At 46.0% G+C, this 230,686-nt stretch carries 220 protein-coding genes (2 of these 220 cut by a window edge); 172 read left to right on the top strand and 48 right to left on the bottom strand.

Annotated features, from left to right (window positions below; all coding sequences use genetic code 11):
• From M654_RS02550 to M654_RS02560, 3 genes are all read left to right on the top strand, one after another.
• On the top strand, positions 1-820 hold the 3' portion of the coding sequence (locus M654_RS02550) for an acyl-CoA dehydrogenase (RefSeq protein WP_026589116.1). The gene continues 320 nt to the left of window position 1, outside the view; only the last 820 of its 1,140 coding nucleotides appear in the window; its start codon lies off the left edge, out of view; its stop codon occupies positions 818-820.
• Positions 821-1,102: 282 nt separating this feature from the next.
• Positions 1,103-1,612, top strand: coding sequence for a DNA-directed RNA polymerase subunit delta (gene rpoE, locus M654_RS02555; RefSeq protein WP_026589115.1), 510 nt, complete (start codon positions 1,103-1,105; stop codon positions 1,610-1,612).
• Positions 1,613-1,870: 258 nt separating this feature from the next.
• Positions 1,871-3,478 (top strand): CTP synthase, encoded by a 1,608-nt coding sequence (locus M654_RS02560; protein WP_026589114.1) that lies wholly within the window; start codon positions 1,871-1,873, stop codon positions 3,476-3,478.
• 127 nt (positions 3,479-3,605) lie between these two features.
• On the opposite strand, the gene M654_RS02565 is transcribed toward M654_RS02560, so the two are convergent.
• The gene (locus M654_RS02565; protein WP_026589113.1) at positions 3,606-4,136 is read right to left on the bottom strand and encodes a DUF2529 domain-containing protein; all 531 of its coding nucleotides are present in this window, start codon (positions 4,134-4,136) and stop codon (positions 3,606-3,608) included.
• A 177-nt stretch (positions 4,137-4,313) separates the two neighbouring features.
• Here M654_RS02565 and M654_RS02570 point away from each other — a divergent pair, with 177 nt between their 5' ends.
• From M654_RS02570 to M654_RS02615, 10 genes are all read left to right on the top strand, one after another.
• Positions 4,314-4,688: a response regulator gene (locus M654_RS02570; protein WP_026589112.1), complete on the top strand. Its 375-nt coding sequence runs from the start codon at positions 4,314-4,316 to the stop codon at positions 4,686-4,688.
• 208 nt (positions 4,689-4,896) lie between these two features.
• A complete protein-coding gene (locus M654_RS02575; RefSeq protein ID WP_026589111.1) occupies positions 4,897-5,754 on the top strand; it encodes a class II fructose-bisphosphate aldolase in 858 nt (285 codons plus the stop codon).
• Between the two features lie 230 nt (positions 5,755-5,984).
• Positions 5,985-6,620, top strand: a complete 636-nt coding sequence (fsa, locus tag M654_RS02580) for a fructose-6-phosphate aldolase (RefSeq protein WP_026589109.1) — start codon at positions 5,985-5,987, stop codon at positions 6,618-6,620.
• A gap of 244 nt (positions 6,621-6,864) precedes the next feature.
• A complete protein-coding gene (locus M654_RS02585; RefSeq protein WP_026589108.1) occupies positions 6,865-8,154 on the top strand; it encodes a UDP-N-acetylglucosamine 1-carboxyvinyltransferase in 1,290 nt (429 codons plus the stop codon).
• A 66-nt stretch (positions 8,155-8,220) separates the two neighbouring features.
• Positions 8,221-9,186, top strand: coding sequence for a class II fructose-bisphosphatase (gene glpX / locus M654_RS02590; protein WP_026589107.1), 966 nt, complete (start codon positions 8,221-8,223; stop codon positions 9,184-9,186).
• A gap of 444 nt (positions 9,187-9,630) precedes the next feature.
• Positions 9,631-10,914, top strand: a complete 1,284-nt coding sequence (rho, locus tag M654_RS02595) for a transcription termination factor Rho (protein WP_026589106.1) — start codon at positions 9,631-9,633, stop codon at positions 10,912-10,914.
• Between the two features lie 125 nt (positions 10,915-11,039).
• Positions 11,040-11,240 carry a 50S ribosomal protein L31 gene (gene rpmE, locus M654_RS02600; RefSeq protein WP_026589105.1) on the top strand — a complete coding sequence of 67 codons (201 nt, stop codon included), beginning with the start codon at positions 11,040-11,042 and terminating at the stop codon, positions 11,238-11,240.
• 80 nt (positions 11,241-11,320) lie between these two features.
• Entirely contained in the window at positions 11,321-11,905 is a 585-nt protein-coding gene (locus M654_RS02605; protein WP_026589104.1) for a thymidine kinase, read from the top strand.
• A gap of 311 nt (positions 11,906-12,216) precedes the next feature.
• Positions 12,217-13,920, top strand: a complete 1,704-nt coding sequence (gene malS / locus M654_RS02610; RefSeq protein ID WP_026589103.1) for an oxaloacetate-decarboxylating malate dehydrogenase — start codon at positions 12,217-12,219, stop codon at positions 13,918-13,920.
• A 159-nt stretch (positions 13,921-14,079) separates the two neighbouring features.
• Positions 14,080-15,036, top strand: a complete 957-nt coding sequence (locus M654_RS02615; protein WP_026589102.1) for an AEC family transporter — start codon at positions 14,080-14,082, stop codon at positions 15,034-15,036.
• 49 nt (positions 15,037-15,085) lie between these two features.
• Here the strand turns inward: M654_RS02615 and racA are convergent, their stop codons facing one another.
• Together racA and gloA2 are read right to left on the bottom strand one after the other, a co-directional pair.
• A complete protein-coding gene (gene racA / locus M654_RS02620) occupies positions 15,086-15,637 on the bottom strand; it encodes a chromosome-anchoring protein RacA (RefSeq protein WP_026589101.1) in 552 nt (183 codons plus the stop codon).
• 124 nt (positions 15,638-15,761) lie between these two features.
• A complete protein-coding gene (gene gloA2 / locus M654_RS02625; RefSeq protein ID WP_026589100.1) occupies positions 15,762-16,145 on the bottom strand; it encodes an SMU1112c/YaeR family gloxylase I-like metalloprotein in 384 nt (127 codons plus the stop codon).
• Positions 16,146-16,267: 122 nt separating this feature from the next.
• On the opposite strand from gloA2, the gene prfA reads away from it, so the two are divergent.
• The 26 genes from prfA (at position 16,268) to M654_RS02755 (ending at position 38,997) form a co-directional block, all read left to right on the top strand.
• Positions 16,268-17,338 carry a peptide chain release factor 1 gene (prfA, locus tag M654_RS02630; protein WP_026589099.1) on the top strand — a complete coding sequence of 357 codons (1,071 nt, stop codon included), beginning with the start codon at positions 16,268-16,270 and terminating at the stop codon, positions 17,336-17,338.
• 1 nt (position 17,339) lies between these two features.
• Entirely contained in the window at positions 17,340-18,209 is an 870-nt protein-coding gene (gene prmC / locus M654_RS02635; protein WP_026589098.1) for a peptide chain release factor N(5)-glutamine methyltransferase, read from the top strand.
• A gap of 150 nt (positions 18,210-18,359) precedes the next feature.
• The gene (spoIIR, locus tag M654_RS02640) at positions 18,360-19,007 is read left to right on the top strand and encodes a stage II sporulation protein R (protein WP_026589097.1); all 648 of its coding nucleotides are present in this window, start codon (positions 18,360-18,362) and stop codon (positions 19,005-19,007) included.
• Between the two features lie 311 nt (positions 19,008-19,318).
• Positions 19,319-19,765: a GNAT family N-acetyltransferase gene (locus M654_RS02645; RefSeq protein ID WP_026589096.1), complete on the top strand. Its 447-nt coding sequence runs from the start codon at positions 19,319-19,321 to the stop codon at positions 19,763-19,765.
• 154 nt (positions 19,766-19,919) lie between these two features.
• The gene (locus tag M654_RS02650; RefSeq protein ID WP_026589095.1) at positions 19,920-20,963 is read left to right on the top strand and encodes an L-threonylcarbamoyladenylate synthase; all 1,044 of its coding nucleotides are present in this window, start codon (positions 19,920-19,922) and stop codon (positions 20,961-20,963) included.
• A 79-nt stretch (positions 20,964-21,042) separates the two neighbouring features.
• A complete protein-coding gene (locus tag M654_RS02655; protein WP_026589094.1) occupies positions 21,043-21,603 on the top strand; it encodes a manganese efflux pump MntP in 561 nt (186 codons plus the stop codon).
• A 149-nt stretch (positions 21,604-21,752) separates the two neighbouring features.
• Entirely contained in the window at positions 21,753-22,205 is a 453-nt protein-coding gene (locus tag M654_RS02660; RefSeq protein ID WP_026589093.1) for a low molecular weight protein arginine phosphatase, read from the top strand.
• Between the two features lie 122 nt (positions 22,206-22,327).
• Positions 22,328-22,777 carry a ribose 5-phosphate isomerase B gene (rpiB, locus tag M654_RS02665; protein ID WP_026589092.1) on the top strand — a complete coding sequence of 150 codons (450 nt, stop codon included), beginning with the start codon at positions 22,328-22,330 and terminating at the stop codon, positions 22,775-22,777.
• A 15-nt stretch (positions 22,778-22,792) separates the two neighbouring features.
• The gene (locus M654_RS02670) at positions 22,793-23,335 is read left to right on the top strand and encodes a TIGR01440 family protein (protein WP_026589091.1); all 543 of its coding nucleotides are present in this window, start codon (positions 22,793-22,795) and stop codon (positions 23,333-23,335) included.
• Positions 23,336-23,550: 215 nt separating this feature from the next.
• On the top strand, positions 23,551-24,798 hold the full coding sequence (gene glyA / locus M654_RS02675; protein WP_026589090.1) for a serine hydroxymethyltransferase: 1,248 nt from the start codon (positions 23,551-23,553) through the stop codon (positions 24,796-24,798).
• Between the two features lie 141 nt (positions 24,799-24,939).
• On the top strand, positions 24,940-25,569 hold the full coding sequence (upp, locus tag M654_RS02680; RefSeq protein WP_026589089.1) for a uracil phosphoribosyltransferase: 630 nt from the start codon (positions 24,940-24,942) through the stop codon (positions 25,567-25,569).
• Between the two features lie 400 nt (positions 25,570-25,969).
• Positions 25,970-26,353 (top strand): ATP synthase subunit I, encoded by a 384-nt coding sequence (locus M654_RS02685; RefSeq protein ID WP_026589088.1) that lies wholly within the window; start codon positions 25,970-25,972, stop codon positions 26,351-26,353.
• A gap of 7 nt (positions 26,354-26,360) precedes the next feature.
• Entirely contained in the window at positions 26,361-27,095 is a 735-nt protein-coding gene (gene atpB / locus M654_RS02690; RefSeq protein ID WP_026589087.1) for a F0F1 ATP synthase subunit A, read from the top strand.
• Between the two features lie 46 nt (positions 27,096-27,141).
• Entirely contained in the window at positions 27,142-27,354 is a 213-nt protein-coding gene (gene atpE / locus M654_RS02695; RefSeq protein WP_003186014.1) for a F0F1 ATP synthase subunit C, read from the top strand.
• Between the two features lie 169 nt (positions 27,355-27,523).
• Complete coding sequence (gene atpF, locus M654_RS02700; RefSeq protein WP_026589086.1) at positions 27,524-28,042, top strand: F0F1 ATP synthase subunit B; 519 nt, start codon at positions 27,524-27,526, stop codon at positions 28,040-28,042.
• Positions 28,039-28,593, top strand: coding sequence for a F0F1 ATP synthase subunit delta (locus tag M654_RS02705; RefSeq protein ID WP_026589085.1), 555 nt, complete (start codon positions 28,039-28,041; stop codon positions 28,591-28,593). The genes atpF and M654_RS02705 overlap by 4 nt, the downstream gene beginning before the upstream one ends.
• A gap of 7 nt (positions 28,594-28,600) precedes the next feature.
• Positions 28,601-30,109 (top strand): F0F1 ATP synthase subunit alpha, encoded by a 1,509-nt coding sequence (atpA, locus tag M654_RS02710; protein ID WP_026589084.1) that lies wholly within the window; start codon positions 28,601-28,603, stop codon positions 30,107-30,109.
• 88 nt (positions 30,110-30,197) lie between these two features.
• Positions 30,198-31,052: an ATP synthase F1 subunit gamma gene (atpG, locus tag M654_RS02715; RefSeq protein ID WP_026589083.1), complete on the top strand. Its 855-nt coding sequence runs from the start codon at positions 30,198-30,200 to the stop codon at positions 31,050-31,052.
• A gap of 25 nt (positions 31,053-31,077) precedes the next feature.
• Positions 31,078-32,499, top strand: a complete 1,422-nt coding sequence (atpD, locus tag M654_RS02720) for a F0F1 ATP synthase subunit beta (RefSeq protein ID WP_026589082.1) — start codon at positions 31,078-31,080, stop codon at positions 32,497-32,499.
• A gap of 23 nt (positions 32,500-32,522) precedes the next feature.
• Positions 32,523-32,918, top strand: coding sequence for a F0F1 ATP synthase subunit epsilon (locus M654_RS02725; RefSeq protein ID WP_026589081.1), 396 nt, complete (start codon positions 32,523-32,525; stop codon positions 32,916-32,918).
• Between the two features lie 387 nt (positions 32,919-33,305).
• Positions 33,306-33,539 (top strand): DUF1146 family protein, encoded by a 234-nt coding sequence (locus tag M654_RS02730; RefSeq protein WP_026589080.1) that lies wholly within the window; start codon positions 33,306-33,308, stop codon positions 33,537-33,539.
• Positions 33,540-33,680: 141 nt separating this feature from the next.
• Entirely contained in the window at positions 33,681-34,421 is a 741-nt protein-coding gene (locus M654_RS02735; protein WP_026589079.1) for a YwmB family TATA-box binding protein, read from the top strand.
• A 32-nt stretch (positions 34,422-34,453) separates the two neighbouring features.
• On the top strand, positions 34,454-35,764 hold the full coding sequence (murA, locus tag M654_RS02740; RefSeq protein ID WP_026589078.1) for a UDP-N-acetylglucosamine 1-carboxyvinyltransferase: 1,311 nt from the start codon (positions 34,454-34,456) through the stop codon (positions 35,762-35,764).
• Positions 35,765-35,961: 197 nt separating this feature from the next.
• Positions 35,962-36,978 (top strand): stage II sporulation protein D, encoded by a 1,017-nt coding sequence (gene spoIID / locus M654_RS02745; RefSeq protein ID WP_026589077.1) that lies wholly within the window; start codon positions 35,962-35,964, stop codon positions 36,976-36,978.
• A gap of 304 nt (positions 36,979-37,282) precedes the next feature.
• Positions 37,283-37,963: a VWA domain-containing protein gene (locus tag M654_RS02750; protein ID WP_026589076.1), complete on the top strand. Its 681-nt coding sequence runs from the start codon at positions 37,283-37,285 to the stop codon at positions 37,961-37,963.
• 341 nt (positions 37,964-38,304) lie between these two features.
• Positions 38,305-38,997 (top strand): VWA domain-containing protein, encoded by a 693-nt coding sequence (locus M654_RS02755; RefSeq protein ID WP_026589075.1) that lies wholly within the window; start codon positions 38,305-38,307, stop codon positions 38,995-38,997.
• A gap of 49 nt (positions 38,998-39,046) precedes the next feature.
• Here M654_RS02755 and M654_RS02760 read toward each other — a convergent pair whose 3' ends face one another.
• Positions 39,047-41,398 (bottom strand): FdhF/YdeP family oxidoreductase, encoded by a 2,352-nt coding sequence (locus M654_RS02760; RefSeq protein WP_026589074.1) that lies wholly within the window; start codon positions 41,396-41,398, stop codon positions 39,047-39,049.
• Between the two features lie 34 nt (positions 41,399-41,432).
• Positions 41,433-42,695 (bottom strand): L-lactate MFS transporter, encoded by a 1,263-nt coding sequence (locus M654_RS02765; protein WP_026589073.1) that lies wholly within the window; start codon positions 42,693-42,695, stop codon positions 41,433-41,435.
• 243 nt (positions 42,696-42,938) lie between these two features.
• Between M654_RS02765 and fdhD the strand changes: the two genes are divergently transcribed.
• The 3 genes from fdhD to M654_RS02780 all read left to right on the top strand — a co-directional run bounded on the left by fdhD (position 42,939) and on the right by M654_RS02780 (position 45,632).
• Positions 42,939-43,730 carry a formate dehydrogenase accessory sulfurtransferase FdhD gene (fdhD, locus tag M654_RS02770; RefSeq protein WP_026589071.1) on the top strand — a complete coding sequence of 264 codons (792 nt, stop codon included), beginning with the start codon at positions 42,939-42,941 and terminating at the stop codon, positions 43,728-43,730.
• Between the two features lie 15 nt (positions 43,731-43,745).
• Positions 43,746-44,771, top strand: a complete 1,026-nt coding sequence (gene moaA / locus M654_RS02775; RefSeq protein WP_026589070.1) for a GTP 3',8-cyclase MoaA — start codon at positions 43,746-43,748, stop codon at positions 44,769-44,771.
• Positions 44,772-45,152: 381 nt separating this feature from the next.
• Positions 45,153-45,632, top strand: a complete 480-nt coding sequence (locus M654_RS02780) for a hypothetical protein (protein ID WP_026589069.1) — start codon at positions 45,153-45,155, stop codon at positions 45,630-45,632.
• A 49-nt stretch (positions 45,633-45,681) separates the two neighbouring features.
• Here M654_RS02780 and M654_RS02785 read toward each other — a convergent pair whose 3' ends face one another.
• Positions 45,682-46,065, bottom strand: coding sequence for a GRAM domain-containing protein (locus tag M654_RS02785; protein WP_026589068.1), 384 nt, complete (start codon positions 46,063-46,065; stop codon positions 45,682-45,684).
• 153 nt (positions 46,066-46,218) lie between these two features.
• Here M654_RS02785 and M654_RS02790 point away from each other — a divergent pair, with 153 nt between their 5' ends.
• Together M654_RS02790 and M654_RS02795 are read left to right on the top strand one after the other, a co-directional pair.
• Positions 46,219-46,620 (top strand): Rrf2 family transcriptional regulator, encoded by a 402-nt coding sequence (locus M654_RS02790; protein ID WP_026589067.1) that lies wholly within the window; start codon positions 46,219-46,221, stop codon positions 46,618-46,620.
• A gap of 69 nt (positions 46,621-46,689) precedes the next feature.
• On the top strand, positions 46,690-47,331 hold the full coding sequence (locus M654_RS02795) for an NAD(P)-dependent oxidoreductase (protein ID WP_026589066.1): 642 nt from the start codon (positions 46,690-46,692) through the stop codon (positions 47,329-47,331).
• A gap of 30 nt (positions 47,332-47,361) precedes the next feature.
• Here the strand turns inward: M654_RS02795 and M654_RS02800 are convergent, their stop codons facing one another.
• Complete coding sequence (locus M654_RS02800; RefSeq protein ID WP_026589065.1) at positions 47,362-47,742, bottom strand: DUF5362 family protein; 381 nt, start codon at positions 47,740-47,742, stop codon at positions 47,362-47,364.
• Positions 47,743-48,062: 320 nt separating this feature from the next.
• On the opposite strand from M654_RS02800, the gene btr reads away from it, so the two are divergent.
• The 12 genes from btr (at position 48,063) to M654_RS02860 (ending at position 67,269) form a co-directional block, all read left to right on the top strand.
• Positions 48,063-49,658 carry a bacillibactin transport transcriptional regulator Btr gene (btr, locus tag M654_RS02805; protein WP_026589064.1) on the top strand — a complete coding sequence of 532 codons (1,596 nt, stop codon included), beginning with the start codon at positions 48,063-48,065 and terminating at the stop codon, positions 49,656-49,658.
• Positions 49,659-49,749: 91 nt separating this feature from the next.
• The gene (locus M654_RS02810; protein WP_026589063.1) at positions 49,750-50,703 is read left to right on the top strand and encodes an ABC transporter substrate-binding protein; all 954 of its coding nucleotides are present in this window, start codon (positions 49,750-49,752) and stop codon (positions 50,701-50,703) included.
• A 21-nt stretch (positions 50,704-50,724) separates the two neighbouring features.
• Positions 50,725-51,732, top strand: a complete 1,008-nt coding sequence (locus M654_RS02815) for a FecCD family ABC transporter permease (RefSeq protein ID WP_026589062.1) — start codon at positions 50,725-50,727, stop codon at positions 51,730-51,732.
• Entirely contained in the window at positions 51,725-52,744 is a 1,020-nt protein-coding gene (locus tag M654_RS02820; protein WP_026589061.1) for a FecCD family ABC transporter permease, read from the top strand. Before M654_RS02815 ends, M654_RS02820 begins: the two co-directional genes overlap by 8 nt.
• A gap of 36 nt (positions 52,745-52,780) precedes the next feature.
• A complete protein-coding gene (locus M654_RS02825; protein ID WP_026589060.1) occupies positions 52,781-53,629 on the top strand; it encodes an alpha/beta hydrolase in 849 nt (282 codons plus the stop codon).
• A gap of 186 nt (positions 53,630-53,815) precedes the next feature.
• A complete protein-coding gene (locus tag M654_RS02830; protein ID WP_035428669.1) occupies positions 53,816-54,595 on the top strand; it encodes a 2,3-dihydro-2,3-dihydroxybenzoate dehydrogenase in 780 nt (259 codons plus the stop codon).
• 25 nt (positions 54,596-54,620) lie between these two features.
• Positions 54,621-55,820 (top strand): isochorismate synthase DhbC, encoded by a 1,200-nt coding sequence (gene dhbC, locus M654_RS02835; RefSeq protein ID WP_026589058.1) that lies wholly within the window; start codon positions 54,621-54,623, stop codon positions 55,818-55,820.
• A gap of 16 nt (positions 55,821-55,836) precedes the next feature.
• Positions 55,837-57,456, top strand: coding sequence for a (2,3-dihydroxybenzoyl)adenylate synthase (locus M654_RS02840; RefSeq protein WP_026589057.1), 1,620 nt, complete (start codon positions 55,837-55,839; stop codon positions 57,454-57,456).
• A 24-nt stretch (positions 57,457-57,480) separates the two neighbouring features.
• Positions 57,481-58,407 (top strand): isochorismatase family protein, encoded by a 927-nt coding sequence (locus M654_RS02845; RefSeq protein WP_026589056.1) that lies wholly within the window; start codon positions 57,481-57,483, stop codon positions 58,405-58,407.
• 14 nt (positions 58,408-58,421) lie between these two features.
• Positions 58,422-65,582 (top strand): amino acid adenylation domain-containing protein, encoded by a 7,161-nt coding sequence (locus M654_RS02850; RefSeq protein ID WP_026589055.1) that lies wholly within the window; start codon positions 58,422-58,424, stop codon positions 65,580-65,582.
• A gap of 29 nt (positions 65,583-65,611) precedes the next feature.
• Complete coding sequence (locus M654_RS02855; protein WP_026589054.1) at positions 65,612-65,836, top strand: MbtH family protein; 225 nt, start codon at positions 65,612-65,614, stop codon at positions 65,834-65,836.
• A 2-nt stretch (positions 65,837-65,838) separates the two neighbouring features.
• Positions 65,839-67,269 carry a DHA2 family efflux MFS transporter permease subunit gene (locus M654_RS02860; RefSeq protein WP_201278489.1) on the top strand — a complete coding sequence of 477 codons (1,431 nt, stop codon included), beginning with the start codon at positions 65,839-65,841 and terminating at the stop codon, positions 67,267-67,269.
• A 54-nt stretch (positions 67,270-67,323) separates the two neighbouring features.
• On the opposite strand, the gene cls is transcribed toward M654_RS02860, so the two are convergent.
• Positions 67,324-68,772, bottom strand: coding sequence for a cardiolipin synthase (cls, locus tag M654_RS02865; RefSeq protein WP_026589052.1), 1,449 nt, complete (start codon positions 68,770-68,772; stop codon positions 67,324-67,326).
• Positions 68,773-69,017: 245 nt separating this feature from the next.
• On the opposite strand from cls, the gene M654_RS02870 reads away from it, so the two are divergent.
• Positions 69,018-69,461, top strand: a complete 444-nt coding sequence (locus M654_RS02870; protein ID WP_026589051.1) for a YwnF family protein — start codon at positions 69,018-69,020, stop codon at positions 69,459-69,461.
• 41 nt (positions 69,462-69,502) lie between these two features.
• Here the strand turns inward: M654_RS02870 and M654_RS02875 are convergent, their stop codons facing one another.
• On the bottom strand, positions 69,503-70,000 hold the full coding sequence (locus M654_RS02875; RefSeq protein ID WP_026589050.1) for a GNAT family N-acetyltransferase: 498 nt from the start codon (positions 69,998-70,000) through the stop codon (positions 69,503-69,505).
• Positions 70,001-70,202: 202 nt separating this feature from the next.
• Here M654_RS02875 and M654_RS02880 point away from each other — a divergent pair, with 202 nt between their 5' ends.
• The 3 genes from M654_RS02880 to M654_RS02890 all read left to right on the top strand — a co-directional run bounded on the left by M654_RS02880 (position 70,203) and on the right by M654_RS02890 (position 72,407).
• The gene (locus tag M654_RS02880; RefSeq protein WP_026589049.1) at positions 70,203-71,081 is read left to right on the top strand and encodes a stage II sporulation protein SpoIIQ; all 879 of its coding nucleotides are present in this window, start codon (positions 70,203-70,205) and stop codon (positions 71,079-71,081) included.
• Between the two features lie 135 nt (positions 71,082-71,216).
• Positions 71,217-71,822, top strand: coding sequence for an RNA polymerase sigma factor (locus tag M654_RS02885; RefSeq protein WP_026589048.1), 606 nt, complete (start codon positions 71,217-71,219; stop codon positions 71,820-71,822).
• Between the two features lie 12 nt (positions 71,823-71,834).
• Positions 71,835-72,407: an ATP-dependent Clp protease proteolytic subunit gene (locus tag M654_RS02890; protein WP_026589047.1), complete on the top strand. Its 573-nt coding sequence runs from the start codon at positions 71,835-71,837 to the stop codon at positions 72,405-72,407.
• Positions 72,408-72,451: 44 nt separating this feature from the next.
• Here M654_RS02890 and M654_RS02895 read toward each other — a convergent pair whose 3' ends face one another.
• From M654_RS02895 to M654_RS02905, 3 genes are all read right to left on the bottom strand, one after another.
• Entirely contained in the window at positions 72,452-72,802 is a 351-nt protein-coding gene (locus M654_RS02895) for a P-II family nitrogen regulator (protein ID WP_003185936.1), read from the bottom strand.
• Positions 72,803-72,821: 19 nt separating this feature from the next.
• On the bottom strand, positions 72,822-74,033 hold the full coding sequence (locus M654_RS02900; RefSeq protein ID WP_026589046.1) for an ammonium transporter: 1,212 nt from the start codon (positions 74,031-74,033) through the stop codon (positions 72,822-72,824).
• A 149-nt stretch (positions 74,034-74,182) separates the two neighbouring features.
• A complete protein-coding gene (locus M654_RS02905) occupies positions 74,183-75,481 on the bottom strand; it encodes a hemolysin family protein (protein ID WP_026589045.1) in 1,299 nt (432 codons plus the stop codon).
• 165 nt (positions 75,482-75,646) lie between these two features.
• Here M654_RS02905 and M654_RS02910 point away from each other — a divergent pair, with 165 nt between their 5' ends.
• Both M654_RS02910 and M654_RS02915 read left to right on the top strand, forming a co-directional pair.
• Positions 75,647-76,588 carry a magnesium transporter CorA family protein gene (locus M654_RS02910; RefSeq protein WP_026589044.1) on the top strand — a complete coding sequence of 314 codons (942 nt, stop codon included), beginning with the start codon at positions 75,647-75,649 and terminating at the stop codon, positions 76,586-76,588.
• A 65-nt stretch (positions 76,589-76,653) separates the two neighbouring features.
• A complete protein-coding gene (locus tag M654_RS02915) occupies positions 76,654-77,064 on the top strand; it encodes a CBS domain-containing protein (RefSeq protein ID WP_026589043.1) in 411 nt (136 codons plus the stop codon).
• 371 nt (positions 77,065-77,435) lie between these two features.
• On the opposite strand, the gene M654_RS02920 is transcribed toward M654_RS02915, so the two are convergent.
• Entirely contained in the window at positions 77,436-78,161 is a 726-nt protein-coding gene (locus M654_RS02920; RefSeq protein ID WP_035428533.1) for a YqjF family protein, read from the bottom strand.
• Positions 78,162-78,296: 135 nt separating this feature from the next.
• Here M654_RS02920 and M654_RS02925 point away from each other — a divergent pair, with 135 nt between their 5' ends.
• Positions 78,297-79,118, top strand: coding sequence for a manganese catalase (locus M654_RS02925; protein WP_026589041.1), 822 nt, complete (start codon positions 78,297-78,299; stop codon positions 79,116-79,118).
• A 132-nt stretch (positions 79,119-79,250) separates the two neighbouring features.
• On the top strand, positions 79,251-80,177 hold the full coding sequence (locus M654_RS02930; RefSeq protein ID WP_026589040.1) for a manganese-dependent inorganic pyrophosphatase: 927 nt from the start codon (positions 79,251-79,253) through the stop codon (positions 80,175-80,177).
• Between the two features lie 60 nt (positions 80,178-80,237).
• On the opposite strand, the gene M654_RS02935 is transcribed toward M654_RS02930, so the two are convergent.
• A complete protein-coding gene (locus M654_RS02935) occupies positions 80,238-80,810 on the bottom strand; it encodes an undecaprenyl-diphosphatase (protein ID WP_026589039.1) in 573 nt (190 codons plus the stop codon).
• A 250-nt stretch (positions 80,811-81,060) separates the two neighbouring features.
• Here M654_RS02935 and M654_RS02940 point away from each other — a divergent pair, with 250 nt between their 5' ends.
• Positions 81,061-81,597: a GNAT family N-acetyltransferase gene (locus tag M654_RS02940; RefSeq protein WP_026589038.1), complete on the top strand. Its 537-nt coding sequence runs from the start codon at positions 81,061-81,063 to the stop codon at positions 81,595-81,597.
• Positions 81,598-81,647: 50 nt separating this feature from the next.
• Here the strand turns inward: M654_RS02940 and M654_RS02945 are convergent, their stop codons facing one another.
• Positions 81,648-82,841, bottom strand: a complete 1,194-nt coding sequence (locus tag M654_RS02945) for an MFS transporter (RefSeq protein WP_026589037.1) — start codon at positions 82,839-82,841, stop codon at positions 81,648-81,650.
• 3 nt (positions 82,842-82,844) lie between these two features.
• Positions 82,845-83,273, bottom strand: a complete 429-nt coding sequence (locus M654_RS02950) for a MarR family winged helix-turn-helix transcriptional regulator (RefSeq protein ID WP_026589036.1) — start codon at positions 83,271-83,273, stop codon at positions 82,845-82,847.
• Between the two features lie 337 nt (positions 83,274-83,610).
• On the opposite strand from M654_RS02950, the gene spoIIID reads away from it, so the two are divergent.
• From spoIIID to mscL, 6 genes are all read left to right on the top strand, one after another.
• Positions 83,611-83,886: a sporulation transcriptional regulator SpoIIID gene (gene spoIIID / locus M654_RS02960; protein WP_006639358.1), complete on the top strand. Its 276-nt coding sequence runs from the start codon at positions 83,611-83,613 to the stop codon at positions 83,884-83,886.
• Positions 83,887-84,071: 185 nt separating this feature from the next.
• Positions 84,072-85,073: a cell shape-determining protein Mbl gene (gene mbl / locus M654_RS02965; protein ID WP_006639357.1), complete on the top strand. Its 1,002-nt coding sequence runs from the start codon at positions 84,072-84,074 to the stop codon at positions 85,071-85,073.
• Between the two features lie 205 nt (positions 85,074-85,278).
• The gene (locus M654_RS02970) at positions 85,279-86,118 is read left to right on the top strand and encodes a flagellar hook-basal body protein (RefSeq protein WP_026589035.1); all 840 of its coding nucleotides are present in this window, start codon (positions 85,279-85,281) and stop codon (positions 86,116-86,118) included.
• A 48-nt stretch (positions 86,119-86,166) separates the two neighbouring features.
• Entirely contained in the window at positions 86,167-86,994 is an 828-nt protein-coding gene (locus M654_RS02975; protein ID WP_026589034.1) for a flagellar hook-basal body protein, read from the top strand.
• Positions 86,995-87,206: 212 nt separating this feature from the next.
• Complete coding sequence (gene fabZ, locus M654_RS02980; protein WP_026589033.1) at positions 87,207-87,641, top strand: 3-hydroxyacyl-ACP dehydratase FabZ; 435 nt, start codon at positions 87,207-87,209, stop codon at positions 87,639-87,641.
• Between the two features lie 69 nt (positions 87,642-87,710).
• Positions 87,711-88,094 carry a large conductance mechanosensitive channel protein MscL gene (gene mscL, locus M654_RS02985; RefSeq protein ID WP_026589032.1) on the top strand — a complete coding sequence of 128 codons (384 nt, stop codon included), beginning with the start codon at positions 87,711-87,713 and terminating at the stop codon, positions 88,092-88,094.
• 43 nt (positions 88,095-88,137) lie between these two features.
• Here the strand turns inward: mscL and M654_RS02990 are convergent, their stop codons facing one another.
• Entirely contained in the window at positions 88,138-88,551 is a 414-nt protein-coding gene (locus tag M654_RS02990; protein ID WP_026589031.1) for a YwpF-like family protein, read from the bottom strand.
• 163 nt (positions 88,552-88,714) lie between these two features.
• Between M654_RS02990 and M654_RS02995 the strand changes: the two genes are divergently transcribed.
• The 12 genes from M654_RS02995 (at position 88,715) to M654_RS03050 (ending at position 97,508) form a co-directional block, all read left to right on the top strand.
• The gene (locus M654_RS02995) at positions 88,715-89,086 is read left to right on the top strand and encodes a hypothetical protein (protein WP_026589030.1); all 372 of its coding nucleotides are present in this window, start codon (positions 88,715-88,717) and stop codon (positions 89,084-89,086) included.
• A gap of 104 nt (positions 89,087-89,190) precedes the next feature.
• A complete protein-coding gene (locus M654_RS03000; protein WP_026589029.1) occupies positions 89,191-89,532 on the top strand; it encodes a single-stranded DNA-binding protein in 342 nt (113 codons plus the stop codon).
• A gap of 224 nt (positions 89,533-89,756) precedes the next feature.
• Positions 89,757-90,713 (top strand): sugar-binding transcriptional regulator, encoded by a 957-nt coding sequence (locus M654_RS03005; protein WP_026589028.1) that lies wholly within the window; start codon positions 89,757-89,759, stop codon positions 90,711-90,713.
• Positions 90,710-91,153, top strand: a complete 444-nt coding sequence (locus tag M654_RS03010; RefSeq protein ID WP_026589027.1) for a transcriptional regulator GutM — start codon at positions 90,710-90,712, stop codon at positions 91,151-91,153. The genes M654_RS03005 and M654_RS03010 overlap by 4 nt, the downstream gene beginning before the upstream one ends.
• Positions 91,150-91,698, top strand: coding sequence for a PTS glucitol/sorbitol transporter subunit IIC (srlA, locus tag M654_RS03015; protein ID WP_026589026.1), 549 nt, complete (start codon positions 91,150-91,152; stop codon positions 91,696-91,698). The genes M654_RS03010 and srlA overlap by 4 nt, the downstream gene beginning before the upstream one ends.
• A 14-nt stretch (positions 91,699-91,712) precedes the next feature.
• Complete coding sequence (gene srlE, locus M654_RS03020) at positions 91,713-92,720, top strand: PTS glucitol/sorbitol transporter subunit IIB (RefSeq protein ID WP_026589025.1); 1,008 nt, start codon at positions 91,713-91,715, stop codon at positions 92,718-92,720.
• Positions 92,721-92,742: 22 nt separating this feature from the next.
• Complete coding sequence (locus tag M654_RS03025; RefSeq protein ID WP_026589024.1) at positions 92,743-93,111, top strand: PTS glucitol/sorbitol transporter subunit IIA; 369 nt, start codon at positions 92,743-92,745, stop codon at positions 93,109-93,111.
• Between the two features lie 14 nt (positions 93,112-93,125).
• The gene (gene srlD, locus M654_RS03030) at positions 93,126-93,911 is read left to right on the top strand and encodes a sorbitol-6-phosphate dehydrogenase (protein ID WP_026589023.1); all 786 of its coding nucleotides are present in this window, start codon (positions 93,126-93,128) and stop codon (positions 93,909-93,911) included.
• Between the two features lie 19 nt (positions 93,912-93,930).
• Complete coding sequence (locus M654_RS03035; RefSeq protein WP_026589022.1) at positions 93,931-94,596, top strand: transaldolase family protein; 666 nt, start codon at positions 93,931-93,933, stop codon at positions 94,594-94,596.
• Positions 94,597-94,738: 142 nt separating this feature from the next.
• Positions 94,739-95,530 carry a transcriptional regulator GlcR gene (locus M654_RS03040; protein WP_026589021.1) on the top strand — a complete coding sequence of 264 codons (792 nt, stop codon included), beginning with the start codon at positions 94,739-94,741 and terminating at the stop codon, positions 95,528-95,530.
• Positions 95,527-96,402: a Cof-type HAD-IIB family hydrolase gene (locus tag M654_RS03045; RefSeq protein WP_026589020.1), complete on the top strand. Its 876-nt coding sequence runs from the start codon at positions 95,527-95,529 to the stop codon at positions 96,400-96,402. The genes M654_RS03040 and M654_RS03045 overlap by 4 nt, the downstream gene beginning before the upstream one ends.
• 302 nt (positions 96,403-96,704) lie before the next feature.
• Positions 96,705-97,508: a YwqG family protein gene (locus M654_RS03050; protein WP_026589019.1), complete on the top strand. Its 804-nt coding sequence runs from the start codon at positions 96,705-96,707 to the stop codon at positions 97,506-97,508.
• A gap of 49 nt (positions 97,509-97,557) precedes the next feature.
• Here the strand turns inward: M654_RS03050 and M654_RS03055 are convergent, their stop codons facing one another.
• A complete protein-coding gene (locus M654_RS03055) occupies positions 97,558-100,323 on the bottom strand; it encodes a DEAD/DEAH box helicase (protein ID WP_026589018.1) in 2,766 nt (921 codons plus the stop codon).
• Positions 100,310-101,902: an SWIM zinc finger family protein gene (locus M654_RS03060; RefSeq protein WP_026589017.1), complete on the bottom strand. Its 1,593-nt coding sequence runs from the start codon at positions 101,900-101,902 to the stop codon at positions 100,310-100,312. Before M654_RS03060 ends, M654_RS03055 begins: the two co-directional genes overlap by 14 nt.
• Before the next feature lie 216 nt (positions 101,903-102,118).
• Here M654_RS03060 and M654_RS03065 point away from each other — a divergent pair, with 216 nt between their 5' ends.
• From M654_RS03065 to M654_RS03080, 4 genes are all read left to right on the top strand, one after another.
• Positions 102,119-102,262 (top strand): YwzD family small protein, encoded by a 144-nt coding sequence (locus M654_RS03065; RefSeq protein WP_142246073.1) that lies wholly within the window; start codon positions 102,119-102,121, stop codon positions 102,260-102,262.
• 223 nt (positions 102,263-102,485) lie between these two features.
• Entirely contained in the window at positions 102,486-103,208 is a 723-nt protein-coding gene (locus tag M654_RS03070; protein WP_026589016.1) for a YveK family protein, read from the top strand.
• 22 nt (positions 103,209-103,230) lie between these two features.
• The gene (locus M654_RS03075; RefSeq protein ID WP_026589015.1) at positions 103,231-103,980 is read left to right on the top strand and encodes a tyrosine-protein phosphatase; all 750 of its coding nucleotides are present in this window, start codon (positions 103,231-103,233) and stop codon (positions 103,978-103,980) included.
• Between the two features lie 57 nt (positions 103,981-104,037).
• Positions 104,038-105,354, top strand: a complete 1,317-nt coding sequence (locus M654_RS03080; protein ID WP_026589014.1) for a UDP-glucose dehydrogenase family protein — start codon at positions 104,038-104,040, stop codon at positions 105,352-105,354.
• An 11-nt stretch (positions 105,355-105,365) separates the two neighbouring features.
• On the opposite strand, the gene M654_RS03085 is transcribed toward M654_RS03080, so the two are convergent.
• From M654_RS03085 to M654_RS03095, 3 genes are read right to left on the bottom strand one after another with little or no spacing between them, the layout of a single operon-like run.
• Positions 105,366-105,902 (bottom strand): chromate efflux transporter ChrA, encoded by a 537-nt coding sequence (locus M654_RS03085; RefSeq protein WP_026589013.1) that lies wholly within the window; start codon positions 105,900-105,902, stop codon positions 105,366-105,368.
• Entirely contained in the window at positions 105,899-106,489 is a 591-nt protein-coding gene (locus M654_RS03090; protein ID WP_236251195.1) for a chromate efflux transporter ChrB, read from the bottom strand. Before M654_RS03090 ends, M654_RS03085 begins: the two co-directional genes overlap by 4 nt.
• A 13-nt stretch (positions 106,490-106,502) precedes the next feature.
• Entirely contained in the window at positions 106,503-106,979 is a 477-nt protein-coding gene (locus M654_RS03095; protein ID WP_026589011.1) for a chromate efflux transcriptional regulator ChrS, read from the bottom strand.
• Positions 106,980-107,212: 233 nt separating this feature from the next.
• Between M654_RS03095 and ggt the strand changes: the two genes are divergently transcribed.
• The gene (ggt, locus tag M654_RS03100; protein ID WP_026589010.1) at positions 107,213-108,790 is read left to right on the top strand and encodes a gamma-glutamyltransferase; all 1,578 of its coding nucleotides are present in this window, start codon (positions 107,213-107,215) and stop codon (positions 108,788-108,790) included.
• Positions 108,791-108,852: 62 nt separating this feature from the next.
• Here the strand turns inward: ggt and alsR are convergent, their stop codons facing one another.
• Positions 108,853-109,737 (bottom strand): acetoin biosynthesis transcriptional regulator AlsR, encoded by an 885-nt coding sequence (gene alsR, locus M654_RS03105; protein WP_026589009.1) that lies wholly within the window; start codon positions 109,735-109,737, stop codon positions 108,853-108,855.
• 133 nt (positions 109,738-109,870) lie between these two features.
• Between alsR and alsS the strand changes: the two genes are divergently transcribed.
• Positions 109,871-111,616, top strand: coding sequence for an acetolactate synthase AlsS (alsS, locus tag M654_RS03110; RefSeq protein WP_372708859.1), 1,746 nt, complete (start codon positions 109,871-109,873; stop codon positions 111,614-111,616).
• 51 nt (positions 111,617-111,667) lie between these two features.
• Positions 111,668-112,432: an acetolactate decarboxylase gene (budA, locus tag M654_RS03115; protein ID WP_026589007.1), complete on the top strand. Its 765-nt coding sequence runs from the start codon at positions 111,668-111,670 to the stop codon at positions 112,430-112,432.
• 38 nt (positions 112,433-112,470) lie between these two features.
• On the opposite strand, the gene M654_RS03120 is transcribed toward budA, so the two are convergent.
• Positions 112,471-113,238 carry a class I SAM-dependent methyltransferase gene (locus M654_RS03120; protein ID WP_051290439.1) on the bottom strand — a complete coding sequence of 256 codons (768 nt, stop codon included), beginning with the start codon at positions 113,236-113,238 and terminating at the stop codon, positions 112,471-112,473.
• A gap of 113 nt (positions 113,239-113,351) precedes the next feature.
• Between M654_RS03120 and M654_RS03125 the strand changes: the two genes are divergently transcribed.
• Entirely contained in the window at positions 113,352-114,284 is a 933-nt protein-coding gene (locus tag M654_RS03125; RefSeq protein ID WP_026589005.1) for a LysR family transcriptional regulator, read from the top strand.
• A gap of 20 nt (positions 114,285-114,304) precedes the next feature.
• Here the strand turns inward: M654_RS03125 and rbsB are convergent, their stop codons facing one another.
• Genes rbsB through M654_RS03155 form a run of 6 tightly spaced genes read right to left on the bottom strand, consistent with a single transcriptional unit; the run spans position 114,305 to position 119,980 of the window.
• The gene (gene rbsB / locus M654_RS03130; protein ID WP_026589004.1) at positions 114,305-115,219 is read right to left on the bottom strand and encodes a ribose ABC transporter substrate-binding protein RbsB; all 915 of its coding nucleotides are present in this window, start codon (positions 115,217-115,219) and stop codon (positions 114,305-114,307) included.
• A 15-nt stretch (positions 115,220-115,234) separates the two neighbouring features.
• Positions 115,235-116,203, bottom strand: a complete 969-nt coding sequence (gene rbsC / locus M654_RS03135; RefSeq protein ID WP_026589003.1) for a ribose ABC transporter permease RbsC — start codon at positions 116,201-116,203, stop codon at positions 115,235-115,237.
• A 1-nt stretch (position 116,204) separates the two neighbouring features.
• The gene (locus M654_RS03140) at positions 116,205-117,686 is read right to left on the bottom strand and encodes a sugar ABC transporter ATP-binding protein (protein WP_026589002.1); all 1,482 of its coding nucleotides are present in this window, start codon (positions 117,684-117,686) and stop codon (positions 116,205-116,207) included.
• A gap of 38 nt (positions 117,687-117,724) precedes the next feature.
• Positions 117,725-118,120 carry a D-ribose pyranase gene (gene rbsD, locus M654_RS03145; RefSeq protein ID WP_026589001.1) on the bottom strand — a complete coding sequence of 132 codons (396 nt, stop codon included), beginning with the start codon at positions 118,118-118,120 and terminating at the stop codon, positions 117,725-117,727.
• Positions 118,117-118,998 (bottom strand): ribokinase, encoded by an 882-nt coding sequence (gene rbsK, locus M654_RS03150; RefSeq protein WP_026589000.1) that lies wholly within the window; start codon positions 118,996-118,998, stop codon positions 118,117-118,119. Before rbsK ends, rbsD begins: the two co-directional genes overlap by 4 nt.
• The gene (locus M654_RS03155) at positions 118,991-119,980 is read right to left on the bottom strand and encodes a LacI family DNA-binding transcriptional regulator (protein WP_026588999.1); all 990 of its coding nucleotides are present in this window, start codon (positions 119,978-119,980) and stop codon (positions 118,991-118,993) included. Before M654_RS03155 ends, rbsK begins: the two co-directional genes overlap by 8 nt.
• Before the next feature lie 825 nt (positions 119,981-120,805).
• On the opposite strand from M654_RS03155, the gene pgsB reads away from it, so the two are divergent.
• The 5 genes from pgsB to M654_RS03175 all read left to right on the top strand — a co-directional run bounded on the left by pgsB (position 120,806) and on the right by M654_RS03175 (position 125,478).
• Complete coding sequence (gene pgsB / locus M654_RS03160) at positions 120,806-121,987, top strand: poly-gamma-glutamate synthase PgsB (protein WP_026588998.1); 1,182 nt, start codon at positions 120,806-120,808, stop codon at positions 121,985-121,987.
• Between the two features lie 15 nt (positions 121,988-122,002).
• On the top strand, positions 122,003-122,452 hold the full coding sequence (gene pgsC / locus M654_RS03165; RefSeq protein WP_026588997.1) for a poly-gamma-glutamate biosynthesis protein PgsC: 450 nt from the start codon (positions 122,003-122,005) through the stop codon (positions 122,450-122,452).
• Between the two features lie 19 nt (positions 122,453-122,471).
• Positions 122,472-123,641, top strand: a complete 1,170-nt coding sequence (locus M654_RS03170) for a CapA family protein (RefSeq protein ID WP_026588996.1) — start codon at positions 122,472-122,474, stop codon at positions 123,639-123,641.
• Entirely contained in the window at positions 123,638-123,805 is a 168-nt protein-coding gene (locus M654_RS23460) for a hypothetical protein (protein ID WP_179115681.1), read from the top strand. The genes M654_RS03170 and M654_RS23460 overlap by 4 nt, the downstream gene beginning before the upstream one ends.
• Before the next feature lie 455 nt (positions 123,806-124,260).
• Positions 124,261-125,478 carry a C40 family peptidase gene (locus tag M654_RS03175; RefSeq protein WP_035428666.1) on the top strand — a complete coding sequence of 406 codons (1,218 nt, stop codon included), beginning with the start codon at positions 124,261-124,263 and terminating at the stop codon, positions 125,476-125,478.
• 32 nt (positions 125,479-125,510) lie between these two features.
• Here M654_RS03175 and M654_RS03180 read toward each other — a convergent pair whose 3' ends face one another.
• Both M654_RS03180 and M654_RS03185 read right to left on the bottom strand, forming a co-directional pair.
• A complete protein-coding gene (locus tag M654_RS03180) occupies positions 125,511-126,371 on the bottom strand; it encodes a Cof-type HAD-IIB family hydrolase (RefSeq protein WP_026588994.1) in 861 nt (286 codons plus the stop codon).
• Between the two features lie 169 nt (positions 126,372-126,540).
• A complete protein-coding gene (locus M654_RS03185) occupies positions 126,541-127,497 on the bottom strand; it encodes an LCP family protein (protein WP_026588993.1) in 957 nt (318 codons plus the stop codon).
• A 309-nt stretch (positions 127,498-127,806) separates the two neighbouring features.
• Between M654_RS03185 and M654_RS03190 the strand changes: the two genes are divergently transcribed.
• Entirely contained in the window at positions 127,807-129,177 is a 1,371-nt protein-coding gene (locus tag M654_RS03190) for a sugar porter family MFS transporter (protein ID WP_026588992.1), read from the top strand.
• Between the two features lie 37 nt (positions 129,178-129,214).
• On the opposite strand, the gene M654_RS23465 is transcribed toward M654_RS03190, so the two are convergent.
• Positions 129,215-129,355 carry a hypothetical protein gene (locus M654_RS23465; protein WP_179115683.1) on the bottom strand — a complete coding sequence of 47 codons (141 nt, stop codon included), beginning with the start codon at positions 129,353-129,355 and terminating at the stop codon, positions 129,215-129,217.
• A 153-nt stretch (positions 129,356-129,508) separates the two neighbouring features.
• Between M654_RS23465 and M654_RS03195 the strand changes: the two genes are divergently transcribed.
• On the top strand, positions 129,509-130,642 hold the full coding sequence (locus tag M654_RS03195; protein ID WP_026588991.1) for a zinc-dependent alcohol dehydrogenase: 1,134 nt from the start codon (positions 129,509-129,511) through the stop codon (positions 130,640-130,642).
• 57 nt (positions 130,643-130,699) lie between these two features.
• Here M654_RS03195 and kduD read toward each other — a convergent pair whose 3' ends face one another.
• Both kduD and kduI read right to left on the bottom strand, forming a co-directional pair.
• Positions 130,700-131,464, bottom strand: a complete 765-nt coding sequence (gene kduD / locus M654_RS03200) for a 2-dehydro-3-deoxy-D-gluconate 5-dehydrogenase KduD (RefSeq protein WP_026588990.1) — start codon at positions 131,462-131,464, stop codon at positions 130,700-130,702.
• A 14-nt stretch (positions 131,465-131,478) separates the two neighbouring features.
• A complete protein-coding gene (gene kduI, locus M654_RS03205; RefSeq protein ID WP_026588989.1) occupies positions 131,479-132,306 on the bottom strand; it encodes a 5-dehydro-4-deoxy-D-glucuronate isomerase in 828 nt (275 codons plus the stop codon).
• 248 nt (positions 132,307-132,554) lie between these two features.
• Between kduI and M654_RS03210 the strand changes: the two genes are divergently transcribed.
• From M654_RS03210 to M654_RS03275, 14 genes are all read left to right on the top strand, one after another.
• Positions 132,555-133,574, top strand: a complete 1,020-nt coding sequence (locus M654_RS03210) for a LacI family DNA-binding transcriptional regulator (RefSeq protein ID WP_026588988.1) — start codon at positions 132,555-132,557, stop codon at positions 133,572-133,574.
• Positions 133,575-133,663: 89 nt separating this feature from the next.
• Complete coding sequence (locus M654_RS03215; RefSeq protein ID WP_026588987.1) at positions 133,664-134,626, top strand: sugar kinase; 963 nt, start codon at positions 133,664-133,666, stop codon at positions 134,624-134,626.
• A 5-nt stretch (positions 134,627-134,631) separates the two neighbouring features.
• Complete coding sequence (locus M654_RS03220; RefSeq protein ID WP_035428526.1) at positions 134,632-135,246, top strand: bifunctional 4-hydroxy-2-oxoglutarate aldolase/2-dehydro-3-deoxy-phosphogluconate aldolase; 615 nt, start codon at positions 134,632-134,634, stop codon at positions 135,244-135,246.
• A gap of 60 nt (positions 135,247-135,306) precedes the next feature.
• Positions 135,307-136,290: a 2-keto-3-deoxygluconate transporter gene (gene kdgT / locus M654_RS03225; protein ID WP_026588985.1), complete on the top strand. Its 984-nt coding sequence runs from the start codon at positions 135,307-135,309 to the stop codon at positions 136,288-136,290.
• A 170-nt stretch (positions 136,291-136,460) separates the two neighbouring features.
• Positions 136,461-138,329 carry an anaerobic ribonucleoside triphosphate reductase gene (locus M654_RS03230; RefSeq protein ID WP_026588984.1) on the top strand — a complete coding sequence of 623 codons (1,869 nt, stop codon included), beginning with the start codon at positions 136,461-136,463 and terminating at the stop codon, positions 138,327-138,329.
• Entirely contained in the window at positions 138,326-138,772 is a 447-nt protein-coding gene (gene nrdG, locus M654_RS03235; protein WP_026588983.1) for an anaerobic ribonucleoside-triphosphate reductase activating protein, read from the top strand. The genes M654_RS03230 and nrdG overlap by 4 nt, the downstream gene beginning before the upstream one ends.
• Positions 138,773-138,940: 168 nt before the next feature.
• Positions 138,941-139,891 carry a mannose-6-phosphate isomerase, class I gene (gene manA, locus M654_RS03240; protein ID WP_026588982.1) on the top strand — a complete coding sequence of 317 codons (951 nt, stop codon included), beginning with the start codon at positions 138,941-138,943 and terminating at the stop codon, positions 139,889-139,891.
• A gap of 171 nt (positions 139,892-140,062) precedes the next feature.
• A complete protein-coding gene (locus M654_RS03245; protein ID WP_051290458.1) occupies positions 140,063-142,657 on the top strand; it encodes an N-acetylglucosaminidase in 2,595 nt (864 codons plus the stop codon).
• Positions 142,658-142,922: 265 nt separating this feature from the next.
• Positions 142,923-144,128 (top strand): glycosyltransferase family 4 protein, encoded by a 1,206-nt coding sequence (locus M654_RS03250; RefSeq protein ID WP_236251196.1) that lies wholly within the window; start codon positions 142,923-142,925, stop codon positions 144,126-144,128.
• A 2-nt stretch (positions 144,129-144,130) separates the two neighbouring features.
• Complete coding sequence (locus M654_RS03255) at positions 144,131-145,438, top strand: glycosyltransferase (RefSeq protein WP_026588979.1); 1,308 nt, start codon at positions 144,131-144,133, stop codon at positions 145,436-145,438.
• Positions 145,439-145,492: 54 nt separating this feature from the next.
• On the top strand, positions 145,493-146,770 hold the full coding sequence (locus M654_RS03260; RefSeq protein WP_026588978.1) for a nucleotide sugar dehydrogenase: 1,278 nt from the start codon (positions 145,493-145,495) through the stop codon (positions 146,768-146,770).
• 66 nt (positions 146,771-146,836) lie between these two features.
• Positions 146,837-147,946 (top strand): non-hydrolyzing UDP-N-acetylglucosamine 2-epimerase, encoded by a 1,110-nt coding sequence (wecB, locus tag M654_RS03265; RefSeq protein WP_026588977.1) that lies wholly within the window; start codon positions 146,837-146,839, stop codon positions 147,944-147,946.
• Positions 147,947-148,039: 93 nt separating this feature from the next.
• Entirely contained in the window at positions 148,040-148,810 is a 771-nt protein-coding gene (locus tag M654_RS03270) for a hypothetical protein (RefSeq protein WP_035428523.1), read from the top strand.
• Positions 148,810-151,503: a glycosyltransferase gene (locus M654_RS03275; protein WP_026588975.1), complete on the top strand. Its 2,694-nt coding sequence runs from the start codon at positions 148,810-148,812 to the stop codon at positions 151,501-151,503. The genes M654_RS03270 and M654_RS03275 overlap by 1 nt, the downstream gene beginning before the upstream one ends.
• 48 nt (positions 151,504-151,551) lie before the next feature.
• Here M654_RS03275 and M654_RS03280 read toward each other — a convergent pair whose 3' ends face one another.
• Positions 151,552-152,373: a hypothetical protein gene (locus tag M654_RS03280; RefSeq protein WP_051290438.1), complete on the bottom strand. Its 822-nt coding sequence runs from the start codon at positions 152,371-152,373 to the stop codon at positions 151,552-151,554.
• Positions 152,374-152,651: 278 nt separating this feature from the next.
• On the opposite strand from M654_RS03280, the gene M654_RS03285 reads away from it, so the two are divergent.
• Entirely contained in the window at positions 152,652-155,285 is a 2,634-nt protein-coding gene (locus M654_RS03285; RefSeq protein WP_026588973.1) for an SPOR domain-containing protein, read from the top strand.
• A 91-nt stretch (positions 155,286-155,376) separates the two neighbouring features.
• Here M654_RS03285 and tagH read toward each other — a convergent pair whose 3' ends face one another.
• From tagH to tagD, 5 genes are all read right to left on the bottom strand, one after another.
• On the bottom strand, positions 155,377-156,972 hold the full coding sequence (tagH, locus tag M654_RS03290) for a teichoic acids export ABC transporter ATP-binding subunit TagH (protein ID WP_026588972.1): 1,596 nt from the start codon (positions 156,970-156,972) through the stop codon (positions 155,377-155,379).
• 20 nt (positions 156,973-156,992) lie between these two features.
• Positions 156,993-157,808, bottom strand: a complete 816-nt coding sequence (locus tag M654_RS03295) for an ABC transporter permease (RefSeq protein WP_026588971.1) — start codon at positions 157,806-157,808, stop codon at positions 156,993-156,995.
• Between the two features lie 208 nt (positions 157,809-158,016).
• Positions 158,017-160,140: a CDP-glycerol glycerophosphotransferase family protein gene (locus M654_RS03300; RefSeq protein WP_026588970.1), complete on the bottom strand. Its 2,124-nt coding sequence runs from the start codon at positions 160,138-160,140 to the stop codon at positions 158,017-158,019.
• Between the two features lie 131 nt (positions 160,141-160,271).
• Entirely contained in the window at positions 160,272-162,233 is a 1,962-nt protein-coding gene (locus M654_RS03305; RefSeq protein WP_051290457.1) for an alpha-glucosyltransferase N-terminal domain-containing protein, read from the bottom strand.
• A 210-nt stretch (positions 162,234-162,443) separates the two neighbouring features.
• Positions 162,444-162,833, bottom strand: a complete 390-nt coding sequence (gene tagD, locus M654_RS03310) for a glycerol-3-phosphate cytidylyltransferase (protein ID WP_026588968.1) — start codon at positions 162,831-162,833, stop codon at positions 162,444-162,446.
• A 410-nt stretch (positions 162,834-163,243) separates the two neighbouring features.
• On the opposite strand from tagD, the gene M654_RS03315 reads away from it, so the two are divergent.
• Together M654_RS03315 and M654_RS03320 are read left to right on the top strand one after the other, a co-directional pair.
• Positions 163,244-164,023 carry a WecB/TagA/CpsF family glycosyltransferase gene (locus M654_RS03315; protein ID WP_026588967.1) on the top strand — a complete coding sequence of 260 codons (780 nt, stop codon included), beginning with the start codon at positions 163,244-163,246 and terminating at the stop codon, positions 164,021-164,023.
• A 37-nt stretch (positions 164,024-164,060) separates the two neighbouring features.
• Positions 164,061-165,245, top strand: a complete 1,185-nt coding sequence (locus M654_RS03320) for a CDP-glycerol--glycerophosphate glycerophosphotransferase (protein WP_026588966.1) — start codon at positions 164,061-164,063, stop codon at positions 165,243-165,245.
• A gap of 52 nt (positions 165,246-165,297) precedes the next feature.
• Here M654_RS03320 and galU read toward each other — a convergent pair whose 3' ends face one another.
• Entirely contained in the window at positions 165,298-166,176 is an 879-nt protein-coding gene (galU, locus tag M654_RS03325; RefSeq protein WP_026588965.1) for a UTP--glucose-1-phosphate uridylyltransferase GalU, read from the bottom strand.
• A gap of 286 nt (positions 166,177-166,462) precedes the next feature.
• Positions 166,463-167,389 carry a polyisoprenyl-teichoic acid--peptidoglycan teichoic acid transferase TagU gene (gene tagU, locus M654_RS03330; RefSeq protein WP_026588964.1) on the bottom strand — a complete coding sequence of 309 codons (927 nt, stop codon included), beginning with the start codon at positions 167,387-167,389 and terminating at the stop codon, positions 166,463-166,465.
• A gap of 177 nt (positions 167,390-167,566) precedes the next feature.
• Between tagU and M654_RS03335 the strand changes: the two genes are divergently transcribed.
• From M654_RS03335 to M654_RS03390, 12 genes are all read left to right on the top strand, one after another.
• On the top strand, positions 167,567-167,866 hold the full coding sequence (locus M654_RS03335) for a hypothetical protein (RefSeq protein WP_026588963.1): 300 nt from the start codon (positions 167,567-167,569) through the stop codon (positions 167,864-167,866).
• A 305-nt stretch (positions 167,867-168,171) separates the two neighbouring features.
• Positions 168,172-169,659, top strand: a complete 1,488-nt coding sequence (locus tag M654_RS03340) for an N-acetylmuramoyl-L-alanine amidase (RefSeq protein ID WP_035428521.1) — start codon at positions 168,172-168,174, stop codon at positions 169,657-169,659.
• Between the two features lie 166 nt (positions 169,660-169,825).
• Complete coding sequence (locus M654_RS03345) at positions 169,826-170,581, top strand: sugar transferase (RefSeq protein WP_256860323.1); 756 nt, start codon at positions 169,826-169,828, stop codon at positions 170,579-170,581.
• A gap of 23 nt (positions 170,582-170,604) precedes the next feature.
• Entirely contained in the window at positions 170,605-172,056 is a 1,452-nt protein-coding gene (gene tuaB, locus M654_RS03350; RefSeq protein ID WP_026588960.1) for a teichuronic acid biosynthesis protein TuaB, read from the top strand.
• A gap of 2 nt (positions 172,057-172,058) precedes the next feature.
• A complete protein-coding gene (gene tuaC, locus M654_RS03355) occupies positions 172,059-173,267 on the top strand; it encodes a teichuronic acid biosynthesis protein TuaC (RefSeq protein WP_026588959.1) in 1,209 nt (402 codons plus the stop codon).
• A 145-nt stretch (positions 173,268-173,412) separates the two neighbouring features.
• Positions 173,413-174,744 (top strand): UDP-glucose 6-dehydrogenase TuaD, encoded by a 1,332-nt coding sequence (gene tuaD, locus M654_RS03360; RefSeq protein WP_142246088.1) that lies wholly within the window; start codon positions 173,413-173,415, stop codon positions 174,742-174,744.
• 18 nt (positions 174,745-174,762) lie between these two features.
• Positions 174,763-175,692, top strand: coding sequence for an NAD-dependent epimerase/dehydratase family protein (locus M654_RS03365; protein WP_026588957.1), 930 nt, complete (start codon positions 174,763-174,765; stop codon positions 175,690-175,692).
• A gap of 67 nt (positions 175,693-175,759) precedes the next feature.
• Positions 175,760-177,217, top strand: coding sequence for a teichuronic acid biosynthesis protein TuaE (tuaE, locus tag M654_RS03370; RefSeq protein ID WP_026588956.1), 1,458 nt, complete (start codon positions 175,760-175,762; stop codon positions 177,215-177,217).
• 37 nt (positions 177,218-177,254) lie between these two features.
• On the top strand, positions 177,255-177,932 hold the full coding sequence (gene tuaF / locus M654_RS03375) for a teichuronic acid biosynthesis protein TuaF (RefSeq protein WP_026588955.1): 678 nt from the start codon (positions 177,255-177,257) through the stop codon (positions 177,930-177,932).
• A gap of 29 nt (positions 177,933-177,961) precedes the next feature.
• Positions 177,962-178,720 carry a teichuronic acid biosynthesis protein TuaG gene (gene tuaG / locus M654_RS03380; protein WP_026588954.1) on the top strand — a complete coding sequence of 253 codons (759 nt, stop codon included), beginning with the start codon at positions 177,962-177,964 and terminating at the stop codon, positions 178,718-178,720.
• 28 nt (positions 178,721-178,748) lie between these two features.
• Positions 178,749-179,930, top strand: coding sequence for a teichuronic acid biosynthesis protein TuaH (gene tuaH / locus M654_RS03385; protein ID WP_026588953.1), 1,182 nt, complete (start codon positions 178,749-178,751; stop codon positions 179,928-179,930).
• 131 nt (positions 179,931-180,061) lie between these two features.
• The gene (locus M654_RS03390; protein WP_026588952.1) at positions 180,062-181,126 is read left to right on the top strand and encodes a glycosyltransferase family 4 protein; all 1,065 of its coding nucleotides are present in this window, start codon (positions 180,062-180,064) and stop codon (positions 181,124-181,126) included.
• 45 nt (positions 181,127-181,171) lie between these two features.
• Here M654_RS03390 and M654_RS03395 read toward each other — a convergent pair whose 3' ends face one another.
• From M654_RS03395 to M654_RS03405, 3 genes are all read right to left on the bottom strand, one after another.
• The gene (locus tag M654_RS03395; RefSeq protein ID WP_081692877.1) at positions 181,172-182,515 is read right to left on the bottom strand and encodes a Kelch repeat-containing protein; all 1,344 of its coding nucleotides are present in this window, start codon (positions 182,513-182,515) and stop codon (positions 181,172-181,174) included.
• A 61-nt stretch (positions 182,516-182,576) separates the two neighbouring features.
• Positions 182,577-183,653 carry an LCP family protein gene (locus tag M654_RS03400; protein ID WP_026588950.1) on the bottom strand — a complete coding sequence of 359 codons (1,077 nt, stop codon included), beginning with the start codon at positions 183,651-183,653 and terminating at the stop codon, positions 182,577-182,579.
• A gap of 13 nt (positions 183,654-183,666) precedes the next feature.
• Positions 183,667-184,305: a YigZ family protein gene (locus tag M654_RS03405; protein ID WP_026588949.1), complete on the bottom strand. Its 639-nt coding sequence runs from the start codon at positions 184,303-184,305 to the stop codon at positions 183,667-183,669.
• Positions 184,306-184,526: 221 nt separating this feature from the next.
• Here M654_RS03405 and M654_RS03410 point away from each other — a divergent pair, with 221 nt between their 5' ends.
• From M654_RS03410 to uvrA, 40 genes are all read left to right on the top strand, one after another.
• Positions 184,527-185,684: a two-component sensor histidine kinase DegS gene (locus M654_RS03410; RefSeq protein WP_026588948.1), complete on the top strand. Its 1,158-nt coding sequence runs from the start codon at positions 184,527-184,529 to the stop codon at positions 185,682-185,684.
• Positions 185,685-185,765: 81 nt separating this feature from the next.
• On the top strand, positions 185,766-186,455 hold the full coding sequence (degU, locus tag M654_RS03415; RefSeq protein WP_026588947.1) for a two-component system response regulator DegU: 690 nt from the start codon (positions 185,766-185,768) through the stop codon (positions 186,453-186,455).
• Between the two features lie 119 nt (positions 186,456-186,574).
• A complete protein-coding gene (locus M654_RS03420) occupies positions 186,575-187,417 on the top strand; it encodes a DegV family protein (RefSeq protein WP_026588946.1) in 843 nt (280 codons plus the stop codon).
• 407 nt (positions 187,418-187,824) lie between these two features.
• Positions 187,825-188,940: an ATP-dependent helicase ComFA gene (locus M654_RS03425; protein WP_442858858.1), complete on the top strand. Its 1,116-nt coding sequence runs from the start codon at positions 187,825-187,827 to the stop codon at positions 188,938-188,940.
• Positions 188,941-188,996: 56 nt separating this feature from the next.
• A complete protein-coding gene (locus M654_RS03430) occupies positions 188,997-189,281 on the top strand; it encodes a late competence protein ComFB (protein ID WP_026588943.1) in 285 nt (94 codons plus the stop codon).
• Positions 189,238-189,972, top strand: a complete 735-nt coding sequence (locus tag M654_RS03435) for a ComFC family protein (protein WP_035428518.1) — start codon at positions 189,238-189,240, stop codon at positions 189,970-189,972. Before M654_RS03430 ends, M654_RS03435 begins: the two co-directional genes overlap by 44 nt.
• A gap of 58 nt (positions 189,973-190,030) precedes the next feature.
• Entirely contained in the window at positions 190,031-190,450 is a 420-nt protein-coding gene (locus M654_RS03440) for a TIGR03826 family flagellar region protein (protein WP_026588941.1), read from the top strand.
• Between the two features lie 80 nt (positions 190,451-190,530).
• Positions 190,531-190,797: a flagellar biosynthesis anti-sigma factor FlgM gene (gene flgM, locus M654_RS03445; protein WP_026588940.1), complete on the top strand. Its 267-nt coding sequence runs from the start codon at positions 190,531-190,533 to the stop codon at positions 190,795-190,797.
• Positions 190,798-190,816: 19 nt separating this feature from the next.
• Complete coding sequence (locus M654_RS03450) at positions 190,817-191,296, top strand: flagellar protein FlgN (protein WP_026588939.1); 480 nt, start codon at positions 190,817-190,819, stop codon at positions 191,294-191,296.
• 15 nt (positions 191,297-191,311) lie between these two features.
• On the top strand, positions 191,312-192,835 hold the full coding sequence (flgK, locus tag M654_RS03455) for a flagellar hook-associated protein FlgK (protein WP_026588938.1): 1,524 nt from the start codon (positions 191,312-191,314) through the stop codon (positions 192,833-192,835).
• Between the two features lie 10 nt (positions 192,836-192,845).
• Positions 192,846-193,757 carry a flagellar hook-associated protein FlgL gene (gene flgL / locus M654_RS03460; RefSeq protein WP_026588937.1) on the top strand — a complete coding sequence of 304 codons (912 nt, stop codon included), beginning with the start codon at positions 192,846-192,848 and terminating at the stop codon, positions 193,755-193,757.
• A gap of 49 nt (positions 193,758-193,806) precedes the next feature.
• A complete protein-coding gene (locus tag M654_RS03465) occupies positions 193,807-194,373 on the top strand; it encodes a DUF6470 family protein (protein ID WP_026588936.1) in 567 nt (188 codons plus the stop codon).
• A 20-nt stretch (positions 194,374-194,393) separates the two neighbouring features.
• Positions 194,394-194,825: a flagellar assembly protein FliW gene (gene fliW, locus M654_RS03470; protein ID WP_026588935.1), complete on the top strand. Its 432-nt coding sequence runs from the start codon at positions 194,394-194,396 to the stop codon at positions 194,823-194,825.
• Positions 194,819-195,043, top strand: a complete 225-nt coding sequence (gene csrA / locus M654_RS03475; RefSeq protein ID WP_026588934.1) for a carbon storage regulator CsrA — start codon at positions 194,819-194,821, stop codon at positions 195,041-195,043. Before fliW ends, csrA begins: the two co-directional genes overlap by 7 nt.
• A gap of 145 nt (positions 195,044-195,188) precedes the next feature.
• Positions 195,189-196,325 (top strand): flagellin N-terminal helical domain-containing protein, encoded by a 1,137-nt coding sequence (locus tag M654_RS03480; RefSeq protein WP_026588933.1) that lies wholly within the window; start codon positions 195,189-195,191, stop codon positions 196,323-196,325.
• Positions 196,326-196,515: 190 nt separating this feature from the next.
• Positions 196,516-196,995, top strand: coding sequence for a hypothetical protein (locus tag M654_RS03485; RefSeq protein WP_142246075.1), 480 nt, complete (start codon positions 196,516-196,518; stop codon positions 196,993-196,995).
• A 250-nt stretch (positions 196,996-197,245) separates the two neighbouring features.
• Complete coding sequence (gene flaG, locus M654_RS03490; RefSeq protein WP_026588931.1) at positions 197,246-197,584, top strand: flagellar protein FlaG; 339 nt, start codon at positions 197,246-197,248, stop codon at positions 197,582-197,584.
• An 18-nt stretch (positions 197,585-197,602) separates the two neighbouring features.
• Complete coding sequence (locus M654_RS03495) at positions 197,603-199,108, top strand: flagellar hook-associated protein 2 (RefSeq protein WP_026588930.1); 1,506 nt, start codon at positions 197,603-197,605, stop codon at positions 199,106-199,108.
• Positions 199,109-199,125: 17 nt separating this feature from the next.
• Entirely contained in the window at positions 199,126-199,527 is a 402-nt protein-coding gene (gene fliS, locus M654_RS03500; protein WP_026588929.1) for a flagellar export chaperone FliS, read from the top strand.
• Positions 199,527-199,868 (top strand): flagellar protein FliT, encoded by a 342-nt coding sequence (locus tag M654_RS03505; protein ID WP_026588928.1) that lies wholly within the window; start codon positions 199,527-199,529, stop codon positions 199,866-199,868. The genes fliS and M654_RS03505 overlap by 1 nt, the downstream gene beginning before the upstream one ends.
• A 9-nt stretch (positions 199,869-199,877) precedes the next feature.
• The gene (locus M654_RS03510; RefSeq protein WP_026588927.1) at positions 199,878-200,255 is read left to right on the top strand and encodes a DUF8042 domain-containing protein; all 378 of its coding nucleotides are present in this window, start codon (positions 199,878-199,880) and stop codon (positions 200,253-200,255) included.
• Positions 200,256-200,526: 271 nt separating this feature from the next.
• A complete protein-coding gene (hpf, locus tag M654_RS03515; RefSeq protein WP_026588926.1) occupies positions 200,527-201,090 on the top strand; it encodes a ribosome hibernation-promoting factor, HPF/YfiA family in 564 nt (187 codons plus the stop codon).
• Between the two features lie 153 nt (positions 201,091-201,243).
• A complete protein-coding gene (gene secA / locus M654_RS03520) occupies positions 201,244-203,769 on the top strand; it encodes a preprotein translocase subunit SecA (protein WP_026588925.1) in 2,526 nt (841 codons plus the stop codon).
• A gap of 60 nt (positions 203,770-203,829) precedes the next feature.
• A protein-coding gene (prfB, locus tag M654_RS03525) for a peptide chain release factor 2 (RefSeq protein WP_142246076.1) occupies positions 203,830-204,931 on the top strand; the annotation gives its coding sequence in 2 pieces (ribosomal slippage) (positions 203,830-203,901 and positions 203,903-204,931; 1,101 coding nt in all).
• A gap of 207 nt (positions 204,932-205,138) precedes the next feature.
• Positions 205,139-205,993 carry a YitT family protein gene (locus M654_RS03530; protein WP_026588923.1) on the top strand — a complete coding sequence of 285 codons (855 nt, stop codon included), beginning with the start codon at positions 205,139-205,141 and terminating at the stop codon, positions 205,991-205,993.
• A gap of 45 nt (positions 205,994-206,038) precedes the next feature.
• Positions 206,039-206,362: a cytochrome c551 gene (gene cccB / locus M654_RS03535; protein ID WP_026588922.1), complete on the top strand. Its 324-nt coding sequence runs from the start codon at positions 206,039-206,041 to the stop codon at positions 206,360-206,362.
• Positions 206,363-206,703: 341 nt separating this feature from the next.
• A complete protein-coding gene (ftsE, locus tag M654_RS03540; RefSeq protein WP_026588921.1) occupies positions 206,704-207,390 on the top strand; it encodes a cell division ATP-binding protein FtsE in 687 nt (228 codons plus the stop codon).
• A complete protein-coding gene (gene ftsX, locus M654_RS03545; RefSeq protein WP_026588920.1) occupies positions 207,383-208,273 on the top strand; it encodes a permease-like cell division protein FtsX in 891 nt (296 codons plus the stop codon). Before ftsE ends, ftsX begins: the two co-directional genes overlap by 8 nt.
• A 95-nt stretch (positions 208,274-208,368) precedes the next feature.
• Entirely contained in the window at positions 208,369-209,619 is a 1,251-nt protein-coding gene (locus M654_RS03550; RefSeq protein ID WP_026588919.1) for a murein hydrolase activator EnvC family protein, read from the top strand.
• Positions 209,620-209,811: 192 nt separating this feature from the next.
• Positions 209,812-210,762, top strand: a complete 951-nt coding sequence (locus M654_RS03555) for a LytTR family transcriptional regulator DNA-binding domain-containing protein (RefSeq protein ID WP_026588918.1) — start codon at positions 209,812-209,814, stop codon at positions 210,760-210,762.
• 141 nt (positions 210,763-210,903) lie between these two features.
• On the top strand, positions 210,904-211,752 hold the full coding sequence (locus M654_RS03560; protein WP_026588917.1) for an ABC transporter ATP-binding protein: 849 nt from the start codon (positions 210,904-210,906) through the stop codon (positions 211,750-211,752).
• Complete coding sequence (locus M654_RS03565; protein ID WP_026588916.1) at positions 211,752-212,447, top strand: ABC transporter permease; 696 nt, start codon at positions 211,752-211,754, stop codon at positions 212,445-212,447. The genes M654_RS03560 and M654_RS03565 overlap by 1 nt, the downstream gene beginning before the upstream one ends.
• Positions 212,448-212,769: 322 nt before the next feature.
• Positions 212,770-213,828 carry a tartrate dehydrogenase gene (locus M654_RS03570; RefSeq protein ID WP_026588915.1) on the top strand — a complete coding sequence of 353 codons (1,059 nt, stop codon included), beginning with the start codon at positions 212,770-212,772 and terminating at the stop codon, positions 213,826-213,828.
• A 123-nt stretch (positions 213,829-213,951) separates the two neighbouring features.
• On the top strand, positions 213,952-215,343 hold the full coding sequence (gene ctpB / locus M654_RS03575; RefSeq protein ID WP_026588914.1) for a carboxy-terminal processing protease CtpB: 1,392 nt from the start codon (positions 213,952-213,954) through the stop codon (positions 215,341-215,343).
• Between the two features lie 352 nt (positions 215,344-215,695).
• Complete coding sequence (swrA, locus tag M654_RS03580; protein WP_035428513.1) at positions 215,696-216,049, top strand: swarming motility protein SwrAA; 354 nt, start codon at positions 215,696-215,698, stop codon at positions 216,047-216,049.
• 299 nt (positions 216,050-216,348) lie between these two features.
• The gene (locus tag M654_RS03585) at positions 216,349-217,557 is read left to right on the top strand and encodes a PDZ domain-containing protein (RefSeq protein WP_026588912.1); all 1,209 of its coding nucleotides are present in this window, start codon (positions 216,349-216,351) and stop codon (positions 217,555-217,557) included.
• A gap of 134 nt (positions 217,558-217,691) precedes the next feature.
• Positions 217,692-217,952: a DUF5316 family protein gene (locus M654_RS03590; RefSeq protein ID WP_026588911.1), complete on the top strand. Its 261-nt coding sequence runs from the start codon at positions 217,692-217,694 to the stop codon at positions 217,950-217,952.
• 124 nt (positions 217,953-218,076) lie between these two features.
• Positions 218,077-218,310: a CsbA family protein gene (locus tag M654_RS03595; RefSeq protein ID WP_026588910.1), complete on the top strand. Its 234-nt coding sequence runs from the start codon at positions 218,077-218,079 to the stop codon at positions 218,308-218,310.
• A 179-nt stretch (positions 218,311-218,489) separates the two neighbouring features.
• Positions 218,490-220,475 carry an excinuclease ABC subunit UvrB gene (gene uvrB / locus M654_RS03600; RefSeq protein WP_026588909.1) on the top strand — a complete coding sequence of 662 codons (1,986 nt, stop codon included), beginning with the start codon at positions 218,490-218,492 and terminating at the stop codon, positions 220,473-220,475.
• Between the two features lie 7 nt (positions 220,476-220,482).
• Positions 220,483-223,356, top strand: coding sequence for an excinuclease ABC subunit UvrA (gene uvrA, locus M654_RS03605; RefSeq protein ID WP_026588908.1), 2,874 nt, complete (start codon positions 220,483-220,485; stop codon positions 223,354-223,356).
• 138 nt (positions 223,357-223,494) lie between these two features.
• On the opposite strand, the gene M654_RS03610 is transcribed toward uvrA, so the two are convergent.
• Positions 223,495-223,728, bottom strand: coding sequence for a hypothetical protein (locus M654_RS03610; protein ID WP_026588907.1), 234 nt, complete (start codon positions 223,726-223,728; stop codon positions 223,495-223,497).
• 231 nt (positions 223,729-223,959) lie between these two features.
• Between M654_RS03610 and M654_RS03615 the strand changes: the two genes are divergently transcribed.
• From M654_RS03615 to M654_RS03635, 5 genes are all read left to right on the top strand, one after another.
• A complete protein-coding gene (locus M654_RS03615) occupies positions 223,960-224,286 on the top strand; it encodes a hypothetical protein (protein WP_026588906.1) in 327 nt (108 codons plus the stop codon).
• Between the two features lie 25 nt (positions 224,287-224,311).
• The gene (locus M654_RS03620; RefSeq protein ID WP_026588905.1) at positions 224,312-225,406 is read left to right on the top strand and encodes a DUF4097 family beta strand repeat-containing protein; all 1,095 of its coding nucleotides are present in this window, start codon (positions 224,312-224,314) and stop codon (positions 225,404-225,406) included.
• Between the two features lie 4 nt (positions 225,407-225,410).
• On the top strand, positions 225,411-225,611 hold the full coding sequence (locus M654_RS03625) for a PspC domain-containing protein (protein WP_026588904.1): 201 nt from the start codon (positions 225,411-225,413) through the stop codon (positions 225,609-225,611).
• A complete protein-coding gene (locus M654_RS03630) occupies positions 225,611-225,967 on the top strand; it encodes a phage holin family protein (protein ID WP_372708934.1) in 357 nt (118 codons plus the stop codon). The genes M654_RS03625 and M654_RS03630 overlap by 1 nt, the downstream gene beginning before the upstream one ends.
• A 94-nt stretch (positions 225,968-226,061) precedes the next feature.
• The gene (locus M654_RS03635; protein ID WP_026588902.1) at positions 226,062-230,093 is read left to right on the top strand and encodes a metallophosphoesterase; all 4,032 of its coding nucleotides are present in this window, start codon (positions 226,062-226,064) and stop codon (positions 230,091-230,093) included.
• Positions 230,094-230,111: 18 nt separating this feature from the next.
• On the opposite strand, the gene M654_RS03640 is transcribed toward M654_RS03635, so the two are convergent.
• Positions 230,112-230,686 carry the end of an MFS transporter gene (locus M654_RS03640; protein WP_026588901.1) on the bottom strand. The gene runs 1,009 nt beyond the window's last position, so only the last 575 of its 1,584 coding nucleotides appear in the window; its start codon lies beyond the right edge, outside the window; its stop codon occupies positions 230,112-230,114.

A 230,686-nucleotide genomic window follows, 5' to 3' on the forward strand; every position in this document is an offset into this window, starting at 1 on the left:
GCAGGCGTACTTAAAACCGATGGCGCGCGGCGAAAAGATCGGGGCATATGGATTGACGGAGCCCGGTTCAGGATCCGATGCCGGCGCGATGAAAACGACCGCCTTCAAAAACGGTGATGAATACGTTTTAAACGGGACGAAGATTTTTATCACCAACGGGGGAATCGCCGACTGCTACATTGTGTTTGCTGCGCTGGATCCGGATGCTAAGCACAAAGGGACCACCGCTTTTATCGTTGAAAAGGATTTTCCGGGTTTTTCTGTCGGGAAAAAAGAAAAGAAGCTTGGGATTCGTTCCTCTCCGACAACGGAAATTATCTTTGAGGACTGCCGCGTTCCTTTAAAAAACCGCCTCGGTGAAGAGGGAGAAGGCTTTAAAATTGCGATGATGACGCTTGACGGAGGCAGAAATGGAATCGCGGCCCAGGCCGTCGGCATTGCACAAGGTGCGTTAGAGGCGGCTAAAGCGTATGCGAAGGAACGAAAGCAGTTTGGCCGGCCGATTGCCGAACAGCAGGGCATCGCCTTTAAGCTCGCTGATATGGCGACGGCGATCGAGGCTTCGAGGCTCCTAACCTATCAGGCGGCCTGGCTGGAATCGGAAGGACTTCCTTACGGGAAAGCATCCGCGATGTCAAAGCTTTTTGCCGGGGATACGGCGATGAAAGCGGCGACGGAGGCCGTGCAGATTTTCGGCGGGTACGGATACACAAAGGATTATCCGGTTGAACGCTATATGCGGGATGCGAAAATCACGCAAATTTATGAAGGGACGCAGGAAATTCAGAGAATCGTGATTTCGAGGATGCTGATGAAATGAATCCTCTCTAAACCGTGCCGGCGGACATGCTGCCGGCATGGTTTTTTCAACGAGCTTTCGCGCTCTCGCGGCCGCCCTGTTTCCAGGCTTCGTCTCTCCGGTCTTCCTTTTCCCGCCCGTACGGTAAAAATTAATGAATTAACGGGAATAAAGGTGGCATAAAGTGTTTTCTTTTGTTTATAATGAGAGGTATGGTTTGTCGTAAAGACAGAAATTACATGCTTATTTTCTATGACAAAGATAGTAGATACATACATGAAGCTAGAAAGGGAGTGTCCTGCGATGAGTTTGAAACAATACTCAGAAGAGCAGCTAAAGGAAATGGCTTTAGTTGAAATCGCATACGAAATTTTCTCTGAACAAAAGAAACCAATGACTTTCCAGGAGCTTACAGACCAAGTGGTTTCATTGCTTGGATTGGGGAAAGAAGAACTGGAAAACCGCATTGCCCAGTTTTACACGGATTTAAATATTGACGGCCGCTTTTTGGCGCTGTCAGACCAAACGTGGGGTCTGCGCAGCTGGTATCCGTATGATCAGCTCGATGAAGAAACACAGCCGACCGTAAAAGCGAAGAAGAAAAAAGCGAAAAAAGCTGTTGAAGAGGACCTCGCTCTTGATGAATTCGAAGAAATTGACGAGGATGATATCATCCTTGACGATGTTGAAGAAGATCTTGACCTTGACGACGAGGAATACGACGATATCGATGAGGCGGATGATGACGAGCTTGATGATCTTGAAGACGAGATCTTGGATGACGATTATGATGACGAGGATGACGAAGATTAATGATATGTCTTAAACGGCATATACATTTTTAAATCGATCTTGACTTTCACAGGCGAACTATGTAGTATGTATTTTGGGCTCTTCAAAAAGAAGAGATTCAAGTGATACGAACTAACAGCTCCCTTTCAAGAAATTGAAAGGGAGCTTTCTTGTTTTTCCGCCTCCTAATCATTTAAATCATTTAGAAAAGATCTAAATGATTTTCCATAAACGGAGCATTTTAAGGAATAAGCGTTAATTGAAGAGAGGGGTACAGAAATGACAAAATATATCTTTGTAACCGGAGGAGTTGTATCCTCGCTTGGAAAAGGAATCACAGCATCTTCACTCGGGCGCCTTCTGAAAAACAGAGGCTTGAACGTCACCATTCAAAAGTTTGATCCGTATATCAACGTGGATCCCGGCACGATGAGTCCGTATCAGCACGGAGAAGTATTTGTAACCGATGACGGTGCGGAAACCGACCTTGACCTGGGACACTATGAGCGCTTCATCGACATCAATTTAAATAAATACAGCAATGTGACAACGGGAAAAATCTATTCCACAGTGCTGAAAAAGGAACGCAGAGGAGACTACCTGGGCGGCACCGTTCAGGTCATTCCCCATATCACAAATGAAATCAAGGACCGCGTGTTCCGCGCAGGGAAAGAAACGAACGCTGACGTCGTGATTACAGAAATCGGCGGCACCGTCGGGGATATCGAGTCACTCCCGTTTCTCGAAGCGATCCGCCAAATCAAGAGCGATGTCGGCCGCGATAATGTGATGTACATTCACTGTACGCTTGTTCCATATCTGAAAGCGGCGGGAGAAATGAAAACAAAACCGACACAGCACAGTGTAAAAGAACTGCGCAGCCTCGGCATTCAGCCAAACGTGATCGTCGTCAGAACGGAAATGCCGATTTCTCAAGATATGAAAGATAAAATTGCGCTGTTTTGCGACATCGATCCTAAAGCGGTGATTGAAGCTGGGGATGCCGAAACATTGTATTCCATTCCGCTTGATCTGCAAAATCAAGGGCTTGACGACCTTGTCTGCAGCCATTTGAAGCTGGAATGCAAAGAAGCTGATATGGAAGAATGGAAAGAGCTTGTCAATAGAGTGCAAAACCTTTCTAAATCGGCGACAATCGCTTTAGTCGGCAAATACGTCGAGCTGCCGGACGCCTACATTTCAGTCGTTGAATCGCTTCGCCACGCTGGATATGCGTTCGACTCCGACATTCAGATTAAATGGATCAACGCCGAAGAAGTAACGGAAGAAAACGTGGCCGGACTGGTCCATGATGTAGACGGAATTCTTGTTCCGGGCGGATTCGGGGACCGCGGTGTCGAAGGGAAAATCGCCGCCGTCAAATACGCGCGCGAGCAAAAGATTCCGTTCTTGGGAATTTGCCTCGGCATGCAAGTGGCATCGATCGAATATGCAAGAAACGTTCTCGGCCTTGAAGGTGCGCATTCGGCTGAAATTGATCCTTCTACACCACATCCGATCATCGATCTGCTTCCTGAACAAAAGGATATTGAAGATCTCGGCGGAACACTTCGCCTCGGCCTTTATCCGTGTAAGCTCCAGGAAGGTTCAAAAGCTTATGAGGCTTATCGGAATGAAGTGGTTTACGAACGCCACCGCCATCGCTACGAATTTAACAATGAGTACAGACAGCAGATGGAAGAAGCCGGATTTGTCTTCTCAGGGACAAGCCCTGACGGCCGCCTCGTAGAGATTGTCGAGCTGAAAGACCATCCGTGGTTTGTCGCGTCACAGTTCCATCCGGAATTCACTTCAAGACCGACAAGACCGCAAGCATTGTTCAGAGACTTCGTTCAAGCTTCATTAAAAGCGTCAGAAAAGCTGTAAACATCATAAAAAGCCTGTCAGCGGTTCAACTGCTGGCAGGCTTTTTTTCCTTGCGGCGAGGCCGGACCGGTATGAAATTCATAAGGCGGGCCTCATCCGCAACTTATTTCCTTCAGGCAAGCTTTTTTTATTGGTATTCCTGAAGAATTTCCTTTAATGTAAAGGACAGGGCATGATAAATATAGAGGCTGACCATAAGCGACGGAAAGCCGAATCTCGTCCCGTCATCATCGGGAAGAAGCGGCATTTTAAGCTTTGAATCAATGTGTACATCGGCCGATGCTGCAATCGGGGCGCCTTCCTTGCCGACAGGGGACACGACAACGAGATCGATTCCTTTTTCTTTCAGATTTTCCGCCATTTTCAGCTCTTCATCGTCTGAGGAATGCGCGCAGAACATCAGCACTTTGTCCGCCGGTTGAAAATCCGGCCAGTCTTCCTCATACCGCGGCAGCGGTTTGGCGGAAGGAAACGGCTCAGAACTATAGAGCGCTTCTTTCAGAATGCCCTCCAATTCATTTTTTCCATATACATAAACCGAGTGATCGCTGATAACCGCCTGGGCCAACAGACGGGCGCCGTCTTCGATCGGCTCGGATTCACCGTCCTGAATCCGGTTGAAGATTCCCGACAATTGTGTGGTAAAGATTTTAAGCAAGCTGACTCCTCCTTTTTTATTGACTATCATTATATAACAAAAGAGAATCTTGGGAAAAATCCTCTAAATATGTCGCAAACTTAAATATTTTAATTAAAGGAAAAGAGAAAATCAAAACAGAATAGATAAACTACTGCTTAATTTTGGCGAAAATTATAATTATAGAGGTGTAGAAAAATGAATGAGAAGATTTTAATCGTAGATGATCAGTACGGTATCCGGGTTTTGCTGAATGAAGTTTTCAATAAAGAAGGGTACAAAACCTTCCAGGCCGCCAACGGCATTCAAGCGCTCGACATTGTCAAAAAGGAACGGCCCGACCTTGTTTTGCTTGATATGAAAATCCCTGGAATGGATGGAATCGAAATTTTAAAAAGGATGAAAGTCATAGATGAGGAGATCCGCGTCATTATCATGACCGCCTACGGCGAACTGGACATGATCCAGGAGTCGAAGGAGCTTGGCGCCCTGACTCACTTTGCCAAGCCTTTTGATATCGATGAAATCCGCGAGGCGGTCAAAACATACCTCCCGATCAAGTCAAACGGTTAGCGGATCCAAAAAGTTTTTGATGTTGTCACAAGCGATGATGTTGCCGATTTGTCGATAAATTGTTATTCTATATAAGTAGAGAAAAGCTATCTAAAGTTTAATAAACAAAACATTTTACATATGGCAGGTTTTTCTGGTCATGCTAGGTAGGTGTGGAGAGCTTTTTTCGCAAAAGAGCAAATCAGGCTACATAAGGAGGACTTTCGACATGCCTTTAGTATCAATGACGGAAATGTTGAATAACGCAAAAGAAAACGGATATGCTGTCGGACAATTTAACTTAAACAACCTTGAGTTTACTCAAGCGATTTTACAGGCTGCTGAAGAAGAAAAATCTCCAGTGATCCTCGGTGTTTCTGAAGGTGCGGGACGCTACATGGGCGGCTTCAAAACAGTCGTTGCCATGGTAAAAGCACTGATGGAAGAATACAATGTGACAGTTCCTGTCGCCATTCACTTAGATCACGGTTCAAGCTTCGAATCTTGCGCGAAAGCGATTCATGCAGGCTTCACATCTGTGATGATCGACGCTTCCCACCATCCATTTGAAGAAAACGTCGCAACAACTTCCAAAGTTGTTGAGCTCGCTCACTTCCATGGAGTATCAGTAGAAGCAGAGCTTGGAACAGTCGGCGGACAGGAAGACGATGTTATCGCTGAAGGCGTCATCTACGCTGACCCTAAAGAGTGTCAGGAGCTTGTTGAGCGCACAGGCATCGATTGCCTTGCACCAGCACTAGGTTCTGTTCACGGCCCTTACAAAGGGGAACCAAATCTTGGATTCAAAGAGATGGAGGAAATCGGAAAAACAACCGGTCTTCCGCTTGTTCTTCACGGCGGTACTGGTATCCCGACTGCTGACATCCAAAAAGCGATCTCTCTTGGAACAGCTAAAATCAATGTTAACACTGAAAACCAGATTTCATCTGCGAAAGCTGTTCGTGAAACATTGGCAGCCAAGCCTGATGAATACGATCCTCGTAAATACCTCGGACCTGCTCGCGAAGCGATCAAAGCAACAGTTATCGGCAAAATGCGCGAATTCGGTTCTTCAAACCAAGCTTAATGACGGTTGGAAAAACACGCCTGTTTCCCTTTCGGGGGAAATAGGATGTTTTTTCCGGCGTTTTTGGGAAGCGCTGTTCACACATGCTGTATTGGCATGAGGCTCTTTTGCTTCCCGTTCAGTCAAAAAAGCCGCCTGATAGAAGACAGGCGGTTTTATCCATATCATCTCGGAAAGCGCAAACAAGTTCCATAGTTCAGACATTTTTCATGACAGGAGGTTTTATCAATATGTTGTTTTTTATTGATACTGCAAATATAGACGAGATTAAAGAGGCTCATTCTCTGGGGGTTCTTGCGGGAGTAACGACAAATCCCAGCTTAGTTGCAAAAGAAAACATTTCGTTTCATGATCGTCTGCGCGAGATTACAGAGGTGGTTTCAGGGTCTGTCAGCGCCGAGGTTATTTCTCTAAAGGCGGAAGAGATGATTGAAGAAGGAAAAGAGCTTGCGAAAATCGCGCCAAACATCACCGTGAAAATTCCGATGACCTCTGACGGTCTGAAAGCTGTTAAAGCGCTGACTGATCTCGGTATCAAGACGAATGTCACGCTCATCTTCAACGCAAACCAGGCGCTTTTGGCAGCGAGAGCCGGAGCGACATATGTTTCCCCGTTCTTGGGACGCCTGGATGATATCGGCCATAACGGCCTGGAATTGATCAGCGAAGTGAGGCAGATTTTTGATGTTCATGGTTTGGATACGCAAATCATCGCCGCATCAATCCGCCATCCGCAGCATGTCACAGAAGCTGCTCTGAGAGGGGCTCATATCGGTACAATGCCGCTGAAAGTCATTCACCAGCTGACGAAGCACCCGCTGACTGATAAAGGCATTGAACAGTTTTTAGCAGACTGGAACAAATAAGGCGAAAAGGCTAATTGTGAGTGGCAAGTGGAGGCGCCCCCTCTGTTTGTCACCATTTTGTCTTGTGAAGAGAAATGAATGTTTTGGAAATGCCGCAGACAGCTTCGCTATTTTCTTCCTGATAAATTTTGAAATGTGTTGTATTCTTTCTCTTTTAATTGGATAGATTTTGATATGAACCGTTTATTTTGAGTTCTCTTTTTTTACGCTCCATTAGCTATCTTCTTTAAGGAAGGAGACGATCATGGAAAAGTTAAATATAGCTGGCGGCGATCCTCTCAACGGGACAGTACATATAAGCGGAGCTAAAAACAGTGCTGTCGCTTTGATACCTGCAACGATTTTGGCTGAATCGACGGTTACTCTTGAAGGTCTTCCCGATATTTCGGACATTTTGACGCTGCGCGACCTGCTGAGGGAGATCGGCGGAAATGTTCATTTTGAAAATGGAGAAATGGTCGTTGATCCTGCGCCGATGATCAGCATGCCTTTGCCGAATGGAAAAGTGAAGCAGCTCCGGGCTTCTTACTATTTAATGGGAGCCATGCTCGGCCGCTTTAAAAAAGCGGTTATTGGACTTCCAGGCGGCTGCCACCTCGGTCCGAGACCGATTGACCAGCATATCAAAGGTTTTGAAGCGCTGGGAGCCGAAGTGACAAATGAACAGGGTGCGATTTATCTGCGTGCAGAGGAATTAAAAGGGGCACGCATTTATCTTGATGTCGTCAGTGTTGGAGCAACGATCAACATTATGCTTGCCGCCGTACTCGCAAAAGGCAGAACCGTAATTGAAAACGCTGCGAAGGAACCGGAAATCATCGATGTCGCCACACTTTTAACGAGCATGGGTGCGAAAATCAAAGGCGCGGGCACTGACGTCATCCGCATCGAAGGCGTTGAGTCCCTGCACGGCTGCAGACACTCGATTATTCCAGACCGGATTGAAGCCGGAACCTTCATGATCGCAGCGGCCTCCATGGGTCAGGAAGTCCTGATCGACAACGTGATACCGACACACTTAGAATCGCTGATAGCCAAGCTGCGCGAGATGGGAATTCGGATCGAAGAAAGCAGCGACCAAATTTTGATGATCGGCGGACAGAAGGAGCTGAAGCCGGTCGACCTCAAGACGCTTGTATATCCGGGTTTTCCAACTGATCTGCAGCAGCCGATGACCTCGCTTCTCACAAAGGCAAACGGGACGAGCGTTGTCACGGACACGATCTATTCCGCCCGCTTTAAACATATCGATGAGCTGCGGCGCATGGGTGCATCGATGAAAGTCGAAGGGAGATCGGCAATCATCACCGGACCTGTTCAACTTCAAGGCGCCAAAGTGAAAGCGAGCGATTTGAGAGCGGGAGCCTGCCTCGTTGTTGCCGGGCTCATGGCGGAAGGAGTTACGGAAATTACCGGTCTTGAACATCTTGACAGAGGATACAGCAAGCTTGAAGACAAGCTCACAAACCTCGGCGCCACCGTCTGGCGTGAAAAATTGACAGACCAGGAAATGGAACAGCTGCAAAATTCCTAGTGAACAAGCTTTTCAATATCAATCATAAAACCGATTTGCAAATGGGGAGAGGAGATTAGGATAGGAATGGAAAGAAGTTTATCAATGGAACTCGTACGTGTGACAGAGGCGGCTGCGCTTAAGTCGGCACGCTGGATGGGAAGAGGAAAAAAAGACGAAGCGGATGACGCGGCGACAAGCGCTATGCGGGATGTGTTCGACACCATACCGATGAAGGGAACAGTTGTGATCGGGGAAGGTGAGATGGATGAAGCTCCGATGCTCTATATCGGAGAAAAGCTTGGAAACGGTTATGGTCCGCGGGTAGATGTGGCAGTCGATCCTCTTGAAGGTACAAACATCGTCGCAAGCGGCGGCTGGAATGCACTTGCCGTTATCGCTGTGGCGGATCACGGAAACCTGCTGAATGCGCCTGACATGTATATGGATAAAATCGCCGTCGGTCCGGAAGCTGTCGGATGCATCGATATTGAGGCGCCTGTGATCGACAACTTGAAAGCCGTGGCCAAAGCAAAAAATAAAGATGTCGAAGATGTCGTCGCAACCGTTTTGAACCGTTCCAGACATGAGCGCATCATCCACGAACTCCGGGAAGCGGGCGCAAGGATCAAGCTGATCAATGATGGTGATGTAGCCGGAGCAATCAATACAGCCTTCGACCACACAGGAGTCGATATTTTATTCGGATCAGGCGGAGCCCCGGAGGGTGTTTTGTCCGCTGTGGCGCTGAAAGCGCTTGGAGGGGAAATTCATGGCAAGCTGCTTCCGCAGAGCGAAGAAGAGTTGAAGCGCTGTGAAAAAATGGGTCTTGATACCGGGAAAGTGCTGCGGATGGAAGACCTTGTCAAAGGGGACGACGCGATTTTCGCCGCCACCGGTGTGACGGACGGAGAACTGCTTCGCGGCGTTCAATTTAAAGGTTCTGTCGGGACAACACACAGTATTGTCATGAGGGCGAAGTCCGGTACGGTCCGATTTGTTGACGGAAGACACAGCCTTAAGAAAAAACCAAACTTAGTGATTCGGCCTTAAAGGAAAGAAAAAGCGGGGATGACCCGCTTTTCCCCTGTATGTAACAGCCTTATGAATTGAACAGATGGCATGACTCTGGTACAATTGCAGACGGCTTGCTTCTCCATGACATGCTCCAGGCGCGCTTTTCAAAACAAAGTCATCTCTATCAATTTTATGTCAAATCACAAATGAAGTTGAATATGAATGTCAAATGAGGTAAAAATAAAGAGTGCTGCGAAATTTTTCAGCTCAATCCCGGTTTCTTAAAGGAGAGCCTGAATTCCTGCCGCATCCATCAGATATGCGATTATCTTCTCTTGTTAAGTCCTCGCTTCTTTCTCGACTTGCTTATAATCCTTTTCAATACGTCGATATATATTGGGTGGAAGCGTAGCCGATAAAAGCTGAATCGGCGGTACCAATCCGTTTACATTATTTGATTAGAAAAGAGTGGTGTTCTTAGTGAAAGATGTATCCATTTCATCTTTGGAAAATATGAAATTAAAAGAGCTGTATGAGCTTGCACGTCACTATAAAGTCTCGTATTACAGCAAACTGACAAAAAAGGAACTGATCTTTGCCATTCTGAAAGCGAATGCCGAACAAGAGGATCTTCTCTTTATGGAAGGTGTTTTGGAAATCATCCAGTCCGAAGGATTCGGCTTTCTTAGACCGATTAACTATTCCCCAAGTTCAGAGGATATCTATATTTCTGCTTCCCAAATCCGCCGTTTTGATTTGAGAAACGGTGATAAAGTTTCCGGAAAGGTCCGGCCTCCAAAGGAAAACGAACGGTATTACGGTCTGCTTCATGTGGAAGCAGTGAACGGAGATGACCCGGAATCGGCAAAAGAACGTGTGCACTTTCCGGCTTTAACGCCTCTTTATCCAGACCGCCAAATGGTGCTTGAAACGAAGCCAAATTACTTGTCGACACGGATCATGGACATGATGGCGCCGGTTGGCTTTGGACAGCGCGGTTTGATTGTCGCCCCTCCAAAAGCAGGTAAAACGATGCTTCTCAAAGAGATCGCCAACAGCATTACAGCCAATCACCCGGAAGCGGAGCTGATCGTCCTTCTGATCGATGAGCGTCCTGAAGAAGTGACGGACATCGAACGATCTGTAGCTGGAGACGTCGTCAGCTCGACTTTTGATGAAGTGCCTGAGAACCATATAAAAGTGGCCGAGCTTGTGCTGGAGCGGGCGATGAGGCTCGTCGAGCATAAAAAAGACGTCATCATTTTAATGGACAGCATCACAAGGCTGGCCCGCGCCTATAACCTGGTCATTCCGCCAAGCGGCAGAACATTGTCCGGAGGGATCGATCCCGGCGCATTCCACCGTCCGAAACGGTTCTTTGGAGCGGCCCGAAACATTGAAGAGGGCGGAAGTTTGACGATATTGGCAACCGCTCTTGTCGATACGGGGTCCCGCATGGACGATGTAATCTATGAAGAGTTTAAAGGAACCGGCAACATGGAGCTGCATCTTGACCGTTCTCTTGCGGAAAGAAGAATTTTTCCTGCCATTGATATTCGCCGTTCGGGTACGAGAAAAGAAGAGCTCCTTGTTCCGAAAGAACATCTTGACCGCCTCTGGTCCATCCGCAAAACAATGTCCGACACACCGGATTTTGTTGAGAAATTTATGAGAAAGATGAAGAAGACGAAAACAAATCAGGAATTCTTCGATATGTTGATCCAGGAATGGAAGCAGTCCAACGTGTCGGCTGCGAGACGGTAATTTAACTTTGGTTTGCAAAACGTCCGGATCACTGTTATAATTCTATCATGTGCGTTCCGGAGGTTTTGTCCCGGAATAATAACTCTGTTTCCGAAACGGATTCAGGGCGGAAGGAGATGACAGACATGAAAACAGGAATTCATCCTGAGTTCAAAAAAGCAACAGTCAAATGCGCTTGTGGAAACGAATTTGAAACAGGCTCAGTCAAAGAAGAGGTACGCGTTGAGATTTGCTCTGAATGCCATCCGTTCTACACTGGACGCCAAAAATTCGCTTCTGCTGATGGTCGTGTTGATCGCTTTAACAAAAAATACGGTCTTAAGTAATAATAGATATGATAAACAGGCAGGAATCGTTCTTGCCTGTTTTTTACATGCAATCAATTGCTGGAGAGGGGTTATAGATGATGTACGTCATGAAGCAAAGCGGCTGGCTTGAACTCATATGCGGGAGCATGTTTTCGGGAAAATCGGAAGAGCTGATCCGCCGGGTGAAAAGGGCGACATTCGCCAAACAGGAAGTCAAAGTGTTTAAGCCGGCCATAGATAATCGTTACAGCAATGATTCTGTCGTATCCCATAATGGGACATCCATTGTGTGCCATGCGATCACATCTCCGGCTGAAATTTATCAGTACATAAGCGTTAACACGGATGTGATCGGCGTTGATGAAGTGCAGTTTTTTGACGAAACGATCGTCCGCACGCTAACCGCTCTGGCTGATCAGGGATATCGGGTCATTGCCGCAGGGCTTGACCAGGATTTTCGCGGGGAACCGTTCGGCGTCGTTCCGGATCTGATGGCTTTAGCGGAAACGGTGACCAAGCTGCAAGCGGTATGTTCTGTCTGCGGTTCCCCGGCCAGCCGGACGCAGAGGCTGATCAACGGAAAACCGGCCTCATATGATGATCCGGTCATTTTGGTAGGCGCATCAGAAACGTATGAAGCACGCTGCCGTCATCACCATGAGGTGCCTGGAAAACCTGAATAAAATGAAGCAAAAACACTTGGTAAAAACAAGTGTTTTTTTTATTGGATTCTTTTTGTGGAAATAATTGTAATTAAAAAACTTAATTAAGGATACGAAAAAATTATCTAATTTTCATTGCTTGAATTTTGGCAAGAGCAGGCATAAAATGACTTACTGTAGTCAGAAAAAATGTAAATAGGTTTTGGGTATTGTTCAGATTTTTGTCAAAAACGCGCGTACATATTTGACAAAGTTAAAAGAAAGAAAACAATGTTTCATCATTAATCGTAATTATTTCACCTTATTAACATTTTAGAAAGAAGGTAATTAGTGTGAATAACATGAAAAAAACGAAGGAAGGATATCTGGAAACTTCTTTAAGAGGAAAAGATGTTTTATCGATTCCTGCTTTAAATAAAGGGGTGGCATTTTCTCTTGAAGAGAGAAAGAATCTCGGACTTGAAGGGCTTCTGCCGCCGACCGTTTTAAGCCTCGATCAGCAGGCAGAACGTGCATATGAACAATTTTCCGCCCAGCCTGACCGTCTTCGTCAAAACGTATATTTAAACGATCTGCAAAACAGAAACGAAGTGCTTTTTTATAAATTGCTGCAAAATCATCTTCGTGAAATGCTTCCTGTTGTTTACACGCCGACTGTCGGTGAAGCGATTCAGGAATACAGCCACGAGTACCGCAGACCGCATGGGATCTACTTATCTATTGATGATATCGCGGGAATCGAAACAGCGTTTCAAAATCTCCAGGCATCAGCAGACGACATTGATCTGATCGTTGCTACCGATTCCGAAAGCATTCTGGGAATCGGTGACTGGGGTGTCGGGGGCATCAACATCGCGATTGGAAAGCTGGCAGTTTATACGGCCGCAGCAGGCATTGACCCAAGCCGCGTGATTCCGGTTGTCCTGGATGTCGGAACAAACAATGAAAAGCTTCTGAATGATCCGCTTTACATCGGAAACCGTCATCCTCGTGTTCAAGGCGAGCGCTATGATGCATTCATCGACGCTTATGTTGAGACGGCATTGAAATATTTCCCTAAAGCGCTTCTTCACTGGGAGGATTTTGGGAATAAAAACGCCCGTAACATTATGGGTAAATATAACCATAAAATTGCAACGTTTAATGATGATATCCAAGGAACAGGAGCGATCACGCTTGCGGCGATTTTAGCAGCTGTTAAAAAGACAGGAACATCGTTAAAAGATCACCGCGTCGTTATCTTCGGCCCTGGTTCAGCGGGAATTGGCATCGCCGATCAAATCCGCGACACGATGGTTCTTGAAGGGCTGTCTGAAGAAGAAGCAAACAAAGCGTTCTGGACAGTCGATTACAGAGGTTTGCTGATGGAAGGCATGGAAAATATTCTCGATTTCCAAACACCTTATCTGCGCGGTACAGAAGAAGTGAAAGACTGGAACCGCAATGAAAAAGGGGAGATTTCTTTCGAAGAAGTCGTCCGCCAAGTGAAACCTTCTATTTTAATCGGAACATCAGGTGTCTCCGGCGCCTTTACAGAAGAAATCGTCAAAGAGATGGCGGCTCACACGGAACGCCCGGTTATTTTACCGATGTCCAACCCGACTACATTAGCTGAAGCCGTCCCTGAAGACTTGTTTAAATGGACGGATGGAAAAGCCTTAGTCGCGACGGGAAGTCCGTTCGAACCTGTTGTCTACAATGGAGTAGAGCATGAAATCGGACAATCCAACAACGCTTTCGTCTTCCCGGGATTGGGACTTGGCACAATCGTTTCACAAGCAAAAGTGATCACAAACGGAATGTTTGCTGCCTCTGCAAACGCGGTTGCCGATATGGTTGACCATGATCAGCCGGGTGCAGGGCTCCTTCCGAAAATCGATGATCTTCAAGCCGTGTCTGTACAAGTCGCAATTGATGTAGTCAAAGCAGCGATTAAAGACGGTGTCGCCCGCGTTCAGCCGGATGATGTCGAAAAAGCGGTGCGTGAAGCGATGTGGCGTCCGGAATACCAAACCGTTGTCGCAAAACGCGACTAATCTTGAAGACTGGGAAAATAATAAAAAAACGTCTGTGGCCGCACTCAGAGGCGGCCGTCACTAACCGGAATTTTGGGATCGGCGGCTTGATTTGAACGATCCGTCAAAGCCGCCGTTATTATGTCCTGAAAATAGGACGACATAGAGGAGGAAACAGCTTTGAGCTTTTTAAATATTTTAATCCTCCTTGCGCCAATATTTTTTGTTATTGCGCTGGGATGGTTTGCAGGTCATTTTGGTAGTTATGATGCTAAATCAGCAAAAGGGGTAAGCACACTCGTTACAAAATACGCGCTTCCGGCTCACTTTGTGTCCAGCATCTTGTCAACACCCAAGGATAAGTTTTATAGTCAAATTCCGCTAATGGTATCGTTGATTCTCGGAATTGTAGGGTTTTACGTTATTATTTTACTTCTTTTAAGATTTTTATTTAAATACGATCTAACAAATGCATCCATGTTTTCATTAAACTCTGCACAGCCGACTTTTGCGTTTATGGGGATTCCGGTGCTCGGAAGCTTGTTCGGTGCCCAGGAAATTGCGATTCCGATTGCGATTACAGGAATCGTCGTCAATGCGATGCTCGATCCTTTGGCCATCATTGTAGGTACTGTCGGCCGCTCATCTAAAAAGGAATCCGAAAACAGCGACAGCCTGTGGAAAGTAACGGGAAAATCCATTTTACACGGCTTGTCTGAGCCGCTTGCTTTTGCGCCGCTCGCAAGTATTATCCTTGTGCTATTCGGTTTGCAAATCCCTGAACTTCCGCAGAAAATGCTTGATATGATTGGTAACACGACATCTGGAATCGCTCTTTTCGCGGTCGGGGTGACCGTCGGAATCCGCCAAATCAAATTCAGCATGCCGGCTTTAAGCATCGCCCTTCTCAAGGTTGCGGCACAGCCAGCATTAATGTTTGTGATCGCCATGGCGGTCGGCCTGTCTTCTGCCGACTTGACAATAGCGGTTCTGCTTGTTGCCTTCCCAGGCTCTGCAGTGGCGGCCATGATCGCTACGAACTTTGAAAGCCAGGAAGCGGAAACGGCGTCTGCGTTTGTCATCAGTGCGGTGCTGTCCATCGTGACACTGCCGATATTAATTGCCATCACCGCATAGAAAAAAAGCTTGCAAGTGCTCATTCGTGCACCTTGCAAGCTTTTTTCATTTAAAAAGAAAAGATCGATTTAAATTTTCTTTTCGGTTTTTCTTCCCTTCTGACCGTTGACTCTGTGTCGCTTTTTCTGCTTTCCAACTCGCTGATTTTTTGCTCAAGGTGTTTAATTTGCTGCCGTTCTTCTTCCAGTTCGCGTCTTTGCTGAAGGAGCTGGTAGGAGACGACTTCGTCCGCTTTTTGTTCGAGCTTCCTTTCCAGATCGGCAATTTTTTTCTGAAGCAGCTCGCGTTCCAGCTGTTCATGGTGCAGCAGCTGCTGCACTCTTTTCTCAATCCATGCGTTCAAATGGTCCGGCGCTTTCGGTTGAACCGTTTCGTTTTTCTTGATCACATAGGCTTTTTTCTGCCGTTCAACCGTGACCTCTTTTATAGGTGTTCCGTTTTGCAGCTGTTCCTTGACTTCTTTTAAAATGGCGAAGTCGTCATCTGTGAAAAAGTAGTGGCCGAGTTCGTTCCGGGAAGCGGGCAATTGCAGCTGCTTCACCCAGCGCTGCACCGTTTTAGTGGAGACGCCGAGCTTGTTTGCTGCATCAGTTGTATTCATTTTAGCTACCTCCTTTTAACGATTATCAGATCATGTAAAAGGGATATTCGACCCGGATCAAAAGCTTCCTTCCTGTTAGACAAAAGAAGAAGGGATTCGCCAAAGAAAGCGATATTTCTCCAGGCTATCCTTCATACAGCTCCAAAGGCAGGCCGTCGGGATCAAAGAAAAAGGTAAAGCGTTTTCCGCTGCCGGGATCGATGCGAACCGGCTCCAGCCGGATGCCTTTTTCCTGAAGCTTGCCGACGGTTTGCTCCAGGTTGTTAACTTTAAAAGCCAAATGGCGGAGGCCGGCTGCTTCCGGCCTTGTGACGCGCTTCGGCGGGTTTGGGAACGAAAACAGCTCAATGACGTAGCGGCCGTGAAGCGAGAGATCGAGTTTATACGAATCCCGGTCTTCCCTGTAGGTTTCGGAGATGATCTCAAGGCCGAGCTTGTCGACATAGAATGTTTTGGATGCTTTATAATCTGAACAGATGATCGCAATGTGGTGGATCGCTTCAAGCATGGCGGCAGACTCCTTTTTTCTTAAAAGTATACCAAAAAGCGCCATCTCTCAAGTTGTTTTGACTGGGAACAGTCCCTATACTATAATTAGAATGTTACGCACAGCAAACAGAGGTGAAGACCGTGTTAGACCGTTTAAAATCGATAGAAGATCGGTACGAAAAATTAAATGAGCTTTTAAGTGATCCTGAGGTGGTAAACGATCCGAAAAAGCTCAGAGAATATTCCAAAGAGCAATCTGATATACAGGAAACAGTTGAAGTATATAGACGTTACCGGAGCGCTTCGGAGCAGTTGAATGATGCAAAGGCGATGCTGGATGAAAAGCTTGATGCCGATATGCGCGAAATGGTCAAAGAGGAGATTTCTGAACTGCAGGAAGAAATCGAGTCGCTGACAGAGCAGCTGAAGATCTTGCTGATACCAAAAGATCCGAACGACGATAAAAACGTCATTATGGAAATCCGCGGGGCTGCCGGCGGTGAAGAGGCGGCTTTGTTCGCCGGAAACCTTTACCGGATGTACAGCCGCTATGCTGAGCTGCAGGGCTGGAAAACAGAAGTGATGGAAGCCAGTACAACGGGTACGGGCGGCTATAAAGAGATCATTTTTATGATCACTGGAAACGGTGCATATTCAAGGATGAAATACGAGAACGGTGCGCACCGCGTGCAGCGCGTGCCTGAGACGGAATCAGGCGGGCGCATCCATACGTCGACGGCGACGGTCGCCTGTCTTCCTGAAGCCGAAGAAGTCGAAATCGACATCCATGAGAAAGATATTCGCGTCGATACGTTCGCCTCAAGCGGTCCGGGGGGGCAAAGCGTCAACACGACGATGTCCGCCGTACGTCTGACTCACCTTCCGACAGGTGTTGTCGTGTCATGCCAGGATGAGAAATCGCAGATTAAAAACAAAGAAAAAGCCATGAAGGTTTTGCGGGCGAGGATTTATGATAAGTTTCAGCAGGAAGCACAGGCTGAATATGATCAAAACCGGAAATCAGCCGTCGGTACAGGTGACCGCTCTGAACGAATCCGGACGTATAACTTTCCGCAAAACCGCGTGACAGATCACCGGATCGGCTTAACGATCCAAAAGCTCGACCAAATACTTGAGGGCAAGCTTGACGAGGTCATTGACGCGCTGATTGTCGAAGATCAGGCAAGCAAGCTTCAGCAGGCGGAGAGCTAAAATGAAAACGATTTTCGAAGCCCTTCACTGGGCTTCTTCTTATTTAGCCGAAGCGGGAAGAGACCGAAACGCCGCTGAAATCTTGCTGATGAACCAGCTTAAAATCGAACGGAGCAAGCTGTTGGCAAGCTTCCATGATCCGATGTCCGACACCGATTTTCAAGCATTTAAAAACTCTGTTGAGCGGCATCATTCCGGTGTTCCTGTTCAATATATCACAGGAAAGGAATGGTTTTACGGACGGGAATTTTCGGTTAATGAACATGTGCTGATTCCGCGCCCTGAAACCGAAGAAGTCGTGGAAACCGTCCTGGTCATGGCGAATGACGTCTTTCCCGGAAAGAACAGCCTTGAAGCGGTCGATGTCGGGACGGGGAGCGGAGCGATCGCCGTCACTCTTGCGCTTGAGAGTGAGCGGTTTTCCGTTACGGCCACAGATATTTCTGAACAAGCGTTGAAAACAGCGGCGAATAATGCAGACAGGCTTGGAGCGAAAGTGGATTTCATCAGCGGTGATTTGCTGAAACCGCTGATTGCGCAAAACAAAAAAGCCGATGTTATTGTTTCGAATCCTCCTTATATATCAGAAGAAGAAATGCGGACGCTGTCTGAAGTTGTCCGGCTAAACGAGCCTGTCGGCGCCTTGACGGACGGAGCTGACGGCTTGCGGTTTTATCATCGTTTTATGAAGGAGCTGCCAGAGGTGATGGCGGATAAAGCGCTGATTGTGTTCGAAATCGGCTGGTCTCAAGGGAACGCCGTCCGGGATATGTTCCATCAGTTTTTTCCGCAAGCGGAGGTTCAGGTCAAGAAGGATCTGAATGGAAAAGACCGCATCGTCTCCGCAGTTGTCGAATACGGCGGCCGGTAAGAACAGCCTGGGTTTCAGGCTGTTCTTTTTGTTTATCCGTTTAGATTAAAAGCTTAATAGATTTTTTTGCATGAATCCGTTTAAACCGTTTCGTCTTTGACCATAATGTGGCTAGAAAAGGATGAAGAACGGAGAGGAACGGTGGGAAAAATGAAGAAATCATCTATGGCTTGTTTATATATATTTCTGTTAATGATAGGCGCGATTGCCAACCTGACGACAGAGGAGACGGCTAAATCGTCCAACGGTGAGCCGGCGGTTATTCCGGATGAAGCGATTCGCTTGCGGATCTTGGCGAACAGCGACAGCGAGAGCGACCAAAACCTCAAACGGCAAATCAGAGACGAGGTCAATCAAGAAATCACAAACTGGGTGGAAGATCTGACTTCAATTCAGCAAGCGAGACAAGTGATTCGATCAAAACTCCCTGAAATTAAAGACATCGCAAACGATGTCATGAAACGGGAGAATGCCGAACAGTCCGTAGCCGTCCGTTTTGACAAAGTCTCCTTCCCGACAAAGCTTTACGGAAACATGGTGTATCCAGCTGGAGAATATGAGGCTGTGTTGATTACATTGGGAGATGGAGAGGGAGCCAATTGGTGGTGTGTTCTGTTTCCGCCGCTTTGCTTTTTGGACTTTTCGAACGGGGAAGCCGTTCAATCGCCTGAAGAAGACGAGCAGACAAAGGAAAAACCAGCTGAAACCGATGAAGTCGCTTCTTCAGACGAACAAAAAGAAGAAGACAAAGAAGTGAAATTCTTTCTCGTAGAATGGTTTACAGGACTGTTCTCATGAGCGGCCAAGCGGGTATTTGCAATGCTGCTCGTCATCCGATGTTTTAATAGGTTTGGCGGGTGGTTATTCATGTGTGTGCAATATGATATAATTTTCCAAAACGGCGGGTAGCACCATTTGTAAGACGCGACAGAAGCGTATGAACGAATGCTAGAAAAATATGAACAACAGCGGATATCTTGATGTGGATATTCCGATGGTTCTGCTAATCGAAATGGAAATAGGGGTAGCCGGGTTTCTTCCAAATCAAAAGGTATATTTTACTGTCGCCCTCATAGATTGAAGAGAGAAGCTAAAAACGGGGTGAAAAGATGTTCTACCAATTGAGGTTAGCGGAAGCAAAAGACATACATGCCATTGAAGCGTTTTTAAGAGAAGCTGGGACAAGCCATAAAGGAATTGACGAAAAGAAAAGTCAGTTTATTATGATGGAGAATCCTCCAAATAAAATCGTCGCCTGCCTTGGGATGGAGGAAATGGAAAATGAAAAAGGGCTTTTGCGTTCGCTCGTCGTATCTGACAAGCTCAATCAAGGCCATATCGTCTCTCTGTTTCAGGGCATGCAGGTGTTGTGTGAAAAACGGGGGATTCATACATTATATTTAGTCGCTAACAATCGAAAATCGATGGATTTTCTTGAAGTCATGGGATTCAAGCAAGCAGAAGTCGTCCCGGAAGAACTTTGTCAATCGGAACACATCTCAGATTCACTCAAAGTAAATGGAGCCGTTTTAATGGTGAAAACGCCGATTTCTTAATTGATTTATACACAGAGATATCCACGTTTTCAAAAGCGTTATCCACAAAATGTGGACAACGCTTGTTTTCTTTTCTCTCATCTTTTATACTTTCAACAGGATTTACATGTATTTTTAACGTTTTTAGTGTTTTGTTAAGGGAGTTTTGATGTTGATGAATACAATGTTATGGACTGTGGATGCAAAAGGGGATTTGTCCACAAACTATCCACAAATTACACAAGCTGCCCGGCTGCTCCAGCAGAATGAAACGGTCGCTTTTCCGACGGAGACCGTTTACGGGCTTGGCGCAAACGCGAAAAGCACCGAGGCTGTCGCTAAAATATATGAAGCAAAAGGGCGTCCGAGCGACAATCCCCTTATTGTCCACATTGCGGATATCCAGCAGCTTGAAGAATTTGCAGAGGTGGATTCTTCTCAGGCTTCAGCCCTTATGGAGCGTTTTTGGCCTGGTCCGCTGACGCTCGTTTTGCCATGCAAACAAGGCGTGTTATCCACAAGGGTGACAGCAGGGCTTGACACGGTGGCGGTCAGAATGCCCGATCATCCGGTGGCGCTTGCGTTGATTAAAGAAGCGGGCGTTCCTGTCGCTGCTCCGAGTGCGAATGTATCCGGCAAACCGAGTCCGACGAAAGCCGCGCATGTCATCCACGATTTGAACGGACGGATTGCGGGGATTGTCGACGGCGGGCCCACCGGTGTAGGGGTGGAATCAACCGTCGTGTCCTGTACAGGAGACATTCCGGTTATTTTAAGACCGGGCGGTGTAACAAAAGAACAGCTCGAAGCCGCGGCCGGCACCGTACTCATTGATCAGGGGATCACAGATGAAGAAAAGGCACCATTGTCTCCCGGGATGAAGTACACTCATTATGCTCCGGAAGCACCGCTTGCGATCGTAAACGGCACTTCGGAAGAGATCCAGCGGCTGATCGGGCAATATCAGAAAGACGGAATGAAGGTCGGGGTTCTCACCACAGAAGAACGGGCAGGCGCTTACCGGGCGGATGCCGTCCGCATCTGCGGCAGAAGAGACCGCTTGGAAACCGTTGCTGCCGGTCTGTATGATGCTCTCCGAAGCTTCGATGAAAAAAAACTCGATTACATTTTCGCGGAGTCTTTTCCTGAGGAAGGCGTGGGACGAGCGGTGATGAATCGACTGCTAAAAGCGGCGGGACATCGCGTGATCGAGGTGTAAGAAGCCCTTTCTAAACTGTTCTATCCCGCTTTGGACGTGCATAAGCTAGAAAAGCTGGCTTTGTCCAAGGGGGAATCTCATGAATGTAGACGTGTTGATCGGCGAAATCCTGACGCTGAGTATCATGGCCTTTGCACTTGGCATGGATGCTTTTTCAGTGGGACTTGGAATGGGGATGGCCAAGCTGAGAAGAAGTCAAATTTTCCAAATAGGCGTGATCATTGGGCTGTTTCATGTCATTATGCCGCTTGGCGGAATGATTGCAGGGCAGTTTCTGTCCGATGCGCTAGGTGTGCTTGCGGGATATATCGGCGGAGCGCTTTTATTGGTGCTCGGCATTCAGATGATTGCTGCCTCCTTTCATAAAGACGGGGGGCAGATGATGTCTCCGCAAGGTTTCGGCTTATTCATTTTTGCCGTCGGCGTCAGTCTTGACAGCTTTTCGGTCGGCCTCAGCCTCGGACTCTACGGGTCAAAACCGTTTTTAACCATTTGCTTGTTTGGGTTGTTCAGCATGGTTTTAACATGGGCGGGGCTTATGCTCGGAAAAAAAGTTCAATCATGGCTCGGTGCTTACAGCGAAGCGCTTGGCGGCGCGATTTTACTTAGTTTTGGGCTGAAACTGATCCTGCCCATTTAAGTCGGAGATGTGCAAGGTGTCTTTCGTGATGCCATAGAATAATGAAAACACGGAAAAAAAGAGGGGGTATCCCCTCTTTTTGATTTCTGAAGCGGATTTTATTATTTTTCGGGCAAATCCTTTATAATAAAAGAAAGGAGTGAACGACATTGAATATTTTATTTGTCTGTACAGGGAACACATGCCGCAGTCCGATGGCTGAAGCGCTCTTTAAATCTGCGGCTTCCCAAAAAAACCTGGACGTCTCCGTCAAATCTGCCGGACTGTTTGCTCCTGAAAACGGAAAAGCTTCTTTATATGCAGTCGAAGCCCTGTTTGAAAAGAATATCGCCCTGAACCATTCATCGGCTAGGCTGTCGCGGGAAAAGGTCGAATGGGCTGATCTTGTGCTGACGATGACAGAGCAGCATAAGCTTTTGGCAAGGCAGGAATATTCCGGGAGCAAAGATAAAATCTTCACGCTGAAGGAGTATATAAAAGGGGAAACCGGCGATATCGCCGATCCGTTTGGCGGCTCGCTCAGCGACTATCAAAAAACAAGGGATGAACTAGAGGGGTTATTGAAAAAACTGGCGGAAAAGCTGTCCGCAGGAGAACAGTAGAAAGCTGCTGAAGCGGTTGCAATCGAAGCGGCAGCGGGTACAATAGACTTAACCTGAAAAAGTAGTCAGAGATGCTATCAAAAAGACTCTTGGCGACACACAATACAAGGAGGAGTCATTCCATGAAAGTAATCATTGCTTCAGATCACGGCGGAGTCAACATCAGACAGGAAATTATCTCTTTAATGGACGAATTGAACATTGAATATGAAGATTTAGGGTGTGAATGCGGTTCAGGATCTGTGGATTATCCGGACTATGCTTTTCCGGTCGCGCAAAAAGTCGCAAACGGGGAAGCGGACAGAGGCATTCTAATTTGCGGAACCGGAATCGGCATGAGCATTTCAGCCAATAAAGTGAAAGGGATTCGCTGCGCTCTTGTGCACGATGTGTTCAGTGCGAAAATGACGAGAGAGCACAATGACGCAAATGTTTTGGCGATGGGTGAAAGGGTGATCGGACCGGGATTGGCCCGCGAGATTGCGAAGGTTTGGCTGACGACGGAGTTTTCGGCGGGGCGCCATGCCGTTCGCATCGGGAAAATCGCCGACTATGAAAACACACATGAATAAAGGAAGTCATGTATCATGAAAAATCTTGAACAGACGTGGCGTTCTATGTTGGAAGAGTTTCATCAAGAAGCGGGTTTGCATGACGGCCAAATAGTCGTCATCGGATGCAGCACAAGCGAGGTGGCCGGCAGACATATCGGCACTTCCGGAAGCGAGGACATCGCTAGGGTGATTTACAATGGCCTTGAAGAGCTAAAGAAAAAAACGGGCGCGGTGCTCGCTTTTCAGTGCTGTGAACATTTGAACAGGGCATTGGTCGTTGAAGAAGAGACCGCCGCCGCCCATCGCCTGCCGATTGTTTTTGCCGTACCTGTTCCGAAAGCGGGAGGCTCGATGGCTTCATATGCTTATAAACATATGAAGGCTCCGGTGCTCGTTGAACAAATAGAGGCTGACGCGGGGATCGATATAGGAGACACGTTCATCGGCATGCATTTAAAGCCTGTGGCCGTTCCCGTCCGCGTCTCGGAGAAGCAGCTCGGCGAGGCGCATGTGACGCTTGCGCGAACAAGGCCAAAATTGATTGGCGGAGTGCGGGCCGTGTATGAAGCAGATTAAAGGAGAAAGCCGGCAATCCGGCTTTTTCTTTTTTGAAATAATATTTTCAAAAAGTGATATATCGAATAATACGAATCGATTAATCTTTTAATATTCGGATTTGGTAAAAATAAAAAACGATTTTTAAAAATAATCCCTTACATTTGCATGAAAAACCGTGTACAATGAGATGGTATAATTAACGAAATGGAAACAGATAGGAGAGGATCTCGCTGATGAAACATTTACCTGCGCAAGATGAACAAGTTTTTCGCGCCATTCAAGATGAGCGGAAACGTCAACAGTCGAAGATTGAGCTGATTGCTTCCGAAAACTTTGTAAGCGAAGCTGTGATGGAAGCGCAAGGCTCCGTCTTAACAAATAAATATGCAGAAGGTTATCCCGGAAAACGCTACTATGGCGGCTGCGAATATGTAGATGTCGCCGAGGACATCGCAAGAGACCGTGCAAAGCAAATTTTCGGCGCAGAGCATGTGAATGTTCAGCCTCATTCCGGTGCGCAAGCGAACATGGCCGTGTATTTCACCATTTTGGAGCACGGAGACACCGTGCTGGGAATGAACCTTGCCCACGGCGGACATTTGACGCACGGAAGCCCTGTTAACTTCAGCGGTGTTCAATACAACTTTGTGGAATACGGCGTTGATAGAGAAACGCAATATATCGACTATGAAGATGTCCGCGAAAAAGCGCTTAAACATAAGCCGAAGCTCATCGTAGCCGGAGCGAGCGCATACCCGCGCACAATCGATTTTAAAAAGTTCCGTGAAATCGCTGACGAAGTCGGCGCGTATGTGATGGTCGACATGGCGCATATCGCCGGTCTTGTGGCTGCAGGTCTTCACCCGAATCCTGTTCCTTATTCTGACTTTGTGACAACGACTACCCATAAAACTCTGCGCGGACCGCGCGGCGGTATGATTCTTTGCCGTGAAGAGTTTGCGAAGAAAATCGATAAATCGATCTTCCCGGGTATTCAAGGAGGCCCGCTGATGCACGTCATCGCGGCAAAAGCTGTTTCCTTCGGTGAAGCTTTAAAAGACGAGTTCAAGACATATGCACAAAACGTGATCGACAACGCGAAACGCCTGGCTGAAACGCTGGCTAAAGAAGGCATTCAGCTTGTCTCAGGCGGAACAGACAACCACCTTGTACTTGTTGATTTGCGCTCTCTCGGCATCACTGGAAAAATCGCCGAAAATGTACTTGACGAAGTCGGAATCACCGTCAACAAAAACGCGATTCCGTATGATCCGGAAAAACCGTTCGTAACAAGCGGAATCCGCGTTGGTACAGCGGCGGTCACAAGCCGGGGCTTTGATCTGGAAGCGATCGAAGAAGTAGGAGCGATCATCGCGCTTGCTCTGAAAAACCATGAAGATCAGGCGAAGCTTGAAGAAGCGAAACAGCGCGTAGAAGCTTTGACAGACCGATTCCCTCTATATACTGAATTGGATTACTAAGATAAACCAGGCCGCTCCTCTGAAGGGAGCGGTTTTTTGTCATTAATTTGTAGCGGGATTTTTGTTGAAACCTGTTGAGATTTTATGTAGAATCAATAGAAGTGTGAAAAAAAGACCGTCTAAAAGGAGCTGAAACCGGATATGGGAAAAGTGTATGTGTTTGACCACCCTCTTATACAGCATAAGCTTACATATATCAGGGACGTAAAGACCGGAACGAAGGAGTTCAGGGAGCTTGTCGACGAGGTTGCAACGCTGATGGCTTTTGAAATCACGCGCGATCTTCCGCTTATGGAAGTCGATGTGGAAACGCCTGTTCAAATGGCGAAATCAAGCGTGATCGCCGGTAAAAAACTGGGGGTCGTTCCGATTCTCAGAGCAGGGCTTGGCATGGTGGACGGCATTTTGAAGCTGATCCCTGCGGCAAAAGTCGGCCATGTCGGACTTTACCGTGATCCTGAAACACTGAAGCCTGTTGAGTACTATGTCAAGCTGCCGTCCGATGTGGAAGAACGCGAATTTATCGTTGTCGATCCGATGCTGGCAACAGGGGGTTCGGCGGTTGAGGCGCTGAACAGCTTGAAGAAGCGCGGTGCGAGGAATATCCGTTTCATGTGCCTGATTGCCGCTCCGGAAGGCGTTGACGAAGTTCAGAAGCACCATCCGGACGTTGACATTTACATCGCAGCATTAGATGAAAAACTAAATGAAAAGGGATATATCGTTCCCGGTTTGGGTGATGCCGGTGACCGGATGTTCGGCACGAAATAATCAAAAGAAAATCCTTGAAAAGGGTTTTCTTTTTTTGTGATTTATTCCATAATTAAACATGTGCGTGTCTTAAATAAGGCATAATTGTGAACATTTTGTGAGAAGCTTCCTGATTATGAATAGTTTTTTAACTTTAAACAGATTGACACCTAAAGGGGGCTATTGTATGCTAAAATAGGCTATTATGATAAGGTTTTCATAGCGGTTATCATAATGACCAGTCCTCTGTTAAAATCCTTTGAAAACCCCATGTTGGCAGGCGAAAGACGGAAAACATCCCGCGTGTTTCGGGATGTGTGAAGTCTTGAGCAGAACACATTGTTCTGTGAACTGGTCAAGCCGCCTAGTTTACCGTAATTGTAAGATAGATTTCAAATTTTTTACATCAGGAGAGTATTTGATGACCGATGCGAGTCTTTCATTCCGTAGGCAACAAAAATATATGCTGTATATTTTGGCAGTCTGCGTGTTAGGCTACGGATTTTTGCCATATCAGGCGGTTTTTTTAGGCTTGATTACCGGCACTGTTTTCAGCTATCTCAATCTCTGGCTGCTGACGAGAAGAATGCAGGCCTTTGACAAAGCGGTGGCGAAAGGCAAGATGATCCGCTCTCTCGGGACTGCCTCCAGATTGTGCAATGCCATCATCGCGGCGGCCATTGCTTATAAATTTCCTGAATATATTCATTTGGCAGGCGTCATTGTGGGGTTGATGACAATTTACCCTGTCATTATGATAGATTCCTTTATCCAGCTAAAACGTTCATCAATGGAAGAGAGGTGAAGACCCTTTGAATCACGAATCTAGAATTGTAGAATTTTTAGGCCTCAATTTTGATTTAACAAGTATTCTAATGATTACTGTGACATGTGTCATCGTCTTTCTGATAGCGGTGCTGACCACAAGAACACTCGCGATCCGTCCGACGAAAGCCCAGAATTTTATGGAATGGATTGTCGATTTTGTTCGCAATATTATCGGCAGCACAATGGACCTTAAGGTTGGCAGAGATTTTCTCGCTCTTGGCGTGACGCTCTTGATGTACATATTTGTCGCAAATATGCTCGGCCTGCCGTTCTCCATTACAGTAGGCCATGAATTATGGTGGAAATCCCCGACAGCCGATCCGGCGGTTACATTAACTCTCGCCGTCATGGTTGTGGCCCTCACTCACTATTACGGAGTGAAAAGAAAAGGGTTGGGGGAGTATACCAAAGATTTCTTCAGACCGATTCCATATCTGGTGCCGCTTAAAATAATAGAAGAGTTTGCGAACACATTGACATTGGGATTGCGTCTTTACGGTAATATTTTCGCCGGCGAAATTTTGCTTGGTCTGCTTGCCGGACTGGCCACAAACTTCTATTCTCAAAACATTTTCCTGGGGCTTGTGGGAACCGTAGGTGCGATTGTGCCGATGATGGTATGGCAGGCGTTCAGCCTGTTCGTAGGTACAATCCAGGCATTCATTTTCACAATGCTGACAATGGTTTACATGTCCCACAAAGTGAGTCATGATCATTAAAAAAAGACATATCCAAATGGATAACAATTAAAGGAGGAACTTTTTCATGAGTTTAATAGCAGCTGCAATCGCAATTGGATTAGGTGCACTTGGTGCAGGTATTGGTAACGGATTGATCGTATCCCGTACGGTGGAAGGAATCGCTCGTCAGCCTGAGGCTGGAAAAGAATTGAGAACCCTTATGTTCATCGGGGTTGCGTTGGTTGAGGCCCTTCCGATTATCGCTGTTGTAATTGCGTTCTTAGCGTTCTTCAGCTAAAAGCGAATATAAAACTGGTAAATGGCGAAGATCACTGCAAGAGGCCTTCGCCATTGCTTTATGATTGCTTGAACTGTCATAATGGCCGGAAGTGCCCCCGTCTGCTTTAGAGGGAAGTGTGCTGCCGGTCCCGGATAGATAATCTGCAAGAAGGGAGTTGGCGTATTCGATGTCTTTTATTCCACAGGTTTTGGGAGCAGGAGTCGGTTTTAACGCGGGAACGATGCTGTTCCAGCTTGTTGCCATGTTGATTTTATTAGCGCTCTTGAAGAAATACGCTTTAGGACCGCTGTTAAATATAATGAAAGAACGTGAAGACTACATCACAGGGGAAATCTCCTCTGCCGAGAAAAAGAATGAAGAAGCGAAAAAGCTCATTGAAGAGCAGCAGGCGCTTTTGAAAGAAGCACGCGAAGAATCCCATTCGCTGATTGAAAATGCGAAAAAGTTGGGTGAACAGCAAAAAGAAGAAATCATCAAGGCTGCGCGTCAGGAAGCGGAACGTATGAAAGAATCTGCAAGAAGCGAGATCGTCAAGGAAAGAGATCAGGCCGTCAGCGCGCTGCGCGAGCAGGTCGCTTCACTTTCTGTCATGATCGCTTCAAAAGTGATCGAAAAAGAACTGGACGAACAAGCCCAGGAAAAATTGATCCAGGATTACCTTAAAGAAGTAGGAGAAAGCCGATGAGTGAATCAGCTGTCTCAAAACGATACGCAGCCGCTCTGTTTGACATTGCGCTTGAATCCAAGCTGGTCGATGAAATAGAAGAAGAGCTGACTGTCATCAGGAAAATCTTTATCGATCATAAAGAACTGAATGCGGTGCTGAGTCATCCGAAAGTGCCGACGGAAAAGAAAAAGCAGGTTTTAAAAGGTGCATTCGGGTCTGTCTCGACTGCAGTGCTGCATACACTTTATCTTCTGGTCGACCGGGCGCGGACGAAGATCATCCCCGAACTCGCGGATGAGTATGTTAAAATGGCAAACCGTTCACGCCAGACGGAAGATGCCATCGTGTATTCTGTAAAACCGCTCAGTGAAGAGGAGATTGCCTCTTTTTCTGAAGTGTTTGCAAAGAAAGCCGGAGCCGCTTCATTGCGCGTCAGAAATGAAGTGAACCCGGATTTGATAGGCGGAGTGAAAATCCGCATTGGAAACCGCATATTTGACGGCAGTGTAAGCGGAAAGCTTGCCCGGATCGAGCGTCAATTAGCGGGTGAAAATCGAAAGAAGGGGTGAAACCTAAGTGAGCATCAAAGCTGAAGAAATTAGCACTCTTATTAAACAGCAAATTGAAAATTATCAGTCTGAAATAGAAGTTCACGACGTAGGTACGGTGATTCAGGTTGGTGACGGTATCGCACGCGTACACGGCCTTGATAACTGTATGGCAGGTGAGCTTGTTGAATTTTCAAACGGTGTTCTGGGCCTTGCCCAAAACCTGGAAGAATCAAACGTGGGTATCGTTATTTTAGGGCCTTTCAAAGACATCCGCGAAGGCGATGAAGTAAAAAGAACGGGCCGGATCATGGAAGTTCCCGTCGGAGAAGAGCTGCTTGGACGCGTTGTCAATCCGCTCGGCCAGCCTGTCGACGGACTCGGCCCTGTATTAACAAGCAAAACCCGTCCGATCGAAAGTCCGGCACCTGGGGTTATGGATCGTAAATCCGTTCACGAGCCGCTGCAAACGGGAATTAAACCGATCGATGCCTTGATTCCGATCGGCCGCGGCCAGCGTGAGCTGATCATCGGCGACCGTCAAACGGGGAAAACGTCGATTGCGATCGACACGATCCTGAATCAAAAAGATCAGGACATGATTTGTATTTATGTTGCGATCGGTCAGAAAGAATCAACGGTCCGCGGTGTTGTTGAAACGCTTCGCAAACACGGCGCCCTTGACTATACGATCGTTGTGACGGCTTCCGCTTCACAGCCTGCTCCTTTATTGTATCTTGCGCCATATGCAGGGGTTTCGATGGGAGAAGAATTCATGTACAACGGAAAACATGTTTTGGTTGTATATGATGACCTTTCAAAACAGGCTACGGCATATCGTGAACTGTCCTTGCTTCTTCGCCGCCCTCCAGGCCGTGAAGCATTCCCTGGAGATGTATTCTATCTTCACTCCCGTCTGCTTGAACGCGCCGCAAAACTGAGCGACGCCAAAGGCGGAGGCTCTTTAACGGCATTGCCGTTCGTAGAAACGCAAGCGGGCGACATTTCGGCGTACATTCCGACAAACGTCATCTCGATCACGGACGGTCAAATCTTCCTGCAGTCTGATCTGTTCTTCTCAGGCGTGCGTCCGGCGGTCAACCCAGGATTGTCTGTATCCCGTGTCGGAGGATCTGCGCAGATCAAAGCGATGAAGAAAGTATCAGGTACGCTTCGTCTTGATCTGGCTTCATACCGCGAGCTGGAAGCATTCGCACAGTTCGGATCGGATTTGGATAAAGCGACACAGGCGAAGCTGAACCGCGGAGCCCGTACAGTTGAAGTTCTGAAGCAGGATCTGCATAAACCGCTTCGCGTTGAAAAGCAGGTTGCGATTCTTTATGCCCTCACGAGAGGATTCCTTGATGATATTCCTGTTGAGGACATCAGACGCTTTGAAGAAGAGTTCTTTATGTACCTTGACCAAAACCATAAAGACCTTCTCGATTCAATCGCACAGTCAGGCAACCTTCCTGCAGACGAGGACATGAAGGCTGCAATCGAAGGCTTTAAACGCACGTTTGCACCAAGCAATTAAACAATAAAAGGTGAGAAAAAGAGTGTCTTTTTCTCTCTTTTTCACGTATTTCGAAGCGAATTTGAAAACAAAAAGGTGGTGAAACCTTTTGGCCTCATTACGGGATATTAAATCCAGGATTACTTCAAATAAAAAGACGAGTCAAATCACCAAAGCCCAGCAAATGGTTTCCGCTTCAAAGCTGAACCGGGCTGAGAACAATGCAAAATCGTTCGTTCCTTACATGGAGAAAATGCAGGAAGTCGTTGCGGACATTGCGCTTGGCTACTCCGGGACGCATCCGATGATGACCAGCCGTCCTGTGAAGCGGACCGGCTATCTGGTCATTACATCTGACAGGGGCTTGGCAGGAGCTTTTAATGCAAACGTTCTTCGCAAAGTGTACCAAAGGATTCAGGAGCACCATCAGTCAAAAGATGAGTATGCCGTCATCGCCATCGGCAGGATGGGACGCGATTTCTTTAAAAAACGCGGAATCCCCGTCATCTCTGAAACGACAGGGGTCAAGGATGAAGTTACATTTCCGGAAATCAGGGATTTGGCGAACAGCACGGTACAAATGTTTATCGACGAAACCTTTGATGAACTTTATATGTTCTACAATCACTATGTCAGCGCCATCTCTCAGGAGGTAACAGAGAAGAAGCTGCTGCCTTTAACAGATATTGCGCCAAACAAGAAAAGGACGTCGTTTGAATTTGAACCGGACGAAGAAGAGATTTTGGAAGTGCTCCTTCCTCAATACGCTGAAAGCTTGATTTTTGGTGCGATTCTTGACAGTAAAGCGAGTGAGCATGCCGCAAGAATGACGGCGATGAAAAATGCGACCGACAATGCGAAGGAGCTTATCGCTGATCTTGAACTGTCATACAACCGTGCCCGTCAGGCCGCGATCACACAGGAAATCACGGAAATTGTCGGCGGTGCTGCTGCCTTAGAATAGAAAAAGTTTGTCAGGAGGGATAAAGATGAAAAAAGGACGCGTTAGCCAAGTATTGGGACCGGTCGTAGACGTTCGTTTTGAAGACGGTCACTTACCTGAGATTTATAATGCGATTAAAGTTTCACATAAAGCGCAGAACGAAAATGAAGTAGATATCGAGCTCACCCTTGAAGTTGCGCTTCATTTGGGTGATGATTCCGTTCGGACGATTGCAATGGCTTCTACAGATGGTGTGACCCGCGGGATGGAAGCCATCGATCTGGGAGAGCCGATCTCTGTTCCAGTCGGAAACGCAACACTCGGACGCGTGTTTAACGTACTCGGAGAAAAGATTGATTTGGATGAGCCGATGGCGCCTGATACTCCGAAGGATCCGATTCATAGAGAGGCTCCTAAATTTGACCAGCTGTCAACAGAAGTCGAGATTTTGGAAACGGGTATCAAAGTTGTCGACTTGCTTGCACCATATATTAAAGGCGGAAAGATCGGTCTTTTTGGAGGTGCGGGAGTTGGTAAAACCGTATTGATTCAGGAGCTTATTAACAACATCGCTCAAGAGCACGGCGGTATCTCAGTGTTCGCGGGTGTTGGAGAGCGTACGCGTGAAGGTAATGACCTTTACTATGAAATGAAAGATTCCGGTGTTATCGGGAAAACAGCGATGGTATTCGGACAGATGAACGAGCCGCCTGGCGCGCGGATGCGTGTCGCGCTGACAGGTCTTACAATGGCTGAGCATTTCCGTGATAAAGAAGGCCAGGACGTATTGTTCTTTATCGATAATATCTTCCGGTTCACTCAAGCCGGTTCTGAAGTATCCGCCCTGCTTGGCCGCATGCCGTCAGCGGTTGGTTATCAGCCGACACTGGCGACAGAAATGGGTCAGCTTCAGGAACGGATTACATCAACAAATGTCGGATCTGTTACATCGATTCAGGCGATTTACGTTCCTGCGGATGACTATACTGACCCGGCTCCGGCTACAACGTTCGCTCACTTGGATGCGACGACAAACCTCGAGCGTAAGCTGTCAGAAATGGGGATTTATCCAGCGGTTGACCCGTTGGCTTCGACTTCCCGTGCGCTTGCTCCTGAAATCGTCGGAGAAGAACATTATGAAGTGGCTCGAAGCGTACAGCAAATTTTGCAGCGCTATAAAGAGCTTCAGGATATCATCGCGATTCTCGGAATGGATGAGCTTTCAGACGAGGATAAACTTGTCGTAAGCCGTGCGCGCCGCGTACAATTCTTCCTTTCGCAAAACTTCCACGTAGCTGAACAGTTTACGGGCCAAAAAGGTTCTTACGTTCCTGTCAAGGAAACGGTAAAAGGCTTTAAAGAAATCCTTGAAGGTAAGTATGATCACCTTCCAGAGGACGCTTTCCGTCTTGTCGGCCGAATTGAAGAAGTTGTCGAAAAAGCGAAAGAAATGGGTGTAGAAGTCTAATCTGGTCCTAGGAGGGTAAAAGCATGAAGACCTTAAAAGTCAATATCGTTACTCCCGACGGCCCAGTGTACGATGCGGATATCGAAATGGTAAGCGTTCGAGCAGAGAGCGGTGAGCTTGGTATTTTGCCCGGCCATATTCCGACGGTTGCTCCGCTAAAAATTGCTGCAGTCCGTCTTAAAAAAGACGGTCAAACTGAGCTGGTTGCCGTCAGCGGAGGGATAGTGGAAGTTCGCCCTGACCATGTCACCATTCTGGCCCAGACGGCAGAAACATCTGAACACATTGATAAAGAACGTGCCTTGGCTGCAAAACGGCGTGCCGAGGAACGCTTGCAAAAACAATCTCCAGATGTTGACATTCTTCGGGCAGAGCTAGCTTTAAAACGCGCGATTAATCGGTTGGAAGTAGCAAAATAAAATCCGGACCCTTCCCATATTGAAGTGTGGGACGGGTCCTTTTTTTGCTCAGGAAGCCAGAATAAATGTTGAAAAAAGTTCACAAATTGTTCATCTTTTTGGTTCGAATCTCTCTATAATCAAAATAGTAAGCTATTTTCTCTTCCAGCAAATGAGGAAGTGAGATGCATCCACTGAATCTATTCACTCCTAAAACAAACACCTCAGGCAATAGGGGATCACTACATCTGTGGAAAAAAGTACTATGCACCACCGTATTAACATCAAACATGAAAATTGGTAAAATGATTTGAAATGATCAGCATGATTCCTTATCCTTAAGCAGAAGAGACTAGGATGTGCCGGACGATTTCACCCGGCCCTCAACACAAGGAGGCGTCACCGATAATGGAAGGGATTGGACAACAGGCTGCTGTCAGTATTTTCGTTCATCTTGTTTTTATTGCGCTGACATGGTGGGCTCTTCTTTCGGTCAACATCGATCCGCTCATCAGGAAAGGGAAAATCATTCAGGCAAGGCTGTTCATGATCCTGATTACGATAGCCATCGGCTCCACTGTCAGCAACTTTTTCTTGGATTATCTTTATTATTCCAGACAGCTGCAAAATTTATTTTCCTAATCCGAACTTTTTAGGAATGGACAAAATGCGGGCTAAACCTTGAGCCTGGTCGTCCGCAATTCGTGCGGGTTGACCTTGTTTTTCCACGTATGCTTTTCCTGCGATCCGTCAACAATGGAGAGTAGGAGAGGATGATGGAAAATGAAGAAAAAACAAACGGTTTATGCCCTCATTTTTATTATGGTTTTATTTCTGATGGTTCATGTATTTCAATCGCTTCAAGCGGCGGGGAATTCGACGCTTGAGCAGCTGGCGGAAGGTTTAAACCGCCATGACGTTGTGCTTGAAGAATGGACGCTTCACACCAAAAAACAGCTGTCTTTGACTGAAGATGATTTTTTTGCAAAAGTGAAACATTTCAAACAACAATATCGACAGTATGAATGGACTGTAACAAAAGAAAGCAACACATTAAAAGCGACAGGTATTCATACCGACAGGAAAAACCGAATCAGATCGAAAATATATTTGACGGCTACCCACACAAAACAAAGACTAGTTTCGTATTTATTATATGAGCAAAAAGGCGCGGGATCACGGGAAAACTGGAATCATACATATAAGCAGTTTGAACGGAATGCATTCGACATAATGCGAGAAAAGACCGCAATTTTTACTTGTCTAAAGGGCTATTTAAATGGTATGATGAATGTTGTTTTGCAAAAAAAAGCAAAAGAACTTGTCAATGAATTTAACGCAAAGTCAGTTGAAGATTTAATTGAACCAAATTTCGTATCTGTTTCTGCCTATACTAACGAGTGGAAAGAATCCATCCAGACAGAAAAACATCAAATGAACTTGCAAGTCTCGCTTAGAAATGCGGGAATGGGCGAAAAACTTACCGTCACGGTTGGCACACCAATCGTCACGACTGAATATTAATATAGAGAAATTGGGACGCGGAGGGGAATACCTTGGAAAAAATCATCGTCCGCGGCGGTCGAAAGTTAAACGGCACAGTCAAAGTTGAAGGAGCAAAAAATGCCGTTTTACCTGTTATCGCTGCATCTTTATTAGCCAGTGAAGAAAAAAGCGTAATATGTGATGTGCCTACGCTCTCCGATGTATATACGATTAACGAAGTGTTACGTCATCTAGGCGCAGATGTACATTTTGAGAATAATACAGTAACGGTTGATGCATCTCGCACATTGTCAACTGAGGCTCCGTTTGAATATGTCCGAAAAATGCGCGCATCTGTATTGGTGATGGGCCCGCTGCTTGCTCGTACCGGCCATTCAAGAGTAGCTCTGCCGGGAGGATGTGCGATCGGCTCGAGACCGATTGATCAGCATCTCAAAGGCTTTGAGGCAATGGGGGCAAAAATCAAGGTCGGCAACGGCTTTATTGAAGCGATTGTGGAAGGACGTCTTCAAGGAGCGAAGATTTATCTTGATTTCCCTAGTGTCGGAGCGACTGAAAACTTGATTATGGCAGCGGCTCTGGCGGAAGGTACGACAACGCTGGAAAACGTTGCGAAAGAGCCGGAAATCGTTGATTTGGCTAATTATATCAACGCAATGGGCGGTAAAATTCGGGGTGCCGGTACAGGCACCATTAAAATTGAAGGTGTTAAAACGCTTCACGGCGCCAAACATACCATTATTCCTGACCGGATTGAGGCGGGAACTTTTATGGTTGCGGCGGCGATTACCCAAGGGAACGTATTGGTGCAAGGGGCTGTTCCCGAGCATTTAACATCTTTAATTGCCAAAATGGAAGAAATGGGCGTTCAAATTTTGGAAGAAGCAGACGGTCTGCGGATTATCGGCCCTGCTAAATTAAAAGCGATCGATTTAAAAACGATGCCTCATCCAGGTTTCCCGACTGATATGCAGTCACAGATGATGGCACTTTTAATGCGCGCAAATGGAACCAGCATGATCACAGAAACCGTATTCGAAAACCGTTTCATGCATGCGGAGGAGTTTCGCCGTATGAATGGAGACATTAAAATTGAAGGGCGTTCTGTCATCATTAACGGTCCTGTGCAGCTTCAAGGCGCTGAAGTGGCCGCAACCGACCTGCGGGCTGGTGCAGCTCTGATTTTGGCTGGCCTTGTCGCAGACGGTCATACAAGGGTGACAGAATTAAAGCACTTGGATCGCGGATATGTCAACTTCCATCAAAAACTTGCAAGCCTTGGCGCTGATATCGAACGCGTAAACGATGAAGAAGCAGCCCGCCTTGAAAGCAAAGAAGTTGTATCAGATTTAAACGCATAAACGTAACGAAATCAGTATGTCATACGACATGCTGATTTTTTATTTATCAAGCATTCTATACCAAGTTGTCTTTCATATCTATCATTGTGCACAAAAACAGCTTGAAATATACATGTGTTCTGTTAAAAAGTACAGTCATAATAGCTTGTCTGCGCCCATAAAATGAAAGGGACAAAACAGAAATGGGGGCAGCTAATTTGAAACAGCTATTGATTGTACTAGCAGGCATATGCATGCTGATTTTACTCGTACCAACCCTGCTTGTTCTTCCTTTTAAAGGAGAGTCCGGGACGCAAATCTCAGAGAGGCAGACTGAACAAAAAGAGGAAAAGAAGACAGCAATATTAAAAGAGTCTCCCGTTTCGATTCCGGTCTATAGAACGGCTGACCGGAAAGTAGAAGACATTCCGTTAGAAGAGTATGTCATGGGGGTTGTCGCCTCAGAAATGCCGGCTGATTTTAACATCGAAGCTTTAAAAGCACAGGCGCTTGCAGCCCGCACTTACATCGTCAGACAGATGGTATCGGATCAGGCTGTGCAGCCGCCTAAAGGCTCGCTTGTCGATGATAGCCAGATGTTCCAGGTGTATAAAAGCAAATCAGAGCTTCGGCAAATTTGGAAAGAGGATTATGACTGGAAGATAAAGAAGGTGACCGAAGCCGTTGCCAGCACACAAGGCAAAATTTTAACCTACAATCATAAGCCGATTGACGCATCGTTTTTTTCCACAAGCAATGGCTATACTGAAAATGCCGAAGCCTATTGGACAAGTGATATTCCGTATCTGAAAAGCGTAAAAAGTGCCTGGGACCGCAAATCCCCTAAGTTTTTAAACCATAAGACCTTTACGGTGGCGGAGTTCGAACAAAAGCTCGGTGTCCAGCTCTCGGATTCCAACAGCATCGGGGAAATCACCGGTCGGACGCCCGGAAAACGCGTGGCAAACGTCGTGATCAACGGGAAGAAAATAGAGGGAAGAGACGTTAGGGAAAAACTTGGGCTTCAGTCGGCCGATTTTGAATGGAAGCGCAAAGGGAACCAGATCATCGTGACAACGCGGGGCTATGGCCACGGAGTGGGGATGAGCCAATACGGAGCCCATTATATGGCGCAGGAAGGAAAGAAAGCGGAAGACATCGTCAAATATTATTACCAAGGCACGGCTATTTCCAACGCTGACAAGTTTTTAAATAAATACATGGCGAAAAAATAAAAGGCGCTTCCCCTGGGAGCGTTTTTTTAGTTGGCATATATGTCATCATCATGAACGCTTTTGACATGGGCAGCTTCATACAAATATTTCAAAATAATATGCCGAAGGGGCTGATAAACAGTGTCCAAAGACCGTTAATCTGCCGTCTGCTTGTGCTCAATCAGGTGTTAATAACCATTTCAAGAAATTGTTGTGTGCGGAAATGAATGACAAGGAAAAGGAGACATGCCCTATTTATTTCTGTCCAGTGTTCTTCTACGATAATAATGTGTTGACGACTTTATCATGAAAGGGGAAAGGGAGAATGAAGAAGAAACTGACAATTGGTATTTTGACAGCCATGGTGTTAAGCTTGGGAACACCTGCTTTCGCTGCGGAAAAGAAGCAGGAAGCAAGTGCTCCAAACATTGCGATCATGCTTGATGCGAGCGGCAGCATGGCGAAAAAAATCAACGGGGTTTCAAAATATGAGCTTGCCAAAAATGAAGCGTTCAGCTTCGGCTCAAAGCTTGAAAACGCAAATGTGCTCATGCGGGTTTTCGGTTCAGAGGGAAACAATAAAAACTCTGGCAAAGTGCAGTCCTGCAATGCCATCAGAGGTGTGTACGGCTTCCAAACATATGATGAGCAAAGCTTCCGCAATTCGTTAAACGGAATCGGACCAACGGGCTGGACACCGATTGCAAATGCCCTTCAAGATGCGAAAAATGCTTTTGACCAGCTGGACAATAACGGCAAAAACGTTGTTTATCTGCTGACAGATGGTGAAGAAACATGCGGCGGAAATCCGGTAAAAGTAGCAACAGAATTGCGCAAATCAGATCGTGACACAGTCGTCAATGTCATCGGCTTCGATTATGAAGGAGATTTCCATGGACAGTTGACAAGCATCGCAAAAGCTGGCGGCGGGGAGTATTTCCAAGCCAAAACCAGAAACGACATTCAAAAGATCTTTACCCAGGAAGCGGCCGAGCTTACTAAATAAAGTGGAAAAAGCTGCGGAAACAAATCCGCAGCCCGCTTTTAAAATGCCGGTGAAGCACGTTACAAATGTTAAGTTATGATGTCAGAACGATGAACCCCTCTGCGTCCTTTGGAGGGGTTATTTGCTGAGCTCTGTGTTTTATTGGGAAGATCATGCCCTTTTTAGCGGACTTTTTTGATAGGACCTAAGGGGAACTGCCGTTCTATCAGCGCACAGAATATGAATAATTTGTGAATTTGAAAGGGAGAGTCGGCCTATTTATTTCTACCATGTCTTCTTTTACGATGTTGGTGGACAGGAACAGCCGGTCCAAAAACAAGAGGGAAAGGAAAGTGATCATGATGAAAAAAAGGTTGACTTTGCTGACGACGTTCACCATGCTTCTGTCATTGACGCCGGCGGCTTTCGCAGCCGAAAACGGCAATACTCAAGATAGCGGCAAAAAGGATGTCAATGTCGCCGTGGTTCTTGATGCAAGCGGAAGTATGGCGCAAAGAATTGAGGGAGAGAAAAAATTCGACATTGCCACAGAATCAGTCACCGACTTCGCTGATCTGCTTCCTAGCGATGCGAATGTCATGCTCAATGTCTTCGGTCATAAAGGCAATAATAAAAACTCCGGAAAAGAAGTGTCATGCGGAACGACTGAAACGATCTATGACTTGCAGCCGTTCTCAGCAAACGCTTTCCAGGATTCTTTAAGCGGCATCAAACCTACCGGATGGTCTCCGATTGCCAAATCCCTTTATGATGTAAAAGCAGACCTTGCGGATAAAGACGGCAAAAATTATGTTTACATCGTGACGGATGGTGAAGAAACTTGCGGGGGAGACCCTGTAAAAGCGGCAAAAGATCTCCGTGAATCAAATATTAAAACAATCGTGAACATCGTCGGTTTAGATGTGAAAACGGTAAAAGAAAAAGAAAAGCTGAAAAATGTAGCGAAAGCCGGAGGCGGCAAACTGATTGAGGCTGAATCAGCAAATGAGTTTAAAAACGTGTGGAAAGAAGAAGGCGTCAAAATGTCCAAGTAATTCCGCATGAAATAAGAGACGGCGCTATACCCGCCGTCTCCCATCTCATTTAATCGGTCGTCATTTCAAGCTCTTCAATCCGCTTCTCTTTATAGCGGCTGTCTTTTCTTGAATGGAAGATTTCCGCCTTTTCAATCATGACCATTGTATTGTACTCCGGAATTTTGGCATTGTTTTCATAAACACCTTTCGGAATCAAGACATTTCCTTCAGGCCAGTAAACCGCTGTATTACCGCGCTTCACGTTGGCAAATTTCGCCCGCCCCTGAAAGGTTCCGAAGCGGTTGAACAGGACGATGGCTTCTCCATTCTGAATAAAGAGATCCTCTGCATCCTTTTCATTGATCATCACATCATAGCGGTCCGCGGCATTGAACGGATCTTTTTCACTATAAATCATCGAATTAAATTGTTTTCCCCGCCTTGTCGTCACTCGAAACTGCCCTTCTGTTCGCCTGTTTTCCGGAAGCTCGACAGGAATCAGCTGTCCTTTTCCGTCGGCTGTCGGACAAATGCCCCCTTCACAAAGCCATGCCCCGCCCCATTGAAAGACATCCCCGCGATGTTTCAGATGCTGTATACCGTCATATTGCCGGTTGGCTTGAGCGATTTCCTCGCGGATGGCCGCGGCGTTTGGAAAATCGATCAGTTCTTTCGCATCAGGACGGACGCACTTGGCAAGATCAACATAAATAGCCCATTCCGGCCGGGCTTCAGCGATACGCGGCCCTTTAATCTCAGGACTGAAATAGACCATTCGTTCTGTGCTTGTCGAGGTGCCGCCGCCAGGCTGTTCATACCTCGTCATGGCCGGAAGCACAATGACTTCCTCTTTTGCATCGACAAGTGTTGATGTATTGAAAATGATATCCTGGTGAACCCTCAGTTCGACTTCCTGCAATGCTTTCTCGATAAAATCCGGATTCGGCATCGTTTCTAAAAAATTTCCGCCGCTCGTATAAAAAACCTTTACTTTGTTTCGGCTTTCATCAGGGAGAAGCATGTTTTCAATCGTTTGGCCGATCGTGTCGCCCTGCCATTTCGGAATGTCAAAACCCCAAAGTTTCTCAAGGCGGGCCGCATTCTCTTCATCAAACTCACCGCCGGGAAGAACGAAAGGATCGGCTCCCATTTCACCGGATCCCTGCACACCGCTGTGGCCTCTAATCGGCATGACGCCGCAATGTGTTCTGCCGATGAATCCTTGCAAGAGCGCGAGATTCGCCACTTGGGAAATGTTGTCTGTCGCAAAGCGGTGCTGGGTGAGTCCCATGCTCCAAATCAAGACGCCGGTTTTGGCTTTTGCAAGCAGTACGGCAAACTCTTTCATTCTTTCCTTCGATAAGCCGGACGATGCTTCAAGCTCTTCCCATCGTTGCTTTGCGATATGCTGCTTCAGCTCTCTGAAGCCGTTTGTGTGTGTATCGATGAAGGCGCGGTCTATGGCTGAACCGGGATTTTCCCGCTCCATGTCAAACCAGTGCTTCATCACACCGTTCATAAAGGCAATATCACCGCCGATATTGACCTGATATACGTCATCAGCGATTTTCGTGCCGAAAAGTGCGCTTTCAGCTATCGATGGAATCCAATAATTTTCCATGGCCGGTTCTTTGTACGGGTTGATCATAATGATTTTCGTGCCCGCTTTTTTGGCGGCGTACATATATTTTGTCGATACAGGCTGGTTATTGGCGGCGACAGAACCCCAAAACACGAGGACATCCGTCCCGATCCAGTCGCGGTAGCTGCAGCTGGAGGCGCCGATTCCAAGCGACCTTTTTAATGCCGTTTTGCTTGGTGAGTGGCAAATCCGCGACGCATTGTCAATGTTGTTCGTACCGATAAAGCGGGCCGCTTTTCCCGCTGTGTAATAGACTTCATTCGTGATGCCCCGGGCGGTTAAGTAAAAGGCGAGCTGCCTTTTATCAATCGACTTGATTTTGTCGGCAATTCGGCTGAGCGCGTCATCCCAAGAGATTCTCGTAAATGTGGACGCGCCTTTTTTTCTTGATAATGGATAAGGGATGCGCCCAAGTTTTCTGAGTTCTGTGCTGTCCAGCTTGCGAAGCTGTTCGATATCGGCCGACAGCCATTTCCCCTCAATCTCCGGCATTGTGTTCAGGCGCAGCACATTCAGCCTCGTCGTACAGAGGTGGGGGCCTGTGAGCGTTTGGTCGCGCAAGCCTGAGACGCCGAGCGCACAGCCGTCGCAAACGCCCTCTGTCAAAATTCTGTAGGCATATGTCAAGTTGTCTTTATTATCCCAGGCGGCTTTCATCGTATCTCTGATATGCTTTGGTTTTACCTTGCCGAGACCCATCGGCGCCCAGGATGCCCAGAGTTTTGGCGCCGGTTTTTTATTTAATTTCATTGGACCTTGGTGCTTCGTTTTTCCCATTTACACCGCTCTCCTTTCCGGCTTTATAAGTGCATTATCCCTTTGCTGAACTTGAGATTTGGACCGCTGCTCTTTTTCTCAATTGCTTCATATCCGCCCTGATGAAAAACGAGAGGAGCAGTCCGATGCCGAACAGGACGGAAAAAACCGTCAGACTTTGGCTGTAGCTTCCCGTTACATCGCGAATCCAAGATGAGAACATCGGCCCCACAAGTCCGGCTGCCGCCCACGCTGTTAACATGTATCCGTGGATGGCGCCGAGCTGCTTTGTCCCGAATAAATCGCCGATATATGCCGGAATGGCGGCAAAGCCGCCTCCATAGCACGTATAGATCAGCGCCATCAAGCCAGAGAAGATGACTGGATCTGCAACAAACGGCAGCAGCGGAAAAGCAATAAGCTGAATGGCGAAAAAGACGGTATACGTATTCGGCCGTCCGATATAATCCGATGCGGAAGCCCAGCCGATGCGTCCGAAGCCGTTAAACGCACCCAAAATGCCAACGAGCGCGGCGGCTCCGGCTGCGGAAAAACCCGCGCTTTCCTGGGAGAGCGGAGATGCGATCGAAATGATGGCAATTCCGCACGTGACATTAATGAAAAGCATAAGCCATAAATAATAAAACCGTTTCGTCTTAATGGCCTCGTTTGCCGTCAGCTGCGATAAATCCAGATGACGGACCGTCCTTCCTGCTGCGGGAGAATACCCTTTCGGCACCCAGCCTTCTTCAGGAGGAGCAAGGTAAACGGAAGAGAGCATCATCACCGCAAAATAGCAGATACCGAGAATAAAGAACGTGTTGGAAATCCCGGTATGGCTGATCAAAAGCTGAATAATCGGGCTGCTGATCAAAGCCGCAAAGCCAAATCCCATGATGGCCAGCCCCGTAGCCAGGCCGCGGCGGTCCGGAAACCATTTCACAAGCGAAGAGACAGGCGTAATATAGCCGACACCGAGGCCGATGCCGCCAAAAACGCCATAAAACAAATAGAGCAGCGGAAGGGAGCCGAGCTGAACGGCGACCCCGGAAAAGGTCACACCGATACCGAAGAAAAACGCCGCGAGCATACCGGCTTTTTTGGGGCCGTGTTTTTCAACGAAATGTCCTAAAAATGCGGCTGAAAGGCCGAGAAATAAAATCGCGATGCTGAACGTCAGACTGATTTGGCTCAGGCTCCAGCCGAATTGGTCTGCAAGCGGATTTGTAAACACGCTCCATGCATACACAGACCCGATGGATAAATGGATTCCGACCGCACAAAGAGCGATGAGCCACCTGTTTTTTGTTTTTTTCATGTCAGGTCCTCCTGTGGAAATGAAAAAACTGTTTGTAAAACGGAAGCTGGTTGAGGAGTTTGGGAGCAGTGATTGGCGCATATCGATAGAAAAGTGTCTATTTTGTGAATTTTTAAAAATAATATCATATTTTCAAACTATCAACAAGATGAAGCTTCCAAATTTGACCTGGGAGTTGTGAAGTATCATGATAGACGAGTATAGTAATAAATAATGAAAGATATAAAAGGGGCTGGGTTACCAATGGGGAAAAACATCACAACAAGCCGCAGCGTTTTCCGGTATGATCATGGAGAGCTTGTGCAGCGAGAGGATCAGATGGCGACAGAGTACCCCTTGACTGTAATGGTGAACGGCGAAGAGTTCGTCACACTGGTTTGTTCGCCGGACAGCCTGGAAGAACTTGTGATTGGATTTCTGGCATCCGAAGGGGTTATCCGATTTAAAAAAGAGATTAAAAGGTTTACAATAGACGAAAGTCTTGGTTTCGCATATGTCGATCTTGTCAGCTCAAATCAGCTTCGGCTTCAAGATTACACGAAGCGGGTGATTGGGTCCTGCTGCGGGAAAGGGCGGCATTTTTATTTCCAGCAGGATGTCAAAACGGCGAAAACCGCCCTTCATTATGTAACGATCAAACCTGAAAACTGTTTGGCGCTTATGCGTGACATGCAGAAAAACAGCAAGCTTTTTCAGCATACGGGAGGCGTTCACAACGCCGCTTTGTGCACCCCAGACAAAATGATCGCGACGAGGTCTGATATTGGAAGGCACAATGCGCTGGATAAATTGTACGGATTTTGTTTATTGCATCAGGTTCCGGTCCGGGACAAGCTGATCGTATTCAGCGGCCGAATCTCGTCTGAAGTGCTGCTAAAAGCGGCAAAAATCGGCGTCTCTGCGGTCATTTCCAAGTCCGCACCGACCGAGCTTGCCATTCAGATGGCCGAGGAGCTGAATATCATGATGATTGGTTTTGCGAGGAACCAGTCATTTAATGTATACACACATCACGAGCGAATACGACTCTCGTAAAAGGAGGCAATGCTAATGACTGCCAACAAGAACCCTATTTTGGATCAGAAAGACCGGCCTCTTCGGGATTTGAGAATTTCCGTCACCGATCGCTGCAACTTCCGGTGTACGTATTGCATGCCTGCCGAAATTTTCGGAAAGGATTTTCCGTTTTTGCCGAAGAATGAGCTCCTTTCCTTTGAAGAACTTGAACGTTTGGCGAAGCTGTTTGTCCATTCGTTCGGTGTTGAAAAAATCCGGCTTACAGGCGGAGAACCGCTGATGAGAAAGGATATGCCCGAGCTGGTCGGAAAGCTGTCCCGCATACCGGGGCTTCGCGATATTGCGATGACAACGAACGGCGTCCTGTTGCCCATCTATGCCGAAAAGCTTAAACAAGCCGGTCTGAAGCGGGTCACGATCAGCCTTGATTCACTTGATGATGAACGCTTTAAAACGATAAACGGAAGAGGGGTCTCCGTCGGCAAAGTTCTTGAAGGCATTGAAGCTGCAAAACAAGCCGGGCTCGGTATCAAGATCAATATGGTCGTACAAAAAGGCGTCAATGAAAAAGATATCCTGCCGATGGCCCGCTACTTTAAAGAAAAAGGCCATATTTTGCGATTCATCGAATTTATGGATGTCGGCAATACGAATGAATGGAATCGGCAGTCGGTCGTCACCAAAGCTGATATTATCCATATTCTCAACGAAGACATGCCGATTGAACCGATCGATCCGAATTACAAAGGAGAAGTGGCGAAACGGTACCGTTATCGGGATGGCTCCGGAGAAATCGGGTTTATCTCTTCAGTCTCCGATGCTTTCTGCGCGACATGCAACAGGGCAAGGCTGTCGGCGAAAGGAGAGCTTTTTACATGCCTGTTTGCGTCAAGCGGCTATGATCTAAGAACATTGGTCAGAAGCGGACAAACCGATCAGGAGCTTATCGAGGCGATCCGGTCGGTTTGGCTCAGCCGTGCGGATCAATATTCCCTTGACCGCGCCTTATCAAAAGCGGAGCCGAGGAAAAAGGTTGAAATGTCTTATATCGGCGGGTGAAACCGGTTCAGGAGGAAGCAAACAATGTTTGCTTCTTCAGCGTGTCGACAAACCCTCGCATTCGTTGTCAGGCCTGTTAAGTCGGTGCTCACGAATAATAATAACGAGGATCGACGGCTATTGTGCAGGCGTCCTGCCTGAACGCCGCCGTCATCACATCCTGTGAAAGTCTGCTCCGATGCTCGCCCTTCCTAGACTGCAAGGGTTGAGGGTCACGCTGAAAGGATGACAAAATCGTAAAACTTTAAACCGTTTTACGATTTTGTCACAATCTGGAGGAAGCAAACAATGTTTGCTTCCTTTTCTGTGTGTATCCCGAGGTTTAAAAAAAGAAGCGGGAGGAAAAGTTTAAAAAACATTTGCAGAAGAAAGGGTGGTTTGATGTTTGGATTTCGCGATATCATCACATTCTTTTGGTCTTTTTTGCTCGTCTTTCCCGCTGTCTCTGTCCTTCACGCCCTTGGCCACAGTTTTATGGTGCTGATTTTTGGAGGCAAGCCTGATCTGGAGGTCGGGATGGGAAAGAAGCTGATCAAGATAGGGGTGATTCAGATCAGGAGCATTTATTTTATGGATTCATTTTGCAATTACAGTGATTTAAAATATGATAACCGGTATACACATGCGCTGATTTATGCGGGAGGGGCCATATTTAATTTGGCGTCTATCTTTATTGTGAATTCGCTGATCATACATGATATTTTGGCAGAAAGTATTTTTCTCTATCAGTTTGTTTATTTTTCAACCTATTACTTAGTGTTTGCTCTGATTCCTGTGAGATATTCAGAAAATCATCTTTCAGACGGCATGGCGATTTATCAAGTGCTGAAGTATGGGGAAAAGTATGAAACCAACCATTAGCGTTGTCCAGATGGAAGCGGAAAGTCGGGGAGGAAAGCCCCCGACGGCTTTAAACGTGCATGATATGTTGGGGAAGCCGGTCCAACTTTTGTACGGCTTTGATAAACGTGTCTAAATGATCACACCCGTTAAAATATTGAAAAGCTTCCCGTTCTCCGGCGTTCATCACCACAATATGCTCTTCGCGTGTCACAAGCCCTTTCTCACGGCGGAAAGATGAAATCGCATCATAGCGGATGTCAAGGAAAAATGGCGACCCAAACAGGGAAGAGTAAAACAGCAGCCGTTTGTCCGTCGCCGCAAGAATGCCTCTGTAAGGCGAGGCATGAGCGTACATTTTCGCATTATAAGTGCAAAGAATGGATGCCTTCACTTCTTCATCCGGTTCAAGCCGGCTTTGGATGGCCGCTTTTCCTTCCTGGATATCTTTCATTGGAAAACACTCCCTTCTAGTATAGGTACGAATGGTGAGACGAATAGGTTTCAAAAGAAAATAACTGTTTATTCTAGAAAAAAGAAAGTATAAGATAGGAGTTGACAAAAAATATACCTGTAACTATAATTATTACATCGGTGGTGAAATCATATGGTAAACACCCGTCTTTCAGTGGCCATTCATATTTTGTCCTTGATCGCAGCGAATCCGCGGGAATCTTCAGAAATGATCGCAGCCAGCGTCAATACAAATCCGGTTGTGATCAGGCGCATGATCAGTCAGCTGAAAAAAGCTGATATTCTTTCGTCGCGGCCCGGAGTAGCCGGAGCAAGCTTGAAAAGAGATCCCGCAGAAATTTCGCTCCTGGATATTTATCGGGCGGTTCAACCGCAGGAAGAGCTATTTGCGATTCATGAAAAACCGAATCCAAACTGCCCGGTCGGCAAGCAAATTCAAGCAACGCTTGACCAAACATTTCACAGCGTCCAGCAGGCGATGGAGAATGAATTGGCGAGCAAGTCTCTTAAAGACGTATTAACTCATCTCTTTTAAACAAGAGATGATTTTTCACCGCTTACATGTAACAAAATAAGTTACAAAAGAAAAATGGAGGTATTTATCATGAAAATCGGTATTATCGGAGCAAGCGGCAAAGCGGGCAGCCTGATTTTAAAAGAAGCGGCGGAAAGGGGACATGACGTGACGGCAATTGTCAGAAACGCATCCAAGATCGCACAAAGCGGAGCAGCCGTCATTGAAAAAGACGTTTTTGCTCTGACACCTGACGATATCAGAGACCTTGATGTTGTCGTCAACGCATTTGGAGCGGCCCCGGGGCAGGAGCATCTACATGTTGAAGCGGGAAGAAAGCTGATCGAACTGTTTCAGCACGTTCCTGAAACGAGATTAATCGTCGTTGGAGGAGCGGGCAGCCTTTATGTCGATGAAGAAAAAACAACCCGGCTTTATGAGACGCCTGACTTCCCTAAAGAATACTGGCCAACGGCAAAAAATCAAGGTCAAAATCTTGAGGATTTAAAAGAAGCGAACGGGTTGAAATGGACATTCATCAGTCCGGCGGCCTTCTTCAATCCGGAAGGAAAACGGACGGGGGCATACAAAAAAGGCCGGGAAAACTTGATTGTCAATACCGCCGGCGAAAGCTATGTCAGTTATGCAGACTACGCCATTGCAGTTGTCGATGAAGCTGAAAAAGGCGAACATATCAATGAACGTTTCACTGTTGTCGGTGAAGCGGAATAATAAAACGGCCTGACTAAAGGCCGTTTTATCTTATAGCTGTGTCCTGAAGTGAAGCTCAGTCATGACCCCCATCACCACAAGAATCAGAAAAGCGAAAATGATCAATAGAATGATTACAATGGCTGCGATGAGGTGGAACAACTGCCACTTCAGAAACTTAGCGTAGTGCTCCAAAAAAGCTTCGCTCATTTCCGCCGCCGGTTTTTCCCTTATTTTCGCAGCGGCGTCCGCGGATTTAAACAAAAAGGTTCCCGAAACAATCAACAAAATTCCGGGGACTGAGCCGATGACATATAAAGGCAGGCCGAATAATGCAAAAAGGCCGCCGGCGATGATCATCAAGACGCCCGTCGGTTTTCCCCACTTAGCGATTGTCTGAAGATATTTTTTCATGACTTCCGAAATTTCCAATATGCTGGTTCACACCTTTCAAAAATGGATGATGAATACATTTCTTTTATACACGAGTGAAAAGATGATTGGAATGATAAATATAAATTTTTAAATATATTTTAAAGAACGCCAATGGTCTGCATATGTTATTCCACAAAAAAAAAGATTGTGTTATAGTAAATCGTAAGAAGCAAATTCAGCTATATTTGACTGTGAAAATGCACCTCGCAAACTGGTATTTTGTAGGCTTGTCCGCAACCAATTTACCATATTTTGTTCAGGGGGGCTTTTTTATTTTCAGGATGATATTTGATTGGTTTTTAGAAAGGCGGTTTTCCATGAAATCCTCGTATATCTATCGTCTCGTCCAAATCGAACATATCAAAAAAACCGGCGACCTTCCAAATGAACAGCAGCTTGCTGATTCTTTCGTCTTTATATTTCTTTTAAAGGGAGAAGGAAGAATCGACATTCAAACGGCGGGAAGTCCGCTTCACAAAGAAACGCTTTATATTTGCCCGCCTTATGAAACGTTCGGGATTACGGCTTCATCGGATGAAATCAGTATGTATCTCATCAGGCTGCAGGCGTATGTTTGTGACGAACAGCGGCAAACACTGGTGGCGGACACGAATCCCGACGTCTTTTCCGATCTGCAGATGATGAATGTTCATCCGGTCGGAAATCTTGCTTCCCGTCTTCAGGAACTTCACGCTTTATGGTCGGCCTCTTCGGGGCTTCAGGAGATGAAGTGCCAGGCTGAACTGCAGCTTCTTCTATACGACATCTACTCTGCAAAACTGGTTCATCCCGCAGATACGGCATCAGCAATCGCCAAAACAAAGGAATATATTCAAGCCCATTCAGATGCTCACATCACCCTCGACCAGCTGGCGCAAATGGCCGGAATCAGCGCGAAGCATTACAGCGAAACATTCAAAAAGCTGTACGGGCAAAGCGTGACCGAGTTCATCACGGAAATGAGGATGACCAAAGCGAAACAGCTGATGGCCAAATCCAGTTACAAACTGAGGGAAATTGCAGGTCAAACAGGCTACCAGGATGAATTTTATTTCAGCCGCACATTTAAAAAGCACACCGGTTTATCGCCGACGGTTTACATGAAAAAAAGGCGCAGGAAATTGGCCGCTTACGGACAGAACACGATCGGACAGCTCATTCCGCTCCATCTCATACCTTATGCCGCCCCGCTGCACCCGAAGTGGACATCCTATTATTATAAGCATTATGCCGCGGATATTCCGGTGCATCTCAGCGCATACCGCTACCATGAACCATGGGAGGAAAACTTGAGCACATTGTGCGAGGCCGCCCCGGAGCTGATCATCAGCATGGACAGCGTCTCAAAAGAAGAACGTGAGCAGCTGGATCAGATAACCGATGTCATCTATCTCCCCTCAGAGGAAGACTGGAGGACACATTTCATGCTGACGGCTTCACATCTGAATGAAGAAGCGGAAGCCCGCAAATGGCTGGCGTCCTATGAGCGGCAGACGGAAACGGTGAAAAAGCAGCTTGATCCGCGATGCGGGGGACAGACCTTTTTGTTTTTACGGCTTCATAAGCAGGATATTTACCTCGCTCATAACCGCTCAGTCAGTGATGTGTTCTTTGGCGACTTGGGCTTTCAGCCGGCAGTTTCATTGAAGGAGCCGACAGACCGGGTGATTTCTCTGGAAACGATTGCGGCCTGTCAGCCTGATTTCATCATGATCTTTCTTTTCAAGGAGCCGGAAACACTGGCATTTTACCAGCAGATGCAGCAGTCGGCTCAGTGGCAGGACTTGAAGGCTGTGCGCCAGCAGCAGGTCTATCAAGTAAAATCTGATCCTTGGCGTGAATATTCCGCCTGCAGCCATGGCCGGATTGTTCGCCAGGCTGCCAGCCTGTTGTCCGGAAAAAATTCATTTTAATTGCCGGATATTGTCCATGGTGTTATCGAGAAGGCTTTCCTATAATTTTAATTGATAATAGTTATCAATTAAATCAGGGGGTCTTTAGTAAATGAAAAAAATTTCGTTTTTTATATTGATTCTGCTTTTCGCTTTTGCTGCGGCAGGATGCGGGAACAGCAAAGAAAAGGCGAGCGGTGATGCAAAGAGCTCCGAATCAGCTGAGAAAAGCATCCAATACCTCGATCATACATATAAGGTGAAAGTCCCGGCTGACAAAATCGTCATTACGGGAAGTGTGGAATCGATGGAAGACGCCAAGCTGCTCGATGTTCATCCGGCCGGTGCGATTTCCTTCTCAGGGAAATTCCCGGAGCTGTTTAAAAGCATCACGGATCAAGCAACTGCCATCGGTGAAAAAACCGAACCGAATCTGGAAAAAATCCTTGAGCTGAAGCCGGATGTTATCCTCGCTTCAACAAAGTTTCCCGAAAAAGTGGTGAAAAAGCTTGATAACATCGCTACGACGATTCCTGTGACACACGTTTCATCCAACTGGAAAGACAATTTAAACCTATTGGCTGAACTGACCGGGAAAGAGGATGAAGCAAAACAGATCATTTCAGATTATGAGAAAGACCTAAAAGAAACAAAAACCGAATTTGAGAAAACCGTAAAGGATAAAAAAGTTGTCGTTGTTCGCATCAGACAAGGAAACGTATTTATCTATCCGGAAAACATGTTTTTCAACTCCACCTTATACGGTGAGCTCGGATTCACGGCTCCGGACGAAGTAAAGGCAGCCAAAGCCCAGGAACTGATTTCACTTGAAAAACTAAGCGAGATGAATCCGGATTATATGTTTGTTCAATTTTCCGATGATGAAAACGCGGATAAGCCGAATGCGCTGAAAGATCTGGAGAAAAATCCAATTTGGAAAAGTATCACGGCAGTTAAAGAAGACCATGTATTTGTCAATGCCGTAGATCCGCTCGCACAGGGAGGAACAGCGTGGAGCAAAGTACAATTTTTAAAAGCTGCATCAGAGAAATTGTCGCAAAACTAATATAGAAAAGGTTTTTCAATTATGGATTCTTCAAAGCGAATGACGCGCATCATTATGATCGCAGCTCCGTTTGCCGCGGTACTGGCTGTTTTTCTGTCGATATGCTGCGGCGCAAAGCAGCTTCAGCCGGAAGTGATTTTTTCGGCACTTCTGCATTTTGACCCGAACAATACAGATCATCAGATCATCTGGCATTCCCGCCTGCCCCGTGCCGCCGGCGCCCTCCTGATCGGAGCGGCGCTGGCCGTATCCGGGGCGCTGATGCAGGGGATCACCCGGAACTATCTGGCTTCTCCTTCGATTATGGGGGTTTCCGATGGTTCAGCCTTCATGATCACGCTCTTGATGGTGTTGATTCCGCAATCATCGTCTCTGGAAATGATGGGATATTCATTTATCGGCTCCGCTGTCGGGGCGGGGCTTGTCTTCGGCCTGGCCGCGGTGATTCCGAACGGTTTTATGCCCGTTCAGCTTGCCATTATCGGTACGGTCACAAGCATGCTGTTGAGCAGTGTGTCAGCGGCGATGTCGATATATTTTCAAATATCCCAGGATATCAGTTTTTGGTACAGTGCAAGGCTGCATCAAATGAGTCCTGATCTTTTGAAATATGCGGTGCCTTTTTTGACGTTCGGCATCATCCTGGCTCTTTTTCTCGGCAGGAAAGTGACGGCTTTATCATTGGGGGACGATATATCCGAAAGCCTTGGACAGCAGAAGAGGGCCGTCAAGCTGGCTGCGATGGCTGCGGTTGTGGTTCTGACGGGAAGTTCTGTCGCCTTGGCCGGGAAAATCGCCTTCGTCGGCCTCGTCGTACCGCACATTACCCGTTTTCTCGTCGGTTCGGACTACAGTCGTCTCATTCCTTGTTCCTGCATCATCGGCGGAATCTTTTTGACAATGGCCGATATTGCCAGCAGGCTGATCAATTACCCATTTGAGACACCGATTGAAGTTGTCACCTCCATTATCGGCGTTCCTTTCTTCCTTTATTTGATTAAGCGAAAAGGAGGGGAGCAGCGTGCCTAAAAAAGTAGCGGCCATCTATGCCGTTTTCATTGTCCTGATTCTTGCGGTTTGTTATTTCAGCATCACAATAGGGGCGTTTTCCGTCCATCCCGTGGAGCTGTTATCGACACTTTTTCAAATCAATCCGAATGAGCAATACAGCATCCTGCTGTTTGACTTAAGGCTTCCGCGGATTGTGACGGCTGCTCTTGTCGGCCTTGGCCTCGGGATTGCCGGGTCCGTGATTCAAGCGATGACCAGAAATGGACTTGCTGACCCAGGCATCATGGGGATAAACGCCGGGGCCGGCGCGGCCATTGTCGGCTATATGCTGCTGTTTCAAGGCCAGACGGAAGCATCTAGCCTTCTGACCGCTATGGGAATGCCGTTGTTCGGCTTGATCGGCGGGATTTTGGCGGCGGTTTTCATTTTTATCTTTGCCTGGCACGGCGGAAATTTGGACTCGGGCCGGATCATTCTTGTCGGGATAGCCATCAATTCAGGTTTCAGCGCTGTCTCGCTGTACCTGTCATTGAAGATGAATCCCAATGATCATGAAATGGCGATGGTTTGGAAAAACGGCAGCATCTGGTCGGCGAACTGGACGTATATACAAGCCGCACTGCCATGGCTTCTGCTGTTGATTCCGTTTCTGATCGCAAAGAGCAACCTTCTCGATACGATTCGGTTTCATGAAGATACCGTTAAAAGCCTTGGCGTATCTGCGAACTTTGAAAAAATCGTGCTGCTTATTGCTTGTGTCGGAATTATTAGCGCGTGTGTGGCGATATCGGGCAGCATGGGTTTTGTCGGTTTAATTGCCCCGCATATTGCCCGGAGGCTGGCGGGGGTTCTGCACCGTCATTCATTGCTGTTAAGCGGACTCGTCGGCATGTTTCTCGTGCTGTGCGCCGATTTTGCCGGCAAATTGCTGTTCCAGCCGTCAGAGGTTCCTGCGGGGATTATTCTCGCCATTTTCGGTGTGCCTTATTTCTTATACTTGCTGTTTAAACAGAAAAAGACGGTTCATTAACTGTCTCTTTTCTCATAGAGGGGGAGGGGAAACCTTTTGGTCCAAGAGAAACATGATCAGACCGGCAAAGCTGCGCCGGTGACGATCCCCGGTACAGAGCAGCGTCTGATGCAGTCAATAGACGGGAAACGCACCTACCGGATTTTGATCGCTAAACCGGTTGGAGAAGCGCCTCCCGAGGGGTTTCCGGTCATCTATCTGCTTGATGCCAATTCAGTGTTCGGAACGATGGTCGAGGCGGTGCGGGTTCAAGCCCGCCGTCCCGACAAAACCGGGGTTGTGCCGGCGGTTATCGTCGGTATCGGCTATGAGACGGATGCTCCATTTGATCCGGGCCGCTATTATGATTTTACGCTGCCGGTTTCAGTGAGAGATCTGCCTCAAAGGCCTGATGGAAAGGGGTGGCCTGAGCCGGGCGGAGCCGAAGCTTTTTTGACGTTCATTGAAGAACGGGTCAAGCCTATGATCGAACACGATTTTTCCGTTGATCGGAAGAGGCAGGCGATTTTCGGCCATTCCCTTGGCGGTCTTTTTGTCCTGCAAGTTCTGTATAAAAAGCCCGATTTATTTCAGACATACATTGCCGGCAGTCCGTCCATTCATTGGAACCCGTCTTTTTTTGACGAAGATTGTGATTTTGTTTCCCGATTGGAAAAGACCGGTGTCAACGTCAATGTCCTGCTTGGAGCGGGAGAACTCGAAAAGACGCATAAAAGCGGGATGAATGACAATGCGGAACGGCTGGCTTCGCGTTTATCGGCCTTTGAAAGCCACGGGGTTCATGCAGAGTTTCATGAATTTGCGGGAGAAGGCCACATATCGGTTTTGCCGGTTCTGATCAATAGAGCATTGCGGTTTGCGTTAAGCCCTGAGGGACAGGGCTGATGCGCAAACCCGGGCGCAGAAGCTGCGCCCGGGTTTTCATCATAAGAAGAATAGACAGATTGAGAAATATACCATAGCAGCCTGCGGAAAAGGATTTGACCGTTAGCATTTACTGGTATATTATATTTTTAAACGATAATGATTATCATTATCATTTATTGCTATGATTCGGATTTCAGAAAGGGAATGATAAGTGTGAAAGGCAAGGTTGCTTTAGTCACCGGGGCTTCCCAGGGAATTGGCGAAGCGGTGGTCCGGACGCTTGCAGAACTAGGAGTCATTGTAGCGGCAGCAGATCAAAATGGGGAAGGGCTTCATGAGCTTGTGAAAGATCTGGAGAGAAAAGGTTTTCATTCTGCCGGTTTTGTCGTTGATGTGGGTGACAGCGCCGCCGTTCAACAGCTTGTGGACAAGGTGGAGCGTGATCTTGGCCCGATCGACATGCTGGTCAATGTGGCGGGAATCTTGAGAACCGGCTTGATCGCATCATTTCGTGATGAAGATTGGGAGAAGACGTTTCATGTCAATGCCACCGGCGTTTTTAACGTCTCCCGTTCAGTTGCCGGCCGTATGATTCCGCGCCGAAACGGTTCAATTGTGACCGTCGGTTCCAATGCAGCGGCTGTACCGAGAATACAGATGTCCGCGTATGCGGCATCCAAGGCGGCGGCTTTAATGTTTACGAAGTGTCTCGCGCTTGAGCTTGCCGAGTACAATATCCGCTGCAATATCGTTTCACCAGGATCGACGGATACGCCGATGCAAAGGGCGCTTTGGCCGGATGAGGACGCCGCTCAGGACGTCATTGCCGGATCGCTTCAAACATTTAAGACAGGGATTCCGCTCGGGAAGTTAGCTTATCCTTCGGATATTGCAAATGCCGTAGTTTTCTTGCTGTCTGACCGGGCTAGCCACATAACGATGCATGATTTGCGTGTTGATGGGGGAGCCACTCTGGGGGCCTGACCTGAAATTAAAGGAGGTTTTGATAATGATGGAACGTGATATTGTCTCTGAAGCGCCTGCTGAAGAGCTTTTAAAGGAATATCGGACAGGGAATTCATTCTTTTTTTCTTCTCCTGAGCGAACCATCCTTGCAGAAGGCGTGTTTGCCGCAGTTTCTGAAGCGGAGGGCTTGAACCAAATGGAAAATCTGGCTCAGCGGGCTGCGGCGCTTCTCAAACAAGCCAAACAGGCGGGACAAAGCCGCCCGCTCTTAGTCGGAGCTGTCCCTTTTGATGAAACAAAGCCTGTGCGGCTTACCGTGCCGGAGGCGGTCCGGTTTGCGGGACCGCTCAGATTTGCCGGAGATGAGCCTGAGTCTGCTGCATTGGCTTATGATTACAAGATTCAGTCTGTTCCTGAACCGGAGGAATATATGAGTGGAGTGAAGCGCGGATTAGCGGGCATAGCCGCAGGCGATTTCAGCAAAATCGTCCTTTCCCGGTCCTTGCATTTGGCATCACCGGAAAAAATCGATATCGAAGATTTGCTGTCAAGTCTTACCCGGCATAATTCCAGCGGATATACCTTTGCCGTCGATGTGTCCACACAGAATACAGAAACACCTAAAACATTGATTGGAGCCAGTCCGGAGCTGCTTGTCACAAAATCCGGCCTTCGTGTTTCTGCCAATCCTCTGGCGGGTTCGAGGCCCCGGAGCAGTGATCCGCGTGAAGATCAAAGGCGGGCAGCCGAATTGCTTTCTTCTGCAAAGGACCGGCATGAACATGCGGTTGTAGCAGAAGCGGTCGCTTCGGGGCTCAGACCGTTCTGCAAAACGCTGAATGTTCCAGAGGAGCCGTCTCTCATCACCACAGAAACGATGTGGCATCTGTCTACAGAAATAACGGGAGAGCTCAGAGACGATTCGATTTCATCGTTGACGCTAGCAGCGGCTCTTCAGCCAACACCGGCGGTCTGCGGCACACCGACAGAGGCAGCGAGAAAGGCCATTCAAGAGATTGAGCCTTTCGAACGGGGCTTTTTCACCGGGATGGTCGGATGGTGTGATGCCGAAGGAGACGGAGAATGGGTGGTGACGATCCGCTGTGCCGAGGCGGAGGAACGCTCGCTTCGCCTGTTTGCCGGGGCCGGAATTGTCGCCGGGTCAAAGCCGGAAGACGAACTGGCCGAGACATCAGCAAAGTTTCGCACAATGCTTCGTGCAATGGGAATGAACAGTGAATGACAGGGGGAGATCAAATATGCTCAAGGGATGCCCGACATGGCCGAAAGAATTTGCAGAAAAGTACCGGAAGGAGGGGTGCTGGCGGGGCGAAACATTTGGCGGGATGCTGAGGGAGCGGGCTGACAAGCATGGCAGCCGAATCGCCATTACATGTGGTGATTCCCATCTGAGCTATAAAGAGTTGGATGAGAGAGCTGACCTTTTAGCTGCTGGTTTTTTAAAGCTTGGCATTCAAAAGGAAGACCGCGTCGTCGTACAGCTGCCGAATACACCCGAATTTTTTGAGGTTTGTTTTGCCCTCTTTCGAATCGGAGCGCTGCCCGTGTTTGCCCTTCCTTCACACCGTCAAAGCGAGATTACGTATTTTTGCGAGTTTTCAGAAGCGGCCGCATATATCATTCCGGACATTTACTCAGGATTTGACTACCGCAAGCTGGCGAGACAGGTTTCCGATAAGCTTCCCGGACTCAGCCGCGTCATTGTCGCCGGTGATGCGGAAGAATTTCAGGCGCTCAGCGATCTTTATGCAGCTCCCGCCGATCTTCCGGAGGTAAGCCCTGGCGATGTCGCTTTTCTGCAATTGTCAGGGGGAAGTACGGGGCTGTCAAAGCTGATTCCCCGAACACATGATGATTATATTTACAGTCTGAGAATCAGCGCCGATATCTGCCGGCTTGATCAAAAGAGCGTGTATCTAGCCGTGCTCCCGATGGCCCATAACTACCCGCTGAGCTCGCCGGGTGTGCTTGGAACATTATATGCGGGAGGCCGGGTCGTTTTGGCTCAAGGGCCAAGCCCTGATGAAGCCTTTCCATTGATTGAAAAGGAATGCGTCACAATAACCGCGCTTGTTCCGCCGCTGGCTTTGATCTGGCTGGAAGCCGCTTCGGCGCGCCGCCACGACTTCACAAGTCTTCAGGTTCTTCAAGTCGGCGGGGCGAAATTCAGCGCCGAAGCAGCAGGCCGTGTAAAGCCGGTGTTCGGCTGCACATTGCAGCAGGTCTATGGCATGGCAGAAGGTCTGGTCAACTATACCAGACTGGATGATCCGGACGACATCATAATCCATACACAAGGCCGGCCGATGTCGCCGTTTGATGAGATTAAGATCGTTGATGAGAACGGACGCGAAGTCGAGCCGGGGCAGACAGGAGAGCTGCTGACAAGAGGGCCGTATACGATTCGCGGCTATTACAAAGCTGAAGAACACAATGCTAAAGCTTTTACCGCCGCTGGCTTTTACCGGACGGGCGATCTGGTCAAAGTCAATTCATCAGGTTATCTGATTGTTGAAGGGCGTTCCAAAGACCAGATCAACAGAGGCGGAGAAAAGGTCGCGGCGGAAGAGGTGGAAAATCATCTTCTTGCCCATCCAGGTGTGCTTGACGCAGCGGTGGTCTCCATGCCTGATGAGTTTCTTGGGGAAAGGACGTGCGCCTACATCATTCCGCGCAGCACTCCTCCTCTTCCGGCAGAGCTTAAAGCCTTCCTGAGAGAGCGCGGCCTTGCCGCATATAAAATACCTGACCGGGTGGAAATGGTAGAGGCATTTCCACAGACGGGAGTAGGAAAAGTCAGCAAAAAAGCATTGCGCGCGGCCATTGCTGAAAAAATGATGCCAAAAGCGCGAAAATGATCAAAAAGAGAGGATGTGATGTTGATGGCCATTCCTGCCATCTTACCGTACACAATGCCAAAAGCGTCAGATTTGCCGAAGAACAAGGTGTCATGGACACCTGATCCGAAGCGCGCCGCACTTCTTATTCATGACATGCAGCAATATTTTATCGATGCTTACAATTTAGGCGAATCTCCGATGACAGAGCTTTTCGGACATATTAAAAAGCTGAAGGATATATGTATTGAGCTTGGGATACCGGTCATTTACACGGCCCAGCCTGGCGGACAAACACCGGAAGAGCGGGGGCTTCTCCAAGACTTTTGGGGTCCGGGAATCGGTCCGGGGCCTGACAAGCAGAAAATCGTTGACGAGCTTGAACCGAATGAGGCCGACATCGTCTTGACGAAGTGGAGATACAACGCCTTTAGAAAAACCGATCTCTTAGGCATCCTGCAAGAGCATGGCCGCGATCAGCTGATCATCACAGGGGTTTACGCACATATCGGCTGTTTAATGACAGCGTGTGACGCCTTTATGCAAGACATTGAAACATTTTTTGTAGGCGATGCTGTCGCAGATTTTTCTTTAAAACATCATGAAATGGCTATCTCTTATGCAGCCGACCGCTGCGCTGTCGCCATCACCACGGAACATCTATTGAACGAGCTGAAAAGCGGGCAGGGTGCTGCAAACGGCAAACAAACCGGGGAGATGCTGACAAAGCAAAAGATCCGCGAACAAATCGCTGCGCTTCTTTATGAATCACCAGATGATATCACGGACAATGAGAATTTGATTTTCAGAGGGCTTGATTCGGTTAGAATGATGAGCCTTGCTGAACGCTGGCGGAGCAATGGTGCAGAGGTGACATTTGTTGAGCTTGCCGAGGAGCCGACGATTGAAAACTGGTGGAGACTGCTGTCTTCCTCTAAAGAAGCACCACTGCCAAATGCAGACTATCAATGAAGGAGGTCGACATCATGTCTCAATATCAAGAAAACCGCAGGCCGCTAACCGGAGCACAGGCCGGCATTTGGTATGCACAGCAGCTTGATCCGCAAAATCCGATCTATAATACCGCTGAATATGTAGAAATCAGCGGTCCGATTGACCAGCAGCTCTTTGAGAAAGCCCTTCGGCAAGTGATCGGAGAAGCTGATACATTGCACCTTCGATTTGGAGAAGATGAGGAAGGGCCTTGGCAGGTGATCGCGCCGCCTTCAGATTTTCACATCCACTTCATTGATGTCAGTTCAAAGCCGGATCCGCGGCAGGCCGCTCAAGAATGGATGAACAGCGACCTTGCCCGGCCGGTCGATCTGAGCAGCGGCCCGCTTTTTACAGAAGCGCTTTTTAAAGCGGCGCCGGATCTTTTTTTCTGGTATCACCGGGCACATCACATCGCAACCGATGGATTCAGTTTTGCCCTTATAGCCGAGCGGCTGTCAAAATTGTATACCGCATTGGTTCAAGGGCGACCGCTTGATCATGATCGGCCCTTCGGCTCCTTTGACTCGATTCTTAAGGAAGAGTCGGTGTATCGTTCGTCAGATCAATATCAAAAGGACCGCCGATTTTGGCTGGATCGCTTCCGTGATGAACCGGACGTACCCAGCCTTGCCGGCCGGGCGCCGAGAACATCTTCCAGTTTTCTGCGGAAATCTGTTCATCTGCCTGCAGAAAGCGCAGATCGGCTCTTGTCTGCAGCCAGCTCGCTGGGAGCAAGCTGGCATGAAGCAGTCATTGCCGCGGCCGCCATTTATCTCCATCGTCTCACAGGGGCGCGTGATGTCGTGCTCGGACTGCCGATGATGTGCCGATTAGGATCGGCTTCGTTGAATATTCCCGGCATGGTCATGAATCTTTTGCCGCTTCGTATATCTGTGCAGCCGGAAATGGGAATGGCCCGCCTGATGAAGCAGATTTCTGAGGAAATCGTAAAGTTGCGCCGTCATCAGCATTATCGTCATGAAGAGCTGCGGCGCGATCTTAAACTGCTTGGGGAAAACCAGCGTCTGTTCGGTCCGCAGATTAATTTGCTGCCATTTACCGGCGGTTTGAGCTTTGCCGGACATCCCGGAGTTGTTCACAATCTTGCGACAGGGCCTGTCGACGACATTTCGATCAACATTTACGGAAGGCCTGGCGGAAGCGGCATGAAGGTAAATATGGATGCAAATCCCGCCGTATATCATGATGATGATCTGAAGCAGCATCTGAATCGTTTTCTGTCTATTCTGAAAACATTCGCCGGCGCAAGACAGGACATGCCTGTTGGCAAAATAGAGTTTCTGCTGCCTGAAGAGCGCCATCAGGCGCTTAGCAAATGGAATGAAACAGATCACGCACTTCCGGATGACACTCTTCCTGAATTATTTGAGATGCAGGCGAAAGAAAATCCGAACTCGCCTGCGGTGGTCTTCCAGGATGATGTACTCAGCTATTCCGAATTGAATGAACGGGCGAACCGGCTGGCCCATCTGTTGATCGAAAGAGGAGCCGGACCGGAGCGGTTTGTTGCACTGGCGCTGCCGCGTTCAACGGAAATGGTGATCTCCATGCTTGCCGTTCTTAAGGCTGGAGCGGCATATTTGCCGATCGACCCGGAATATCCGTCTGAGCGGATCGCTTATATGCTCAGCGATGCTCAACCGATGCTTGTCTTGACGAGCAAAGAGACCGCAGCAAACATACCAGAGCATATAAAGGCCGAGAGCATGATGATTGACGACAATGACGTCATCGATGAACTCAGCCGCTATTCCGCCGCCAATCCGGCTGTTTATGATCGACACGGCACATCGCCTCAGCATCCCGCATATATGATCTATACGTCGGGTTCTACCGGAAGGCCTAAGGGTGTTATCGTATCGGTTGAAAACTTATGCAATTTTCTTCTATCGATGCGGGAGACGTTTGCACTGCAGCGGCATGACCGGCTTTTGGCGGTTACTACGATTGCTTTTGACATATCGGCGCTGGAAATTTATTTGCCCCTTATCAGCGGAGCCTGTTTCGTTATCGCGAAGAAGGAAACTGTACAAGATCCGAGCGCTTTGGGGAACGTGCTTGATAAGCAAAACATTACGATCATGCAGGCAACACCGACACTGTGGCATGCATTAGTGTCAAGCGTCCCGGAAAAGCTCCGCGGACTCAAGGTGCTTGTTGGAGGAGAGGCTCTTTCAAGCACCCTTGCTCAGCAATTGCAAGAGCTGGACTGTCAGGTTACAAACCTTTATGGTCCGACTGAGACGACGATTTGGTCAACCTCTGCCGCATTGGAAAATGGGCGGAAGGAAGCACCTTCAATCGGCCGCCCGATTTGGAACACACAAGTATATGTACTGGATGCTGCCCTCCAGCCTGTTCCAGCGGGAGTGGAAGGTGAGTTTTATGTGGCCGGTACAGGGGTGGCGCGCGGTTATTTGGGCCGACCTGATCTTACGGCTGAGCGTTTCATTGCCAATCCTTTCGGCCCGCCGGGATCCCGCATGTATCGGACAGGCGATCTCGTGCGGCAGCGCTCTGACGGTTCTTTGGACTATATCGGAAGGGTAGACCATCAAGTTAAGATCCGCGGATTCCGTATCGAAACGGGGGAAATCGATGCCGTGATCGCCAGCCATTGTGATGTTCACCAAGCTGCTGTTATCGTGCGTGAAGACCGGCCGGGCGACCCGCGCCTGACCGCATATATCGTTCCCGTACCTGAAGCGGACCCTCATCCGGCTGAACTTCGCCGCCATGTCAGTGATGCTCTTCCTGATTATATGGTGCCGTCCGCATTCGTCATTTTAGACGAGCTTCCGTTGACACCGAATGGAAAGCTGGATCGCAAGGCGCTGCCCGCTCCCGAGGTGAGCGCCCAGGGTGCAGGACGTGAGCCGCGAACGCCGCAGGAAGAGATTTTATGCGATTTGTTTGCTGAGGTACTCGGATTGTCACACGTCAGCATAGATGACAGCTTTTTTGATCTTGGCGGACATTCGCTTCTCGCCGGCAGACTCATGAGCCGTATTCGCGATGTTCTGGGTGCCGAGCTTGGCATCGGCCGTTTATTTGATAAGCCGACTCCTGCAGGACTTGCCAGACAGCTTGATCAGGCGGCGGGCGCCCGTCCGGCTCTCAGGAAGGTTGAGCGGCGCCAAGAAATTCCGCTTTCCTTTGCCCAGAGCCGGCTATGGTTTTTACACTGTTTGGAAGGGCCGAGTCCAACATACAATATTCCGGTCGTCGTCAACTTGTCGGGCAAGCTGAATCAGGAAGCGCTTGAGAGGGCTTTATGCGATATTGCAGAACGACATGAACCGCTGAGAACGATTTTTCCGGAGAGGCAAGGAACATCGTACCAGCATATTTTAGAACCTGCTAAAGCCCGCCCTGAACTGCATGTTTCTTCCATTAACGAAAATGAGCTGGAGGAAGCGATCAATGAAGCTGTCAGATACAGCTTTAACCTTGCACAAGAGCCATCGTTCCGTACTCGGCTTTTCGTGCTTGGAGAGAACAAATATGTTCTGCTGTTGCTTCTGCACCATATGATTGGTGACGGCTGGTCTTTAACACCGCTGACCCGTGATTTGGCGGAGGCTTACAACGCCCGCTGCAAAGGGACAGCTCCGGAGTGGCAGCCGCTTGCCGTACAATATGCCGACTATTGTTTCTGGCAAAAACGTCTCCTTGGAAGCGAGGACAATTCGGAAAGTCTGATTGCAAAGCAACTGAAATTTTGGACAAATACGCTACAGAATGTGCCGGACCAGCTTGAGATTCCAGCCGATTTTCCGCGGCCGGCTGAATCAAGCTATCGCGGAGACACGATTCAGCTCAGCATTGATGAGGAGCTGCACAGCCGGCTGCTCGGCTTGGCCCGCACAAGCGGAGTCAGTCTGTTTATGATTTTGCAGGCGGGGCTTGCCACACTGCTGTCAAGAATGGGAGCTGGAAGCGATATTCCGATCGGCAGCCCGATCGCGGGAAGAAGCGATGACTCGCTCGGCGAGCTGATCGGATTATTCATCAATACGCTTGTGCTCCGGACTGACACATCTGGTGATCCAAGCTTTCGCGAGCTCCTTTCCAGGGTTCGAAAAGTAAATCTTGATGCATATGAAAATCAAGATCTTCCTTTTGAACGCCTTGTTGAAGTTCTCAATCCAGCCCGGTCACGTGCGAGACATCCGCTCTTTCAAATCATGCTGGCGTTTCAAAACACGTCTGAACCGACGCTTGACTTTTCAGACCTCGAATCTCAGCTTGAAGTCAGAAGTGTCGGAGCCGCCAAGTTTGATTTGACGATCGAGCTTCGCGAACATCGTCATTCAGACGGAACACCGGCAGGGATTGCCGGATTCCTTGAATACAGTACAGATCTGTTTAAGCGCGATACGGCTGAAGCGCTGGCTGCAAGGCTTGTCAGACTGCTCGGATCCGCCGCGGCTGACCCCGATCAGCCGGTTGGCCGCCTGGAAATCCTCCTGCCGGAAGAACGGAGAACGATGCTGGCCGCGTGGAATAAAGCCCCGCTTCAGATGCATGAGGCCTGTTTACCGACACTGTTTGAGAAGCAAGCCGTTCTTCATCCTGAAGCGATTGCCGTCACCTATGAGGATCGGGTGCTCACCTATGATGAACTCAACAAGCGGGCGAACCGGCTGGCTCACTTGCTGATTGCCAAAGGGATCGGCCCTGAACAATTTGCAGCGTTGGCGCTTCCGCGGTCGCTCGAAATGGTCATCGGTCTGCTGGCTGTGCTTAAAGCAGGTGCGGCATACGTTCCCCTTGATCCGGATTATCCGGCTGAACGAATCGCTTTTATGCTAAAAAGTTCCGAACCTGCTTGTATCATTACAAATTTAGAGACTGCTTCTCATCTTGATGCAGGAGCTGTTTTACAAATCACACTCGATGATCGCCACACGATGGAGCAATTGAAAAACTGTCCTGACACGAATCCAAGTGACGCGGATCGTCTTGAGCCTTTACAGCCGCTCCACCCGGCATATGTCATTTATACATCCGGTTCAACCGGTACGCCAAAAGGAGTCGTCATTCCGCATCAGAATGTTGTCCGGCTGTTCGGAGCGACAGAGCAATGGTTCCATTTTGGTGCAGACGATGTTTGGACGATGTTCCATTCCTATGCGTTTGATTTTTCGGTTTGGGAAATGTGGGGCCCGCTGCTGCAAGGGGGGAGGCTTGTTGTCGTTCCTCACGCCATCAGCCGCTCGCCGCGTGAGTTTTTGCGCCTGCTTGTCAATGAAGGTGTAACAGTGCTCAACCAGACGCCGTCGGCATTTTATCAATTGATGCAGGCAGATCGCGACAATCCTGAGATTGGCAAGCTATTGACTTTGCGTTTTGTCATCTTCGGGGGAGAAGCGCTCGAGCTGAGCCGGCTGGAAGACTGGTATGAGCGTCATCCGGAACATTTCCCTTCACTGATCAATATGTACGGAATCACGGAGACCACGGTACATGTCAGCTACATTTCCCTTGATCGGAAGCTTGCTTCTCTAAAAGCCAACAGTCTGATCGGCTGCGGGATACCCGATCTTGGCGTATATGTGCTTGATTCATGCCTTGAGCCTGTTCCGCCCGGTGTAGCCGGAGAGCTTTACGTATCGAGAAGCGGGCTCGCGCGCGGTTATTTGGGAAGACCGGACTTGACGGCTGAACGGTTTGTCGCCGATCCGTATGGGCCTCCGGGGACGCGGATGTATCGGACGGGTGATCTGGCCCGCTGGCGTCCGGATGGTTCTCTAGATTATATGGGGCGCGCGGATCAGCAGATTAAAATTCGCGGTTTCCGGATTGAACTGGGTGAAATTGAAGCTGTGCTTGTTCAGCATGATGATGTGGATCAAGCCGCTGTCGTGGTTCGGGAAGATCAGCCGGGAGACAAGCGTCTGATCGCCTATATTGTTCCTGCGTCAGATGCAGGGGCAGATCCGGCAGAACTGCGCCGGTATACCGCCGGAACACTGCCTGACTACATGGTGCCTTCAGCCTTTGTTGATATTGCTGACCTGCCGCTTACCCCAAATGGCAAGCTCGACCGCAAAGCCTTGCCAGAACCTGACTTTACAGCGGCGGTCAAAGGAAGAGGACCGCGCACACCACAGGAAGAGATACTGTGCGATCTTTTTGGGGACATTTTGAATTTGCCACGGGTCGGCATCGATGACGGTTTCTTTGAGCTTGGCGGACATTCCCTGCTCGCCGTTCAGCTGATGAGCCGCATTCGCGACGCGCTCGGCGTCGAATTGGGCATCGGTGATTTGTTGGCAGCTCCTACTGTCAGCGGTCTTGCCGAACGGATTGAAGCCGGCGGCGGCCACAATGCGTTAGATGTTTTGCTTCCGCTGAGAGCGGGCGGCAGCGAGCCGCCTCTGTTCTGTGTGCACCCTGCCGGAGGATTGAGCTGGTGCTACGCCGGTTTGATGACGTCTCTAAACAAAGAATATCCGATTTACGGCCTTCAGGCCCGAGGTATTGCAAGAGAGGAAACATTGCCGCAGACATTGGGTGAAATGGCTGCAGATTATATTCGTCATATTCGTACGATTCAGCCTGCCGGCCCTTACCGCCTTCTCGGCTGGTCTCTCGGAGGCAATGTTGTGCACGCCATCGCCACACAGCTTCAAAAGCAAGGAGAAACCGTTTCTCTTCTAGTCATGCTTGATGCTTATCCGAATCATTTTCTGCCGATTAAAGATGCCCCAGATGAGCAGGAAGCGCTTGTTGCTCTCTTAGCATTGGGCGGATACGATCCGGACAGTCTTGACGGGGAGCCGCTTGAGCTTTCCAGCGCGATCGACATCCTGCGCCGCGACGGCAGTGCGCTTGCCAGTCTTGATGAATCGGCGATTTTGAACCTGAAAGAAACTTATGTGAATTCGGTTCGCATTTTAAGCGAATATAAGCCGCAAACCTATCAAGGGGATCTTTTATTCTTCAGATCAACCGTTATTCCGGAATGGTTTGATCCGATTGAACCGGAATCATGGCGTCCATATCTTCAAGGTGAAATTGAACAGCATGATATTGACTGCCGGCATAAAGATTTGTGCCAGCCGGGTCCTCTTGCCGAAATTGGCCGAGTCCTTGCGGAAAAATTGGCTGCGATGATGAAATAAAGTTCGAGGATAAGAAGGGAGAGAAAAAGATGACGAATCCTTTTGAGAATGAAAACGGCGCATATGTCGTCTTAAGGAATCATGAAGGCCAGTACTCGCTCTGGCCGGCCTTTCTTGATGTGCCGGCCGGCTGGACGACGGTCTTTGGAGAAGACAGCCGAAGCGCTTGTCAGGAATACATCAGTTCGAATTGGGCCGATTTGCGCCCGAACAGTCTGAAGCCTGCTCTCGGAGTTCACGGCGGTGAGGAGTGAACATGAGACCGTTCAATCAAAGGACGGTTGTCAGTGTCGTATATGTGACGGCGATGTTTATGGCCGCAATGGATGCGAGCGTCGTCAATGTGGCGCTTCCGGCCATCATCAATGAATTCCAGACACCTCCGTCGGCAGCCGCCATCGTCAATATCGGCTATTTAATCAGCCTCGCCGTTTGCCTTCCGGTTGCCGGCTGGCTCGGCGACCGCTGGGGGACAAAACGGATATTTTTGATCGCGCTTGGTCTGTTTACGGCGTCATCTGCATTATGCGGGCTTGCCGATCATCTTGCGGCTTTAAATTTGTTTCGCGTCATCCAGGGGGCAGGTGGAGGACTGATGACGCCGGTGGGAATGGCGATCCTGTTCAGAACGTTTCCGCCGCATGAGCGGCCTAAAATTTCCCGCCTTCTTGTTCTTCCGGTCGCCGTTGCTCCGGCACTCGGGCCGATCATCAGCGGATTTTTGACTGATCAGCTGTCATGGCGCTGGATTTTTTATATCAATATTCCGATCGGGATCATCATTTTGCTCTTCGGGATGCTGTTCCTTGACGAGCATATTGAATCAAAGGCGGAACGGTTCGATCTGCCGGGATTTCTTCTCTCAGCGCCGGGAATGGCGCTGGCGATTTTTGCTCTTAGCCAGGCCCCTGTGCGGGGATTCGCTTCACCTGCTGTACTTGCTGCCGCGATCGGAGGACTGATTCTTTTGACAGCGCTCGTATTTGTCGAACTTCAGGTTCAGCAGCCGCTTCTCAATCTGCGATTGCTGTCTGAGCGGGTGTTTGGAACGATGAGCATGATCTCGTTGTTGTCCGCCGCGGGACTGCTCGGTATGCTTTATGTGTTTCCGCTGATGTATCAGGAAGTGCTCCATTATTCGGCCTTGGATACGGCGCTGATCACATTTCCTGAAGCGCTGGGGCTGATGCTTGCTTCCCAGGTGATGCCCCGGACGCTTGCAAAATTTGGTCCGCGCCGGCTGATTTCTGCCGCATTGTTATGCGCCGCCGTGATGTTTGCGCTGATCAGCTTGACCGGCCCGGGATCAAATCCATGGTTTTTGAGGATGCTGCTGTTTTTGGCCGGATTTTTCTTGGGTCAAGCGGTCGGTGCGGTGCAGATCACTTCTTTCGCCAACATTTCATCAGCTTCAATGGGGCGGGCGACGACATTGTTTCATGTGCAAAATCGGCTCGGTTCGGCTTTAGGGGTTGCGGCCTTGAGCTGCCTGCTTGCCCTCATGAGCCGGCATTCGGGGGATTTTGCGCCGGATTTTGCGGCTTACCGGGCGGCTTTGCTCGGTGCGGCGGGGTTCCTAGCAGCCGCTTTTTGCTTCGCGCTTAGCATCCGTGATGCCGACATCGCCCCCAGCACCGGCAAACGCTCTTCGCCGGCAGCCCATGATGCCCCGGCGGCAGGAGAATAACAGACCCGGAAAAAATCCCCCTGGATACACCCAGGGGGATTTGCTTTTGCCATTCTATAAAATCGGTGACAGCAAAATGGAAATGGCCTCTTTGAAACGGACGTTTCTGCTTCGGTTTTGATATTCTTCAATCGTCAGCTCCTTCGATACTCGCAGGTCTTTTTCGAATGATAGAACAAGGCTTTTGGCAATTTCCTCGTCATATAAAAAGGCGTTGACTTCAAAGTTCAGCTTGAAGCTGCGCATGTCAATATTGGCCGTTCCGACTGATGAAATCTCTTCATCCACGATAATCGTTTTCGCATGAATAAAGCCGTTATCGTAAATGAATACTGTTGCACCTGCTTTCAGAAGCTCGCCGATATAAGAAAAAGTCGCCCAGTACACAAAAGGATGGTCGGGCTTGTTCGGGATCATGATTCTGACGTCAACTCCCGACAAACAAGCGATCCTGAGCGCGTCGAGCAGGCTTGCATCAGGGATGAAGTAAGGCGTTTGAATCAGAATGGACCGTTTGGCCGTCGAGATCATTTTAATGTAGCCGTTTTTGATCTGTTCCCATTCCGAATCCGGTCCGCTTGTGACAATCTGCATGCCGATGTTTCCGCAAGAGTCGATTTCAGGGAAGTGGTTTGGCATATAAGTAATGTCATGGTGATGTGAGGCCTGATTCCAGTCAAGGATGAACCGCGTTTGAATGGAGTGGACGGCGGTTCCTTTGATTCTGAGATGCGTATCCCGCCAATAGCCAAACTTGGGGTTCAGGCCGAGGTATTCGTCCCCGACATTAAATCCCCCGACATATCCGATGACACCGTCGATAATGACCAGCTTGCGGTGGTTGCGGTAATTCATGCGCAGGTTGATAAATTTAAACCGCGACGGGAAAAACACTTCGACATAGCCTCCAGCTTTGATCAGCTCTTTAAAAAAGCTCTTTCGCAAGCTTCTCGACCCCAATTCGTCGTACAGAACGCGGACTTCCACACCTTCTTTTGCTTTTTTGACGAGCGCATCGCGCAGCTTTTTTCCGATATCATCGCCTTTATAAATATAATATTGCAGATGAATATGGTCTTTGGCGTTTTCAATATCGCGGAGGAGGCGGTCAAATTTCTGGCGCCCGTCGGTCAGCAATTCAACGGCATTGTCTTCTGTGAAAACGGCGTGATTATTGACAATGTGCATATAAATTAAGTCTTTGCTGTCTGCCGTCGCTTTATTGCGAAATGCAAATTCGCGGCTTTTCAGCTTAGCGAGCTGCTGCTCCAATATTTTTTCCATCCCGATTCTTTTCCGGTCTTCCCATTGAAAGAGATGCTTCCGGCTTAAATTATGGCCGAACAGCAAATAAAGGCCGAATCCGAGGACGGGAATGAAGAAGAGAACGAGAAGCCAGGCCCAGGAGGCGCTTGCATCGCGGCGTTCTCTAAAAATCACAACGATTGCCAAAAGTGTATTTATTACTAATATAAAACCGAGAAATATCGATGTGATGCTAATATTTTTAATAATATCCATGTTGAACCTCGCAAGACGGATTTGTTTTTATACATTCCATTTATATCAGTTACTCCCTTTTCAAGCAACTATCTCATGATATACGGATCAAAAACAGAAAAGTTTCTTTCGAAAAGGAAGATAAGGCAAAAAACTGTAAAACATGTTGGAACTAAGTTACGATATAAATATAGAAATCGGATTTATTACCGGAATAAGGTCTCTTAACGAATGCAGGAGGGATTTTTATGGATATTGAAACATTTAATCAAATGCCGGCCTTTATGAAGGAAGAATTGGATAATCTCAAGCGGGTCGCTGCCCCGATCTTAAAGAAGAGGCTCGTTTTTCTGTTTGTGGCCATTCCGCTGCTTTTGGCTTCGCTTATTTATCTCTCAACATTCTGGGGCCAGGTGTCTTTCGGAACGGAATCGTATATTAAAATCGGCATCGCCGCCATCGGCGCCGCTTTTGGAATGGCTTTGCTCAAAGAGTCGTCCCACCAAAAAAGAAATGTCCAGAAGACGGTGATGACCTATATTTTGGACCGGATGCAAAAAAGCGAAGTGCTTCCTGACGATCGGAAAAACCGCTATGTCCGGGCGGTCAAAGAAGAGCCGTTTACTGTGATGAGAAGCTTTTTGGAGTTTTTAAATGAAGAGGAAAACAGAAGACAGAGATTAGCTGAATAATGAAGGAAAGAGCTGTATCTCAGCTCTTTTTTTGTGTCCCGTCAGCTTTCATTTAGTTCTTTTCCGAGTATTTTCAAGTCGTACCGGTTCCCGTCCATTTCAGCGATCCCGGGGAAATGCCCCCATTCGGCAAACCCGTGCTTTTCGAAAAGCCTGATGCTCGGAGTATTGTGGGCAAAAATAAAAGCCATTAAAGAACGAATTCCCAGCTTAGACGCCGCTTCAAGCGCGATTTGCAATATTTTAGAACCCATCCCTTTTCCGCGGTGGGCTTCATGGAGGTAAATGCTGACTTCGGCGGTTTTGGCATAAGCGGGCCGACCGTAAAACGATTCAAAGCTGATCCAGCCGATCGTTTCCCCCGCTTCGTTTTCGACGATGTAAAGGGGACGTGCTTCGGTGTGGTTTAAAAACCAATTCATTTTTTCTTCCGGTGACACCGGTTCGATATCTGCCGTGACCATTCGAGAAGCGATTGTGGAGTTGTAGATATTGACGATTTCGGCAAGGTCTGATTGCTTGGCGATGCGTAATTTCATGCGCTCTGTCCTTTCTTCGTTTGAATTGATCATGAACATGAAATCGGCTCGTTGTCTATATCACGCCCCAATTTCATGTTCACCTCAGCCTTCGTTTTTGCATCATCATGAGGCTTTCTGAAAATACGAATCAGAAAAAAAGTTTTTTGTAAATGTATATATTTTCTGAAAAGTGTTCAGAATGTTGCTGAGGTGATGAGTTATGAAAGAGGAAGAAAAGAATCGTACTTCCAAAATCACAAAGCTACAACAGTTTTTTCGTAAACGCTGGGTATTTCCAGCCATTTATCTGAGCAGTGCAGTCGTTGTATTAACTGCCGTTCTCTGGTATCAATCTGCATCCAATAACGATGTGAAAGACCAGCTCACAGATGATGGCAACAAATCAGCATATGATAACCGTGATGACGCGGTAGAAGTAGGAAAACCAGTAGAAAATGTCGCGATGCCGGTTGTTGATTCTGAGAATGTTTCTGTCGTTAAAAAGTTTTTTGAAACAGACGCAACTAAAGAAGAGAAAGAAGCAGCACTTGTAAACTATAATAACACGTACAGCATGAGCAAAGGTATCGACTTGGCTGAGAAAGACGGAAAAACATTCGATGTTTCCGCATCTCTCAGCGGTACGGTTATCAAAGCTGCAAAAGACCCTGTACTGGGCTACGTTGTTGAGGTGGAACATGAAGATGGTTTATCAACGGTGTATCAGTCTCTTTCTGAAGTGAGCGTCAAACAAGGCGACAAAATTGAGCAAAATCAAGTCATCGGAAAAGCAGGCAAAAACCTTTACAATGAAGAAGGCGGAAACCACGTTCATTTTGAAATCCGCAAAGACGGAGTGGCATTAAACCCGCTGAACTTCATGGACAAGCCGGTTTCAAGCATTGAAAAAGCAATCGAGAAACAGGCTTCTGAAGAAGTGAAAGAGCCTGCACAGCCTTCTGTTGAAGAAAAAGCAAAAACGGATGAAAAAGCCAAAGAGCAAAAAGATGACAAAGACGGAAAAACGAAACGTGAAGATTCTTCTGAGGGCTCAGAAACCCAAGATGAGACCCAGAAAGAAGATACAAACCAGCAGTAAACCATATGCGGTTTTAGCGCCTATCATCATGATAGGCGTTTTTTTTTGCTACAATATGTTAAAACCCCGTATCAAATCTGCGGAGTCATCCGTTTATTAAAGTAAGAGGCCTCTTTAAGGAGTGTGAATTCATTCATGAATGAGTTAAATCAAAAAGCGCTGATGAAGTACTGTATGAAAATCACCGGCGACAAATGGGATGCCGAAGATTTGGTTCAGGATACATTCCTGAAATTAATGGAAATCAATCAAACAGACGCCTCACATGCTTATCAAAAAACGGTGGCGAAGCATAAATGGATCGACAGGCTCAGAAAAAGAAAGCGGGAGTGCTTTCTCTCGCCTGAGCATCCGTTATCCGAGCCGACAGAAACGATCAAAGCGGCCGATGAGTTCGCGCATTTGCTGAAAAAGCTTTCAGATGTCCTGACTCCGAAGCAGTTAACCATTTTTTTGCTCAAGGATGTCTTTTCCTTTCAGCTGCACGAAATTGCCGAAGCGCTTAATAAACCCGAATCGTCCGTCAAATCGCTTTTATTCAGGTCACGCCAGCGGCTGAAAGGCCTTTCTAAAGATGAAATTCAAAGGGAGGCGGCAGAAGAGGATCACGAATACGGCAGGCTGCTCGTTCAGGCGGTTTTGTTCCACAACCCCGATTTTCTGCTTGAATATGCGAAAAAGACTTGGCTTTCCGGGGCTTCAGAGCCGTCTTGCCAAAGCATGCTGAGGTGTGCTGCCTAGGAGGTAAAGGCAATGAACACCATTCCTTATGTTATTGAAAAAACAGCGGCGGGAGAAAGGTCATACGATATTTTTTCAAGGCTTCTCAAGGATCGCATCATTATGATCGGCTCGGAATTTTCGGATGACCTGGCCAATCGCGTCACCGCCCAGCTGCTGTTTTTGTCAGCGGAGGATGATGAAAAGGATATTTCGATTTACATCAACAGCCCGGGAGGCTCAACATCGGCCGGCTATGCAATATTGGACACGATGGAATATGTGAAGCCGGACATCCGCACCATTTGTGTGGGAATGGCGGCTTCCATGGGAGCGATCCTCTTGGCGGGCGGAACGAAAGGGAAAAGGTATGCCCTTAAAAACAGCGAAATCATGATCCATCAGCCGCTCGGCGGTGTTAAAGGGCAGGCGACCGACATGGAGATTTCGGCAAGGCGGATCATCAAGCTGAAGGAAAAAATACAGCTGTTTTTCCATGAGCGGACGGGTCAGCCTATTGAAAAGTTAAAAGCCGACATGGAACGCGACTATTTTATGGATGCGGATGAAGCGAAGGCATACGGCATCATTGATGACATCCTGTAACACAAGCAAAGCTCCCGGGTCATGTCTCGCCCGGGAGCTTTGCTTTATAAAGCGTCAGGACCTTCTTCGCCTGTACGGATGTTGATGGTGTTTTTGATTTCGTATATGAAGATTTTGCCGTCTCCGGGCTCTCCGGTTTTCAGGACGTTTTGCGCCGTCTCGGCCACTTTTTCGACGGGCACCTTGCTGACGACGATTTCGACTTTTAACCTTTCATATACATTGCTTTCGCGTTTGACGCCGCGGTATAGCTCTGTATGTCCTTTTTGCAGACCGCAGCCGTGGACATTATAAAACGTAATTGAAGTGACTCCGATTTTGGCCAGCTCCGTTTTCAGCTTTTCAAAGTTTGTAGGACGAGTTACAATTTCCACTTTGTACATTTGACCGCTCATACCATCACTCCTTGACAAATTAATCTTGATACGCTTTTTCGCCGTGCATCGTCAGATCAAGGCCGAGCGTCTCCTCATCCTCTGAGGCACGGAGTGTAAAGATGATACCGACTACCTTAATAATAGCGTAAGTCACGATTGCGACAAACAAATATGTTGCACCAATGGCAATCAGTTGTTTCCACAGCAGGCTGACATTTCCGTAGAAAAGTCCGTCGGCTCCCGCCGGATTGACTGAAGTTGTGGCAAACAGGCCTGTCGCAATCCCGCCCCAGGTTCCGCCGATGCCATGAAGCCCGAAGGCGTCAAGTGCGTCATCATAACCAAATTTTTCTTTTAGGAAAAACACACCCCAAAAACAGACGGCTCCGCCGATCAAGCCGATGCAGACGGATGAAAAAGGCGTGACAAACCCTGCACCCGGCGTAATCGCCACAAGTCCGGCGATCGCTCCCGAAACGGCTCCGAGCATTGTCGGTTTTTTATTGATCAGCCATTCCGCCAAAACCCAGCCGATCAAGCCCGCGGCCGCCGCTGTATTGGTGTTGATAAAAGCCGTCATGGCGACCTCATCAATCGTCAATGCGCTTCCGACGTTAAAACCGAACCATCCAAACCAGATCAGCGCAGCGCCCAGCAATGTCAAAAGCAGGTTATGAGGCGCGGTGTCGCTGATATTTTTTCGTTTGCCAAGCGCGATCGCGACGATCAGGCCGGCGACACCTGATGTGATATGAACGACGTTTCCTCCGGCGAAGTCGATCGCTCCGAGCTCGGCAAGCCAGCCGCCGCCCCATACCCAATGGGCGACAGGAGAGTAGACGAACACGACCCACAGCACGGAAAAAAGGATGAAGGCCGGAAAGCGCATCCGTTCAGCGAAGCTTCCGGAAATAATCGCCGTCGTCAGAACGGCAAACGTCAACTGGAACATCATATAGAGCGTATGCGGGATCGTTTCCGAGTAATCTGGATTCGGATCAAATCCGACTCCGTGTAAACCGATCCATTCCAAGCCGCCGATCAAAGGGTTTCCCGGAGCAAAAGCGAGAGAATATCCGAATAGAATCCATATCAGTGAGACGATGGCAATCGATGATAAGCTGTGCATGACAGTGCTCAGCACATTTTTGCTTCTGACCAGGCCTCCGTAAAATAAAGCGATGCCCGGCGTCATCAGCCACACGAGCAGCGCGCAAAAGAACATAAATACTGTATCCCCCATCTGCATGTATCATTCCTCCGTAGTAGTTCAAATTCTTTTATTCTTTCATTATAGTGACTAAAGAAAGATAACATGATGACTATGTTAGATTTCCTCACATGGTTTTTAGGGAGAAAAGCAGATAGGGCGGGGGCGAATAAAATGAATCGCCGGATTCATGCCGCTTTTGTCACTTCAATCCACACGATCCGACGGCCGTCCATTTCTTTCACTTTAAAAAGGTACCCTTCACTTTCGATTTCGGTTCCGGGCCTGCTTTCGATGTTTTGTGTGAGAAACCAGCCGCCGATTGTATCGATTTCATCATCAGTTAAATGAATCCCAAGCAGATCGTTTACATCCTTGACCAGTACCTTGGCGCTCATGATGTAATAATCTTCTTTGAGTTTGCGAATATCGGATACTTCCTCTGTATCAAATTCATCACGAATATCACCGACAATTTCCTCCACAATATCCTCGATGGTCACCAGGCCTGATGTTCCGCCGTATTCATCCAAAAGAACCGCCATGTGGATTTGTTCTTTCTGCATTTTAACGAACAGCTTGTACACCGGAACAGTTTCAATGGCGTAGATGACGGAATGGATATAAGGTTTTAGCTGCTCGGCTTCCATAGTGAACTCGCCTGCAAGCTCCGCCAGAAGCAGTTCTTTTATATTGATCATTCCGACAATGTGGTCTTTGTCCTTTTGCATGATGGGGAAACGGGTATGCTTGGTTTGTTTGATCAGCCGTTTCACGTTTTGTATCCCGTCTTCCAGGGATAAGACGTTCATTTCATTTCTCGGCACCATGATTTCCTTAGCCATTCGCTCATCAAATTTGAAAATATTGTTCACATATCTCCATTCATTTTGGTTGATCTCTCCGCTTTGATAACTCTCTGACAGGAGTGTTCTCAGTTCTTCCTCCGTGTAGGCCAGCTCATGTTCTCCGGCCGGCTTCACTCCGATAATGCCGGTGATCATGCGGGCCGAATGATTGAGCAGCCATATAAACGGAAACATGATTCGATAAAACCAAGTCATTGGTTTAGAAAACAGAAGTGTCACGATCTCGGCTTTTTGAATGGCAACGGTTTTAGGCACCAGTTCTCCAATGACGACGTTCAAGTAAGTGACGGATAAAAAAGCGAAAAGAAATGAAAAAATATGCGTCGCCGGCTCATTCAAACCGAGTGCAGTCAAAAGGGGATGCAATAAGCTTTGCATCGTCGGCTCACCAAGCCAGCCGAGACCGAGCGCCGTCACTGTGATGCCGAGCTGACAGGCTGACAAATATTCATCAAGGTGTGAGGTGACTTCTTTGGCAGCAAGCGCGCCCCTTTTTTTCTGGATGACCAATTGGTCGATCTTTGTTCGTCTGACCTTAACGATGGCAAATTCAACCGCCACGAAAAATCCCGTCAAAGCAATTAAAACGGCTACAGCGATCAGCTTCAAAACTTCCAATGCCAGGCCTTCTGAAAAAAAGAAGGCGCACACCTCCTTTTCTATGAAAACATCATACTCGCTACATTCCACCTCCTCACACATGGCAAACATGTTTATTTGTGCAAAAGGCGGGCAAAGACATATAAAGCAAATGGGCTGGATTTAAGAGGAGGGGATCAGAAGATGAGAGTATTTCAGGGAGATGGCTGGACATGGTATCAGCTTGGCCCTCACGAAAAGGCAGAGGCACAAGGGCTGATTCGATCCGATCACTGGCCGGGATGCCGGAAATGGTTTCAAGGCGTTCCTTCAACCAATATCAATTGCTTGGATCTCAATGTTGCCGCCAAAGACAGGGAAGCCCTTTACGGTTCTTATATTTATGATCAGGAACCAGAAGAGGAGCAGGACCGCTCAGCTTTTCATTTTTATTTAACAAAAAACTATTTTTTCACGATGAATTTAGATTTCTCCGTTTTCGCAGAGGTCAGCCTCCAGCGGTTGCATGAACAATTGATGAGATGTCATGATGCAGCAGAAGCGTTTTTAGTGTTACTGGGGGAATTAATGAGAGTGTATTTGCATGAGCTTGAGCACTTTGAAGTGCAGCTTGAAAAATTAAGATGGGGATTTCACCATGATAATAACAAAAGCATCATTGAACTCATTCATCAGCGGCGCCATGAGCTGTTGATCATGAGAAGCTTGATTTTATCTATGAAAAAAATCGGAATGGGCATCAAAGAAGCATTTTTATCAAAGGATTTCGCTGCCATTGAACAACGCCGCACCTTTTGCAGGATCGACAGAGGCATTGATTTGATCAAAGAATATGCAAATGAAATCAATTATTTGCTTCATTCCGAAGAAGTGGTGACTTCCCATCGTGGGAATGAGATCTTTAAAGCTCTGACAATCTTTACGACGATCTTTACACCGATGACGGCATTCGGCGCTCTTTGGGGGATGAACTTTGAAGTCATGCCTGAACTATCATTAAAATACGGCTACTTGTTTTCGCTGATTCTGATTTTTTTATCGACCGTTCTTGTCTATTTATATTTGAAAAAGAAGGGCTGGACAGGTGATTTATTAAAAGACAAAAAAAGAAAGGACGGCTTTTAATATGTTTAATCTCCGTTTTTAGCGGATAAGCACATACTAAACCGCTGATAAAGGAGGAAGCCGAAATGAAACTGAAGGATATCATGACAACCGCTGTCGCATGCTGTGAACCATCTGCATCCGTAACAGAAATCGCAGGCAAAATGCGTGATCAAGAGGTTGGTTCAATCCCTGTTTGCGAAAATGAAACATTGTTGGGGATCGTTTCAGACCGTGATATTGTGATCAGATGTGTAGCAGAAAACGCCATCGATGCATCGGCCGAAGATGTGATGAGCACTGAAATGGTCACAGGCCATTCTGACATGTCGGCTGAGGAAGCCAGTGATCTGATGGCAAAACACCAAATTCGCAGACTGCCCATTGTTGAAGAGGGACGCTTGGAAGGGATTGTCGCGTTGGGCGATCTTTCCGTAACAAATGCTGCGGATGAGAAAGCCGGGAAGGCATTAAGCGACATTTCAAAGCCCGCTTAAGCCGTAAGGAAGCAGTCTAGGAAGGCCGAGCATCGGAGAAAACTTTCACAGGATGTGATGACGGCGGCGTTCAGGCAGGACGCCTGCGCAATTAGCCGCCGAACCTCGTTATCATCCGTGAGCACCGACTTAGCAGGTCTGACAATGAATGCGAGGGTTTGTCGATACGCTGAAGGAAGAGTATTTTACTCTTCCTTTTGTAATAAATGCAAGATCGGCATTCATCTGGAGGTTTTTTGTTAGTCATGAATCAATAAATAATTTGCCTGTCTTCTGCGTTATTTTTTATGTAGAATTTAGTGTTTCTTTTAACCCCTCTTGATATGGAGTAGCTGGTATTTCACTATTCGGCTTTCTTTTCAATCCCATCACTAAACCCCTTGAAGCGCCCAAAATAAGACGTGCTGCTTTTTAGCGTAATGAAGGAGCGGGGCGGTATGAGGCAATACGAGATCGCTCGCTGCTGCCGCTGTATTTTGGTGAAATTCTGCTTCGGCCTCTTGAAGCGTCCATTGTGAATGGTGGATGTCTTCATAGTAGATCCGGCGATTGTGTGCAGTGTACAGCCGGTATCTTTCCGTCAGCCAGTATTCGAGCGTTCCTTTTTGGGCGCTGAAGGGATCTGACAGCGGACCATAGCTGGTGTGAAAGACAGCTTTTGCATCAGACCTTCTGCTGAAGAATCGAATCCGGCTGTCTTCTTTGTTAAAGGCAATGTCTGCGTGAAAATACGGCAAATGGAAATAATGCCTCGCGCTCAAGGCGGCTAAACGTGATCCGGCATCAAGACTGAAAAAATAAACACCTGGTACACCTTGATATGTGACATATGTTCGGATATTCACCTCAGGAAATCTGCTGATGACAGGAATGGGCGGCAAAAAGCGGGCCCGCAGATCTGTCAGCAGAAAAGGCAAAATGCCGATCCAAGCCTTTCCGTTCAACGTCTCCAGCTCCAAGTCTGCCGGTATTTTCCCGCGAATGGCTGCAGGTTCGACAGGCCAATGAGCGAACAATACATCGTTCCACGTCTGTGCCATTATCCAGGGGCCTTTCGGGAGCGGAAAGGGCCGATGTGAAGTAGTTGTGATCGTCATCTAAAAAACGCTCCTTTTTCTTTTATTATGCTTAAAACATCCATCTGCAACACATTCACGGCATATTGTAACGTTTGATGATCAGCCTCTCCGGTTAAATCAAAAACAGCCGCATAAATAAGGGGAGTGATTCATTTGTTCAAACATACGAAGGTTCTGCAATACCCGGCTAAGCCTGAAAGGCCGGACCCTGTCTTCGCAAAGAAAATGCAGGAGATTCTCGGCGGCCAATACGGCGAAATTTCCGTTGCGATGCAGTATTTGTTCCAGGGCTGGAATACGAGGGGAAATGAAAAATACAAAGACTTAATCATGGATACCGCTGCTGAAGAAATCGGGCATGTCGAAATGATTGCGACGATGATTGCACACCTGCTTGAAGATGCCCCCGTTTATGAACAGGAGGAAGCGGCCGAAGATCCTGTGATCGGTTCAATCATGAGCGGCATGAACCCGCATCATGCGATCGTTTCGGGCCTCGGGGCCATGCCGGAAAACAGCACGGGCGTTCCATGGAATGCAGGGTATATTGTGGCGAGCGGCAATCTTCTTGCCGACCTCCGTGCAAATGTCAATGCAGAATCACAAGGCCGCCTGCAGGTCGCCAGGCTCTATGAGATGACGGATGACAAGGGTGTAAAAGATATGCTCGGCTTTCTTTTGGCAAGAGATACAATGCACCAAAATCAATGGCTGGCTGCGATCAAGGAATTGGAAGAAAAAGAAGGTGTCATTGTGCCGGGCACGGTTCCAACAAAATATGAGAAGGAAGAATTTGCACACACTTTATACAATTTTTCAGATGGAGAAAAAAGCGCACAGTTTGATTGGCTGAAAGAGGATGCACCGGACGGGAAGAAGTTTCAATATGAGAGCGCTCCGGTCGCTTACGGAGATCAACCGGACCTGAAGCCTGCTCCAAAACAAAGCCACAATACGCCTGACTATGGAGAATAAAAGAGCCGAGGGCTCTTTTTTTATTTTTTAAAATGACAAAACACTTCGTAAATATTAAAATAAATGACAGGTTTGCAGATTTTTTTATTGTCAGGTAAGCTTACTATAAAAACAAAAGTAAGGAGTTATCAAATGAGTAAAGTACTTATTTTCGGGCACAAAAATCCGGATACGGATACGATTTGTTCAGCGATTGCATACGCGGAATTGAAAAAAGAGCTCGGCTTGGACGCAGAACCTGTCCGCCTGGGCGAAATCAACGGTGAAACCGAATATGCGCTTGAGAAATTCAATGCGGAAGTTCCCCGCCTTGTCGAAACTGTTGCAAATGAAACAGACAGTGTCATTTTGGTTGACCATAACGAACGCCAGCAGAGCGCAGATGACCTCGATAAGGTTCGCGTGCTTGAAGTCATTGACCATCACCGGATTGCCAATTTTGAAACAAGCGATCCGTTATATTATCGTGCAGAGCCTGTTGGATGTACGGCGACGATCTTGAAAAAGCTGTACAAAGAAAACGGTGTGGAGATCAAAAAGGATATTGCCGGCCTCATGCTGTCAGCGATCATTTCAGACTCCCTCTTATTTAAATCTCCGACTTGCACAGATGAAGATGTCCAAGCGGCAAAAGAACTGGCTGAAATCGCCGGCGTTGATGCTGAAAGCTATGGACTGGACATGCTGAAAGCGGGCGCCGATCTGAGCGCCAAAACGATTCCTCAGCTTCTGTCGCTTGATGCGAAGGAATTTACGATGGGAAGCCATAAAGTGGAGATTGCCCAAGTCAATACAGTCGACACAAACGATGTCCTTTCCCGTAAAGAGGAAGTGGATGCAGAGCTTTCAAAAGTGGTTGCGGAAAAAGGGCTGGATTTATTTGTATTCGTCGTCACAGACATTTTGACAAACGACTCTGTCGTCGTCGCTTCAGGACAAGCTGCACAAGCAGTGGAAAAAGCGTTTAATGTCACATTGACAGACAACACAGCGACGCTGAAAGGCGTTGTATCCCGTAAAAAACAAATTGTTCCGCCGCTTACCGATGCATTGAAATAATGAAAAAAGCCCTGGCAGCCGGATCCGCAATCCGCTGCCAGGGCTTTTTGTTGTCGCACACTATCTGAAGATCGCTTTTCTTAATTGCTGCACGATCGTATTGTAGAAGGAAATGATCCAATGGAAAAGCGGATTTAAATGTTTGGAAAATTTGAGTACAATCAGTGAGACGAATATAGCTACCAATATGCTTCCTAAAACATCAAGCGGATAATGGTGCCCCACCCAGATGCGGGAGAAGCCCGTCAATAAACCAAAAGCGATCATCAAGCTCCCGATTTTACGGTGAATGAGCCAGAATGCGATCGAAATCGCCAATGCTCCCGTCGTATGGTCACTCGGGAAGGACGCATCAGCAGCGTGGTGGATCAATACGTTGACATGGTGAGCGGCGAAAGGTCGCGGCTCAAAATATATCAAGGTGATCAGGTAATTGGCTGCCAAGCCCAAAATGCCTGTAAATCCCGCCTGAAGAACGCTTTTTTTATAAGCGTGGCCTCCGAAAAGCCAAATCGCCAACAGCGCCAGCGCGTACAGGTAAATCGCTTTTTCCGTAATGAAAATCATCAGATTGTCGAGAATATTGCTGTGGTGTGATAGATTATGGATTGCGTTGAATAATTCGTAGTTCACAAAATCACCTTTTTAATATTTTAGAATTCTATTTTTGTCAGACAGTAAGGGGACGAGATGACGTCTAAAAAGGTTTCATTTTCAATAAAGACTCTTTAAAAGATTTTTGTTGATATTGGATACCTGACCAAACGGAAGGTATCGTTGAAATAGCCGAGACCTATTTCTTCTATCCTTAAAAAGGACAACGCGTCATTACTAAGCATGGCAACCCTACCATGCAACCGTACTTTGAGAGGAGAATGATGTGATGGTTGAACTAAAATATTTTGAGTATTCCGATTTCAGTCAACTGATGAAATGGATTGATTCACCGGAATTTTTACTTCAATGGGGAGGACCGGCGTTTGATTATCCCTTGAATGATGCTCAACTAGGAAAATATATCGAAAATGCAAACAGTGATCACTCAGAAACATTAGCTTATAAAGTAATTGATGGTGACACCGGTGATGTGATTGGGCATATCTCTTTAGGGAAAATTGACCGAAAAAACAAATCTGCAAGGGTGGGAAAAGTATTAGTCGGTGATCAAAATGCAAGAGGCAAAGGAATAGGTCAGCAAATGATCAAGAAAATCCTTCGTATTGCATTTGATGAACTTCATTTACACAGAGTCAGTCTAGGGGTATTTGACTTCAATGTTTCAGCTATCGCCTGTTACGAAAAAGCGGGATTTATGAAAGAGGGTTTGCTAAGAGATTCAGCAAAAAATGGTGATGAATACTGGAGTGCTTGGGAAATGAGCATTTTAAAACATGAGTGGTTGAAAAAGAAAAATGAATAGGACAACAAATGTAAGAGCCGGGCTTATATGCCCGGCTAAATAATCAAGAATCAATCCGCAATGGATACATTTCTTTTTTCCTTTAGTAACGCAGGCTTTCGGCTCCAAGTATAGAGGAACAGGTTGACGAGCACGAAAACCCCCGAGAATAAATAGATGCTTGAAAATTCGGTTTGTGTAACAACAAGGCCGAACACGAAGGAGCCGACTGCGATCCCTGAATCGAAAAGGGTGAAGTATGTGGCCGTCGCATAGCCGCTTCTATGCTTCGGAGAAGCCTGGATGGCAAGCGTCTGCAGGCAGGGGGTGATGGAACCATAGCCCATGCCGATAACAGCACCGGAAACCAAAAGCATCGCACTGCTGTTTGTAAAAGCCAGCAGGCAAAGCCCGATGCTGAACATGATGATGGACGGGTAAATGACGACCCCGGGGCCGACCTTGTCATACAATTTTCCGGTGAAGGGACGCGTCGCCATCATGGCCACGGCAAATACGATAAAGAAATAGCTGCTCGCTTCAATCAGCCCGAGGGATTTTGCATAAACAGAGATAAACGAGATCACGCTCGAATAGCAAAAAGAGACGAACAACCCGACCGTAGCGATCCGCAGTGCGCCTTTTTCAAACATATTGGAAAAAGACAATTTGAAAACGGCGGAGGTTCTGTCATTTCCTTTAGGAATCCGGATGAGCGCGGTACAGACGATTCCGATGGTGACGATGATTGAAAACAAAGCAAACAGTGCAGTGAAGCTTATCTTATCAAGCAGGTTCAGGGCGATAAACGGACCGATGACGACCGCCATGTTCATGGACATCGCAAAGTAGCCGAGCCCTTCCCCGCGGCGCGCCGCCGGAATCAAATCCGCCGCGATTGCACTCGTGACCGTGGTGATGATGCTGAACCAGATCCCCTGGAAAAAACGGAGTCCCAGCAATACGTAAATATCTTGAATGACGATGTAGAGGAAAGAAGAGAGCGTGAATAATATCACGCTGACAAGCGCCATTCTTTTTTTCCCGAACCGCTCGATCACCGCGCCCGAAAACGGCCTGGCAAAAATCGCTGACAGCATAAATCCGCTGATCAAGAGGCCTCCTTCCGACTCGCTGCCGCCGAGCTCCTGCATTGCATAGACGGGCAGCACTGTCATGAGTGCATAAAAATAGACAAATATAAATAAATTGATCAGGACAACCATGATGAAATCTCTCGTCCAAATCGCTTCAGTTTGTTTCACAGGCTACATCTCCTTCTTGTTTCCATCTATAAATCGCTTTAATAAACGCTGGAATGTTTCTTTATCTTGATCATCAAATACGGACAGCATATCCTCTTCGAAATCCTTCATTTTCGCTTGTATGCCATCGTATTGAATGATGGCTTCTTCCGTCATTTTGACGACTTTTTCCCTTTTATCCTCGCCCTGTAGTCTTTGCACCCAGCCGTTTTGCTCAAGGCGTTTGACGGTCCTGGTCACAGTCGGCGCCTCTACATGCAGATACGTCCATATGTCTTTTTGCGTCATCGGGCCGAAGGTATGAAGGCAATACAGTATTGACCATTGAGCGCCATAGAGGCCGCATGATTCAAGCTGTTCATTCGTTTTTTTGGAAATCATCCGTGCGCTTTGATTTAACTGGTGAATGATCATTCGATTGATATGCTCCATACGACGAATACCTCCGAAAATATTTACCTAGGTAAATAATAAACTTTATTCATTTTACTGAATGTCCGGAATGCTGTAAAGCGAAATTTTTGAAGGGCGAAATAAATTTGCCGGATAAACCCCTTGTCCTCCTTGAGTTTTTAGCATAATCCCATGTAAGTGCTAATACACTGATACAAACCTAACAAAGAGAGTGTTTGAGGTGAGGGATCGTGGGAGTATTTCAAAGTTCTACTTGGAAAAGCATAAAACGGAGAAGTTGCGCAAATAATGGTTTCTTTCAAAAAACGGATCTCATTTCACACTTCTCACATCCATTTTAGGGAGGTCGAGTGGTGTGCACGATTACATCAAAGAGCGAACAATCAAGATAGGGAAGTACATCGTGGAGACGAAAAAAACGGTTCGTGTGATAGCGAAGGAGTTTGGTGTTTCCAAAAGTACCGTTCACAAGGATTTGACAGAAAGGCTGCCTGAAATTAATCCTGATTTAGCCAATGAAGTAAAAGAAATTCTTGATTATCATAAATCAATCAGACATTTGCGGGGCGGAGAAGCGACGAAACTGAAATATAAAAAAGAGGAAATCCTTGAAAGGGAGCCTGTCCAGTAAGGAAGATTGGATCAAAAATAAGCTTTGTTTTTCAAAATTTCCCGGTATCCTCCGTAAAAAGCCACAAAAATTTTGTGAAGAATGTTAACAAGAACGCTTTTTTTTCTAATATTTATGATAAAATATATAATTAGGGCAGAATGTGGATATTGCTGTGAAACAGATTTTGAGGAGGATATAGATAGATGTTTGCAAGGGATATTGGTATTGACCTTGGTACAGCAAATGTGCTGATCCATGTCAAAGGAAAAGGGATTGTCTTAAATGAACCATCAGTCGTTGCTCTTGACAAAAACACTGGGAAAGTGCTCGCTGTCGGTGAAGAAGCAAGAAGAATGGTAGGACGTACACCTGGGAATATTGTTGCGATACGTCCATTAAAAGACGGCGTTATTGCAGATTTTGAAGTGACAGAAGCGATGCTGAAGCATTTCATTAACAAGTTGAATGTAAAAGGCCTGTTCTCAAAGCCGCGCATGCTGATTTGCTGCCCTACAAATATTACGTCTGTCGAGCAGAAGGCGATTAAAGAAGCTGCTGAAAAAAGCGGCGGAAAGCATGTGTACCTTGAGGAAGAGCCGAAGGTAGCCGCAATTGGTGCCGGGATGGATATTTTTCAGCCTAGCGGAAACATGGTAGTTGACATCGGCGGTGGAACGACGGATATCGCGGTCATCTCAATGGGCGATATTGTCACCGCCTCTTCTATTAAAATGGCCGGGGACAAGTTTGACCTTGAAATTTTAAACTACATCAAACGTGAATACAAACTGTTAATAGGTGAACGGACTGCTGAAGACATTAAGATTAAAGTCGCAACTGTTTTCCCAGACGCACGTCATGAGGAAATCTCCATTCGCGGCCGTGACATGGTTACAGGTTTACCGAGAACCATTACGGTAACGAGCAAAGAGGTTGAAGAGGCGCTTCGCGAATCTGTATCTGTCATCGTACAGGCTGCCAAGCAGGTGCTTGAAAGAACACCGCCTGAACTTTCAGCCGACATCATTGACAGAGGCGTGATCATCACCGGCGGTGGTGCATTGTTAAACGGCCTCGACCAGCTTCTGGCAGAGGAGCTTAAGGTGCCGGTTCTTGTTGCTGAGAATCCGATGGATTGCGTGGCGGTCGGTACAGGTGTCATGCTTGACAACATGGACAAGCTTCCAAAGCGCAAATTGAGCTAATCAAAGGCCTCATTCTTTTAGAATGAGGTTTTTTTATGTAAAAGCTTTAAAGACTCGGAAAGCTGCCGATAAAAAGATTAGTATACTTGAATGTTATTATAGAACAAACGTTCCTATATTGCAAATCAGACGGCCAAGCCGGCCGTTGCTTAACATATCCAGACCTTTCATTTAGAAGGCAAGACACATATCCTGAGGTGAAAAGATGTTAAAAGGGCTTTATACAGCAGCTTCTGCTATGGTGACTCAGCAGCGGCGGACGGAAATGCTGACGAATAATATAGCAAATGCGAATACACCGGGCTATAAAGAAGACCAGGGATCGATCCGCGCTTTTCCCGAAATGCTTTTGAGCCGGATGGAATCCGATTCTGTTCAAACCGGCGGCAGCTCCCGCTCATTTTCCAAACAAACGCCGATCGGCTCGATCAATACAGGTGTTTACATGCAGGAACTCAAACCCCAATTTTCGCAAGGAGATCTGCAAAGCACAAATGAGCCGACAGATATTGCGCTTAGTGAAACTGAAGTTCCTGTCAATGAAGAGACGAACGATAAAGCGGCTCTTTTTTACGCCGTCCGGCTTGAAAGCGGGGATATTCGCTATTCAAGAAGCAGCCGCTTTTCGCTGAATGAAAACAATGAACTGACGATTAACGGACATGCCGTCCTTTCCACAGACGGCCGGCCGATTACGGTGGGAAGCGAGAATTTTCAAGTGGCCGAGGATGGAACCGTCACAGAAACCGGGCGGAACCTTGGTCAAATCGATGTGAGAATCGCGCGCGATACAAGAAATTTGGCGAGGGAAGGCAATGATTTGTATCGGACTGAAAATGGAGAGGATCTGCCGAGCGCAGCCGCTAATCCTGATGTCCGGTACTCCGTCAAACAGGGCATGACGGAACGCTCAAACGTTGACATCACAAGAGCCTATACGGAAATGACCGCTGCCTATCGTTCGTTCGAGGCCAACCAAAAAGTCCTTCAGGCTTATGATAAAAGCATGGACAAAGCTGCGAACGAAATTGGCAGAATCGGCTAACACAACCAGGATGCTTCCGACGAAATAAATGGAGGATGTTAAAAAACAATGCTTAGACCCATGATAACAGCTTCAAATACAATGAATCAGCTGCAAAAACAGATTGACAGTATCAGTCATAACCTTGCAAATACTGATACGACGGGATATAAAGCGAAAAATACAAGCTTTTCCGAGCTGGTAAGACAGCAGATTGAACAAGTGGATGAGAAGAATAATGAAGTGGCGCAAAGCAGAAAGACACCGCCCGGGCTTCGGGTCGGCGTCGGGGCCGTCTTGACGGAACGGCTGACACAAAAGCAAGGGAGCTTAAAGGAGACGGGCCGCGATCTTGATATCGCGCTGACTTCCCCTTACCAATTCTTTCAGGTTGATGTCGATGGCGAAGTTCAATATACGCGGGACGGAACATTTTATTTGACGCCTGCGCCTGGAAACGCCAACCAGCTGGAACTGGTCACCAAAGAAGGGCATCCTCTGCTTGATGAGAATGGGGATGCCATACGCTTCGACCGGCGTTATCAAAACTTTCAAGTAGACGGCAGCGGAACGATAACCGTGTCAACAGGAAACCAAGCCGAAGCGCCTTTAAGCTTCAATTTAGGCATTGCCCAGGCGGTTAAGCCGCAGGCTCTTGCTGCAGAAGGAGGCAATCTTTTCTCTGTCAGAGAAGATTTGCGAGACACAGCCCTCATCAATTTAAACGGTGCGGGGCGGCAGGACATCTCGATGAAACAGGGCTTTCTCGAATCGTCCAACGTAGATATTTCAAAGGAAATGACCGATCTGATTTCCTCACAGCGGTCTTATCAAATGAATTCGCGTGCGATCTCAATGGGCGACCAAATGATGGGGCTCATCAATTCAGTGCGCTGACGTTTCAAAAAGAGCAGACTCGAGCGAATGCTGGGCAGTCTGCTCTTTTTTATATACACCATCCGGGCTCGGATTCCGCAGGCTCTTGACAACGGGTTGTTCATATCTTTTGTTGAAAAAGATTCCGTTTCATAATATACTTCCAGTTGTACAGAATGAGGCGCTTAACATAGTTCTATACATACTTTTCAAAAAAAGGAGATGTCAAGGCGATGCTTGATGCTCAGCAAATCAAAGAAATAATTCCCCACCGTTATCCCTTTTTGCTCATAGACCGGGTGACAGAAGTAGAAGAAGGGAAACGGGCAAAAGGTTATAAAAATGTCACGGTAAACGAAGAATTTTTCAACGGTCATTTTCCGGAGTATCCGGTGATGCCGGGTGTCTTGATTGTTGAAGCGCTCGCGCAAATGGGAGCTGTTGCGCTCCTGATGAAGGAAGAAAATCGCGGAAGACTGGCGTTCTTTGCGGGGATTGACAGCTGCCGCTTTAAAAAACAAGTCAAACCGGGAGACCAGCTGCATCTTGAGCTTGAAGTGATCCGCTTCCGCGGTTCAATCGGCAAAGGAAAAGGGATCGCCACGGTTGACGGTGAAATCGTTTGTGAGGCCGAGCTGATGTTTTCGCTCGGAGAAAAGCAGGAATAATCCTTTGACAGATGGGTTTTCGATCAACCCATTTGTTTTTTTATCATAAAAAGAAAAGGTGATCCTTGTATGTGGAATGATTTTAAAAGCTTTGCGATCAGAGGAAATGTGATTGATCTCGCCATCGGGGTCATTATTGGAGGCGCCTTTGGCAAAATCGTGACATCAATTGTCAATGATATCATGATGCCCATTCTCGGCCTTCTGCTCGGAGGCTTGGATTTTTCGGCGCTTTCCTTCACATTTGGAGATGCCGAAGTGAAATACGGGCTGTTCATACAGGCGATTGTGAATTTCTTTATTATTTCGTTTTCGATCTTTCTGTTCGTCCGTTATATCTCGAAGTTAAAGAAAAAGCAGGATGAGAAAGAAGAAGAAGCCGCTCCGGATCCGCAGGAAGAGCTGCTCAAGGAAATCCGCGATCTGTTAAAAGAGCAGGCGAAGCGATCTTAAAACACTCGACACGAAAAGGCTGCCGTTTTCCGCGCAGCCTTTTCTATATATTTTGTTTGAATGCTTCAAGAAGCCGGTCACCGGAGTAGCCTTCTTTCATCAATCCTTCTAAAATCTTGTCTGAATCCTTCCTCAGCTTTGAGCTCACCATTTTGCCGTCCAATAAAACGGAAACGTGCTCGCCGAGAACCGTAATGTTTTTCACCTTTGCCAGAAGCTGTGCCGGCCGATTGCTTTTTTTGGTAATCGTCACATACGCTTTCACTTCTTTGCCTTCCTGCAGAAGATATTCAAAAAAATACCGGTATTCCTTGGAGACCAGCCCTTCGACCATCCAATGGTTTTCACCGTCTTCCTTATTGATAATAAGGCCGTCAATCAGCGGGAACTCTTCAAGCTGTTTTGACGATTCATCCTGGCGTACGATTTTCAAATCAATAAGCCTAAAGGTTTTCATCGCTATCACCTCACAAGCTTCCTTAGTTGTATAACCATTATATCACATTCAGTTTGAGAGCTCCTAAACTGCGGCTGTCCGCTTATTTTTAATTTTACAAAAAGTATTTGATAATGCTTTATTTTTATTTATACTTTAGGTGATATTGAGCAGGAGGTGACTTATGAACCATTTTTACTTAAAAGAAGTATTTGTAATCAAATACAATCCGTCTGCTGATTGTCTTCAATCCAAACCACTGATTCGTTTTCTGGGCGGCGACCATAAGTATGAGATTGATATGTACTGCCATGAAGGTATTGTGTTTCGCTATGAAACAAAGGATCAGATGGAAATATACGAATTTCAAGTAACATTCAAAGAGAAAGAATTGTCATTCCGGCTGTATGCTTGGGACGGAGGCTCATATGTCCGCTTGTATTCTGAACAATGGCTGGCATCTCCTGTGTTTCTGCAGTTTTTAAAAAATACGTACTTTGTAAATAAGAAAGAAATGATGTTCATAATTTGTGGGAGGAAAAAGCAAAAATTATAATAAAAAAACGCAATTTTCGTTATTCTTTTTTCTCTTATCGCCATTTTTCTTATATGCTTTTCTCGTATAAACTGGGGGCAACCGAGTACGAAGGGAGGGACAAAATGTTTAATCAGATCATGCTGGTCGGGCGTTTGACGAAGGACCCGGAGCTTCGGTACACACCGGACGGCGTCCCGGTGGCGAACATTACCTTGGCTGTCGGCCGGTATTTCAGAAATGCAGCCGGCGAAATGGAGACGGACTTTATCAATTGCACACTGTGGCGCAAAACGGCTGAGAACACGGCTGCATATTGCAGAAAAGGCTCGATCATCGGGCTGGCTGGAAGAATTCAGACCCAAAATGGGATTGATTCAGAAGGAAACCGGTTCTTTAAAACCGAAGTCGTTGCCCGTTCAGTACGATTTATAGGCGGAAAGGCCCGTGAACCAGCCGATGCCTAGGAAAGCAAAGCCCCCCTTTTACCCCTTTTTATAAAAAATCAATCAACCTCCCCGTTTTACCCTTCTTATGGCCGGTCTTACACGACCGGCTTTTTTATTTTAGACATAAAAAAGACAAATTTAAATTGACGGGGAAAAACCACATCTGTATAATGAAAGCGAATACACAACAAATGATCAATGTTTGCTCAAATGTGCAAAGTGAAGGGTGATCTCAGGTGGAGATGAAGGAAGATAAGCGTCTGTTAATCAAAATCTGCAAGATGTACTACGAAGAAGATATGACACAAAGCCAGATCGCAAAAGCGACAGGGATATACAGGACAACTGTCGGACGCATGCTGAAAAAAGCGCGGGACGAGGGGATCGTCAAAATTACCATTGATGACCACATCGGTGCGCACTATGATTTGGAACGCGAGCTCGAACAGCTGCTGGGTCTCAAAGAAGTATACATTTGCGAGACGAGTCCCGGCCAAACAGAGGAAGAAAAGAAGAAAGCCGTCGGCAAAGCAGGGGCCGATATGTTAAAACGCATCGTTAAAGACGGGGATACCGTCGGCTTCGCATGGGGAACGACGATGGCGGGAATGATCGGCGAATTCCACGGCGTGAAAAAGCGGAGCGCTTCTTTTGTTCCGCTTGTCGGCGGTCCGGGCGCAATGGACACGAAATATCATGTGAACAGCATCGTCTACTCCATCGCCAGCGATTTTGGCGGCACTCCCTATTTTATTGATGCGGCGGCCGTCGTTGAAAAAAAGGAAACGAAGGATGAAATCGTGAAATCCCACTATTTCAAAAAAATCGAAGGTTTATGGAACGACCTTACCGTTGCTGCTGTGGGAATCGGAGCCCCGCTCAGCTCATCCAATATGATCTGGACCGGATTTTACGGTGATCAGGATATGGAGCGCTTGGAAGAAAAACAGGCAGTCGGCGATATATGCTCCCGTTTTTTTGACCGTCAAGGAAGATTGGTAGAGACGGAGATTAATGATAGAACGATCGCGATCGACATCAATCGGCTCAAAAGTCTGGAGTATTCGATCGGTCTCGCCGAGTCCCATGAAAAGGTCCCTTCCATTATAGGTGCAGCTAAGGGCCGATACATCAATATTTTGGTGACAACTGCCGAAACAGCGAGGGAAATCGCCGAGGAGGTGAAAAATCAAACATGATCATTTATTTTATCATCGCCCTCGGGCTGGCCTGGCTTCTCCAAAGCATTTTTGGTTTTTGGCAGATCAGGCATTTCAATCGAACATTTGCGGAATACAGACGTTTGGGAAGGGTAGCGGTCGGCAAGCGGACCGGTTTATTCCGAGCCGGCACGGTCGTTTTGTTTGTCATTGATAAACGGAACAAAATTCTTAAGGCCTCCAAAATGCAGGGAGTGACGGTTTTTTCAAGGGTCAGGCCATTACCGGGCTTTGAGGAAAAATACTTGCTGAAAATCGGTCCTGAGGAGCTTGCCCCGCACGACCGTCTGACCAAGATGGCGATCGAAGATGCCTTAAGAACATTTGACATCGTCACGAAAGGGGGTGATATCCCGCCGAAGAAAACGCCGCTTCAAAAACTGATGAATCTTTATACAAAAAAAAGAGGTGAAACATGAAAAACGTAACATGGCTTGCAGAGAAGTTTATGGATTTGTTCAGACACGGCGGAGAAGTTTTTGTCAGCATGCTTACAGACATCGTTCCTTTACTGATCATGCTGCTTGTCGCCATGAACGCACTCATACGTCTGATAGGAGAACAGCGCGTTGAAACGCTTGCGAGAAAGTCGGGAAAAAACCCTTTGACAAGGTATCTGGTTTTGCCTGTCATCGGTACGTTTATGCTTGCCAATCCGATGACGCTGTCGCTTGGAAGATTTTTGCCTGAAAAATATAAACCGAGCTATTATGCGGCCGCTTCCTATTCTTGTCATACTCATAACGGACTCTTTCCCCATGTGAATCCCGGCGAGCTTTTCGTCTTTCTCGGGATCGCCGCCGGCATCACGACATTGGGGCATGACACGACAGAGCTGGCTTTGCGCTACTTTTTAGTCGGAATTTTCACAAACTTTTTGCGAGGCTGGGTGACCGATTTCACAACAAACTATGCGGCTAAACAGCAGGGCATTCAATTGAAAAACTCGGTGGATCTTAAATAAGGAGGGCGTGAAACATGAGTTCCTATCGTTCAGTTGTCGTTTCAAGAGGACAGGGAGGATTTGGCGGACCGCTTGTGATCACCCCTGATGGAGAGAAAAATAAAATCGTTTATATCACGGGAGGAAACAAACCGGAGATCGCCGACCGTTTGGCGGAGCTGACAGGCTGTGAGCTTGTCGACGGCTTTAAGACGACGGTTCCCGAAAAAGAGATGGCCGCAGTGATCATTGACTGCGGAGGCACGCTTCGCTGCGGTCTTTATCCGCAAAAACGAATCCCGACAATCAACCTCATGGCAACCGGGAAAAGCGGGCCGCTCGCCGCACATATTACGGAAGATATCTATGTTTCAGGCGTAAAAAAAGAGAATATTAAACTGCATGAGGCTGAAGAGGAGCCGAAACAGTCCAATATTCTAAAAGAAAATCATATTGAAAATAAACAAAACCATTATAGCACAGAGAAAAAAATTAGTGAACAGCAGGCGCCTAAAGGACTGATGGCAAGAATCGGGATGGCGATGGGATCTGTTGTCAGCGTCTTTTATCAGGCTGGCCGGGATGCAATTGAAACCGTTATCAAAACGATTCTGCCTTTCATGGCATTTGTCGCCTTGTTGATCGGCGTCATTAAAGAGTCGGGAATCGGCGATATTTTTGCCAAATTTCTGTCTCCTTTTGCAGGCTCTTTGCCGGGCTTGCTATTAATCTCGCTCGTCTGCTCATTTCCGCTGCTTTCCCCGTTTCTCGGACCTGGGGCGGTGATCGCCCAGGTTGTCGGTTCATTGATCGGGGTGGAGATTGGCAAAGGTAATATTCCGCCGAATTTGGCGCTGCCGGCCTTGTTCGCGATCAATTCACAAGCTGCCGCCGACTTTGTTCCCGTCGGTCTCGGACTTGCGGAAGCGGAAGTCGAAACGGTTGAAGTCGGAGTGCCATCCGTCCTTTATTCGCGTTTTTTGACGGGGGCGCCGACCGTTTTCATTGCCTGGCTGGCAAGCTTTGAACTATATGACAGCTAGATTTTTTATGGAGGGGAAATAGATGGTAATGCTCTATAAAACGACGGTAAACAAGATCGGAGTCCTCTCATCCGCTTTTGCAGATGAGAACATGCTCATCCTGTTCGGCGAAGGAGCGCCGGAAGAATTGGTAGACTACTGTTTATCTATAGATATCAATCCTGTGGAAAGTGACTTTAAAGAAGGCGATGAACTTTTGCTGGGCGGAAAGTCTTACAAAGTGACAGCCGTTGGAGGAGCCGTTGCCCAAAATCTGGCCAGCCTCGGCCATATCACGCTGAAGTTTGACGGATCCCACGCTGCTGAATTGCCCGGGACACTGTATCTTGAAGAAAAACCATTACCTGAAGTATTGGTCGGAGACACCATTCAAATTCAAAGATGGTCATAAGGAGCGCATGCGATATGAAAATAAATGAACGAAAAACTGCATTGATTTGCGGCGGAGGGCAGAGCCTTGGCGAAGCCCTTTCCTACCGCATGGCCGAAGCCGGTTATGATGTTGCGGTTGCAGATATCAACGGTGAAAACGCGAAAAAGACCGCTGAAGAAGCGGCTGAAAAATATGGCGTCAAATCATTGGCGGTCCAAGCCGATTTTACCAATGAAGCCGATGTCAGACAGATGGTTGAAAAAACGGCTGCGGAATTCAAGACGATCGATGTCATGGTGTACAGCGCCGGGGTCGCAAAAAGCAATAAAATCACCGACTTTCAGCTGAAGGATTGGGAGAAGACGCTTGAGGTCAACCTTACGGGATACTTTCTCTGCGCGAAAGAAACGGCAAATGTCATGATTAAACAAGGAAGCGGGTCGATCATTCAAATCAATTCAAAATCCGGAAAAGTCGGCAGCAAACATAATACGGCTTATTCGGCTTCAAAGTTTGGCGGGGTCGGGCTCACCCAAAGCCTCGCACTTGATCTGGCAGAGCACAATATCCGCGTCAACAGCATTATGCCGGGGAACCTGTTGAAATCTCCGATGTTTCAAAGCTTAATTCCGCAGTATGCGAAGAAGCTGGGCATCCCGGAAAGCGAAGTCGAGCGCGTATATACGGAAAAAGTTCCGCTGAAGCGGGGCTGCACGTACGATGATATCGCCAATGCCGTTTTATTTTATGCATCCGACCAGGCGTCCTACATGACGGGCCAATCAATCAATGTCACCGGGGGACAGGTCATGCATTAAGCGGAGGGAGTGATCAGGAATGAAAATGCTGGTTGATACAGCCGATATAGCAAAGATTGAACATTTGCTGGGTTCCTTTCCCATTGATGGAGTGACGACGAATCCTGCTTTAATTGCGAAAGAAAAACGCCCTTTTAAACAGCATATTCAAGAGATTCGCCGGCTTCTTCCAAGCCGCCTGCCCCTTCATGTGCAAATCATTGCCGAGGATTGTGCAGGCATAATAGAGCAGGCGAAATATGTGCATGACTGGCTGGACGGTAACGTGTGGATTAAAATTCCGGTAACGAATGAAGGTCTGCATGCCATTCAGAAGCTTACAGCAGACAACATCAAAACAACAGGGACAACGGTTTATACCCCTTTACAGGCGGTTCTTGCAGCAAAAGCCGGAGCCGGATATGTCGCGCCATATGTCAATCGGATTGATCAAGAATGCGGCGACGGGGCAGGTGTTGTCAAAACGATTGCCGAAGTATTTCATACTTACCGATTGAACTGCAAAGTGCTTGCGGCAAGTTTTAAACATAACGGCCAGATCATTGCCGCCATGGAGGCGGGGAGCCATGAGGCGACGATCAGTCCGGAGCTTTTGGCGAATATGCCTGGTCTGCCGGCTGTCAAACGTGATCTTGAAGGATTTCGCGACGTGTGGCAGTCTCAATATGGAACATTTTCACTTTAGTATGAAAGCCTGAGTGACGCTGGAAAAAATCCGGCCCTCAGGCTTTTTTTGCTTAAAAACACTTATTTATTCTTGATTTATTAGCTGTATAAACTTATAATCACTTATAAATGATGAAATTCACTTAAGAAGGAATGATTCAGTGTATCAAGAGGAAAGGCTTATTTCTATCATTGACTATTTAAAGGAACATAAACGGATTTCCGTTGACCAGATTTGTTCATTATTTCAGGTTTCAAGGGATACTGCAAGGCGCGATCTCGTCAAGCTGAATGAACAGGGAGCGATTATCAGAACAAGAGGCGGAGCGATTCTTCCGACAATTCATGATGAAATCAAAGATTACTCAGGACGGCTGAATATCGTGTCTGAAGAAAAAAGCTTGATCGGCAAAGCGGCCGCTTCACTGATCAGGGAAGGCGACCGCATCATCTTTGACGCATCCACCACCGTTCAAGCATGTGCCGAGCATTTGCCTGATCTCAATTGCACAATCATTACCAACTCGATTAATCAGGCGGAGGTTCTTTCTGCAAAACCGGGGGCCTGTATCCACCTGCTTGGCGGAAAACTGCAAAAAGAGCATCGGTTTTTATACGGCGCTTCCGTGATTGAAAAGTTGTCGTGCTATCATGTTGATAAAGCGTTCATCGGAGTTGTGGGGATTTCTGAGCACGGGCTTACGATCGCCCATGAAGAGGATGGGATGGTCAAACGAAAAATCATTTCCCAGGCGAAACAAGTGATTGCGCTCGCCGACCATTTGAAAATCGGAAAATCGGATTTTTATCGATATGCTGAGTTAAGCGATATCGATCTCTTGATCACAGACCGGCTGCCGGGGGAAGCTTTTCAGAAGCTGCTCGATGAGAATGGAGTGGAGCTCGTCGTAGCGGGGCATGAAGGAAATGAAGAGGGGGAGTTTACGAGATGAGAATGATTGCGTTGGATTTGGATGGAACGCTTTTAAATAGTGGAAGCAAAGTCGCCGAAGAAAGCATAGATGCGATAATAAAAGCCAGGGAGCATGGGATTGAAGTGGTGATTGCCACAGGAAGGGCTTCATTTGATGTAGAGGCGATTTTTAATCCGACCGGCTTGAAGACATGGATCATCAGCGCAAACGGTGCGGTGATTCACGATCCAGAAGGCCGCCTGTACCATGCCGTTCCGATTGATCGGAACAAGGCGGAAGGAATTCTTCAGTGGCTTGAAGAAAAGAATTACTATTATGAGGTATTCAGCGATGATGCGATCTTTACACCGCAAAATGGAAAAGAGCTCCTTGAGATCGAATTGGACCGCTTAAAAAGCGCAAATCCCGAAGCCGACTTATCCAGGCTGCAGCTGGCCGCCGAACAGCAGCTCAGCCAGCATGGATATGCCTATATCGGCTCCTATCGCGAGCTTTTTCAGCCTGATCAGAATGTGAATGTATACAACATCTTGGGCTTTTCGTTTGATCAAGAAAAGCTTAAGAAAGGCTGGCAGCGATTTGAAGGTGAAAAAGACCTCACACTTGTCACTTCGGCAGAGCACAACTTTGAGCTGGAACACCTTCAGGCATCAAAAGGACTCGCTTTGGAAAAGCTTTCTCAAAAACTCGGCATTCCTCTTTGCGAAACAGCAGCCGTCGGTGACAGCCTCAATGATTATTCCATGCTGAAAATAGCGGGAAAAAGCTTTGCCATGGGAAATGCCCGTGAGGATATTAAAGAGATGGCGGGTGAAGTGGCGCCGACAAACGATGAAAATGGCGTGGCTTGGGTGATCCATCAGCTGATTGAACAAGTAAAATCGGTTTAATTCGCATATCCCTTTAATCGGCGTGATGCCTTGTCAAAACGGCAGCGTAACGATGAGGGAGTGCGGTTAAGCAGCGGATTCATTTGATCCGCAGGCTGTCGACAATGTCGGCAGCCTTATTTATGTGAAAACATTAGACAAATATACCTGTGAGCCAATATTTTTTGTTGCTTTTTATTCATTGTTTGCCCTGGTGATCTTTGTTACTATTTAACTATTATTTCTAGTTATTTAATAGATCTTGCCCTGAATCAGCAGGATCGCATGAAGAGGGATAGGCAATCAGAAGGAGGGCGAAAGAGATGGAAAAAGCGTTTCCATTACCTGAAAAAATGGCCGGATTCCGCGGACAATTTGAAAAATCAGCACGTGACTATTTGAATTTAAAAGTGAAAAAAGCAAAAACCGGCCGATATGACAGCAAACTGGCAGGTGATCCTTATTTTCCGAAATCTGAGCGCTATCCTGTAGACAGCCAGGGAAAACCGATGAAATTGCTTGCACAAATTAATTTTTCCGAAATGCCTCAGCTCGAACATTTCCCGGATTCAGGAATTCTGCTTTTTTTCATTTCTGTCAGCGATGATGTTTACGGTTTAAATTTTGACAATCCGTGTGAACAAACGAGTTTTTGCATTAAGTATTTTGAGGATCTGATTGACGATGAAGCCGAGCTTGTCACCGACTTTTCATTTGTCAAACTTGAGGACGAGCTGCAATTTCCGATTGGATGTGAGGCTTCAATTATACCTGAAAAGCGGTCTGAGTTGGTCTCTCCTGCTGATTTTCAATTTGAACAATACGCCGGACTGGATGTGTGGTCATTTTTTGAACAATTCGGAGATCAAGAGGAAGCGGTTTTCGAAGAGTATCATGACATGCACGGCGATTTCTCCCATAAAATCGGCGGCTATGCCTGTTTTACACAAACAGACCCGCGGATCTATGATAATGGGGAACATACGATGCTTCTATTGCAAATTGATTCGGATGATGACATTGACGCGATGTGGGGAGATGTAGGGATCGCCAACTTTTTCATTCGGCCCGATGATCTGAAGAAAAAAGATTTTTCAAACGTATTGTATCATTGGGATTGTTGTTAGGAATAAGCGGAAAAAAACAGCTGTCTTCGCAAGACAGCTGTTTTTTAAGTTAACCCGTAATCGCCGAAGCGTTCAGTGTGAATAATTCTTCAAGCTCATCTTCAGAAAGCTCGGTGATCCAGTTTTCGCTTTGAATGATCTGATCATTCAATGATTGCTTGGATTCGAGCATCCGGTCGATTTTTTCTTCAATCGTACCGGTGGTAATGAGCTTATGGACGTGTACAAAGCGTTGTTGCCCGATTCGGTATGCCCGGTCTGTGGCCTGGTTTTCAACCGCCGGATTCCACCATCTGTCATAGTGGACGACATGGTTGGCGGCCGTCAGATTCAGTCCTGTTCCTCCCGCTTTTAAGGACAAGATCAGGATAGGGAACTCCTTATTTTGAAACTGTTCCACCATCTTGTCCCGTTCAGGTTTTGACAGGCTTCCGTTTAGAAACTTGACCGGTTCGCCCAACGATGTTTCAAGCTGGCGCTTCATCATGTCGCCCATTCCGATGTACTGGGTGAAAATCAGGCAGCTTTCATCGCTTTCACGGACGGTTTTCGCCAATTCGAGTAGTTTTTCCAGTTTGACGGATCTGCCGTGAAGAAGTTCCGATCCGAATTCCTTTAAGTAAAGGGCCGGGTGGTCGCAGATCTGTTTCAGCTTGCCGAGCATGCTGAGGATCAAAGCTTTCCGCTGCATGCCGGCAAGGCTTGTCATATGTTCGAACGTATCTTTGACGAGCTGCTCGTAAAGGGAAGCCTGCTCGGCGGAAAGCGGCACGAATTCTTTTTCCTCCTGTTTTTCCGGCAGGTTGAGCGCGACCTCCTGATCCCGTTTTGTCCTCCGCAATAAAAACGGCTTAATCAGCTGCTGGAGCTGCTCGATCCGCTTTTCATCACGATCTTTTTCAATCGGCAGGACGAAGCGCTTGTGAAAGCTGCCAAGACTTCCGAGGTAGCCTTTATTCATAAAATCGTAAATCGACCAAAGCTCTGTCAGACGATTTTCCATCGGTGTTCCGCTCAGCGCGATATGGTGAAGGCCGTTCAGCTTTCTGATCGAGCGGGATTGCTTCGTATGCGCGTTTTTAATGTTTTGCGCCTCGTCAAGGCAGATGCAGTTCCACGTCACAGAAGCGAGTTCGTCAAAATCGGACTGTGCAAGGCCGTAAGATGTCAAAATAATGTCCTGATCTTTGCAAAACTCGAGAAACGCTTCACCTTTCGGGCGTTTTGGCCCGTAGTGGAGCGCGGCCGACAAGCCGGGGGCGAACGTCTCAAGCTCGCGCTGCCAGTTGCCGAGGACGGAAGTCGGCGCGATAATCAGAGACGGCGCTTTTTGCCCCTGTTCTTTTAAATAGGCGAAATAAGCGATCATTTGAATGGTTTTTCCGAGTCCCATATCATCGGCGAGGCAGGCGCCAAAGCCGCAGTTTCTGAGAAAAATCAGCCAGTTTACGCCATCCTCCTGATAGGCTCGGAGCTTGCCTTGAAAGGTTTTGCCGATGGGATAGGCGGGAAGCTCGTCTCTGTGGCTCAGCTTTCTGATCATATTTTTGAGCTGATAGGACAGTTCGAAACGAACCTCGCTGAAAGCGGATGCGTCGAACAGGCCGTCTTCATCCGGCATGTCGTTTTTGTCCGTCAGTTCGCGCGCCAGAATATCTGACATATGAAGTCCTTCAGTTTCCGCCCGCTCCATCAGCTTTTTCATTTGTTTGATAAAATTCGGATCGATTTTAATCCATTGGCCGCGGATATTGACGAGCCGCCTTTTATTGGCGACAAGCTGATGAAATTCCTCCTCCGTCAGTTCAATTCCATTTGTCGCAAATCGCCAGTTGAAGTCCATGAGCGCGTTCATCCCGACAAAAGATTCTCCGCGGGGAGCCTGCGACACCTTCGCCTTCAGCATCATATTGCTGTCTTTAACAATTTGCCACCACGACGGGAGGAGGATTTCGATCCCCATATTGACGAGTGTTTCACTTGCCTCTGATAAGAAGATCCAAGCTTCTTCTTCTGACAAAAGCGTTGTACCCGATTCGATTGAAAGCCACGGCACGATTTGGCGGAACCGGTCCTGCTCACGGGCGATTTTGTCCGCGTAGGTTTTCCATGATTTTTTCAGGCTGTTCAAACCGTCAAAAAAGCGAATATCGCCGCTTTTTTTATCGCGCAGAAACAATTCGATTTTCCAATCGTCGCCGTCAAACTCAGGTTCGTTTAAACGGAGCCCGACGGTGAACGGCGCGGGATTTTCACGCCAGCCGATCGTTTCAAGAAAGTCTTCTTCATCAAGAAAATGCCCCTGGAATGTGGTGACCGCCGGGGAATGCGCCACGATCTCTTCCCATTTCGCTTTCAGCTCGTCATGATAGTCGATGTAATCTTCCACAGCGCGGGAAAACCATTCCGCCGTATAGCCCTCCAGCAGCCCTTCCTGGTCCTTAAAGCGTATAACACCTTGCTTCCATGCTTCATAGTCGGGGAGGAAATCTTGATCTTCGATGAATTCATAAATGGTTGAAGCGGTTTTCATTAAAGGCTCCGTTTCCACGGTCAGGATGATCTCGCTAAAGGAATTAAACGAGTTTTTCCCGAGAAATTCGGCCGCCATCCAGGGAGACAGAACAACGGCCGGTGTTTCCAAACCGGCATCTTCAAGGAAGGTGCCGTAAAAGGATGATTCATGCCACTGGAATAAATGCCGTTCCATCTCACTTCGTGAGAGCTGCTGCTGCTGCTGATCATAACAAGATAAAATGAATGTGCAGTCTTCAGACTGTTCGACATGGATTACGATTTCTTTAAGACTCGCCATCAATTAACTTTCCTTTCTTTAGCTCCTCCTGAAATGCCCGCAGCCTTTTATAGCGGGATGAAAGCTGTACCATAAACCGGTCCCAGACAGCCTGTTTTTTCAACTTCTTATAAAACGTGCGCAATTTTTTTAAATATTTGACGGCATCTTTATAAGCGGAGCGGTTTTTCTGCTCAATCAGCTCGACAATTTCCCTGTGATAGGAAGGGATCAGCGCTTCAGGCGCTGCCGCCGCGATATCCTTTAAGGCATTTTGTCCGATTTCTGAAATGGAAAAACCGACGAGGCTGTGGATCTCCATCCATTCCATAAACCGCTGTTTGCCATAAAGAAATTGGCTGTACTCTGTAAATGTATATGGAAGACATTTTCGGCAATACCTTTCAAACACATGCTCGTCCTTTGTATGATGGCTGTAATCTCCGAGAAACAGGAAAAATTCGCTTAAGACATCTCGTATTTCCCGGTACGGTTTGTCGAGTCTGCAAAAGCCTTCCACAAGGTTTTCCAGCTGTTCATACCATTTTTTTAGACGCTTCCAGTCTTTTTTTGCCGTCATGATTCCGAGCCATTGAAATGTAAACGGAAGGATTTCAGGAGAAAACGCGGCCGATTTTTCAAAAATGGCATCATCGTTTTTCAGCAGAAACTCAAGATGAAGCCGGCCGAATTGAACTTCGGGAGACGCCTTCAGTCCGCTTAAGATGTTCAGCTCTTCTTTCAGCCATTTCGGGCGTGAAAGGAGTGCGCTCCATACCTCTCCGAAAATCCGCAGTCTTTCGTATTGGAAAATGTCCCGTTTCAGAAGCAGTTCCCGCAGGACGGCGGGCGTCTTTTCCAAAAACGGGTCTAGGGAAAAGGACAGCGCATATGTCTTCAGTTCATCGATCGCGCTGTAGATCGTATCCATCAGCTGTTCGATGTAAGGGTTGAGCGAATAAAAATCTTTCTCCGGGTCGATCCGGCCTTTTTCAATTAATGTATGCATGGCCAGCCATGTCGCAAGGGCCGCATGGATCTGGTACATTTTTTTCAGTTCCGCCTCAGCCGGTGTCCGCTTTTTTAAACTTGAAAAATAGCCGTAATACAGGTATTGCATCGTCTGCTGGTTTTTCGGCGTATACTCCTCCCAACGCCTGAATTCGCTTTTGAAAAAGCTGATCCAGCTGTGCAGCGAATCTTTCCCAGACTTATGATGCATTTGCCCAACCAGCATGTCCTGGCGCTCGCGCCGTTTCTCTTCTTTCCAAAATTCCGTGAAAGTGCCCAATCGTTCATATTGTGCATATATATATAAGTAAACGGCAAGCACATGGCGGCAGATGTTTTGGGCAGGGCATGTACAGGTGCTTTTTTTGATATCGGATAGGTCGATTTCAACCTTAACCGGGACAACATCCTGAACGTAAGCGGAGACTGTATGCCCGTTCAGCGGCTTGACTCTGTAAACGGAATCTTGTCTGTATAAGATCAGCGCTTTTTTCATCAGCTGAATGTTCTCAGCAGTGCACGGCAGTACATGCTTAAACTGTTCAGCCGCTTCCATTACAACTGTCTTTGGGATCATACTTTGAAGCATGTCCATCGCTCCTAACCGAATGACTTTTAAAAAGTTTCCAATCTCTCTATTATAGCTTAATCCGTCAATCCAAAAAAGATTTTCCGGGGAAATGGACATAAAAACGAATCGGTGTCGAATAATGTAATAGACTATGGCAAATTGAATCCTTACATCATATAATTTGAAGTATGATCCGAAATATTTTTAATTCATGGAAGCTGAGAGGAAAAGGATATGGATGACAAGGAATTGAATCAGGAAGAATTTTTGAAAATTCTTATGCATGCTTATGATATTGGCGAGAAGTCGAAAGATATTACGACGAAAGAACTTCTTGAAGATTTAATTCTTCATATCAAAAATGGATATACAACGTAAAAAGTGCGATAGACTTGGTCTCTCGCACTTTTTCGTTCAGCAAAAAGCGCGCAGGTCCTGCAAAAGTCGATCTATAACACCATATAAAGACGAAAGATTCCCGCTATCTCCCGCTATTTGTCAAGAAGTTTCTTCCCTGAAACCGAACCATTATATGTATAATTAAGGTAGTTGTACAATTTGCTGAAAATTACAACAAATCCGCAAATCGTGGGGGGCTTCTATGGAAGATAAAATCGGTTTTAAAGACGTGTTCCTCGTGTTGAAAAAAAGGTTTGTTCTCATCACCCTGATGACCATAACGGCAGCTTTGTCCAGCGCCGCCGTCAACTTTTTTTTCCTTACACCGGTTTATCAGGCATCTGCTCAAATCCTCATCAACGGCCGTCAAACCTCTAATTTCGCCGACATTCAGACCAATCTCGAACTCATCAACACCTATAACGCCATTATGGAAAGCCCGATCATACTCAATCAAGTCAAAAAAGACCTCAGCCTGCGGGAAACGGCTGAAGAGCTGAAGAAAAAAATAACGGTTGTCAGTGAAAACGAGTCGCAGATTGTCAGTATATCCGCCACTGACAAGGATTATTCCAAGGCGGTGAATCTCGCCAATACCGTTGTTTCCGTTTTTAAGAGAGACATTCAAAATATCATGGGCGAAAAAACCGAAGTCAATATTGTGGCAAAAGCCATGCCGGACGCTTCACCGGTTCCGATCAGTCCGAATAAAACGTTTAATATCGCCGGATTTACAGCATTCGGTCTGCTGTTTGGAGCGGGGCTCGCGTTTCTTTTTGAACTTTTGAAAAACACCGTCAAAAACGAAGAGGACATTGAAAAGGAGCTGGAGCTGTCCGTCTTAGGAAACATTTTGTATATGAAGCCGAAAAAAGGCCAGGCTGTAAATCCGCATATCTTCAGCGGGAAAGATCAGACGTTTTAAATGCCTGACAGGAGGTTCGATTATGATCGATATTCATTGCCACATTCTTGCAGATGTCGATGACGGTGCAATGAGCATAAATGACAGTTTGGGAATGGCGAAAAAAGCCGTTGCTCAAGGGATACATACCATTATCGCAACCCCTCATCAAAACCGTCGATACAGGAATCAAAAAGAGAAAATCCTTGCCGGCGTCTCAGCATTAAGAGCCAGAATAGAGCAGGAACATATCCCGCTAAACATCACACAAGGACAGGAAATCCGTTTATACGGAGAATTGAAGGATGACCTCCGCCGCGGCAGACTGCTCAGCCTCTCTGATACGAAGTATGTGCTGATCGAGCTGCCTTATCATCATGTGCCGCGCTATGCGGAAAAACTGCTGTTTGATCTTCAATTAAACGGATATATTCCGGTTATTGCCCACCCTGAGAGAAACATAGAAGTAATGGAAAACCCCGGTGTATTGCACCGCCTTGTTAAAAATGGCGCATGTGTCCAGCTTACATGTTCAAGTCTCGCCGGACGCTTCGGCAGAAACGTTAAATGGCTGTCCCGCCGCTTGATCGAAGCAAATCTCGCCCATTTCATCGCCTCAGACGCCCACAATCACACGACACGCTCCTTCTTATTTGATGCCGTAGAAAACGAATATGGCCGCGACTTCTTGAGTATGTTTATAGAAAATGCCGGGCTTCTTTTACAAAACCGGGTGATTCCAAAAGAGCCGCCGCTTCCCATCAGAAAGAAAAGGCTGTTGGGCCTGCTCTGAAAAATCCCGGGATGCTCCGTTTAAGCCGGCATTTTACTCAGTCAGAGGAGGAGCAGCATGCATATTTCGATTGTTGGCACAGGCTATGTCGGTCTTGTGACAGGCGTCTGTTTAGCGGAAATCGGCCATCATGTCACATGCATTGATATTGACGAAAAAAAGATCGCTTCCTTAAGAAATGGAGTGTCGCCAATCTATGAGCCGGGGCTTGAAGAGATGATTGACAAAAATATGGCCCGCGCCAGGCTGGCATTTGAAACAAGCTTTGAAAAAGGGCTGTCAAAGGCCGAGGTGATATTCATTGCGGTCGGCACCCCGCAAAAGGAAAACGGCCAGTCCGACCTCCGCTACATTGAAGCCGCGGCGGAAATGATCGGCCGCCATGTGAAGCGCGATTGCCTTGTGGTGACGAAAAGCACGGTACCCGTCGGAACAAGCGAGTTGATTTCGGCGATCATCAAGCGGCATTTAAGGGAAGGGGTTCGCCTTACGATGGCGTCCAATCCCGAATTTTTGCGGGAAGGGTCTGCCGTCTATGATGCGTTCCACGGCGACAGAATTGTGATCGGCGCGGAGGACGAACAAACGGCTGACCTGCTTGAACAGATTTTTAAGCCATTGCGCATTCCTGTTTTTAAAACGGATATCAGAAGCGCAGAAATGATCAAGTATGCCTCCAATGCATTTCTTGCTACAAAAATCAGTTTTATTAATGAAATATCGAATATTTGTGAGAAGCTCGGAGCTGATATTGAAGCCGTCGCCTATGGAATGGGACGGGATAAAAGGATCGGCCATCAGTTTTTAAAAGCCGGCATCGGATACGGAGGCTCGTGTTTTCCGAAGGATACAAACGCGCTCGTCCAGATTGCCGGCCATGTCGAGCATGATTTTGAGCTTTTGAAATCGGTCATTAAAGTGAATAATGTGCAGCAAACCCTTTTGCTTGAAAAAGCCGTCAGGCGTTTCGGCGAATTAAAGGGCAAAAGGGTTGCCCTGCTGGGCCTTTCCTTTAAACCGAATACAGACGATATGAGGGAGGCGCCTTCCATCATCATCGCCGAAAAGCTGGTTGAAATGGGCGCATCGGTTAAAGCGTTTGACCCCGTTGCGGTAAAACACGCAAAACAGATGCTGCCCGGCTCTGTGCGATATGCGGAGACGATTGAAGACGCGGTTAAAGGAGCGGACGCGGTGATGATTTTGACAGACTGGGAGATCATTAAATCCTTCCCTTTAGCTTCTTATAAAACGCTGATGGATGAACCGGTTATTTTTGACGGACGAAATTGCTATCCGCTATGGGAAGCGGCTGAAGCGGGCGTTGAATACCATTCGATCGGCAGGCGGCAGGTTGTCCCCATCCATATTTAGCAGCCTTTTGCTCAAAACAACGGCATGACAAGACCGCCGTAAGCGAATGCCGCAACAATGAGAAATGCGGGGTGGATGCGGAATTTCGTCAATGCCGCCCATGATAGCAATGCAATCACCAGCGATTGGATCCAACCGATCGATTGAACTGCGTTCCCGCCGATTTCCCATGTCAACAAAAGCATCATCACGGCAATGACCGGCTGAACGGACAATGTCATGCCTTTGATAACAGGCGACTGGCGAAAGCGGCGGATCAATTTCAGCAGCAAAATGAGCGCAATCGCCGAGGGCAAAACAGTGGCGGCGAGAGCGATGATGACGCCCGGCCATCCGAGTACACTGTAGCCGACGTATGCGGCAATTTTCGTGGCGATCGGCCCGGGCAAAGCGTTCGCGAGCGCAAGCATGTTTGAAAATTCGTCTTTTGACAGCCAATGAAAGTGCTGAACGACTTCTTCGAAATTGAGAGGAATTGAAGCCGGACCGCCGCCGTAGCCGAGCAGGTTTGCGATGAAAAAGGCCCAAAACAAATAAAAGAAGATCATGAGGCGGACACCCCTTTATCCTTTTTCTCCGGCAGTTTGCGTTTCAGTTTAAAGTGAAATGCGCCGTAAGCCAAAAAGATGATCACGATCACCCCGGGGTGTATCGCAAACACTTGAAGCCCCAAAAACGCAAGAATGAAGAAAAGGATGCCTGCTGCCGCTCCAAAGCCTTTCAATGCTTTTTGTCCAAATTCATATGCCATGATCCCAAGCATGACGGCGATCACAGGGGTGACCGCGCCGATCATGCCGCTGACGATTGTTGAATGGCTGAGCACGTTGACGGCCGCAAGCAAAGCGGCCATTGCGATGCAGGTCGGCAAAATATGGGCTGTTGTGGCGACGACGGCGCCCGGGACGCCTTTTACTTTATGTCCCAAATATGCCGACATTTTCGTGGCGATCGGTCCCGGCAGCGCATTGGCGATCGCCAAAATTTCTCCGAATTCATCATCATCTATCCATTTAAATTTCGTGACGGCTTCATGCCTGATCAGCGGAATAACGGAAGGCCCCCCTCCAAAGCCCAATATGCCCGTTCTCACCATGGCGACGATCAGCTCGCGGTAAGGGTGTTTCATAAGCATGTCTCCTCCTGTATTAAAGCTTCATACCCATGCGGCTTTTATAACGTTTGATCAGCATCTGGCAGTCAACGCTGACAACCCCCTGCAAAGGATAGAGCCGCTTTGTCAAAAATTCCTCCATCTCCTGATCATTGGCAAAGATTCCGTGCATATGGAGTTTGCTTGGGCCCGTCATATGATAGAGGCTTGTAACGGCGGGTTCTTTTTCCAATGCGACGGCTACCGTCTCCAAGTATTGGGGCTCGACTTCGACATTAAAAAAGACGGATACATGAATGCCCACCTTTACCGGATTAATCACGGCTGTGAATTTTTCAATGATTCCCTCCTCCATCAGGTTATTGATTCGCGTCTGGACAGCGACCCTTGATAAGCCGACGCGCTTTCCTAAATCCGTATAGGAGATTCTCCCTTCTTCATGCAGGATCGATAGGATTTTCTTATCTGTTTCATCAAGGGTTAAATTTGGCATATGGTAATTGATACTCATCATCGGCACCTTCCTTGGATTTTTCTAGGTTGTTAAAAACGCAATGTGTTAATATTGATATGAAACGTTTTGTAAATTGTATCATAATTTTGATTGCGATATGAATAGTTTTTCTTGTTTTCTTCATCTTAATGAAAATGAACGGGAGCTTTTCTGTCGCAGAAGTAGCGTTCGGGAAGCCGAGCCGCTATACTTCAAAACATGAACAGGGATATAAAAGAAAGGAAGGGCGTATGGAGAAATTAAAAATCGGTACAAAACAAATGGTTGTCAGTCCTCATTATCTTGCTTCTCTGGCTGGGCACAGCATGCTGGAGAAAGGAGGGAATGCATTTGACGCGGCGGTGGCGGTCAGCGCCTGTCTTGCCGTTGTCTATCCGCATATGACCGGGCTTGGCGGAGATTCATTTTGGCTGATGTATCATCAAAAAAGCGGAGCTGTAAAGGGGTACAATGGAAGCGGAAGGTCAGGAAGGCTTGCCATTCGTGAGAGATACGCAGGCGAGGCTGCAATTCCGGCCAGAGGGGTGCGGAGTGCGATAACCGTTCCGGGGATGGCCGACAGCTGGTGCGAAATATTGGCGGCCTTCGGGCGCCTTTCCCTCAAAGATGTTCTCGAACCGGCGGTTATGTATGCTGAACAAGGATTTCCCGTCTCGCGCGATCAATGTGAAAACACTGAAAAAAACGCTCACTGGATGTGTGAGATACCGGTGACATCAGACATATACCTGCCCGGGGGAAAACCGCCTTCCCCTGGTGAGCGTTTCGTGCAAAAAGAACTTGCCGCATCATTAACGATTCTTGCAGAAAAAGGGAGACATGCTTTTTATCAAGGGGAGATCGCTCAAGTCTTAGCCGCTTATCTGCAAAACAACGGAGGTCTTTTGACCCTTGAAGACTTCGCCCGCCATAAAGGGGAATGGGTGGACCCCATTTCTACTACATACAGACAATATGACATCTATCAAATGCCTCCCAATTCCCAAGGTTTCACAGGCCTCATGACGCTAAACATCCTGGAAAACTATGATTTTACCAATATCAAACACGGTTCTTTTGAATATTATCATCTGTTGATCGAAGCATTAAAACGAAGCTTTGCCGACCGCAATCAAGTATTAACTGACCCGGATTTTTCGCCGGTGCCGCTTGACCGTTTGCTTGACAAAGCATATGCCCGCAAGCTGGCAGCGGATATAGGGGCGCAGGCGATGCCTTTGGAAAGCCCGCCGGCCGGAAGTGATACAGCATATGCTGCTGTCATGGATGGAGAAGGGAATGCCGTGTCTTTTATTCAAAGTCTGTATTTTGAATTTGGCTCAGGTGTGACAGCTGGAGATACGGGAATCATCCTGCAGAACAGAGGGTCGTTTTTTTCCCTTGATCCAGGACATGTCAATACGCTGGAGCCGGACAAAAGATCGTTTCATACATTGATGCCGGCGATGGCGTGCAAGGACGGCAAACCGAAAATCCTCTACGGAACACAGGGTGGTGAAGGGCAGCCTCAGACGCAGACGGCTCTATTGACGAGAATGATAGATTACGGGATGGATCCGCAGACAGCCGTCAATGAGCCGAGATGGGTGTGGGGCAGAACATGGGGGGATCAGGTTGAGGGTTTGAGAATTGAAAACAGAGTCGCGCCCGAGGTGATTCAAAAGCTGAGAGAGAACGGACACCGGGTGACGGCAGTCAATGATTATGACGGGATCGTGGGACATGCGGCGGTTATTCAAATGGATGATCACGGTTTCCTTCGGGGTGGAACAGACCCGAGAAGCGATGGCGCCGCCATCGGTGTTTGAACACAAGGCTGTTTTTCGAGACAACCCCCTTTGGCGAGGGTGTTGTCTCGTTTTCTGCCAGTCTATTGATTGTTTTGCTCGTTTGACACATCGATAAAATGCTTCAAAGCGGGATTTCGGTTGTCTTTTCTATGTGCGGTTATCCATTCTGCGTGAAGCGGCATGTCTTCGATTTCTTTGTAGATCACATCGAGATTAAAGAGCCGTTTGGCCGCCGCCGGCACGACCGCAACTCCCATTCCAGCCGATACGAGGCCGATCACCATCTGGTATTCGGTGGCTTCCTGGGCGATGTTTGGGATAAATCCGGCTTTTTCACACAAAAAGTTGAACTCTGTATACAAAGAGGGCCACGATTCTTTAGCGATGACAATCAGCGCTTCATCTTCAAGGTCTTTCAATTGAACCCGGGCTTTTTCGGTCAGCGGATGATATTTCGGAAGCGCGAGAACGCAGCGGCTTTTCTTCAATGTGTTTGTTTTCAGTTCATCGTTTCCCAGCGGGGGGTGCAGTACACCGATGTCAATATGCCCGTTTAATAAAGCTTTGATTTGATTGGGGGTTGAAAGCTCCCTCAGCTCAATTTTAACGGAAGGAAACTGGTTACGGTATTCCCTGATGATCGGTGGCATGATCTCAAACGTTGCAGAACCGACAAAGCCGATCACGAGTCTGCCAAGCTCCCCCCGCGCCGTACGCTGGGCCATGTCGACCGCCTGGTCAATCTGGGAGAGGCCTTCGGTGATTTGCTTTAAAAAAACACTGCCTGCTGCCGTCAGTTTGACGGCTCTTTTTGATCTCTTCAGCAAGGTTACGCCAATCTCACTTTCAAGCTGTTTTATTTGCTGGCTGAGCGGAGGCTGTGTCATTTGCAGCCGAAGAGCTGCTTTTCCGAAATGCAGCTCTTCGGCTACAACCATAAAATAACGAAGGTGGCGCAGCTCCATCATTCACTCATTCCTTTCTGAATGCGATTTCAGTCGTTTTACATATTAATTGTAAGACAAAGAAGTATTGGAAAACAATTTCCACAAGATGTATATTTAATAATACAATAAATTTATTAAAAATTCATTGTAAATGAATGAAAATGGAGGAGTGAGGGCTTTGAATAATCTAGCCGCTAAAAATGAAACTCTTACTGTAAGAGGAGCAGAGCTTGTGGTGGACAGTCTCATTCAGCAAGGTGTCACTCATGTTTTCGGTATTCCGGGAGCAAAAATCGATGCGGTTTATGACGTGTTGAAAGACAAGGGGCCTGAATTGATCGTTTGCCGTCACGAGCAGAATGCAGCATTTATGGCGGCGGCAGTCGGACGATTGACTGGAAAGCCCGGTGTTTGCCTGGTGACTTCAGGTCCGGGAGCGTCTAATTTAGCTACCGGTCTTGTAACAGCCAATACAGAAGGAGATCCGGTTGTTGCCCTGGCGGGTGCTGTAAAAAGAGCGGATCGTCTCAAGAAAACGCATCAATCGATGGATAACGCGGCGTTGTTTCAGCCGATTACAAAATACAGCGCAGAAGTAGAGGATTCTAATAATATTCCTGAAGCCATGACCAATGCGTTCAGAGCGGCGGCTTCTGGACAGGCCGGCGCAGCCTTTCTCAGCCTTCCGCAGGACGTGACGTCCGGCCCGGCAACCGCCAAACCGGTGGGAACCTTGCCGGCGCCGAAGTTGGGCGCGGCTCCGGATGAACTGATCAGCGCGGCCATCGCCAAACTTCATAATGCGAACCTTCCCGTCGTGCTTGTCGGCATGAAAGGAGGAAGACCTGAAGCGGCAGAAGCGGTCCGCCGTCTGCTTAGAAAAGTGAAGCTTCCGTTCGTTGAAACATATCAGGCGGCAGGAACGCTTTCCCACGATCTCGAAGACCAATACTTCGGCCGCATCGGATTATTCCGCAATCAGCCCGGTGATATGTTATTGGAAAAAGCGGATGTCGTCCTGACGATCGGCTATGATCCGATTGAATATGATCCGGTCTTTTGGAATGGAAAAGGTGAGCGCAGCATTATTCACCTTGATGAAATTCAAGCTGATATCGATCATGACTACCAGCCTGAAATTGAGCTTATCGGTGACATCGCAGAGACTTTAAACCATATTGAGCATGACTCTCTGCCTGTTTCAATCGACAAACCGCTCGCGCCTGTTCTTCAATACTTAAAGAAAGCATTGGCGGAACAAAGCGAACCGCCTAAAGAGAAAAAAGCGGATCTTGTTCATCCGCTGCAAATCATTCAAGATTTGCGCCAATTGCTGAGCGATGATTTGACGGTGACCTGTGACATCGGTTCCCATGCCATTTGGATGTCGAGATATTTCCGTTCCTACCGTCCGCTTGGCCTCTTGATTTCAAACGGTATGCAAACGCTCGGTGTTGCTCTGCCTTGGGCGATTGCGGCAACCCTTGTCAATCCGGGGCAAAAAGTCGTATCTGTTTCAGGAGACGGCGGCTTCTTGTTCTCAGCGATGGAATTGGAGACAGCGGTCAGATTGAAAGCGCCGATTGTCCACCTCGTCTGGAATGACAGCACATACGACATGGTGGCGTTCCAGCAGGAAATGAAATACAACCGGACGTCAGGAGTCGACTTTGGCAATATCGATATCGTAAAATATGCTGAAAGCTTTGGAGCAAAAGGATTGAGAGTCAATTCTCCTGATGAGCTGCAGGATGTGCTTAAAGAAGGTCTTGATGCAGAGGGACCTGTCGTTATTGATATCCCGGTTGATTACAGTGATAACGTGCATTTGGCAGACCAGCGTTTTCCAAAAGCATTTGAGGAACAATTCAATAAACAAACCTCTAAGCAATCTTGATCACACCATGTCCAATCACAACGAAAAAATCAAGGGAGTGAAAAGAGGAGCATGAAAAGTATAAGCAAGCAGAAAGTCATTTCATCGATCGATAAAAATCTTGACCAAGTCTATCAGGTCTCGACGATGGTTTCCCTATTGGACGGTATTTACGACGGGGATTTTTACATGTCGGAGATTAAGGAGCACGGAGACTTCGGGATCGGTACGTTTAATCAGCTTGACGGAGAACTGATCGGGTTTGACGGTGAGTTTTACCGACTCCGTTCAGATGGAAAGGCCTATCCCATTGAAGAAACGGACTGTTCTCCTTTTTGTTCGCTAACGTTCTTCCGTCCGGACATTTACCATGAGATCAATCAACGAATGACGCTTGAACAGTTTGAAAAAGAGATGAAAAAGGTCATGCCGAGCGAAAATCTGTTTTACGCGATTCGCATGGACGGTGTCTTTAAAAAAGTGAAAACGAGAACGGTGGAATTACAGGAAAAACCGTACGTCCCGATGGTCGAAGCGGTTAAATCCCAGCCGATCTTCGATTTTGACGACATTAAAGGCACAATCGTCGGCTTTTGGACGCCTGGGTTTGCTCACGGTATCGCCGTATCAGGCTTTCACCTTCATTTTATTGATGAAGAACGCAATGGCGGCGGGCATGTATTTGATTATGAAATCGAAAAATGTACGGTTCAGATTTCGCAAAAACTGAACATGAACCTCAGATTACCGAATACGAAGGATTTCTTTAAAGCGGATTTAGCAAGCCACGATCTTGTGGCAGGCATTGAAGCGACAGAAGGAAATCCGGAACAATGAAGAAAAGCCCTCTTTCAAAAAGAGGGCTTTTTCAGCCATTATCGCTTCTTTCCTAAAATTAAAATCCCTTTAAGGCAGAAAGACAGAGGACGGCCGTTTTCGTCCAGGACAATTTGAAATTTATCGCGGCATGCCTGCGATGATCCGGTCAAATGGGCGGCAATGTCCGGCCTTTTTTCCTCAGGCACGGCTCCCCGGTCAATCCAGCTGTCGTATTCAATGGGGATATTCCACTTTCCCTGTTCCATATAATCCAGCCCGTGTTCTTCAAACCATTTGTTCCATTCGGCAAGCGAATATTCGCGGACGTGCGACGGATCTCTCATCTGATTGAGCCGGTTGATAAACTTGTCGAGGGCCTTATTTTCAGGCGCGTGATGGTCCACGAGGATAAAGCTTCCGCCCGGCTTCAGAACGCGGGCGATTTCGGTCATCGCCCGGCGGATGTCAGGAAAATGGTGGGCCGCAAAACGGCATGTGACGATATCAAAGGAAGCGTCGGGAAAATCGAGGTTTTCTGCATCCCCTTGAAGAAATGTCACATTGCGGGCATTTTTTTCTTTGGCAAAAAGAGCGGCGGTCTTCACCATTTCTTCTGTGACATCGATCCCTGTGCACTGTTTGACAAACGGTGAAAAGGCAATCGCCGTATGGCCCGCACCAGTCCCGACATCAAGCAAGGTTTCATTTCCTTGCAGAACGGTGCTGTCGATCATTACATCAAGATCCTTTCCTGCTGAAAATATCGGTTCATCGCGATACTGGTCAGGGTTTTTTGAAAATTGCTGCTGAGCGCTCGTTTTCATGAACATCATCCTCCCATATGGTTATGGATTCATGGTATCGAAGTGACATATATAAGTCTAAGATATAAAATATATGAAAACGATAGTCTGAAACTATGGAGGACTTAAGGAACATGGAGATGAGACTTTTTGAATATACCGTTGAAATCTATCAGCAAGGCAGTTTTACGAAAGCTGCTGACAGCCTTCATATCGCTCAGCCATCGCTGAGCCAGCAAATCAAAAAACTGGAGTTCGAGCTTGGCTTTCCCCTCTTTTACCGGAAAAGGGGGGGCGTGTCTCCGACTCCCCAAGGAAAACGGTTTATTCAAAGGGCACAGGAGATGCTCAGGGCGAGAGATGAACTGCTGCGCGAAATGCGGGATCAGCGGCTGGAAATGGGGACAGAGCTGTCGATCGGGATGCCGGCTGTTACGGGAGCCTATCTGCTGCCCCCGCTGTTAAAAGCGTTTTTGGACAAACATCCGAATGTACATGTCCAGCTGATCGAAGAATCGCCAGCAGTGTTGGAGGAAATGACGGAAAATGGTGAAATTGATTTGTCAATTTTGCCGCTGCCGATTGAAAATGAACGGCTGGCAACCGTGCCAATCTTGACAGAGCCGCTTTTTCTGGCCGTCCCGTTTGAAAAGCAGAGCTGGATGACGGAGCTATTGCAGACGTTTATTTATTCCGTCCGAAACGAAGCGGAAAAAACGGCCGTTCCATTAAAGGCGGCTGAAGCTGTTCCGTTTATTTTATTAAAAGAAGGGTACGGGTTCAGAAGGACTGTGCTTGATCTCTGTGCAGAAGCCGGGTTTAAGCCGCGGGTGACTTTCAAAACAAGCAGCATTGAAACCGCACAGTCCCTTGTTGAACATGGAATGGGTGTCACCGTGGTGCCCCGGATGGTGATGAGGGAAACATCCGGCAAAATGATCTATGCCCCTTTAGATACGGGATCGTCCCGAACCCTTGTGTTTGCCTATTCGGAAAACTGTTATGTAAGCCGTGCTGCTAAAGCGTTTATGGAGGCAACGAAAAAAATGAACCGGACCTCCTTTTGATTGAGGTCCGGTTCATCCGCTTATTTTTTGGCTTCCAGCTTCAGCGGGGCCGGGATCGTTTGCTCGACCTTTTTCCCGTTTAAAATATCCTTGGCGGCCTGAACTGCGAGCTTGCCGATCAATTCCGGCTGCTGGGCGATCGTGGCTGCCATATCTCCCGCTTTCACCGCTTTGACCGCATCTTCATTTCCGTCAAAACCGACGACAAGGATGTCCTTGCCAGAGCTTCTGATCGCTTCGATCGCACCGAGCGCCATCTCATCGTTATGAGCGAAGACGGCTTGAATATCCGGGTGTCCTTGAAGGAGGTTTTCCATGACGTTCAGCCCTTTTGTCCGGTCAAAGTTGGCCGTTTGCTTGGCGATGACATCGAGTTTTTGATCCGCCGTTTTGTGAAAACCGGAGCCGCGCTCCCTTGTCGCCGAAGCGCCGGGAACACCCTCCAGCTCAGCGACTTTGGCGCCTTTTCCAAGCTGTTTCACGATGTAATCGGCTGCCATTTGTCCGCCTTTTACATTATCTGAAGCGACAAGCGTTTCCACTTTTCCTTTATCAGCTGAGCGGTCAAGGGTGATGACCGGGATGCCGAGCGAATTGGCGGATTGGACGGCCGTGGAAATCGCCGAGGAATCCGTCGGATTGATCAAAAGAGCATCCACACCTTGCTGGAGAAGGTCTTCTACATCATTGATCTGTTTAGCTGAATCGTCCTGTGCATCAACGACGATCACTTCGATTCCCCGTTTTTTCGCTTCATTGACAACACCGTTTTTTAAGGAAACGAAAAACGGATTTTTCAGAGTGGAGACGGATAAACCGATTTTGATATCAGATCCATTGTCTTTTTTTGGTTTGGCCCATTCCGGCGGCTCCAACGAACAGGCTGACAAAAACAGAAGCATGAATGCCGTAAGCAGCGTCAGTATGTTTTTCATCAATATTAGCCCTCCTTATGCGGATTTCTTGCGGTCAAGCAAGACTGCGATCAAAATGACGATACCTTTGACGACCATTTGGAAAAACGAGGAGACGCCGATCAGGTTCAAACCGTTATTTAATGTTCCGATGATGAGCACACCGATCAGTGTGCCGACGATCCGTCCTCTTCCTCCGGCAAGGCTTGTTCCGCCCAAAACGACGGCGGCGATGGCGTCAAGCTCATAAGAGGTGCCCGCCGTCGGCTGGGCAGAATTCAAGCGCGACGTCAAAATGGCTCCCGCCAATGCGGATAAAAGGCCGGAAAGACCATAGATCATCACTTTGATCCGCGGCACTTTAATTCCAGAAATCAGCGCCGCTTTTTCGTTACCGCCGATCGCGTATGTGCGGCGTCCGAACGGTGTTTGATGAAGAATCGCCCAAAGGATGACAAAAGCTGCCGCCATGGTGACGGCGGGGACGGGAATGCCCAACAGGTAGCCGCGGCCGAAAAGCTGAAAGCCGTAGCTGGTGCCGAGCCCTGTAATCGGGTTTCCATCCGTATAGACCATCGTCAGTCCGCGGAAAATCGTCATTGTCGCAAGCGTTGCGATAAATGGAGCCATCTTGCCTTTTGTGATCAAAAGCCCGTTTACCATCCCCAGCACAGCCCCGATCAGACAGCCAATGATAATGGCGAAAATAGGGTCGATGCCGCCGACGATCATCCCGGCGATTAAAGCGCTTGATAATGCGAGAATCGCGCCGACGGAAAGGTCGATACCTCCCGTCAGAATGACAAAGGTCATGCCAAACGCGATCAGCGCATTGATCGCGACCTGACGCAGCAGGTTTAAAATATTTAACGGCTCTAAAAAGCTCGGATTTAATACCGAAACGATGACAACGAGAATGATCAGCCCGAGAAGCGGGCCGAGTTTTTGTAAAACAGAGTCGATATTAAGGCTTTTTTCAATATGTTTAGCCGGTTGCTGATTCATGTTACCGCCCTCCTGTAGCGAGTGTCATAATCCGTTCTTGTGTCGCGTCTTTTCTTGACAATTCTCCGCTGAGCGTTCCTTCATGGATGACAAGGACCCGGTCGCTCATCCCGAGGATCTCGGGGAGTTCTGATGAGACCATTATGATCGCGACGCCGCGGTCTGTCAGCTCATTCATCAGCTCGTAAATTTCCCTTTTGGCTCCGACATCGACGCCGCGCGTCGGTTCATCCATAATCAGAACTTTAGGGCCGATGCCGATCCATTTGGCAATGACCACTTTCTGCTGGTTTCCCCCAGAAAGGCTGCGCGCATCGGTTTCGCGCGAAGCGGTTTTGATCGTCAGCCGTTTGATCAACAAGTCGACGAATTCCTGCTCGCTTTTTTGATCGATCCATCCTTTCGGAGAAAAGCTGGCGAGGTTTGGCAGTGCAATGTTGTCCCTGATCGACGCATCGAGCACAAGGCCTTCGTCTTTCCGGTTTTCAGTGATAAAGCCGATCCCTCGTTGAACGGCGTCGCTCGGCTTTTTGACAGCCGTTTTTTTGCCGTTAATCAAAATCTCTCCTGAATCAAGCGGATCGAGTCCGAAAATGGCTCTCATCATCTCCGTGCGCCCCGCTCCCATCAGGCCGGATATCCCGACGATCTCACCGGCATGGATGGTGAAGCTGATATTTTGGAAGATTCCTTTTTTTGAAGCATTCTTGACTTCGAGCACGGCTGCACCCGGGTTTGGATTCCTTGCGGGATAGCGTTCCGTCAGCTCCCGGCCGACCATTTTTTTCACAACTTCATGAAAGTCGGTGTCTGGAATTCTTTTTGTATCGACCGTTTTTCCGTCGCGCATAACTGTAATCCGGTCGCAAATCGTAAAAATCTCCTCCATGCGGTGGGAAATATAGACGATGGACACGCCATTTTTCTTCAATGCTGCAATGACTTCGAACAGCTTCTTGATTTCTCGCTCTGTCAAAGCCGCTGTCGGTTCATCCATGATGATCACCTTGGCGTCTGTCATCAGCGCTTTGGCGATTTCAATCATTTGCTGCTGGCCGACGGAACAGTGGCCGGCTTCTTGATCGAGAGAGATGGAGACGCCCAGTTTATCAAGTTGGGATTTTGCTAGCGCTTTCATTTTTTTGTTATTTAAAAATCCGAGTGTTAAAGACAGCTCCCGGCCGATAAATAAATTCTCCAAGACGGTCATTTCCGGCCAAATGTTCAGCTCTTGGTGGATGAAGGCGATGCCGTTTTGTTCAGCATCCTTCGGATCGGAAAAATACGTTTCCTTCCCGTCGATCTTGATCATTCCGCTGTCCAGCTTGTGAAGGCCGGTCAATAGATTCATCAAGGTTGATTTTCCCGCTCCGTTTTCTCCCATTAAGGCATGGATTTCACCTTCCTGAAGTTCGAAGGAAACACCGGACAAAACCTGGTTTTGTCCAAATGCCTTATAAATGTCTTTCATTTCAATATGCATAGGCTACCCCTTCTTTCCAGATGTGAGGATATGAACATCTAAAAGATCACTCCCGCGTGCAGGATGCAGTTAGCATAAGGTGTCGCTTCACCTGTGCGAATCACGGCTTTCGCCTTTTCCGCTGCTTTTTTCAATGCTTCGTGGGGAACATGTTCGATCGGCTGTTCAGAGAAAAACGTTTTTAAAAATTCGGCTTGTTCCGGATTGGCGGTTTCAATTTCTTTGGCAGCGGTGACTTTTTCCACAACCATTTCGCTGGCAATGAGCCGCGTCACCTCCTGAAAGCCGGGAGTCCCCAGCTCGAGAGCAAGGTCTATCTTTGGGACGCCGGAAGGGACGGGCAAACCGGCGTCCGCGATGACGATGGTATCGGTATGCCCGATGTCGGCCAGCACTTTGGCGATATGGCTGTTTAAGATGCCGTGTTTTTTCATGACAGTTCACGCTCCACTTCTTCTCTGAACGGCATCCCGCCTTGAGCGCCGAATTTTAATACGGATAAAGAAGCGGCCCGGTTTGCAAAGCGTAAGGCGGTTTCAATATCTTTCCCTTCGGACAGGGCGACAGCAAATCCCGCATTAAAGGTATCTCCCGCTCCAGTGGTGTCAATCGCTTCCACCGGAAATGAAGGGACGAGCTTTTCTTCATTTCCATTATGGTAGCGGACTCCGTTTTTGCCCTCTGTAATGAACAGTTTTCCGGGGTGGCGCTTCAGCGCATCCTCTTGGGAAAGTCCCTGAAACAACATGGCCGCTTCATGTTCATTCGGTGTCAGATAGGACGCGTTTTCAATGGTTTCCTGACGGAGTGGTCTGGCGGGAGCGGGATTGAGCAGCAGGGGAGTGCCGAGCGTTTTGCAGAGCCCGCTTACATAATCAACCGTTTCCTCGGGAATTTCCTGTTGAATGAGGACGATGTCCGCCTTTTTGATGGCGGTGAGCGCCTTTTGAACGTATTCCGGTGTAACCTGATCATTTGCGCCTTTGACGACGATGATGCTGTTATCTCCCTCTGCCAGAACGATATGTGCGGTGCCGCTTTCCATATCTGTAACCGGTTCCACATAGTCTGTCAAAACCCCGTTCGCTTCAAGGTTTGCGAGGATGGCTTGACCGTAATGATCATCCCCGACACAGCCGATCATATAGACTTCCGCTCCCAGTCTCGCGGCTGCGGCAGCCTGGTTGGCGCCTTTTCCGCCGGGAACGGTTTGAAAGGAATCGCCAAGCACCGTCTCGCCGGCTTTCGGCCGTTTTTGCGATGTGACGACTAAATCCATTGAAGAGCTGCCAATTACACATATTTTACTCATTGTCATCCGCCTTTCTAGTCGTTTGTCTTTCGATAAAAGCGACCGGCATTTTAACAGCCGGCTGTTCAATATATTCATGCTTCAAGATTCTAAGCAGCAGTTTTGCCGCTTCTTTTCCCATTTGATATGCAGGCTGCCTGATTGTTGATAAGGAAGGAAAAAGCAATTCGCTTTGCGGAATATCATCAAATCCGATGATCTGCAACTCGTCGGGCACTTTGATCTTCCGCTTCAACGCCTCATGCAAAACCGCGGTTGCCGCAATATCATTGCTGGCAATGATGCCGTCTGTCTCCGGATAGGCGGAAAATAACTCAGCCGCCCGTTTTTGCGCTTCCTGAAAAGAAAATGTTTCGGTTTTCATGACATGAAAATCAACATCGGCTCCGCTTAAGATGTCAAGCGCGCCGTTGAACCGGTCTGTTGCGGTCTGCAAGTGGCCGGGCCCTTTGATTAAGGTAATGCGTGATGAATGTCGTTTGATGATCTCCGAAGCTGCGATCCGTCCGCCTTCCTTGCTGTCCGCAAACACGGCGGGCGCATGTTCCCCGGTTCGGTCGAGAAAGACAATCGGCATCGGCAAATCTTTGTAATTTGATGCTTCAGGGTAATTTGTTGCAGAGATGACGCCGACGACATGATTTTGCTGAAATGTCTGGAGATAATCGAGTTCTTTTTCAAGATTTTCATCACTGTTTCCGAATATCAGCCTGAAGCCGTGTCTGTGAATTTCGTCTTCAACTCCCCGGGCCAGCTGAGGGAAGAATGGGTTTGTGATGTCGGGCAAAAGCAGCCCGATTAATCTTGATTCCCTTTTATAGAGAGATCTGGCCACTTCATTCGGGCGGTAATTCAGCTCTTCCATCACCTTCATCACGCGTGACCTGGTCTCCTCATGGACGTATCCCGTCTCATTCAACACGCGGGAAACCGTAGCGACAGATACTTTTGCCGCAAGTGCAACGTCTTTAATCGTAGCCAACGGGACGTTCTCCTTCCTTGTGTAACCGTTTACATAAAGATTATCATGAACTTCATGAAATCACAATCAAAAAAATCATCCCATGGATTAGAAACGAATCGGGATGTTCAGGCAAGCCTGCCCCCCTGAGGCGCTTCTAATAGAAAAAAGTCCCGCACATCTGTTGATTTATTATAAATTTGTCGGATTCAGTAACAATAAGAATAGTAAGAAAAATTAAAAATGTTAAAGTTTGATGAATTCTCGTTGAAAAAAATTAATGGCTGTTTAAATCCTAGGATTATAACCTATAAACGAAAAAAAGAAGCTGAATCGAACGGCTTAAAAATTGTTTGGATTTACTAATGAATCCCGCTTGATGGTGAAGCGGATTTTCAAGTTTTGCAATGTAGTCTGGAGGTCATGGGACTCCATGATTTTTCACAGCGGCAATTGATGACTTTTTGACCCGTTGCAAAGCGGTGAATAAAGCGTGAATCCGGCGGTTTTTCCGTAATTACGGCGAAGTCCGGAACATAAAGGGCTGACCCGAAACCCATCTTTTAGCCTTTCATAAATAATAGGGAGAAAAGTATAGAATCGAATTTTTCGATTTTTGAAAGCGTATTCTTAAAAATGATGCAGAAAATTTGTAGGAGATAAGGACTCCGGATTTCCATAATTATCAATCGATGGATAGGAAATAGTATCGGAAGTGAGGTGAGCTTTGTCACGGAAAATTTCGTCGTCTTCTGTTACATAATGCCGATTGTGATTTCATAGTGAACCTATATACTGATGAATGAATTTACATATCAGATTCCAAGAAGGAGATGTAGACAAACAATGTGGGTAATGCTATTAGCCTGTGTGATCGTTGTTGGGATCGGCATTTATGAAAAAAGGCGCCACCAGCAAAACATCGACGCCCTGCCAGTCCGAGTGAACATCAACGGGATACGCGGAAAGTCCACGGTGACCAGATTAACAACAGGAATATTAATCGAGGCTGGCTACAAAACAGTAGGAAAAACAACCGGGACTGATGCAAGGATGATTTATTGGGACACACCGGAAGAAAAGCCGATTAAGAGAAAGCCGCAAGGACCGAACATCGGCGAGCAGAAGGAAGTCATGAAAGAGACGGTCGAAAGAGGGGCCAATGCGATCGTCAGTGAATGTATGGCCGTTAATCCTGATTATCAAATCATCTTTCAGGAAGAATTGCTTCAGGCTAATATCGGCGTGATCGTGAACGTGCTGGAGGATCACATGGATGTGATGGGACCGACTTTGGATGAAATTGCAGAAGCTTTCACAGCAACCATTCCTTACAACGGACATTTGGTTATTACTGATAGTGAGTATACCGATTTCTTTAAGCAAATTGCAAAAGAAAGGAACACAAAAGTCATCGTCGCAGACAATTCTAAAATAACAGATGACTATCTCAGGCAGTTTGAATACATGGTATTCCCTGATAATGCGTCCCTTGCACTCGGGGTTGCTCAAGCGTTGGGAATTGACGAAGAAACCGCCTTTAAAGGCATGCTGAATGCGCCGCCTGATCCGGGAGCGATGAGGATTCTGCCGCTGATGAACGCCAAAAACCCGGGACATTTCGTCAACGGTTTTGCAGCGAATGACGCATCTTCCACTTTAAACATATGGAAGCGCGTAAAAGAAATAGGCTACCCTACAGATCAGCCGATCGTCATTATGAACTGCCGCGCTGACAGGGTGGACAGAACACAGCAATTTGCCGAAGATGTCCTTCCCTTTATTGAAGCAAGTGAACTTGTGCTGATTGGAGAAACGACAGAGCCGATCGTCAAAGCATATGAAGCAGGCAAAATTCCTGCGGACAAGCTGTTTGATTTTGAGCACAAAACGACGGAAGAAATCATGTTCATGCTGAAAAACAAGCTGGAGGGCCGCGTCATTTACGGCGTCGGAAATATTCACGGAGCAGCGGAACCTCTTATCGAAAAAATACAAGAATACAAGATTAAGCAGCTCGTTAGCTAGGAGGAAGAAAACACAATGTTTGGATCAGATTTATATATCGCCCTCATTTTAGGAGTTTTACTCAGTTTGATTTTTGCAGAAAAAACAGGAATTGTACCGGCCGGACTTGTCGTACCTGGTTATTTGGGACTCGTGTTCAATCAGCCGATCTTCATGCTGCTGGTTCTTTTCGTCAGCCTGCTGACATACGTCATTGTGAAATTCGGACTTTCAAAAATCATGATTCTATACGGACGCAGAAAATTCGCAGCGATGCTGATAACGGGAATTCTCCTGAAAATCGGATTCGACTTCATATACCCGATGATGCCGTTTGAAATTGCCGAATTCAGAGGAATCGGGATCATCGTTCCGGGGCTGATCGCAAATACCATCCAAAGACAAGGATTAACGATTACGCTGGGAAGCACGCTTTTATTAAGCGGAGCAACATTCGCCATTATGTATGCTTACTATCTAATCTAAAGTTAGGTGTGTCAAAAAGATGAAAAAACAACTGAACTTTCAGGAAAAGCTGCTAAAGCTGACAAAGCAGGAGAAGAAGAAAACCAATAAACACGTGCTTATTGTATTGCCCGCGATCATCTGTCTCATGTTTGTCTTTACTTGGGTCGGAAGCGCCAAAACTCCTTCAAAAATGGCCAAAAAAGAAGATGCCAAGCTGACAGCTACTTTTGTCGGCGATATCATGATGGGCAGAAACGTAGAGAAAGTCACAAATTTGTATGGACCGGAAAGTGTTTTTAAAAATGTAAAGCCTTACTTTAATGTGTCAGATTTTCTAACAGGAAACTTCGAAAACCCTGTCACAAATAAAAAAGACTACCAGCAGGCAGAGAAAAATATTCATCTGCAAACAAAGCAAGAATCTGTTGAAACATTGAAGAAGATGAATTTTAGCGTGCTGAATTTCGCCAACAACCATGCGATGGACTACGGACAAGACGGTTTGAATGACACGCTGAATAAGTTTTCACAAGAAAATCTCGATATAGTGGGAGCCGGCAGCAACTTGAGCGATGCCAAAAAGCACGTTTCATACAAGGATGTGAACGGTGTAAAAATCGCAACGCTCGGTTTTACAGACGTCTACACGAAGAACTTTACAGCCAAAAAGGACAGGGGAGGAGTGCTGCCGCTGAGCCCGAAAATCTTTATTCCGATGATAGCGGAAGCATCCAAAAAAGCGGATCTTGTCGTGGTTCACGTTCACTGGGGACAGGAATATGACAATGAACCGAACGACAGGCAGAAGGATTTGGCGAAAGCCATCGCTGACGCCGGAGCCGATATTATTTTAGGTGCTCATCCTCACGTTCTTGAGCCGATCGAAGTATATAAGGACACCGTTATTTTCTACAGTCTTGGAAACTTCGTCTTTGATCAGGGCTGGTCAAGAACACGCGACAGCGCGCTTGTTCAGTATCACTTAATGAACGACGGCAGAGGCCGATTTGAAGTAACGCCTCTCAACATTCGCGAAGCAACGCCGACACCTTTGGGCAAAAACGACTTCTTACAGCGAGAAGCGATTTTCCGCCAGTTGACAAAAGGCTCAAACCTGAATTGGAAAGAAGAAGACGGAAAACTGACTTTTGAAGTCGATCATAAAAACAAACTAAAAAACAATGAAAACGGAGTGACGAAAAAATGAGATTTATCAGAGCGGTCTGGCCGTTTGTAGGATTGGTTCTCATCATATCGTTCATGTCGGCTTTTAAATACTCCGATGAACTGTCAACCGATGAAAAAGCCAAAATATCAACTGAGATTCAGAAAGTGAAGCAGCAGGAAAACACGGCCGACGGCCGGCAATAAACCGAGAAAAGAGAGCGCGGAGGGCGCTCTCTTTTTTGTTTACTGATCAATTCCTATGAACATTTTGCCAGATTGGTCTATTGAAATCGCGATGTGCGACAAATTCCTTAACCATTCAAGGCAGAAAGGTTTAGAGAAATTCAGGAGGATTTATGTACGGTTTTGGGGTTGGTTAAAGATAGCGTTTATTGTATTCTTTTTAAGGGATTGAAGAAATTGCGGCAAATGCCGGGATTGCAAGAGATGAAAGCAGATCGGGATGGAATGAAACCTCATGATTACCGCCTTCTATGAATTTATCCCTTCGTAAACTTTCCGTTATGTTGGATTGCCCTGCGTTTCTTCTCGTCATTCGCTCGATATTGTTGTAAAATCCGCCCTTTAGATATCTCAGGTCACTGCCGATGAAAGAGGAAAGAAGAGGAGGAACAGATCAATTGAAGAAAAAACTGGCAATGTTTTTGCTACTTGGAGCCACATTGTTTTGGAGCGTGTCGTTTTTGACCGGTGACAAGATCGCGCAGGCCGATACGATCGGCGAATCTATCGCTGAGACGGCTAAAAAGTTTGCAGGCACGAAATACAGCTATGGCGGAGAAAGCCCGCAAGACGGCTTTGACTCGTCCGGTTTTATCCAGTATGTCTTTGAAGCGCTTGATATTTCACTGCCCAGAACAGTTGAAGAACAATCGAACATAGGGACAAGCGTCAGCAGGAACAGCCTTGAAAAAGGAGATCTCGTCTTTTTTAAAAACGCTGCTCTTGAATCGGACGGGCCGACACATGTCGCGATTTACTTAGGGGATGATCAAATCATTCACAGCACGAAATCGAGCGGGGTTGCCATTACAAAGCTGGAAGGCAGCAAATACTGGAGTTCAGGCTATTACAAGGCGAAAAGAATCACGAAAGAACCGGCCGTCTCCAAAGACCCGGTCGTTCAAAAAGCGCTTGACTACATCGGGGTTCCGTATGTGTTTGGCAGCGCCTCACCTGATGTTGGCTTTGATTGTTCAGGATTGACGCAATATGTTTTTCGCGAGACGCTCGGGGTCTATTTGCCGAGATCGGCAGAACAGCAATGGGCGGTCGGCCGAAAGGTGAAGCTTGAGGATATACAGCCCGGAGATGTTGTTTTCTTCAGCAACACCTATAAGCCGGGAATTTCCCATAACGGCATTTATGCCGGAGGCGGCAGGTTTATTCATGCGAGCCGTTCAAATAAAGTGACGATTTCCTATTTATCAGCTTCATATTGGCAAAAGAAATTTACGGGCATCCGCCGCTTTGACAGTTTGTCTCTTGCAGATAACCAGATTGTGACTGAAGCCATCAAATATATCGGTGAAGTCGGCTACCAAAAAGGCGGAACGACGCCTAAGGACGGATTTGATACGTCAGGCTTCATTCAATATATATATAAAACGGCCGCCGGAGTCGAGCTTCCGCGTTACGCCGATAAACAGTACGAAGCAGGCGAGAAAATCGCAAAGGATGAATTGGAGCCTGGGGATTTAGTCTTCTTTCAAGGGACGAGCGTCCTTATTCCTTCCATTTACATCGGAAATGGACAAGTCGTCCTTGTCACATTGTCTTCAGGTGTGACGACAACGGATCTGGAGACGAGCGAATATTGGAAAGATAAGTATGTCGGAAGCGTCAGAATCCGATAAGGGAAAAAACCGCTTCAGGCGGTTTTTTCTTTTTATTCGTATTCATTCTCGAGGAGCTTGTTGATAAAATAGGCTACACCGTTTTCATCATTGCTCTTTGTGATAAATGTGCTGATATGTTTTAATTCATCGATCGCATTCTCCATCGCAATTCGGTGTCCGGCTTCTGCAAACATCGACAAATCGTTCGGACTGTCGCCGATGGCGTAGATGTCTTCTTTCTTAATTCCATAATGGGCGGCAAGCTTTCTTAAAGCGCGCCCTTTTCCCGATTCAGCGGGCAGAATTTCAATGATGTGCCTTCCGGAAGACGTGAGCCCCAGTTTGGCGAAGGCGGAAAGATCTTCTTTCGCTTTTTTTAGTTTCTCCATATCAAATGAAAAGCACAGCAGCTTATAGATATTTTCGCTTCCGTCAAACACTCTGCGAATATCGGGAACCGGTTTAATGCCGAATTGCTTGAACTGAGTCAGCGCACCCTGCCAAAGCGTCTCCCGGTCTTCATCCGGATTGGCGCTCGTTACGATATCAAGCTCGGCTTTCAGCTTCTCTTCGCCGTCAAAAGGAGATAACAGCGCATCATCCGTATACACTTCAAAATAAATATGGTGGTCTGTTAAGTATTCAGCCGCTTTTTTCCCGGCCTCCCGATCCATTAAGGTCCGGCTTAACGGCTTATAATTAAAATCGTGGACCGTTCCCCCGTTGGCGGCGATAATCGGAATGTCCAAATCATTCAGAAGCTCCTTTACGTCAAAGGTTGCTCTTCCTGTACAAATTGTCACAATGCAGTCGGAGATGAGCGCTTTTTTGATAGCGGCCCGATTTTCTGCAGAAATTTTGCTTTCCGTATTTAAAAGGGTTCCATCTAAATCGATCGCAATTAATCTCATTATGTAAATATAACCTCCTATAAGAGCAGTTTACCGTTTTTTGAAGACGAAAAACAACTCTCTCTGCAGTATGGTCTCATTTATGTAAAAGGCTAAACCTAAATTTAAATTTTTTCAATAGTAAATATAGAACAGAAAAAAGGATGATCCGCGATCATCCTTTATCAAATCAATAGTCCAGCTGCTGTTTTAATTCTTGTTTGATTTCCGCAAGATTTTCTTGATCAAGCTGGAAATAGTAAACGTTCCCCGGTTTATAATCGCTGCCTTTCAGCTGCAGGGTATCGACAGATTCGAGTGATGTGACGAACGGAATCAGTCCGATCAGGTCGTTCAGCGACAGGTTCATCGACACGTTTTTCCCGATCGTATCCAGAATGTCGTCGTATGCAGGAATTGATGTCAGCGATTTGGATTTATTGATGACCGCTTTGATCACTTCCATCTGCCGCTGTCCGCGCATTAAATCAGTGTCGGCTTTTCTCGTTCTGACGTATGCCAGGGCTTCTTCGCCGTTTAGCGTCTGTTCGCCCGTTGTTAAATGAACCTTCCCTTTTGTATCTTTTGTAATTTGTTTCACGATATATTCCTTTTTAATGTTAACCGGAACACCGCCCAGCTCATCGACGACTTCTTCAAAAGCGGAAAAGTTTCCATCAATAACATAATCGACAGGGATGTCGAGCAAACCTTCGACGGTCTCTACGCTGAGATCCCTTCCGCCAAGCGAATGGGCATGGGTGATTTTATCAAAGCCATGGCCGGGGATATTCACATATGAATCCCTTGGAATGCTCAAAAGCTTGACCGATTTGTCTTCTCGATTGAACGTAGCCAGGATCATTGCGTCGCTTCGTTCCTTATCCATGCTTTGTCCCGGACGGGCATCAATTCCCATCATCAGGATCGAAAAGTTGTCTTTTTCAGGATTGAACTCTTTGATCCGTTTGACGGATTGTTTTCCTCGGGAAAGGCTGACCTGCGCATCATTTGAAGCACTGGCAATTTTATAGTAGGCGTAGCCGCCTGCGGCCGCTGTCGCCGTTAAAAGTAAAACAATGAAAAACAATGAGTATTTGACCCATTTTCTTAACCTTTTTTTCTTCGTTCGTTGCGATCGTAGCATCTGACAAACTCCTCTTTCGATTTATTAAAAAACGCACCATTATTACTAAAGTTAGTGAAATTTCTGATATAAAAGTTAATTGATTCCTAGTCTTGCATTGTACTAGATTATTTGCATTTTGACCAGGGGAAGTCATTGGAAACTGCTTGGCTGTTGGTTTTTGGTCGTCCTTAATATGACGATGCCCGGGCCCTAAATGTTTCATTTATTTTAGTTTCCTTTTAATGGTACAGGAAGCCTGATGTTTAAGGAATCCGAGATAAGGTAAAAGATTCATAAAAAGCTTGAGCTGTTAAAGGAGGATCATTGATGAAAAAACAGAAGGCGAATGCCTGGCTTTATTTTTTTGGAGCCTTGGGCGGACTGCTTTACGGATATGATACGGGCGTGATATCCGGGGCGATCCTCTATATCAAAGATGAGTTTGACCTGAATGCCTTTACAGAAGGACTCGTGGTCAGCTCCATTTTAATCGGTGCGATTTTCGGCTCGGGGTTATCGGGAAAGCTGGCCGACCGCTTCGGCAGACGTAAGGTGATGATGTCCGCCGCGGTGCTGTTTTGCATTGGCGGGTTTGGTACGGCACTTGCGCCCGACACGGAATATATGGTGGCTTTCAGAATCGTTCTGGGCCTTGCAGTGGGCTGTTCGACGACGATTATTCCTTTATATCTGTCAGAACTGGCGCCTAAGGAATCCCGCGGGGCTCTTTCATCATTGAATCAGCTGATGATCACGACGGGTATTCTGCTTTCCTACCTTATTAATTATGCTTTCAGCGGGTCAGGGGCCTGGCGCTGGATGCTTGGGCTGGCGCTTGTACCGTCTATCAGTCTTTTGATCGGCATTTTTTTCATGCCGGAAAGTCCGCGCTGGCTTTTGTCAAAAGACAAAGAGAAAAAAGCGAAAGCGGTTTTGAGCAGAATGAAGAGGGGAAACGTGCTTGAAGAGATCAAAGGAATGAAAGAAGCGGAAAGACAGGAGCAGGGAGGTTTGAAAGAACTGCTGGAGCCGTGGGTGCGTCCGTCGTTGATCGCCGGCCTGGGACTCGCTTTTCTTCAGCAGTTTATCGGGACAAACACGATGATATACTACGCTCCGAAAACGTTTGCGAATGTCGGATTTGAAAAGTCGGCGGCTATTTTAGGGACCGTCGGGATCGGGACGGTGAATGTGCTCATGACATTAGCAGCGATGCGCTTGATCGACCGGGTAGGCCGCAAACCGCTTTTATTATTCGGAAATGCGGGAATGGTCATCAGTCTGATCGTGCTGTCTGTGATCCATATCTTTTTGGGAAATACCGTTGCTGCGGCATGGACGACGGTCGTTTGTTTAGGTGTGTTCATAGCGGTGTTTGCAGTCAGCTGGGGGCCGGTTGTCTGGGTGATGCTGCCCGAGCTGTTTCCCCTTCATGTCAGAGGAGCCGGAACCGGAGTATCGACGCTTTTGCTCCATACAGGAAATTTAATTGTGACCTTGAGCTTTCCGGTGCTTCTCGATCTGATTGGCATCAGCTATTTATTCCTTTGCTATGCGGCAATAGGGATTATGGCGTTTTTGTTCGTCTTCTTTAAAGTAACTGAAACAAAAGGGAAAAGCCTTGAAGAAATTGAGCTGGATTTAAAAAGAAAACACAAAAACAACCGGAATACAGAAGCGCGGACAGCCGGGCCATAAGGGGAGGGGAATCCCCTTTATGCCCTTACATCACATGCTACTTCGACTCGTCATTTCTTCCCTCATCCTCGGGCGGAATCTCATCATGTCGGGGCAGATGGCCTGATCTAATCCCTCTGAATACAATAAAGAAAACGGCAAAAACAAATAAGCCCCCGACCAATATTTGCAGCAGCATTAAAACACCTCCGTTTCTTTTATTTATGTCTGTCAGTCTCCGATGATTCAGTTTTTTATATGAACTAATGAAACGTTTGTTTAAAAAAGATGAATCAAGTTTTCAGCCTTGTCCACACTATCAATAACCTGTAAAAAATGGGAGTGTGGACGATTGAAGGCTGTAACGTTTCAAGGGCCTAAGCATATTGAAGTCAGTCAAGTGGAGGACGCTAAAATTGAAAAGAAAGACGATGTCGTCGTCCGAATTACCTCTACCGCGATTTGCGGCTCTGATTTGCATCTCTACCAAGGGAATTTTCCGCTTCCGAAAGGCTTTCAGCTTGGACATGAACCGATGGGAATCGTAGAGGAAACAGGGCCTGAGGTGACAAAGGTGAAAAAAGGCGACAGGGTTGTCATTCCGTTTACCGTCGCCTGCGGACATTGCTATTATTGTGAAAACAAGCTGGAAAGCCAGTGCGACAATTCCAATCCGCATTATGATTCAGGCGGATATTTCGGCTATTCGGAGAAATTCGGCAATCATCCGGGCGGCCAGGCGGAATATTTGAAAGTGCCGTTTGGCAATTTTACGCCGTTTGTCATCCCGGAATCATGCGAGCTTGAGGACGAATCATTGTTATTTTTGTCAGATGTCCTGCCTACCGCCTACTGGAGTGTCCTTCATGCGGGCGTCAAAAAAGGGGACACCGTCATTGTGCTCGGCTGCGGTCCGGTCGGATTAATGGCGCAGAAGTTTGCCTGGATGGAGGGCGCCAAACGGGTCATTGCCGTTGACTATTTGGATTACCGTTTAAAACAGGCAAAAGCTTTAAACCGTGTCGAGGTGTTTGATTTCACAGAATATCCCGACATGGGAGAGCATTTGAAGGAAATCACAAAAGGCGGCGCCGATGTCGTCATTGACTGCGTCGGAATGGACGGGAAAAAATCGCCGCTTGAATACCTTGAACAAAAACTAAAGCTGCAGGGCGGGACGCTGGGGCCGATTCAGATATCGACAAAGGCGGTTCGGAAATGCGGAACGGTGCAGATCACCGGTGTATATGGAAGCAACTACAACATGTTTCCCCTGGGGGCGTTTTTCACCAGGAATATCACGCTGAAAATGGGGCAGGCGCCGGTTATTCATTTAATGCCGGAGATTTTCAAAAAAATTGAAGGCGAAGAATTCGATCCGAAAGAAATCATTACACATCAGCTTCCGCTTGGAGAAGCCGGACGGGCGTATCATCTGTTCAACGACCATGAGGATGACTGCATCAAAGTCATTTTGAAGCCGTAGAGAAAGGCGAGAGAGCAAGAAAGGCCGCCGGACAACATGCTGGCAGCCTCGGAACATTCATCTTGCGAGCCATCCGCCATCAACAGCTAAAACATGGCCGTTCATATAATCTGAAGCCGGGGACGAAAGGAACAATGCCGCACCGGCAATATCAGCCGGCTCCCCCCAGCGCTCCGCCGGGATCCGTTTTAAAATTTCGGCGTTCCGCTTTTCATCGTCGCGGATTTGCTTTGTATTGTTGGTTTTAATATAGCCTGGCGCAATCGCATTGACTTGTACATTGAAAGCGGCCCATTCATTGGCGAACGATTTGGTGAGTCCGGCCACTGCGTGCTTGCTCGCCGTATAAGCCGGTACGAGAATGCCTCCTTGAAACGAAAGGAGCGAAGCGATGTTGATGATTTTTCCTTGCCTGTGTTCGATCATCTGCCGGCCGACGGCCTGTGAGAGCAGAAACAGGCTGTTCAAATTGACATTGATGACCGTTTCCCAGTTGTCCCGGGAAAACTCAGCCGCTTTCTCCCTGCGGATCGTTCCGGCGTTGTTTACGAGAATATCGATTTGATGACGGGCAAGGACTTCTTTTGTAAAAGATTCAACTTCATCAAGGCTGCTCATGTCGAGCTGATATGATGTAAACGTCCTGCCGGCTTCTTCAATGAGCCGTTTTGTTTCTTCAAGCCCGCTCGCATGGGCTGTGCCGATCACATCGGCTCCCGCTTTTGCGAGCGCTGCGGCGATGCTTTGGCCGATGCCTGTAGCGGGTCCTGTGACAAGCGCCGTTTTGCCTTCAAGGGAAAAATACGATTCAAGATATCCCATCTTCTATCACGTCCTTACCGTATGACATTCATCGGGACAGCGTCCATGTCCTTAAATGTGTAGTTTTCACCGGCCATCGCCCAAATAAAGCAGTAGTTGGATGTGCCTGAACCCGAGTGGACAGACCATGCCGGAGAAATGACGGCCTGTTCATTTCCGACGACAAGGTGCCGGGTTTCCGTCGGTTCGCCCATGAAGTGGAACACTTTTTCCGATTCATCAAGATCAAGGTAAAGGTAAACTTCCATCCGCCGGTCATGCACATGGGCCGGCATCGTATTCCATGTATTATGAGGCTCAAGAAACGTAATCCCCATCATCAGCTGACAGCTCTGGATGCCGTCAGCATGAATCACTTTATACAGATTGCGGACATTCGATGAGGCCTCCTCCCCCAAGTGGTCGTACGGGAGCTCAGCAAGCGAAGCTTTTTGTACAGGATAATTTTTGTGCGCGGTCGCGGAAACGAAATAAAACTTTGCCGTTCCTTCATCCAAGCTTGAAAAGGAAACGTCTTGATTTCCCAAGCCGATATACAGAAAATCCTTATGCCCCATCACATGTTCCTCGCCGCCGATCTTAACCGCGCCGGGCATTCCGACGTTCACAATGCCGATTTCACGGCGCTCAAGGAAATAGTCCGTTTTTAAGAAATCGCCCGCATCAAGCTGTATCGATTCATTGACCGGAACAGCACCGCCAATCACGACCCTGTCTTCATGTGAATAAACCATTTTCAGCTGATTTTCGGCAAACAATGATTCTATTAAAAAATGCTCGCGAAGCTCTGCGGTTGTGAATCGTTTCGCTTGTTCAGGATGAACAGAATAACGATTTTCCATACATTCTCCTCCTTGGATTGGACGTTTTGACTTGAATGAAGCATCAAAGTTTTTGGTAACGGTTTCAAACATGAATTTTAAAGTAAATAATGGAAACCGTCAACCGGATTTTTCGTTTTTTCTTAGGATTGTCAATCTGATTCTTAAAAACTTAAAAATCCCTCTTCCAAAATTTTTATGATGTGATATGCTGATGATATAAAGTTTTTGAAATCGGTTTCAAATTTAAGGCGTATAGGAGTACTTGAATGAAGGATAAACAAACAGGAAAAGTAACCATCAACGAAGTAGCCGCATATGCAGGCGTTTCAAAATCAACGGTTTCCCGGTACATCAATGGGAAGCTCGATGCCATTTCACCGCAAAAGGTGAAGAGCATCAAAAAAGCGATCGCGGAGCTGAACTACCGTCCCAGCCAAATGGCCCAGGGCTTAAAGGTGAAAAAAAGCAAGCTCATCGGCTTTTTAGTGGCCGATATCACCAACCCGTTTTCAGTCGCCACCTTAAGGGGAGTAGAAGAGGTTTGTGATCAGTACGGATACAGCATTATGGTCTGCAACACCGACAACAGTCCTGAAAAAGAAAGAGAAATGCTGCACAAGCTGAATGCGCATTACATTGAAGGGCTGATCATCAATACAACCGGCCGGAACAACGACGTACTGTTGGATCTGATCGATCAGGACGTATCGATTGTGCTCGTTGACCGGAAAGTGCCAGGTCTGAAGATTGATGCAGTCACAACAAATAACCGCGAAATCACCGGTCAAATCGTCAACATGATGTATGATAAAGGCTACGCTCATGTCGGTTTGTTTACAGAACCGATGAAAGGCATCAGTCCGAGGGAAGAGCGGGTATCAGCCTACACTGAAATTGCGCTTGCACGCGATGCCGGGCGCACTCCTTTTGTCCATGAAGTGGAGGCCAAAGACAAAAAAGCTCTGATGGAATCGGTGAAAAGCTTTTTGGCGGTCAGCGAGGGGGAGAAAAAAGCGATCCTCGGAAACAACGGCCTTCTGATGCTGAAAATCATCAGCTGTCTGTATGAGCTCGGTGTATCGATTCCAGAAGACGTCGGAATTGCAGGGTTTGATGATACGGAATGGTATAAATTAATCGGTCCGGGCATCACGACCATCGCCCAGCCGTCTCATGAGATGGGCAAGGTCGCAATGGAGCGCATCATTAAACGGCTTGAAGGAGACGAAAGCGCCCCGCAAACAATTCAGCTTGAAGCGGAATTGGTTCTAAGACATTCATTATAGCGTTTGACAGAAAACACTCCCTCACGGAGAGAGTGTTTTTTGAACACCATGTTTGAAACCGGTACCATTTTGAAAGGGGGAAGATGAGAATGGCGTTAGACGTCATGACCTTCGGCGAATCGATGGCGATGTTTTATGCAAATGAAACAGGTGAGCTCCACGAGGTTTCTTCTTTTTCCAAAGCGCTCGCCGGAGCCGAAACAAACGTTGCCGTCGGGCTGGCCCGCTTAGGCTTTCGGGTAGGCTGGGTTAGCAAGGTTGGCGCTGATTCGCTCGGGACCTTCATTTTAAATGAATTGAAAAAGGAACATGTCGATATTTCAGCAGTCAAACGCACAGCAGGAAAACAGACGGGAATATTGCTTAAGTCAAAGGTTGAAAGCGGTGATCCTGATGTGACTTACTACCGGAAAGGGTCGGCCGCAAGCACAATGGGCATCGAAGATTACCCATCCGGTTACTTCAAACAGGCGAACCATCTGCACATGACAGGGATACCGCCTGCCTTATCAAATAAGATGAAAGCATTTTCTCATCACGCTGTTCAGCAAATGAAAAAGGAGGGAAAAACGATTTCGTTCGATCCGAACCTTCGTTTTCAGCTTTGGCCCGATCAGGAGACAATGGTGCATACGATCAACGAATTCGCATCACAGGCGGACTGGTTTTTTCCCGGAATCAATGAAGGCAAGCTGCTGACAGGCTTTCATACCCCTGAGAAAATCGCGGCGTTTTATTTGGAGCAGGGAGTCAAGCTGATCGTCGTCAAGCTAGGAAAGGAAGGCGCCTATTACCGGACGGCGGAAGAAGAGGGCTATGTGTCCGGATATCCCGTTGAAGTGGTCGACACCGTTGGAGCGGGGGATGGTTTTGCCGTCGGAATGATCAGCGGACTGCTGGACCGGCTGCCATTGGAAGAGGCAGTGCAGAGGGCAAATGCCATCGGAGCGCTCGCGGTTATGGCGCCGGGTGATATGGATGGCCTTCCGTCAAGAGAACGGCTTAAAAGTTTTATGGCGGCTATGAGAAACAATCAAAAAATAGGGGGGTAACCATAATGGGAATGTCCATGATGGAAAAAGTGCAGGAACATCTGGCAGAAGCCGGGCTGATCGCCGTCGTCCGGGCAAAAGACATGAAAGCGGCTGAAGACAAGATTCATCGCCTGATCGAGAAGGGAATTACCGCGATTGAAATCACATATACCACACCGGGAGCGTCCGAACTGATCGAAACATTTGCAAAAAAAGACGGCCTCTTAATCGGGGCGGGAACGGTCACAGAGAGCGGACAGGCGCGGGAAGCCGCCGCCCGGGGGGCTCAGTTTATCGTCAGTCCCGGTTTTTCCAGTGAACTGGCTGATGAAATGGCTTCCATGCATCCATTTTTTATTCCGGGGGTTTTGACGCCGAGCGAAATAATGGAAGCGGTATCAAAGGGGTTCCGCACATTGAAATTGTTCCCCGGCGGGACATCAGGGATTCCCTATATGAAAAATCTAGCCGGGCCTTTTCCAAACATCCGCTTTATTCCAACCGGGGGTATCCATCCGGGCGATGTAGAAAAGTGGCTTGATGCCGGAGCATTAGCTGTAGGGGTGGGAAGCCAGCTCGAAAAAGCCTCTGCAGAGGATCTCGAGCGCATTTTTCACAGAGGCATCAAACATCAATAAGGCATTTCTAAAGATCAATAGCTTTGTGTTTTCATTAACCTGAGAATAGGAGATTAAATGATGAAAATTAAAGCAACGATTGAACGTGTGCCGGGTGGTATGATGATCATTCCGCTGTTTCTGGGCGCAACGCTGAATACGTTTGCCCCTGGAACGGCAGAGTTTTTCGGCGGATTTACGGGCGCCCTGATTACCGGAACACTGCCGATTTTAGGCGTGTTTATCTTTTGTGTGGGAGCGACCATCGACTTTCGCTCTTCAGGCTATATCGCCAGAAAAGGATTGACGCTTTTGATCGGCAAAGTTGGTTTTGCCGCTGTATTGGGGTTGATCGCTTCGCAATTTATCCCTGATGAAGGGATAAAATCGGGCTTTTTTGCGGGGCTCTCCGTTTTAGCCATTGTAGCGGTCATGAATGAAACAAACGGCGGACTGTATTTGGCTTTAATGAATCATTTGGGACGAAAGGAAGACGCCGGTGCTTTTGCTTTTATCAGCACGGAGTCAGGCCCGTTTATGACGATGGTTACGTTTGGTGTGACAGGACTCGCGGCATTCCCATGGGAGACGCTCGCTGCGACGGTCATCCCGTTTTTACTCGGCTGTATACTGGGAAACCTTGACACAGAGCTGCGCGATTTATTCGGCAAAGTCGTCCCGGCGATTATTCCGTTTTTTGCATTTTCCTTAGGAAACACGCTCGATTTTAAAATGCTGATCAAATCGGGCCTGTTGGGGATTTTTGTAGGAGTGGCGGTCGTCATATTATCCGGAAGCTCACTTTATCTCTTGGACAGATTCATTGCGAGGGGAGATGGTGTGGCAGGAGTCGCGGCATCATCGACCGCCGGGGCGGCCGTAGCCGTTCCATACGCCCTTGCTGATGCAAATCCGATGTTTGCACCCGTAGCGGAATCCGCCACGGCGATCATTGCCACAAGCGTGATTGTCACCTCGCTCTTGACGCCGCTCGCGACAGTTTGGATCGAAAAAAGGACAAAGCAGAGGAAGCCTCCAAAACAAATAACGATTGACTATAAATGATTCAGGCAAAAAGCGCCGCGGATAGAGAAGATCCGCGGCGCTTTTTGTTAACGTGTTGAATGAACGTCACCAAATTGTTGAAATTCACCAATGAAATCCGTGCTAATATCAATATATAGTGTTTGTTTGAAAAGCTAACACAATATATGGTTTTAATAGGAGAGATCAGGATGACAACAGGCAGTAAAGAACAAGGATTATCACAATTGACAGAAACGTTTCACGACATCGTAGGGTATGGAAACCATGATATTATGCAGGAAAATGCCAATGTGGACGGCCGGTCCCCGATGGGGCAAATGAGCCGGTTTGCATCCGAGAGCTCCAGACATTATGCGCTCCATTACTTAATGTCGCCGGAAGTGAAGAAGGCGGTCGATGACAATTTTTTATATCCGCATGATTTGGATTTTATGGCAAGCGGAACGACGACCTGCTGCCAAATTCCTTTAGGAAAGCTGCTGAAAGACGGATTTAACACAGGCCACGGATCCTTAAGAGAACCGAAAGACATTATGAGCGCGCTATCGCTTGCATCCATCATCTTTCAATCGAATCAAAACATGCAGCATGGGGGCCAATCGTTTCCGATGTTTGATTATGACTTGGCGCCCTATGTCCGCAAAACGTTTGAAAAGCATATGAAGAGAATCAAAGAATATCCGACTTCATGGTCTGAAGAGGAAAGCGCCGAAAGGGCGTGGATAGAGACGGATCGGACAACCTATCAAGCTTGCGAAGCATTTATACATAACGCCAACAGCATGCACTCCAGAGGCGGAGGGCAGGTTCCGTTCGTCTCCATTAATTATGGAACGGACACCTCAAAGGAAGGACGCATCCTCATCAAGAACATTCTCAAGGCGACAAAAGCCGGTTTGGGCAAAGGGGAGACGCCGATTTTTCCGATTCAAATTTTCAAAATGAAAGAAGGAATCAACGTCGGCCCGACAGATACGAACTATGATTTATATCAGCTGGCTTTAGAAACGAGCGCTGAAAGGCTGTTTCCCAACTTCAGCTTCATTGATTCTCCCGTAAACAAGCCTTTTTATGACGGGACACCGGAAAGCGAAATCGCTTATATGGGCTGCAGAACCCGCGTCATGTCGAATATCAATGGGAAAGAAAACAGCATCAGCAGAGGAAATTTGTCATTTACATCGGTCAACATCGTCAAAATTGCCCTGCTTAGTGAAAGTATTGACCAATTTTTCACTTCTTTAAATCATTACATCGATCTAACCATTCAGCAATTGCTGGAACGTTACGCCTTTCAATGCAAAAAAAGGGCAAAAGACTTCAAATTTCTTTATTCGCAAGGCATTTGGCATGAAAGTGAGAAGCTTGGCCCAGATGACACACTTGAAGACGTCCTGAAGCACGGAACGTTGAGCATCGGTTTTATCGGACTTGCCGAAGCCTTGACGGCATTGATTGGCAAACACCACGGAGAGAGCGATGAAGCATTTGAACTGGGAAAAAGAATCGTTCAATTTATGAGGGATAAAGCAGACGAAGCCACTGAGCAGCACAAGCTGAACTTTTCCTTGATCGCGACACCTGCGGAAGGACTTTCAGGGAAATTCGTGAAAAAAGACAGCGCTCAATTCGGCTCTATCCGCAATGTAACAGACCGGATTTATTATACGAACTCATTTCACATCCCTGTTCACTATAAGCTGACAGCAATCGAAAAGATCCGGAAGGAAGCGCCTTTCCATCTGCTGTGCAACGGCGGGCACATCAGTTATATCGAATTGGACGGAGATCCGAAAAAGAATATTAAAGCGATGGATACGATTGTCAATGCGATGCGCAAAGAAGGCATGGGATACGCATCGATCAATCATCCCGTCGATCATTGCAAAGCCTGCGGCTTTACCGGGATTATCGATAATGAATGTCCGCAGTGCAAAAACCGTGATGAAGCATTCATCGAACGGATCAGAAGAATTACCGGATATTTGGTCGGGGATATGTCAAAATGGAATTCCGCGAAAAGACAAGAAGAAAAGGACAGAGTGAAGCACCTATGAAAGTGATGAATATTATCCATGACAGCATCGTAGACGGAGAAGGACTGAGGACAGTCGTCTTTTTGGCCGGCTGTCCGCATATGTGTGAAGGCTGCCATAATAAACAGAGCTGGAATATCAATAACGGATTTGATATGAGCGTTGACGAAGTGTTTGCAGAAATTATGAAAAACCCTCTCACAAACGTGACGTATTCAGGAGGGGAACCGCTTTTGCATGCAAGCGAGCTGATCGAGCTCTCGAAGAAAATCAAAGAGCATTCTGATAAAGATATATGGCTGTACAGCGGATACACGTATGAGCAGATTTTAAGCAATGAAAAGCACAGCGCGCTGTTAGCCTGCTGTGATGTATTGGTCGATGGTCCGTTTGAGATCAAGAAAAGAGATTTGACACTGCTTTACAGGGGAAGCTCCAATCAAAGGATTATCGAATTAACATGAACAGAGGCCTGACAGGCTTCTGTTTTTCATTGACTTCTATTGAGATAACGTCATAATTGAATATGAAAAGGTTATCCTTAAAAAGGACTGCCAACGATAAAAGAAAGCGTTTTATTTACATAGCCCTGCATGGAAAAGGATATGGATAACAAAGGGGGAAACGGCTTCATGACGCAATCACCGATTTTTTTGCAGCCTGAATTCAAGGAAAGAATATGGGGAGGAACAGCCTTGAGAGAACGATTTGGCTATGACATCCCTTCTGATTTGACAGGTGAATGCTGGGCGATTTCCGCTCATCCAAATGGGCCGAATCTCGTGGCTTCAGGACAGTATAAAGGAAAAACGCTCGCAGAGCTTTGGGATGAGCATCGCGAACTGTTTGGCGGCATAGAAGGCGACCGCTTTCCGCTTCTAACAAAAATTCTCGACGCGAACAAGGATCTTTCCGTTCAGGTTCACCCTGACGACTACTATGCGGGAGAACATGAAAACGGTGAACTTGGAAAGACGGAATGCTGGTATATCATCGACTGCAAAGAGGGGGCGGAAATCGTCTACGGCCACACGGCAAGAACGCGGACAGAGCTTGTCACGATGATCAACAGCGGGGATTGGGATAATCTTTTAAGGCGAATTAAAATCAAACCGGGCGATTTTTATTACGTTCCAAGCGGTACGATACACGCTCTTTGTGAAGGCACGCTTGTCCTTGAAACCCAGCAAAGCTCTGATACGACATACCGGGTGTACGATTATGACCGGACTGACCAAAATGGAGAAAAGCGCGAGCTTCACCTTGGACAGGCGATCAATGTCACAACCGTGCCACATGTTGACGGATACGCTGACGAATCAACAGAAACAAGAAAAGGCATCACCATTAAAACATTTGTTGAAGCGGAGTATTTTTCAGTATACAAATGGGATGTCGATGGACTTGCTGAGCTGACTCAGGATCACCCTTTCCTTCTGTGCAGCGTCCTAGAAGGGGAAGCCAAGCTCACTCAGGGCGGTGAAACGTATTTGATCGGCAAAGGAACAAACTTTATCCTGCCTGCGGGAATCCATGACTTTACAATAGAAGGAACATGCGAACTCATTGTATCGCACATATAAAAAAGCTTACCGGTCTTCAAAAAAAGGCCGGTAAGCTTTTTTATTGTGAAAAAACATCTCCACAGTGCCGATAAAAAGAGAAAGCAAGATCAAGAACCTAGGAAGCTCGAAAGGGCGAGGGGAGAAGAGAATGTGAACAAGACTATCAAAAAAGCCGTCTGTTTCACTGCGATGATGTTATGCATACATGCGGCAGTTCCGGCAATTCCCGCTTTTGCAGCATACACGGACACTTCCGTCTACAAAATTGAAACAACAAAAGAGTTTAATAGTGAAAACGAAGCTGTAAAAGCAGTTGAACAACTGAAAAAAGACACGGGATGGAAAGCCGAGTATCAACCATCAGGAAAAAACAGTACAACATACGTCTTGATGACAGGCGGGATTGAAGGGGAGAGCAGAGCCAAAAATCTGCTTGAGCAGCTTCAAAAAGAAACGGCCTTGAAAGCATCCTATGGTACGATCGGTCAGAAAGAACCTTTAGCAAAAGCGGTGTCAAAGGAATTTGCCGGTGAAGCAAAAGCCAAGGAATGGGCTCTCCAATTTGAAAAAGAAACCGGCCTGAAGGCAGCTTACACAATCGCTGGAAAACGAGAGGCTTACGTTAAGGTGACCACAGAGGGAATTGAGGGGGAGAAGCAAACAAAAGCCATCCTCAGCCGCTTTGAAAAAGAGACCGGCCTAAAGGCGTCATACGCTCCATACGGAACCGGAAAAAATACAGTAAAGCTTTATTCGGGTGAAATCGCAGACGGAAACAAAGCGAAAAGCCTGCTTTTGCAATTTGAAAAAGAAACCGCCCTTAAAGGCTCTATAGAAACGATAAGAAAACAGCAGCCCCGGTATAAAATTGTCACCGGTGTGATACAAGGTGAATCAAACGCGAAAAATCTGCTGAGGCAGTTTGAAAACAAGCTTAAGATGAAAGGCAAATATGAAGCCGCTGGGAAGCCCGGGCAGCTATATCATATCAAATCGGGATATTTTAATGACGAAAAGAGCGCGAAAAATGCCGCCAGCCAAATGAAAAAGAATACAGGCGTGGCCTCTGCCGCAGAAAAGGTGAAAGGGACGCGCTTCTGGATGATCAGCACGAAAAATGTGGACAGTCAAAATCTCAAAAAAATAGATGTCTTTTTCAAAAAGAAAACATGGCGCTATACCGCCTCTAGGGCGGGAAAAAAGCAAACATCTTTCCGGATCGTTTCCAGCGCGGTTTCAGAACAAAGGAAAGCGAACGATGGCATTCTGTTCTTTAAGAACAAAAACATTCAAGCAACGGCTCAACATGCAGGAAACACGACCGAGGTCCGCTACAGGATCGCATCAAAAGAAACCGCCGAACAAGGACAAATCAATAAAGGATTGAATGTCTTTAAGAAAAACGGTGCAGCCGGTAAAGCAGCAGCGACAGGGAAAAAAATTCACAGTCATTATCAGCTGACAACGGCATCTATTTATGAACAGGACAAGGTGAAAAAAGCGCTCCGTTTCTTTGAAGAGCTCGGCCTTCATGCAGCAACCGAAAAGACAGGTCAATATGACAGCCGGTATACGCTAAGTTCAGAGGCTGTGCTGAGCACGGACAAATTAAAGCAAGCGCTCGAATTTTTCAGCAAGCGAAATATACCAGGTGAAATCGTAAAAACCGGTGAATACGGCTACAGACAGTACCGGATTACAGCAAGCCGGATCACAAGCAAGACAGATCTTGACCGGGGGCTGAATGTCTTTAAGAAAAACGGTGTCAGTGCGACATATCAAACGAAGACGACCAGCCTTTTTCACATCTTGATCAATGAACAATTTACAGGAAAAATCCGCGCAGAGGCTGCAGCCAATCGGATCAAAACAAGTTACGGATGGCCGGTGACGATCATCAAAATCAAAAATGGCCCGCAAATCACCACGACCGATTACGGGATCACGCTAAGCCAAATGGTAGACAAGCAGATGAAAGTCAGTCCGCAAACGGATGCGCCTGCATATGTATCATTAAGCTATATCAATACTGCCAACCAAACCGTAACCGCGGATCTGTTGAATGTCAGGTCAAGTCCGCGCGTCGTTAGCGGAAATATCATCGGACAGCTGCAGAAAGGGAATAAAGTCAGCATCATCTCCCAAGAAAACGGCTGGGCTAAAATCAGAATGAACTGGCGCAATGCCAGCAGAGAAGAAGTCGAGAAATATGTCAATCCGGAAAATTTCACAAAGGACAGCTCGGCGTACTTTCAATTTTTAAAACTTTCGCAAACAGCCGGATTGAATGCTGCCGAAGTCAATAGAAAAATTCTTTATCATAAAGGAATTTTGACAGGCAAAGGACAGGCGTTCATCGATGCCGCGAGAAGATACAGCATCAATGAACTGTACCTCATTTCGCACTCCCTCCTTGAGACGGGCAACGGAACTTCCGAGTTGGCCAAAGGAACGATGTTCAACGGCAAAAAGGTTTACAATATGTACGGAGTCGGTGCCTATGACAGCAATCCGCTCTACTATGGCGCCAAATACGCCTATGAACAGGGCTGGTTCACACCGGAGGCCGCGATCATGGGCGGAGCTAAATTCATCGGTGAAAAATACATTCACCACCCGACTTACAAACAGGACACACTCTATAAGATGAGATGGTCGCCGAATGCCCTTCATCAGTACGCGACAGATGTCGGCTGGGCTTACAAGCAGGTGGGGAGAATGTACGGCCTTTATGTATTGCTTGAAGACTATACTTTGTATTATGATGTATCGGTTTATCGTTAGGGAGCAGGGACCTGCTTCCTATTTGTGTAGGTTTTTTTACACAACAAATTCCCTGATAAAGGAAAGGAGAATTGTGTCGAAATTCGCGAACTGCTGTTGCATTTGTCGTTTTGTAAATATTATAATCTTAGATAGACTTACAGAATTATATGAATCTGTTTCATTTGGTGATTCGCTTGCATATTTTACATTTTCAGGTGATGATGGGATTTGATTCATACGCAGCATCATTTTTAAAATTTTTGTGGAAGTGCGGGGAGTTTATTTGAAAATTTTAATGATCACACAAAATTTTTATCCTGAAATCGGCAGTGCAGGTAACCGGATGAAAACCATTTTCCTTATGCTGAAGCAAAAAGGTTATCATGTAGATGTTTTGACCACAGAGCCGACGTATCCTTCCAGAGACATTTATTCTCAAGAAGATTTTTGGAACGAGCGGGAAATCGATGTAGACCGAAAAAGAGTTACTCGATTGTCAGTTCAGAATAAAAAATATTCTTCAAACTTCTTTAGCCGCCTGTTCTATTATCTTGAGATCATGTTGAAAATGTTTTTTTACGTGAAGAAGGATAAAAATAAATATGATATTGTGTTTGTTACTTCTCCGCCTATTTTTGTAGCATTTGTCGGTTTAATCGCTAAAAATCGTTACAATGCGAAACTGCTGTTGGATGTCAGAGATTTATGGCCGGAATCACTGAAAGGTGTTGGCGTATTTAATCGTTCTTATATCATTTGGTTATTTGAAAAAATGGAATCTGCTTTATACAAAAAAGCGGACCATATCATTATCAACAGTGAGGGATTTATAAACCATTTTAAAAATAAATCCGAGGGTTTAACAAAAAAGCTGATATTCCTGCCGAATGCTGCCAGAAAAAAAGAGACGATACTGAAGAAAAGAGACGGCGACTCAATGTTTAATGTCGTTTATGCAGGCAACATTGGACTGGCTCAAGATGTCACAATTTTAATGCAGCTTGCAAAAAAGCTGAGTGAACATAATATTTCTCTAAACGTTATTGGCTATGGAGTGCAAAAACAGACTTTTACAGATTTTGTCCAGCGCCATAACCTTAAAAACGTTAAGCTTATAAAGCCGATGGGAAGACAAGATTGTTTAAACCGGATGTCGCGCTGTGATGTGGGAATTGCAACACTGAATAATTCCAAGGTCTTTGAAACTGTACTCCCGGGTAAAATTATTGACTACTTAACATGCAAACTTCCTGTTGTCGCTTCATTGTCTGGATATTCCAAACAGCTGATTGAAAATGAAAAAATCGGCTTTGTGACAAGCCGTCAATCAGTTGATGAAATGGTAAGCTATATTTTAAAGCTTTACAATGATCCGGAACTATTAGAAGAGATGCAGTCTAATTGCAGAGAATTTATCGAAAAAAAATTCTTGTGGGAAAACAATATTAACAAATTAACGAATTTGTTAGATCAAATTGCTAAAGGTTGATTATGATGAGAACAAAAGTTTGTATGTTTGTTTGGAACCATTTTACAAATGATGCAAGGGTGATGAGGGAATGTACAGCACTGTCCGAAGATACCTATGATGTTGATTTGATTTGTATCCACGATCCAAAAGATCCTAATCTTAAAACTTTTGAAGAATACAATCAACATTTTAGGGTGCATCGCGTCAAGAGATATCCGGTAAGCCTTCAGTTTTTTCAAATGATCATGAAGAAGTTAAGGCAGAATAAATTTTTGCTGCTGCTGTCTGCTCTCTTATGGCTGTTTTTAGTATATATGATGCCGATTCCTGTCATCATCTGTACTCTTTTTGCTTTAACCGTTCTCAAAACGAAACTGAAGACAGCAATTGTCAGAGGAAGCATCATTTTAAGAATGATTTTAAAAGGGGCGAAGCGGAAGTATGACATCTACCATTCAAATGATTTAAACACACTTCCGCAAGGTTATATATGTTCAAAGTTCCGCTTGAAGAAAAAAAAGCTGATTTATGATTCTCATGAAGTACAAACAAGCAGAACGGGTTACGACAGCAGCTTTTATGGAAAAATGGAAGCTTTTTTGATTAAAAAAATTGATGCAATGATTGTCGAAAACCATACGAGAGCAAAGTATAATGAGGATCTTTACGGTTTTTATCCGGATGTAGTGCACAACTACCCATTTAAACAAATAGAAGAAAACAGTGAAAAAATCGATCTCCACAGCCTATTGAACCTTCCGGAAAAGGAAAAAATCCTTTTGTATCAAGGGGGTATACAAACGGGAAGGGGACTTGAAAATCTCGTTAAAGCGGCTCCGAAATTTATCGAAGGAACACTAGTGTTTATTGGAGATGGCCGTATAAAGCCCGATTTGGAAAAAATGGTTGATGAAATGGGAATCGAAGACAGAGTTAGATTTTTGCCAAAGGTTCCGCTGTCTGACCTCCCTAAATATACGCGCAATGCATATTTAGGTTTTCAAGTATTAAATAATGTGTGCTTTAATCACTATTCAGCTTCTTCGAACAAATTGTTCGAATACATGATGGCCGGGGTTCCGGTGGTTGCTTGTGATTTTCCGGAAATCAGGAGAGTGACAGAAGGAGAGAAGACAGGCATAACAGTAGATTCACATGACCCGGATTCTATTGCTGAGGGCGTTAACAAACTGCTGAGCGCTCCGGATTTGAGAGATGTTTTAAGTCGAAATAGTCTCAGAGCCAGGGATTTATACAACTGGGAACAAGAGAAGGTTGCTTTTTTAAGAGTGTATAAAAGACTTGCCGTGAATGGTTTGGTCTTATAATAGGTATTATTCACTAGTTCTAATGATATAATTTTGAAAAGGAGCGCAAAAATGATGAAAATTTGTACGATGGGACTTGGTTATATTGGGTTGCCGACATCTATTATGTTCGCTAAACACAACGTTGAAGTCGTAGGTGTTGATATTAAACAGGAAGTAATAGACTCATTGAATGCAGGATTCATTCATATCGAGGAGCCGGGCCTGCAGGAAGCCTTAAATGAGGTCATTCAAAATGGGACTTTTAAAGCCTCATTGATGCCGGAGGAAGCTGAAGCGTTCATTATCTCAGTACCCACCCCTAACCGTAATGATGAACATAAATCCTGTGATTTAACTTATGTTCTGGATGCCGTTAAGACGGTTCTTCCATTTGTCCAAAAGGGCAACGTTATTATTGTTGAATCAACAATCGGACCAAGAAGTATGGATGACTTTGTGAAACCTCTGGTGGAAGACGCCGGTTTTGTCATTGGTGAAGATGTATACTTGGTTCACTGTCCTGAAAGGGTGCTTCCCGGGCAGATTCTTCACGAATTAGTATATAATAATCGTATTGTGGGTGGAATTACACCAGCTTGTACTGAAGCTGGAGCAAAAGTTTACAGCACTTTTGTGAAAGGCGAGATTATTAGAACAAACGCTAAAACAGCAGAAATGTCTAAGCTGATGGAGAATACATTTAGGGATGTAAATATTGCTTTAGCCAATGAGCTTACAAAAGTATGTAACGAACTTGAGATAGATGCACTTGACGTTATTGAAATGGCAAATAAACATCCAAGAGTCAATTTACATACACCTGGACCAGGTGTAGGAGGCCATTGTCTGGCTGTTGACCCTTATTTTATTGTCGCTAAAGCCCCGGAAACTGCGAGATTGATTGACCTTTCACGTTCCATTAATACTTCAATGCCTTACTATGTAGTAGAGAATGTCAATACATTGATGGAAAAGGCGAAAGGACAGACTATTACCGTGTTTGGCCTCACTTATAAAGGAAATGTAGATGATATCAGAGAAAGCCCGGCTATGGAAATTTTAGAAATCTTAAAAGAACAAGGGAAATATGAAGTCAGAGCTTATGATCCGTATGTTAAAAAGGATTTCGTTGTCGATGACATCGAGGAAGCAGTAGATCATTCAGATTTAATTTTAATTTTATCTGACCATGATGCATTTAAAGAATTAGACTGGTCCCATTTGTCTAAAATGTCGACTAAGCAAATTTTTGATACGAAAAATGTCGTGAAAAATCGTTCAAATGATTTTAAATATATCAATTTTGGAAACCTTCATGAGTCATTAAATGAAGAGACGGTATTGGTATAGTTCATCAAAGCATTGTTCCGAACTGCTATGACATAAAGTGAATCGCAACAACTAGGAGGCAAAGCATTGAAAAAAATAAAAGTTATGACCATATTCGGGACTCGGCCGGAAGCAATCAAAATGGCCCCGCTTGTCCTTGAACTCAATAAATATCCCGATCACATCGAGTCTTTCGTAACCGTTACTGCTCAGCATAGGGAGATGCTTGACCAAGTCCTCAGTGCTTTTGACATTCAGCCTGATTTTGATTTGAATATTATGAAAGACAGGCAGACGCTGGCTGACATTACCACACGCGCATTGACGAAATTAAATCATTTGTTAATAGAGCAAAAGCCGGATGTTGTGCTTGTACATGGTGACACAACAACTACTTTTGTCGGCAGCCTTGCTGCATTTTATAATCAAATCTCTGTTGGGCATGTAGAAGCGGGATTGAGAACGCGAAACAAATATTCTCCTTTTCCTGAGGAAATCAACCGCCAGATTACGGGTGTGATTGCCGATTTGCATTTTGCCCCTACAGAAAAATCAAAACAGAACCTTTTAGAGGAAAACAAAGATCCTGCACAAATCTATGTGACAGGAAACACGGCGATCGATGCTCTTAAAACGACTGTCCGGGATGATTATCATCATGAAGTTCTTGATCGGCTGGGCGATGACAGGATGATTCTTTTGACTGCTCATCGAAGGGAAAACATTGGGGAACCTATGGAAAATATGTTTCGAGCGATCAAAAGAATCGTTGAAGAGCATCAAGATGTTCAAGTTGTTTATCCTGTTCACTTGAACCCTGTTGTAAGGGAAACAGCTGAAAAAATATTGGGAAGCCTGGACCGCGTTCATTTAATTGAACCTTTAGAAGTGATTGACTTCCACAACTTCGCTTCAAAATCATATTTAATTTTAACCGATTCAGGAGGGGTGCAGGAAGAAGCTCCTTCGTTAGGGAAGCCTGTTCTTGTTTTACGGGATACAACGGAAAGACCTGAAGGAATCGAAGCAGGGACATTAAAGCTTGCCGGCATAGAAGAAGATGTGATTTACAGGCTGACAAAACAGCTACTGACAGATGAGGAAGAATATAAAAGAATGTCAAAGGCTTCTAACCCTTATGGAGATGGACATGCGTCCAAACGTATTGTTGAAGCTCTTCTCAGATATTTTTCATGAACACATGGATAGTCTGCCAAACGGCAGACTATCCTCATTGATTAGGATCCAGTTTTATATTCCCTCACTTATGCAGAGAAGGAGGAAGATGATTTGAAACCTGTTTTCTCGGAAACAGCTCCGAACGCAAACGAAAAAAACAACGAATTTTTAGATTTAGACGACAATAATCCAATAAAATGGGAATACACATCGGCTGTGGGGGATCATATTTTAATTGCTGTAAAATCAAGTAATCTTGGTGATGCATACTTGTCTGCTATTGGAAAAAAAGTCGTTTATTTAAGGCATGACCTTGAAGAAGAGGGAGAAACAAGTAGTGAGAAATTTGACACCATTCTATTGGGAGATCTTCTAAAGGCCGTATTTGATTCTGAAAGATATATTGAACGATTAACCCCATATTTGTCATCGAACGGAAGTTTTGTTCTATGGTCATTTATAGAAAACCTAAATCTCAATAATCTCCTGAATTTAGTCATAACATCTTTTCAGCTCGGATTTAATGTTAAAGTTCACGGCGGAAACAAATGGCTTGGATTAAAACTGCAACGAGCAAATGACACGGCCGTCAACGATTTATCAGAAACAATCTGCAGTGTGATCGATACCCTTAATCTTCATGAGAGAAAAAAAATTCAGCCGTATGAGAAGCAGATATCTTCATTGCTTAATGAAGTGACAGCACTGAAAAAAGATCTCGTCGATGCATATAAGAAGGAAGAAAAATTATTACAGCAGCAAAAGAAAACGGACAAGCAAACGAAGTATCTGGAGAGGCGTTATCAAGCACTCTCTTCGTCAAAATTAGGACGTTTAACCCTTTTTTATTGGAAATTTAGAAAAAGAAGAGGTAATCGTTGATGTCGAATATTGATCAGCGTCTAACGACTATTAAACAAAAAATAGCTAGATTGACAAAGGAGATTGCCGTTGATAAAGCCGCTATAAGTGAGTTTAACAAAAAGAAGAATTTAGCGGTTTTAAATGACAGGAAAAACAAGCTTGCCAGCTTAAGAAATAGTCAAACGGCTAAAAGCGCACCAGCATCTAGTCAAAACAATATCATGACGCCGGCTGAAAAAGAAGCATACTTGCGGCTTTTGAAGAAAAATCACAAAAAAGGATATTATGAGGAAATTCAGGAGCAAATCAAACAACTTCCTGACAGCAATGGTTCAAGGTATTACAAGAAACTTGATTTACAAGTTGGAATTATTGCAGATGAATTCTTATTCAAAAGTTTGGAAGACGCTGCGGGTTTTCATTATATTACTTATGAAAACTATAAAAATTTTGCTGACAAAATTGACGTTTTTGTTCTTGCTACTGCTTGGAGAGGGCTTGATGGAGCATGGAAAGGCCTAGGGAATCCAAAAATCAAGAAAATACGGGATCGAATCCGCAGTATTATTGAATTTTATAGAAGCAAAAGCATTCCTATTGTCTTTTATTCAAAAGAAGATCCGGTTAATTATGAGTTTTATATCGACTTGGCTCAGCAAGCAGACCATATTTTTACTACGTGCCAAGAAGTTCTCGAAGACTATCGAAGGGACTGTCCTTCAGCAAAAACGTTTGATGTATTGGAATTTGGCGTTAACCCAATCTATCATAACCCGATCGGAACAAGAATGTTCAGAAGACAGGATATCTTATTTGCAGGGTCTTGGTATCATAAATATCCAAACAGACAGCATGACAGCCGAATTCTCTTCGATGGCGTATTGAATGCAGGCCGTGAATTGACCATTATTGACCGCAATTTTTCATTACAGCTTCCGGCTCACTTTTATCCAAAGGAATATGTTCCTTATGTTGTGCCGTCAACAGATCATGAAACTTTGCAAAAAATTCATAAGATGTATGATTTCACATTGAATTTAAACTCTGTAAAAGACAGCAACACAATGTTTGCCAACCGGGTTTATGAATTGCAGGCAATGGGTACAGTTGTGCTGTCCAACTACAGCATCGGAATTAACAGCAAATATCCTAACGTATTCCTGGCTCCATCTAAAGAAGAATTGACTGATTATCTAAACTCATTGTCTGCCAAAGAAACCTATGAATTGCAGATGCAAGGCGTCAGAAAAGTATTGAATGGGGAAACGGCATTTGACAGAGTAAGAAAAATAGCTCAAATCACGGGACTTGAAAAACATGAATTCAATAAAAAGATCCTTGTCGTAACAAAAGAAGATACGCCTGAAATGAGAGAACAGTTTAACCGTCAATCTTATCCTTACAAGACGTTTATGGTAGAAAAAGATGTAACGGAACAAATTTATGCTGAGCATGACATGGTTGCATTTTTCAGTGAGGATTACCGTTATGGAGAATATTATCTCGAGGACATGATCAACGGATTTAAATACACAGATTCAGACTATATTACAAAAGATGCTTACTACCGGTCGCCGCAAGAATATGTGCCTGGGGTAGAACATCACTATGTAAATGAAATGAAGGACCGTTATCGGACTTTGTTCTGGAGAGAATCGTTTGATTGGCAATCGTTAAAAGATATGCAGCCTGGCGAGCTTGAGAAGGGATATAGTGTTGATCCTTTAGAGATTTTGACTGCTCCGGAGAAAAAACAGGTGAAAGAAAACAAAACTTATAAGCTCTCGGTGATTGTACCAACCTATAATAATGGCGAGCATTTAAGGTATAAATGTTTTCAGAGTCTTTCCAGAAGCAGTATCTTTGAGGATATGGAGATCATTATCGTTGATGACGGATCAACAGACGGGTATACACCTTATGTCGTCAAAAGGCTGCAGGAACAATACCCCAATGTAAAAACGTATTTTTATCCGCAAGGAGGCAGCGGAAGCGCGTCAAGGCCAAGAAATAAAGGACTGGATCTGTCATCTTCGGAATGGGTAACATATCTTGACCCGGATAATGAAGCGATTAATGATGGCTATGCCGCCTTATTACAGGAGGCAAAAAAATCTTTATATGATATGGTCATCGGAGATATGGTGCGATTATCAGATAAAGAGCAGCTATTTTCCTACTATAAAACCATGATGGGGTTCAATAATGGCAAGGCATCTAGGAAGGGACCGCATGAGGAGTTTCTCAAAAAAACGTATTTTAAGGCGATGAGCATTCAGGCTCTTGTTGCTAACAGAGAATGGCTGGTGAATTCCGGCATTAAGATGGTTGAAGGTGCAATAGGGGAGGACACTCTCGTTTTTCATGAAATGATCCTCTCATCAAGGGCTTTTAAAGTCATTGATTTACCTATTCATATTTACTATGCAATGGTTGAAAATTCTTCAGTTAACAATATAAACAAAAGATTTTTTGAACGATATATGCTGCTTGAAAAAGCGCGGATTGCTTGGTTGTCAAAAGAAGAGCTATTAAAAGATTATCAAGATATTCGCCTTGAAAACTATGTGAAGAATTGGTATATGGCAAAACTGACCATGGTAAACGAAGAGGAAAAAGATGAAGCAAGAGATCTCTTAGTACAAATCCTAAGGTTGTACGAAGGAATGGATTGGAAAGATCAAGAGATTTTAAATTTGTTAAAATCATAAGTTTAGGTAAGGGGGGAATGTCTCCCCTTACCCTTGGTTTTTTTATGCTTATTCTGCCGTTCTCTCGTTTAAAATAGCTAACGTTTCTTCTTTACTCATAGGATTATGGCCCTGTTCTTCATCATAATAAAAATGACATTCAATTTTCTTTACATATGGTTTTTGTTTGGTGAGTTCAAACAATTCATTAATAAAAGGGTGAAAATGGCGGTAAACATCATGTTCACAGGCTAGATTTTGGTAATAAATGATATTGGGGATATAATTTATTTTTTTATAAAATTCCGGGATGTTCAACCTGTACTTTAAATGCTGTGGAAAATCATCCAAGCTCTTTTTTTTATATGACGTCTCAAGCATTTTCAAGACATGGCTTTGATAATAGTTGTAGACGATCGTTTGTGGATTGTTGACCAAGGCGGTTGAGCCTTTTAAGAGCCCGCTAAGGAATAGAGAGGTGAATCCACCGGCAGAGCTTCCATAAAAAGTTGTTTTCTCCGGTTTTATTTTTAACATATCAGCGATTTTGACCACGATATTTGAAATGGTCTCTAAATAAAAATGGTTTTCATCCCCTTGTCCCCAGCCGATATTGATATTTCCTAAATAAAGGGTTGGGTCATTATAAAATATGCTGGAGCAGGCAATTTCATCTGCCCACGAATGTCTGTGGAAAACAGGTAGTGTATGTTTTTTCGGATCGATCGCTCCGGACCCAAGAACCAGCAAAGTGTCGGAAGATGATTTTAAATTCAGAAAAAACTCAAAGTTAGTCTGTTTATGTTCTACAATTAATATGAATTTCTCATCAAAGGTGAGAGAGACATTTGATAAATTTTCCATTGTGGTAATTGTCTTTTTAATGTCCATAAAGTCCCCTTGTCATTATTTTTAATTAAAGATATCCGTATTCCTTTATTTTTGTCAAGATCGCCTGATTTAAACATGAACCTCCATTTTAATGGATGAAAGTCATTTTTATGACAAGAGTCATGGTTTTCTTCACATTTTTTTAATTGTTCCAAAAAAATAATAGTCTTTGCTCGAAATTTTGATATACTCGTAAATGTCGGTTAAACAAATCTTTTTGTAAGCCGATACAGAAAACTGAGAGATGAATAGAACATTAAAAAGAAGGGGGGAGTCTAGTGAGAAAAGTATCTTTAAAATTTGCAGTTGCTGTACTTTTTATCGGGATGTTGAGTTCGATCTTCGTCAATAAATCTTCAGGCTATACGGATACTTCTACATATAAAGTAGAGACGTCGGCTGCTTTTCTTGGACAGGAAGATGCTGAAAAAAATCTGCAGAAACTGAAAGCAAACACCGGCTGGAATGCTGCATATCAAAAAACAAACGATTATAAAAATGTTTATAACGTGTATTCCGGTGGGTTTCCGACAGAGTCGCGTGTCAAATCAAGCCTGCAAGAGTTTGAAAATAGCACAGGCATAAATGCCGATTACGTGCCAATCGGAACGAAAGATTACTATTATTATGTATCAAGCGGCGGTTTTTCAGGTAAATCGAAAACGGAATCAGTCGCTCAGTCTTTTACGAAGCAGACCGGATTATCTGCATCGGTGGAACCGATAAATACGACCAAGGACTATTATTATCAGATAGTCAGCGGCGGATTCGTCGGCGAATCTAAAGTAAAAGGTATTTTAAGTGATTTCAAGAATGAAACAGGAATCGATGGTACATATAAACCGATCGGTGATCCTGAAAAGTATTACACTTTGATAAGCGGCGGATTCAACGATGAGTCAAAAGTAAAGAATATTTTAAGCGATTTCGAGCAGAAAACCGGAATCAATGGGACATATAAGCCTGTGGGCGATCCCGAAAAATATTATATTCTGACGAGCGGCGGATTCAGCAGCGAGTCTGCTACCCAAGCCAACCTTGAAAAATTCGAAACTGAGACAGGCATTAAAGGCCGAGTACAGCCTGCAGGCGATCCTGTCGAATACTTCAACATCAGAACAGGCGGATTCGGAAGCGAGTCTCTTGTTAAAGCGTATATTCAAGAGATCAAAGAGGCCATCAACTTAACTGCTGAATATGAACAGGTGCCAAATTCCACGTCGTTTAGAATTTTATTTCATGATCTCAATTCCTCAGATCGGGAAAAGGCAGAACAGTATTTGACGGAGAAAAAATGGTGGTTTTCAACACAGAAAAGTGATAAACAAACGTATGAGCGCTACAAAATCGTTTCCGATCCCGTACTTGGAATGAGTGCTGTAAATAAGGGAGTAGAGTTCTTTCAAAAGAATTCATGGTATGTGTCTTATAAAGAAACAGGAGAACAAGCATATACTAAATTCAAGATCTATTCTGAACCGATTCTTGGTGATACTCTGCTTGCCAAAGGGTTAGATTTCTTCAAATCGAACAATTGGTATGTTGGTTATCAGGATACCGGAAAAACAGGATATACCCGCTTTAAAATATATTCCAATCCAGTACTGGGAATGGATCAAGTAAATAGAGGATTGGAATTTTTCAAAAAGAATTCATGGTATGCCGGCTATCAGAAGACCGGTGAAACCGGATATTCATCATACCGGGTAGTATCCGAGCAGATCTTGGGTAAGGCGCAAGCCCAAAAAGGACTGGAATTCTTCCAGAATAATGATTGGTGGGCTACAATTGTTAACACTGGAGAAGCCGGATATTCTAGCTACAGAATTGAAACCGGTATGAATTTGCTTTATGATGACTTGCTGAAAGCTCAAGCCTTCTTTAAGAAAAAAGGCTGGTGGAGCAGTTATACGAGCGAGCGACAATATCTTTATAAAATTGTCGTGAATAATATCCAGGGATACAATAATGCATCTGCGGTAGCCAATCAAATCAAAAGTGATTTTGGATGGTCTGTCAACATTGTGAAAATAAAAGACGGTCCGCAAATCATGTATACCGATTACGGCCTCACCCTCAGTGAAATGCTGCAAAAGCAAATGAGCGTGAACCCGCAGACCGACTCTCCGGGTTATGTATCGCTTTCTTATATCAATACGGCCAACAGTACTGTAACAGCAGACTACCTAAATGTAAGATCTTCGCCGAAAGTAGCAAGCAACAACATTGTAGGGCTGCTTGAAAAAGGCGACAAAGTCAGCATCGTCGGCACTGAAGGAAACTGGGCGAAAATCAACATGGGCTGGAGAAACGCTAGCGAAGATGAGACCGTCTATTATATTAATCCGAACAACTTTTCAATGGACAGCAAGTATTACTTCCAGTTCTTGAAATTGTCTCAATATGCAGGTCTATCAGCCAGTGAAATCAATAGCAAGATTTTAAAAGGTAAAGGAATTCTTGAAGGAAAAGGAGCAGCATTTGTAGAGGCATCCAAAAAATACAACATTAATGAATTGTATTTGATCTCTCATGCTCTTTTGGAAACCGGAAATGGAACTTCAGAATTAGCCAACGGTGTCAAATACAACGGTACAACGGTTTACAATATGTATGGCTATGGTGCATATGATTCCTGTGCGGTATCATGCGGCTCCAAAACAGCCTATGAGCAGGGGTGGGATACACCTGAAAAGGCGATCATCGGCGGAGCCGAACTGATCGGCAAAAACTATATCCACCGAAGCGGATTTCAGCAGGATACTCTGTTTAAAATGAGATGGGCTCCAACGGCGAGTCACCAATATGCAACAGATATCGGCTGGGCTTATAAACAAGTAAATCGGATGTACAGCTTGTACACGCTGCTGGACAACTATACGTTGTATTATGATATTCCTAAATATAAATAGGCAAAAAGATCAGACGCTTAAATGCGTCTGATCTTTATTTCTAATTAAAAAAGCCATTGTGGATGATGAACCATCACAATGGCTTTTTTCTTTATTTTTCATTTCTTATCATTAAAGTATGTTTTTCGTTATCCACTACAAACAGCTGCTTTTTTGTTTTGAAGAAGTATCGTTTATGATCGTTGTCAAACACAGCTTTCTTCTCAGGTAGAGATATTGTGGCCGGCTCGACAGCTTCAATGTCATGGAATATGATTGCTGCTGCTTGTTGCTTTTCAATGATATAGTCGACCTTTTCATAATCAAGACGAAGGCCCGTTCTTCCGTCATCATATTTGGCTTGTTTGATCCCTTGCAACGTCTGTTCTAGTGTCTGCTCACTTTCCCCTAAAAAGGAAAGGAAGTATTGGTAGGAAGACTTTGCTTTCTCGGAAAAGTAAGGCGAAAAAGCATTTGCAGTCAATGAAACAGTTTCCAGGTCTTTAGCTAAGGAAAGGCTGTTTTTTTTCACGAAATAATTCTTTCCGTTAAAATGAATTTGCGCAACTTTGGCATTTTGTGATGAAAGCGTAACTTCAGTTCCAAATGGCAAAGAAGCGGTCTTTTTTTGTTTTAAACTTTGATCACTGTATGTTGTAAGCTGCGCTGACTTGACATATGCCGGCTGATTGACCTTTGTTAAATCTTCTGTATTTGATTCAGCTTGGCGCTCCTCCGTTTTTTTAGCATCGTTTCCCGGAATAGCCCCGAAGGATGCGATTGTTCGCAGAGGTGTACTTACAAACATTGTTGCTGCTATTGCGATCAGCAAAATTGACAGAAGAGTGATTTGCACCGCATTCGCTATTGATTTCGGGTTTTTATTATGTTGCAATCGGCTTGTTCGTTCTTCTGCCTGATCTTTTTTACGCAGCTCGATCTGTTCTTGTTGATATTTCTTCTTTTCTTTTTTGGACAACTTATTAAACCAGTCAACAAACTCTTTATATTCCTCGACAACCTGTTTGGTTTCACCAAACATACGCATTTCGCCGTAATGCATCCAGGCAACGCGGTCACATAGCTTTTCTATTTGCCCAATGGAATGACTGACAAAGAAAATCGTTTTCCCGCGTTTTTTGAATTCAGTAATTCGATCAATGCATTTTTTGTAGAAGGTCTGGTCACCTACTGACAAGGCTTCGTCAATAATCAAAATATCCGGATCAATATGGGCTGATATCGCAAAGCCAAGACGGGATTTCATCCCGCTTGAATAGCTTTTGACCGGCTGATTGATGAAATCACCTATATCGGCAAACTCGACGATTTGATCATAAAGCTCATCAATCTCCTTGTTGGTCAGTCCCATCATCAAGCATTTCAGTCTGATATTATCCTTCCCGCTCAGCTGGTTGTTCAGCCCCGCCGAGATCGCAATAAGGGAAGGCTGGCCATTCATTTCGATTTCCCCGGTTGTCGGAGGAATGACCTTTGCCAGCAAGTTCGACATCGTCGATTTGCCGGAACCGTTGATTCCGACAAAACCAATCGTTTCTCCTTCATATACATCAAAGGAAACGTTTCGTACGGCAAAAAAGCCCTTTTCGTCTTGATTCGGGAAGAACAGACCTTTTATTTTATCAGACTGTTTCTCATATAGATGATACTTTTTTGAAACATTTCGAAACGAAACTTTTAGTTTCATCGTATAATCTCCTTACTATTTTAAAGAAAGTCAACAAACTTATCCCTAAATTTCATATGCAGGATTGAACCTACAGTTAATATAAGCAATGTGAAGACCCAGAAGTACAACATGTATTTAATATCCTCGAAAAACCAATGACCGTTTAAAAAGCTGTTCCTAAAGCCATCTATTATATAAAACAGCGGATTTAGTTTAAGAACCGCCAATACATGAGGTCTGTTGGCCAGGCTATGCGCCACATCCCAAAAAATCGGCAACAGGAAAAACAGCAGTCTTGTCCCTGCCTGAAGCAAAAACTGATAATCCCGCACCAAAACACTGATCGTCGAATTAAGCAAACTGAATGAAAACATAAACGCAATCATACAGAACAAGTAATAAAAATATTGCAGCCAATGCAACGTCGGAAAATGCCCGCTTCCTACAAGTATAAAAACATAGATCAACGTCATTCCAAAGTAGCTGAATAAGTTGGAAGCAATAACAACGGCAGGAAGAGAGCTGACCGGAAAATTCATTTTTGATACTAAATTGATTCTACGAAAAACACTGTTTGATCCGTCAAGAATTGTCGGGCTGATAAAGAACCAGGGAATGATACCGGCAAGCATCCAGATGATGAACGGATAGTGGTCGATATCTGCTCTAGTGCCCTTAATGCCAGTTCCAAAAACAAACCAATAGGCTAAAATCTGGATTAACGGGTTTAGAAACTGCCAAACAATCCCCAAATAATTCATTTGATATTTTGACTTTGTTTCATAAACCGCAAGCCGCATAATGAGCGGAAGCGAAGAAAATACTTCTTTCAGAACTTTTACCATAGCATTCATTCTAATCTTCCTTAGAGTTAAAGTTTTAGGTCTTTATTTTCAGAACGTTATTTTTAAAGTACCGCACTATATTGTATCAGATTTCGCTTTATTTTTCACTTTTAATCCGCTTTGTACATATTAACAGAGCTTCTTTTGTTTAACTGTTCACTCTAAACTAAAAAGCCAATGCAACCAATAAAGGTGTACATTGGCTTCCTTTTTAAGATCATTCAAAGACTGTTTTCACAACTTTTTCAGACGATTTTCCCGTCTCCAGATAGCAGAACTTCTCATAGAAAGGATCGAAAATATCCGGCAGCCTGTAATCCGGCGCTTCTGTTTCCCTGATTTTCTCGATCACTTCATCGGTCGTTTTCACCAAAGGACCGGGCGCTTCCTTTTCAAAATCAAAGTAGAAGCCGCGCAGCTTGTCGCGGTATGTTTCAATATCGGGAACGAAGAAAATCATCGGCCGCTTCAGATTTGCGAAATCAAAGAAAACGGAAGAATAGTCTGTAATGAGTAAATCGGACACCATATAGAGCTCGCGGATGTCTTCATATGACGAAAAATCGTACGCAAACCCTTTGTAAGGCTCAAGGTCAAAGTTTTCCGCCACCAAATAGTGCATTCTTAAGACGATCACATAGTCGTCGCCGATTTCCTCTCTCAGCCTGTCAAGATCCAGGTCAAGGTCAAACTTGTATTTCCCCTTTTTATAAAACTGATCATCCCGCCATGTCGGTGCATAAATGATCACCTTTTTATCGGACGGAAGCTGCATTTTCTCTTTTAATGCCCTGACCGTTTCCGGATTGTTGTCCGTATGGAGAAAGTCGTTTCTCGGATATCCGGATTCGATCATCGTTTTGTTAAATTGGAATGCACGGGCAAAGATCTCGGTTGAATATGCGTTCGGCGAAATCAGGTAATCCCATTTTGATGCTTCCGCCGTAAAATTCTTTTTGTATTTTTCCGTGTTTGTGCCCGGCATATGCACCTCTTCCATGTCGACGGCAAGCCGCTTCAAAGGCGTACCGTGCCATGTTTGAAGATATGTCGTGTGCCCGGGCTTTGGAATCCATAAAGGCAGGCGGCTGTTGACGACCCAGTACTCGGCTCTGGCCATGGCAAAGAGCCATTTGAAAGTAAACCTTTTAATATAAGGGATGCCTTTTTCTTCAAAGATATCGGTATAATCCGGGTTTACGCTCCAATACAATTTATATTCTGGATTGTTTTTCTTCATATATTCATATATTGCCCGCGGATTACAGCTGTACTGCTTTCCGGCGAAGCTTTCAAAGATGACGGTCTTCTTTTTGACAGGCAGTTTTCCCGCCAATCCGAAGGTGAAATAATATGCCTTTTTCACAGCTCTGCCGATTTTTTTCTTTAATCTGTTTTTTCTTCTGCGGACAAAGGAAACGGCTCTGTTTTTGTTTCCGACTACAAAATAAACGGCTCTTGTCTTCAGTGTGTAATCATTCATTCTTAAGCGCATTTTTCTTTTTTTCTTTTGCGGGTAGACATGAAAACGCGCAAGACCCTTTTCCGTTTCAAGAATCGAAAACTGGTTTGTTTGCGGATTCGCTTTGTTTTTCAGCAGCAGAGCTTTGCTTCGTTTGACAACTTCCTCCCCGGTTTCAGGGTCCTTGCCGATAAATTCGATATGAAATTGGAACGTAGCCGGCATGACATTTTTTTCATAAAAGTTTTTGAGATCTATTTGGACTTTAAATCCGGCAGATTCCTCGTCTTCCAGAGGGAATTCGAATTCTCTTTTCTCCTCGGCTTCGTTGATTTCTTTTAAAACAAGACGTCTATTCTTAACAGAAACCTTTCCATGCTCATTCAGCAAAAATGCATATCCTTTAAGGAATAGGCTGCCTTCTGGGTTTAGGTTCATATCGCTCACTTCAGCCACTGCTTTTTTTGGCAGAACTTTCAAAGAGAAATTCCCTTTTTTTGTCGTATAGGGGAGGAAGAATACACGTTTTTGTTCATCCCATTTCCAAGATAGTTCAATCGGCTGAAAGTTTGTCTTCATTCTTTTTTTCAGAACGTTGTCATCATTGTTCCGGCCTGTGACGTAGAAATCGAGACAGCCTTTGTCATTGACGTGTTTTGAAAGATCTTTTAAGTGAAGGGCTGAATGGTATCTACCTGTTTCAAGCCCATCTATTTTTTTACACGGAACTGACAGCTCTTCCTTTGTTTTACGGTTTACTGCCAGAAGGCTGATTTCTTCTGCGGAAATTGAATGTTGCAAAGAGAAATCGAGGTGAAGCTGCCAACCCTCAATTTTTAGATTCATTAAATCGCATGTTATTGGAACTTCGTTAACCATAAAATAAGTCTACTCCTCTTTTTTACTCAGATATTCAATGAAGAAGTCTCTCGATTATTATACACAAGATGAATGATATCATCATCCTGCCCTCTACAGCTGGCAGTAACGCCGCACTTTTTGAAGAAACTTCAGTCTTTCCCGTTCAGCGTCCATGAATAATTACCCTTTACAGTCGTGTAAGGTACGATTTCATACTCTTTGGCTGAAAAAGGAGAAGCCATCTCTGTTTGATCAACAGATAACCTTTTTAATACTTTAATATGATTTGCATTACTGATTTCTAAATAAAAATCTAATGTCCTGGTTTTATTTGCTCTTATTTTTTCAACATGAATCCCTTTATCGAAAGAGATATTGAACCGTTTTCCCGATTCGTCGGGAGCGGCAGAAACAACCAGCGCTTTGTTTTTTCTGTCGAGCCCTATCAGCTGCAAATGATAGTTTTCATCAATCTGCATTGGACAATGCAGCTCAAGCGTCAACACGGATTCACGGGTTTGATTCTCTCTTATCGTGAATGGAAGTTTGCTGGAGAACGCGTTTGATAAGCTTTGTTTTTCCTCTCTGATCTTGATCATGTCATGAAGTGCAACAGACCAGTTTCGCATATAATTGTGTGTCGAATATTTCTCGGCCATTTCAAAAGCGCGTTTGGAAAACTCCTCATGAAGCTTTTCGTCTTTCATCAGCAGTACGATTTTTTCGGCCAATTGCTCAATATTATACTGCTCGACAACAAAGCCGTTTTTATTGTCTTTCACAAGGCTTCTGGCACCGTAATCATAGTCGTAAGTCACAACAGGGCAGCCATTGCTGAGAGCCTCCATATTTGAAAGCCCGAACCCTTCAAAGTGAGAGGTGGAAATAGTAAGCCAAGCCTTTTGAAATTCTGCATCAGGATTTTGAGTATAACCTTTTAGAAAGACATTGTTTTGGAGGCTGGATTTTTCAATTTCAGCCTTTATCAAATGTTCCTCTTCGCCTGATCCGAAAATTTCCAATTGGGCTTCGGGAATCTCGTTCACTACAAGCCTGAAGGCTTTAATGGCGTGAGTAAGATTTTTCATCGGCGCCAACCTCGATATAATAACAGCTTTGTTCTTTTTGCTTGGCACGTTCAACACTTGTTTATCCAGCGGTTTGGCTATCGTGTGCGGAGTGAAAAAGAAAATCTTCTGTTTTCCTGAAATCAGTTCAAAATCCTCCATCTGCTCCTCGGTAATGAAGAAAACAGCATCTAAATTCGGCATTTGACTGAATACTTCTTTGTAACGGCCTTTGATCTGATATTTATTTTCACCGTAATGTTTATTGTGAATGATTGCAGCATAATAGGAAGCCGGCGCTTTTTTGACTCTAAAGATATGCTTGTCCTGCGGCCTGCTGTCAACAAGAAACAACTTCGGCTTGTCTGATTCGGCCTGAAGGACTTCAATCCAATGCCTTCTTAAATCAGATTCGTCAGAAAAATGGAGTGCTCCCATTTCTGAATACCAGTTCATATGAGTGAACTGAACATCTTTCTTTTCTGGATTATATTCATAGTGTTTTTCCAAGTAGATCATGTTGTTTTCATTGACAAATTCTTGACGGGACAAACAGCCTGTTTTTGTATCGAAATAAGCGATCATGATCAGCGTTCCGTTTTTGCTGTATTCTTCTCTTTTATAGCACTTTTTTTCACTGTTAAAGTAATCGACAAAACAGACGGACCTTCCATCTTCGTAAAAAGTGATCTCAAGGTTGTTTATTTTTCCGCTGAACAACGTACCGAATTTCTGAAGAATTCGATTTCTCCGAATTTGCTTTTTAATTTCCTGCAAACTTATTCTTTCAGAATAGAAGCGCCCATTAGCATTTTTGCTGAGGAAATCATCAAACATATTCAATACTCGCGTGAATTTCCGGTCAATTTTTTGATTTTCAAACAATTGATTTTTTTTATTTGAAAATTCTTTGTCAAAACGGAATGTTAAGAAAGTTGTAGGTGTATGACATTCCTCGCCAAATAATTTAGAGCGGAGCAGCAGTGATTTTGTCAATCCTCCGTAATTATCAGGCAGGCCTCCTGAAATAAAATAATACGTCATATTCGGAACGGCTGTTTCCTTATTGTTCAAATTAATAAAATTATTCTCGCCCAAATTTTTTCTTCCTTTCAACTATAAGCTGGCATTCATCCGATTACTTGCATTCACTTCACAAATCCATGAAGCATCAAAAAGTACTTCTTAAAACTTGTAAGAAGTACTTTTTGAAAAAATTATATAGCATAGCTTGTTGTAGCAAAAGACCAGAAATTATAGGTTGGCGATTTCTTCTTTAATCTTTGTAGTTGAAATTCCTTCTGTTCTTGGCAGATAGACGACTTCGCAATGTTCCTTTAGGAAGTCAAATTTTCCTTCCCAATCATCCCCCATGACAAAAACATCAATATCATGGTCGATTACATCCTGTACTTTTTGATCCCAGCTCTTTTCGGGAATCACTTCGTCAACGTAGCGAATGGTTTCCAGGATTAATTTGCGATGCTCATAGCTGTGATAAGCTTTCTTCTGTTTTTGAAGGTTGAATTCATCTGTGGATATCGCTACGACAAGATAATCGCCCAGCTGTTTGGCGCGTTCCAATAATTTGATATGGCCCCAGTGCAATAAATCAAACGTTCCATATGTGATGACTTTCTTCATGTTAAACGTACTCTCCTTCCTCATCTATAACGTACTAAAACCACTATAATGAACTTTCACATGTATTTAAGATCCAAAAAACGTATGTGCTTTCCACTAAAAAAAGACAATTTTTCCGCATGTCTTCACTGATCACTTATTATAGCACATCGTCTATCAAACGTTAAGCATTGTAAACGATAAATGAAATTCCAAATTTTATTTAAAAATAATCCGCGAAATGGCGCTTATTCTTTATGAAGCGTAAAAAATCTTAAATGGATGTAAAGTTATTGTTAAGCTTTTATGAATCATCTATGTTAAAATATACGTTAGATCATTCGCGTTTTTGGGGCTGATCACTTACCTGTGACATTTAACGTTTGTTTACACATATAATTGCATTTTTCTGTTGGAAGGAGGAGATGAAGTTGCAAACGGCACAGATACACAACTTGTCCTATGTTAATAACGATTTAGCCGGCTTTATGAACCATCTTGAACATTCATATATTAATCGGCGCATCGGCGCCTATATCGCTACTGTTAACCCGGAAATCGGATACGCAGCGATTAAAGATAAAAGTTATTCCGATGTATTGTCATCCGCTGACTTTATTTTGCCTGACGGCATCGGAGTCGTGATGATGTCAAAGCTTACGAAGAGCAGGTTAAAGTCGAGAATCGCAGGGTATGATGTTTTTGTCAATCTTTTGAAGATGGCCAACCAAAAACATAAAAGGGTTTTTTTGTACGGTGCAAAAAAAGAGGTGAACAAAGCCGTGGTGGAGCGTATCTCATCTGAATACCCCGATATCAAACTAGTTGGATATTCAGACGGTTTTGCAAAGGATAAAGAAGCGGTGGCTCAACGGATCGCGAAGGCAAAACCGGACATGGTTTTTGTAGCTTTAGGTTACCCGCATCAAGAAAGATTTATTTATCAATATCGTCATCTGTTTCCGCAGGCCATTGCAATCGGCCTGGGCGGCAGCTTTGATGTTTTCAGCGGTTCTGTCAAACGGGCTCCGAACTGGCTGATTCGACTGAACCTGGAGTGGCTGTATAGATTGGCAACAAACCCGTCAAGATGGAAAAGGATGATGAATATCCCGAAATATGCTTTTTCCGTTTTGAAAGAAGAAAGGGTTCAAAAGCAGGGCTACTATCCTGAACGGGTTAAAGAGCAGTCAAAACAAATTGATGCATAATATCATGATGAATTTTTTGAAGAGATTGGGTTGAAGGATGAATATACGTTCTTTACTAGTTGTACTATATTCGGCAGGGCTTTCGGTAACCGGCTTTATTTTAAGGTGGATCAAGCCGCGAAAAAGGGTCGTCTTTCTCGTTTCATTCCAGGATAATGCGAGGGCGCTGCTGAAGGAATATGAAAGGAAAACAAACCGACCTTTTGAAGTCTGTGTATTGTATACTCGACACGCCGCTTCCCTTGCAAAGGAATTTCCGGCCGTTAAATCAAAATGGCTAAGTGAATCAAATCCTTTTCATATCATACAGGCTGTTTATCATATGTTCAGGAGCGAATGTGTTATCACTGATAATTATTTTTTGATAACGAGCGTACTGAACAATCGTCCGCAGACGAAATGTATCCAGGTTTGGCATGCCAATGGCGCACTCAAAAAATTCGGACTTGAGGACGTTGCGAATAAACATAGAACGGCGGCGGATATCAAAAGGTTTAAAAAGGTATATCGTTCCTTTGATTATATTGCGGTCGGTTCAGACAAGATGGCAGAGATTTTCAAACGTTCATTCGGCGCAAAAGAAGAAAAGTTTTTGCGGACGGGAGTTCCGCTGACTGATCAGTATTTTGATTCGGAGCCAAAGGCTTCATTTGTGCAAACTAAAAAAGTCATTCTCTACGCTCCGACCTACAGGGATTATGACATGGCAAGCCTCAATCTTCCGTTTACAAAAGAACAGCTTTTAAAAGATTTAAACGGAGAATATGAGCTGTGGGTAAAATTGCATCCGGCCGTGCGTAAAAGGATCGAACTGGATGAGAGTGATGGCTGTTTTAAAGATGTTTCAGAGCATCCTTTACAAGATCTTTTATACGCTTGTGATGTACTGGTTTCAGATTATTCTTCGGTCCCTTTTGAATTCGCATTATTAAATAAGCCGATGCTGTTCTATACGTATGATATGGCTCAATATGACGAAAATCGCGGACTAATCGATGACTTTGAAAGGGTAATACCCGGAAAGGCATGTTTTAAACGTGATGAACTGCTTGAAGAGTTGAAACAGATCGGCGAACAAAATGAAAATATTCAACATTTTGCAGCGGAGTGGAACTCATATTCAAAAGGGGATTCCAGCCGAAAGCTTCTTGATTTTGTTCATCAATTGCTGATGCAATCAGAGACTGAGAAAAGTGTCAGGCGCAAGCAAGAAAAAGGATAACAACTGATTATTATACAAAAAAACTGGCATTTAAATGCCAGTTTTTCTTTGTTTAAATCTCTTCCTTATTTAAAAGGTTTTCTATAAAAGGAACAAGCTGTGTTTTTAATTCTGGGTCCTGCATGGCAAATTCAAGTGTTGTTTGAATAAACCCAAGCTTTTCACCGACATCATAGCGCTTACCTTCAAAATCGTAAGCGAATACACGCTGAATTTCATTCAGCTTTTGAATCGCGTCTGTCAATTGAATTTCCCCGCCCGCTCCAATTTCTTGTTTTTCCAGATACATAAAGATTTCAGGCGTAAAGATGTAACGGCCGAGAATAGCCAAATTAGAAGGAGCTGTTCCAGGCTTTGGTTTTTCGACAAAGTTCTTTACTTGATATCTCCGGCCTTCTTTTGTAAGCGGATCAATGATTCCGTAACGGTGTGTTTCATCTTCCGGCACCTGCTGAACACCGATGATAGAAGAAAGGGTTTTATCATATTCATCCATCAGCTGACGAAGCCCTGGTGTCTCAGCCTGAACGATATCATCCCCAAGTAAAACGGCAAAAGGCTCATTACCGATAAAATTCCGCGCACACCAGACTGCATGTCCGAGTCCTTTTGGCTCTTTCTGTCTAATGTAATGGATATCAGCCATATTCGATGCTTTTTGGACTTTTTCAAGCAACTCGTTTTTCCCTTTTTCTTCAAGATTGCGTTCAAGTTCCGGAGCGTGGTCAAAGTGGTCTTCGATGGCACGCTTTCCTTTACCTGTGACAATGATTATATCTTCGATGCCTGATTCAATGGCCTCCTCAATTATGTACTGGATGGTCGGCTTGTCGACAATCGGAAGCATTTCTTTCGGCATTGCTTTAGTAGCCGGCAAAAAGCGAGTGCCAAGACCAGCCGCTGGAATTATGGCTTTTCTTACTTTTTTCATTAGTAAAGCACCTTCCTTAAAGTGTATGTGGTCGATATCTTAAACTTTACCACAATTCGAGCCATTTCACACGCATTAACATGAGGGAAGTATGCTATTAAAAAATATAGTTTCAAGCGAAAGTGTATAAAGACAACGAATGATTTAAGAAAACGGAAATATTTGAAGGGCTGAACTTAATTTGGAACTGGTGATAATCGTTTACATATCCAATGAGGGAATACAATCTGAAAAAGGCAGTAAAAAAACAAAAACAAGCTTAGGGAAGCTGTTTTTTTGTTTTTTATTAGTTGTTTAGAGATAGGCTTTCTTTCAATTCTTTAGAAATGGCTGCACGATCGTTCTCGTCCACTTGATAGTAATAGATTCCGTTGATTTTTGTGCCCTGACCTTTCAGCTGATGTTGAACGACATTGTTTCGGGCTGATTTGTAGTTTGACTGAATATCCCACATATCATCAAAAGTAAGGTTGGTCTTGACATTATCTTCAATTACATTGAACATATCGCTGAATTTCGTAACGGATGAGATGTTTGCTCCTTTTTTGATGATGCCTTCGATGACTTGCCGCTGCCGCTCTTGTCTTCCGAAATCACCCTTTGGATCCTGTTTTCTCATCCTTGTGTATGCAAGTGCTTCTTTACCGTCCAGGGTAATTTCCCCTTTATTGAAGGTATATCCGTCATAGCTGAAGGCGAACGTGCTGTTCACTGTAATGCCGCCGAGTGTATCAACAATATCCCTGAAGCTTTCCATATTGACTTTTACAAAGTAATCGACAGGTACATCCAAAAAGTTTTCAACCGTATCAACGGTCATTTGCGTTCCACCGAAGGCATAGGAGTGGTTGATTTTGTCCGTCGTTCCTTTGCCGATGATTTCGGTGTATGTGTCACGAGGAATGCTCACCATTTCCGTTTTATTCGTCTTAGGGTTCACCGTCATGTAAATGAGGGAGTCGGCTCGTCCTTTATCGCCTTTTCTTTCATCTACTCCCATGATTAATACAGCAATTGGATCCTTGCTGTTCACGTCAACCTGTTTGTCTCTTTTGTCGGACTTTCCGAGATCTTCATGTATGCTCGCGATGGTTGAAGCAGCTTTATTCCAGAGGTAGTATGCATACCCGCCGGTACCTAAAACGAATAAGCCTATAATTGTCAAAATAATGAAAAAGACTTTTCTTTTCTTTTTTCTTTTTTCAGCTCTCATAGATTCCTCACCTTATTTTTTACTCTTACTTGATTATAGATTTTAAAATTCATAGAAACAACATCTTTTTTTTGTCACATTACAACTTGACGAAATAGAACTTAAGAATGTTTCAAAATTCTTTTGTTTTCTTTAAAATTAAAAATGTTTGTCGATAAAAAACAAGAGGTGATGAAAATGAAACAATTAGCCGCATTGATGTTTTTCTTAGTCTTATTGGCAGGCTGCGGAACTGCTGAACAATCAACACAAGGAAGTCAGACAAACGACATTCAGACTGAAGAAGGAACATTTGTGGGATTGGCTGATTCTCATACAATCGAAGTTAAAGTTAATAACGAACCTGTCAGCTTAATCATTGTCGATGATTACAAAGGAGATATTAACCAATTAAAAGACGGGGAAAAAGTGAAAGTCAATTATCAAAAAAATGAAGAAGGCCAGCTCGAATTGAAAAAAATTGAGAGTATCAAATAAAACTTTCAAAATTTTTGCTTGTATTTTTCAAAAGGGCGGATGTGGCAATGACACCCGCCCCCAAAATACATAATAAATGGAACCAGCTGAGATGACCAGGGGGCATGCAAGGCCCGGGCACAAATGAAAGTTTTTAGAGGAAGGCACCACTAAAGCCGTTTGCAATGTGTTGATCAAGCGGACGATACGCCCGGTAAATGCAGAGTGATGTGCGAGTCAGCATATCATATCAATTTGGATATTTCGATCTATATATTTAGAGCCTAGTAGAATTAAAATATTATAGAAAAGATGGAGTGGTCACTTTGCACAGATTTTTTAAAGTCCTCCCGATTTGCTTGTTAGGACTTGTTTTATTTATCCCTTCTGCACTTGCAGATAACACAGCAAACAGGATTGCCGGAAAAAACCGCTATGACACAGCTGTACAAGCATCCAAAAAAGGCTGGTCAAGCGCAAGCACGGCTGTGATTGTAGGCGGAGGAGCTTATGCGGATGCCATTTCGGCAGCGCCTTTCGCTTATCAGAAAAACGCACCGCTTTTGTTTACAAACTCAAAAAAACTGTCAGCTGAAACGAAATCCCGTTTAAAAGAGTTGAATACAAAAACTGTTTATATAGTAGGAGGAACTCCTGCAGTATCAAACACAGTAGCCAATCAAATCAAAAGCCTTGGAATCACCGTGAAAAGAATTGCCGGAAAAAACCGTTATGATACAGCGGCAAAAGTGGCGAAATCTATGCCAAACACCTCAAAAGCGGTCATAGCGAACGGATTCTTATATGCAGATCCAATCGCCGTCATTCCGTACGCCGCTAAAAATGGTTATCCGATCTTGTTTACCAACGAAAAAACGTTAAACAGCTATACATCCGGGGCAATCATAAGCAAAGGCATTAAACAAACAATTGTCATAGGAAGCACGGGAAGCATAAACAGCACATTATATCGCAAACTTCCTTCTCCTACCCGAATCAGCGGAAAAAACCGCTATGACCTTTCTGTAAATATCGCAAAAAAATTCAGTTTAAGCACGAGCAACACTTATGTCAGCAATGGATTTAAATATGCCGATTCTATCAGCGGGGCGGCCCTGGCTGCAAAACAAAATAAAGCGATCATTCTGACGAACGGAGACAATTTATCAAAGGAACCAAGGGCATTCAGCGGCGACAAAAACATCAAATACTTTTCCATAATGGGCGGAACACCTTCAGTCAGCTCCAAAGTGGCCAACCAGCTTAAAAATCCCGCCGTCGGTAAAACGATTTTCATCGATCCGGGACACGGAGATCAGGATCCGGGTGCGGTCGGCAACGGTTTAAAGGAGAAAGATGTTAACCTTGATATCGCCAAAAGATTGAACAGCAAGCTGTATAGCGCCGGTGCACTTCCTGTCATGTCAAGATCAAACGATACGTTTTACTCGTTGGAAGAACGGGTGAAAAAGGGCGCTAACGCAAAAGCTGATCTGTTCATCAGCATTCATGCCAATTCATATACGTCTTCATCACATGGCACTGAAACGTATTATGACAAAACCTATCAAAGCGCCAACAGCAAGCGGCTTGCAGAATTAGTTCAACCGAGGGTCGTCAGCGCGTTCGGAACAAGAGACAGAGGCGTGAAAACAGCAGGGTTCTATGTGATTAAGTACTCGAAAATGCCGAGTGTTTTACTAGAAACCGCCTTTATCACGAATTCGTCTGACGCAAGCAAATTAAAAAGCGGGACGCTAAAGGATAAAGCAGCAAAAGGAATCAATGATGCTGTTTCAGCATACTATAGATAGAAGGAGGGCTTCCTGAGCCCTTTATGTGAAAAAAGGAGCCGAACTTCGGCTTCTTTTTTTATATATAGAAATATAGTATGATTATTCCATTAATTCAACAAAAAGGAGCGGAGGCGGTCGATGGTTAAAGAAAATTAAACAAATTTATCAAAAAATCACACAATTAATATTCTTTAACAAGCCCTTTACAATGGGTTTACGTTCATATGCTACACTGACGCAGAGATCACAAAGAACCAAACCAATCGTGAGGTGTATGTCAGTGAGTATGGACAAAAGCTTAAGAATGTATAATGAATACTCAAGCCAGCAGATCTATTCTTGTGCTCTATCTGAAAAAGCAGTACGGTATTTGAATATAAAACGGGCAATGGATATCGTCCTATCACTCATCGGTCTCGCCATTACACTGCCGGTGATCCTGCTATTCTGTATTTTGATTTCTATAGAAACTCCCGGCTCGCCTTTTTACCGCCAGGAACGCGTCGGAAAAGACGGCAAGCATTTTAAGCTGATCAAATTGCGCTCGATGAGAATCGATGCCGAAAAATCCGGGGCCAAATGGGCCCAGAAGGATGATCCGCGGGTCACAGCGGTCGGGGCGTTTATTAGAAGAACAAGGATTGACGAACTGCCGCAGCTGATCAATGTGCTGGCCGGAGACATGAGCCTTGTCGGACCAAGGCCGGAACGGCCGATGTTTACCGCTCAGTTCCACCATGAGATTCCGGGATTTAAAAACCGCTTAATTGTAAAGCCTGGGTTAACGGGGCTGGCACAAGTCAATGGCGGATATGACATCAGTCCGAGGGAAAAGCTTGTGCATGATCTGTATTATATTCGAAATTTGACATTTCTTCTCGATTTGAAGGTCATGGTCAAAACGATTAAAGTAGTATTGACTGGTGAGGGAGCCAGATAATACAAGGAAGTTAGGAATATGCTATGTCAACCATTACAAAACAAATCTTAAGCGGTGCAAAATGGACAAGCCTGTCCACTTTGATTGTCACGGCTGTCCAGATTGTACAGTTTGCACTGCTTGGCAATATAATGACGATCACCGAATTCGGGCTCGTCGGGATGCTGACAACGGTCACGGTTTTTACGCAAATTGTGCTTGATATGGGATTCGGGGCCGCTTTAATTCAAAAGGAAGACATCAGTGAACGCCAATTGTCGACTTTGTATTGGCTCAATATCATAACGGGCTTCCTTTTGTTTATCGGCCTTTTTTTCTTAAGTCCGGTGATTGCTGATTTTTATCAGCGGGACGAACTTGTGCTGCTCATCCGGATTTTGGCGGTGATGTTCTTAATCGCGCCGGTCGGACAACAGCATCAATATTTGCTGCAGAAGGATTTGAAATTCAATGTGCTGAGCAAAATTGAAGCCGGTGCCGCGATAGCGTCGTTTGTGCTCCTGCTCGTCCTTATGGTTCTGACGGACCCGATTATCGCCTATGCTTTGTCACAAGTTTTTCTCAATTCCTTTAAAGGGATCCTATTTTTTGCTGTATATTTAAAAAAATGGCGTCCTTCATTTGTTTTTGCGGTACGGGAAGTCAGCGGTTTTTTCTCGTTTGGCGCTTTCCAGCTTGCTTCACGCCTTGTCAACAGGCTCGGCGCCAACATTGATATGATTTTGATCGGCCGTTTTCTCGGCGCTGAAGCTTTGGGAATCTATAACCTGGCCTACCAGATTATCACGATTCCCGTGTTGAAAATCAATCCGATTATTACAAAGGTTGCATTTCCTGTCTTCTCAAAAAATCAGCGGGACAACGGAACTCTGCGCGAAGGCTTTTTAAATATGACAAAGCTTCTCGCACTTGTTTCCTTCCCGCTGCTGATCGGGCTGACCACCGTTTCCGATCTGTTTATCGAGGTCGTCTTCGGAGAAAAATGGCTGCAGGCCGTCCCTGTGCTTAACATTCTGGCGATTGTCGGCTTGCTCAGGGTGCTGATGAATCCGAACGGATCGGTTTTATTGGCGAAGGGGAGAGCGGATCTTGCCTTTTATTGGGACAGCGGGATTATGCTCCTTTACGGACTGTCTCTATATGCTGCGGTGCTGACGAATGACTTGGTGCTGACCGCCTGGACGTATGCTGCGATTAGTCTGATCAATTTCTTGATCGGCAGATGGCTGCTCAAATATGTGATCCAGCTTAAGTTTGGCGAATACTTCAAGACGATCGGCAAACCGTTGGCGCTGACGGCCTTAATGGCAGCCCTGGCTCTGGGCTTGAGCGCGGGAACCAGACACCTTTTGCCCGGAGCCATGCTTCAGCTGTCGGTTTCCGTCGTCATCAGCGGAATTGTATACAGCCTGCTGGTCGGCAAGTTTTATCAAGGGGCGGTAAGAGCCCAGTTTCAAAGCAGAAAGGGCGTTTAATGTTGAAGGTACTTTGGATTACCAGTGTTTATCCCAGCGGTCAAAAACCGGGGGAAGGCGTTTTTCATGAGACACAGGTACAGGCGCTGCGGATGCTCGGAATCGATGTCACCGTCATTTGTCCTTTGCCTGTGAATCCCGGGCCTCTCAGGCTTCTGAAAAAAAAATACCGGCGCATCCGTTCATCTCCGGAATATGAAGAAAGAAAGGGAATTCCGGTCTACAGGCCGCCATACACTGCGCTGCCCGGCCAGCTGAAATGGGCCCAGCCGCACCGCCGGATAGCCGAAGCCGTTTTGCGGACAATCGGCAAGCACCGGCTGGCCCCCGACATGATCCATGCCCATTTCGCGATGCCGTCGGGAGGCGCCGCCGCCGTCGTCTCAGAAAGGCTCAACATCCCTTATGCGCTGACGCTGCACGGGAGCGACGTCAATGTTTACCCGCATTACAGCAAAGGGGCCTTCAAAGCATTTGAAAGAGCCGTTCGCTCGGCTTCCGATGTATTGGCGGTCAGCGATATGCTGAAAGACAAAACAAAAGAGATGACAGGTGTCGAAAGCGCTGTGCTTCCGATCGGGGTCAGTCTTGACCGGTTTCAAAAGCCCTCCGCTTCAAAAGCCGAACTGAGGGAGAAATACGGCTTGCCGAAAGATAAAAAGCTGCTGACCTTCGTCGGCCGTTTGGTCAAGGGAAAGGGAGTGGCTGAGCTGGCAGAGGCCGTCCGGCAGCTTGATGACAGCTATGCGGCGGTGTTTGTCGGCGACGGGCCGGAAAAAGAGCGGATCCGGCAAAAAGCCGGCGGCCAGGCGATATTGACGGGGCAGGTGGCCAATCAGCAAATATCCGAATACCTTGCCGCATCAGACCTGTTTGTCCTTCCTTCCTATTCGGAAGGGATGCCGACCGTTGTCATTGAAGCGCTGGCTCTGAAAGTGCCGGTTGTCTGCACAGCGGTCGGCGGTGTCCCGGCTTTGTTCGGAAAGCATCGCCATCTCCTTGTGAAGCCGGGTTCCGTCTCCGAATTGAAAGCCGCGGTCACCGATTATGTCGAAGGCGGCAAATGGCGGGCGGATATCGCTGACGAGCTCTATCAGAAGGTGTATGAACATTATGATGCAAACCAAAACGCAAAAGCGCTGAAAGAGAGATATGAAAGGATCGTGCGCGATCTAAAAAAAGGCGCGGAAGTACCCGGCGGACGGGGGTGAAATGTCAAAAGGACCTGTTTAAAGCCGCAGGTTTAGGTCCAAGATGAAATCTAGAGAGACTTGATTTTTATAAACAGAGATAAAAATCATCGCCTAAAAAAAGCTATTGGATTGAAGGGTTAGCTTAAAGAAGGGAATGATGATATTGAAAAGGATCGCTGTCATTGGAACAGGATATGTTGGGCTGGTATCTGGAACTTGTTTTGCCGAGGTGGGAAATTCGGTTGTCTGCTGTGATATAGATGCTGAAAAAATCAGAGGGCTATCAGCCGGTATCATGCCAATCTACGAAAACGGACTGCAAGAACTAGTTGAGCAAAACGTAAATGAAAACCGTTTGTTCTTTTCAACGGACATTCCCAAGGCGATAAAACAATCAGACATTATCTATATAGCTGTCGGGACGCCGATGTCAGAAAGCGGAGAAGCTGACCTGACGTATGTAAAATCCGTCGCCGAAACGATCGGAAGCCATTTGAACGGCTATAAAATCATTGTGAACAAGAGCACTGTTCCGGTTGGAACAGGAAAGCTCGTTCAATCGATTATCGAGAAGGCCTCAGGAGGCAAATACCCGTTTGATGTCGTCTCGAATCCCGAGTTTCTTCGCGAAGGAACGGCCATTTTTGACACGATGAATATGGAAAGAGCGGTGATCGGCGCCACGAGCGAAAAAGCTGCGGCGATCATTGAAGAGCTTCATGAACCGTTTCAAACGACGGTTGTGAAAACAAACCTTGAAAGTGCAGAAATGATTAAATACGCGGCCAACGCGTTTTTAGCCACGAAGATTTCGTTCATTAATGATATTGCGAACATTTGCGAAAGAGTCGGCGCCGATGTCGCAAAGGTTTCCGAAGGTGTCGGACTCGACAGCAGAATCGGCGGGAAATTTTTAAAAGCCGGGATCGGCTTTGGGGGCTCTTGCTTTCCGAAGGATACGATGGCGCTTTTGCATATCGCCAAGTCTGTCGGCTACCCGTTTAAAATGATCGAAGCCGTGATTGAGACGAATCAAAAACAGCGGGCCCACATTGTCGGAAAGCTGCTTGACGTGTTTGGCGATCTGAACGGCATGACAGTTTCGGTTCTCGGATTGGCGTTCAAACCGAATACAAATGATATGCGGTCAGCGCCTGCACTGGATGTCATTCCGATGCTGCGAAGTCTCGGCGCTGAGGTCAAAGCATACGACCCGATCGCGGTTCCGGAAGCGGAGCGCCTGCTCGGCGATCAAGCCGTTTACAGCAATGATTTGTTCGAGACGGTAAAAGATACGGATGCGTGCCTAATTTTAACAGATTGGCCGCAGGTGAAGCATATGGATATAAAGAAGCTAAAATCATATTTAAACCGGCCGGTCCTGATTGACGGACGCAATTTGTTCCAGCTCGAGGATATGAAAAGGGAAGGCTTTATCTATCATTCAATCGGCCGCCCTCATGTACAGGGAGAGAAGATTTTAACAAAAGTATAAACGCGGGGTGTTATCAACATGGAAAAAGTACTAGTGACAGGCGGATGCGGATTTATCGGCTCACATATAGCGGAACAGCTTCTGAAAGAAAACTATCAAGTATCGATTCTCGATAATTTATCAACGGGTCACCGCTCGAATATCGAAGGACTTCCGATCGACTTTCACCACGAGGATATTACAAACCCGGAAGTCATAGAAGTGATCAAAAGCATTAATCCCGATTATATTATTCATTTAGCGGCACAGGTGAGCGTGGGGGAGTCTGTCAAAGATTTTTTGAACGATGAAAATATCAATATTAGAGGCTCGCTTCACGTCATCAAGGCAGCGAGCGAATGCGGTGCAAGAAAAATCATCTTCGCGTCTTCCGCCGCCGTTTACGGAAATCCGGATTATTTGCCTGTCGACACCCGTCACAACACAAACCCGGGATCGCCTTACGGTTTGACAAAGCTTACGGTAGAAAACTATTTGAAGCTGGCCTATGACCTTTACGGAATCGAGTTCTGTGTGCTGCGGTACAGCAACGTGTACGGACCGCGCCAAGATGCGAAAGGAGAGGGCGGAGTCGTCTCGATTTTCTCCGACCTGTTAACAAGCGGAACAGCTCCGGTTATCTTTGGAGATGGTGAACAGTCCCGCGACTTCATCTATGTCGGCGATGTGGCCAGCGCCAATGTCAAAGCGCTCAAAGCTCAATCAAACGTTTGTTTAAATGTGTCAAACGGCTTTTCCATTACGGTCAATGAGCTGTTTGCCGAGATGAAAAAGGCGACGAAATCAACGCTTTCTCCGATCTATCAGGATGAAAGACCTGGAGATATCCGCCACAGCACACTGAGCAATGAAGAAACAAAACAAATCTTGAACTGGGAACCGAAAATGCCGCTCAGTGAAGGACTGGAAAAGACCATTTCCTTTTATAAAAAAGAGATGAATACTTAAAAACAACTGGCTGCTGGCTCATGCCGGCAGCCCTTTTCCAGAAAACACGCGGAAGGAGGGGGAATCGATGAGTCTGAAACGTTCCGCGGCCAATGTTCTGGTTTGGCTCGCCGCTTTGGCCGCAGGCTTAGCATTAACGAATTTATTGGCTCAAACAAGCACAAAGAAAATATTGTTTGTCTTTCTGTTTTTGATCGCGCTGGCTGTATTTGCAGTGCTCAGACCATATTTGTCAACCGAACAGATCATGATGCCCATCTTGTATCTATTGATCTCGGCAACGTTTGCCAACAATGCGTTTTTTACGATCAAGCTCGGATTTTTCAGTCTGTTCCCATACCGGATTCTCTTGATCCTGGCAGGCTTCTGGTTTGTCATGGACATCTTGAAAGGCAGGGGCCATCTGGAAAAATGGAAACAGGTTCATGTGAAAGGGATTCTCTCGTTTTTTGCTTTTTGGTTCTGCTATGGAATGATTTCGCTGCTTTGGGTCAAGTCTGTTACAGATGGCGTGAAATATTTATCACTGCTGGCGATGGGGATGTTTTTTGTCTTTTTGATCGTCCTGTACTTTCAAAAACTGGACCGGCTGCTCGCTTTTTATTACATATGGATGACGCTGACGATTTTCTTGATGGTCATCGGATTCTACAACCATTTTACATTGCACCATCTGCCGAGCTCTACGCTGTTCAACGGACCGCATTATAAGCAGCACTACCCGACATCGGTTTTTTTCAATCAGAATGACTTTGCGACGTTCCTGTCGATCAGCTTTTTCTTTTATCTGGCTTTTTTTAAAAACATCAAAAACAGCTACTTGAAGACGGCGGGACTGATCCTCGCGTTTTGTTCGGTGTATTTGATTTTCCTGACCGGTTCAAGAGCCAGTATTTTAGGCGTCATCGCCGGTCTTGCGCTGTACGTGTTTATTTTGCTGCCCCGGATCTTAAAAAAGTGGGCGCTTATCATCGCTGCCGCAGGATTCATCGCTTTTGCCGCGCTCTTTGCCGGCAAAATTACGGATAAGTTCTATGAATATTTCTTGGCCCCGCAGGCCTCGCACGATTTCAGCGAGCCGCTGCCGTCCAATGTCGCCAGGGCGAACCTTTTGAAAAACGCCGGACATTATGTGCTTGATACATACGGATTTGGCGTGGGCGCAGGCAATGTGCCGTATTATTTAGAGCATCACGCCCTCTTTGATACCGACCAGGTTGTGGAAGTGCATAACTGGCTCGTTGAGATTATGGCTAATTTCGGGGTGCTGATGATGCTCGGCTATTTCACGATGTATCTGTATGTCATGTTGGTGCTTTACCGTTTTTATAAAAAAGGACTTTCAAGCCGCTATAAGCTTCTGATAGAAGGGCTGCTCGCCGCTCTTGTCAGCTTTCTTGTCTCAAGCATCAGCCCGAGCTCCGTCTCGAATCTGTATTTCCACTGGGTGTTTCTCGCGTTGGTTCTCGCGGCGGTCAATACCTTTAGAATACATGGAACGAGTGAAACCGAACGTTTTAGATGATGTCCGAAATAGAATTTAAAAGCAGGGAGAAATTGATGTGAATGATTTAATCAAACGTATTGCAGGCAGAATCAAAAAGTTTTTTGTGCTGATCATCGCGCTTCCACTAGTTCTTGGGCTGTTCGGCTATTTCATGCCGAAAGGAGAGGCGGCTCCGTCCGATTACACGGCCACTGTAACGATCTCGACAGGGAACTACGGAGAAGCGAAGTACAACAATGCAAAAGATGTTCCGCTCCTTTTGAAAAACGAACCGTTTTTAAAAGAGATTTTCCCCGAGATGGAAGAGGAAGATCTGGCGGAGCTGAAAGATGAACTGGCGATTGAAATCAGAACGGATTCGCTTTTCAACTTAAGCTATACAGGGCCTGATAAAGAAGAAACATTAAGCATATTGGAAAAGATCAAAAATGCTTATATGGAAGCCGACAAAGCCCTCTTTTCAAAAAGAGAGGAAGTCATCGAAAAGAACATCAAAGCGCTTGAAGGTGAAACGGTCAGCGCTGACTCCAAGGTCGATAAGCAACGATTTTTGTATGAGCTGGAAACGAGCAAGCTTGATTTGAAGCATGCCGAGGAAATCGAGCCTTTAACCGTTTTGGACAACGAGTCCGCCGGCTTGTCGCCGAAAAAAAGAGCGGTGCTCGGCGTGTTGATCGGTTTGGCGCTGTCGTTTTTGATTATTGTTGTGCCGGAAGTGTTTAGAGAACGCTAAAATTTTGATTGGGGATGTGGATCAGGATCATGTCGAGTCAAAAACCTTTAATCTCTGTGATTACGCCTTCCTATAATGCGGAGGCATTTATCGAGAAGACCATTCAGTCAGTCCTCCATCAGAGCTTTTCCGATTGGGAAATGATCATCGCCGATGATTGCTCAACAGACGGAACGAGGGACATTTTAAAGCGTTATGAAGAAAAAGACGGGCGGATCCACGCCATTTATTTAGAGGAAAACAAGGGAGCGGCGGCGGCGCGGAACGCCGCCCTCAACAAAGCGGAAGGGCGCTATGTCGCTTTTTTGGACAGCGATGATGTTTGGAAAAAAGAGAAGCTGGAAAAACAGTTTGCTTTTATGCAGAAGCATCAACACGCCTTTACATTTACGGCGTACGAGCTGATCAGCCAAAACGGCGAGCCGCTTCATAAAACGATCGCCGCGCCCGGAAGTCTCGCCTATGACGACGTTTTAAAAAATACGATTATCGGCTGCCTGACGGTCATGCTTGACAGGGAGCAGACGGGCGACATTCAGATGCCGAACATTCGCACACGGCAAGATTTAGCGACTTGGCTGTCTATTTTAAAACGGGGATTTAAAGCGTACGGATTAAACGAGCCATTGGCTGAATACCGGATTGTCGACACGTCGATTTCCAGAAACAAGTGGAAGGCGGCGCAAAAAACGTGGTATGTGTACAGGGAAATTGAGCGCCTCCATTTGATGAAGGCGACATGGTGCTTTGTCCACTATGCGAAAAATGCGGTCATGAAAAGATTATAACGGCATCGCCGGAAAAAGGTGATAGAAAGTGAAAACAGATCAAGTCAGACATGTTGTAGTGGCGACCGGCCAGTGGGGGCAGGATCAGCTGAGATACCGAAGGCACCGCCTTGCGGAATTTTTGGCTGAACAAAAGGAGACAAAGGAAGTCATCTGGGTATGTCCCGCAGAAGAAGTTTTTTCAGAGACATTTACAGAGCTTAACAACGGCATCAAGCAATTTGCGGTCAAGGATTTTTTAAAGAAAAAAGTGTTCAGATTTGCGCGCTATAAAGATGTTTTCTATCAAAAAAAGCTCGCACCTCTTTTACAGTATTTGACGACAGAAGGCCGCGGAGAAAAAGTGTATTTATGGTACACATTCCCCGGCTTTCCGCTGCTCGCGTCGTTATATCAGTGGGATCAGGTCATTTATGATTGCAGCGACCATTGGGCGGCGCCGATCAGCGGAAAACAAAACATTGCCGCTGCGTTCAGGCGAAAGGTGATTGTTGAAGCTGAAAGCAGAATTCTCAATGCCGCTGACACGATTTTTTGTACGTCCGAATATTTGCGCCAAAATGTCCAGAACCGGCTGAAGGGAGAGAAAAAGCCGGTTTTTAAGATCGAAAACGGCGTCGAATACGATCTGTTTGCGCGAAATGAGCAAAAGGCGGATGTATTGAACGGCAGAGAAGGCACCGTGCTCGGTTTTATCGGCGGAATTAAGCCGAAGCTCGACTTCAGGCTCGTCAAAGAAACCGCCAGAGCGAAACGGGAATGGACGTTTTTATTTGTCGGTCCTGACGGAACAAACGGCGACCCGGAGTTTCAAGAGCTCCTGCAGGAGGAGAATGTCATCTGGACGGGGCCGGCGGCGCCCGCGGAAGTCCCTGCTTATATGAATGTGATTGATATCGGGATCATGCCTTACAAGCCGTCTCCCTATAATAATGCGGTGTTTCCTTTAAAACTGTTTGAATTTTTGGCGGCCGGGAAGCCTGTCGTCGGCTTAAACCTGCCTTCAACAGAAAAGGTGCAGAAAGAACACATTTACCGTCATATCGCAGGGAGCGATATGCGTGCGTTTACGAAAGCCTGTGAAGAACTGGAGATGTCGCACGATGACCCTTCCCTGACCGAGCTTCGCAAAAAGACGGCCAAGGAGAAAGATTGGCATCAGTTATTTTTCGAAATGACCGGAAAACTAAACCTGAACCAGCATGCATAGGCCGCGGCAGAATTTAATTTATCATGTTTCTTTTAGATTGAGCTTGTTATAATAAATAATGAAATTGTATAATGAAAAGGTATGACCTATTCTTAACTCGAACCAGACTTCATTAAAAAGGAGACTTCTTTATGTCTTATGAACGCACAATACTTGCGTTTTTTGTCTCTCTGATAACCGTTTTAATCATCACTCCGCTAGTGAAACGAATAGCACTCAAATCCGGTGTCATCGATCAGCCGGATCATCGAAAAATACATGATAAAATTATGCCGCGTATGGGCGGTTTAGCCATTTTTATAGGAGTATTGACCGGATCGATGGCCGGCGGTGTTTATGAAAACAGAATAACGGCGATCACGCTCGGCGCTTTTATGATCGTCACGTTAGGGATTATAGATGACAAATACAATTTAAACGCGAAAGTCAAATTCACCGTCCAACTACTGGTGGCTTGCCTGATCGTCAGCACCGGTTTGAAAATGGAGTTTTTGTCGATCCCGTTTTGGGATATCCGCTTTGATCTAGGGTGGCTCGCCTATCCTTTAACGATTTTATGGATCGTAGGCATTACAAACGCCATCAATCTCATCGACGGATTGGACGGACTCGCAGCCGGCATATCGGTGATCGGCCTTTCGACAATTGCCATCATGGCTTTTTCCGCCGACAAAATCTTAATTTTCTCTTTATCATTGGTTGTCATCGGCAGCACGCTCGGCTTTCTCTTCTATAATTTCCACCCCGCGAAAATATTTATGGGAGACACGGGCTCGCTGTTTCTCGGCTATGTGATCTCCGTCTTGTCGCTTTTGGGTCTGTACAAAAGCGTGACGCTTTTCAGCGTCGTCATCCCGATCATCATCCTCGGGGTGCCGATCTTTGACACGACCTTTGCGATTATTCGGCGCATTTTAAACAAGCAGCCGATTTCCGCACCTGACAAATCACATATCCATCACAGGCTGATGGCCTTCGGACTGTCACACAGAAAAGCGGTGATCGTCATCTACTTAATCGGCATCGTCTTCAGCCTCAGCGCTATTCTCTTAAAGACAGCGACGCTCTGGATGTCGATCTTCATCATCTTCGGCCTGATCCTCTTCATGCAGATCATCGCCGAAGTGACCGGACTCGTCAATGAGCAGTACAAGCCGTTCACGAAGTTTTACAGGCGCATGGTGAAAAGGAATTGACAAAAAACCTTGATTTCAAAAGAAGAAATCAAGGTTTTTTAATGGTTATTTAGACGAATATTCGTTTACTTCAAAGGTCAAGATATTGTTGAAAATCACATAATCCTTCCGGCTGGAAAACGGCCCTTTGTTATTGTCATGCTTATCAATCGCATATTTCGACGACCCGCTCCCGGCGTCTTTTTGATCATACCAGCTGATAAAGTCATTTACCTCATCCATCGACAGGTCAAATTCCTTCTCAAGACCATTCGTCATGGTGATGACGAGCAACGCGCGGTCACCTGATGACTGATCCGGAGTTGGTTCCGGGGTGGTGGGAGTTTCCGGTGTTTCGGTGTCTGGTGTTGAATCTTCTGGGGTGTACATTTCGACTGTTTTTAATGCAAGGTCTCCATTAGATATTCTGCCCCCAATGATATAGATATCATTTCCAACTGTAGCAGCAGTAGCTAAACATCTTGCGCTGTTTAAGGATTTGAACTCTTCAATCGAATCATTAGAAGGATCATAGACTTGTGTTGTTGCAGTTGCTTTATCACCAGGAATTACTCCACCCATAATATATATTTTCCCATTTAGAGTGGTTACTGATGTAAAAGTTAATTCACTAATCAAATTTTGTTTTTTTGTCCAAGAGTCTGTTTCAGGGTTATATTCATAAAGAGTTTTAAACATTTTTTCCTTGGTGTAAGCACCATTCATTCCACCGACTGCATAAATTTTTCCATTTAGAGAAGCGGTGTTGGTACCGATAGCACGAACAGGCATATTATTTTTTTTTGTCCACTTTTTTGTGTTTATATCATAACTATAATTTTTACCGTCTAATATTACGTATATTTTTTTATCAATAACTTCCGCAGAAGTATAATTCCCCGACTCAGGTAAATCAGGAGCATTTTCCCAAGAATCGGTAGCAGGATCATATACCTCTACGGTATTAAAGAAATGAAAACCATCCTTTTGTCCTCCGATGACATAAATTTTCCCGTCAACAACGGCAGCAGCTGCTGCGTATCTTGCAGTAGGCATATCAGCCTTTTGAGTCCACGTATTCTTTCTAGGATCATAAACAAAAGTTTCTTTTTTATTGGGTACATTACCACCGAAAATATAAATTTTCCCATTATAAACAGCGGTAGCAGCTTTATAACGAGCTTCAGGCAAATCCGCCTTCGCCACCCAACCATTCGTCTCCTCACCAGCATCCTCCGCCGATGCGGGAATATACCCCGTCACATAGCTGAGCAGCACAATGACGCATACTAAAAAAAGTTTCTTTTCAAACATATCTCTCCTTATCCATAATTTCAGCATTCTTTTATATCGGCTGACCGGCGCTTTTTTTAATAGAATCGGATTGTGATGAGCGGTATAGCAGCGCACATAAAAAAACACCTCTTGATAAATCTCTCATCAAGAGGTGTGTCTTTTATCAGTTTGAATATTAATACGACACAGACGCATCTGCAGAACTATCCGTCCCGTCGGGAGTTGTGTCTGAGCTGTCAGTCGATGATTCGCTTGCATCAGCGGTTGCATTCGGATAGAGGTGTTGGGTCAGTTCACTTTGAACGTTCGCCAGGTTTTGGTCATCCGGTTCAAAATAGTACACGCCGGCAAGCGTCAGGTCTTGTCCGGTAATGCTTAACGTTTCAATATCATTGCCTTCAAATCCGCTGTAGATTTGCTGGAGGGCGAGCGCTTGCGTGATTCTGAAGTTTGTTTGAATATTTTTGCTTGCTTTTTGGGCGATCGTATCGATTTTCGCCAGGTTTTGCGGCTTGGAAATCTGATCGAGCGCCGCTTTGAGGATTTGCTTCTGCCTGTCGTTTCTGCCGAAGTCTCCCCGTTTATCCTGCTTTCTCATCCTGGCGTAGGCCAGCGCTTCTTCACCGTTTAAATGCATGTTGCCTTTTTTGAAGTAGATTCTTTTCGATTTGGACACATCGCTTTTTTCGTCAAAGTCAAACGGCACGTCAACATCGATGCCGCCGATTTCGTCGATGACCTCTTTGAAGCCGTCAAAATCGACCGTCGCATAATAGTCGATCGGAATGCCGAGAAAATCCTCGACCGTCTCGATCGTTTCTTCTTTGCCGCCTTTCGCATAGGCCGCGTTAATTTTCGTTTTTGTACCGGATGTGTCACTGGCCAGCTGGACTCTCGTATCCCTAGGAATACTGAGCATTTTCATCGTTTTTTGCTTAGGATCAAGCGTGACGACAATCAGGGAGTCCGACCGTCCGTGGTCTCCGTCTGTCGCATAGTCTTCAATCCCCATGAAAAGAATGGAAAAAGGCTTTTTCTTAATATCGACGACTTCATCGCGAAGCTTTGACTTTTCTCCCCGTTCCAGTTGTTCGTAAGTGTCGTCTGCGGCAGAGATCGTGTTGAAAATCTTGTAAATGCCCACTCCGCCGATTACAAGAAGTGCGAGCAGAATCAGGACCATCATCCGTTTAAACAGCTTTCTTTTTTTACTCTTTTTTTTCCGCACTCTCACTTTTATACGCTCAGCCATATATTAATCTCCTTTAATTATTAAAAGCTTCTTCCAGATAGACCTGAATGCCTTCTCTATTCTCACTCTTGCCATTTGTTAATTCCGTTATCCATTCAGTAAAGGCCTGTTTTTCGTTTTCCTTTACATATGTTTCAAACTCAACGTCATCGGCATAGTGAACGTCTTTTATTTTATACGGCGACTCGCGAAGCTCGTTTTCCAGCTTCCCGATCCACGTGTAGCCGACAGTGGTGTGCATCACCCGCATCAATGTGCGTTCGACAACCCCGACATGGTTCAGCCCTTCTGATACGGATTTTCCGTAAGCCCGTATCAAACCCCCGGCGCCCAGTTTAATGCCGCCGAAATAGCGCGTAACGACCGCGCATGTATCTTTTAAATTGCGTTTTTTTAATACTTCAAGCATCGGAACTCCTGCTGTTCCGCTCGGTTCCCCATCATCGTTTGCTTTTTGAATCTGATCGTTTTCACCGATGACATATGCGGAACAATTATGAGTCGCATTCCAATGCTGTTTTTTTATATCATGAATAAAATTTTGCGCTTCTTCCTCAGTACTGACACGGGTTAGATGACAAATGAACCGGGATTTTTCGATCACGATTTCATGCGTCCCTTCTCCGGAAACAGTAAGATAGCTTTGCAGCATCCCCGTTTACCTCCTGACAATCCGTGCTGATGTTCTTAAATAACGAACAGACTTAGAATTTTGACGCGTATTTTGTTATGATTAAATAGATATGGATGAGAGACCATAAATAAACCAAAAAAAACAGAATACGCATTCTTTCATTATAATTCGACACGAATTTCAGTTCAATGAAAATTATGATAAAACTACATGACAATGCTGTTACGGAGGGAAAATGGGTGAGTGTTTCCAAAATGGACTCCAAAGTCTTAGATTCAATCATTATGAAGATGTTAAAAACGGTTGACGGGAGCAAGGACGAAGTCTTTCAAATCGGCGAGCAGTCCCGTCAGCAATACGAAGGCTTAGTGGAAGAGCTGAAGCAGATTAAACAGCAAGTCAACGAAGTCATCGATCTCGGAGACAGGCTTGAGGTGCATGCGCGCCATGCCCGAAACCGCTTGTCAGAGGTCAGCCGCAACTTTCATAAATTTAGCGAAGAAGAAATTCGCGAGGCTTATGAAAAAGCGCACAAGCTGCAAGTCGAGCTGACAATGATCCAGCAGCGGGAAAAGCAGCTGAGAGAAAAGCGCGATGATTTGGAACGGAGGCTGTTGGGCCTTCAGGAAATCATCGAGCGCTCTGAAGGGCTTGTCAGCCAAATTACTGTCGTCTTGAACTATTTAAATCAAGATCTGCGCCAGGTGGGCGTCCTTCTGGAGGATGCGCAGGCCAAACAGGATTTCGGACTGCGGATCATTGAAGCGCAGGAGGAAGAAAGAAAAAGAGTCTCCCGGGAAATACACGACGGACCGGCGCAAATGCTCGCCAACGTCTTAATGAGATCGGAATTGATCGAGCGCATTTTCAGGGATAAAGGAACGGATGAAGGCTTCCAGGAAATCAAAAACCTCCGTCAAAACGTCCGCAATGCCCTTTATGAAGTGAGACGGATTATTTATGATTTAAGGCCGATGGCTTTAGATGATTTAGGATTGATTCCGACGCTCAGAAAATACTTGAATACAATCGAAGATTATCATGGAAAAGCGAAAATTCATTTCCAATGCATCGGAGAATCTGAAGACAGGCGAATTGCGCCGCGATTTGAGGTGGCACTGTTCCGCCTTGCCCAGGAAGCGGTCACAAATGCCTTAAAACACTCCGAATCAACAGAGATCCATGTTAAAGTAGAAATAACAAAAGATTTTGTGACACTGATCATTAAAGACAATGGAACAGGCTTTGATATAAAAGAAGTGAAAGGCAACAAAAACAAATCTTTTGGTCTTCTTGGCATGAAAGAGAGAGTCGATTTGCTCGAAGGTTCGATGACAATAGATTCGAAAATAGGTCTCGGGACATTTATTTTGATCAAAGTTCCGCTTTCTTTGTAAAGGTAACTGTAAAATAGAGACAAAAGACATATTGACCATAAAAGCGGTGTATAGAACAATGAGAATGGGGAGGCGTAGCTTGTGACTAAAGTAAATATTGTAATTATTGACGATCATCAGTTATTCCGTGAAGGTGTAAAACGGATTTTGGACTTCGAACCTACCTTTGAGGTAGTAGCCGAAGGAGACGACGGTGATGAAGCAGCTCGCATTGTCGAGCACTATCATCCTGATGTTGTGATCATGGATATCAACATGCCGAATGTAAACGGAGTGGAAGCGACAAAACAGCTGGTCGATCTTTACCCGGAATCAAAGGTTATTATTTTATCCATTCACGACGATGAAAACTATGTAACACACGCATTAAAAACAGGAGCACGCGGCTATCTTCTGAAAGAAATGGATGCCGACACACTGATTGAAGCCGTAAAAGTAGTGGCTGAAGGCGGATCTTACCTTCACCCTAAGGTTACGCACAATCTTGTCAACGAATTCCGGCGTTTGGCAACAAGCGGGGTATCAGCGCATGCCCAGCATGAAGTGTATCCGGAAATTCGCAGACCGCTTCACATTTTGACGAGAAGGGAATGCGAGGTTTTACAGATGCTCGCAGACGGAAAAAGCAACCGCGGCATCGGTGAATCATTATTTATCAGCGAAAAGACGGTTAAAAACCATGTCAGCAACATCCTGCAGAAAATGAATGTAAACGACAGAACTCAAGCTGTCGTCGTGGCCATTAAAAACGGCTGGGTAGAAATGAGATAATAGTGGACTTGCCATCAGGCAGGTCTTTTCTTTTTCTTGAAAATCAAATTTTATAATGAAAAACGACTGCTTTTCTTTTAAAATAGATAAGAGTATCTTTCATAAGGAAGGTTTATTTCATGAAAACAGCAGTAGTAACAGACAGTACAGCTTATATCCCCAAAGAACTGCGGGATCGCTATGATATTCATATGATACCGCTCAATGTTATTTTTGGCGAGGCTTCATACAGGGAAGAGATTGATATGAGCTGGAAGGATTATTATAAAGAAGTAAAAGCCCATCAAAATCTCCCGACGACTTCACAGCCGGCATACGGAGAAATGATCTCTCTCTATGAGAAGCTTGCTGCGTCGTATGATGCGGTCATCAGCATCCATCTCTCCAGCGGAATCAGCGGAACGTTTAACAGCGCTGTATCCGCGGGCGGAATGCTTGATGATATTAAAGTGTATCCGTTCGATTCGGAAATCAGCTGCATGGCGCAGGGCTTTTATGCGATCGAAGCGGCTGAGATGGCGGAAAAAGGGGCGGCTCCCGAAGACATCCTCAGCCATTTGGAGCACATGAAAATCTCGATGAGGGCTTATTTCATGGTCGACGATCTTTCCCATCTGCAAAGGGGAGGGCGGCTCAGCGGCGCTCAGGCGTTTGTCGGAAGCCTTTTAAAAGTAAAGCCGATTCTCCATTTTGAAAATAAGTTGATCGTGCCTTTTGAAAAGATCCGGACGAGAAAAAAAGCGTTAAACCGTTTGTATGAGCTTTTCGGCGAGGATGCCGGAAAAGGCAAACCGCTCAGAGCGGTCGTGATTCACGCCAACCGCGAAGAGGAAGCCGATCAAATCATTGCAAAGCTGTCACAGCAATATCCTCATGTCGAATTTTATAAAAGCTACTTCGGCCCTGTAATCGGCACACACCTTGGTGAAGGGGCAATGGGCATTGCCTGGTATATAGTATAATGCTAATCTCCGTTTTTAGAAAAACGGGGATTTTTGCATTTTGAGCCGTTTTCAGACCGCTGTTTTTCGATTTTCCCGATTTTACAAGAAAACGGGAATGATAGATACTGAATGCGTGATTGGAGGTGGTCTGAATCGAACATGAGGCATCCGCATATACCGGCAACCTGCAGGCTCTTCTGGAGGCGCGCCAGCTTCTGAAAAGCGAGCTTCCCTTTCCGGACAGCGCCGTAGAATGGCATATACAAAACGGACTCATCAAGGCTGAAACACCGATTCAAAAAACGGCAAAGGGCTTGATCTGCATGAGGTGCGGCCAGCGCGATCCGTCACGTTTTGCGCAATATCCTTGTTTAATATGCCAAAAAGACTGTGTATACTGCCGTTTCTGCGTAATGATGGGAAGGGTGAGCGAATGCACGCCGCTTTTGACATGGACAGGCGGCGGTTCTTCGGCATGGCCGCCGGTCAGCATGACCTGGAAAGGTGTTCTTTCGGCCGGACAGGAAAAAGCGGCGCGAATGATTGTCGATGCCATCCGCCAAAAAGAGCAGCTTTTAGTCTGGGCGGTTTGCGGTTCAGGCAAAACAGAAATACTTTTTCAAGGAATTGAGTTTGCGCTAAACAAAGGTTTAAGGGTATGCATCGCCACGCCGAGAACGGATGTAGTGCTGGAGCTCGCCCCGCGGCTGCAGACCGCATTTAAAGGATTGGACATCGCCGTATTATATGGCGGAAGTCCGGACAGAGGGAAGCTTGCACCGCTTGTCATCTCAACAACCCATCAGCTTCTCCGCTATAAAAAAGCATTTGATGTGATCATCATCGATGAAGTCGACGCTTTTCCATTTTCTCTTGACCAAACACTGCAATATGCTGTTCAAAAAGCGCGAAAACCGCAAAGCGCCCGCATCTATTTAACCGCCACCCCATCGGAAGAAATGAAACGAAGCGCTGAAAATGGCAAGCTCCGCACTGTGCAGATACCCTCCAGATATCACCGCAAGCCATTGCCTGAGCCTGTTATGAGGTGGTGCGGGAACTGGAAGAGAGGACTCGACAAGGGAAAACTGCCGCCCGTAATAATGCAATGGCTTTTCAAGCATAAAGAGCTGCAGCAGCCGGTTTTTTTATTTGTTCCCTCGATTCCAATTCTCAAATCAGTGTCATTCCTATTAAAAAAAGCGCAATTCCAAGTCGAGAGCGTTTATGCAGACGACCCCGGCAGAAATGAGAAAGTCGGGCTGTTCAGAGAAGAAAAGCTTGATGTACTGGTGACGACAACCATTTTGGAAAGGGGAGTGACGGTCAGAAAAGTCCAGGTCGGGGTGCTCGGTGCGGAGTCGGCCGTCTTTAGCGAAAGCGCGCTTGTCCAAATCGCCGGCAGAGCCGGCAGACACCCGCAGTTTCCTTGGGGATACGTCTGTTTTTTTCACTTTGGCAAAACAAAGAGCATGAATGCGGCCTGCCGCCATATTCGCGATATGAATAAATTGGCTAAAAAGGAAATATTGGTTGACTAGTCCGATATTCATGGTACAGTATACTCATGATATGAAAATTGAGGAGCGGTGCCGGAATGTTAGTCAATGCAAAAGAAGCTGTTTTGGAAGAATTGTTTGATCAGTATATCGACCAGCTGCATATGGATTGCATGTGCGAAAGGTGCAAAGAAGATGTTCTCGCCCTTGCTTTAAACGCGGTCAAGCCAAAATATGTCACAGATGCGTCAAAGCTAACTTACATCAAAGCAGAGCTAGTTGATAAACAAAAAAATACGTCCATGCTTGTCACCTTGGCTGAAGCCGCAAGAAAGGTGAATGAAAATCCGTATTGCGAAAATCAACAGAAAGGAAGAGGATGAGCTGAATTGTTTAATCTGTGAAGCGCCTCTTTCACATTCTCTTTCATGGCGTGTCTTGTTCTTTTTGCGAACGGAAGAAAAGATATGTCGGGAATGTAAAGAGAGCTTTAACAAGATCGAAGGAACCGTATGCCGCAAATGCGGCAGGCCGCAGGACAGTGAAAGGCTCTGCCGGGATTGTTTAAAATGGGAAGCCGATCCGAAAACACGCTCACTTCTCAAGCAAAACCGCTCCGTTTATCTGTACAACTCTTTTATGAAAGACGCGCTCGCCCGCTTTAAGTTCAGAGGCGATGCCGAACTTGTCTTCGCTTTTGCCCCATCATTTATCCGCGCCTTTCAAACATACTGCCGCCATTCTCATCCCATACTCGTGCCGATTCCTTTAAGCGAGGAACGCAAAATCGAGAGAGGCTTTAATCAGGCGGAGCTGCTTGCTTCCTTATTAAAAAGACCCGTCATCCATCCATTGATCAGAACGGAAAATGAAAAACAATCCAAGAAAAGCAGAGCGGAGCGCCTTAAAGAAAAAAACGTCTTTCAAACGGACAAAGGATCTGTAAAGGGTCTCCATGTCATGCTGATTGACGATTTGTATACGACCGGCGCAACTCTCCACCATGCAGCCCGGTGCCTGAAGGTTGACGGCGGAGCCGATTTGGTATCATCTTACACATTAATTCGAAGCTAAATCATTTCTTTTCCCTGCCGATATATAAATTAGAATTTAAGGATAGGGGTCAAAGTTTATGAATCAATTGGCGAATTGTCCAAGATGTAATGCATTGTTTATGAAAAGCAGCTTTCAAACCGTTTGCCATTCATGTCTCAAAGAAGAAGAACGTTCATTTGAAAAGGTATATAAATTTCTGAAGAAGCAGGAAAACCGCCAGTCTACGATGATTCAAATCGTGGAAAAAACCGGGGTTGAGGAAGAGCTGATTCTGAAATTTATCAGGCAGAAACGCATCCATATTTCCAATTTCCCGAACCTTGGCTATCCATGTGAAAGATGCGGCACCTTGATTCGTGAAGGCCGTTATTGCAAGCCTTGTGATGAAGACCTGGCTTCACAAATGAGTCAATTGGATCAGTTGGAACAGCTTGAAAAACAGAAAACGAATAGTTCTAAAGGCACATACTATACCATTCAGCCCAAAAATGATTGATTCCCTAAACTACCTTGCAGCTCAGACGATAAAATGAGTATGATCATAGACAAACTATGACGGAAAGTGAGAGGAATCCCATGAAAATCAATCAATACGGAACACAATCTGTTCATTCTTATCATAAATCTTTTGAAAAACAAACGCCATCTGCACAGGCGGCAGCCAAGCAGGAAGATAAAGTCGAAATTTCTGCAAAAGCAAAGGAGCTCCAGCAAGGTCCTGCTTTAATGAAGGAACGGCAGGAGAAAATTGCCCAGCTGAAGGCAGCCGTGGAAAATGGGACATACAAGGTAGACGGCAAAGGCATCGCTGAAAAAATGGTTCATTTTTATAAGGAAAAATAAGAAGGGAGGAAGACGTTTAGTGAAACGGGTGATTGAAGAGCTGGAGCGCTTGTGCGTTTTGCATGAGCATCTTTTGACGCTGTCCGAACAAAAAACGGAGGCGCTGAAGACAAATGAGATTAAAGAGCTTTCAGAAATCGTGACGAAACAACAAAAGTATGTGCAGGCAATTGAACAAACGGAGCAATCCCGCATTGAAGCGACGAAAGGCTGCCTCGGAAGCACGGATGCCACCATCAGCGCATGTATCAGCGCAGCTGAAGGAGATGAAAAAAGGACGCTTGAACAGTTATTCGCCAAGCTCTCCAAGCTTCTCATCCGTTTAAAGGATGTGAACGACTTGAATAAGCAGCTGACGTTTCAGTCGCTTCAATTCATCTCGCTCACCTTTGACTTGCTTATGCCGAAAGAAGGCGGTTCGAACTATGGAAAAGATCAGCAGCCAAATCAATTAGGCAGCGGGACAAAACGGCTTTCTTTATTCGATTCAAAAGCGTAAAACGGAGGGGAAAAGATGACAAATCCAACTTTTTTAGGGCTGGAAATCGCCAAAAGAGGGTTGTCTGCACAGCAGTCCGCTTTAAGCGTCACATCAAACAACATCTCAAACGCCAATACCGAGGGCTATACAAGACAGCGCGCCACATTTAAATCGACAACACCTTACCCGACGGTATCAATGAATTCCATCGGTCTTGCCGGACAGATGGGGACAGGCGTCGAGGTCGGCACGGTAGAACGGGTCAGAGACAGCTTTCTCGACTATCAATACCGGACGCAGAACACGAATGTCGGATACTACAATGCGAAGGCCGATGCCTATGAACAAATGGAAGGCATTATGAATGAGATGAATGGGACAGGCTTGAACAGTGTTCTTAATTCCTTTTGGAATTCGATTCAGGAATTGACGAACAATGCACACGAACCAAGCGCACGCTCGGTTGTCGCCCAAAAAGGAAAGGCGGTAGCCGAGACGTTTAACCATTTGTATGAATCGTTGACAACCGTTCAAACCAATTTGGGGGATCAGATTGAACAAGATGTTTTGTCAATTAATTCCGTCCTTTCACAGCTGAACAGTGTGAACGACCAAATTGCACAGGTCGAGCCGAACGGCTATTTGCCGAATGATTTGTACGATAAGCGGGATATGCTGCTTGATCAGCTGTCTTCAATGGTCAATATCAAAGTCAGCTACAGTAAATCGGGAGGCAATCCACAAGCTGGGGCCCAAGGAATTGCTTCCGTTGAAATTCTTGACAGCAATGGTCAGTCTCTCGGGAAAATTCTTGACGGGCCAAATTTCACAACTGCGAATGTGAAAGTCAACTATGACAATGACACGAACCTTGTGACAAGCGTTTCAATCGGCGGCACGGACATCGGCATCGATTCATTTACCAGCAAAGGTTCGCTTCTGGGCTTAATCGAATCTTACGGCTACATGTCCAGTGGCGAAGAGAAGGGTGTATATCCTGAAATGCTTGCCGACCTTGATGAGATGGCCCTCGCATTCGCAAAGGAATTCAATACAGTCCATCAAAACGGATATACTTATTCCGGTGATCCTGGCGGCGCGTTCTTTGAATTCACCGGCGGAGAGGCCGAACCTGCCAAAGGAGCCGCTGCTAAAATCAAAGTGGCCGATGATATCATGGATTCCAAGGGAGAAAATATCGCCGCATCTCTGAACGGTGAGACGAGCGATAACTCAAATGCGACAAATCTGGCGGAGGTCTTTACGAAAAAGTTTCAGATCGGTGAGAAAACAACGACGGTTTTAGACTATTACGCCGGTATGATCGGAGAAATGGGTGTGCAAGGACAAGAAGTCAACAGGCTTCTTGCGAATTCGGAGACGCAGCTCAATTCAGCCGAATTAAACCGGCAGTCGGTGAGTGCTGTTTCACTCGACGAAGAAATGACGAACATGGTCCAATTTCAGCATGCTTATAATGCAGCGGCGCGAATGATCACGCTGCAGGATGAAATCCTCGATAAGATTATTAACGGCATGGGTGTCGTAGGAAGGTAGGTAAAGAGCGATGCGGGTAACCCAAGGCATGATCGCAAAAAATTCTTTGCGCTACATCAGCTCCAGCTACGGAAAGCTGGATAAGCTGCAAACACAGATTTCAACAGGGAAAAAAATCACGAAGGCGTCGGACGATCCGATCGTCGCGATGAAAAGCCTGAAATACAATACACAGCTGTCTCAGGTTGAGCAATACAAAAGCAATGTTTCCCAAGCATTCACATGGCTTGAAAACACGGAAACGAACATAACTGAAGGTATTGACATCATGGGGCAAATCAGGGACAAGATTGTCAATGCGAAAAATGATACAAATGGTGACACAGAGTTAAAGGCCATCGGAGTCGAAATCGGCCAATTAAAGGAACAGCTGATTCAAGTCGCCAATACACAGGTCAATGGCCGCTACCTATTCAATGGAACGAACTCGGATGTCGCTCCAATCGTAAAAAATGCGGACGGCACTTATACGTATAATTTTGAAAGCTATACAAGTTCTTCAGATGTGAACATTAATGTCTCTCCAAATGCAACATTAAATGTGAACTCAAACCCGAACTCGGCTTTCGGCGGAAAATCAGACAGCGGGCAAAATGTCTTTGAAATGCTGTCGTCTCTTGAAGATGCGTTGAATTCGAATTCCTTGGATGATATGGACGCTGTCATAGCAGATATTGACAAATTTACCGGTCAAATGAGCGCGGAACGGTCTGATGTAGGAGCGCGCTATAATCGGCTTGAATTGATCGAAACAAGGCTGGGCGTACAAGAAGAGACTTCAACAAAAGTGTTGTCAGACAATGAAGATGTTGAACTTGAAGAAGTCATCACAGACTTTATTACACAGCAAAGCGTTCACAGAGCGGCGCTGTCCGTAAACGCGAAAATTGTTCAGCCGACATTAGTTGACTTCTTAAAATAAAAGCGACTCTTTTGGAGTTGCTTTTTTTCGGCAAAAGGAGGTAGCTAGCATGCAAATACCAAGGTTGATCATGCAAAATACACCGGGACGAATCGGGTTGACGACGACACCGCCGGACATGAAAATCGAACAGCCGCAAGCCGATGTGAAAATCGAGCAGCCGCCGGCGGAATTAAAGATATCAACCACCCCTTCAAAGCTTACGATTGACCAGACGAAAGCCTGGGAAGACTTAGACAGGAAGCATATTTTCAAAAGAATTGAAGAGGCCGCCCAGCAAGGCCATCAAGATTGGCTTGACGGACTCGCGAGAACCGCTGAAGAAGGGGACGAACTGATGAGGATCGAAAATGAAGGCGATCCGATCGCCGATCAGGCGAGAAGAAACACCGAGCCTGAACCGATTCAGATCGGTGTCCATTTCACACCGGAGTTCTCAAGAGTGAAAATCGATTATACACCATCAAAAGTTGATATTCATGCGGTGCCGCACAAACCGGTCATTGAAGCGAAGCCTAATCAACCGGTGATTGAATATACACCCGGCAATGTAAAGGTTGACATGCTTCAATATCCGGAGTTAAAAATAGATGTGGAGTATCCGCAGCAAAAGTAATCAGCAAAGGATCGTGAACGATGATCATTAAAACGAAATACCACGGTGAAATGCCTATTAATGAAGAGCAAATTTTGGTGATGGAAAACGGGATTCCCGGCTTTGTCGATGAGAAAACATTTGTCATCCTGCCGCTTTCCGAAGATTCCCCGTTTCTTGTCCTCCAATCGACGGCAACTGAAGAACTCGCGTTTATCGTCGCCAGCCCGTTCATCTTTTTTAAAGAATACGGGTTTGACCTTGACGATGCCACGGCTGAGCATCTTGAAATTGAGAAGGTCGATGATGTCGAAGTGATGGTCATTTTGACGATTGAAGATCCATTTGAAAAAACGACAGCCAATCTGCGTGCGCCGATTATTGTCAATCGCACTAATAAGCGCGCGAAACAAGTCATTTTGCACGACACCTCTTATACGACAAAGCACTTGATAGGAGGATCCCCATGTTAGTCTTAACGCGCAAACTGAATGAAGCGATCCAGATCGGCGCCGATATTGAAGTGAAGATCGTTGCCGTTGAGGGAGACCAGGTCAAAATCGGCATCAGCGCTCCCAAGCATATCGATATTCACCGCAAGGAAGTCTATTTGTCGATTCAGGAAGAAAACAGCCGGGCCGCTTCCATCTCCAACGACTTTCTCGCTCTCTTGTCCTCACAAAAAAAGTGAGGATTTTTTTCATTTTTAAGCTAAACAAACTATCCTCCACTCCGATATAAAGGATGTAGCAGGACAAGGGTGAACGCGATACTCGGAAACTGCCGCAATGATGCACATGGACGTGCTCGACACCCATTTCAAGGAGGAAAACAAAATGAGAATCAACCACAACATCGCGGCGCTGAACACGCACCGCCAACTGACTTCTGGCACAAACGCTGCCAGCAAAAACATGGAGAAACTATCTTCTGGTCTTCGCATCAACCGCGCTGGTGACGACGCTGCCGGACTTGCGATTTCCGAAAAAATGCGCGCGCAAATCCGCGGCTTGGACATGGCTTCAAGAAACGCCCAAGACGGCATTTCTCTTATCCAAACAGCTGAAGGTGCATTGAACGAAACACACAGCATCCTTCAACGCATGAACGAGCTTGCAACACAAGCGGTCAACGACACAAACACGGACACTGACCGTGCCGAGCTGCAAAAAGAAATGGATCAGCTTGCTTCTGAAATCACAAGAATTTCAACTGACACTGAGTTCAACACGAAAAAGCTGATCGACGGAACAGCTAAAGACATGACGTTCCAAATCGGAGCAAACGAAGGTCAAACCATCAGCCTTTCCATCGGCAAAATGGATGCTGAAACATTGAAAGTGGGTACACTGTTCACTGCTGATGCAACCGGTGATAATCTAACGGACGCAGCGGGTAACACTCTTACATGGAAAGATGGAGGAGATGTCGCAGCTGATGGTACTGGAGCAAACCTTTTAGATAGTGACGGCAATACAATCGGTACTTATAATGCAACAGGAGCTAAAGGTGAAGGATTTTATAATGCTGGTGGCGATTTAGTATTTGCGGGTTCGTTAAATGCTAATGAAGTAGCATACACCGAATCAGCAGGATACTATGACTCAACAAATCTGGCAAAACAGTCTCTTGCTATTGATAAGCTATCTGATGGAGATACAGTCACAAAAGGTATCGACATCACTACTAAAGACGCAGCTTCAAAAGCTTTAACGACTGTTAAATCTGCAGTCGACAGTGTATCTGCTGAGCGTGCGAAACTTGGTGCGGTGCAAAACCGTCTTGAGCACACAATCAACAACCTTGATACATCTTCTGAAAACTTGACAGCTGCTGAGTCTCGTATCCGTGACGTAGACATGGCGAAAGAAATGATGTCTTACACGAAAAACAACATCCTGACTCAAGCTTCTCAAGCAATGCTTGCGCAAGCGAACCAACAGCCTCAAGGCGTACTTCAATTATTACGTTAATCGGACTAAAAAAGACTCTGGCGACAGCCGGGGTCTTTTGCTTGTCAGCCCTGGTTTTTCGATAAAACCTTGGCTGACAAGCTTTTTTTGTATGAATGTATTTTCGTAAATTATCCATATTTATTGGAAGGTAAATGGAAGAAACGTGTTTAATTGATATATTGAAGACATAAAAAGGGGGAGTTAAATGATGAATGTTAAAAAAGCTTGTGTTTCCATGCTTTCGGTTTCCGCGCTCGCTTTATCAATGAGCGGACCCGCTTTTGCCGCTGAGCAGCCGCAGCCTCAAGCAGCGGCCGTAAAATCAGCCGTTTTGAAACCGGCAAGCATTGAAACCGTCGGGGCATGGAACAAGTCCATTTCAACGACAGGCGGAGAAGTGACGTTGGACACGGTGTACTGCAAATACGATACGATCCTGACGATCAGCGGCTTTCAGGAAGCGCAAGGCACTTCCGCCAGAGTCAGATACCAGCTCAGGGAGAAAATCAGCAGCTATGAAGTCGGCCCCGTCATCAGCTATGTCGATGTCACAAATGTGAACGGCTATTATTCAAGAGCATTCGCCACGAGCGTTTTATCGACTGATAAGACATACGTGATTCAAGCTGTCAACAATACATCTGCTCCAGTTACATTGAGAGGAAACGCTATCCTCTACTATGAATAAGAGACATCCGGACAGATCTTGTTTCTGTCCGGATTTTTCATGATAAGCCTCGAAAACAGAACCTCCGCAAAACGGCGGCCTCCAAAATCCGCAGCCATTCCTTTAGCAAATCCATGATACAATGAAAAATCAGCTTCATTTTAAAATCGATTTTTCAAGTGAAACCAAACAAGTTTTTTTCCAATAAATATTGAACTTGACTAAACCTAACCGATATAAACGATAGATCAAAGCATGGGGGATGAAATAGATGTCAATTGAGAGCGTCCATTCGATTTCCGACCGGATTATGAATGCTTATCAGTTAAAGGCGGCGAATCCTGTTGAGGAACAGGAGCGAGGGAATTCAGCTGAGTACGAAGTTTCTTTTCCGGAACTGCAGAAGACGGTTGAGGGAGCAAATCGCCTGCTGGAACCAACACAAATTCACCTTCAGTTTGAACTTCATGAAAAATTAAATGAATATTTTGTTAAAGTAGTAGATAATAAAACGAACGAAGTCATCCGGGAAATTCCGCCTAAAAAATGGCTCGATTTCTACGCGGCGATGGCTGAGTTTATGGGCTTGATTGTTGATAAATCTTTATAATAAAGGAGAGAATGCGTGATGGTAACAAGAATTACCGGGCTTGCCAGCGGAATGGATATAGATTCTATGGTTGAAAATTTGATGAGGGCGGAGCGAACGCCTCTGGACAAGCTCAATCAGAAGAAACAGCGCTTAGAATGGCAGCGCGACAGCTACCGCGACATCAACAAGAAACTTGAAGAGTTCTCTAAATATGTCTTTGATAATATGATCCTATCTACAAACTACAATAAAAAAACGGTTTCAAGTTCAGATACATCAAAAGTGACGGCCAAGGCGGTCAATGCAGAAAACAATGTCACAACACAAATTAAGGTGGGAAACCTTGCGACCGCGTCTACATATAAGTCGACAGGTACGATTAATTACACCGCAGGTTCAGCCCGAACGCTGACTTTTAACGTTACGAAACCGGGAGAGACGAAATCCAGCCCGGTCAGCATCAAAATATCCAGCTCGGATACCCTCGACCAGGTCGTATCTAAAATCAACAGCTCTGGGCTTGGCGTAACTGCGATGAAAGAAAATATTAAAAATGCAGCCGGTGATTATGTCGAAACGATCGCTTTAACGTCCAATGCGACAGGCGCCGGCGGGGTGATTCAGGCGGCTGATTCTGCGACGGCAAGCTTTATGTCGGATCAGCTCGGTTTCACGCTCGATGCCTCCAACAACCTGACAGCCAGCACAGAAGGCGTTGACGCCGTCATCACCTTCAACGGCCTTGAGATGAAAAAGTCATCAAATACCTTTAATGTCAATGGTGTAGAGTACACGCTCACCGGTGTGACGGGAATCGCCGACACAGACACACCAGTGACCATTTCAACCGCCACCGATGTAGACGGGATTTATGACAGCATCAAAGAATTTGTCGACAAATACAATGAACTGGTCGACGAAATCAATTCAAAGCTGAACGAAAACAAGTACAGAGACTATCAGCCTTTGACTGACGAGCAAAAGAAGGCAATGTCAGAGGATGAAATCAAACTGTGGGAAGAAAAGGCGAAAAGCGGATTGCTTCGCAACGACTCCATTTTGTCAGGCAGCACCAACGCGATGCGGGCTAAGATGTACGAAAGCGTGTCTGTCAATGGACAGACCCTGCAGCTGGCCGAATTCGGCATTACGACAACAAGCATCTATTCTTTGCGCGGGCATTTGGAAATCGATGAAGATAAACTGAAGGAAAAAATCGCTGAAGACCCTCAGGCTGTCGTCAATTTATTTAAAGCGGACGGCGTGACATCAGGGGAAAAAGGGATTGCCAGACGACTCCGGGAAACCTTGGAGGACACGGTTAACCAAATCGAGAAAAAAGCCGGAAATTCCGGTTTGGCATCTTCTCAATATATTTTGGGCAAAAGTCTGTCATCTGTCGAAAACAGCATCTCCGATATGGAAAACCGTTTAAAAGATATCGAAAACCGTTACTATAACAAGTTCACCGCGTTGGAGACGGCGATTCAAAAAATGAATTCTCAATCTGAATACATCAGCCAGATGTTTAGCGCATCATAATATGGAGGATCAAAACAATGGCGATTAACAACCCTTACGCAGCTTACCAGCAAAATTCAGTAAACACCGCTTCCCCCGGGGAGTTAACGCTCATGCTGTATAACGGCTGCCTGAAATTTATTAAAAAAGCTCAGCAGGGAATTGAGCAGGGCGACATGGAAATGAAAAATGAAAACCTGGTAAAGGCGCAAAATATCATCCGGGAATTGAACATCACCCTTGACAGAAGCATCGAAATAGGCGAATCGATGGCGGCCATGTACGAATACATTTACCGACGCCTGGTGGATGCCAATATTCATAATGATCTCGACATCCTGCGCGAAGCCGAGGGGTATGTCATTGAGTTTCGCGATACGTGGAAAGAGGTCATGCAAATCGAACGGCAGGGCCGGCACGGATCAGGCGGGCAGGCATGATGAGCAGAACAGAGCTCATATACAGCGAAACGAAAAACATGCTGTCAGAGATCAAGGGTGCCCCAGAAACTGATGAGCTGCTTCAGACCATTGAAGACTTTCTGGCGAAGCGGGAGGACTTGCTCAAAGAGATCAAGCTTCCCCTTTCTACTGAAGAAAAACACCAGATGGCTCAAGTGATGGAATGGGATCCATTGATTGTTGATGAGCTGAAAAGGCTGCAGCAGGCCGTCAAACAAGAGCTGATCCAAGTGAAGAAGAAGCGCACCCTGCACAATACGTATATGAACCCATACAACAATATCACGATCGACGGCCGCTATTATGACAAGCGCAAATAGGTGAGACATTTGACAAGCACCGAGGATTATATGCTTTTAACAACGTATTATCAGCTTTTGTTTACGATTGAAGAAGGGTTTTGCTATTTGATCGAGGCGAATCAAAACTTGGAGAAGACGGAAGGGGAGCGGATTTTTAACGATTTGATCTATGCTTTTTTTCAATTGGATTCATCGCACACGGTTCTGCTTTCAATAGTGGAGACAAGCTGTGTCAAATCGTCCATTCGTTTCTTTGACAGGGTCTTCCGCGAGTTTGACCGTCTGATTTATCACAATTATCCTTCCGCTGAGTTTCACCACGATTTGATCAACCGTTTTTTACCGCTTTACCGAAAATGGATGAATGCGATTCATCAATGCATGAGACCGTATGTGATCCATTGATGGCCATACGCCCGGCAGCATGTCGGGTGTATGGCCGTTTTGTTTAGAAAGGGAGGGGCTTTGTCCGAGTTTCGAAAGTAACGTTCTGATTTCTTCCGTTCCTGCATATATCTAGGATTCCAAAAGGGAATTTACATCGGTGACATCTTGAAGGACAAAATTCGTCAAAATTCACGGATTTTTCACATAATTTTTACGTTTATGCAGGATTTCAGAAGGGAAAAGGAGAAATGTATTTACATATCCTTAATATAAAGGAGGCGTTCTTTTGATGGAGTACAACGTCAGAGGAGAAAACATTGAGGTAACGGCAGCGTTAAGAGAACACGTCGAGAAGAAAATTGGAAAGCTGGAGCGTTATTTTGAAAATAACGTCGATGCGATTGTCCAGGTCAACTTGAAATTTTACAATGATCAGGAATCAAAGGTTGAAGTGACAATTCCAATGACAGACCTCTCTCTCCGTGCGGAAGTTCATCACGAAGATATGTACACAGCAGTAGATCTAGCAGTAAACAAACTGGAACGTCAAATTCGCAAGCATAAAACAAAAGTGAATCGCAAATTTCGCGAAAAGGGTTCTCCGAAATATGTATTTGCGGAAGGGAACGGCATCGGCACCGCCCTCCATGAGGAAGCGACAGATGATGAACAGCCGCAGGTTGTCCGTCAAAAGCGTTTTAACTTAAAACCGATGGATAATGAAGAAGCGATTTTACAAATGAATATGCTTGGACACAGCTTCTATGTCTTCACGAACGCCGAAACCAATCTGACCAATGTGGTTTATCGAAGAAACGACGGAAAGTACGGTTTGATCGAACCGAATGAATAAAGAATGAGCAGCACCCCTCTCGGTTGCCCCGCAGAGGGGATTTTTTCCGTTGATCTGCGGTAAATTGTTTGGAAATGACAAAAGGTGTGATATGATAATTGATATATATAAATCACTGTTTAAACAAGGAAAATTACAGAGGAGCGTTATTCTATGCTTGGAATTTTAAATAAAGTGTTTGATCCGACAAAACGCACGCTCAGCCGTTATGAAAAGAAGGCGAATGAGATTGATGCGCTCAAAGCGGAGATGGAAAAGCTTTCTGATGAAGCGCTGAAACATAAAACGATCGAGTTTAAAGAACGGCTTGAGAAAGGCGAATCGGTTGATAACCTTTTAACAGAAGCGTTTGCCGTCGTCAGGGAAGCCTCCCGGCGCGTCACCGGCATGTTTCCGTTTAAAGTTCAGCTGATGGGGGGGATTGCCCTTCATGAAGGAAATATCGCCGAAATGAAAACGGGGGAAGGTAAAACATTGACTTCCACGATGCCCGTTTATTTAAACGCGCTTTCCGGAAAAGGCGTCCACGTCGTGACGGTCAACGAATACCTGGCAAGCCGCGACGCCGAAGAGATGGGGCAAATCTTTCAATTTCTCGGACTGACGGTCGGTTTGAACTTGAACAGTCTGTCAAAAGACGAGAAACGCGAGGCTTATGGCGCCGATATTACGTATTCGACCAACAATGAGCTTGGCTTTGACTACTTGCGGGACAACATGGTTCTTTATAAAGAGCAGATGGTTCAGCGTCCGCTTCATTTCGCGGTCATCGATGAAGTCGATTCGATCTTGATTGATGAGGCGAGAACACCGCTGATTATTTCCGGACAAGCGGCCAAATCGACGAAGCTTTATGTGCAGGCCAACGCGTTTGTGCGGACATTAAAAGCTGAACAGGACTACACATACGATATTAAAACAAAAGCTGTTCAGCTGACGGAAGAAGGCATGACAAAGGCGGAAAAAGCGTTTGGCATCGAAAACCTGTTCGATGTCCGCCATGTGGCATTAAACCACCATATCGCCCAGGCGTTAAAAGCGCATGCGGCGATGCATAAAGATGTTGACTATGTCGTGGAAGAAGGACAGGTTATCATCGTCGATTCCTTTACAGGTCGTCTGATGAAGGGCCGCCGCTACAGCGACGGACTCCACCAGGCGATTGAAGCGAAGGAAGGGCTGGAAATTCAAAATGAAAGCATGACGCTTGCGACGATCACCTTCCAAAACTACTTCCGGATGTATGAAAAGCTGGCCGGTATGACGGGTACGGCGAAGACGGAAGAAGAGGAATTCCGCAACATCTACAACATGCAGGTTGTGACGATTCCGACGAACAAGCCGATTGCCCGGGATGACCGTCCTGATTTGATTTACCGAACGATGGAAGGCAAATTTAAAGCGGTCGCCGAGGATGTCGCCCAGCGCTATATGGTCGGACAGCCGGTTCTTGTCGGCACCGTTGCGGTCGAAACGTCTGAATTGATTTCCAAGCTTCTGAAAAACAAGGGAATCCCGCATCAGGTGTTGAACGCGAAAAACCATGAACGCGAAGCGCAGATCATTGAAGACGCCGGCCAAAAAGGCGCGGTGACGATCGCGACGAACATGGCGGGACGCGGAACGGACATCAAGCTTGGCGAAGGTGTCAAAGAGCTTGGAGGGCTTGCGGTTATCGGGACCGAGCGCCATGAATCGCGCCGGATTGACAACCAGCTCCGCGGACGCTCAGGACGTCAGGGAGACCCCGGGATCACGCAATTTTATCTGTCAATGGAAGATGAATTGATGAAGCGGTTCGGAGCCGAGCGGACGATGGCGATGCTCGATCGTTTCGGGATGGATGATTCGACACCAATCCAAAGCAAGATGGTGTCAAGAGCGGTCGAATCTTCACAAAAACGTGTCGAAGGAAACAACTTTGACGCCCGTAAGCAGCTTCTGCAATATGACGATGTCCTCCGCCAGCAGCGCGAGGTCATCTACAAGCAGCGCTTTGAGGTGATTGATTCCGACAACCTCCGCTCCATCGTCGAAGACATGATCAAATCTTCACTGGAACGGACCGTCGCTTCGTTCACTCCGAGAGAGGAGCTGCCTGAAGAGTGGAATCTCGACGGGCTCGTCGAACTGATCAATGCGAACTTCCTTGATGATGGGCTGCTTGAAAAGAGCGACATTTTCGGAAAAGAGCCTGAGGAAATCACAGAGCTTGTGTTTGACAGGATCAAAACGAAATACAATGAAAAAGAAGAGAGATACGGCGCAGAACAAATGCGCGAATTTGAAAAAGTGATCGTTCTTCGCGAAGTGGATACGAAATGGATGGATCATATTGACGCGATGGATCAGCTCCGTCAAGGCATTCATCTGCGGGCATACGCCCAGACAAATCCGCTCCGTGAATATCAGATGGAAGGCTTCGCCATGTTTGAAAACATGGTCGCCGCCATCGAGGATGACGTTTCAAAATTCGTCATGAAGGCTGAAATTGAAAACAACCTTGAGCGCGAAGAGGTTGTTCAAGGACAGACGACAGCCCATCAGCCGCAAGAAGGCGATGAGGCCAAACAGGCGAAGAAAAAACCGGTCCGCAAAGCGGTCGATATCGGCCGAAACGACCCGTGTTACTGCGGAAGCGGAAAAAAATATAAAAACTGCTGCGGAAGAACAGAATAAAAAGAGGTGTGCGCCTCTTTTTATTTTGCTCCGGCTTGAATACATGATGAGGTGAAGAACATGGAATTAGTTGAAATCAGACAGGAACTTGAAAATATGGCTACTCGATTAGCGGACTTTAGGGGGTCTCTTTGACCTCGAAGCAAAGGAAGCGAGAATTAAAGAATTAGAAGAGCAGATGGCTGACCCTGACTTTTGGGGTGATCAGCAAAAAGCGCAGACGATCATCAATGAAGCGAATGGCCTAAAAGACTATGTCAACACATACAAAGATTTAAGCGAGTCGCATGAAGATCTGCAAATGACGCACGATCTTTTAAAAGAAGACCCGGATCCTGATCTTCAGGCTGAACTCGTAGACGAGCTGAAAAGCTTGACAAAGCGGTTCAATGAATTTGAGCTGCAGCTATTGTTAAGTGAGCCGTATGATAAAAACAATGCGATCCTTGAGCTTCATCCGGGCGCCGGCGGAACCGAATCCCAGGATTGGGGCTCCATGCTTCTCAGAATGTATACGAGATGGGCTGAGCGCCGCGGATTTAAAGTGGAGACACTTGATTACCTCCCCGGCGATGAAGCGGGAATCAAGTCCGTCACACTTTTGATCAAAGGACATAATGCATACGGTTATTTAAAAGCGGAAAAAGGCGTGCACAGGCTCGTCAGGATTTCTCCGTTTGACTCCTCAGGCCGCAGGCATACGTCGTTCGTTTCCTGTGATGTCATGCCTGAATTCAATGAAGAAATTGATATCGAGATCCGCACGGAAGATATTAAAGTCGATACGTACCGGGCGAGCGGAGCGGGCGGACAGCACGTCAATACGACGGACTCGGCCGTCCGTATCACCCACTTGCCGACAGGGGTCATCGTCACATGCCAAACAGAACGTTCGCAAATTAAAAACCGCGAGCGCGCGATGAAAATGCTCAAATCAAAGCTGTATCAGCGCAGAATTGAGGAGCAGCAGGCACAGCTCGATGAAATTCGCGGCGAACAAAAGGAAATCGGCTGGGGAAGCCAGATCCGTTCATATGTTTTCCATCCGTATTCTCTTGTCAAAGATCATCGCACCAATACGGAAATGGGGAACGTGCAGGCTGTCATGGACGGTGACATCGATTCGTTCATTGATGCATACTTGCGTTCAAAGCTGTCCTAAATGAATGAGACACATCCATATCGGATGTGTCTTTTTTTTGATGCGGCTAAACCCGTCAGCGTTTGTCCATGATAAGTCGTAAGAGCGGGACAACCTTTGCTCCTCTGCCGCTTTATCCGATTAACACGTTATCCGGCTGTTATTTACTTACAATAGGCGAAATGCTATACTCTCGATTGGTAAAGAAATGTGCGGGGGATGACATACATGACATTTGACAAGAAAAGATATCACGTTTGGCAGGCGATGCGCGATTACGGCTACATTCTTTTAGGGTCGGCGATTGTCGCTGTCACATTTAACATGTTTTTGCTGCCGAACCGGATTGCAGCCGGCGGGGTCAGCGGAATCAGTACGATACTGCAATCATTCGGTTTTGAAGCGGCCTATGTCCAATGGGCTTTTAATATTCCTTTATTTGTCGCCGGCGTCTTGATCCTTGGCGGGAAGTTCGGAGTAAAGACGCTTGTTGGATCTGTGTTTCTCCCGCTTGTTGTCTATCTGACGAGGAATATCGCGCCTGCGACGGAAAATGCGCTGTTGGCAGCCATTTTTGGCGGCGTCGGGATCGGAGCGGGAATCGGAATGGTTTTCCTTGGGAGAGGCTCGACAGGTGGGACTGCGCTTGCGGCTCAAATCATTCATAAGTACACAGGGCTGTCCCAGGGGAAGTGCCTGGCACTGATAGATGGAACGATCGTGCTGTCGGCGATGTTCGTTTTTAATATTGAGCAAGGGCTTTATGCCATGCTTGGCGTTTACATATCGAGCAAAACGATCGATGTCATTCAGCTCGGCTTGAATCGCTCAAAAATGGCGATGATTATTACAAACCGGGAAGAAGAAGTACGACAAGCGGTTTTGAAGAAGATCGACAGAGGCATTACAAAAATCTCGGCTGTCGGGGGCTATACGGATGATGAACGTCCCATCCTGATGTGTGTTGTCGGCCAAACGGAGTTCACAAAGCTGAAACAACTGGTGAAGCACATTGATGAGTCTGCATTTGTCATTGCTATGGACGCTTCTGAGGTGCTCGGAGAGGGTTTCAAACGCGCGTGATCGAAGGTATAATAGGATTGATTTGTAAAAGGAGCTGACCTCAAAATGAAAATGAAGCTGTTTACTCTGTTTATGGCTGTTTCCTTTGTGCTCGCCGCCTGCGGAGGCAACAATGAAAGCAAAGAAAAAAATACAGGCGGGCAAGCGACTGCATCTGACGGGGAAGAAATTTACCAACAAAACTGCACAGGCTGCCACGGCAAGGATCTGGCCGGCGGCTCTGCGCCGAGCTTGAAAGAAGTCGGCGGCAAATATGATGAAAAAGAAATTAAAGACATCGTTGTCAATGGCCGCGGCAATATGCCGGGAAACCTTGTCAAAGAAGATGAAGCAGAAGAGATTGCAAAATGGCTTTCCGAGAAAAAATAGGAAGCGTCCCAGGGGGAACCTTTTTCACACGGGAGTGAAAAAGGTTCTTTTTGTGTTGAATGATTCTTTTTACCTAATGAAAAAGTGGGTAAAACAGGTTATTTCGTCTTGGAAAAGGCCTAAAGTACACATTTTCTGGGGGATTTTACGTTTTTCCTATAACTAATGTCGTTATTGAAACAAAACTGTAATATCATTTTGTCTAATCTTGACGTATAATGGGTGTTGTTGAAAAAGAGAGCAACACAGCTTGCGGACTGCAAGCGGATTGATAAAGGACATAAAACGACATACGGTTTCGAAGAGTATGACCGTATAAACATAAAAGATTAGGTGATTACATGATCGAAATGACAGATGTGTATAAGACTTATTCCAACGGGGTTTCAGCGCTGAACGGAATAAGCATCTCAATATATCCCGGGGAGTTTGTTTATGTTGTCGGGCCCAGCGGAGCCGGAAAGTCAACCTTTATTAAAATGATCTACCGCGAGGAAAAGCCTTCCAAAGGGAAGATTGTCATCAACAAGAAAAATTTGGCCCAAGTAAAAGAAAAAGATATTCCATATGTCAGAAGAAAAATCGGCGTCGTCTTCCAGGACTTTAAACTGCTGCCGAAGCTGACGGTGTTTGAAAATGTCGCATTTGCTTTGGAAGTCATCGGGGAGCGACCTGAGGTCATCAGGAAAAAAGTGCTTGAAGTCCTTGATCTCGTACAGCTGAAGCATAAGGCAAGGCAATTTCCCGACCAGCTTTCAGGCGGTGAGCAGCAAAGGGTATCGATCGCAAGGTCAATCGTCAACAGCCCTGATGTGGTCATAGCGGACGAGCCGACGGGAAACCTTGACCCGGAGACATCTTGGGAAATCATGCGAACGCTTGAAGAAATCAACAACCGCGGAACAACAGTCGTTATGGCGACTCATAATAAAGAAATCGTCAACACCATGAAGAAACGTGTCATCGCAATCGAAGACGGAGTCATTGTGCGTGATGAATCTAGAGGGGAGTATGGTTCTTATGATTAGAACTCTCGGACGGCATTTGCGCGAGAGTCTGAAATCTCTCGGGAGAAACACGTGGATGACCTTCGCATCCATCAGTGCTGTAACCGTAACACTCATCTTGGTCGGGGTATTTTTGGTGATCATGTTCAACCTATTGCATATGACATCAAACGTCGAAAAACAAGTAGAAGTCAAAGTTTTAATCGACTTAACAGCCAATGAAGATAAAAGAGCTCAGCTTGAAAAAGATATTAAAGACATTCCAGAAGTCAGCAGTGTTAAATACTCTTCAAAAGATGAGGAGCTTAAAAACTTAAGAGACAGTTTTGGGGAAGACGGGGACGTCTTTGCAATGTTTGAGCAGGAAAATCCGTTGAACGATGCGTTCATCGTCAAAACGTCCAATCCTCAGGATACGCCAAAAGCGGCCAAAAAAATCGAGAAGCTCGGCAGCGTTTATAAGGTGAACTACGGGAAAGAGCAAGTTGACCGTCTGTTTAAAATCAGCAATGTTACCAAAGCCATCGGAATTGGATTAGTTGTCGGTCTCTTGTTTACAGCAATGTTCCTAATCTCTAACACCATTAAAATTACGATTTTTGCAAGACGGAAAGAAATCGAGATTATGAAGCTTGTAGGCGCGACAAACTGGTTTATCCGCTGGCCTTTCTTTATCGAAGGTCTGCTGCTCGGTGTATGCGGCTCCATCATTCCAATCGCGATCCTGGTCGGAATGTATGATCAAGCTATTCAATGGATTGCTCCAAAAGTGCAAGGAACTTTTATTGAGTTATTGCCATACAATCCGTTCGTGTTCCAGGTTTCCGCCATTTTGATGCTGATCGGCGGCATTATTGGCGTATGGGGAAGCTTGATGTCGATTCGAAAATTCTTGAAAGTTTAAACCGGCGCTTACCGCCGGTTCTGTCATGTTTAAAGCAGGGATTGCCTGTCAAGTGCAGGGCTCCCTTGATTCTTAAGGGCAAGGAGGTACCAAGGTTGAAAAGAAAGCTTATGACATTGGGATTGACTGCCGCAGTCGGAATGTCGGCGATTTTAATCCCGATCAAAAGCAACCATGCTTTAGCTTACGAAGACTTGGAGAAAAAGAAGAGCGACGTTCAGAGCAAGCAGTCGGAAAACCAGTCAAAACTTGAAAAAAAGAAGCGGGAACTTTCCGAGCTAGAGTCAAAGGAAGCAAGCTTGAAGAGCGATATCGAGAAGATTGACGGCAAAATGACCGACACGAATGAAAAGCTTGAAAAGAAAAAAGAAGAAATCGAGCAAACGAAGAAGCAGATCGACGAACTGAAACAGCAGATTCAAAAGCTGAAAAAGAAGATAGAGAAGCGTGACCGCATATTGAAAGAGCGGGTCCGATCCATGCAGGAAAACGGCGGTAACGTTCAATACATAGATGTTCTTCTCGGCTCGGATTCGTTTGCGGATTTCATCAGCCGTGCCAGCGCAGTATCGACCATTGTGACGGCGGACAAGGATTTAATGGAAGAGCAGAAAAAGGACCTTCAGCTCGTGGAGAAAAAAGAAGCAAAGCTGAATAAAAACCTGGAAAGCCTTGAAAAAGCGCTTAAAGATTTGGAAAAATTAAAAAAGACACTGGATGAGCAGCAAAAAGAAAAAACAAAAGTGATGGCGAAAGTGAAACAGGATCAAGACCATGTACACGATGAGCTTGGCTCACTTGAAAATGAAGCCGACGTTTTAAAGCGCCAGAATGAGGCGATAAAAGCGGAAGAAGAACTGCGCAAAAAGCAGGAAGCTGAAGAGCGCCGAAAGGCACAAAGCGGAAATTCAAAAGCTTCCGATGCAAAACCGTCCGCTCCAAGCAGCTCAGGCTTTATCCGCCCTGCTTCAGGGAGGCTGTCTTCAGGCTTTGGGCATCGTTCGGGCGGAAACCATTTTGGTATAGATATTGCCAAGCGAGGCTCAGGTGTACCGATTCATGCAGCGGCTGCGGGGACCGTGTATAATGCGCACTACTCGTCAAGCTATGGAAATGTTGTGTTCATCACCCATAACATCAATGGGCAAACGTATCAAACGGTTTATGCCCACATGTCTTCACTCAAAGTACGGACAGGCCAGCGCGTCAGTCAGGGACAAGTGATTGGCACGATGGGGAACACAGGGCACTCTTTTGGTCAGCACCTCCATTTCGAGATTCATAAAGGCCTGTGGAACAACGCAAAATCAAACGCCGTTGACCCAGCGAATTATATACCGCTATAATATCAAACCGGTTCGGTCCATGTAGACCGAACCGGTTTTTTGTCATTTTAGCGATCTCCGTGGCACCACCTTTTTTCAGGAGATTTTGCTATGGACTCATCAAACCAAAAAAGTAGAATAAACTCCAAAGCACTTCATGGTATACTAAATTAATCTGAAAAAAGAAGATCTGTTTGAACAGGAGTTTACATGATGACACATTTTACAATAAATGAAGAGATGATAAACAGCGAGTCGCTCCCGCCATTTACGCTTACGATCGAGGATACTTATGCCGCGGCAGTATATAGTGATACGGAGATACAGGCCGAACTCGTAAAGGTCCTCGAGAACAATGGCAAATTGACCGTTTTTGATCAACAGGAAGGTTTGTATCAGCGTCTGACGGTGGAGGGGAATATCGCTTTTTTCCATAAATGGTTCGGTTGTGAAACGCCACTGCCGGAAATTCTTGTACTGTTTGAACTGCAAAACTGTGCCAAAAAAACGCTGCATAAATGTTCGGAATCTGACATTCGCCGTGTCTATTTTGCGAAGTATTTCATGAGCGGTGTTCACCCGATGATCTTCCGCGAGCCGATCCATGGCACTGATGTCAGAACAATAAATACTTTTATGAACATGCTGCAAAAGTTGAGGGATCGCCACATACCTGTCATGATCTTATTATCCAATATGGAACACGCACTGCTGCTTGGGGATATAGCATACAAACTTCAGAAAAATGGTTTACAAAAAATCGAAATCATCGAAGGAGAAGAAAGGGCAACGGAAGCTAAAAACAGTGGAACAGCGACGACTACAAATTTTTTCAAGGTCCCGGCGAAAGTCGATGACAAGATGATATTATTTGATCCCTTGGAGATTGACTACATCGAAAGTCAGGATGGCAAAGCGATGATCGTTGTTCATGATGAATCATATGCGATGGATTCCACACTGGCAGAAATCGAGAAAAAATTAGCGGTTTATGGATTTTATCGATGTCATCGTTCGTATATCGTCAATTTACAAAAAGTCCGTGAAATCATTACATGGTCTAAAAATACATATTCACTGCGAATCGATAACAAATCCCAGTCGACGATTCCGTTGTCGCGAACGAAAATACAAGACATTCAGGAAAAATTCAGTCTGAAATAGGTACCGTTCACCCCATACAAACAGCATTTGCACGTATTTTAGTACAGTTTACCTTCGGGATGGTACATTCCATTCTCATATCACTGCATCAACTGGTTATATCCGTTACGATGAGAGTCGATCATCGAAGGGGGTTTTCAGTTGGAAAATGCAATAAAAGTAACAGGAATGCAGAAATCGTTTGGACGACACACAGCCATTAAAGATGTCAGTTTTCATGTGAAAAAGGGTGAAATTTTTGGATTGCTTGGACCAAGCGGATCAGGCAAAACAACAACGATTAAAATCTTAACCGGAGAACTTGGACAATCGGCGGGTAAAGTAACGGTGCTCGGGATGGATTCATCCCGAATTGGAACAGCTGATTTTAAATCCAAGGTCGGGATCCTATCTGATAACAGTTCACTATATGAGCGACTGACGATCTATGATAATCTGAAATTATTTTGTAAATTGTACCATGCTCCGCTAAGTCAAATCGATGTGATGTTGCGTGAGGTTAACCTGCACGATCAGCGAACGAAAACGGTCTCGAAGTTGTCAAAAGGGATGAAACAGCGTGTACTTTTGGCTAAAGCACTCATTCATACACCTGAACTGGTATTTCTGGATGAACCAACATCTGCATTGGACCCGGGAAATATGGCGCACATTCACCGTGGACTAAAGAAGCTGAATGAAGCGGGAACAACCATTTTTCTGACAACGCACAATATGGAGGAAGCGAATGAATTGTGTGACCGTGTTGCATTTTTGCATAAAGGTGAAATAGTGGAAATGGATCGTCCAGATGTACTCCGTTACAAGTACTCGACGCACGCATTTCATGTTGAAACATTTGATGGAGAACGGATCGTCATCAAAAATAAACCGGAAAATGCGGATCAGATTAAGGAATTGGTGATACACAATCGAGTGAAATCAATGCATACCGACAATCCGACGCTCGGCCAAATCTTTTTGAAAGTGACTGGGGAGGAGCTGATATAATGAATATTCAACGTATAAGTGCCATCTTTGAAAAAGATATAAAAGACTTTATGAAAAATATGATGCTATTGATGATGCCGTTGATCCCGATTATATTATCGCTTTTATATGAGCGGATGAGCGCTGGCAAAGAGCTCCCTATTTATGTCATATATATCATTGTTGGGGCAACGTATTCAGCGGTTACTTCAAGCGGCATGATGACCATGATGGCAGAGGAAAATGAAAAGAAGACATTACGCGGTCTGATTCAGTCACCAGCGTCGTTTCTCGATATTATTGTCGGCAAAAGTCTTGTGATCGGATTGATGACTTTTATTTCCCTTGTTGTATCACTACTAATCGTTGGTTTTGACCCGTTTCTTCATTTCAGAGCGCTTCTTGGGTTGATCTTATTGTTCTTATACTTTTTATTGCTTGGCATTGGCATTGGCCTATTTTCCAAGTCAATCGCTGCAACGTCTGCATACATCATGCCAGTGATGTTTCTGTTCGGATTTACATCGATGATTGAATTTCTTGGTTTGGATAAAGACAGTATCATCATCAAAGTTGCAGATACTTTTCCAATCATGCAAGCAATTGAGATACACGATACCAACTCCTGGCTGCCACTCGGTATTATAGCTGTTTGGGTTTTAGGCGCAGCCCTGTTTATGTATGTTTGTTTTAAGAAGACGATGACAGACGATTAATAGGGCTTTTTAAAAAGGCTGGGGAACTCCCGCCAACGAAGTGAGACTTGAAAAAGCGTACCTTTTCCAGCTTCATGCAGCTGCATTTCGATAAGAGTGCAGCTGTTTTTTATATTGCTTTCGCCTGGTATTACTTCACCATCCAAGGCTGAGAGATAATGTACATCCAGTGAAAGCCAACAAGGCTATTGTTACAATGAAAATAAAACAACCCTCATCTTTACGTTCATAAAATCAGCTTGTCAGAAAATATCTCCAGGTATAGAATGAAAGTGATATCAGTCGACTGTCGACAATTTAAAAAAAGCGAGGAGATTGGCCGATGAAAGTATTCAACATTGCCAGCATACCTGGAGACGGTGTGGGAAAAGAAGTCGTACCTGCAGCACAGCGTGTTTTGAAAGCGGTTTCTGATGTTCACGGAGGAATCTCATTTCAGTTTACAGAATTTCCATACAGCTGTGAGTATTATTTGGAGCACGGGGAAATGATGCCTGAAGACGGGTTGGAGCGGCTGAAGGACTTTGACAGCATATTTTTGGGAGCTGTCGGCAACAGCAAGCTTGTGCCGGACCATGTTTCATTATGGGGGCTGCTCATTAAAATACGCCGTGAATTCGAACAAGTCATCAATATTAGACCGGCGAAGTTTTTACAAGGGATCAAATCACCTTTAGCCAACCCGAAAGATTTTGATCTGCTTGTCGTCCGCGAAAACAGCGAAGGCGAATACAGCACGGTCGGCGGAAGAATCTACAGAGATGAAGAAGAAATCGCCATCCAAAACGCCGTTTTTTCAAGAAGAGGAGCGGAAAGGGCGATGCGCTTTGCGTTTGAGATGGCAGCCAAACGTAAACAACATGTCACGAGTGCGACAAAGTCAAACGGAATCATTCATTCGATGCCTTTCTGGGATGAAGTCTTTAAACAGACCGCCAAGGATTATCCGGATATCGCAACCGACTCACAGCACATTGACGCGCTGACGGCGTTTTTTGTCACGAAGCCTGAGAAGTTTGACGTTATCGTTGCCAGCAACCTGTTCGGCGACATTTTAACCGATATCGGGGCGGCGATCATGGGTAGTGTAGGTATCGCGCCTGCGGCCAATATCAATGTAAACGGCAAATATCCGTCCATGTTTGAACCGGTGCACGGCTCAGCGCCCGATATTATCGGAAAAGGGATCGCCAATCCAATCGGACAAATCTGGACGGCGAAAATGATGCTCGACCATTTTGGGGAAGAGGAGCTTGGAAGCAAACTGCTGGATGTCATTGAAGATGTGCTGAAAAGCGGCTTTTTAACCCCTGATATTGGCGGAGCGTATACGACGGAAGAAGTGACAGATGAAGTGATCAAACGTCTCAAATATGCATAGGTAACAATGAAAAACTGCCGGTGTCATCCGGCGGTTTTTTTGAACCCTTCATTACATGAAAACAGCAATGTTGGCACATACTACATCAAGCAAACATAGTGCAGCGAGAAGAGGAGGTATAGGATGAACCAGAAAATTGCACGTCTCATCATGGCCGTCTGCCTGCTGTATGGTCTTTTATCAGGTGCTGCCCCAGCCCTTGCGGAGGGCAAAGATGAAGCCATGCAGAAGATTGAAAAAGCGTACGATCTGATCTCAAACGAATATGTAGAGCAGGTAGATAAAGAAAAGCTGTTGGAAGGCGCCATTCAAGGCATGCTTTCAACATTAAACGACCCATATTCCGTTTATATGGATAAACAGACTGCAAAACGATTTTCCGATTCTCTTGATTCCTCCTTTGAAGGAATCGGTGCGGAAATTGGCATGGAAGACCGAAAGATCATCATCGTTTCCCCATTTAAAAGGTCTCCGGCAGAAAAGGCCGGATTAAAACCGAATGATGAAATTTTGAGCATTGACGGAGAATCGATGGCGGGAATGGATTTGAATGATGCCGTACTTAAGATCAGGGGAAAAAAGGGTTCTACGGTTACGCTGAAGGTTCACCGCCCCGGTATGAGAGATCAGCTGACATTTAAGATCAAACGCGACGAAATCCCGCTTGAGACCGTTTTTGCATCCATTAAGAAAGTACAGAACAAGCCGGTCGGTTACATCGCGATTTCTTCTTTTTCCGAACATACAGCCAAGGATTTTGCGGCAGAACTGAAAAGGCTTGAGAAAAAGGGAATAAAAGGTCTTGTGTTGGATGTGAGGGGGAATCCCGGAGGATATTTGCAAAGTGTTGAAGAAATTTTAAAACATTTTGTGACAAAAGATCATCCGTATATTCAAATTGCCGAAAGAAACGGAAATAAAAAGCAATACTTCTCCAAACTTAAAGAGAAAAAGCCATATCCTGTAAGTGTGATCACGGATAAAGGGAGCGCTTCCGCTTCGGAAATTCTTGCCGGTGCATTAAAAGAAGCGGAGGGTTATCAGGTCGTCGGCGACCCTTCTTTTGGGAAAGGCACTGTGCAGCAGGCTGTTCCGATGGGGGATGGAAGCAATATCAAGCTGACCTTGTATAAATGGCTGACACCAAAAGGAAACTGGATCCATAAGAAAGGAATCCAGCCGACCGTTCCCGTAGCACAGCCTGCTTATTTCTCAGTGGGACCTGTACAGCTGAAAGAGCCGCTCAAGCTCGATATGAACAGCCGTGAAATCAAGCGCGCCCAGCTGCTTTTAAAAGGTCTTGGCTTTGATCCGGGCCGGTATGACGGATACTTCCATGAAGGCACTAAAAAAGCGGTGCTGGCCTTTCAGGCACAAAATAAGATGAAAAAGAATGGGGTCATTGACCAAAAAACGGCAAATACAATGAATCTTCGGATCGAGGAAAAAAAGATGGATGATCAAAACGATCTGCAGCTTCAGGCAGCGTTGAAAGTGCTATTTGACAAAAAGTGAGGATAACGGAATATCCTCACTTTTCTTATATTCGGAAAGTAAATTCTCAACCTTTTTACCTAAAATTTTTGTTTTTTCATAAAAAAAACATTCATAATGAATAGAAATGACCCGATAACATAAGTATATGGGAGACTTTATAAGGATGTAAAGATGCAGTAAAAATGTAACTTTTGCAAGTTGTATAGCAAAGGAAAAGTTTTTAAAATAGAAACAGACCTTTCATAAATTATAATGCGTGCATTTTTTTTGCGAAGAATGTTAGCGCTGTTTGCGTTCTTCGTCTCTGGTTGGTGGAGTCGTCTGACGCTTGCGCTTTTCTTATATATAAATCATAAATGGGGGTACACGATTGAAAAGGGCAAGTATTGTGAGAGAGAAAAAATACTATGAATTAGTGGAGCAGTTAAAAGTTCGATCACAAGACGTTACATTTTCCGCTACAAAGGCAGTGGGGCTGCTGATGCTGTTCAGCAGATACCTCGTGAACTACACTTCCGTTGAGAGTGTGGAAGACATTAATGAGGAATGTGCGGAGCTTTATTTCAACTATTTGATGGACAACCATAAGCGCCTTGGCATCAATTTAACAGATATCAAACGGTCCATGCAGCTGATTGGAGATATTTTGGATGTTGAGGTCAATCATTATTTAAAGGATTTTTCGCTCTCCAATGTGACGCTTTGGATGAGCCAAGAAAAATAAACCTCGCGTTTACCATACCCAAGGATTTTATTATTTGTTAGAATAATAATAAAATGCACCAGCTTGCCTGAAGGTGCTGGCATTTCTCGTCACGAATGCGCGTTTAAAAGCGCCCGGCGTCTTGCAAGTGACGAATCGAGGCACTGCTCAGGCGTCTCCGTCTGAGCGTCCGTCCTCTGTTGTTCCTTTGCTAAAGGATGCCAAGACAAGCTGGATTTCTCCATAAAATATCCAACGTGAAAAGGCCGTCGCATGTGCGGCGGCACCTGCATGCTTGGTTTGAGGCGGTGAACGTTTCCTTGTCAGTTGAAGAAAGCTTGATTGAACTTTTAAAAGGAGCCGGATGGTTTTTTGTGCACCCGCTCTTCTATTTTATGATGGTCATGAGCTTGGCTTACGGCTATGCCCGGATCAAACGTGAAAGAAAAACATTTCATACGCGCATTGAAGATATTTATGATGAACTTCAGTTTACATATTCAAAAGGGATTTTGGCGGGCATCCTTCTGTCCATTGTTACCTTTGGACTTGGGCTGTCCCTCCCGTTCGGAATGCTGATCATCATTGCGGCAGTGACCGCAATTTGTGCTTTAACGTTCAGGCAGAGCATGCTGTCTTCGGCTTACACGCTCGGCTTGAGCATATTAGCCGGCATTTCGCTCGAGTACGTCAATCCGGACGCGATTGATCAGGTGATCCCGCAGCTATCCTTCGCAAATTGGCCGGCAGCCGCCGTCCTGCTCGGTCTTCTTCTGTTTACTGAAGGGATGCTGGCTTACAAAACGGCCCATGTCAGGACGTCCCCGTCAATTGTGATGAGCAGGAGGGGGCTGCCGATCGGACAGCAGATCGCGGGCCGCGTTTGGCTCCTGCCTTTGTTCATTTTGATTCCCGGGCAGGCGATCGAATCGTCCGTCCCATGGTGGCCTGTTCTGTCCGTTCACGACGGCGCCTTTCAATTATTGTGGATCCCGTATTTTGTCGGTTTCGGGCAGCGGGTTCAAGGGTCGCTTCCGATTGTCAGCATCAAAATTACAGCAAGGCGCATCAGTGTTCTCGGTATCATCACATTGCTGATTGCAGCAGGAAGTATATGGTGGACGCCGCTTGCCGCCGCAGCAGCCGTCACCGCTGTGGCCGGCAGAGCCTTTCTGACTTGGAAGCAGCGGATGAACGATAATTCCGCACCTTTCTACTTTTCTAAAAGAGATCGCGGGCTGATGGTGCTCGGAATCATTCCCAACACCCCGGCTGCCGGCCTCGGCCTTCAGATCGGCGAAATTATTACGAAAGTGAACGGCATCGAAGTCAAAAATGAAGCGGATTTTTATGAAGCACTCCAAAAAAACCGCGCCTTCTTCAAGCTTGAAGTGGTCGGCTTGAACAACGAGGTCCGCTTTGAGCAGAGGGCTTCATATGAAGGAGAGCATCATGAGCTCGGGATTTTGTTTGTGAAAGATGAAGCTCCGGCCCTTGCCGAAACGGCTGCGGCTAAGGAAACGCACTAATTCCGGTTTCCCAAAAAAGCGTCTGGTTCAGGCGCTTTTTCTCTTGTTGTAAAAGAAACGCGAACCGTTTTTATTGTGTTTTTTCTAACGTTCCGATATTGTGATGAATAGATCTGGTTGAAGGAGTAGGTTGAATGAAAAAGGCTTTTCTCTCGGGTATAATCGTATGTTTTGCTGCTGCACTGATTTCGGCGGTTGCCGGCGATTGGACCTTTATCTACAAAATTTCCGGAACAGCCGGTCTTGGCTCAATGATTCTGTCAGCCTTGCTTTCGTTCGTGAGCGGAGATCGTTTTGGTGGAAGAGACGGGAACGGAAAGATGACGAATGGACTCGCCGTTTTTGCGCTGCCGAATCTATTGGCGGCCGGAATCTCATTATTTTTCGCCTTTTAGAAGAGCCGCTTTCGAATAATGCGGCTTTCATTTGGGTAACATAAAAAAGTGAGTGCCCGCGTTTGTCCGTTTCTTTGTTCTTTAATATAATCGAATAAGATCAACAAACGTGAGGAGGGTTTTTGTGTTTACAAAAGCCGTTTTTGCACTAATTTTTCCTTTTTTCCTTGTCTTGTTTTTTACAAGGGTGACCTATAATCATTATGTCGGAATCGCGCTTACGGCTGCGCTGTTATTCGCTTCCTATTTAAAGGGTTATACGGAAACCTTTTTTATCGTAGGACTTGATGTCGTCTCGCTTGTGGCCGGTGCTCTTTATGCGGCCAAAAAGGCCGGCGAAAAGAAGGAAGACTCATAGAAACCGCCGTGAATTTGCTGTGAAGCCCTGCTTTTGATGAGAAAAAGGAGGGATTTTTTGATGGGGCGAAAAAACGGTTTGTGGAAAAACACAAAAACCGAACTTTAGTTCGTATTTTTTGTTTGGATGTGTTAAAATAATAAAACAGGAAGATTTCGTAAAGAAACGGAGGCTTTTTTGTGAAAGACCGCTTTGAATTAGTCTCGAATTATCAGCCCCAGGGCGATCAGCCGAAAGCGATTGAACAGCTTGTTGCAGGCATTCGGGAAGGCAAAAAGCATCAAACGCTCCTGGGGGCGACCGGTACAGGCAAGACGTTTACGATGTCAAACGTGATTAAAGAGGTCAATAAACCGACGCTTGTCATCGCCCACAACAAAACGCTTGCCGGTCAGCTGTACAGCGAGTTTAAGGAGTTTTTCCCGAACAACGCAGTCGAATATTTTGTGAGCTATTACGACTACTATCAGCCGGAGGCCTATGTGCCTCAGACCGATACGTTTATTGAAAAAGACGCCAGCATTAATGATGAGATAGATAAATTGAGGCACTCAGCCACATCCGCTCTTTTTGAACGCAAAGATGTCATCATCGTGGCGAGTGTCTCTTGTATTTACGGTTTGGGTTCGCCGGAGGAATATAGAGAGCTCGTGCTTTCGCTCAGAACGGAGATGGAAATTGAGCGCAATGAGCTTCTCAGAAAGCTCGTTGACATTCAGTATGCCCGGAATGACATCGATTTTCAGCGCGGGACATTCAGGGTGCGCGGCGATGTCGTCGAAATCTTTCCGGCTTCAAGGGATGAGCACTGCATCCGCATCGAGTTTTTCGGAGACGAAATCGAACGGATCAGGGAAGTCGATGCCTTGACAGGCGAAATTTTAGGGGAGCGGGACCATGTTGCCATCTTTCCGGCTTCCCACTTCGTCACCCGTGAAGAAAAGATGAAGAAAGCGATCGTGAACATTGAATCGGAGCTGGAAGAACGCCTTAAAGTTCTGCATGATGAAGGAAAGCTGCTTGAAGCGCAGCGCCTTGAGCAGCGGACGAGATACGATCTGGAAATGATGCGTGAAATGGGCTTTTGCTCAGGGATCGAAAACTATTCCAGACATTTGACGCTGCGTCCGGCAGGGTCCACTCCGTATACACTGCTCGATTATTTTCCCGATGACTTTTTGATGGTCATCGATGAGTCTCATGTCACGATTCCGCAGGTCAGAGGAATGTACAACGGAGACCAGGCCAGAAAGCAGGTCCTCGTCGACCACGGCTTCCGGCTTCCTTCGGCTTTAGACAACAGGCCGCTGAGGTTTGAAGAGTTTGAAAAGCACATTCACAACATAGTGTATGTTTCTGCGACGCCTGGTCCGTATGAACTGGAACATTCTCCTGAAATGGTTGAACAGATCATCCGTCCGACCGGACTGCTCGATCCGATTATCGAAGTAAGGCCGATCGAAGGGCAGATCGATGACCTGATCGGCGAAATCAGGCAGCGCATCGACCGGAATGAACGCGTCCTCGTCACGACGCTGACGAAGAAAATGTCAGAGGATTTGACCGACTACCTGAAGGAAATCGGCATAAAGGTGACCTATCTGCATTCCGAGATTAAAACGCTGGAACGGATCGAAATCATCCGCGACCTGCGCCTCGGCAAGCATGACGTTCTCGTCGGCATCAACCTGCTGAGGGAGGGGCTTGACATCCCTGAAGTTTCGCTTGTGGCGATATTGGATGCGGATAAAGAAGGCTTCCTCCGCTCTGAGCGTTCCTTGATTCAAACGATTGGCCGGGCGGCGAGAAATGCCGAGGGCCGGGTCATCATGTACGCGGATAACATCACGGGCTCCATGGAAATCGCGATCAATGAAACGAAGCGGCGCAGGCAGCAGCAGGAAGCATACAACAAGGAACACGGCATTACACCGAAAACGATCAACAAGAAGATCCGCGACGTCATCCGCGCGACACATGTGGCTGAAGAACAGGAAGAATACAAAGCAAAAGAGGAACCGAAGCTTTCAAAACTGACGAAGAAAGAGCGCGAAAAAGTGATCGCCCAGATGGAGCACGATATGAAGGAAGCGGCAAAAGCGCTTGATTTCGAACGGGCCGCCGAGCTTCGGGACCTACTTCTAGAGTTAAAATCGGAAGGATGAATAGAGTATGGCAATGGAACGAATTGAGGTGAAAGGAGCAAGGGCTCATAACCTGAAAAACATCGATGTCTCGATTCCTCGGGATAAGCTTGTCGTGCTGACAGGCCTTTCGGGTTCAGGGAAATCGTCCCTTGCGTTTGACACGATTTATGCGGAGGGGCAAAGGCGTTATGTCGAGTCTCTATCCGCGTATGCCCGCCAGTTTTTAGGGCAGATGGACAAACCTGATGTGGATGCGATCGAAGGTCTTTCACCAGCGATCAGCATCGATCAGAAAACGACGAGCCGCAACCCCCGTTCGACGGTCGGAACGGTCACGGAAATTTATGACTACCTCCGCTTGCTGTTTGCGAGAGTCGGGAAGCCGGTTTGCCCTGTTCACGGCATTGAAATTACGTCGCAGACGATCGAACAGATGACGGACCGGATTCTGGAATATCCTGAACGCACGAAGATTCAAGTGCTTGCTCCGGTCGTGTCAGGGCGGAAAGGCACTCATGTGAAAATCCTCGAACAAATTAGAAAACAGGGTTATGTGAGAGTCCGAATCGACGGCGAAATGAACGACCTTTCCGAGGATATTGAACTTGAGAAAAATAAAAAGCATTCGATCGAAGTCGTTGTTGACCGCATCGTCATTAAAGAAGGCGTGACAGCCCGCCTCACAGATTCGCTTGAAACCGCGCTCCGCCTTGGCGAAGGACGGGTGATCATCGATGTAATCGGCGAAGAGGAGCTGCTTTTCAGCGAGCATCATGCCTGTCCGCACTGTGGCTTCTCGATCGGAGAGCTCGAGCCGCGAATGTTTTCTTTCAACAGTCCGTTCGGCGCCTGTCCAAGTTGCGACGGTCTCGGTTCTAAATTGGAAGTCGATGTCGACCTTGTGATTCCAAATGATGAGCTGTCGCTTAAACAGCATGCGATCGCACCATGGGAACCGCAGAGCTCCCAATATTATCCGAAGCTTTTGGAGGCGGTTTGCAGCCATTATGGAATCGATATGGATGTGCCGGTGAAGGAACTGCCGAAACACCAGCTTGAGAAAATCCTCTATGGAAGCGGCGGGGAGCAGATCTATTTTAGATATGAAAATGACTTTGGTCAGGTTCGTGAAAGTTATATCGAATTTGAAGGCGTTATTCGAAATATCGAAAGACGTTATAAAGAAACGAGCTCAGACTACATCCGCGAACAGATGGAAAAATACATGGCCAACCAGCCGTGCCCTTCCTGTAAAGGATACCGGCTGAAAAAGGAAGCATTGGCCGTTTTGGTAAACGGCCTTCATATCGGAAAAATAACCGAGATGTCGGTGACAAACGCCCTTCAATTTTTCCGTGAGCTAAAGCTTTCGGAGAAAGATATGAAGATTGCCAATCTGATTTTGCGGGAGATTGAAGAACGGCTCGGGTTTTTAAACAATGTCGGCCTTGATTATTTGACGCTGAGCCGCGCCGCCGGTACCCTGTCAGGCGGGGAAGCTCAGAGGATCCGTCTCGCGACGCAAATCGGTTCAAGGCTGACCGGCGTCCTCTACATCCTTGATGAGCCGTCGATCGGCCTTCACCAGCGCGACAATGACCGGCTGATTGATACGCTGAAAAACATGCGTGATATCGGCAATACCTTGATCGTCGTTGAGCATGACGAGGATACGATGCTTGCCGCCGATTATTTAATTGATATCGGACCGGGAGCGGGCATTCACGGAGGAGAAGTGATTTCCTCAGGGAAGCCGGAAGAAGTGATGAATGATGAAAAATCACTGACAGGGCAATATCTTTCAGGGAAAAAGTTTATCCCGCTTCCCGCTGAGAGAAGAAAACCAGACGGACGCTTTATCGAAATCAAAGGTGCTAAAGAAAACAATCTGAAAAATGTTTCCGTCAAATTTCCGCTCGGCGTGTTTGCCGCGGTCACAGGCGTTTCCGGATCAGGGAAAAGTACGCTTGTCAATGAAATTCTGCACAAGACACTTGCGCAGAAGCTCCATCGGGCTAAGACAAAGCCGGGAGAACATAAAGAAATGAAAGGGATTGAGCATCTCGAAAAGGTCATCGATATCGATCAGTCTCCGATCGGCCGGACACCGAGGTCGAATCCGGCCACATACACCGGGGTGTTCGATGATATCCGTGATGTGTTTGCTCAGACGAACGAGGCCAAAGTCAGGGGTTATAAGAAAGGCCGCTTCAGTTTCAATGTGAAAGGCGGCCGCTGTGAGGCGTGCAAGGGCGACGGGATCATCAAAATCGAAATGCATTTTCTCCCGGATGTATATGTGCCTTGCGAAGTCTGTCATGGCAAGAGGTATAACCGGGAGACGCTTCAGGTCACGTACAAAGGGAAAAATATTTCCGATGTGCTTGAAATGACTGTCGAAAAAGCGGTGCAGTTTTTTGAAAACATACCGAAGATCAAACGCAAGCTGCAGACCCTGTATGATGTAGGGCTCGGCTATATTACACTGGGACAGCCTGCAACAACGCTTTCCGGCGGTGAAGCGCAGCGTGTCAAACTGGCGTCTGAGTTGCACCGGCGTTCAACAGGACGATCCCTTTACATTTTGGACGAGCCGACGACAGGCCTCCATGTCGATGACATCGCAAGGCTTTTGACCGTTCTTCAGCGCCTCGTTGATAATGGGGACACCGTGCTTGTTATTGAGCATAACCTCGATATTATTAAAGCGGCTGATTATTTGATTGATTTGGGACCGGAAGGCGGAGACGGCGGAGGGAAAATTATCGCTGCCGGAACGCCTGAAGAAGTGATGAAGGCGGAAGGTTCATATACGGGACGCTATTTGAAGCCGATCATCGAACGCGACAAAAAAAGAATGAAGGAACGGCTTCAGGAGAAGGAAGCTGTCAAACCTTGATAAATGGGCTGCCGGCATCGAGCCGGCAGCTTTTTCGATTGCTCTTTTTTGTATAGCTGTTATAAGGTAAAACAAGGACGTGCACATACAAGACGTTCGGTTAATGGGATCATATAGAAGTGATAAACGCCGCAGACATTATTCCTGATCATGCCTGTCGACCTGTTTAGTCAATTCAATCAGGCTGTTGATGATGTGTGTACTGCTGCTGCTCAGCAAAACCTTTAAATAACGGATTTCACTGGAAAGCGGAGGAGCGGAGTTGATTGCTTCCAGTCGGTTGATGATTTCCTGGTTCATTCTTTTTTGTTCCTGAATCAGTTCCAGAAGCTTTGGGGTGAGTGATGCGGACTCTTCCGATTTCTGTTTCATTGCGCCTCCTCCTTTTCACACTAGCTTTTCCACATATTTTAAAGGGTTATAAAAAAAGAATCTATTCATAAAATCTAAAAAAATCAATTCGCGAAGATTGACGCATGCCTATCGAATGAAAATGAAACCAAAAGGCCATGATACTCGTAAACTTGAGTATAAGGTCATTGTACATTGGACTCAAGGGAGCGCGGACTTACATTGACAAGCTGGTATAGGAGAGTGGTATGAATGACTAGAAGTAATGCGTTGATTTCGGCAATTTGTTATTTTAGCGTTTTTTTTGCCCCGCTTATTTTGCCTATTGCTGCGTATTTTATAACAGATGACCGAGAAACGAAAAAACATGCGCTGCGGTCGCTGGTATCACATATTATTCCGTTTATAAGCGTCGTCATATTGGCAGCAGGCGCAATCAGCGGTACGATTATTTTTAATGATAACGGTTTTCTGGCGCTTTTTTCTGTTTTTGGGGCCTTCATTTTTTTCGGGGTCATCAGTTTGATTATTGTCATCTGGAACGTCGTCCAAGGGATTAAAATGCTGACACAAGCATAATTGACGGAGAACGGGGGAGCTTTTGATGAAAAATGAAAAAGAACGGATTTTAAAGCTTGTTGAAACGGGAAAACTGTCGGCGAAAGAGGCGCTGATTTTGATTGAAAAACTAGAAGATGACTACAGGCAGACTGAAAGCAAGGTGACGGCCTTATCTGAGGATGTCCTTGATTCAGACCACTTTTACAGCGAAAAAAAGCGGGAGCCGAAGCCATCGATCGGATCAAAACTGTTTGAGTGGATCGATACCGCTGTGAAAAAGGTAAAAGAGGTTGACTTGGACTTGAACTTTGGGCAATCATATGATGTCCAACATATTTTTCAATTCAAAGATACCGATTTTTCCACTCTTGATATTCAGTTGGCAAACGGCAGCGTCAACCTCATGCCATGGGACGATGGCGACATTCGCGTCGAGTGCCAGGCGAAGGTATACCGCGTCGATAACCAAGAGGAAGCAAGGCAGGCTTTTCTTCAGCATATAGATTGCGGTACGGAAGGCGATAAATTTATGATCCGTACCGAGAAAAAAACGATGAAGACCAATCTCACCGTTTATATTCCAAACAAGGAATACGGCAAAATCCGCTTTAAGCTGTTTAATGGCCCTGTCAGGGGGGAACATTTAAGCGTAAAAGAGCTCTCAGCCAAAACGACAAACGGTGTGCTGTCTTTTTCCGCTCTGACCGCCGAAAAGGCAGCGCTTGAAACGGCGAATGGACAGATCAAACTTGCTGATCATGACTGCGGAGAGATTGAAGCGGAAACGATCAATGGCTTGATTGATATAAAAGGGTCATGCGAGTCTCTGGATTTGCAGAGCTTTAACGGCAATATTGCTGCAACTGTCAAAAATCCGCATTGCCGTTCGGCATATGTGAAAACGACGACGGGCTCTATCGAGTTGAACGTCCCGCGCGATTGTGCGGTAACCGCTGAGCTGAAAAGCAATTTGGGCTTCCTGTCAAACGATCTTAGAGATGCGGAAATTCTCAAAGAAAAAAATGAGACCATCCAAAAAGAAATGCATGTCAAAGCGAATCAGAACCATGATCACAGCATGACAGTGTTTTTGGAAACAAAGACAGGATCGATCCATTTAAACCATACACAGGAGTGATACGATGAAAAGGCTATTTCGATCCGAAACAGACAGAAAAATTGCAGGGGTCGTGGGAGGGCTGGCAGAATATTTAAATATAGATGCGTCTTTATTGCGCATTATCACCGTTTTATTATTTATATTTTCGACGGGAATTCCCGTGGTGCTGATTTATATCGTCTGGGTGTTTCTCGTTCCGAATGAAGGAGACGTCAAATCGTGATGAGATGGATCATAAACGTTCTTGTCAACGCCTTGTTATTAATCGTTATTGCTGGTTATTTTGATTCGGTTCATGTCAGAAGCATCGGTGCAGCCATTACGGCAAGTCTGATTTTGTCGATTTTGAATATGTTTGTGAAGCCGGTGCTGATCATCCTGACATTGCCTGTCACCGTTGTGACGCTTGGCTTGTTCTTATTTGTAATCAATGCACTCACGCTCTATATGACGGCAGCCATTATGGGTGACAGTTTTGATCTTGACGGCTTTGGGACAGCTATTTTTGCATCGATTGTCCTGTCGGTTTTCCATCTGCTCATCCAAAAAGCGATCATCGAGCCGATGACGAGAAAATAAAAAGGAGTCTGATTCCATCAGGCTTCTTTTTTTGTCTTTCAACATATTTCATAAAATGGGCCAAACAAGGCAAAATACGAAAGGGAGGTAGACGATGAAAATGAACAGAACCCGCCAAACCCTTTTGTTGCTTGCTGCAGCATGTTTTTTATTGCTGCCGTTTCCAATCGGTCATGCTGCCGGAAAACTGGATGAAGAAAAAAGCTCCCCTGTCATCAAACATGTGCCAACAGAACAAGTTCGCAAAGGGGACGACTTGTATTTTCGCGCCAAAACGTCTGCCGATACGGTGATTCTTCATTACAAACAGCATGACGAATTGCCGTTTCGGGTAATTCCGATGGAAATAGAGCCCGGTAAAATGAACAGCTATATTGCGAAATTGGGAAGCGAGAACATATCTTCCGACAGGATTGTTTATTACATTGAAGCGCAGTCTGGCGATTTGTCCGCCAAGACCGATTTGTATACGATCGACATTGAAGGAATGAAGGTCGATGTCCAAAAGCTGCCTGAGCTTTTCATCACGGAAATGGTTGTTAATTCAACAAATGCCGGAGGAAAAGACGGTTACGAATTTATCGAGGTTTATAATAATACGAATAAGCCGGTTCATATGAACAGCTACAATATCAAATACCGCAATCCCGAAAAAGGAAAGGAATCAGAACTGCTCTGGCCATTTGCACAAGCCGATATCACGGTGCCGTCGGGACAGACGCATGTATTCTGGATTAAAAACGAAACGAACAGCCGCTTGACGGCCGCTGATTTTAACAGGCACTACGGTGTCGATCTGCAGGAAGGAAAAACGCTTTCGGTGCTGAAAGGAGGCGGAATGGCTAACAACGCTGTCAGGGAATTGGTCATCAGCACCAAAAGCGGTGAAGACATCGCTGTCGCCCGTTATCATCGTGAACGAAACGAGACAGTCGCCGTCAAAAACAAAGCGATCCTTTATCGATATCCGCTCGATGGAACAAAACAGATGATGAAAATGTCCAGCGGTGAAGAAAAGCCTTCTCCAGGTACGCTTTTACAGGAGCAAACACCGTCGGAAACAGTCGCTGTTATGCCTGACAAAGAACAGCCGCATATTCAGGATATGACGGATCATCATGCGGCAAAGCCCGGGGAGACGATTCAGCTGTTAGCCGATATCAGCGACAATCAGCAAGTCAAAAATGTGCAATTTTTTTACCGGATGAGTGCAGATGAGCCATTTAGCAAAGTCAGTGTTGAAAAAAGCAGAAATGACGGGCTTTACCGCCATAATCTTTATTTTGCAGAGCTCATCGGCAAAGAAAAAGTGGAGTATTATATCAAAGCTAGCGACGGATCAAACACAGCGGCGACTGAGAAAAAGACAATCGCACTTGAACAGAGCTTTTTGAAGGGACTTCGCCTGAATGTGCATAACGGCGGAACCGTTTCAGGACATACGCTGCTGAAAGCGACATCTGAAAGACCGCCGTCAGAAACGAAAATCCGGATTGACGGAAAGGAGCAAAAAGCGGGATATAGGGCGCTGGAAAAGAAAGCGTATTTTGCTTTTGACGTCAATAAAACGAACCTATATTTCAAAAATGCGGTCACCATCGGCAAACGGGTGCAAAAAATATTTGACGACTCGCGCCGCCGATATGCGACCATTACCGTTCCGGTTTCGCCTGAAGAATTTACGAAAGGAAAGCCCTTTGCCGTAAAGGTGCGTTCCGGGACAAAATCAACCCCGTTTGAACAAACTTCCGCGGAAAACCGGGATGATTTTGTATTGAAAAACCCGCGGCTCATTTTGGCCGACGGAACTGTCATCCATGATGAGCGCTATGATGACGAAAAAAAAGAGCTTCCCGTCGGAGACAACCCGGATGCGAAAGAATGGTATGAATTCCGATTCACTCTGCCGGAAAGGTGCTTTACATCGCTTGCCGTCCAGTGGAACACAAAGGTGTGGAAAGAAGGGAGCCACACAATTGAAGCGGAGAACGGGGAAGAACGGGTTATACACCAGGTGACGGTTGATCACACAGGCCCTGAAATCAAAGCTTCTGTGAAAGACGGCAAAACATATAAAGGCGCATTTACACTTGATGCAGCCGTTACTGATAGATGGAGCGGAGTCCGCAAAGTCAAAGCTTTTCTAGACGGAAAAAAAATCGCTTTGCCTTACACCGCTTCTTCTGCAGATCTGGACAGCGGCAAGCACGTTTTGACAGTTAAAGCAGCCGACAGTGCCGGAAATACGTCAGTTTTAAAAAGGAATTTTCACATCAAAAAAGAACAGCCGGACAAGCCTGAGCAAGCAAAAAACGCCGCAGGGAGCACACATGCAAAATTGGCCGTCCGGGTGAAAGACCCGACAAAGGATAAAATGCGCGTCTCTTTTTATCGAGGGTATCAATATACAGCCGCAGACGAAAAGCATGTCAAAGTGTCGGCGAATCAAAGCGATACAGAGCCGCCGCAAGGGTTGGCGGCAAACGGCGGAAAGGTGCTTACAAAAGATGAGCGCGCTAACATGTCCTCGCCTGACGGAAAAGGCTTTGAAACAGTCTCAAACACTCGTTTTCCGTATCACCGCTTCGATGTGAAGGTCGATGAAAATGTCCGAAAACGCGACAATGTTGAAGTCGTGTGGCGCGGAAGCTCTCTTCCCGGCAGAAAAGTGTCGATGTTCGCCTGGAACTACAAAAAAAAGCAATGGGATACGCTCGCTTTCCATATCGCCAAAAATAACAGGCTGTTTACGCTGAAAGGAAGTGTAAAGGCTGCCGACTATGTCCGCGATTCCCGCGCTGCTGTCATCATCCAGGATCAAATACAGCTGTCGGAAGACGACTATACACTGATTTGGATGTCCGATACCCAATACTACTCGGAAAGCTATCCGCAAATTTTTGAAAAACAAGTAAAATGGATCGCCGAACAGAAGGACAAGCTGAACATTAAGTATGTTTTTCACACGGGAGACCTTGTTGATGAAGCGGATCAGCCGATTCAATGGGAGCGCGCCGACCGCTTTATGAAAGTGCTCGATGATCACAAGGTGCCGTACGGGGTATTGGCGGGAAACCATGATGTCGGCCATAAAGACAACTCTTTTCAAACATACGGGAAGTATTTTGGCGCAAAACGGTTTCAAAACAAACCTTTCTACGGAGGCTCATATGCCAATAACAAAGGCCATTATGACCTGATTTCCTCAGGCGGTAATGACTATATTATGCTGTCGATGGGCTGGGGAATCGGAGCGAAAGAATTGCAGTGGATGAATGATGTGCTGAAGCGCTATCCCGACCGTAAAGCGATTTTGGCATTCCACGAATATCTGCTTGTTTCAGGAGGCAGAAGTCCGATCGGCGAGCGAATATTTGAACAGATCGTCAAACCGAATCAAAATGTCATCGCTGTTTTATGCGGACATTACCACAGTTCAACATTAAAAGTCGACAAGCTGGATGACGATGGAGATGGAAAGCCGGATCGAAAGGTTTTTCAAATGCTTGCCGATTATCAGGGCGGACCTGAAGGCGGCCAGGGCTATTTAAGGATCTTTCATGTCGATCCGAAGCATGATGCGATTCATGTCAAAACCTATTCGCCATATCTTGACGACTATAACTTTTATGATCCGCATCAATTCGGACCAAAGGATGAATTCAGTATAAAAACAGATCTCAAACCGCGCAAGAAAAAAGTGAAAACCGATTATTTTGAAATGAATGTTTTTTCAAATCAGCAGATTGGCAAAGCCAAAAAGGTGAAAAGCGGGAAAACAGCTTCTGTGACATGGGAGGATTTGAAGCCGAATACGGATTACTATTGGTATGCCGAAGCCAGGGATCAATACGGCGGGAAAAGCCGTTCTAACATATGGAAATTGACGACGGCGGCAGATGATATGAAAGCATTTTTCACTAACAACGGTGATGAAGCCTTATCCCTGCACCGAAAAATGACCGGAAGCGCTGAGTTCGGCGGCGGACGGCCTCCAGGTCCTTCGGTGCGTATTTTGCGGCAGGAGGAGCTCCCGTCTTTGCTCAACACCATAAAAAGTTCTGTTGCATCCTTTTTGCTGATATTGATGTTGGTGCAAAGCCAGTCAAAACACTTGTTTTCCTGAGGGGGAGACAAGTGTTTTTTAGTTTGAGAAGTGTTGGCTTTGACTGGTCGGAGATGATGTCTTTCTTCTGTGAATCGACAATACCGTGATGGCGGCAAGCACGGCCGCCGATATGAGCGCGGCTGTTAAATAAAGGTTTCCGAAGCCGTTGCCGATGCTGTCATGGATCGCTTCAGCAATAATCCCTTTCACTTTCGGATCAGGAATTTGTGAAAGGGCATCTTTGAACTGAAGTTCACCTGCTGCACCGTTTGAAAATCCGTGTGAGGGAATGCCGGCATCCTCTAATTTGCTTGTGACGCGGCTATCGATATTTTCATAACCGGCTGTAATAAACCCGGCGTAAAGAGCCGGAGCCAAAGTCAGCCCCATCTGTCTGACGAGCGACAACGTCCCGAGGGCGGTACCGTAATTTTGTTTTGCCGCCTCTGACACGAGCATATTTAATGGCGCCCCTAACAGAAAACCAAAACCGGCGCCTGCGATCACACTGGCGAAGATAAACTCCCATTTCTCAGTCACCCAGACGGACAACAATAAAAATCCGATGAAAGAAATCGTTCCTGACAGCAATGTCGCCTTGACCGGCCCTT

Origin of the sequence: Bacillus sp. NSP9.1, from assembly GCF_000465465.2 — a bacterium.
Classification (GTDB): domain Bacteria; phylum Bacillota; class Bacilli; order Bacillales; family Bacillaceae; genus Bacillus; species Bacillus sonorensis_A.

Excerpts from the sequence above, each read along its gene's own strand:
- M654_RS03435 (WP_035428518.1), top strand. The coding sequence starts at position 189,238 with ATGAAAATCCGTATTGCGAAAATCAACAGAAAGGAAGAGGATGAGCTG.
- M654_RS02790 (WP_026589067.1), top strand. The coding sequence starts at position 46,219 with ATGGTAAACACCCGTCTTTCAGTGGCCATTCATATTTTGTCCTTGATC.
- atpD (WP_026589082.1), top strand. The coding sequence starts at position 31,078 with ATGAAAAAAGGACGCGTTAGCCAAGTATTGGGACCGGTCGTAGACGTT.
- M654_RS03620 (WP_026588905.1), top strand. The coding sequence starts at position 224,312 with ATGAAAAATGAAAAAGAACGGATTTTAAAGCTTGTTGAAACGGGAAAA.
- M654_RS03305 (WP_051290457.1), bottom strand. The coding sequence starts at position 162,233 with ATGACGTATTATTTTATTTCAGGAGGCCTGCCTGATAATTACGGAGGA.
- M654_RS03260 (WP_026588978.1), top strand. The coding sequence starts at position 145,493 with ATGAAAATTTGTACGATGGGACTTGGTTATATTGGGTTGCCGACATCT.
- M654_RS03625 (WP_026588904.1), top strand. The coding sequence starts at position 225,411 with ATGAAAAGGCTATTTCGATCCGAAACAGACAGAAAAATTGCAGGGGTC.
- rbsC (WP_026589003.1), bottom strand. The coding sequence starts at position 116,203 with ATGAATCAGCAACCGGCTAAACATATTGAAAAAAGCCTTAATATCGAC.
- M654_RS03220 (WP_035428526.1), top strand. The coding sequence starts at position 134,632 with ATGGGAATGTCCATGATGGAAAAAGTGCAGGAACATCTGGCAGAAGCC.
- M654_RS03365 (WP_026588957.1), top strand. The coding sequence starts at position 174,763 with ATGGAAAAAGTACTAGTGACAGGCGGATGCGGATTTATCGGCTCACAT.
- M654_RS02815 (WP_026589062.1), top strand. The coding sequence starts at position 50,725 with ATGGATTCTTCAAAGCGAATGACGCGCATCATTATGATCGCAGCTCCG.
- M654_RS03555 (WP_026588918.1), top strand. The coding sequence starts at position 209,812 with ATGACACATTTTACAATAAATGAAGAGATGATAAACAGCGAGTCGCTC.
- fdhD (WP_026589071.1), top strand. The coding sequence starts at position 42,939 with ATGGGGAAAAACATCACAACAAGCCGCAGCGTTTTCCGGTATGATCAT.
- fsa (WP_026589109.1), top strand. The coding sequence starts at position 5,985 with ATGTTGTTTTTTATTGATACTGCAAATATAGACGAGATTAAAGAGGCT.
- upp (WP_026589089.1), top strand. The coding sequence starts at position 24,940 with ATGGGAAAAGTGTATGTGTTTGACCACCCTCTTATACAGCATAAGCTT.
- M654_RS02780 (WP_026589069.1), top strand. The coding sequence starts at position 45,153 with ATGTTTGGATTTCGCGATATCATCACATTCTTTTGGTCTTTTTTGCTC.
- moaA (WP_026589070.1), top strand. The coding sequence starts at position 43,746 with ATGACTGCCAACAAGAACCCTATTTTGGATCAGAAAGACCGGCCTCTT.
- M654_RS02705 (WP_026589085.1), top strand. The coding sequence starts at position 28,039 with ATGAGTGAATCAGCTGTCTCAAAACGATACGCAGCCGCTCTGTTTGAC.
- M654_RS03440 (WP_026588941.1), top strand. The coding sequence starts at position 190,031 with ATGAATCAATTGGCGAATTGTCCAAGATGTAATGCATTGTTTATGAAA.
- M654_RS03570 (WP_026588915.1), top strand. The coding sequence starts at position 212,770 with ATGAAAGTATTCAACATTGCCAGCATACCTGGAGACGGTGTGGGAAAA.
- btr (WP_026589064.1), top strand. The coding sequence starts at position 48,063 with ATGAAATCCTCGTATATCTATCGTCTCGTCCAAATCGAACATATCAAA.
- M654_RS03635 (WP_026588902.1), top strand. The coding sequence starts at position 226,062 with ATGAAAATGAACAGAACCCGCCAAACCCTTTTGTTGCTTGCTGCAGCA.
- M654_RS02830 (WP_035428669.1), top strand. The coding sequence starts at position 53,816 with ATGATAAGTGTGAAAGGCAAGGTTGCTTTAGTCACCGGGGCTTCCCAG.
- alsR (WP_026589009.1), bottom strand. The coding sequence starts at position 109,737 with ATGGAGCTGCGCCACCTTCGTTATTTTATGGTTGTAGCCGAAGAGCTG.
- M654_RS03320 (WP_026588966.1), top strand. The coding sequence starts at position 164,061 with ATGAATATACGTTCTTTACTAGTTGTACTATATTCGGCAGGGCTTTCG.
- M654_RS03070 (WP_026589016.1), top strand. The coding sequence starts at position 102,486 with ATGGAAGATAAAATCGGTTTTAAAGACGTGTTCCTCGTGTTGAAAAAA.
- M654_RS02995 (WP_026589030.1), top strand. The coding sequence starts at position 88,715 with ATGAACCATTTTTACTTAAAAGAAGTATTTGTAATCAAATACAATCCG.
- M654_RS02880 (WP_026589049.1), top strand. The coding sequence starts at position 70,203 with ATGAAAGAGGAAGAAAAGAATCGTACTTCCAAAATCACAAAGCTACAA.
- M654_RS03085 (WP_026589013.1), bottom strand. The coding sequence starts at position 105,902 with ATGATCTTCTTTTATTTGTTTTGGGCCTTTTTCATCGCAAACCTGCTC.
- M654_RS03400 (WP_026588950.1), bottom strand. The coding sequence starts at position 183,653 with ATGGCTGAGCGTATAAAAGTGAGAGTGCGGAAAAAAAAGAGTAAAAAA.
- M654_RS02795 (WP_026589066.1), top strand. The coding sequence starts at position 46,690 with ATGAAAATCGGTATTATCGGAGCAAGCGGCAAAGCGGGCAGCCTGATT.
- M654_RS03495 (WP_026588930.1), top strand. The coding sequence starts at position 197,603 with ATGGTAACAAGAATTACCGGGCTTGCCAGCGGAATGGATATAGATTCT.
- M654_RS03005 (WP_026589028.1), top strand. The coding sequence starts at position 89,757 with ATGAAGGAAGATAAGCGTCTGTTAATCAAAATCTGCAAGATGTACTAC.
- M654_RS02670 (WP_026589091.1), top strand. The coding sequence starts at position 22,793 with ATGAAAAATCTTGAACAGACGTGGCGTTCTATGTTGGAAGAGTTTCAT.
- M654_RS03485 (WP_142246075.1), top strand. The coding sequence starts at position 196,516 with ATGAATGTTAAAAAAGCTTGTGTTTCCATGCTTTCGGTTTCCGCGCTC.
- M654_RS02765 (WP_026589073.1), bottom strand. The coding sequence starts at position 42,695 with ATGAAAAAAACAAAAAACAGGTGGCTCATCGCTCTTTGTGCGGTCGGA.
- M654_RS02940 (WP_026589038.1), top strand. The coding sequence starts at position 81,061 with ATGGTTGAACTAAAATATTTTGAGTATTCCGATTTCAGTCAACTGATG.
- M654_RS02585 (WP_026589108.1), top strand. The coding sequence starts at position 6,865 with ATGGAAAAGTTAAATATAGCTGGCGGCGATCCTCTCAACGGGACAGTA.
- M654_RS02850 (WP_026589055.1), top strand. The coding sequence starts at position 58,422 with ATGTCTCAATATCAAGAAAACCGCAGGCCGCTAACCGGAGCACAGGCC.
- M654_RS02910 (WP_026589044.1), top strand. The coding sequence starts at position 75,647 with ATGAGAGTATTTCAGGGAGATGGCTGGACATGGTATCAGCTTGGCCCT.
- M654_RS02970 (WP_026589035.1), top strand. The coding sequence starts at position 85,279 with ATGTTAAAAGGGCTTTATACAGCAGCTTCTGCTATGGTGACTCAGCAG.
- flgM (WP_026588940.1), top strand. The coding sequence starts at position 190,531 with ATGAAAATCAATCAATACGGAACACAATCTGTTCATTCTTATCATAAA.
- M654_RS02750 (WP_026589076.1), top strand. The coding sequence starts at position 37,283 with ATGAAGAAGAAACTGACAATTGGTATTTTGACAGCCATGGTGTTAAGC.
- fliS (WP_026588929.1), top strand. The coding sequence starts at position 199,126 with ATGGCGATTAACAACCCTTACGCAGCTTACCAGCAAAATTCAGTAAAC.
- M654_RS02875 (WP_026589050.1), bottom strand. The coding sequence starts at position 70,000 with ATGAAATTACGCATCGCCAAGCAATCAGACCTTGCCGAAATCGTCAAT.
- M654_RS03430 (WP_026588943.1), top strand. The coding sequence starts at position 188,997 with ATGTTAGTCAATGCAAAAGAAGCTGTTTTGGAAGAATTGTTTGATCAG.
- kduD (WP_026588990.1), bottom strand. The coding sequence starts at position 131,464 with ATGGGATATCTTGAATCGTATTTTTCCCTTGAAGGCAAAACGGCGCTT.
- M654_RS23460 (WP_179115681.1), top strand. The coding sequence starts at position 123,638 with ATGAGATTTATCAGAGCGGTCTGGCCGTTTGTAGGATTGGTTCTCATC.
- atpF (WP_026589086.1), top strand. The coding sequence starts at position 27,524 with ATGTCTTTTATTCCACAGGTTTTGGGAGCAGGAGTCGGTTTTAACGCG.
- glpX (WP_026589107.1), top strand. The coding sequence starts at position 8,221 with ATGGAAAGAAGTTTATCAATGGAACTCGTACGTGTGACAGAGGCGGCT.
- M654_RS02885 (WP_026589048.1), top strand. The coding sequence starts at position 71,217 with ATGAATGAGTTAAATCAAAAAGCGCTGATGAAGTACTGTATGAAAATC.
- srlD (WP_026589023.1), top strand. The coding sequence starts at position 93,126 with ATGAAAATAAATGAACGAAAAACTGCATTGATTTGCGGCGGAGGGCAG.
- M654_RS03045 (WP_026589020.1), top strand. The coding sequence starts at position 95,527 with ATGAGAATGATTGCGTTGGATTTGGATGGAACGCTTTTAAATAGTGGA.
- M654_RS03080 (WP_026589014.1), top strand. The coding sequence starts at position 104,038 with ATGCATATTTCGATTGTTGGCACAGGCTATGTCGGTCTTGTGACAGGC.
- M654_RS03255 (WP_026588979.1), top strand. The coding sequence starts at position 144,131 with ATGATGAGAACAAAAGTTTGTATGTTTGTTTGGAACCATTTTACAAAT.
- rbsD (WP_026589001.1), bottom strand. The coding sequence starts at position 118,120 with ATGAAAAAACACGGCATCTTAAACAGCCATATCGCCAAAGTGCTGGCC.
- M654_RS02975 (WP_026589034.1), top strand. The coding sequence starts at position 86,167 with ATGCTTAGACCCATGATAACAGCTTCAAATACAATGAATCAGCTGCAA.
- ctpB (WP_026588914.1), top strand. The coding sequence starts at position 213,952 with ATGAACCAGAAAATTGCACGTCTCATCATGGCCGTCTGCCTGCTGTAT.
- M654_RS02605 (WP_026589104.1), top strand. The coding sequence starts at position 11,321 with ATGTACGTCATGAAGCAAAGCGGCTGGCTTGAACTCATATGCGGGAGC.
- hpf (WP_026588926.1), top strand. The coding sequence starts at position 200,527 with ATGGAGTACAACGTCAGAGGAGAAAACATTGAGGTAACGGCAGCGTTA.
- M654_RS02870 (WP_026589051.1), top strand. The coding sequence starts at position 69,018 with ATGGATATTGAAACATTTAATCAAATGCCGGCCTTTATGAAGGAAGAA.
- racA (WP_026589101.1), bottom strand. The coding sequence starts at position 15,637 with ATGAATACAACTGATGCAGCAAACAAGCTCGGCGTCTCCACTAAAACG.
- glyA (WP_026589090.1), top strand. The coding sequence starts at position 23,551 with ATGAAACATTTACCTGCGCAAGATGAACAAGTTTTTCGCGCCATTCAA.
- M654_RS03125 (WP_026589005.1), top strand. The coding sequence starts at position 113,352 with ATGGAGATGAGACTTTTTGAATATACCGTTGAAATCTATCAGCAAGGC.
- M654_RS03055 (WP_026589018.1), bottom strand. The coding sequence starts at position 100,323 with ATGGCGAGTCTTAAAGAAATCGTAATCCATGTCGAACAGTCTGAAGAC.
- mscL (WP_026589032.1), top strand. The coding sequence starts at position 87,711 with ATGTGGAATGATTTTAAAAGCTTTGCGATCAGAGGAAATGTGATTGAT.
- pgsB (WP_026588998.1), top strand. The coding sequence starts at position 120,806 with ATGTGGGTAATGCTATTAGCCTGTGTGATCGTTGTTGGGATCGGCATT.
- atpE (WP_003186014.1), top strand. The coding sequence starts at position 27,142 with ATGAGTTTAATAGCAGCTGCAATCGCAATTGGATTAGGTGCACTTGGT.
- M654_RS02915 (WP_026589043.1), top strand. The coding sequence starts at position 76,654 with ATGAAACTGAAGGATATCATGACAACCGCTGTCGCATGCTGTGAACCA.
- M654_RS02655 (WP_026589094.1), top strand. The coding sequence starts at position 21,043 with ATGAATGTAGACGTGTTGATCGGCGAAATCCTGACGCTGAGTATCATG.
- M654_RS03010 (WP_026589027.1), top strand. The coding sequence starts at position 90,710 with ATGATCATTTATTTTATCATCGCCCTCGGGCTGGCCTGGCTTCTCCAA.
- flaG (WP_026588931.1), top strand. The coding sequence starts at position 197,246 with ATGTCAATTGAGAGCGTCCATTCGATTTCCGACCGGATTATGAATGCT.
- budA (WP_026589007.1), top strand. The coding sequence starts at position 111,668 with ATGAAAAGTATAAGCAAGCAGAAAGTCATTTCATCGATCGATAAAAAT.
- M654_RS02895 (WP_003185936.1), bottom strand. The coding sequence starts at position 72,802 with ATGAGCGGTCAAATGTACAAAGTGGAAATTGTAACTCGTCCTACAAAC.
- M654_RS03120 (WP_051290439.1), bottom strand. The coding sequence starts at position 113,238 with ATGAAAACGAGCGCTCAGCAGCAATTTTCAAAAAACCCTGACCAGTAT.
- M654_RS03610 (WP_026588907.1), bottom strand. The coding sequence starts at position 223,728 with ATGAAACAGAAATCGGAAGAGTCCGCATCACTCACCCCAAAGCTTCTG.
- tagH (WP_026588972.1), bottom strand. The coding sequence starts at position 156,972 with ATGAAACTAAAAGTTTCGTTTCGAAATGTTTCAAAAAAGTATCATCTA.
- M654_RS02650 (WP_026589095.1), top strand. The coding sequence starts at position 19,920 with ATGAATACAATGTTATGGACTGTGGATGCAAAAGGGGATTTGTCCACA.
- M654_RS02950 (WP_026589036.1), bottom strand. The coding sequence starts at position 83,273 with ATGGAGCATATCAATCGAATGATCATTCACCAGTTAAATCAAAGCGCA.
- M654_RS03245 (WP_051290458.1), top strand. The coding sequence starts at position 140,063 with ATGATGTTATGCATACATGCGGCAGTTCCGGCAATTCCCGCTTTTGCA.
- M654_RS02755 (WP_026589075.1), top strand. The coding sequence starts at position 38,305 with ATGAAAAAAAGGTTGACTTTGCTGACGACGTTCACCATGCTTCTGTCA.
- tuaB (WP_026588960.1), top strand. The coding sequence starts at position 170,605 with ATGTCAACCATTACAAAACAAATCTTAAGCGGTGCAAAATGGACAAGC.
- uvrA (WP_026588908.1), top strand. The coding sequence starts at position 220,483 with ATGGCAATGGAACGAATTGAGGTGAAAGGAGCAAGGGCTCATAACCTG.
- M654_RS03090 (WP_236251195.1), bottom strand. The coding sequence starts at position 106,489 with ATGCTTATGAAACACCCTTACCGCGAGCTGATCGTCGCCATGGTGAGA.
- M654_RS02785 (WP_026589068.1), bottom strand. The coding sequence starts at position 46,065 with ATGAAAGATATCCAGGAAGGAAAAGCGGCCATCCAAAGCCGGCTTGAA.
- M654_RS02730 (WP_026589080.1), top strand. The coding sequence starts at position 33,306 with ATGGAAGGGATTGGACAACAGGCTGCTGTCAGTATTTTCGTTCATCTT.
- M654_RS03280 (WP_051290438.1), bottom strand. The coding sequence starts at position 152,373 with ATGGACATTAAAAAGACAATTACCACAATGGAAAATTTATCAAATGTC.
- M654_RS03185 (WP_026588993.1), bottom strand. The coding sequence starts at position 127,497 with ATGCTACGATCGCAACGAACGAAGAAAAAAAGGTTAAGAAAATGGGTC.
- M654_RS02735 (WP_026589079.1), top strand. The coding sequence starts at position 33,681 with ATGAAGAAAAAACAAACGGTTTATGCCCTCATTTTTATTATGGTTTTA.
- manA (WP_026588982.1), top strand. The coding sequence starts at position 138,941 with ATGACGCAATCACCGATTTTTTTGCAGCCTGAATTCAAGGAAAGAATA.
- M654_RS02860 (WP_201278489.1), top strand. The coding sequence starts at position 65,839 with ATGAGACCGTTCAATCAAAGGACGGTTGTCAGTGTCGTATATGTGACG.
- fliW (WP_026588935.1), top strand. The coding sequence starts at position 194,394 with ATGATCATTAAAACGAAATACCACGGTGAAATGCCTATTAATGAAGAG.
- M654_RS03065 (WP_142246073.1), top strand. The coding sequence starts at position 102,119 with ATGGATGACAAGGAATTGAATCAGGAAGAATTTTTGAAAATTCTTATG.
- kduI (WP_026588989.1), bottom strand. The coding sequence starts at position 132,306 with ATGGAAAATCGTTATTCTGTTCATCCTGAACAAGCGAAACGATTCACA.
- M654_RS02570 (WP_026589112.1), top strand. The coding sequence starts at position 4,314 with ATGAATGAGAAGATTTTAATCGTAGATGATCAGTACGGTATCCGGGTT.
- gloA2 (WP_026589100.1), bottom strand. The coding sequence starts at position 16,145 with ATGCTTGAAGCGATCCACCACATTGCGATCATCTGTTCAGATTATAAA.
- M654_RS02990 (WP_026589031.1), bottom strand. The coding sequence starts at position 88,551 with ATGAAAACCTTTAGGCTTATTGATTTGAAAATCGTACGCCAGGATGAA.
- kdgT (WP_026588985.1), top strand. The coding sequence starts at position 135,307 with ATGAAAATTAAAGCAACGATTGAACGTGTGCCGGGTGGTATGATGATC.
- M654_RS02890 (WP_026589047.1), top strand. The coding sequence starts at position 71,835 with ATGAACACCATTCCTTATGTTATTGAAAAAACAGCGGCGGGAGAAAGG.
- M654_RS02645 (WP_026589096.1), top strand. The coding sequence starts at position 19,319 with ATGTTCTACCAATTGAGGTTAGCGGAAGCAAAAGACATACATGCCATT.
- M654_RS02855 (WP_026589054.1), top strand. The coding sequence starts at position 65,612 with ATGACGAATCCTTTTGAGAATGAAAACGGCGCATATGTCGTCTTAAGG.
- M654_RS03000 (WP_026589029.1), top strand. The coding sequence starts at position 89,191 with ATGTTTAATCAGATCATGCTGGTCGGGCGTTTGACGAAGGACCCGGAG.
- M654_RS03230 (WP_026588984.1), top strand. The coding sequence starts at position 136,461 with ATGACAACAGGCAGTAAAGAACAAGGATTATCACAATTGACAGAAACG.
- M654_RS03335 (WP_026588963.1), top strand. The coding sequence starts at position 167,567 with ATGAAACAATTAGCCGCATTGATGTTTTTCTTAGTCTTATTGGCAGGC.
- cccB (WP_026588922.1), top strand. The coding sequence starts at position 206,039 with ATGAAAATGAAGCTGTTTACTCTGTTTATGGCTGTTTCCTTTGTGCTC.
- M654_RS02760 (WP_026589074.1), bottom strand. The coding sequence starts at position 41,398 with ATGGGAAAAACGAAGCACCAAGGTCCAATGAAATTAAATAAAAAACCG.
- tagU (WP_026588964.1), bottom strand. The coding sequence starts at position 167,389 with ATGAGAGCTGAAAAAAGAAAAAAGAAAAGAAAAGTCTTTTTCATTATT.
- flgL (WP_026588937.1), top strand. The coding sequence starts at position 192,846 with ATGCGGGTAACCCAAGGCATGATCGCAAAAAATTCTTTGCGCTACATC.
- spoIIR (WP_026589097.1), top strand. The coding sequence starts at position 18,360 with ATGAAGAAATCATCTATGGCTTGTTTATATATATTTCTGTTAATGATA.
- csrA (WP_026588934.1), top strand. The coding sequence starts at position 194,819 with ATGTTAGTCTTAACGCGCAAACTGAATGAAGCGATCCAGATCGGCGCC.
- M654_RS02575 (WP_026589111.1), top strand. The coding sequence starts at position 4,897 with ATGCCTTTAGTATCAATGACGGAAATGTTGAATAACGCAAAAGAAAAC.
- M654_RS03170 (WP_026588996.1), top strand. The coding sequence starts at position 122,472 with ATGAAAAAACAACTGAACTTTCAGGAAAAGCTGCTAAAGCTGACAAAG.
- M654_RS03035 (WP_026589022.1), top strand. The coding sequence starts at position 93,931 with ATGAAAATGCTGGTTGATACAGCCGATATAGCAAAGATTGAACATTTG.
- M654_RS03050 (WP_026589019.1), top strand. The coding sequence starts at position 96,705 with ATGGAAAAAGCGTTTCCATTACCTGAAAAAATGGCCGGATTCCGCGGA.
- M654_RS23465 (WP_179115683.1), bottom strand. The coding sequence starts at position 129,355 with ATGCTGCTGCAAATATTGGTCGGGGGCTTATTTGTTTTTGCCGTTTTC.
- M654_RS03565 (WP_026588916.1), top strand. The coding sequence starts at position 211,752 with ATGAATATTCAACGTATAAGTGCCATCTTTGAAAAAGATATAAAAGAC.
- M654_RS02900 (WP_026589046.1), bottom strand. The coding sequence starts at position 74,033 with ATGCAGATGGGGGATACAGTATTTATGTTCTTTTGCGCGCTGCTCGTG.
- rpmE (WP_026589105.1), top strand. The coding sequence starts at position 11,040 with ATGAAAACAGGAATTCATCCTGAGTTCAAAAAAGCAACAGTCAAATGC.
- M654_RS02810 (WP_026589063.1), top strand. The coding sequence starts at position 49,750 with ATGAAAAAAATTTCGTTTTTTATATTGATTCTGCTTTTCGCTTTTGCT.
- ftsE (WP_026588921.1), top strand. The coding sequence starts at position 206,704 with ATGATCGAAATGACAGATGTGTATAAGACTTATTCCAACGGGGTTTCA.
- fabZ (WP_026589033.1), top strand. The coding sequence starts at position 87,207 with ATGCTTGATGCTCAGCAAATCAAAGAAATAATTCCCCACCGTTATCCC.
- secA (WP_026588925.1), top strand. The coding sequence starts at position 201,244 with ATGCTTGGAATTTTAAATAAAGTGTTTGATCCGACAAAACGCACGCTC.
- M654_RS03630 (WP_372708934.1), top strand. The coding sequence starts at position 225,611 with ATGAGATGGATCATAAACGTTCTTGTCAACGCCTTGTTATTAATCGTT.
- M654_RS03480 (WP_026588933.1), top strand. The coding sequence starts at position 195,189 with ATGAGAATCAACCACAACATCGCGGCGCTGAACACGCACCGCCAACTG.
- M654_RS02920 (WP_035428533.1), bottom strand. The coding sequence starts at position 78,161 with ATGACGATCACAACTACTTCACATCGGCCCTTTCCGCTCCCGAAAGGC.
- M654_RS02725 (WP_026589081.1), top strand. The coding sequence starts at position 32,523 with ATGAAGACCTTAAAAGTCAATATCGTTACTCCCGACGGCCCAGTGTAC.
- M654_RS03075 (WP_026589015.1), top strand. The coding sequence starts at position 103,231 with ATGATCGATATTCATTGCCACATTCTTGCAGATGTCGATGACGGTGCA.
- rbsK (WP_026589000.1), bottom strand. The coding sequence starts at position 118,998 with ATGAGTAAAATATGTGTAATTGGCAGCTCTTCAATGGATTTAGTCGTC.
- M654_RS03420 (WP_026588946.1), top strand. The coding sequence starts at position 186,575 with ATGAAAACAGCAGTAGTAACAGACAGTACAGCTTATATCCCCAAAGAA.
- M654_RS03140 (WP_026589002.1), bottom strand. The coding sequence starts at position 117,686 with ATGCATATTGAAATGAAAGACATTTATAAGGCATTTGGACAAAACCAG.
- prmC (WP_026589098.1), top strand. The coding sequence starts at position 17,340 with ATGAAAACGATTTTCGAAGCCCTTCACTGGGCTTCTTCTTATTTAGCC.
- ftsX (WP_026588920.1), top strand. The coding sequence starts at position 207,383 with ATGATTAGAACTCTCGGACGGCATTTGCGCGAGAGTCTGAAATCTCTC.
- M654_RS02840 (WP_026589057.1), top strand. The coding sequence starts at position 55,837 with ATGCTCAAGGGATGCCCGACATGGCCGAAAGAATTTGCAGAAAAGTAC.
- M654_RS03300 (WP_026588970.1), bottom strand. The coding sequence starts at position 160,140 with ATGGTTAACGAAGTTCCAATAACATGCGATTTAATGAATCTAAAAATT.
- M654_RS03215 (WP_026588987.1), top strand. The coding sequence starts at position 133,664 with ATGGCGTTAGACGTCATGACCTTCGGCGAATCGATGGCGATGTTTTAT.
- srlA (WP_026589026.1), top strand. The coding sequence starts at position 91,150 with ATGAAAAACGTAACATGGCTTGCAGAGAAGTTTATGGATTTGTTCAGA.
- rbsB (WP_026589004.1), bottom strand. The coding sequence starts at position 115,219 with ATGAAAAACATACTGACGCTGCTTACGGCATTCATGCTTCTGTTTTTG.
- flgK (WP_026588938.1), top strand. The coding sequence starts at position 191,312 with ATGACAAATCCAACTTTTTTAGGGCTGGAAATCGCCAAAAGAGGGTTG.
- rpoE (WP_026589115.1), top strand. The coding sequence starts at position 1,103 with ATGAGTTTGAAACAATACTCAGAAGAGCAGCTAAAGGAAATGGCTTTA.
- M654_RS03615 (WP_026588906.1), top strand. The coding sequence starts at position 223,960 with ATGACTAGAAGTAATGCGTTGATTTCGGCAATTTGTTATTTTAGCGTT.
- M654_RS03095 (WP_026589011.1), bottom strand. The coding sequence starts at position 106,979 with ATGAGTATCAATTACCATATGCCAAATTTAACCCTTGATGAAACAGAT.
- tagD (WP_026588968.1), bottom strand. The coding sequence starts at position 162,833 with ATGAAGAAAGTCATCACATATGGAACGTTTGATTTATTGCACTGGGGC.
- mbl (WP_006639357.1), top strand. The coding sequence starts at position 84,072 with ATGTTTGCAAGGGATATTGGTATTGACCTTGGTACAGCAAATGTGCTG.
- pgsC (WP_026588997.1), top strand. The coding sequence starts at position 122,003 with ATGTTTGGATCAGATTTATATATCGCCCTCATTTTAGGAGTTTTACTC.
- M654_RS03505 (WP_026588928.1), top strand. The coding sequence starts at position 199,527 with ATGAGCAGAACAGAGCTCATATACAGCGAAACGAAAAACATGCTGTCA.
- M654_RS03390 (WP_026588952.1), top strand. The coding sequence starts at position 180,062 with ATGTCTTATGAACGCACAATACTTGCGTTTTTTGTCTCTCTGATAACC.
- dhbC (WP_026589058.1), top strand. The coding sequence starts at position 54,621 with ATGATGGAACGTGATATTGTCTCTGAAGCGCCTGCTGAAGAGCTTTTA.
- M654_RS03465 (WP_026588936.1), top strand. The coding sequence starts at position 193,807 with ATGCAAATACCAAGGTTGATCATGCAAAATACACCGGGACGAATCGGG.
- nrdG (WP_026588983.1), top strand. The coding sequence starts at position 138,326 with ATGAAAGTGATGAATATTATCCATGACAGCATCGTAGACGGAGAAGGA.
- M654_RS03590 (WP_026588911.1), top strand. The coding sequence starts at position 217,692 with ATGAAAAAGGCTTTTCTCTCGGGTATAATCGTATGTTTTGCTGCTGCA.
- M654_RS03060 (WP_026589017.1), bottom strand. The coding sequence starts at position 101,902 with ATGCTTCAAAGTATGATCCCAAAGACAGTTGTAATGGAAGCGGCTGAA.
- M654_RS03275 (WP_026588975.1), top strand. The coding sequence starts at position 148,810 with ATGTCGAATATTGATCAGCGTCTAACGACTATTAAACAAAAAATAGCT.
- galU (WP_026588965.1), bottom strand. The coding sequence starts at position 166,176 with ATGAAAAAAGTAAGAAAAGCCATAATTCCAGCGGCTGGTCTTGGCACT.
- tuaG (WP_026588954.1), top strand. The coding sequence starts at position 177,962 with ATGTCGAGTCAAAAACCTTTAATCTCTGTGATTACGCCTTCCTATAAT.
- M654_RS03405 (WP_026588949.1), bottom strand. The coding sequence starts at position 184,305 with ATGCTGCAAAGCTATCTTACTGTTTCCGGAGAAGGGACGCATGAAATC.
- rpiB (WP_026589092.1), top strand. The coding sequence starts at position 22,328 with ATGAAAGTAATCATTGCTTCAGATCACGGCGGAGTCAACATCAGACAG.
- tuaE (WP_026588956.1), top strand. The coding sequence starts at position 175,760 with ATGAGTCTGAAACGTTCCGCGGCCAATGTTCTGGTTTGGCTCGCCGCT.
- M654_RS03295 (WP_026588971.1), bottom strand. The coding sequence starts at position 157,808 with ATGAATGCTATGGTAAAAGTTCTGAAAGAAGTATTTTCTTCGCTTCCG.
- M654_RS02685 (WP_026589088.1), top strand. The coding sequence starts at position 25,970 with ATGACCGATGCGAGTCTTTCATTCCGTAGGCAACAAAAATATATGCTG.
- M654_RS03190 (WP_026588992.1), top strand. The coding sequence starts at position 127,807 with ATGAAAAAACAGAAGGCGAATGCCTGGCTTTATTTTTTTGGAGCCTTG.
- M654_RS03180 (WP_026588994.1), bottom strand. The coding sequence starts at position 126,371 with ATGAGATTAATTGCGATCGATTTAGATGGAACCCTTTTAAATACGGAA.
- ggt (WP_026589010.1), top strand. The coding sequence starts at position 107,213 with ATGGAGAAATTAAAAATCGGTACAAAACAAATGGTTGTCAGTCCTCAT.
- M654_RS02930 (WP_026589040.1), top strand. The coding sequence starts at position 79,251 with ATGAGTAAAGTACTTATTTTCGGGCACAAAAATCCGGATACGGATACG.
- srlE (WP_026589025.1), top strand. The coding sequence starts at position 91,713 with ATGAGTTCCTATCGTTCAGTTGTCGTTTCAAGAGGACAGGGAGGATTT.
- alsS (WP_372708859.1), top strand. The coding sequence starts at position 109,871 with ATGAATGAAAATGGAGGAGTGAGGGCTTTGAATAATCTAGCCGCTAAA.
- M654_RS03175 (WP_035428666.1), top strand. The coding sequence starts at position 124,261 with ATGTTTTTGCTACTTGGAGCCACATTGTTTTGGAGCGTGTCGTTTTTG.
- M654_RS02560 (WP_026589114.1), top strand. The coding sequence starts at position 1,871 with ATGACAAAATATATCTTTGTAACCGGAGGAGTTGTATCCTCGCTTGGA.
- M654_RS03210 (WP_026588988.1), top strand. The coding sequence starts at position 132,555 with ATGAAGGATAAACAAACAGGAAAAGTAACCATCAACGAAGTAGCCGCA.
- M654_RS02845 (WP_026589056.1), top strand. The coding sequence starts at position 57,481 with ATGGCCATTCCTGCCATCTTACCGTACACAATGCCAAAAGCGTCAGAT.
- M654_RS03025 (WP_026589024.1), top strand. The coding sequence starts at position 92,743 with ATGGTAATGCTCTATAAAACGACGGTAAACAAGATCGGAGTCCTCTCA.
- M654_RS03530 (WP_026588923.1), top strand. The coding sequence starts at position 205,139 with ATGACATTTGACAAGAAAAGATATCACGTTTGGCAGGCGATGCGCGAT.